Genomic DNA, 228,525 nt, shown 5'->3' with positions numbered 1-228,525 from the left:
CCACGCCGCGGTTGCGGCGTCGCGATCCTGAACCTGCAGCCACTGCAGATACTCTCGATACGAACGCGGGGGCGCGAGTTCGGCGGTATCGCCATCGGATGTGTACAGCGCGAGCAATTCGTGGATCAGCAGGGGCATCGACCAGCCGTCCAGCACGAGGTGGTGGTTGGTGACCAGCAACTGGAACCTATCGACGCCGGTGCGCACGAGATGGAAACGCACCAGCGGCGGGCGGGCCGGGTCGAACGCAGCCGCGGCCGCCGTCGCGAGTCGCCGCAGCGCTTGCGTCTGCTGACCGACATCGCTGATGTCGGTGACACTCGACTCGCCCCAATCGACCGTGGTGTCGCGCAATACGATCTGACGTGGCCCATCGGCACTTTCGACGAATGCGGTCCGCAGGCTGTCGTGCCGGTCGATGAGCACCTGCGCGGCGCGCCGCATCCGCTCCCCGTCCACCTGCCCGGCGAAGGTCAGCGCCGCCTGCACGATGTAGCCGTCGTCGCCGTCCCGGTCGTAGATCGTGTGGAACAGCAGCCCGGACTGCAGGGCGGTCAGCGGCCACACATCGGTCATCGACGGGTATTCCCGCAGCCAGTTGTCGACATCGTCCTGCGATACCGCGACGAGCGGGAAGTCGGATGGGGTGAAGCCGGGTGTGGTGTCGGATCGGACGTGATCGGCGAGCGCCCCCAGGGCGCGGACCCACAGCCCGGCGAGCTGGCTGACCTCCTCGCCATTCAAAATCTGCGAGGCGAACTGCCAGGTGACGTCGAGTTCGAGCCCGTCGCGACCTGCCTCGGCGATCGCATTGATGTCGAGCACAGCAGCCAGCGTCATCGCCGGATCGCTGGTCGCGGTCAGCGCGGTGAATTCGGTGGTGGGTGCCCAGGGACCGGAGTGTTCACCGACACCCACCCGCCCGAGGTAGTTGAAACTGATCTGGGGTTCGGGCAGGTCTGCGAGCTCGGCGCTGCCCTGTGGATCGAGGTGACGCAGCATCTGATAGCCGATGCCGTTGCCGGGCACCGCGCGCAACTGCTCCTTCACCTGCCTTATCGCCAGTCCCGCACTCATGCCGCCGGCCAGCGCATCATCGAGGTCGACATTCCCGCATTCGATCCGGACCGGGAAACGTGTGGTGAACCAGCCCACGGTGGCGCTGAGATCGGCGCCGGGGACGGCCTGCTCCTCGCGGCCGTGTCCCTCCAGCGAGATCAGCTCGCCGGCCGCCGCCGCACCGCGCCTGCGCCGCCACTCACCGAGTGCCAGTACCAGGGCCGCCAGCAGCGGTTCGTTGGCGCTGCAGTGGAAGCGGTCCGGGATGGTGGTGAGCACCGCATCGGCAACCGCTGCCGGGATGCGCTGATGTACCCGGCCCGCCGTGGCCGTCACATCACGGTCCGGAATCAGACGACGCGATCCGAGCAGCTGATCGCCTCGCTCGAGTACGTCTTTCCACCGGTCGAGTTCCGCCGACCGCCGGCTCGGCGCCGCCTCAACCAGGCCGTGCACCCACCGCCGGAACGAGGTGGTGACCGGGCCGAAATGCGGTTCGCCGCCATCGGAAATCTGCGACCAGGCCTGCGCGAGGTCGGCGAGGATGATGCGCCATGACACCGCGTCGACGGCCAGATGGTGGATAACCAGCCACATCAGATCGGGAGCCGAGCCCTTGCGATCCTGAATCCAGACGGCCTGAACGAGCACGCCGTTGCCCGGTCTCAATCGATCCGCGGCCTTCTGCAGGTACCGGTCGACTTCGGCGGCGTTACGTTTGTCGAGCCGAACCTCGACGAGCACGGTGTCCGGGTCGACCGTTGCCCGATCGAGTATCTCGACGTACCGATCAGCCGAATCACCGCCGCGCAGTACCGCGCGCAGCATATCGTGGCGGTCCAGCAGGGATCCCAATGCGCGCACGAGACCCGCTCGATCAACCCCCTCGGGCAGCTGCACGAGCGCGGCCTGCGCAAATCGGTTGTGACGACCCCGCTCGAGCATTGCGCGCATGATCGGCGACAACGGCATCGGCCCGACGCCGGCACCGGGCAACTCGGCCAGCTCGGGGGTATCGCGGGCTTCCGTCGCGGTGGCCGCCAGGCCCGCGACGGTCTTGTGCACGAACACATCCTGGGTGGAGAAACTCAGGCCCTCGGCCTTGGCCCGCGCCACCAGGCGGATCGACAGAATACTGTCACCGCCGAGGGCGAAGAAGCTGTCGTCCGCTGCGACCCGAGGCACGCCGAGCACCTCGGCGAACAGCCTTGCGACCGTCTTTTCCCGGGCTGTGGCCGGCGCCCGACCGACCGGCGCGGTCCCGAATTCGGGCTTCGGCAAAGCGCTGCGATCGAGCTTGCCGAAGGTGTTCATCGGCAGGCTGTCCAACGACAGGATCACCGCCGGGACCATATGCGGCGGCAGCGAATCGTGGGCGAAGCGGTGGAGTTCGAGCGGATCGATCCGACGGCCGCTGACCGGGACGACATAGGACGCCAGCACCGTCGTGTCGGCGTTGTTCCGCACCGGCACCGTGACGGAAATGTCCACGTCCTCGTGTGTGGTGAGCACGGCGTCGATTTCACCCGGTTCGATCCGGTATCCGCGGATCTTGACCTGGAAGTCGCTGCGCCCCAGCAATTCCAGCGCCATCTCGGCGCTGTCGCCGGTCCAGCGCGCGATATCGCCGGTGCGGTACATCCGCTCGCCGTTACCGCCGTAGGGATCGGCGACGAACCGGGCGGCGGTTTCTACGGACAGACGGCTGTATCCACGGGCCAATCCCGGCCCAGCGAGATACAACTCGCCCGCGGTGCCCTTGGGCACCGGCTGCAGCGTTCGGTCCAGCACCATCGCCGAGACGCCACGGATCGGGCCACCGACCGTGTGGGCGTGGCCGGGTGTCAGCAGCGCGCCGACAGCGGTCACGGTGGTTTCGGTGGGACCGTACTCGTTGTACATGGACAACGAAGGTGTCCACCGCTCGATGACGTGCGGCGGACAGACGTCGCCACCGACCACGACCACCCGCAGATCGGTCGTCGGACGCGGGTCCATGGTTGCCAGCATCGTGGGCGTCAGCGTCAGGTGGGTCACGTGCTCGTCGGCCAGCAGTTGCGTGAGCGGCTCACCGCCGGTCACCTCGGGCGGCACGATCACCAACGTGGACCCGTTCGCGAAGCAGGTCAGGAACTGTTCCAGGGAGGCGTCGAAACTGGGCGAGAGGGCATAGGACACGCGGGAGGTCGTGTCGAGGCCATAGGTGGCGGCGCGGTCGGCAACTAGATTCGCGAGGCCGGTGTGGGTGACCTGGACGCCCTTCGGCGTTCCGGTGGATCCGGAGGTATAGGTGATGTAGGCGACGTTGGACGGTCGTAGTGGGTGGATACGGTCATCGTCGGAAATCGGTCCGCTCGCGGTATCGGATTCCCACCCGATCGCGGGGGCATCGAGAACCACACTGGGGATATCGTGCGGGAGCCGCTCGCGCAGGGCATCGACCGTGATCGCCACGGTTGCGCCGCTATCAGCGATCACGTGGTCTATCCGCTTCGACGGATATTCGGGGGACAGCTGCACGAAGGCAGCACCGCATTTCGCGACGGCCCACGTCGCCACGATCGATTCGACCGAGCGGTGCAGCATGATCGCCACCGCCGTGTCCGGCCCACAACCCAGAGCTATCAGATGCCGCGCCAGCTGGGAGGATCTGGTGTCCAGCTCGCCATAGGTCATCGTCTGCCCGGCCGAGGCGATCGCGCACGCACTGCGATTCCGACGCGCGCTCTCGGTCAGAATCTCCGGAAGCAGCCGCGTTTCGACCCCGCTGGGCCCGCGCACCGGCAGCAGCGCAGACCGTTCCTGGACTTCGAGCAGCGGCAGTCTGCTGACCGGACATCCCTTTCCCCCGGCGAGGAACTCGTGCAGAAACATGAGGAACCGGCGGTGGTGACCGGCGAGTTCCTCAGGGCTGTAGGCATTCGGATTGCCCTGGAAGTCGATATGTGTGCTGTCCTTGCCCGCGCCCGGGTAGATATTGACGAAGAGGTCGGCGGTAGGGCCCGAAGTGAGCACGTGCAGGCGGCCTGTTGTGTTGCCGAGCACAACCTCGTTCTCGATCATCATGAGGTTCACGGCCGGCCCGAACGATGCCGCCTCATCGCGCGCAATCCCCATGTCATGGAATATGTCCTCTTGGCGGTAGCGCTGCCGCCGAAGGGCACTCGTCAACTCGCTCAGCACGGCGGCGATCAGTTCATCGACGCTGCGGTCGGCGACCCGCACTCGCAGCGGGACCACATTTGCCACCATCCCCCCGGAACGGCGCAGCACGGCAGAGTGCCGACCCGAAACCGGCAGGCTCAGCAATACTTCATCGCTTCCGGTCATCCGCGCGAGATAAGCGGCGAACGCCGCGACGATGATCGGCGTCGCGCTCGTGCCGTGCTCGAGCGCGACGCTTTCCAGCAGCTGCGCGGTGTCGTCGGGGAGCGCTGTGCTGACCAGCGCCGGATGAATGGTCGGCTTGCCCACCCGACCCGCCAGGCTGACGACGGGAGGCGCGCCCGCCAGGTGGTCCAGCCAGTACTTGCGGTCGTTGTCGAAACGCTCGGAACCTCGGTAAGCCAGATCCTGCTGGACGACGTCCCCCAGGTCCTGCGCCATGCACGGCGCCGCGTCCTCGGATCTCACCCGAGCGTTGTACAACTCGGTTATCCGGTGCAGCATTGTTACCGCGGCAAATCCGTCGAGCGCGATATGGTGCGCGCGCTGGTACCACAGGAAATGGCCCTCGCCGACCTGGAACACAATGCTCGTCATGAGGTCGTCATTCAGCAGGTCCAGCGGAGCTGAATAGTCCTGAACCATGAGTCTGTGCGCAGTCGCAACCGGATCGGCGTGCCGGCGCAAGTCCACGATCGACACCTGACCGCCGTGGTCCTCGTCGACGAACTGACGTGGCTCGCCGTCGACCTCGATCAGGCGCAGATGTCCGGATCCGAACTCGAGACCGGCGGTTCTACAGACCTCGGCAAGCAATTCCGCGTCCAACTCGCCTGCGATCTCGACGTATTGGGCCACAGATATCGGCGACGATTCCGCGAGAAGCTGGGCAAACCAGATTCCTCGCTGTGCAGCGGTCAGTGGAAGAACGAATGACGCGTCCGAATTGTCATCGATGCCGCTCTTCAATTGGTCCATTTCGACCTCCGCCGAACCATTCATCGCAGAAGCTCAGTTATTGCCGTGAAGTTGCTGATCATCAGCCTGTTGAAGCTTTGCAACATAGTGGGACAACCGGATCGCACGCTCAGGGGGCACCGTCATGGCGATCGGCACACCCGATTCCATTGACGCATGCGCGGCGATCCAACCGGTCGGATGTCTCGGCCATCCGTCCATCGTGAGGTCGCCCGCAGCACAATCCCAGGGACTAAAGTCACAAGTTTCGAGCACGATTTGGCATCCAGCAGCAAATACAGCGCAGACACGTGCCGCGCCGTCAAAGTGGCTATAACGTGGCATCTAGGCTGTGAGAGCACCGATGAGCAGTTCAGACTGATAGAATAGCAATGAGTTGGCTAATAATCACCATGATCAGTCAGGTTGGACTGCCGACAGTTCCACGACCCCACGGTCGGCCTCGGAATCCCGAACAACTGTGCGACCTGTTTCGAATACTCCAACACCAGGTAGACATCGAATCCCGCGGGAGATCCAGGGCTCTTCACCGCCGATAGGATCCCCCGATCAGAAGAATGCTCTCAGATAGCTGTGTCGGATATTGAGGCGCTATCAGCCCCCTGATACAGCAGGATTGACAAGGCATCAGGAGCCGGTGAATTTGCGCTTCGAAATCCACTCGTACGCCCACGGGCGGGCCGGCAGCGGTCCGTACTGGGAATAGCCGACTGCAACGATCTCAATTCGCTGGCTCGACAGCGAGCTCCAGGCGCCGCTGGAGACCTACAGCCGGGGACCGGCTTTGGAGCTGTCCCGTTCGGAATCCGGGTCGACACCGTGTCCCCGGGCAGAGTCGCCACCCCGGCGGCGAACAAACGCGGGAGCAGTGGGCGCGGCGCCGGCCCAGAACGACACCGCCGCTGTGTCGCTGGGGCACGATGGTCACCCCGATGACATCGCCCAGGCGGTGCGGTTCCTCGCTTCCGACCGGGCTGGTTGGCTGGCCGGGAGCAATCTCGTCGTGGACGGCGGCGAATTCCCCCGGGGGTGACGCCGACGGAATCCGGAACGTCAGTTGTGCCAGGTCTTTTGACGCAGGAGTTCGAGCAGGGCCGTCTCCGCCGGGTCCGCCCCGCGCCGGACCGCGACGAGGACGGGCTGGAACACGATCGGGAACACCGGCAAGAAGCGGCGCAGCGTGCTCGGCAGCTGCCGCGTGCCCAGGCCCCCATCTGCGCCGCGACCAGCAGCTCGCCCACCAGCTCATCGGCACCGGCCTGCGCCCGCCGCGACGCGCTCACCGCGACCTCCGCCTCCCGCAGGAACGCGCGGCCGACCACAGTGGGCACCAGACCGGTCGGCGTCCAGTTTCACGCCGAGTTCCCGCTCCAAGGCGCGGATCTACTGGGACATGCCGCAGTCACCTCGTGCCCCCAGTCGGACTCGAACCGACACTTTGCAGATTTTAAGTCTGCTGCCTCTGCCAATTGGGCTATAGGGGCGCCCGGCTAGCGTACCGACTCGTACTGGCGTACCGGAATTCCCGCTGCAGGCAAGTCCATATCCGGTGTCATCAGAGTGTTCGCGGCGGGGCGGATCGATGGTTGGGGCTGCGGGCGCTCGGGGCGCAGTTCGCTTGGGGGGCAGCTACTCTCGCGCGGTGATCTGGGTCGACGGTGGCGGGCCGTCGGCCGAGTCCGGCTCCGGGGCGTTGGCGAGGACGGAGTGTCGGCGGCTATAGGCGAAGTAGACGACCAGGCCCAGTCCCATCCAGACCACGAAGCGCAGCCAGGTCTCGACCGAGAGGTTGAGCATCAGCCAGAGGCAGGCCAGGACACCGAGGATCGGGATCAGCGGGACCAGTGGAACGCGGAAGCCGCGGGGGAGTTCGGGGCGGGTGCGGCGCAGGATCAGCACGCCGATGGCGACCAGTACGAAGGCGAACAGGGTGCCGATATTGACCATCTCTTCGAGGGTGCCGAAATCCACGAAACCGGCGAGCAGGGCGCAGACGATCCCGACGACCACGGTGAGCCGAACCGGTGTGCCCTTCTTGCCGGTGCGTGCGAGGCGGCGCGGCAGCAGCCCGTCGCGCGACATCGCGAACAGCACGCGGGTCTGCCCGAGGAACATCACCATGACGACCGTGGTGAGTCCGGCGAGCGCGCCGATGGAGATGATGTTCTTGGTCCAGGTGGCGCCGTGCTGCGCGAAAGCCGTTGCCAGCGTTGCCTTATCGCCCGACAGCGCGGTATAGGGCACCATTCCGGTGAGGATCAGGGATACCGCGACGTAGAGAATGGTGACGATGAGCAGTGAGCCGAGGATGCCGCGGGGCAATGCGCGCTGTGGATCCTTGGTCTCCTCCGCGGTGGTCGCGACCACATCGAAGCCGATGAACGCGAAGAACACCAGGCTGGCCGCGGCGAGCAGGCCGTACCAGCCGAAGGTGCTGTGCCCGGCGCCGGTGAAGTAGGACAGCAGCGACTGCCGCAGCCCGTCCCCTTCGGCACCCGACTGCGACGGCGGGATATATGGCGTCAGATTCGACTTGTCGAAGTAGGTGGCGCCGACCACGAGCACCAACGCGATAACGCTCAGCTTGATGGCGACGGCCACCGCCGAAACGCGCGAAGACACCTTGGTACCGATCGCGAGCAGCACCGCGAGCACGGCGATGAGAAGTACCGCACCCCAGTCGAAGTCGATCGACCCCAGATGCACGATCGGCGAATGCGACCCCATCACCTCACCGAGGTATTGCGACCAGCCCTTGGCGACCACCGAAACCGCGAGCGCGAACTCCAGGACCAGGTCCCAGCCGATGATCCAGGCGACGAGCTCACCGAAGGTGGCGTAGGAGAAGGTGTACGCGCTGCCCGCGACCGGCACGGTCGAGGCGAATTCGGCGTAGCACAGCGCGGTCAAACCGCAGGCGATGGCGGCGAAGACGAACGCGAGGGAGACCGACGGTCCGGCCACATTGCCCGCGGTCCGCGCAGTGAGCGTGAAGATGCCCGCACCGACGACCACGGCGACACCGAAGATGGTGAGATCCCAGGCGGTCAGGTCCTTGCGCAGTTTCGAATCGGGGTCGTCGGTGTCCCGAATGGACTGCTCGACCGATTTGGTACGGAACAGACCGCCCCATCGAGTTCCTGGGGTCGCCACACTATCTCCTTGCTGTCGAACGACGGGTTCTCCGCCGATTTGTTCAGTGCACACCGGCCATATGTCGGCTCACCCATGGTGTGAGTGCCGCGACGATCGAACCGGCACAGATCGCCACCGCTCCGGTGATACCGAAGTAAGCGAATTCGTGTTCCGCGTCATAGAACCGAGCCAAGGTACCGGACATCGACGTGCCGATGCCAACAGAGAAGAAGTACAGGGCCATCATCTGCGCGCGAAACGCCTCGGGGGCCAGCTGGGTGGTCACCGAGAGGCCGATCGGTGAGAGCAGCAGCTCCGAAACCGCGAAAGCACCCATGATGAGCAGCACCGCAAGTGCCGGGACGGACTTTGCGCTGCTGCCCGAGAACAGCACGAACAACCAGAACGCCAGGCCCATGCCGATGACGCCGAGGGCGAATTTGCGCGGTGTGCTCGGCGCGCGGTTGCCGAGTTTGGTCCACATCAGCGCAAACAGCGGCGATAGGCAGATGATCCACACCGGCTCGGCCGAGCCCACCCAGTTCGACGGCGCGGTCCAGCCGAAGATGCGCCAGTTCATCCGCTCGTCGGAGTAGACCGCGAGCACGGTGAAGATCTGCTGGAACAGCGACCAGAAGACCGCGTTCGCGATGAACAGCGGAATGAACGCGCGGACCCGGCTGCGCTCGATCGGCGTCACCTTGGCGCTGGTCAGCATGATCACGAAGTAGGCGAGCGCGGCGGCGATGATGACACCGGTGGTGACCTCGGCGAGGTTGTCCAGATTCACCAGCCCGCTGATCAGTGCCAGCGCGATCACGATGGCCGCACCGGCCACGATCCCAGCGACCGGCCCGGCGGCGGCGCGCGGCAGCGGATTGGGCACATGTCGGCCCGCGGTGCCGAGATTGCGCCGGAACACCACGTACTGGGTGAGCCCGACCGCCATACCGACCGCGGCCGCGCCGAAGCCATAGTGGAAGCCCCAATGCCGCTGCAGCAGACCGGTCAGCAGCGGTCCGGTGAACGCGCCGAGGTTGATGCCGAGATAGAACAGCGTGAACCCACCGTCGAAGCGCGGATCACCCGGCCGGTAGAGGGTGCCGAGCAGCGAAGACGCATTGGCCTTCAGTCCGCCGCTGCCGAGCGCGACCAGGACCAACCCGACCCCGACACCGGTCAGTCCCGGCAGGATCGCCAGCGCGATATGTCCGGCCATCACCACGACGCCGCCGTAGAAGACGGTGCGCTCCATGCCGATCAGCCGGTCGGCGACCCACCCACCGAGCACCGTGGACAGATACACCAGCCCGCCGTAGGCGCCGACGATCCCGACCCCGGTGCTCTGTGGCAGACCGAGTCCACCTTCGGTCGTCGAGTAGTAGAGGTAGTACCCGAGGATGGTGAGCATCCCGTAGAACGAGAAGCGTTCCCAGAGCTCGACTCCGAACAGGTTGGTCAAGCCGATGGGGTGACCGAACAGGGTCCGCTCCCTGATCGGTTGCTCCATCATTGCCGCGTCGGACATGCTGAGACCATCCCATATGGGCAGAGAATTTCCGGCATCCTGAACAAAGTTTCCCTGTTCATGCGCGATGCCTCGCAACCCGCCTGTGCTGCGGGTCATAGCAAATCGCTGCCGGGCCGGAACATCGTGGAACTACCCGACCAAAGGGTCCAGCTAGCGAATTCGAGGCAATGTCGAATATTCGTCGGCCCGGTTCCGTGACCTAACTCATTATCGACAACGCTCGACGAGAAGCCACCGGAACTTCCCGGTAAAGTGCGCCTCGCTGGACGGGGAACCCTCGTTTGTTGGCTGGACGGGGGAACCTGATGAAGCACTCGAGCGCGCACGCGGCACTGTTCCTCACCGCGATCGTCACGCTGGTGTCGCTGCTCGGCACCGGATGCGCGCCGGTATCCGCGGTGGACGACGAGCGAACCGATCTCGTCGTCGAGTCGGCGCAGGAGCCCCCGCTCACGGCCAATACCCTGCACGCCGATCTGCGGTTGGCACCGCTGCAGTGCGAGCTGCCGCCGGTCGAGATGAGCGCGTCGGGCCAGCGGCAGTTCGTGCAGACCGCGCTGAACTGCCTTGCCAGGGTCTGGGCCTCGCCCCTGCGTTCCGCCGGTATGTCCGTCGCGCCACTGGAGCTCGTCGTGGTGGACAGCGTGATATCCGGCTGCTCGAAACAGGTCCGACCGACCGATGCCGCGTTCTATTGCGGCGGCAGTGTGTACTGGCCCACCGACGATCCGATCCATCAGGGCTGGGGCTCGCTGCTCGAGCCCTACCTGCTGTTCGTGGTAATGCACGAATACGGCCACCACCTGCAGTCCTCCACCGGCATCCTGCGCATGGCCGACCGGGATATCGACAGCGCGGGCGAACGGTCACCGGTCGGACTCGAACTCAGCCGACGCATCGAACTACAGGCCCAGTGTCTGGCCGGAGTGATGTTGGCCGCGGCGCAATCCGGCGGGATGATGACGCCGAGCGGGGTCGCCGAGCTGATCGATATCCAATCCGATGTCGCGGAGGATCCGGCCCACGGCACCGGCACGAACAGCAGGCGCTGGGTCGAAACCGGCTACCGCAGCGCCTCGACCTCGTCGTGCAATACCTGGGCAGCAACGCCGGAGGAGGTGGAGTGAACGAATCCGATCGACCGCACGGGTCACCGGCAATGCCTCAGGCGATGGACATGGCGATGCCGTCGAGGATGTCGTGTTCGCTGACGATGAGGGCGCATATGTCGGTGCGGCGGGACAATTCGTAGGCGAGCACCTCGGTGATGACGGCGCCGCCGCCGATCACGTCGACGCGGCCCGGATGCATGGGGCCGAGGGCCGCACGCTCGTCGTGGTTCATGCCGATCAGGCGGTCGCAGACCTCGCGGACCTGGTCCAGGGTCAGGCTGGTGAGATGGACCCGCTCCGAATCGTATTCGGGCAGATCGAGGGCGATGGCGGCGAGCGTGGTCATGGTGCCCGCGACACCGACCCAGGTGTGCACACCGTCGACGGGTACCTTGTCGAAGGCCTCGGATAGTCGTTCGGTGGCGAATTCCCGTGCGGCGGCGACCTGTTCGGCGGTCGGCGGATTTCCGGGCAGGCACCGCTCGGTAATGCGGACGCAGCCGATATCGGCGGAGAACGCGGCCCGCACGCCGTCGCTATCGCCGACCACCAGCTCGGTGGAACCGCCACCCAGATCGACGACGACAAAAGGTCCAGCGTCGCTGGCCAATTCGCCGACGGCGCCGGTGAACGACAGCCGCGCCTCCTCGTCGCCGGTGATCACCTCGGCCTCCGCGCCCGGCACCACGGTGCCGAGTTCGGCGCGGGCCATGGCGAAGAAGTCCTCACGGTTCGCGGCATCGCGGGTGGCCGAGGTCGCGACCATCCGCACCCGGCCGACGCCCGCCTCCCGCATCATCGCGGCATAGTCGGCGAGCGCGATCCTGGTGCGCTCGATGGCCTCCGGTGCGAGCGCACCGGTCGCGTCCACACCCTGGCCGAGTCGCACGATGCGCATCTCGCGGTGCACATCCGCCAGTCGGCCGTCGCCGAGCACATCGGCGATCAATAGTCGGATGGAGTTGGTGCCGCAATCCACGGCCGCTACCCGGTCACTCATTGTCGCTCCGCTCGTTTTCGTGCCCGTCGGCTGGCGGGTGGGGCCGCTCGTACTTCGGCCAATCGGCGGGAATCGCGGTGCCGCGCAAGCCATGATCGGCCGCCATCGCTACCGCTTCATCGCCGAACGGATTGACGCCGGGGCCCTTGGCCAGCGCGTGCGCGATCAGCACATGCAAGCATTTCACCCGCTCCGGCATCCCGCCACCGGTGAAATCGGTGCCGAGCGACTCGATGGCATCGCGTTCGGCCAGATAGCTCTCGTGCGCGGCGCGGTAGGCGGCGGCCAATTCCGGGTCGGTGGCCAGGCGTTCGGTCATTTCCCGCATGACGCCAGCGGATTCCTGACGACTCGCCTCGGCGGTGAGCCGCGGATCGGTCAGGTAGTACAGGGTCGGGAAGGGGGTGCCGTCGGGCAGGCGCGGAGCGGTCTTCACCACCGCTGGCAGCCCGTCGGGGGTGCGGTAGGCGACGGCGAGTACACCGCGCGGTGCGCGCCCGAGCTGTTCGGCGATGATCTCGAGATCACGGTCGGTCGGTGCGGTCACCTCGGTCCTTCCGGTGCTGGAGTCGGCTCGGCAGGCGGCCCGGCCGGTGCGGCCGCGGGCGCCGCCGGGGCCTGCTGCGGTTGGGAGATACTGCGCCACAGCTCGGTGTACCAGGGCTCGGGCGCCTTCGACTGGGTCGGCGCGGCGGGTGGCGCGGGCGCTTCGATTCCGGGCACCTGCACGATATAGGGCGTCTCGCCCGGCATGACCAGCCGCAACCGGTCTCTGGCCTCGGACCGGACGTAGGCCGGATCCTGTTGCTGGGCCCGGCGATCGCGCAACTTGGCGAGATCGGCCTCGAGTTCGATGCGCTCTTGCGCGAGGTGTGCGGCCTCTGCGCGCTGGGTGAAGTAGGTGCGCAGCGGCACGGCCAGGGTCAGCGCCAGGGCGCACACCACAATGGCCAGGATGACCGCCCTACCGGTCGAGAGACCCAGGATGGTGCGATCGTGCTCGGCGACGCGCGATTTTGTTCGCCGCGACTCGGCCTTCTTCTCGGCGGGTTCGGAGCGCCTGCGGGTCGTCCGCTTCGGCGCGGCCGCCGGAGATTCGGCTGACGGGCGCGATCTGGCAGAGCGCGACGTGCGGCGGTTCCCACGTCCGGCCGGACTGGATCCGCGCGCACGTCGCTCTGTCATACCGTCACCCTGTATCTACCTGTAGCCAATTGCGGTGCTCCCGGGCCCCTCGTGGTCGAGCAGGCTGCCGCCTCCGGGCCCATCGCGCGCACCGCGATCGATTAGCCCTCGAACGCGAACCGCGGGAACGCGACGTCGCCCGCGTACCGTGCGGAATCGCCGAGCGCGTCCTCGATGCGCAGCAGCTGGTTGTACTTGGCGACGCGCTCGCTGCGCGCGGGAGCACCGGTCTTGATCTGGCCGCTGCCCACCGCTACGGCGAGATCGGCGATGGTGGTGTCCTCGGTCTCGCCGGACCGGTGGCTCATCATCGTCTTGTAGCCGTTGCGGTGCGCGAGTTCGACGGCATCGAGGGTCTCGGTGAGCGTGCCGATCTGGTTGACCTTCACCAACAGCGCGTTGGCCGCGCCCTTGGTGATGCCCTCCTCCAGACGCTCCGGGTTGGTGACGAACAGGTCGTCACCGACGAGCTGCACCTTGTCGCCGATCTGATCGGTCAGCGCGATCCAGCCGTCCCAGTCGTCCTCCGACAGCGGGTCCTCGATGGAGACCAGCGGATAGGCGGCGAGGAGTTCGGCGTAGAACTGCGCCATATCGGCGGCCGAGCGCACGCTGCCCTCGAACTTGTAACCACTGCCCGCGGTGTAGAACTCGGTCGCGGCGACATCGAGCGCGAGCGCGACATCGGTGCCGAGCTTCAGACCGGTCTTCGCGATGGCGACGCCGATCAGGTCGAGGGCTTCCTTGGTGCCACCGACCGACGGCGCGAAGCCACCCTCGTCACCGAGACCGGTGGACAGGCCCTTGGCCTTCAGCACCGACTTGAGCGCGTGGTACACCTCCGCACCCCAGCGCAGCGATTCCTTGAACGTCGGTGCGCCGATCGGGGCGACCATGAACTCCTGGACGTCGACGCCGCTGTCCGCGTGCGCGCCACCGTTGAGGATGTTCATCATCGGCACCGGAAGCACATGCGCGTTCGGGCCACCCAGGTAGCGGAACAGCTCGAGACCCGAGGATTCGGCGGCGGCGCGGGCCACGGCGAGCGAGACACCGAGCAGGGCGTTGGCGCCCAGGCGCGACTTGTCCGGAGTGCCGTCCAGATCCAGCAGGACCTGGTCGACGGTGCGCTGCTCGACCGCGTCGAGTCCGATCACGGCCGGCGCGACCTCATCGAGGACACCCTCGACGGCCTTGCGCACACCCTTACCGCCGTAGCGCTCACCACCATCGCGCAGTTCGACGGCCTCGTGCTCGCCGGTGGAAGCGCCCGAAGGCACGGCAGCCCGGGTCAGGGTGCCGTCGTCGAGGGCGATCTCGACCTCGACGGTGGGGTTTCCACGAGAATCCAGGATCTCGCGAGCTCCGACCTGTTCGATGATGGCCACGAAAACGACACTCCTTCGGCTGCTGGCACGGTAGGTCTGACGGGAAGGGCCGTGCGCTTGCGAGCCTAGCGTCCTCGGCGATTGCGAGGTAACCGGCACTCCGACGAATCCCGTCGCATCGTCGTGGGGATCGCCCGTCGTTTCATCCAACGGGTGATCATGCCCGGCGTCCGACGCTGTACGCGGCCGCGCGATCGCGGACCGTCAGCAGATACGCATTGGATTGGTTATAGGTCAATAGCGCTTGCTGCCAGCCGCGCTCGGAGGTCAGGTCGCCGCCGCTCGCACACAGATATCGGGCCGCGGTGAGGGCGGCGTCATCGATGTTCTGCGGGTCGGCAATGCCGTCGCCGTTGGCATCGACACCCCAGCGCTTCCAGGTCTCCGGAATGAATTGCAGTGGGCCGAGGGCCCTGTCGTAGTCCGGATCGCCGTCGAGCTTGCCGCCATCGGTGTCCTTGACCAGCGCCACACCCGGCGAACCGTCCAGCGGTATGCCGATGATCGACGGGCGCACGGTGCCGTCGGCATCGACCGCCGAACCGCGATGGGTGCCGTGCTTACTCTCCACGCTGGCGATTCCCGCAATGGTGGTCCACGCGATCCCGCAATCGGGCCGGGACCTGCCCATGATCGCCGCGGCATAGCCGTAGGCCTCCAGCGCGACGCTCGGAATGCCGAGTTCGTCGGATTGCTCCGCGGCCCAGTCGCGTAATTGCACGGCGGTACGGCCGGGGGCGTCCAAGTCGATCACCGGCAGTGGCGTACCGGGACCGGGCGGGATGCCCGCGGGAATGGGCGGCAGCGCGCGTTCGGCGCCGCAACCGGCGAGCACGAGGGTCACCATTGCGGCGGCCGATACGCCGATCAGCTTCGCGAGCACCCCTCCATCATCCAGATCCGAACGACCACCCCTGCGAAACAAGCGTCGCGACAAGCCGAGCACCATATTGCCTCCCCCTCCGATGGCGCATGCCCAGCCGTCACGCGCTCGTGATCCGAGAGTACCGAGCAAATCGCCGTTGGAGTGGTCGCGAAATGTCCTCGCATACCTGACGCGCATCACGCATATGCTGTGCGGCGCGCGGCACCTAACCGAGAAGTTCACGAGTCGCGGTATGCGCCGCAGTGGTGAGCACCGTTGTCGCCGCACCGGATTCGACGATGCGGCCGTGATCGAGGACGATGACGTCCGAGCAGTGGCCGGTGACCAGGGCCATGTCGTGGGTGATGACGAGTAGGCCGGTGCCGTGTTCGGCGCGGATGCGGTCGAGCAGCGTCATGATGGCGACGGCGGTGTTGTGGTCCAGGGCGGAGGTGATCTCATCGCAGACCAGGACCGCCGGCTCGGCCGCGAGCGCCCTGGCCAGCGCCACCCGCTGACGCTGGCCGCCGGAGAGCTCGTGGGGATAGCGGGCCGCCAATTCCGGCGCGAGTTCGACCGAATCGAGCAGATCGATAACGCGTTGCGCCAGTAGTCGTTTCGGCACTCCGCCGATGCGGCGCAGTGGGCGGCCGAGCGTCTGCGCGACGGTTCGGCGTGGATTGAGCGCGGACCGCGGATGCTGCGTGACCAGTTGAATGCCATGGCGGCCGTGGCAAGTTCGGCGGCGAGGACCGACCGGGATCGGCGCACCGCCGAGTTCCAGTGAGCCGGTCGCCGCATGGTGCAGACCGGCGATCACCCGTGCGAGAGTGGTCTTGCCCGCCCCGGAAGCTCCGGCAACCGCGAGCGCCGAGCCGCCGGACAGCACGAGATCGATACCCGCCAGCACCTGGTGCCCGTCGATCGATGCGCCGATATCCCGGGCGCGCAGCAGGGGTTCCGGACTATCTGCGGACCGCACCATCGCCGCATCGTGTGCATCCGGGTCGGGCCGCTCGAGCACTTCGACAGCGCCCGACCGAACCACTGCGACGTCAGATCCGGCCGATGCCACCGGCTCGGATTCCGCCTTCGTGTCGCACATCGGAGACCGCTGCGCCGCCGCATCCGCCTGACTCGGCGAACCAGCTCGCTGGTGCACCGCCGTCGAGGCGGCGGTGAGCACCGCGTCCCCGATACGCTGCGCAAGGTCGGCAGGCAGGTCCAGCGAGGTATCGAGCGCAGGGCGTCGTGGCGCCGACAGCTCGACACGATCGTCGGACGAAGCGCCGATCCCGTTCGGCTGCGGCGGGGTCGACACTGCCGAACGGATCGGACCAATAACGCCGCCACCGGTCGCGCCGAGTTCGACCACGTCATCCGCGATGGCGTGCGTGGTCGCCGTGTCATGGCCGGAGAGCAGGATGGCCGCTGCGCGCTCGGCGGCGATATCGGCTAGCAGGCGGGCGATTTCGGTGCGCAGGGCGCCGTGCAGACCGGCGAGCGGTTCATCGAGGATGAGTATTCCGGTGCGGCGGACCAGGGCGCGGGCGAGCGCGACTCGGCGCTGCTGACCGCCGGAGAGTTCGCCGGGGCGGCGGCGCAGGTGTTCGGCGGACAGGCCGACCAGCTCCAGGGTTTCGGATACGGCCGCCTCCGGATGGCTCACCTCATCGAGCAGGGTGCGCACCCGCATCAACGGGTTGAGCGCGGAGCCGGGATCCTGTCCGACATAGGCGATGTTCGCACGCCGGAACCGTTGCAGTGCAGCGGGGTTCAGCGCGAACACATCGCGCCCCGCGACGGTGGCCGAACCCGCGGCGCGAATGGCTCCCGACGGCAGGTACCCGAGCAATGCGCGCATCAACGTGGTCTTGCCCGATCCGGAGGGACCGGTCAGTGCGGTGACCGTGCCCGCGGCGATCCGGAATGTGGTGGGCCCGAACAACTCCTGACCATTCGAACCGCGCACGGTCAGCGCGTCGACGACGACAGGGTCACTCATCCTCATCCTTCCAGTGCATCGGGGACGGCGTCTGCCCCGCGCGTCCGCCGGGTAGCCCATCGTCGAGGCGCGCCGGGCCGTCGCTGTTCGAAGCTCGTGACCGCGATATTCACACTGACCGCGACCACCGCGATCGCCAGGCTCGGGGCCAGCACCGACCAGGGGTTGAGAAGCATGCCGGAGGCGTTCTCGCGCACCATGACCGCCCAGTTGCTCGCGCCGAGCGTGGTCGGCAGTTGCAGAAATGAAGCGGTGCTGACCACATAGACACCCTCGACGAACCGCAGGCCGAGTTGAGCGGCCAGCACTTCGCGCAGATTCGGGATCACCTCGCGGAACACCAGATGCGGCAGGGTTTCGCCGCTGGCTTGCGCGGCTTCGACATAGCCGGTAGCAGCCACGCCCGCTGCGGCGGCCGCGAAAACCCTTGCACAGTAAGGTATTCCGAAGAGCAGCGCCACCACGATCAAGCCGTACACGCCTGCGTCCGGCCAAGAGGTCAGCACCAGCAGGATGCCGAGGACGGCCGGGATCAGGATCGCGAAGTCGGCGGCACCTTCGATCACCCCACCGACCCGAGGACGCAGCACCGCGACGGTGCCGAGCACGCAGGACAGTGCCGTCACCGCGACCGCGATCACCGCCGCAAGCACCAGCAGACCCCAACCGCCATAAAGCAATTGAGTGAGAACATCGCGTCCGATTCGATCCGTCCCCAGCGGGGCATCCGCACCGGGCCCGGCGAACGGAATGCCGACCGCCTGCTCGGCGGGCCGAGTCGCCAGGGTCGGCCCGAGCGCGGCGGCAACCACCACCAGCAGCGCGGGCAGCACGGTGAGCAGCCGAATTTTCGTCATATCCGCCCTCGCGACGCCCAAGCCCGAATGCCGTCCGCCGCCGCCAACATCGCCATGATGACCACACCGGTCAGCGCGACCACCGCGGCGATCAGCGAGGTATCCCGATCGGCCACCGAACTCGCCAGCACCGCACCGAGTCCCGGATAGTTGAAGATGGTCTCGACCACCAGCGCACCACCGAGCAGCATGCCGACCGTGGTCGCGAAACTCGCCACGATGGTCGGCAGCGCGAACGGCAGTACATGCCGGGTCAGTACCGTTGTGGTCGAAAGCCCTTCCAGCACAGCACTTTCCACATGCGGCGCACGAGCGGCATCCAGCAGGGCCGCGCGCACGACCCTGGTGTTCCAGCCGATCTGCGGTATCGCCAGCGCGAGCACCGGCAGCACCAGCATGTCGGGGCTGGCCGGGAGGCCCGAGCGGCCGGTAATGGTGACGGCGGGCAGCCATCCCGCACCCAAGGAGAACACCAGGATCAACAACGTCGCGATGACGAACTCCGGAATCGCCGCGGCCGCAGTGGTAGTCGGCTGCAGGAACCGGGTCGACGCACCCTGCCGAGCCGCCCACCAGCCGCCGAGCAGCAGCGATGCCATCACTGTTACCAGGAAGGCGATCCCACCGAGCAGCAGCGTCGGCGGGAACTTATCGGCCAGTAGCTCATTGATCGATCGGCCACGCGCCGTCCGGCCGAAATCGCCGGTCGCCACACCGGATAGCCACTCGACGAACCGCACCGGCAGCGGACGATCCAATCCCAGTTCGTGTTCCTTCGCCGCGATCCGCTCCGCGGTCGCGTCACGGCCCAGTACCGCACGAGCGGTATTGCCCGGCAGCAGGTCGACGGCCGCGAACACCGTCGCCAGCAGCGCGATCAACAGGATGACGCGCCGGATGAGGAGTCGGGCGAAGGACATCACTGCGCGAGCCAGGCCCGTTCCAACTGGACCCTGGCGAAGCCGCCGAGCGTGGGCACATCGCGCACCCGGGACGCGGCAATATCGATGCCGTCGGCCATGCCCCAGACCAGGTAGCCACCGCGGGTGTATTCGATCCGTTGCACCTCGCGACAAGCCGTCGCGTACTCTGAATCACTCGGCGCGGCAAGGGCTTTAATTGTAGCCGCATCGAATTCGGAATCCTTGAACGCGGTTTCGTTGCGATTGGAGCCCGAGGACATCAGCTTGGTCGCGAAGAACAGCGCGGAATCATTGGTGCCCCAGGAGACCGTGTACAGCGGTGCCTTCAACCAGGTCTGGTCGTAGAAGGTGTTCGGCTCCTGGGTCACGACATCGAGCCGCAGTCCGATATCGGCCAACTGGGTGGCGATCACCTTCGCCGATTCGACCTCACCGGGCGCCTCGGCTTTGGTGAGCAGCTGGTACCCGCGACCGGTATCGAACCCGGCCTCGCGCAGCAGCGTCTTCGCCCGATCCACATCGCGGGACCGCTGCGCAATGGTGTTGTCGTACAACGGATCACCGGTGCCGAGGATATCGTTGGCGACCGTGCCGTAACCCGAATGCACCCGATCGACCAGGGCCTTGCGATCGACGCCCAACCGAACCGCCTCGCGCACCCGAGCATCGGCGAACGGCCCGTCGGAGGTACGCATCGCGACCCCGACCATGGTGTCGTTCGGCCGCCGCACCACTCGCAGATCACCGCGCCCATCGGCGGTGCGTCCCGCGATCGCACCGACATTGGACGCCAGATCGATCTGCCCGCCGAGCACCGCATTCCCCAGCGACGTCACGCTGTCGAACATGGTCACCTCGATGGCATCCAGCAGCGGTACCGGACCGTGCCAGCGGTCATTGCGCACCAGCCGAGCATTGCCGTCCTGATAGGACTCCAACCGGAACGGGCCGGTGCCGATGGCCTTGGTGAAATCGGTGGTGTCCTTCTTGACGGTGAAGGTCATCAGCCGAACCAGCAGCGGCAGTTGGGAATTCGACTCGGGCAGCGCGATCACCACCCGGTTCGGGCCGTCGGCGGTGATGTCCTCCACGGCGGCAGGCATTTTCGACGCACCGCCGACGGTGCGCAGCCTGCGCAGCGACCACACCACATCCTCGGAGGTCACCGGGGTTCCGTCATGGAAGGTCGCACCGTCGGCAATGCCGAAGCTCCAGCGGCGACGCTGCGCATCGGATTCCCACCGGTTGGAAAGGCGCGCAGCAACATTCGGGTCGGCGCCCGGTACCGTGAGTGCGTCGTACACCAGCGAGGTGATAAGGAAGTCGCTGTCATTGCTGAGATTCGCGTGCGGATCGCGTTCGATGCGCGCCGCACTGCCGAGCGCACCGACCCGCAGGGTGCCACCGCGACGCGCGGGCCCGCCGGAATCGCCGCCGTCCGAGCACGCCGCGACCAACAGCACCGCGCCGACGCCCAAACCCGATCGCAGGAGTTGTCGTCGATTCCATTCCATGGTGCCGCCCTCCTCGAGCATTCGAGTTACCAGCGCGCGATCGCAAAACCGTAGCCAATCGAGCTAGGACAGGCTAGCCTAAGAGTGTTCCAGTCGTTGGACTTTGCTCCGCCGCAAGACTCAGGCGCCACCCCGAGATCGATGCCGCAAATTAGCCACAACCAGCAACATCGAGCCTTAACCTCAGTCATGCGCGCTTGCTATTTTTCCCGACTCGCTTAGGTAAGGCTTGCTTAAGTAATCCAGAGGCGCTAGCTTCGCAGATCGAATCGTCACAACCCCACTTTTCGACCGATGCGAAGAAGGGATTCCTGGTGAAAGGCGTTCTATCCGAACGTAAGACGCTTCACCCACTGGAAATCGAACGCCGCGAGCTGCCGACCGCCGCCGGATATGCGGTACGCGCGCTCGCCCGTGAGATATGTATCACATTCGACTCCCGGCCCGATGCCGCCGCGGATACCGCGCGCACGCTGACCGATCCGGCATTGCTCGAGCAAATCGATGCCCGCGTCGGCGAGTTGCCCGGTGCGGTGCGCGTCGCCATACGCCCGCCCGCCACCGCCGCCGGTGCCACCATCGTCGGCGCAGTGCCGTTGACCGATGCCGAATTCGGCCCGACACCGCCGAGTTGGGTCGAGGCGGCCCGCTGGAGCGGTGACGCCGAACGTCGCGCGAGCTCATTCGAACTCGATGTCGTCATGCTGCTGCTCGCCCGCAGCGCGGGTGAACCGTTCGGCTGGCGGGGCCAGCAGGGCGGACGTCTGGTCAACAACATCCTGCCCTCCCCCGGCCACGAGCACGAACAGTCGGGTGCGAGCAGTAAAACCCTGCTCAGCCCGCATACCGAGGACGCATTCCACCCGGACCGGGCCAATCTGCTGATGCTGGCGTGCCTGCGCAACCCGGACCAGGTCGGCACCACCGTCTCCTCGGTGCGCCGGACCGAGCTCTCCGCGGACGAGCGCCGACTACTGCGCGCGCCGACGCTGCCGATCCTGCCCGACGTCTCCTACGGCACCGGCCACGAGCGCTACCGCGCCACCCCGCTGCCGACCCTGTGGAATGCCGAATCAACCGATGACACTGCGGATTTGACGCTGCGCTACGATCCGGCATACACCCCGCTCGCCGATGCCGACGCGGAATTCCGGCTGGCCTATGCGCGCCTCACCGCGGAGCTAGAGCGCGTCTGCGTAACCGCCGCGCTCGCCCCTGGCGAACTCCTATTGGTGGACAACGACGTCGCGGTGCACGGTCGGGTACCGTTCACCGCGCGCTACGACGGCACCGATCGCTGGCTCAAGCGCGTCAATATCCGCCTGCCCGAACGACAACGGCGGGCCGCCGAGGCCGACGAAGATGGTTATGGGCAACGGATCGTCGCCCCGTTCCGAGCGGTGAGCAACCCGCCCGCGAGCGCTGGTGTACCGGCCCGGGCCACCGCCCGGACCGCAGTGAGGCTGGATACGACACAACATGATCGAGGAACCGTTGAGCACTCGTGACCGGAGCACACCACTGCGCGTGCTGAGCCGCAGCGACCTCGCGGACGTGCCCATCACGCCCGCCGATGTGGTGCGCGCGGTGGAGGAGGCGTATCTCGCCTTTGCCGCAGGCGATTCGGATAATCCGCGCAAACTCAGCGTGGCGAATCCGGATGGCTGGTCGGTGGCCTATGCCATGCTCGGGCGCGACGGCCGCCGCCGCGTGGTCGCGATGAAGACCTCCTACAAATTCGATCCCGGCCACGACCGGAGCACCAAGCGCTACTACACGACCATCACGCTCTATGACGACACCACCGGCGCGCCGATCGCGATGATGGACTGCGCCAGGGTCGGCGCGCTGCGCACCCCCGCGGTTTCGGCGCTGCTCGTGCGCGAGACCGCGCGCCGCGGCGCGGAGAGCGTACTGCTGATCGGTACCGGCACTCAGGGCCGAAATGCCCTGCCGCACTTGCTCGCCGCCAATCCGCAGCTGCGCAAGCTGATGCTCTATGGCACCCATCCCGAGGGCCTGACGGCGGTGCGCGACTATCTCGCCGCATACAATCCGCACGCGCTGCTGGAGACCGTCGAGGATCCGCGCGCGGCGGCCGGCGCCGCCGATGTGGTGCTGGCGACCGCGGGGCCGGGCACCGAGGTCGCGATCGAATCCGAGGATCTCGCACCGGGATCGACCGTCGTACTCGTCGGCTACGGACTGGCGCCCTCCACACTGGTCGACGCCGATCGCGTCGTCGCGACCAGCGCTGAGCAAATGACGCTGACCGGCACCGATATGGTCGGCCCCGACGGCAGGCTGCGACCGGTCGATGCCGAGCTGCCGCAGATCCTCACCCGCCACGCGATCGCCCGGCGCTCCGACGACGAACGGATCTTCGTCTACAACAGCGGGTTGGTGCTCACCGATATCGCCGTCGCGCACGCACTCGCCGAACGGGCCATTGCCGAGGGACGCGGCACGGAGGTGCCCCTATGGGACTAGACATCAGCGCCGTCGAGTTCGACAAGACGGTGCCCACCCTCGGCACCGCCGAACCCGACGGGACGCTGCTGTTCGACGACGGCTCGACCCGCGACAAGATCAAGCTGGACGATCACCCCACGAAGACAACCGGATCCGCGGATCCGGCCGTGCTGGCAACGGTGCGGGCACTGCTGAACATCTGCGCGACCCCGCTGCCCGCGCACACCGATAACTGGGAGCGCCGGTTACTCGCCGATCCGAATCTGCTCGGCGATATCGCCTTTGCGATCGGCGGACCGTTCCATGTCATGTCCCCGGCGCGAGTCGCGATGAATATCAACGGATTCCGGCAGGCGTTCGAGCGGGCCGGGGTGGATGGCGCGGTCTACTACGGCAAGAAGGCGAACAAGGCGGCCTGCGTTGCCCGTGCCTGCGCCGAAAATGGTGCGGGCGTGGATGTTTCGAGCGTCGGTGAGCTGACGGCGGCGCTGTCGCAGGGTATTCGCGGTGACGAGCTGATGGTGACCGGACCCGCCAAATCCGATGATCTGCTGTGGCTGGCGGTCCGGCACGGCGCAGTGATCGCGATGGACAGTCTCGGCGAGCTCGAACGATTGGCCGCATTCAGCACTCCGGCCGCGGCGGCCCGCGTACTGCTCCGGGTGCTGCCCACTGGATCGGCCAGCCGATTCGGCATGACCGCGGACGAACTGGACCGCGCGACCTCGATGATCGGCGCTTCCGGCACGGTCGGTCACGAATCGATTCGCCTGCAGGGCTTCAGCTTCCATCTCTCCGGATACGACGCGATCGCCCGCGCCGAACAGGCCGACGACCTGATCGCCCGCTGCCTGGACGCGCGCACCCTCGGACATCCGGCCGACACCATCTCCATCGGTGGCGGATTCGGCGTCGACTATGTCGCGGCCACGGCCTGGTCCGAATTCACCGAATGCGCGAACCGGCAATGGTTTCACGCGGGCAAGTCCTTCGACTCGTACTACCCCTACCACTTCCCCGCGCCCGGCCCGGCCATGCTGACCGCGATTCTGGAGCACAACGCTTTGGCAACGCGGTTGCGCGACAACGACATCCGGCTCGCCATCGAGCCCGGCCGAGCACTGCTCGACCAGGCCGGATCCACCGTGTTCCGGGTACAGGGCAGCAAAACCCGCCACGCCGACGGGCACCCTTACCAATTGCTCACCGTGGACGGCACCAGTCTGAGCCTGTCCGAGCAGTGGTTCGACAGCGAGTATCTGCCCGATCCGATACTGTGGCCGCCGCGCCCCGGCGAGCCCACCCCGACCTGCGTCGGGGCGGCCAGCTGTCTGGAATCCGACATGCTCAGCTGGCGGCGCATCCCGCTGCCGCGGCGGGCCGAGGTCGGCGATCTGCTGATCTACCCGAATACCGCCGGTTACCAAATGGATTCGAATGAGTCGGCATTTCACGAACTGCCGATTCCGCCGAAGGTGGTCCTGCACGACACCGGCGATCGGCTCCGCTGGACCCTCGACGCCGGATGATCCGGCACCCTGCCAACCCACACCCTTACAGCCCCGAACGAGGAGACCTCCATGCCGCTCGTCACGCGCGTGACGGATCTGATCGGCCGCACCCCGCTGTTCGAACTGGCGACCACCGCGACCGGCACCCGGCTGCTGCTCAAGCTCGAGCAGTTCAATCCGACGGGTGCGGCCAAGATCAGGATGGCGCGCGCCATGGTGGACGATGCCGAGCGCCGAGGTTTGCTGAGCGTTGGCGGGCATATTATCGAGTCGACATCGGGGAACACCGGGCTCGGCCTCGCGGTAGTAGCTGCCGAACGTGGGTATCGCTTTACCGCCGTGGTCGATCACCACGCATGTAATGACAAGCTGCGCGCGATGCGGGCAATGGGTGCGGAACTGGTATTCGTCGCCGATGAGGGCGACGACAACCTGGCCACCTCGGCGCGGGAGGACCTGGCCGAGGCGATGGCCGCCGCGCAATCGGACGCGTACTTCACCGAACAGCACAACAATGACGCCAATGCGGTCGGCTACTACGCCGTCGCCGAGGAGTTGCTGGAGGATGTGGAACGCGTCGATATCCTGCTCTCCGCGGTGGGCACCGGAGGTTCGCTGTTCGGCACCGCGACCCGCCTGCGCCAACTCGGCTGCACTCCGCGGGTGGTCGGCGTGGAACCCGTCGGCTCGATCGCGTTCGGCGGGCCGGGCGGCCCCTACTGGCAGTCCGGCACCGGCACCCCGCCCGGTGCCACCATCGGCACCGCCGTCGACTACTCGCTGCTCGACGAGGGCGTCAAAGTTTCCGATATCGCGGCCTTCGCCACCGCCCGCGCCGTCGCGGCCGAACTCGGACTGATGATCGGCGGCTCCGCGGGCGGCTCCGTGCACGCCGCGCTGACCCGTCTCGAAGACTTCCCGCCCGGCTCGACCGTGGTCACCCTCGTCTGCGACGGCGGCGAGAAGTACCTGGATACCGTGTTCGACGACGACTGGATGAGCGAGCGCGACCTCCTCGACGCCGCCGCCGAACGCGAAGTGCTCGAGATGCTCCACCGCTACGCTCCGGCCGCGCGCCAACGGCAACTGGTCGAGGTGCGATGACGGACACGCGCGCCGCGCTCGGATGCGGGGCCATCGGGATGGCACCGGATGCGATCGGCAACGGTTGCGCAATGCGCCGTTCTCCTGAAATGACCATCACGCACTTAGGAGTCGGGAGGCAGCCCGTGACGATCGGTTCCGAGATTCGTCCGATGGAGTTCGAATGGTGAATCTATCCGCGTTCCGTGCCGACGGACGGCAGCTCACGGCGTTGGCGGCGCCGATCGCGCTGACGCAGTTGGCGCAGATCGCCGTGTCCACCACGAATATCGCGCTGATGGGCACGCTCGGTGTGCGTGCGGTCGCGGCGGGTGGGCTGGCGATGGTGCTGTTCAACCAGATTCGCACCATGTGCGTCGGGCTGATCACCGGGACCGGTAATCAGATCGCGGGCTCGGTGAGTGCGGCGGGTAAGCGTGGCGAGTCCGCGGATCGGGAGGTTCGCGACATCGTGCGGTCGAGCTTCCTGATCGCCACCGTCGCCGGAATCATCGGTGGTGCGGTGCTGGTCGGACTCGGCTGGGCGCTGCAATGGCTCGGTCAGGACGCCGGGGTGCTGGCCGATGCGCGACCGCTGATGATCGCCCTCGCGCCGGGACTGCTGCCCTGCCTGTGGTTCCAGGTGCTGCGCCAGTACACCGTCGGCATGCAACGCCCACAGGCGCTGCTTGTGGTCACCCTTGGCTCGGTGGCGCTGAATCTCGTACTGGCCCTTGCCTTCATCCACGGCTGGGCCGGGCTGCCCGCGCTGGGGCTGACCGGCATCGGCATCGCGACCTCACTGGTCTTCCTGCTCACCTTCGGCAGCTTCCTGGCGATGGTGCGCGCCGATGCCGAACTCGGCACCACCCTGCCGCTGCGGCCATGGCCGGTGCACACCCCGACCATCCGGGCCGAATTGAAGCTCGGCACGCCGATCGCACTCACCTACGGTTCCGAGGCGGGCATGTTCTCGGTGCTCGCCCTGGTGATGGGCAGTATCGGACCGGCCGCCCTGGCCGCACACAATGTCGTCTACCAGATCATCTACATCGTCTTCCAGATCGCGATCGGCCTGTCCCACGGCGCGTCCATCCTGGTCAGCCATGCCGTCGCCCGCGACGAATACGGCCACGCCCGCGCATCGGCCTGGCTGGCACTGCAGCATGCGGGCATTGTCGCCGCGGTCACCGGCGTGGTCTATATCGTCGCGCCCAAGCTCGTGCTGGGCCCCTTCCTCGAACCCGGTGACACCGCGACGATCGAATTGGCCCGCTCGCTGCTGCTCATCGGCATCGTGCTCCAATTCTTCGATGCCGCACAGAACATCGGCACCGGCCTGCTGCGCGGTCTGAAGGAGACCAAGGCGGGCTTCCGGCTGTCCCTGGTCGGCTACTGGCTCGTCGGCCTGCCCACCGCCCTCCTGCTCGCCTTCCCCCTCGGCCTCGGCGCCGCTGGGGTCTGGTGGGGCCTGACCGCGGGCCTGGCCACCACCGCCGCCCTCATGCTCCGCCGCTACTTCACCCTGCTCGACACCGCCGAACAAGCTCGCCCCCATCCCCTCCCCCAATCCCTGCCCACCCCCACCTGAGGGCCCCATCGAAGTCCGCGCCCGTGGTCGGGGTCCGCACCGCCGGTGCCGGACCCCGACCACGGGTGCGACTCGTGACCGCCCGCGGCGCGCCCGCCACGCACGGCGCACCATCACGCACACCCGCGCTCGCGCGAAATACCTCACTTTTCTCGGCATCCCTCCCCCTTTGTAGGCGTAGCCACCGGTGTGGACCCGACAGTGCTGCGACTCTCGACCACTCACCGCCAGCGCCGCCGCCCCGCTATCGCGCACGCCCGCGCTCACGCGAAATACCGCACTTTTCTCGGGGTTTGCAGCACTTACGACGGCCCCGCACGGGTGCGGATCCCGACAAGGGGTGCAGCTACGAGGCTTTTGGATGGGCGGCGGAAAGTGTTGCGCAGCAACCTGATAGCGTGCCGGAATGCGGCAGAGCCTGGCATTGAGTTGTGAGCGGGTCTCCGCTGAACTGCTGGACCATTTCGACGGCGTCGGCATGGTGCGCGGCGAGTACGTATTCCGCGCCGCCGGGAAATACCCGACGCCCGAATCCGTTTCGGGTTATCTGGTGCCCTATCTGCGCCATATCGCCAAACGCGCGACCGGAACCATCTGGTATCGCACCATGGAGGCCGATACCGCCGAATGCAACATCCTCGACGGCGTCGAAGAGATCATCATCGAGCCGAACAAACTTCTCGGCCTGCGCGGCATTCGCCGGGCCCGCCGCTTTCCCGACGCATTCGTCGCGGAACTCGAGGGCATCGCGCAGGTGCGCGACGAGGGCGCGGATATCGGCGTGCTGTTCCCCTTCGTCACCTATGTCGACGAATTGCAGTGGGCCATCGAGCAAACCAGGGCCGTTATCGGCGAGTGCCCGATGGCCACCATGATCGAGATCCCGTCACTGCTGCTCGAGGTCGATCGCGTTGTCACCACCGGGGTGTCACGAGTGGTGATCGGCTGCAACGATCTGTCCTCGCTGTTACTCGGCCAAGACCGCGCCACACTGCGACCGGTGCGCCCCGTTCCGCCGCTGCTGCGCGCGATCGAACGGGTCACCATGGTGGCCGCGGCCGCGGGCGTGCGGACCGCGGTGGCGGGCTATCTGCATCCGGACCTGGTCGCGGCCTGTGCCAACCTCGGCGTCGACGAATGCGTACTGCACTACTCCGACCTCCCCGAACTGCTGGGTGACCAGTTCGCCGAGCTGCCGGATCTGGATGTGCTGCAAGCGATCAAGCGCAAGACCCGCGCCGCGATCGCGGTGTTCGAGGCCGAGCGGGCGGCCGGCTCCGATCCCGACCACCCGCAGGCCTATCAGACGTTGACGCCGTAATCGCGGGCGATACCCGCGAGTCCGGAGGCATATCCCTGACCGATGGCGCGGAACTTCCACTCGTTGCCGTACCGGTACAACTCCCCGAACACCATGGCGGTCTCGGTGGACGCATCCTCGGTGAGGTCGTACCGGGCCAGCTCGGCGCCCGTGGTCGCGTCCACCACGCGAATGTAGGCATTGCGGATCTGCCCGAACGACTGTCCCCGCGCATCGGCGTCGTGAATGGAGACCGGAAAGAAGATATTGGTGATCGCCGGTGGCGTCGCCGCCAGGTCGACATTGATCACCTCGTCATCGCCTTCGCCCTCGCCGGTGAGATTGTCACCGGTGTGCTCGATCGTGCCCTCGGGCGAGCGCAGATTGTTATAGAACACGAAGTGCTGATCGGAGAGCACCCGCTGATTCGACCCGGTGGCGAGCGCACTCGCATCGAGGTCGTAGTCGGCCCCGGTGGTCGTTCGCACATCCCAGCCCAGACCCACCGCTACCTTGGTGAGGTTGGCCGCCTGCTTCGACAGCGAGACATTTCCGCCTTTGGCCAATGTGACGCTCATGATCCCCTTCCATTCGACGCGTTCGCGCCGCCTTTCACCTTCACGATTATTACTCTGTCCCGGACATGTTGCGCCGGTTCAGTTCTGGTCGGCCGATCCTTTCGAGCGACCTGCAAGCAGTCGTCAGCGGCCTGGTCGAATGACTATGAGCAGTCGCCAGCGGCACCTTTTCGAGCGACCCGCGAGCGGTTGCTAATCAGCCCACGCACGCAGCGTCCGCACGCGCCCTTCGAGCGCATGCAGTTCGCTCGCATCGAGCACGGTGCGCTCGATACCGTTCGCCACCGCGAATGCCGACTGCCGGTGATCGTCGATCACCTCGACATCGATCCGCACCGCCACATAGTCTGTCGCGCCGGGCATTTCCTCGGCGATGACCTGCGCCCGACCCCGCGCGCACAGCGCGACGTTGCCGCCGCCGAGAATCAGCAGGGCGACATCGGGCCGCTCCCGCAACCGGGCCAGCGAACCGCGATCGAATTTGAGGCTGATCAGAATCCGCCGGTCACCCGCGCGCACCGGCCAGGAGACCGGGATCGCATGTGGCGCTGGATCGGTGGTGACCAACACCGCGATCGTCTCCTGGGGCCATTCCGGGAGCACGTCCAGTTCAGGATGATCGGTCGAGTGGTCTTGACGTTGCACAGGGCTGGCTCCGGCTGCCATCTTCGTCACCTCATGGATCGCGGCAACGCGGCGGGCTGTGCCGCGTCGGTTGCAAGTCTAAGGTGCTGTGTCCCTTGTCCGCTGGCGCTGCGACCTTTGTCCGAAGTGCTCTCAGGCACCTCTCAGGACACCAGTGCGGCGGCGCTGGAGATGGGCAGGGCCTTGGCCCAGTCACGGGCCATATCCCTGACGCGAATCTCCGATGACGCGTCATGTCGACCGTGCGCGCCGATCTGGGCGGCTCCGCGGGCCGTGAGCAGTTCGGCGGCGATCTCACCGCCGCGATTGAAGGTGTCGCCGTAGACCGAGTCGCCGAGGCCGAAGACCGCGAACTTCAGTCCCGTGAGGTCCGGCTTGCGGGCCGCGAGCGCGTCGAAGAAGGGTTCGGCGCCGGTCGGCAAGTCGCCGTCGCCATAGGTCGAGCAGATGACGACGTGGAAGTCACCGATGTCCAGATCGTCGATATCGAAGTCGGTCATATCGTGGACCGAGACGTCGTGGGCAGCCGCCAGCTCACCCGCCACGCACTCCGCGGCGGCCTCGGCCGTGCCCATCTCCGAACCGAACAGAATGACCACCCGCACTTCCGCGCTCCTTCCTCGGGGGATTATACGGTAAGGCTACCCTAATTTCATCGGGACAATCGTACCCAGCAGGCCGTCCGGGACACCAGCCCTCGCGTCCGGATTGACGGGTCGACACGGTCGATGCATCATTTCTGACAGCACCCTGTTCATCAGGGACTTCTCCATCCGTCGGCCAATGACTGTCCGGCCCGGCGTGCTGTTTCCGATCACGCTCGGCCGCTGTGCCGTGCCCGAACCGACAGCACTCCCCACAAAGACGCGATGGCGTCCGGCCGTGAGTGAGGTGAGAACGACATGGTGTACCGATCGTCTGAGACTCGGCTGATCACTTCGTTCCTGCACTACGGCCTGGTCCCGAACTTCTGAATTCGGCCGCGCCGGGCGCGGCATCCGAGGACGGCGTCGATGGCGCCGCCCGGAGCACTGCCCGGGTTGTTGCGCGGTACCACGGGACATTCGACACAAATTCGGACGCGGAGCAGACACATGGTTGATATGGGGGCAATGGATTCCGGAGCGGTCGATATGGTCGCATGGCCGACGGCGGGCAATCTCGTCGTCTCGCCCGCGATGCTGGACGACCTGGGATATCTGCGGGGCGAGTTGGCGGCCGCGGAGGTGCCGTTCCTGCTCATCCGCGATAGCGAACATCGGCTCGCATTAGCGGCGGATGCGGCGCACCGGGCGATGGTGCGCCGGGTAACCGCCGCCGCGATCGCCACGGGTTTCGCCTGTAATGAAGTGCTGCACAACGTTCTCCGATTCAGTCGCGACGCCGATCCGGCGCATTACGTGGATCTCGAGCTGTGGGAATACCACGGCGACACCGTCGAATGCCCGCGCCCGAACGCCTTCACCCGCAATGTCTTCGATCTCGCCGATGTCGAGCGCACGGAAATCCGGCTGTTCGATCGCCATTGGCCGACGCTGACCGATATGTTCGCGCCGCAGCCGACCGATGTCGGATTCGATATCGATCTGGTGTTCTCCTGGGTGGACGGCTCCGATCCCGAATTCCGCACCCGCCGTGCGGGAATGCTGGCCCAGGTGGTGGTCGGCGAGGGCGATGACGCCGATGCCAGAATCCGCCAGATCGATGAACTGAAGTACGCCCTGCGCTCGGTATACAAGAACGCGCCGTGGATCCGCCGGGTCTTCATCGCCACCGACTCGCCGGTGCCGCACTGGCTCGACGAGCATCCGCGGGTGACGGTGGTGCGCGCAGTCGATCACTTCAGCGATACCAGCGGGCTGCCAACCTTCAATTCCCATGCGGTGGAATGCCAACTGCAGCATATCGATGGACTCAGCGAGCACTTCCTGTATTCCAACGACGATATGTTCTTCGCGCGGCCGGTGCGCCCGTCTACGTTCTTCAGCCCCGCCGGGGTGAGCCGGTTCGTCGAGGCGGGTACCCGGATCGGGCCGGGCCGAAATAACGAGCGGCGCAGCGGTTTCGAGAATGCCGCGCGGGTGAATCGGGAAGTGCTGGCCGGGCGGTTCGGACATGTCATCACCCGGCATCTGGAGCACACCCCGGTTCCATTGCGACGCAGCGTATTACTCGAGATGGAGCAGGAATTCGCGGCCGATTTCGCGCGTACGCGGGCCAGCAGATTCCGGGCGGCCACCGATATCTCGGTGACCAACTCGCTGTATCACTATTACGCGATGCTGACCGGACGGGCCGTGCCCCAGGAGATGGTGCGGATGCGCTATGTCGACACCACCAGCCAACGCGGGCTCGCGCTGCTCGCCGGACTCGCCGAACAACGCGACGTCGACTTCTTCTGCCTCAATGACGGCAGCTTCCCCGAGGTCGCCGAGGCGGACCGGGTGCGCGCGGTCTCAGAGTTCCTGTCCGGCTACTTCCCGAACCGCGCGCCATGGGAACGGGTCAGTGCACGGCCTCGTCATCAGATTCCGGACTCTGCTCCGGGCGCCGGATAACTCGTGGAATGCGGGCGGCGGGCGGGATCACGATGCCCTCCTCGGCCAGCTTGCGCGCCGCCTCCTCCCGGGTGGCCGGGGAGCCGACGGTCGGGCCGCGATCGATCGGGACCACCGAGTGGACGATGGTGTCCGGGTAGATGTGCACGTAGTTGAAGGCCTGCGCGCCGTCGCGGCCGCGCAGGCCGCCCTCGGCGACGGCCAGATCCTGGCTGTAGCAGGTCGCCGAGGCCACCGAAACCGGAATGCCCGCGAAGGTGGCGCTGGTCGAAAAGTGCAGGTGCCCAGCCAGAATCGCGCGCACATCGCTGCCGTCGAGCACATCGGCCAGCCTGCGCTGATCACGTAATTCCACGGTCACCGCGAGGTCGAGCACGCAGGGCACCGGTGGGTGGTGCATGGCCAGGATCGTGCCGAACGGGGCGGGTTCGGCCAGCACCGAGCGCAGCCAGGCCAACTGCTCGTCGCGGATCTCGCCATAGTGGTGGCCGGGAACGGTGGTGTCCAAGGCGATGATCCGCAGACCGTCGATCATGTGCACCCGGTCCAGTGGCTTCGTCGACGGGTGCTCACCGAGCAGGGTCCGGCGCAGCTCACCGCGATCGTCATGATTGCCGGTGACCCACACGATGGGCGCGCGCAATTGGCGCGCGAAAGGCTCGACCATGGCGCGCAACTTCGCGTAGGCGTCCGGTTCGCCCTGATCGGTGAGGTCACCGGTGAATACCAGCGCGGTGGGCCGGATCCGGCTGGCCGCAGCCTGGTCGAGCAACTGTCGCAATCGCTGATCGGCGTCCACATCGCCATAGAGCGCGCCGTCGCCGCCGATCAAATGGGTATCGCTGAAATGGAACAGCACGTGATTCGGTCGCGGGTGCTCCGCGACTCTGCTGATGGGCACCGAACCGAACGTCCTTCCCCGGCGGATTTGCCCGCCATTGGCTTCGGGTTCCATCGCCAGGATAGCGAAGACCTATTGACAGGCTTCCCGACGCACGGTGACAACATGCTTGCGGGTAGATGAGAGTTCGGTGTCGATCACCCTATGGCATCCCCAGAGCAACCTGCGGCACGCCAGCGTATTCCGATCCCGCACAATGGCTCGCATCCGAAGGAGGGTGGCGATCTCAGCGCGTGCCGAGGGCGTCGGCGGTGCGCAGGGCGTCGAGGACCATTGGTGCGTCGACGGTGAAGGGCTCGTTGTGGATGGTTTCGCCGGGGGCGATGGCGCGTTCGGCGATCGCGGTCAGGATGCGGGGATCGGCGTCGGCCAGGCCGAGTGCGGCGAAGGTGGTCGGCAGGCCGACCGTTGTGCAGAATTCGAGGACCGTTGAAATCTCTGCGGCGGGTGCGCCTTCCAGTACCAGTTGGGTGAGTACGCCGAAGGCGACCTTTTCGCCGTGTAGGTAGGGGTGGGTTTGTGGGGCGGCGGTGAGGCCATTGTGGATGGCGTGGGCGGCGGCGAGGCCGCAGGATTCGAAGCCGATGCCGGAGAGCAGGGTATTCGCCTCGACTATGCGCTCGAGTGCCGCAGTGACGGTGTGGTTGCGGACCGCGGTCAGGGCTTGGGATCCGTCGGCGAGCAGGGTGCGGTAGCAGAGTTCGGCCAATGCGGTGGCGCTGCGGGTGGAGGCACCGCCGCGCATATTCCGCACCCGTGCGGCACTGCAGGTCCGCGCCTCGAACCAAGTCGCCAGCGCATCACCCATCCCCGCAGTGAGCAGCCGAGCCGGAGCCTGCGCAATGGCGGAGGTATCCACCAGCACCATCGCCGGATTCCGCCGCACCAACTGATAAGCCTCGAATTCCCCACTGTCGGTGTAGATCACCGACAATGCACTGCACGGCGCATCACTGGACGCCGCCGTCGGACAGCTGATCATCGGCAGATCCAGATCATCGGCCACCGCCCGCGCCGTATCGAGCACCTTGCCGCCCCCCGCCCCCAACACCACGGTGCTCCCACTGTCCTGCACCGCCGCGGTCACCCGCGCGATCTCCGCCCGACTGCACTCACCCCCGGACCGATGCACCGAATACTCGATCTTCGCCTCGGTAAGCGACTCCCGCCAGGTATCGGCCAACAACCGATACGCACTACCCCCCGCCACAATCGTCACCGGCCCCCCGATCCCCAACCGTGTCATCTCCGCCCCTAGCACCGCAGTAGCATCCCGCCCCTGTACGTAATGCCCCGGCGAAGAGAACACGCTCAGCATCTGCCATCTCCTGATCCCGGACACCCACCAGTAGCGCCGAATCACGCGCACCACCGCTGCCCGACAGCCGTTCTGATATCGCAACGCTACGCGCCTCACATCCCGACCGGCCCCGGTTGAGCCACGCGGAATCGGCGCCATGGGGAAAGGGCTCGCTGCAGTTCCCTACTCGATAGACTGGCGGGGTGACCGCAGCCCACGATTACGAAGAGGTCCATCGTCTGGTGGATCGGATGTCGCCTGCTCAGGTGCGCCGATTGCGGCTACTGGTGACCGAGGATCCCGAGCTGACACCGGTCGCCCCTCCGACACAACCCGCCGATCACCCCGGTGAGCAGCCTCGCCGTCGGTCACTGGGGTTCATCGGCACACTCGATGCTGAGCCCGATCTAGCCGAGCAGTCCGCACAGTCTGTGCGGAAGGGCTTGGGCGGCGAGTGATCATCCTCGACACTGGACAATCGTCGCCGCGATCAATACACGTGACAACCGTCACGCAGAATGCGCCGAGCTGCTGCAGACAGCCGCAGGCCCACTCATCGTCCCTGCTCCGGTCTTGACCGAGGTCTGCTACTTGCTCGAGCAGCGCAGCGGAACTCACTCAGAAGCGCTATTCATCGCGGCGCTGCTCGATGACGACCTCGTGCTAGAGCCTTTGACTCATGCCGATCTGCGCCGGGTTCATGAGCTGATTCTCAAATATGCCGACTTTCCGTTGGGGGCCGTCGACGCATCTGTGGTCGCGATAGCCGAGCGCTTGGGGGCAGTCGACGTCGCGAGGCTGGATGTGGCACATTTCCGAGCGGTCAGGCCCCAACATGCGAAGGCGTTCAACCTGTTTCCCAGAGTCTAGGTCGCGCTACCGCAGCCAGTATTTGTACCAATCATCGGCTGACAGCGGGGCACGTTCGCCCCGCGCGGCCTCGGCGGCATCTTCCGCCGCGCGGATTTCGGAGGCGAAGGTCAGCGTTGCCTTGCGGAGGCGTTCTTCGGCGCTGTCCGTGCCGCCGAGGTGGATGACGCGCAGTTCGGCGGGGATGAGGTCTTCGGGCAGGCCCGCCTTGAGGCTGCGGGAGCGGATCTTTTCGGCGAGGGCGAGGGCGGGTTGGGCCATGGCTATGCCGTCGAGGCAGGAGCGGCGGGACTTTTCGGCGGATTTGCGTTCGTCCCAGGCCTTTTCCTGGGCGGCGATCTTTTCGGCGACGGTAGCCGCCGGATCGATGGGCTCGTCGGCGAGGTGGGGGCTGCGGTTGACGAGTTTGGCGACAAGCGCCGCGGCGACATCGTCGACGGTGAATTCGCCTGCGGCCTGGGCGATTCGGGAGTGGAACAAGACCTGCAGCAGCAGGTCGCCGAGTTCCTCCTTGATGGTTTCGGCATCGTTGTGCTGGATGGCGTCGAGGAGTTCGTAGGTTTCCTCGAGCAGGTAGGGGCGCAGCGAGTCGTGGGTCTGGGTTACCTCCCAGCCGCCGAACTTCCACAGGCGGTCCATGACCTCGACGGCTCCGGCCAGACCGGCCGCCACCACAGCGGCATCGGTGCGGCCGGATTCATCGGAGGCCGATCCTGCGTCCCGGCCCCCGTTGTCGGTTCGTCCGGAGTCGGCGTCGGTGGGACCGTTGCCGTTGGACTCCCGGTGATCGACGCCGTTCGCCTTACCCGCCGCGGCGGCATGTCGGGCGGCCCGCAGCACGGCCTCATCACGATCCGAACTCATCGAGCCGCGGCCTCGGTGGCAACCCGGAGTTCGACGAAGCCCTTCGGCTTTCCGTCCAACTGGAGCAGCAGGTCGGCCACGAATTGCAGCAGCACCAGATCGCGGACCCGGTCCGCACCGACACTGTCCTGCACCCGGGGCAGCGGCAACTGCACGACACCGCTGGCGGCGCGATAGCCCGCACTGGGATACAGACGCTTCAAACGCATCTGCCTGGAATCGGGCAGACTCAGCGGCGAAACCTTCAATGTGGTTCCGGTGACCGCGATTTCGGTGACCTCGTACTCCCGGGCGAGCAGCCGCAGCTTCGCCACCGAGACCAGCCTGCCGACCTCGACCGGCAGCGGTCCGTAGCGGTCAACGAGCTCCTCGACAACCGACTCCAGCGCCGGATGATCTTGTGCGGCGGCCAGCTTCCGATAGGCCTCCAGGCGAAGCCGGTCGCTGGTGATGTAGTCGGGCGGAATATGCGCGTCCACCGGGAGGTCGATGCGCACCTCCTTGACCTCCTCGGTGGTGATCGGCTTGCCATCAGCGGCGGCGCGATACGCCTCCACCGCCTCACCGACCAGTCGCACGTACAGATCGAACCCGACACCGGCCACGTGACCGGACTGCTCCGCGCCGAGCACATTTCCGGCACCGCGAATTTCGAGGTCCTTCATGGCAACGGCCATACCCGCACCGAGATCGGAGTTCTGTGAAATGGTGGCGAGCCGGTCGTAGGCCGTCTCGGTGAGCGGCTTCTCCGGCGGGTAGAGGAAATACGCGTACCCGCGCTCCCGGCTGCGGCCGACCCGGCCACGCAACTGGTGCAGCTGCGAAAGACCGAGGGCGTCGGCACGTTCCACGATCAAGGTATTCGCATTCGAGATATCGAGACCGGTTTCGATAATGGTCGTGCAGACCAGCACATCGAATTCACGCTCCCAGAAACCCTGCACGGTCTGTTCGAGCATGTCCTCGTTCATCTGGCCGTGCGCGACCACCACCCGCGCCTCGGGCACCAGATCCCGAATCCGCTTGGCCGCCTTGTCGATCGAAGACACCCGATTGTGCACATAGAAGACCTGGCCATCGCGCAGCAGTTCGCGCCGAATGGCCGCGGTGACCTGCTTGTCGTTGTAGCCGCCGACGTAGGTGAGCACCGGATGACGCTCCTCCGGCGGGGTAAGAATGGTCGACATCTCGCGGATGCCGGCCAGACTCATCTCCAGGGTGCGCGGAATCGGGGTGGCCGACATGGTCAGCACGTCCACGTGGGTGCGCAGCGCCTTGATGTGCTCCTTGTGCTCGACACCGAAGCGCTGTTCCTCGTCGACGACGACCAGGCCGAGATCCTTCCACCGCAAGCCGGTCTGCAGCAGGCGGTGGGTGCCGACCACGATATCGACGGAGCCCTCCGCCATCCCCTCCAGCACCGCACGGGATTCGGCCGGATCGGTAAAGCGCGACAGTCCCTTCACGGTCACCGGGAATCCGGCGACGCGTTCGGTGAAGGTCTGCAAATGCTGCTGCGCCAGTAGGGTTGTCGGCACCAGCACGACGACCTGCTTACCGTCCTGCACCGCCTTGAACGCGGCGCGCACCGCGATTTCGGTCTTGCCGTAGCCGACATCACCGCAGACCACGCGGTCCATCGGGACCGCCTTCTCCATATCCGATTTCACCTCGGCGATGGCGGTCATCTGGTCGACGGTTTCGGTGAACGCGAACGCGTCCTCCATCTCCTTCTGCCACGGACTGTCCGGACCGAACGCATGCCCCGGCGCGGCCTGGCGCGCCGCGTACAGCTGCACCAGTTCACCGGCGATCTCGCGAACCGCCTTGCGCGCCTTGCGTTTGGTATTCGCCCAGTCGGAGCCGCCGAGTTTGGACAGGCTCGGCATCTCGCCGCCCACATAGCGCGAGAGTTGATCGAGCGATTCCATCGGCACGAACAGGCGGTCGCCGGGCTGGCCGCGTTTGCCGGGTGCGTATTCGATGACGAGGTATTCGCGCCGGGCCCCGCCGACGGTGCGCTCGATCATCTCCACGAACCGGCCGATGCCGTGCTGATCGTGCACGACCATATCGCCCGCGCTCAGCGCCAGCGGGTCGACCTGGTTGCGGCGCTTGGCCGGAAGTCGCTTTCCCTCCGCCGGTGCGGTGACCCGGTTGCCGGTGAGGTCGGATTCGGCGACCACGACCAGCCCGGCGTCGTCGAAGATCAACCCGTCGTGCAGCGAACCACACAGCACACCGACCAGTCCGGGCGTCGGCTCGGCTGCGGCCGCCAATGCGGCGGCGGGCACCTCGGCATCGGCGAGCCGTTCCAGAATGCGTTGCGCCGTACCGTGACCCGCGACGACCACCACCGCGCGTCCGCCGGTGAGCACATGCGCGCGCAGTGACGCGAAGATCGTCGCCACCAGTTCATCGGAACCGCGCGCCGCCGGACCGGCCTGCACCGGCAATACCACCTCGGCGGGATCGCCGGATGTCAGCGGGCTCAGACTCCACCAGGGCAGGCCGTGCTGGTTTGCGCTGTCATGGATTTCGGGCAGCGCGCGGTAGCCGGAAGCGGCCAGATCGAGCCCGTGTCCGCCGAGTGGAGCCGCGCCACCGAAGGAAGCGGCGGTCCAGGAGGCCTCCAGGAATTCCTCGCCGGTACGCACCAAATCCGCCGCGCGCGTGCGGATCTTTTCCGGATCGCACAGCAGCACCTGGGTGCCGTCCGGCAAAACCTCGGTGAGCAGCCGCAATTCGCCGGGCTGGAGCACCGGGAGCAGCGCCTCCATACCCTCGACCGGAATGCCCTGGGCCAGCTTCTCCAACATCTCGACCAGCGCGGCATCGGCGGCATTCGCCGCCGCGACCTCGGCGGCGCGCTCGCGCACGGCCGGGGTGAGCAACAGTTCTCGACACGGCGGCGCTACGACCACATCCGCCGTCACATCGGTCAGCGACCGCTGGTCGGCCACCGCGAAGGGCCGCAGCTCGGTCACCTCATCGCCCCAGAACTCCACGCGCACCGGGTGATCCGCGGTCGGCGGGAAGATGTCGAGGATGCCGCCGCGCACGGCGAACTCACCGCGCTTGCCGACCATGTCGACCCGGGTATAGGCGAATTCGACCAGGCGCATGAGCAATTCGTCGAAATCGAATTCGGCGCCGACGCGCAGCACGATGGGCTCGATATCGCCGAGGCCCGCCGCCATCGGCTGCATCAGGGAACGAACGGTGGTCACCACGACGCGCAGCGCAACCGGGAACACCGAATCCGCGGGATGCGCGAGCCGCCGCAAAACCTGCAGCCTGCGTCCCACGGTGTCCGCACCCGGCGACAGCCGTTCATGCGGCAGCGTCTCCCAGGACGGGAACTGCGCGACCGCCGCGCCGAATATCTCCTCGAGTTCGACCGTCAGATCATCGGCCTCTCGCCCGGTCGCCGTCACCACCACCAGCGGCCGCTGCGCCGCGATGGTCGCCGCGACGAACGGTCGCACCGCCGACGGGCCGACCAACTCGACCGGCGACTTGCCGACCAGGTCAGCGACGGTTCGCATGGCGGAATCGGCCCCGGCCACCGCGGCCAGTCCCGCGAGAGGTGGACGGTGGGTGGGCATCGAACACTCCCTGAGCTCAGGTTGGTTTTCCGGATGGCCAACCGAGTCTAATCATCACTGCTCCCCCGCCTCCCCGAGCCTCTTGCCGGTCGTGGGTGGCACGTCAGTGTCGTCGGCACCGGACAACCTACCAATGCACGGTGACACCGTCGTCGCGTGGACCGTGCGGACCGACCTACGGGACGTAGCGGCGCAGGCGACGGGCGGCGAATTCGCGGAAGTAGGAGAGCTTCTCCTGCGGCACGATCGAGGGCAGCAGAAAGTACCAGGCCCGTTCCATTCGGGTCGCCATCTGATCCATGGAATCGGTGCCGACCGCGGTGATGTGCACGCCCGCGGTCATCTCCTGGAGCAGCAGGCCGATCACCTCGGCGTCCAGGTCGGCCTCCAGATCGCCCTGGGCAATGGCCCGCTCGGACAGAACTCGGTAGGTATCGCCCCAGGTCTTGGCGATATTGTCGCCCTGGGCGCCGCGATAGTCGCCGATCTGATGGGTCAGCTTGAGCATCGCGCCGACCATCGGATCGTTCATGGATAGGTCGGCGACGACATAGGTGATCCCGATACATGCCTCGAGTGCGGGCACTCTCGGATCGAAGAAGCCCTGGCAGGAACTGACCAGGCGCTCATTGCCCTGGTCGACCACGGCGCGCGCCAGTTCTTCCTTCGAACCGAAGTGAAAGTACAAGGCGCCCTTGGTCACGTTCGACTGCGCGATGATCTCGCTCAGGCTCGCATTCGCATATCCCAAGCGCAGAAAGACATCGGCAGCACCCGCAAGGACGGAATCGCGGGTGATCTCCGCGCGCGCTTGCCTAGCCATCAGATCCGCCTGTCATCCCTAAAACCAGCCATCCTGAAGTAGACCGACATCCCGAAGTAGACCGACTTACCGCCCGAACAGCACCCAGAGGATGGGTGAACCGTACCACCAGGTGGGCGCCCGCCAGCGAATTCGAGCATTCGGACGGGCATACTGCGCAATTCACTGGCTACCAATGCGGTCAGTCTCCCGTACCGGCGCGCCATTCCGAGCTGAGCTGCGGATGGGCTTCCAAATGACTGAGCCCGTTCCAGCACAGGTTGACCAGATGTGCCGCCACAACCTCTTTCGACGGTTTGCGCTCGTCCAACCACCAGGTCGCGGCGGTCGACACCATGCCGACCAGTGCCTGCGCGTACAGACCGGTCAGACTGGTATCGAATCCGCGGCGCTCGAAATCCCCGCCGAGGATATGCGCGACCTGATTGGTGGCCTCATTGAGCAGACTCGAGTAGCGCCCCTCGGCGGTGGCTGCAGGCTGGCCGCGCACCAGGATTCGGAATCCGTCGGTGCGTTCCTCGATATAGGTCAGCAGCGCGAGCGCGACCTGTTCGAGCCGGATCCGGGACCGATTCTGGGTCAGCGAGGAGGTGATCATATCCAGCAACATCGACATCTCGCGGTCGACGACCACCGCGTAGAGCCCCTCTTTGCCACCGAAATGTTCGTACACCACGGGTTTGGAGACCTGGGCCCGCTGCGCGATCTCCTCGATCGATGTCGCGTCGTACCCCCGCTCGGCGAACAACGCGCGACCGATCTCGATCAACTGCTGGCGCCGCTGCGTTCCCGTCATCCGCGGTCGGGACACCTTGGGCGGCTCACCCGAAGACACCGTGCTCCTCCGCCTCTCCGCGTCTCTTGCCGGTCGTCGAGCGCAACCAGGCTTTCGCTGCGGGCCGAAGGTCGCGTACGAGGCCGGGTTCTGGGCGTCCCCGACGAGTTACCCATGTACGTGCGAAATCAGTCGGCACCGTCCCAGACGTTATCAGTGGCGCACGGACCCAATTCCACCCGGGAGTTCGACGAATCGGCGGTCCGCATGCGAGGATTCATGCCGTGCCGCTGGCGCAGCGGCGGGTTCCGCAAGATCCGCCGGTGTGACAATCCGCCGTAGTGTAATGGCAGCACCTCTGATTTTGGTTCAGATAGTTCAGGTTCGAGTCCTGGCGGCGGAGCACATCGGCACGATGGCTTATCGTTGGCCGCGCACATCACTGGCACGATGACAGGCAGCCGAGGGAGATCCATGCCACAGCAGACCGCCGTCGTCGTTCTCGCAGCCGGTGCCGGGACGCGAATGCGGTCGAAGACTCCTAAAGTGCTGCATTCGCTGGCCGGTCGAAGCATGCTCGCGCACGCGCTGCATGCGGCCAACGAGATCGACCCCGCGTTCCTCATTACCGTGGTGGGGCACGACCGGGAACAAGTCGGCGCAGCGGTCGCCGACGTCGCCGCCGAACTGGGCCGCGACATCACCACCGCCATCCAGGAAGAACAGCTCGGTACCGGCCACGCGGTGCAGTGCGCGCTGGCGTCGGTTCCGGCGGATTTCACCGGTGACCTGCTGGTCACCTCCGCCGACGTGCCGCTGCTGGATGGGCACACCCTGTCCGCGCTGCTCGACGAGCACCGCAGTTATCCAGAACGCTCCGCGGTCACGGTGCTGACCTTCGTACCGGACGACCCGAACGGCTACGGCCGCATCGTCCGCAATGCCAAGGGCCAGGTCATCGAGATCGTCGAACACGCCGACGCCACCCCCGAGCAGTCGGCGATCACCGAGGTCAACTCGGGTGTCTACGCCTTCGACGCGGCGGTGCTGCGCACCATGATCGGACGCCTGTCCACCGCCAATGCCCAGCACGAGCTGTACCTGACCGACGTGCTGCGGCTGGCCCGCGAGGCCGGACATCCGGTGCACGGCGCCCGGCTGCTGGACGCGGCCAAGGTCACCGGCGTCAACGACCGGGTGCAGATGTCGGAGGCGGCGCGCACCCTCAACCGCTACATCCTGGAACGGCATATGCGCGCCGGGGTCACCATTATCGATCCCGCGACCACCTGGGTGGACGCGAGCGTGAAGATCGCCAGGGACGCCGAAATCCGGCCGGGTGTGCAATTGCTCGGCGGCACGGTAATCGGCGAGGACGCGGTCATCGGACCGGATTCCACGCTCACCGATGTGGTCGTCGGCGACGGCGCGCACGTTGTTCGCACCCACGGTGATCAGGCCGTGATCGGTCCCGGCGCGAATATCGGGCCGTTCAGCTATCTGCGTCCGGGCACCGTGGTCGGCGATTCCGGAAAGCTCGGCGCATTCGTCGAAACGAAGAACGCCTCGATCGGCGCGCACTCGAAAGTGCCGCACCTCACTTATGTCGGCGATGCCACCATCGGCGAGCACAGCAACATCGGTGCCTCGAGCGTCTTCGTCAATTACGACGGTGTTAAAAAACATCACACGGTTGTCGGCTCGCATGTGCGGACCGGCAGCGACACCATGTTCGTCGCACCGGTGACCGTGGGTGACGGCGCGTATACGGCGGCGGGTACTGTGCTGCGTAGAAGCGTTCCGCCGGGGGCTCTGGCGGTGTCGGGCGGACCGCAGAAAAACATTGAGGGCTGGGTGCAGCGACACCGTCCAGGGACGGACGCGGCGCGCGCGGCGGCGGAAGCCATCGCGGCCAAAGAGATGTCGGGTCAGGCAATCGAGCAAAAGGATGGCAAACAGCAGTGACCGCGTCATGGATCGACAACCAGAAGAACCTGATGCTCTTCTCGGGACGCGCTCATCCTGAGCTGGCCGAGCAGGTCGCCAAGGAACTCGACGTCCACGTCACTCCGCAGACCGCGCGCGACTTCGCCAACGGCGAGATCTTCGTCCGCTTCGAGGAATCCGTCCGCGGCTCGGATGCCTTTGTGCTGCAGAGCTTTCCGGCACCACTGAACCAGTGGCTGATGGAACAGCTCATCATGATCGACGCGCTCAAGCGCGGTTCGGCCAAGCGCATCACCGCGGTGCTGCCGTTCTACCCGTACGCACGCCAGGACAAGAAGCACCGCGGCCGCGAGCCCATCTCCGCCCGCCTCGTCGCCGATCTGCTGAAGACCGCCGGCGCGGACCGCATCATTACCGTCGACCTGCACACCGATCAGATCCAGGGCTTCTTCGACGGCCCGGTCGATCACATGCACGCCCAGCTGCAGCTGGCCGAATACGTGCGCAACAACTACAGCCTCGAGCACATCACCGTGGTCTCCCCCGACTCCGGTCGCGTGCGCGTCGCGGAGAAGTGGGCCGACTCGCTGGGCGGCTCGCCCCTGGCGTTCATCCACAAGACCCGCGACCCGCTGGTGCCCAACCAGATCAAGGCCAATCGCGTGGTCGGTGAGGTGGAGGGCCGCACCTGCATCCTGATCGACGACATGATCGACACCGGTGGCACCATCGCGGGCGCGGTCAACGTGCTCAAGGCGGCCGGTGCCGGTGACGTGGTCATCGCCGCGACACACGGTGTGCTCAGCGATCCGGCCGCCGAGCGCCTGGCCAGCTGTGGCGCCAAGGAGGTCGTGGTCACCAATACGCTGCCGATCAGCGAGGAGAAGAAGTTCCCGCAGCTGACCGTGCTGTCGATCGCGCCGCTGCTGGCGCGCACTATCCGCGAGGTCTTCGAGAACGGTTCGGTCACCGGACTTTTCAACGGCAACGCGTAGCGTCGCATACTTCGTCGCGGCTCGGACTGACGTCCGGGCCGCGACTTTTTTGTCTGCGCGAGCCGGGGGCAACCACTCGCGGTGCGGGATTCTGATCGTCGGGCCGCTTCGGCGTGGTACCCACGGGCAAGGCGAATTCGTCGGTAAATGGGCGGCTATCGCCAATGGTGCGGCGCTGGCGATCGCGCTCATCCTGGTCATCGCCTTTGTCGGGTTCCTCGGAGCGTTTGCCGATCGCCGCTCGCAACCATCGGATCCCTTTTATCACCCAGGTCACGGGGGATACTGGGGGTATGGACCGCGACCCACTCGACCTGGATATGGGGGACGACAGGCAGGAAGACGATATCCGCGCGTATCGGCGCAATATCGAGGATCCGCCCGATGACCTGCACATTCGCTATCGTGAGAACGAAGATGACGGCTGGCTCGGCATCGGCGAAGAACTCGAACAGGAGTGGAGCGCGCAGCAGCAGGCCGCCGAACTCGCCGAGGAGGACGAACGGCCCGCCGAGGCAGCAGCGATCGAGATCATCCGCGACATCGATCTGTAGCGCACCGCCCCGGCGTGGCACCGCGCAGCCGCCGACATGAGGAGAGTTCGATGACCACTCCGCAGGATCCCGAACGCGGCGATGCGTCGCCCGAGCAATCGGACGACCACAAATCCGCGTCCGGTGAACCCGAGCCGCTCGAGTCCGCCGGCACAGATCGGGCGACACCAGCGGCCAACGGACCGTGGGAGTCACCGCATGTCGAGCCCGCCGCACCGCTTCCGCCCCAATCCGACGCACCGGGTTTCGCGGCCCAACCGGAGAGCGAGGGACCGGACGCACAGACACCGGCTCAGCGGCGCGCGGCCGCCGAGACCGCACCCGATCTAGTGACGCAACCGCAGCCGTCGAGCGCGGAGGCCGGTGATCGCTCGCAGCCTCAGCCATCAGGCCCCGCGGATACAGCGGATCCCACCCGCCAACAGTTGGGGCAGAGTGCTCAGCAGGCCCAACCCTCGGACAGCACGGGCGCACCGAACCAATCGCCGACATCACCGGAACCGGGGGGCACCGCGCCCGGAGCACCATACGACCAGCAGCCGTATCCACCGGGCACCGTCTATCCGCCGATCAGTGACACCGCGCCCGAATCCCCCTACGGCGGCTATCCCGCCTACCCCCAGCAGCCCTATCAGCCGTACCGCAAGGAGAGCGCGCGGTCCGACGGTCAGACCCTGTCGATCATCGGCTTCGTCTGCGCGGGCATCTCGTTGCTGTTCTGCCCGTACCTGTTCGGTCCGGCGGGCATCATTCTCGGCGTCATCGGCCACAGAAAGGGCGAATCCCTCGGCAAATGGGCCGCCATCGCATCGGCGATATCCCTGATCGTCGGACTCATCGTCAGCTACGTCGTCTTCAGCGGCAGCATGATCCCCGACTCCGACTGACCGGCCACCGTCGCATTGTGTCGGACGCGGGTCGTAGCGTTGTCCCCATGAGTCGATTCGGTGGATTCCCGCTCGCGGGCCTGGACTTCTACGAGGATCTGGAGGCCGATAACTCGAAGGCCTTCTGGACCGCGCACAAGGATGTCTACGAGGAGGCGGTCAAGGCGCCGATGGTCGCGCTGACCGCGGAGTTGGAGGCGGACTTCGGCACCGCCAAGATCTTCCGGCCGTACCGAGACGTGCGTTTCGCCAAGGACAAGGTGCCCTATAAGACGGCCCAGGGCGCGGTCGTCAGCGTCGCACCGGGTACCGGCTGGTATGTGCAGATCAGCGCGGCCGGACTGTTCGTCGGCGGCGGATTCTATGCGGGCTCCCCCGCCCAGATCGCCCAGTTGCGCGCCACCATCGATGACGAGGTGCGTGGTGCGGAGCTGGAGGCGATCCTGGCGAAGCTCACCAAGGCGAAGTTCACCATCGGCGGCGAGCAGCTGAAGACCAAGCCGAAGGGCTACGACGCCGACCATCCGCGCATCGATCTGCTGCGGCACAAATCGCTCACCTGCAGTAGGGAATTCGGCGCACCGGCCTGGCTGGACAAGCCCCGTGCCGCCAAGGAGGTCCGCACCGCCTGGGAGACGATGCGGCCCTTCATCGAATGGCTGGGCGCGGTGGTCGGCGGCGCGCCCGACCGGTTCTAGCTGCGTGCCGCGAGCACCAGGGCGAAGCGGTCATCCGGGTCGGTCCAGACCTGTTCGGTCTTGAAACCGGCGGCGGCCAGTTCGGCATCGAGTCCGTCGATGCGGAACTTGGCCGAGATCTCGGTGCGCATCTGCTCGCCGCGGGCGAACTGGACGGTGAGATCCAGGTCCCGGACGGTCACGGTCATATCTTCGGATGCCTCCAAGCGCATTTCGATCCACTCGTGCTCGGCATCCCAGATGGCGACGTGGGCGAACTTATCGGGCTCGAAATCGGCGTCGAGCCGATTGTTCAGGACATGCAGCACATTTCGGTTGAACTCGGCGGTGACACCGGCCGCATCGTCATAGGCCGGTACCAGTACGGCGGGATCGATGACCAGGCCAGCGCCGAGCAGCAATCGCTCGCCCGGCTCCAGCACGTCGTAGATGCTGGACAGGAATTCGGCGCGCTCGGCCGGGACCAGATTGCCGATGGTGCCGCCGAGGAAGGCGATCATGCGGCGGCCGCCGCCCGGCAGATTGTGCAGGGTGTCGGTGAAATCGCTGACCACGCCGTGCACCGCGAGACCGGGAAACTCGGCCGCGATCTCGGCCGCGGCGGCCCGCAGCGCCGAGGACGAGACATCCTGCGGAACATAGGTTTTCAGCGGCCCCTCGGAGGTGAGCGCGGAAAGCAACAGCCTGGTCTTGGCCGCCGAACCCGAGCCGAGTTCGACCAGGACCTCGGCCTGCGCGGTGCGGGCGATCTCGCCGACCACCCGCTCCAGCAGCGCGCGTTCGGTCCGGGTCGGGTAATACTCGGGGAGTTCGGTGATCTGCTCGAACAGTTCGCTGCCGCGGGCGTCGTAGAACCACTTGGGCGGCAGCCACTTCGGGTCCGCGGTCAGGCCGAGCCTGGCATCCGCGCGCAATGCCGAGGTGAGGTCGTCATCGGATAGGTGGATCTCCAGCGTCGGTGCGGTCATGGGAATGAGCCTTTCGTGCTTGGGACAGCGAGCAGGGGTGCCACCGTCAGCGCGCCGGGGCGGGCGCTGACCAGCTGCCGATCCGGAATCGACTGCCAGCGTGGATCGTCGTCGAAGGGTTCGGAGGAGAGAATGGCGAAATCGTCGGTGACCAAGGCCGACAGCGAGTGGTACACGGTGGTCGCCCACAGCTGCTGACCATCACCGAGCAGCAAATTCAGTCTGGCGTCCGGCGATCGGTCCAATACCGCGGCCACGAGCAGACTCAATGCCGCCGGTGCCGCCGCCCATGAACCATCGGGCGAGTCGGTGGACAGCAGGCCGCGCAGAATTATCCAGAGGGTCGCCGAATCGGTCGCGGATTCGGCCTCCAGCAACTGCACCGGCTCGAAGAGCTGACCCGCGCCGAGTTCGGATGCGGTGGAGCCGAATTCCTCGGCAACCGCGCTGAGGGCCCGGCGCCAGTCCGGTACCACGCCGTTATGGCTGAACGCCCATCGGCCGTGCGTGAACGGCGCACAGGCGCTCCGCTCGACCGGCATACCCACGGTGGCCGAACGCACCGCGGCCAGCACCGCCCACGATTCCAATTGCGGCAGCACCTCTTCCACCGCCGGGTCGGTCCAGATGGGCGCCGGATTGCGATACCGGCTGACGGTCACCGAGTCAGCGACCGCCCGCCACCAGGCCACACCGAACCCGTCGGCATTGATCGTGCCGCCGCCGCGCATATCCTTGGGTGCCCACGCCTGAGTCCGCAGGGAATGCGAGCCGAGCGTCAGCATGTCGCCGACGTGCACCGCAGGACCGACGTAACCGAGCTGTCGGCACATCAGCACCCACCTCCCGTGGTCATCTGTCGGCCGCGGAACTCGAGTGCCGATACCCTCACTCGCCCTCGCCTTTTCGCAGATCGCGAGCCAGGCGGAAACCGGAGAAGATCTGGCGGCGGATGGGATGGTCCCAATTGCGGAAGGTGCCGCGGCAGGCGACCGGATCGGTGCCGAAGGAGCCGCCGCGCAGGACCCGGTAGTCACCGCCGAAGAAGACATCGGAGTATTCGGCGTAGGGGAACGCACGGAAGCCCGGATAGGCCTCGAAACCCGATGCGGTCCATTCCCATACGTCACCGATGAGCTGGTGCACTCCGGCTGGGGAGGCACCCGCCGGGTACGCACCGACATCGGCCGGTTCCAGATGGCGCTGACCGAGATTCGCGGTGGCCTCGTCCGGTTCGGTATCACCCCATGGGTATCGGCGCGACGTTCCGGTCTCCGGATCGAAGCGGGCCGCCTTCTCCCATTCCGCCTCGGTGGGCAGGCGCTTGCCCGCCCAGGTGGCGTAGGCCTCGGCCTCGAACCAGCAGACGTGCAGCACCGGCTGCTGCGGACGCACCGGGGTCATCACGCCGAATACCCGACGCCACCAGTGCCCGGCCGGATCGCGCTCCCAGAACTGCGGCGCGATCAGGTCCGCCTGCTGCCGGTGCGCCCAGCCGCGTTCGGACCACAGTTCCGGCCGGTCATAGCCGCCATCGGCGATGAAGGCCAGGTACTGCGCATTGGTGATGGGCGCGGTGTCGATGGCGAAGGCGGGCACGTGCACCGGATGCGCCGGGCGCTCATTGTCCAGTGCCCACGGGTCGGTCGAGGTGCCCATGGTGAATTCGCCTGCGGGAATGATGACTTCGCCACCGACCGGATTCGGCGCCGTCGGCGCGGCGGGTGCGGACAGTACGGCGGGGCCGGTGCGCAACTGGTGGGTCGCCAGCATGGTTTCGTCGTGCTGCTGCTCGTGCTGGGCGATCATCCCGAAGGCGAATCCGCCGTCGACCAGCGGATCACCGCGTAAAGCGCTGGTGTCCAGGACATCCAAGACCTTGTCGCGCACGGTGCCGACATAGCCGCGGGCCTGGGTCGGGTTGAGCAGCGGCAGCTCGGGACGATTGACGCGGGCGTGTTTGAACGCGTCGTAGATCTCATCGATATCGGCGCGCACCGCTTCGCGCCCGCCGACATCGCGTACCAGCCACAGCTCTTCCTGGTTGCCGATATGGGCGAGGTCCCAGACGAGCGGGCTCATGAGTCGCGAATGCTGTGCGACCAGTTCCGCCTCGTCGAGATTCGTGAGTCCGACGGTGCGGTCCCGTGCGCGGGTGAGCACCTCGGCGATCCGGTCACGCAAACGTTCGGTGCCGGAATTATCTGTTGCGGGGTAGTGAATGGTCACGATGAACATCTCCGGAACTCGTTCTTGTCAGCGACTGGAAGCGGCGGTCTGAGCCGCGATGCCCCGGTCACGGGCGGTCCTGCTGCTGATGCGCGGGCTGCGAAGCGAGTTCTGCGGTCGGGGTGCGACCGCTGCGACATCGCTCGGCCGCGGACTCGATCTCGCGGGCGGCCGCCGGACTCGCCGCATGGGCGGCGGCCAGCGTCAGCAGCTCCACCGCTACCGCCCGGATCTCCGGATCGGCCAGCCCACAGCGGGCCGCGTCGAGCCAGCGGCCCGCGATCGGCGCTGCGACCGCGCTCGCCTCAGCGACGACAGCAGGGGACGACAGCAGGGCGTCGAATACGTGGATCGGGACGGTCCAGTCGTTGTCCGGCTGGGCGTCCAGGTAGCGGATCTCCAGATGTCCCGAGGCGCGCACCGGCGGGAACAGCGTGGTCAGGTGGTAGTCGAGATCGCCGAAGTCGGGACGGCGTCCGATCTCGTCGTCCAGCGCACCGGACAGCCAGTCCGCGAAGGTCGCGCCCGGTGGCGCGGCCCAGCCGGTCTCGCCGTCGTCCACGCCATCGGGGCGACGAACGCACAGCAGCGGGACATCCAGGGCCCAGCGCGCATAGCCCACGACCGGATCCGGCCAGGACTCCGCCGCCGGACGGGTGCGGGCATAGTCGAGCCGCAACCAGGTGCGCATGCGCTGGGATGCCCACGCGCCAACGGGCGCACCGCGCAGTTCCGGCGAGCAGGCAAAGGCAGCGACCAGCGCGGGACCGATGATGTAGAGCGCGTTCCATCGAGCGGTGACCTCCGCGCGATCGGCGCCGGCATCGACGCTGACCTGGGTGGCGGCCGTATTGCACATCATCAATTTGCCGAAGGGGCCGATGCCGCCGAAGGACTCTTCCATGGCGCGATAGCGCGGTAACCGCAATACCCGCTTGGGCCGGCGGTCCGCATCGGCGGCGGCGGAGACGGTGCGGATGGATCGGGATTCGAGCAGATCCCGCAGCATCCTGGCATCAGCGGTCAATCCCTCGCACAGCTGCGAAGCAGCGGCGAACGGGGCGCTGGAGAGTTCGATCTGACCGCCGGGTTCGATGGTGACCCGGCTGCCCCCGGGCAGTGAGAGTGCCGGTGAATCGGGGGCGATGGACCGCGGTGCGTAGGGTCCGAGTGCATCTGCGAGTGCAGTCAGCTGCGGGCGGGGGGCGGCCAATGGGCCGGACGGCGAACACTCACCCTGCACGGTGAGCCATTCCAGTTCGGCGCCGATGAGCGTCGGTGGTCCCAACTTGAAACAGATCTTTTCGATATAGGCCTCGGCCGCGGCACGTGAGGACAGTTCACCGTGCTCCAGCGCGATGACCCGCTCCGGGTGCTCGAGCGTAACCGCCATACCAACCTCCACCATGTGAACCGGATACCCGTCGTCGGGGTTCGTCTGCCGGTAGTTGTCTCGGTAGTTCTGTATCGCCGCGATTGCTCGTCGTATTCCAGTGCGCCGACCCAACCCAGGGTAACGAGGGGCACCGACAAAAGATGTGACGAGAATCTGAATTCGTGGTCACGCCCGGCCAGCACGCGTGGCCCGGCCGTCGAGCTGCGCCGACGCCGAGCGACGGCGCGACGGGCCGGTTTCGGCGATACTGTCGTCGACATGCTGGACGAGAATCGCGTACGTGCCGATACCCCGGGCTACGAGTCCGGATCCGACCTGGTCTTCCTCGATAGCGCGGGTTCGTCGCTGCCGCCGCGGATCGTGCTCGATACCGTCATCGGCCATCTGCGGCGCGAGGCCGAAATCGGCGGCTACCGCGCGGCGAACGAGCGACTCGACGACCTCGCCGCCGTGAAGTCCGATATCGGTGCGCTCATCAATGCCGATCCGACCAGCATCGCGCTCAGCGACAGCGCCACCCGCGCGTGGGCCGACTTCTTCTACTCGGTCCAGCTCGCGCCCGGCGACCGCATTCTCATCTCGGGCGCCGACTACGCCAGCAACGCGATCGCCGCCCTGCAACGTGCCAAGGCCACCGGCGCGGTGGTCGAGCCGATTCCCAGCGATGGCAGCGGTCAGATCGATCTCGACGCACTCGCGGAGCTGGTCGACGAACGCGTCAAACTGGTATCGGTGCTGCACGCCCCGACCAATGGCGGCCTGGTCAACCCGGCCGCCGAGGCCACCAGGATCGCGCATTCGGTCGGCGCGCTCGTACTACTCGATGCCTGCCAGTCGGCCGGACAGCTGCCGATCGATGTGGCGGAATTGGGCGTCGACGCGCTCTCGGTCACCGGCCGCAAATGGCTGCGCGGGCCGCGCGGCACCGGATTCCTCTATGTGCGACCGGAATTGGCCGCGTCGATGGAACCGCAGCGGCTTGACCTGCACAGTGCCCAGTGGACCGGCCCCGACGAGTACACCATGCTGCCCGACGCGAGCCGCTTCGAATTCTGGGAATGCGATGTCGCCGCCCGACTCGGTCTCGGCGCGGCCGTGCGCTACCTGCTCGACCTCGGACCCGAGGATGTCTATGCCGCGATCGCGGCCCGTGCCGAACATCTGCGCAAAGCGCTGCCGGAAATCTCCGGAGTCACGGTGCGCGACATCGGCATTCGGCACAGCGGCATCGTATCCTTCACCGTCGATGGAATTTCCGCGGTAGCGGTTCGCGATCGCCTTGCGGCGCAGAACATTACGGTGACGGCCAGCCACGCCAGCTCCACCCTGCTCGATATGACCGCACGCGGACTCGATTCGGTGGTGCGCGCCTCACCGCACTGCTTCGTCGGCTTCGAGGAACTGGACCGGTTCGTGGCCGCGGTCGCGGCGCTGTGATGTCCCCCAGGGAACTGGTCGTCCTCGGCACCGCGAGTCAGGTGCCGACCAAGCAGCGCAGCCACAATGGCTATCTGCTGCGCTGGGGCGAGGAGGGCATCCTCTTCGATCCGGGCGAGGGCACCCAGCGCCAGATGACCTACGCGGGCGTCTCGGTCACCGATATCACCCGGATCGCGGTGACGCATTTCCACGGCGACCACTGCCTCGGACTGCCCGGCATCATCCAGCGGATCAACCTGGACAAGGTCGCCCATCCGGTGGACGTGTACTACCCCGCCTCGGGCGAGCAGTTCTTCGAACGACTGAGCAATGCCAGCGCGTTCTACCGCACCATCGACCTGCGGGCGCATCCGATCGCCGATCCCGGTGCGTTGGACGCGCCCGGCGCACCGTTCGTCCTCGAAGCGGTCGCGCTATCGCATCCGGTCGAGGCCTTCGGCTACCGGCTCACCGAGCCGAGCGGTGTGCGCATCCTGCCCGAACGCCTCACCGAGTTCGGCCTGCACGGCCCCGCGATCGGGCAGTTGCAACGCGCGGGCAGCATCGAATACGGCGGGCGCACAATCACTCTGGCGGATATCAGCGAGCCGCGACCGGGCCAGAGCCTGGCCTTCGTGATGGATACCAGACTGTGCCCCGGCGTCGAGACACTCGCCTCTGGCGTGGACATGCTGGTGATCGAGGCGACGTTCCTGGATGCCGACGCCCATCTCGCCGAGGAATACGGCCATCTCACGGCAGGGCAGGCGGCCCGGGTGGCCGCCGAGGCGGGTGTGCGCACCCTGGTGCTCACCCACTTCTCGCAGCGCTATCGCGACCTCGACGGCCATCTCGACGAGGCGTCGGAATACTTCACCGGCGAGATCGTCATCGCCACCGATCTCGCGAGAATTCCACTCCCCCAACGCCGTTAGCTCTGTGCTGACGGGCGGAGCAATTCGTCGCACCCGGCCGTGCGCGGGCTCGGCTCCCGAGCGGGGTGCGACTGTCAGGTCAGGTGCAACGCGAGGGCCTGGGCGACGAGGGCGGGGGCGCTGGCTGTCGGGATGACGAGGCGCAGGCTGCGGTTGGCCTGGAGGGTGGCGATGCCGTGCAGATTGGTCCACAGGGCGATCGCGGTGGCCCGCGGATCGTCGGCGGTCGGCGTGGCCTCGGCGACCAGCGTGGCGAAGGCCTCGAACAGCGGCAGGGTGATCGAACGCAGATTCTCGCCGGACCCCTCGAGCAGGTCGTGACGGAACATCAGGGTGAACATCTCAGGGCGCTCACCGGCGAACTCGACGTACTCCACCGACATGCGCTGCATGTGCTCGCGCGGCGTGGCCGCTCCCTCCCGTGCCTTCGCGAACCGATCGATGAGATCGGCGAAACCCCGGGCGGCGATGGCGGCCAACAGCGCACGGTGGGTGGGAAAGTGACGGCGGGGCGCACCATGGGAGACCCCGGCCGCGCGGGTGATCGCCCGCAGACCGAGCTGCCCGACGCCCACCTCTTCGAGCATGTCGACCCCGGCGCCGACCAACCGTTCCCGCAGGGGCTCATTTCCGACCATGGAGACATTGTCTACGTCAGCCATCGAATCGCTCCTCACCGGTATCCCGACTGCGTCACATCCGCTACCAACAATAGTAGACAATGTCTACACTCGCATGGTAGACAGTGTCTACGGCAACTCTCTCGGAGGCTCATGTGTGGTACCGGTTTTTCAAGTACGTGCTGGTCGGCCCGCTGTTGCGGCTGCTCGGTCGGCCCGCGGTGGAAGGTCGGCGACACGTACCACGCACCGGACCGGTGATCATCGCCGCCAACCACCTCGCAGTGCTCGATTCCCTCTACCTCGCCCTGGTCCTGCCCCGCCGCGTCACCTTCCTGGCCAAGCAGGAGTACTTCACCGGCACCGGACTCAAGGGACGGTTCCTGCGCTGGTTCTTCACCGTCCTGGGTCAGGTCCCGGTGAACCGCAACGGCGGCACCGCCGCGGCGGACGCACTGGACGCCGCCACCAAGATCCTGGAATCGGGTGATATCTGGGCGATCCACCCGGAGGGCACCCGCTCCCCCGACGGCTGCGTCTACCGCGGCCGCACCGGTGCACTGCGCGTCGCCATGGCGACCGGCGCGCCGGTGATTCCCGTGGTGCTCTCCGGTACCGACAAGGTGAATCCGCGCGGTGCCAAATTGCCGCGTTTCGGCAAGGTGCGCATCAGCTTCGGCACGCCGCGCTACTACCCGCATGTTCCCTCGAGCCACGCGATCCACTGCGCGACCGACACTGCGGCCACCTCCCAGGTCCGCGCCGCCACCGACGAGCTGATGCGCGAGTTGGCGGCCCGATCCGGCCGCAATTACGTCGACCGCTACGCCACCACTTTCGGTTCGAACCGCTCGTAGCTTTCCGCCCCCTATTCGCCGCCCAGATCGGACAAGTCCGCGGACTACCTGGCGGAAGCGTTAACGCGGCGCAGAATTGGCGGGATAGTTGGAAGCAGGCCGGTTCACAACGTCCGGCCACCGCACCGTGGTGATCAGGGAGTTGGACTTGAGCAGGTTCACCGATGAGATGTACGCGACGGCACAAACCTCGGTTCGCGGGCTGGTTACCGGGGAGCCGAATGCGCCGCTGCGGCAGACGTGGGGCGAGATCCATCGCATCGCGCGCCGAATGTCGGGCGGCCTCGCGGCGGCCGGAATCGGACACGGCGACGCGGTCGGCGTGCTGGCCGGGATGCCCGTCGATATCGCACCGGCCTGTCAGGGCATCTGGATGCGCGGCGCATCGATCACCATGCTGCATCAGCCGACACCGCGCACCGATCTGGTCGTCTGGGCCCGCGATACCGAGACCGTGCTGTCGATGATCGATGCGCGCGCGGTGGTGCTCGGCGCGCCCTTCGAGGCCGCCGAACCGCTGCTGCGCGAACGCGGCATCACCGTGGTGCGCATCGACCAGCTCCGCGATGGCCCGGAGACCGATCCGGTGCCGACCGTCGAGACCGATATCGCACTGCAGCAATTGACCTCGGGATCGACCGGATCGCCGAAGGCAGTGCGGATCACGCACGGCAACTTCTACGTCAATGCCTACGCCATGTTCGATCGGGTGAAGTTCCAGCTCGACGAGGATGTGATGATCAGCTGGCTGCCCCTGTTCCACGATATGGGCATGGTCGGCTTCCTCAGCGTCCCCATGCAATTCGGCGCCGAAGTGGTCTGCGTGACGCCGATCGACTTCCTCATGCGCCCGCTGCTGTGGGCCGAGTTGATCGATAAGTATCGCGGAACCGTCACGGCGGCACCGAATTTCGCGTACTCGCTGCTGGCCCGCAGGCTCAAGCAGGCCGAGGACGGCGCCTATGACCTCAGCAGCGTCCGGTACATGTGGAACGGTGCCGAACCCGTGGACCCGGACACCATGGAGGCGCTCGCCGCCGCAGGAAAACGCTTCCGGCTCAGTCCGATGGCGCTGACCCCCGTCTACGGCATGGCCGAAACCACACTGGCGGTATCGATTCCGGATCCCGGACTCGGGCAGGTGCTCGACGTCATCGATGCCGACCTGCTGGAGGCCCTCGGCAAGGCGGTGCCGGTGCACGATCCGCACGGCGGCCACGGCAATATCCGCCGCCTGCCCACACTCGGCTATCTGGTCGACAATCTGGAGGGCCGGGTCGTCGACTCGGAGCGCCAACCGCTGCCCACCCGTTCCGTCGGCGTCATCGAATTGCGCGGTCCCGCGGTGACTTCGGGCTATGTCACGGTCAAGGGGTTCCGTACCGCGCAGGATCAAGACGGCTGGCTCGACACCGGCGATATCGGCTACTTCACCGACGAGGGTCTGATCGTGGTGTGCGGCCGGATCAAGGACGTCATCATCATGGGCGGCCGCAATATCTATCCCACCGATATCGAACGCGCCGCGATGCGGGTGGCGGGTGTGCGCCCCGGCAACGCCGTCGCGGTCCGTTTGGACGCGGGGGAAAAGCGCGAAAGCTTCGCCGTGGTGGTGGAAAGCAATGACCACCAGAACGCCGATGAGGTCAAGCGGATCGAACGCGAGATCGTGCACTCGGTGTTCTCCGAAGTCGGCGTCCGTCCCCGCACCGTCGCGGTGCTCGGCCCCGGCGCCCTCCCGAAAACCTCCTCCGGCAAACTCCGCCGCTCCGCCACCGCCATCCACCTGCGCTGAACTGACGAATTCCGCTCGAGCGCGGGGTCTTTGCACACCCGCGCCCGAGTGGAGATCCGCAACCGATTCGCGCCCCCACGCTGTGGGTGATTGCAATTGTGTTCGGCGGCTTCATGTTTCGCTGTCAGCACCGCCGCTTCGCGCAGTCGGTGCCGATCAGTGCAGCTGGTTCTGCGCTGGTTCGAGCCCGACGCGCAGCAGCAATTCGACTGCGTCCGCGGCCTGTTCGACGATGACCGGAACTTCCTTGCGCTCCAACGACGAAAACGGTTTGAGCACATAGTCCGCCGGATCCTGACGCCCGGGCGGGCGACCGATGCCGATGCGGGTGCGCAGATAGTCCTTGGTGGTCAAGGCACTCGAGACCGAGCGCAACCCATTGTGCCCGCCCTCACCGCCGCCGCGCTTGAGCCGAACCTGGCCGAACGGCAGATCCAGTTCGTCGTGTACGACGATCACCTCGGTCGGCGGCACCGAGAAGAATTTCGCCAGCGCCGCGACCGGACGCCCGGACAGATTCATGAACGAGCGCGGCTTGGCGATCAGCACCTGACGCCCGTCCAGCCGGGCCTGCAGCAGATCGGCACCGGACTTCTTGTGCACAGCAAAACGGCCGCCGACGCGCTGCGCGAGCACGTCGGCGACCAGAAAGCCGATATTGTGCCGGGTGCGCTCGTACTCTGGACCTGGATTGCCAAGTCCGACCACGAGCGCGGGCCCGGTCGAGGATTCGGTCATGCGGATAACCGACCCGGGGAGTTCTTACTCGGCGCTCTCGGCCTCGGCGGCGCCCGCTTCCTCGGCCGGAGCCTCGGCGGCGGGGGCGGCGATGATGTTGACGATCAGGGCCTCCGGGTCACCGGCCAGGGAAACGCCCTTCGGCAGCTCGATCGCACCGGCGGTGATCTGGGTGCCGACCTCGGCGCCCTCGATCGAAACCTCGATGGCCTCCGGAATGTTCAGCGCGTCGGCCTCGATGGACAAGGTGGTGGATTCCTGGGTGACCAGGGTGCCCGGACCGGCCTCACCGGCCACCGTGACGTTCACATCGGCGGTGACCTTCTCGCCGCGCTTGACGATCAGCAGGTCGGCGTGCTCGATGTAACGGCGAATCGGGTGCACCACAACGGATTTGGTCAGCGCCAGCTGCTTCTTGCCGTCGATGACGAGGTTCAGCACCGCATTGGTGCCGTGCTCGCGCAGGATGGCGGCGAAGGCCTGGGCGTTGAGCGAGAGGTGCTGCGGGTCGGCGGCGTGGCCGTACAGCACGGCGGGGACGTTGCCCGCGCGGCGGGTGCGGCGGGCCGCGCCCTTGCCGAACTCCGTGCGGACGGCGGCTTCGAGAAGGTTGGCGTCGGACATGACTGGATCTACTCCCTACGGCTCTTCCGGACTGTCAACTGTGCGCCAGGGACAATCCGCCCTGGCAAAGGTTGGTCTATTCGTCGGGCGAAGACCGGACGAGGACGGCAGAGAGCCGAGCCGCGTCGATCACGGTGAACGCATCAAGTCTGCGGTCACCCTCGCCGAGACAACCTGAACACCATAGCGCAATTGTCTATCTCATCCTGAATCGGGTGGTCGCACTAGTCGAAATGCCGTCACCCCGGTCGCGTACGCTGGAGCGGTTGCCGATCGGCCGTCTGAAAGGTTGTTGAAGTTGACCGCCTCCACTGAGGGTGTCGTCGCGCCCGCCCCGCGTGGGTTGCCCGCCGAGGTCTCTCGACGGCGCACATTCGCGGTGATCTCCCACCCCGACGCGGGCAAGTCGACGCTCACCGAGGCGCTCGCCCTGCACGCCAAGATGATCTCCGAGGCGGGTGCGATCCACGGCAAGGCCGGGCGCCGCTCGACCGTATCGGACTGGATGGAAATGGAGAAGGCGCGCGGTATCTCCGTGAGCTCGACCGCACTCCAGTTCAACTACCGCGCCGCGGGCTCCGATATCGATAACGTCATCAACCTGGTCGACACCCCGGGCCACTCGGATTTCTCCGAGGACACCTACCGCGTACTCACCGCCGTCGACGCCGCGGTCATGCTGATCGACGCCGCCAAGGGTCTCGAGCCGCAGACGCTGAAGCTGTTCCAGGTCTGTCGCCACCGCGGCATCCCGGTGATCACGGTGATCAACAAATGGGACCGCCCCGGCCGCGCGCCGCTGGAACTGCTCGACGAGATCAACGAGCGGATCGGACTCACCCCGACGCCGCTGTTCCTGCCGGTCGGCATCGCCGGAGACTTCCGCGGCCTGCTGCGTCGCGGCCCCGAGGGCGAGGCCATCGAATACATCCACTTCACCCGCACCGCGGGTGGCGCGACCATCGCGCCGGAGGAATCGATCGACCCCGAAACCGCCGAGGCGCGCGAGGGTGAGGCGTGGACGACCGCCGCCGAGGAGAGCGAACTGCTCTCGGCCACCGGCCAGGACCACGATCAGGAAATGTTCCTGGCCGGGCAGACCTCCCCCGTCATCTATGCCTCGGCGATGCTGAACTTCGGTGTGCGGCAGTTGCTCGAGACCTTGGTCGCGCTGGCGCCCGCGCCCGGTTCGCGCGCCGATATCGGCGGCACTGCGCGCGACACCACCGATCCGTTCAGCGCGGTCGTCTTCAAGGTGCAGGCGGGAATGGATGCGGCACACCGCGATCGGCTGGCGTTCATGCGGATCGTCTCCGGCGAATTCGAGCGCGGCATGGTCGTCACGCACGCCCAGACCGGTCGGCCGTTCGCGACCAAATACGCGCTGACCGTCTTCGGCCGGGAGCGCTCGACCGTCGACACCGCCTACCCGGGTGATGTGGTCGGCCTGGTCAACGCGACCGCGCTGGCGCCGGGGCACACATTGTTCGTGGACAAGAAGGTGGAGTTCCCGCCCATCCCGTCCTTCGCGCCGGAGCATTTCGCGGTGCTGCGCGCACAGAGCGCGGGCAAGTACAAGCAGTTCCGCAAGGCCATCGATCAGCTCGATTCCGAAGGCGTGGTGCAGGTGCTGCGCAATGATGCGCGCGGCGATGCCTCCCCCGTGCTCGCGGCGGTCGGCCCGATGCAGTTCGAGGTGGTCACCGCGCGAATGTTGGCGGAGTTCAACGTCGAAACCCATATGGAGCACCTGCCCTACACGCTGGCCCGGCGCACCGATGCGGAGTCGATGGCCGAACTCGACCGGCAGCGCGGGGTCGAGGTGTTCACCCGCTCCGACGGCGTGCTGCTCGCGCTGTTCGGCGATAAGTGGCGGCTGCAGTACATCGAGAAGGAACATCCGAAGCTCACGCTCGAGCCGTTGGTCGCGGCGGCGGACTGAACGCTCGTCGTTATCCGGCTTCGGGTTCGGCTTCCGTCGCCGGTTCGGGCTCACGACGCAGCGGAGTAGTTGGCTCGCGTTCGACCGCCGCGATACCGTCTTCGCGCGCGATCAGCCCCCAGCGACTCGATGTCAGCCGCAGGCTGGGCAGATCGCTGAGCGAGAGCACCACCTCATAGGTCCGCTCGTAGCCGGTGTGCGCGATGCGCCAGAGGCCGTCCTGACAGCGCACGTAGCGATCGGAGTAGAACGCCGCGCCGCGCAGCAGCATATTGTGCGCCGGTATGAGCACGGTATCGGCGAGATACCAAGTGCCGGTGGCGGTATCGCCGACGACATCGATCTCGGGATGATCACATCGGTGCTCGGTGATGACATGCGGACCGAGGGTGTTGCGCATGAAGGCCAAAAACGCGTCCCGCGACTCGAACTGCAGGTACTCGCTGTAGGTGGCGGTCGCCTCGGGAATCATCGTATCCGCGAATTCATCCCACGACTTGGTGTCGAGGGCGCGCAGATACCGGAACTTCAGGCGACTGATCGCTGACACAGCATCCTGATCCATAACCTCAACAATCCCATTCGAAGCCGTCGCGCTACACGAATTGGGAGATTTGTATCAGATTGCTATCACCGTTGGCCGATAATCCGCCCCGACAAGGGTCGGTCAGTTACCGATGGTGAAGCAGGTGTTGCAGAAGTCGCTGCCGAACTCCGTCAGCCGCAGACTCTTGCGCACGATCTTTGGCGCGCGCCCCGCCTTCTTCAGCGCCGCCTCGACCACCGGCTGCACCTCGAGCACCATGTACCGGCTGAGCACCACCGGATCGTCGGAAACCTGGGTCAGCCCCAGGCGGTTCAGGTTGATCAGATAGGTGCGGGAGCGGTCCGGATAGCGGACTCCGGCCTGTTCCGGCACCGAAGTCAGATCACCGGTCACCAACTCCGAGCCGATGCCGAGCGGACGATTGGTCCGCACATCGACCGTCGGCTGCGGACCGTTCAATGCCATGAATCGCAGAATGCGCGCCTCGTCCGGCGCCAACTCATCCAGGATCCGGTCATAGGCGGGGTGCACATCCTCGGTGAAGTAGACATCGGCCGAGCGGGCCAGCAGCGCATCGCCGCGGCGGCGCAACTCCTCACTGCTGGCCGAGTGCAGCGGCGCGCCGATGCCGATCGCCTGCGGCTGCGACGCACCGTTGGAAGCCGGTACATAGCTGACGATTTCGCGCACCGACCCCTCGGTGACGCCCAGCGCGCTGCGCGCGATGGAGCGCAGGGCATTGCCGGTGCGCTCGGCGATATCGGACGACGACTCACCGTCGAGCGCGGCCTGGGTGATCTCCTTGGTCACCTCATAGGTCGTCTCGACGGCCCACTGACTGCCGCGCACCACGGTGCCCGCGGCGAGTCCGGCCGCCCGGAACACGCCGCGAATCAGCCTCGCCTCGTTGCTGATCTGCCGCTGTTCGACATCCGAGCTGCGCTCCACCGAGCGGGAACCGGCCCGGGCCAGGTCCTGTCCGGTCCTGTCGTCTGTCACGTCTACTCCGATGTATTGCCAAGTGAACGAATACGCCCACAGATTATTGCCCCCGAGCTTTCCAGGTATGCGTAACCGTGCGCCGAGTGGGCCAGCACTCACGCCGACCCCCGCTGTCGACCGTGTGGTGGTCGTCATTGTCTCCGGCGCCAGTTGACAGTACGACATTCTGGACACACAGTGTGACTGATGTCTCAGACAATCCGCTGTGGCCCGGGACACTCGCGATCTCACAGTAGGGTCCGTCTGCCGACTGGGTGCTAGTTTGGGATGCCGGTGAGGCGGCGGTCACCGGTGTATCGGCAGGAGGGTGTCGTGTTGGAGAGTGTTTTCGGGATGCACCCGACGATCCTCCTCGAGTTAGTGACTATCCCGCTTTTCACTGGAATCATCGGCTACATCACCAACTGGACCGGCATCCTCATGCTGTTCAAGCCGGTCGCCTTCCACGGTGTGCATTTACCCGGGCTGCGCGCGGTGTTTCCCTTCCTGCCCAAGCGAATTCAGGTGCTTCCGCTACTGAGTTACGACGGCCGAATCGGCTGGCAGGGCATCGTGCCCTCGCGCGCGGACAAAATGGCGAGCATCGCCGTCGACAAGGGCCTGGCGAAACTCGGCAGCGTCGCCGACTTCTATCGCGAACTGGAACCGGACAAGCTCGCCGAACACCTCGCCAATATCGCCGACGCGCAGATCAAGGACATCGTCGAAGAAATCCTGCGCCGCGAGCACCCGCAACTCTGGTACAACCTGCCGACCGGCGTGCGGGAGATGATTCACGCGCGGGTCCGCCAGCAGCTGCCCGATATTCTGCGCGAGCTGACCGAGGAATTGGGCGCCAATATCGATCAACTGCTCGACGTCAAGCAGATGGTCATCCGCTATTTCCAGGCGCGCCCGCACCTGCTCAACACCCTTTTCCAGGTGCTCGGCGCCAAGGAACTGCGTTTCATGCAGAACTTCGGTTTCTACTTCGGCGCGCCGATGGGTGTGGTGCTGGTCGGGGTTCTGCACGCGACCGGCTGGTCGACGCTGGTGGTGCTGCCGATCGGCGGCGTCATCATCGGCTGGGTGGTCAACTGGATCGGCCTGAATATGATCTTCGCGCCCGCCTACCCGAAGTGGTGGTGCCCGTGGCGGCAGGGTCTGCTGATCAAGCGGCAGTCCGAGATCACCGACGGCTACGCCGAATTGGTCTCCAGCCAGGTGATGACCGTCGCCAATATCGGTGACGAACTGCTCAACGGCCCGCGCTCGGACCGGACCATGCAGATGCTCGAGGACACCTTGCGCCCGGCCGCGGACCGCGCGCTCGGACCCGCGAGACCCGCGGTGAAGTTCATGCTCGGCAGCCGGGAGTACGACTCGCTGCAGTCGACGCTGACCACCGAGGCCATGTCCATCGCGCCGATCGCCTTCGCCGATCCGGACTTCAATGTCCAGCAGGGCAGGCAAATCAACGACTACATCGCCAAACAGATGTCGGCGCTGAAGCCTCCGGACTTCGTGGATATGCTGCGATCGGCCATCAAACAGGACGAATGGCTCCTTTTTCTGCATGGCGGCGTGTTGGGGCTCTTCGCCGGATACGCTCACATCCTGATCTTCGGAACGGGAGTGGCGACATCATGGCTATGACGGAATCTGGCGGCGACGATCAGCGGGCCGCCGGGCAGGGCTCTGCGTCGGTGGAGCACTCCGAGGTGGCCGAAACACCCCAGCTCTCAATGGAAATCGCGCGGCTGCCGATCGGCTCGGTCGAGGTCGGATCCCGCAAACGGGAGCCCGGGTCGGTGCGCAAGACCGTCCGCGCGACCACCGGAGTCGCCCGGGTCGCGGTGACCGCCGCCGCCGAGGTGACGGCCTGGAGCATCGATACCGCGCTCGGTGTCGGCGCGACCGTGGTGCGCGGCAGTATCGCCGGGAATCCACCGCGCGAGGTGCTGGCCGAGGCCGAGGCGGAGGTCCGCGACGCGGTGCGCCGCGCACTGCGGCTGCCCGCCACACCCGAACAGCCCACCTCCGACGCCGTTCCCACGCTGCGCGAACAGGGCGCCGCGCTGCTGCGCCTGTCGGCGAGCACACAGGGCGAACATGCCGAAACCCACCCCGCCTTCGCCCGCATGCTCGAGGAACTCACCCCTGACGAGGCACGCATCCTGCGCTTTCTGCACCTCGACGGCCCACAGCCCTCGATCGACATCCGCACCGGACGCCCGCGCGGCCTCGGTGTCGAACGGATCATCTCCGGCCTCAACCTGATCGGCGAACACGCGGGCCTGCGCTTCCCGAACCGCGTCCAGCAATACCTGCCCAACCTGCGTCGCCTCGGCCTGATCGAATTCGTCAAGGAACCCGTCGGCAACCCGAACCGCTACCAAATCCTCGAAGCCCAGTCCCCGGTCCGAGAAGTACTGAAGCGCTCCGGCTTCGGCACCAAGGTGTACTACCGCAGCATCACCCTCACCGGCTTCGGCGCCGACTTCGTGCAGACCTGCCTGCCTGTCGTAGTCCAAGACGGTCGAGTCTCCGGCACCAGCTAGCGCCCCGTCCAGATTGCTTCTGCTGAATTGAGCCTCGAGTCCGAGGGGTTCCGTCGAGCACAGTCGAATGGTGGTCGCACACGCCGCAGTCGACCGCCCTAATCACTACGCTCGGCGAGCTGCTGGAGCGGGCAGCGCAGCAAGTTATCTGGACGCGGTAGTAGGGCCCGCGATTGAGGGGCCAGACAATTCGGCTCGATGCGACCTCGGGTCGACGGTTGGATGCGGAGCACACTGAATCGGGTGCACTCCTCGGTGTTTCGCGGCCCCCGGAATATCTGCGAGGATGAGCGGTCGGTTGGAGGGCAAGCCTCTTTCGGCTAAGGGCCAACCCCGACCGAGGGCAGGCGCCGTCGGCCAGTGCGTAGGCGCCTTCGCCTACAAATCAGGCGCCATCGGCCAGTTCGAGCCAGCGCTCCTCGGCGGTTTCCTTTTCGGCCAGTACCTGTTTCAGCTCGGCGCCGAGGGTGATGAGTTTTTCCGGGTCGGTGGCGGCGTCGGCCAAGGCGGTGTGCAGGCGCTGCTCGCGTTCGGTGAGTTTATCGATGGCGCGTTCCAGTTTGGCCAGTTCCTTGCGGGCGGCGCGGTAGGCGGCGGAATCGGTGGCCTGGGTTTCGGCGGGCTTGATGTCGGTGCCGGAACGTGTTGTGGCAGAACCCGATACGGCGCGCTTTTTCAGGTATTCGTCGATGCCACCGGGCAGGTTGGTGAGTTTGCCGTCGCCGAACAGGGCCCAGGTGGAGTCGCAGATGCGCTCGATCAGGTAGCGGTCGTGACTGATCACGACCAGGGTGCCCGCCCAGTTGTCGAGCAGGTCCTCGAGCTGTTGCAGGGTGTCGATATCCAGGTCATTGGTCGGCTCGTCGAGGAGCAGCACATTCGGCTCGGCCATCAGGATGCGGGTCAGCTGCAGCCTGCGCCGTTCACCGCCGGATAGGTCGCCGACCGGGGTGCGCTGGCGGGCGGGGGTGAAGCCGAGCCGCTCGGCCAGCTGCCCAGCGGAGATTTCCTTGTCGCCCAGCATGATTCGCTGCGCGATCTGCTGGACGGCCTCCAGCACCCGCAGGTCGGTCGGCAGATCGTCGAGTTCTTGACGCAGCCAGCCGATCTGGACCGTCTGCCCCTGAATGCGTTTGCCCGCAGCGGGTTCGATCGCGCCGGCCAAGGTGCGCAGCAGAGTCGTCTTGCCGGAGCCGTTCACCCCGACCAGGCCGACCCGCTCGCCCGGCGCGAGCCGCCAGGTCAAGTCGCGCACCAACTCTCGGCCGTCCGGTGTGGCGAGGGTGGTGTCCTCGAGCTCGATGACGACGCGGCCCAGGCGCTTTCGCGCGAACGCGGCGAGGGAGACGCTATCGCGCGGCGGCGGCACATCGGCGATCAATGCCTCGGCCGCCTCCACTCGATACCGCGGCTTGGAGGTGCGCGCCTTCGCACCGCGCCGCAGCCAGGCCAGCTCTTTGCGCGCCAGGTTCGCGCGCCGGGCCTCAGCGGCGTCGGCCTGCCTGGCCCGCTCGGCGCGCGCGAAAATCCAATCGCCGTAACCGCCCTCATAGCTCTCGACCCTGCCGCCGACAACCTCCCAGGTATCGGTGGCCACGGTGTCGAGGAACCAGCGATCGTGGGTCACGACCACCAGCGCGCTGCGGCGGTTGAGCAGATGTTCGGCCAGCCACTGCACACCCTCGACATCGAGGTGGTTGGTCGGCTCGTCGAGAACGAGCAGATCGAGTTCACGCACCAGCGCGGCGGCCAGCGCGACGCGGCGGCGCTCGCCACCGGACAGATTGTCGACCGACGTGTCCAGGCCGAGGCCCTCGATTCCGATACCCGCCAAGACCGAACGGATGCGCGGATTCGCAGCCCACTCGTGTTCGGCGACTTCGTCGGTCATCGCGTCATCGGCGAGTCCGGCCAGCACCACGGATCCGACGGTCGCGCCCGGGGGCAGCACACCGCGCTGGGTGACCACCGCTATCCGCAGCCCGCCGACCCGGCTCACCCGGCCGCTGTCGGGCGGTTCCAGACCGGTCAGCACCTCCAACAGGGTGGTCTTACCGCCGCCATTGAGGCCGACGACACCGATCCGCTCGCCCGCGTGGATACCGAGCGACACATTGTCCAGGAGCGGTTTGATACCGAAACTCTTGGAGACCTGCTCGAGATTGATCAGGTTGGACATGGATCCCGCTAGCCCGCCTCTCCGCGCATTTTTCCCGTCGAGAGAGCCTACTCACCTTCCCTCGCGGGCCGACGCTCGCGGTCCGGGCCCGGTTTTGGACGGACCAACGAGTTACCCATGTCCTTGCGAAATCAGTGGTCACCTACCCAGATCCGCCACTGCTTGCGCAACGAACGACGTTCGTTTACAGTTGGCTTCAGCGAACAGCGTTCGTTACGAACAACGTTAGCCATGGCGCTTCCGGAGCACAGCCGCAGAATGGGAGCCCCACCTCATATCGAGGTGCAAGGGGCGGCACGGATCAACTACCCCTTACCTGGAGGTTTCTCATGCACATCGGTCTCGGCCTGCCCATTTCCGATCCCGCCGCACTGCTCGACTGGGCCCGCCGCGCCGATGCGGGCCCGTTTTCCACCCTCGGCCTGCTCGACCGGCTCGTCTATGACAATCCCGAACCGCTGATCGCGCTCGGCATGATCGCAGGCGCCACCGACCGCATCAAGGTGCAGACCGAGGTGCTCATCGCACCGCTGCGCGAGCCGACGCTGCTCGCCAAACAGGCCGCCACCCTCGACCGAATGTCCGGCGGCCGCTTTGTACTCGGCCTGGGCGTCGGCGGTCGCGCGGACGATCACATCGCCTCCGGCACCGACCTGCGTACCCGCGGTCGCCGCCTGGACGAACAAATGGCGATCATGCGCCGCCTGTGGTCCGGCCAGCCGCACAGCGCCGACTGCGGACCGATCGGTCCCGCGCCGCTGCGTCCCGAAGGCCCCGAGGTTCTCTTCGGCGGCTTCCAGCCCGCCGCCATCGATCGCGTCGGACGTTGGGGTGGTGGATTTCTCGCCGCCGCCGCACCTTCCTGGGCCGGTGGTCTCTTCGACGCCGCCCGTAGCTCATGGAAGGAATACGGCCGCGACGGCGAACCGCGTATCGTCGCCCAGGTCAATGTCGCACTCGGTGCGCCCGACCTGATCGAAGACGCCCGCACCTCGATGGGCAACTACTACGAATTCAGCGGTCGCGCCGATTACATGCTCGCGGGCATGCTCACCACACCCGACGAGATCCGCACGGCCATCAGCCAATTCGAAGATCTCGGCGCGGACGAGGTCATGCTCTACTGCTACGGCCGCGACGCAGACCAGGTCGACCGGCTCGCCGACGTCATCACATAACCCGCGCCAGCCCACCCGAGCGTGCACTCTTCGTCCGAGTTCGGCGAAATCGCCGGGTTCAGCGGGAAGCGCACGCTCCTTCCACGGACATCAGCGCTTCCCAGGCGTGTCACTGCTGATTACTCGCGCACCGGGCACCGGTCCACTGGCGGTGCGCACGCTGCGGCATACACCCGCACCGGCGAGTTCGGCCGCGACCGCGACGGCGCCATCCTCGCTGTCACACAGGAACGCACAGGTCGGACCGGAGCCGGAGACCAACCCGGCAAGCGCACCCGCACCGACGCCAGCACGCAATGTCCTGCGCAGCTCCGGCCGCAACGAGAGGGCCGCCGCCTGCAGGTCGTTACCCAGCAGGGGCGCAAGCTGTTTCGGATCCCCGGAGGCCAGGGCCTGCATCAAGGCCTGCGGCTCGCCGAGCCGAGGCGGGTTGCCGTTCTCCCGTAGTCGGTCGAGTTCGGCGAAGACGGCGGGTGTGGACAATCCGCCCTTGGCCAGCGCGAGCACCCAGTGAAAAGTGTTGCGGGACAATACCGGAAGTAGTCGTTCACCACGGCCGGTGCCGAGCGCCGTGCCGCCGTGCAGCGCGAACGGCACATCACTGCCGAGTTCGCCGGCGACGGCGAACAATTCGTCGCGAGTCATTCCGACGTCCCACAGCTCGTTCAGGCCGATGAGCGCGGCCGCGGCGTCCGCGCTGCCGCCCGCCATCCCACCGGCGACCGGAATGCCCTTGTTGATGGCGATTTCCACCAGCGGCGCGCGTCCGGCCAGATGCGCGACGCGCACCGCGGCCTTCCAGACCAGATTGGTGCGATCGGTCGGGACATCGGCGGCACCCTCGCCGCTGACCCGCACCGACAGTGCGGCGGCGGGCGCGAGCTCCAGATCGTCGCTGAGCGAGAGCGCTTGGAACACCGTGGTCAGATCGTGATAGCCGTCCGCGCGCACGTCGCCGACGCCGAGATGCAGATTCACCTTCGACGGGGCGCGCACGATGACGGGACTTGGCACTACTGACAACACGGTGCTCAAGCCTATCGGGTGGGTCCGACAGGTGCTCAGCTCGAGATGAGACATTCACCGGCCATGTGTCGGACGGTTACAACAGCGCCCCGCCGGTGGCATCGATCCACTGTCCGGTAACCCAGCGCGAGTCGTCGGAGGCGAGAAAGGCCGTGATATCGGCGACGTCTTCGGCCTGGCCGACCCGGTTCAACGGCGACCATCCGGCGACCAATGCCTCGGTCTCGTCATTGCGCAGCCAGTTCGCGTTCATATCGGTATCGATCACGCCGGGCCCGATGGCATTCACGGTGATGCCGCGCGCGCCGAGTTCCTTTGCCAGCGTTTGGGTGAACGTGTCGATGGCGCCCTTGGTCATCGTGTAGGCGATCAGCTGCGGCATTCGCGCCCCGTGCGTGAGGCCGGTGGAGATATTGATGATGCGCCCGCCGCTGCGCAGTCGGTCCAGCCCCAGCCTGGTAACGAAGAACGGCGCCTTCGCATTGACGGCGAAGAGCCGGTCGAAGGCCGCCTCATCGGTACCGCCGATCGGTTCGCGGATGCCGTCGATGCCCGCGTTGTTGACGATGATGTCCACACCGTCGGCATGTGCGTCGAATGCGGACCACAGTGCCGCGGCATCACCGGGCACGCCGAGTTCGGCCCGGATCGCGAATGCCGAACCGCCCGCCGCCTCGATGGCGGCGACGGTCTCCTTCGCCGCCTGCTCATTGCCGTTGTAGTGCACGGCGACGCGCGCACCCTCTCGGCCCAGCCGTTGCGCAATGGCCCGACCGATACCGCGACTGCCACCGGTGACCAGTGCCGTCTTGCCGTCGAGCCGACCGGTTTGCAGCTGTGCACCCATCATCTGTCCTTTCTCTAGCGATCACTACAGAACGGACGTTAGCACATTATCTAGCGACCGCTATAGAATGGCCGGATGAGTGCACCGACCAGGGGACGCCCCCGCTCGTTCGACCGGGATGCCGCGCTGGAAAAGGCACTGCGACTGTTCTGGGCGCGCGGCTATGAGGCGACCTCGATCGGCGATCTGACCGCGGCGATGGGCATCGGAGCGCCGAGCCTCTACGCCGCATTCGGCGATAAGGCGACGCTGTTCGACGAGGTGGTACAGGTATTCGGCACGCGCTACGGCGCATTCATCCCGCGCGCCCTCGCCGAGGAGCCGACGGCCGAGGCCGCGGTGCGCCGCATGCTGCGCGAGGCGGCGACCGAGTACACCCGGGCCGATTGCCCGCACGGCTGCCTGGTGATGAGCGCGGGACTCAACACCACCAGCACCGAGATCGCCGAGATGCTGCGCACAATCCGCAATCGAAATATGGAGGGCTTCGCCACGCGCATCCAAGCCGATATCGATGCGGGCTTGCTGCCGCTGAAGGCCGATGCGGCCACGCTCGCACGCTATGTGGGCACGATTATGCAGGGCATGTCGCAGGCGGCCCGAGATGGCGCGAGTCCCGCCCAGTTGGAGCGGGTCGCCGAAATGGCCATGCACGGTTGGCCTTCCGACATTCCCGCGTGAACACGCCGTCGGTGGACCTGACGCGATCGACCGCTGTCGAGTCCGAATCGGCAGCGACCAGAGCCGCGGACACATCCGAAAACAACTGGACTACGGGAACTATCCGAACTTCCGGAACGACCAGTCGACAGATCGGGCGATCCACACTTGCGCCCGATACCCATGGGGGGTATGTTTCATTGTGCGTTGGGGATACCCCTGCACCGTATGATCGAATGCGAGCGAAGGAGTCGGACATGGCCACCAGTACCTACACCGTCACGGGGATGACCTGCGGACACTGCGTCAACTCGGTCAAGACGGAGATCGGCAAGATCGATGGCGTGACCAGCGTGGATGTCGACCTCGCCACGGGCGCCGTCCGGGTGGACAGCGCCGCACCGCTCGCCGATGCCGATATCGTCGCCGCCGTGGACGAGGCGGGGTACGAGGTCGCCGTCTGATGCAGGACCGGCTGAAGTTCGCCGCGGTCGGTGGCGGACTGGTCGCGTTGTTCGGTGTCGCACTCGGAATCGGCGCCCTGGTGGGCGAGCCGACCGGGTCGGCGCCGGACCACGGCGCGATGGCGCACACCGAACAGGACACCGGGCTGTCGGATTCACGATCCGGCTACACCCTGGCCGACCTCACCGCGCCCGCGGAGCCGAATCAAGCCGGGGCCCTGCGTTTTCGGATCACCGGACCGGACGCGACGCCGGTCACTCGATTCACCACACAGCACGATAAGAAGTTGCACCTGATCGTGGTCCGGTCGGACACCACCGGATACCGGCATGTGCATCCGACCATGGACGACACGGGCACCTGGTCGATCGATTGGACCTGGGCGGCGCCCGGCTCCTATCGCGTCTTCGCCGATTTCGTCCCGGAACAAGGTCCGGGCGATCTGGTCCTGAGCCGCACCGTCACGGTCGCGGGAACGGCTACGACACAACCGCTTCCGTCCGAATCGCGGTCGGCCACGGTGGACGGCTACCAGTGGCGCATGACCGGCGATCTGATCACCGCGGGCAGCGAACTGCGTTTCACCGTGACGCGCGACGGCGCACCGGTGACCGATCTCGAACCGTACCTCGGCGCGTACGCGCATCTGGTCGCATTGCGCGCCAACGACCTCGCCTACCTGCACGTCCATCCGCAAGGCGAAATCGGCCGCACGCCAGCCGGTCCGCAGGTCACCTTCCATGCACAGGCCCCGAGTGCGGGCGCATATCGGCTGTATCTAGACTTCTCCCACGGCGGTTTCGTGCACACCGCGCAATTCACTGTGCGCGCCGAATCATCCACAGCACCATCCACATCCAATGGCGCACATCACTCGGATGCCGGTCACCCCTGACCGCAGCCGCCGATCGGCCTCGATCGAGCCGACAATCGGTGCGTTGACCTGCGCAATCCGTGCAATGCGTGCCGTGCGGCGGCCCAGCCGAATTCGATGGGTCACGGCGCCTGCCACATTCGTCTCGGCAAAGACAAAAGTTTGCTATCCACAATCCGTTTCGACACGGCAGCTGATTCTGCAGGTAGCGGCATTGACGACGCCGTGCACCCTCTCGCCACACCAGCAATAGAAACCGACCAGTCCGCCCATCACGATTCACGAGCGGCATCCGATCAGCCGAACGCACTGCCCGAGACGGGGTTACGCTTGGGCGGCGAGGCGGACGAAGGCTGCGGTGTCGAGGGTTTCGCCGCGGGCGGTCGGGGGGATTCCGGCGGCCAGCAGGCGGCGTTCGGCCTCGGCCGGTGAGCCTGCCCAGGTGCCGAGTGCAGCGCGTAGGGTCTTGCGGCGTTGGGCGAAGGCGGCGTCGATGACCTCGAACACCCGGCGGCGATGCGCTTCGTCCATCGGCCACGGCGGTTCGGCGTAGCGCTCGATGCGGACCAGACCGGATTCGACGCGCGGCACCGGCCAGAAGACCTGGGTGCCGACCGCACCCGCGCGGCGCACGGTGCCGAAGAAGCCCGCCTTGACGCTGGGGACGCCGTAGATGCGGCCGCCCGGCTCGGCGGCGAGGCGATCGGCCACCTCCGCCTGCACCATCACCAATGAGGTTGTGATGCTGGGCAATTCGGCCAGCAGATGCAGCAGCACCGGCACGGCCACGTTATACGGCAGGTTCGCAACCAACGCGGACGGTGAAACCGGCAGGTCCCGCGCGCGCACCCGCAGCGCATCGGCCTCGACCACGGTCAGCTGCCCGGTCAATTCCGGCGCACGGTCCGCGACAGTCATCGGAAGATGCCGCGCGAGAACCGGATCGATCTCGACCGCGACGACCGACTCCACCACATCGAGCAGCGCCAATGTCAACGAGCCGAGCCCGGGCCCGACCTCGAGCACCGTATCCCCGCGCCCGACCCCCGCGGCCGCGACGATGCGCCGCACCGTATTGGCATCGTGCACGAAGTTCTGCCCGAGCTGCTTGGTCGGGCGCACGCCGAGCCGTTCCGCCAGTGCCCGCACCTCGGCGGGCCCGAGTAGGGCAGCGCTCCCACGAGCGGAAATATCGGGTTCGGACACGTCCGACAACGTATCAACCCGTTGCGAGCGGGACTCAGCCGATGCCGAGGCGGCTGGTGCAGGCGGGCCAAGCGCCCCAGCCCTGGCGGGCGCGGGTGACTTCGGCGATGGCGATCTGCTCTTCGCGGGTGGCGAGGTCGGCGCGGGGGGCGTATTTCAGTCCGCCCTGACGCTCCCAGGTGCCCTGGTCGAATTGGATGCCGCCAAAGTAGCCGTTGCCGGTATTGATGGCCCAGTTGCCGGTGGATTCGCAGCGGGCCAGCGCATCCCAGATCGCGCCGTCGCGCACGGCCGGTACCTCGGTGCCGGGCTTGGCGCCCTTGCGGACGGTCTTGGGTTGAGCAGTCACCGTGACATTGGTGGAGACCGGCTGCCTGCTCACCTCTTGGCCGTTGACCATGGTGACCGCGAAGGTGACGTCCTGCACCCCGGGCTCGCCCAGACTCTCCACCACCGACCGGCTCATATTCATGGTCGGATCCTCGATCACATTCTCCGGCGGATCCAGCGGCATCGTCTCGACCTTGTTCTCGATGCGCTTACGGGTCACCACGATGCGCAGACCGTCGGTGAGCGGGGTGGTCGGCGCGGGCTCGACACTGTCCTGCTGGATCAGCGGAATGCCCGCGACGGCAAGGAAGTCACCGACGGTCGGCGCAGCCAGTCGGACGTCGAGGTAATTGCCGATGCCGTCGAGCAGCGATACCGAGCGCGGGCTGGCGACCTGCAATGCCGCGCCCTCCAGCGGCAGCCGCTCGGTGCGCGCCGGGGAAACGTACACCTCGCGCGGCAGGTGCAGCTGATCGACCACATCGCCCGCGGTCAGCCCGGTGGACCACACCTTCTCGACCTTGCCGTCCAGCGACAGCGCGACCTCCCGGGCCCGGTTCAAGGTGATGGTGGCGCCATCGGTAATCGCCGCGGCCAGCGCGGGCCGGACCAGGTCGCGATCGTTCACATCGAACCCCGCGGCCTTCAACACTCCGCCGACATTGGGCGACATGGTGGTCTGTGTCATCTGTTCGCCATCCACGACGACCGTGACCGTCTTGCGGTTCACGATCGCCATCGCGGCACCGACGATCAGTGTCACCAGCAGCGCCGCGACCGCCGCGTACAGCAGCGGCGAGCGGGACTGGTTGATCCTCGTGAATGGAGACATGGTCACAGTACGATAACGAACGGGTCAGGGGTCGACAACCGCAGACTTACGAGCGGCCGGTTTCAATATCACAAATCAATATCGACGCCGCAGGTAAATCACAAAACGCACCGAGCGAAGTGACCTAGAACACACACACCGATCCAGCCCCCTTGCACATTGGCGGAGGCTTTGTCGGAACAAGATCGCGGAAACGGCTACTCACGCGATGCCGCCATAACTCCCGTTCGACTTGGACAGAAATGCAAACGATTCAGATACCGTAAATGCGGCGGGCGTTCGCGGTGGTTATTTTCGCGAGCTCCACCGGGTCCTGTTCACGCAATTCCGCGAGGGCGCGCACGGTGTAGGGCAGGCAATACGGTTCATTGGGCGCACCGCGGAACGGATGCGGGGTCAGATACGGCGCATCGGTCTCCACCAGAATCTGGTCGTAGGGCACCACCTTGGCGGCCTCACGCAATTCATGGGCGTTCTTGAAACTCACCGTGCCGGAGAAGCTGAGGATGTAGCCCTCGGCCACGCACGACATCGCCATATTCGCGTCGGAGGAAAAGCAATGGAAGATCACGGTTTCCGGCGCGCCCTCGTCCAGCAGTACCGTCAGCAGATCGTGGTCGGCCTCGCGGTTGTGGATCATCAGCGGTTTGCGCAGGCGTTTGGCCAGGTCGATATGCCAGCGGAAGCCCTCGACCTGATCCTCGATATCGGCGCAGCCCTCGAGCTTGCCCGGCCAGTAGTAGTCGAGTCCGGTCTCTCCGATCGCGACGACGCGCGGATCGGCGGCCAAGCGTTCCAGCTCGGCCTTGGTCGCGTCATCGAGCACATTCGCCCGCGTCGGATGCAGCGCGACCGCCGCGAAGACCCGGCGGTCCCAGTTCGCGGCCTGTACGGCCCACTGCGCGGCGGCCAGATCGTCGGCGACGGTGACCACCTGGCCGACACCGACCGCGGCCGCACGGTCCACGACCACGGCCGTCGACTCCGCATCGGTCGCCCCGCAGGCATCCAGATGCGTGTGCGCGTCCACCAGCGGCGCGAGCGGTTCCGGCAATTCCGGCGCTGCCCGCTTGGCGTTCATCGGCAGGCTCCGGCACGGCAGTACACCGACACCTGGCGGCGGTCATCGTCTCCGGGGATATTCACGTGAGCGGCGGAATCCACGCGCACTACAGTAGATGCACCATGAGCGAGCGAAGCGAGCGATCAATCAACACAGCCGCCAGTGCGGTCATGCCGAAGCCGAGCGTCAGCGAGGCGCAGGCATGAGCGCAGCTGACCGCCCCGCCTTCTACATCACCACGGCCATCGCCTACCCGAACGGTGCGCCGCATATCGGGCACGCGTACGAGTACATCTCGTCCGACGCCCTCGCCCGCTTCAAGCGGCTCGACGGATATGACGTCTTCTTCATGACCGGTACCGATGAGCACGGGCAGAAGATGCAGCAGACCGCGGTCGCCGAGGGCGTGCCGGTGGAGGAACTCGCCGCGCGCAACTCCGACGTGTTCGAGGCGATGGACAAGACACTCGATGTGTCCTTCGACCGCTTCATCCGCACCACCGACGACGATCACCAGGTGGCCAGCGTCGCGATCTGGGAGCGGATGCTCGCCAACGGCGATATCTACCTGGACAACTACTCGGGTTGGTATTCGGTGCGCGACGAGGCGTTCTATACCGAGGAAGAGACGACGCTGCTCGAGGACGGCACCCGGATCTCGACCGAGTCGAAGACGCCGGTCACCTGGACCGAGGAGTCGAACTACTTCTTCCGCCTGTCGAACTACCAGGACAAGCTGCTCGCGCTCTACGACGAACATCCCGAATTCATCGCGCCCACAACGGCTCGCAACGAGATGGTGAGCTATGTGAAGGCGGGTCTGAAGGACCTGTCCATCTCGCGCACCACCTTCGACTGGGGCGTGCCGGTGCCCGGCCATCCCGATCACGTGATGTACGTATGGGTGGACGCGCTCACCAACTACATCACCGGCGTCGGCTTCCCGGATACCGAAGCGGCTGCGTTCCAGAAGTTCTGGCCCGCCGACGTGCACATCATCGGCAAGGACATCACCCGGTTCCACACCGTGTACTGGCCCGCGTTCCTGATGTCGGCCGGGATCGAGTTGCCGAAACGCGTTTTCGTGCACGGGTTCCTGTACAACAAGGGCGAGAAGATGTCCAAGTCGGTCGGCAATGTGGTCGACCCGCTCGCGCTCGTCGACGAATACGGCGTCGACGCGCTGCGCTTCTTCCTGCTGCGCGAGATCTCCTACGGTCAGGACGGCAGCTACAGCCACGAGGCGATCGTCGGGCGGATCAACACCGATCTGGCCAATGAATTCGGAAATCTGGTGCAGCGCAGCCTGAAGCTGGTCGCACGCGACTGCGGCGGCGTGGTGCCGACGCCGGGTGAATTCACCGACGCCGACCGTGCCCTGCTCGACCGCGCGAACGAGCTGTTGGAACGCTGCCGCACCGAATTCGACAGCCAGCAAATGCATCTGGCGCTGGAGGCGATCTGGCTGACCCTCGGCGAGGCGAACAAATACTTCTCCGCCGAGGCCCCGTGGGCGCTGGCCAAGACCGGCACCGAGGAATCGCTGGCCCGCGAGGCCACGGTGCTGTACGTGACCATCGAACTGCTGCGCATCGTGGCCATCCTGGTTCAGCCGGTCATGCCCGAATCCGCGGGCAAGATCCTCGATCTGCTCACCACGCCGAACCGGACGTTCGCCGATATCGCGACGCCGCTGGTCCCCGGCACCCCGCTGCCGGAACCGGTGGCGGTCTACCCGCGGTACGTCGAACCGAAGTAACCCCGCCCGAGCACGACAGAGCCCCCGAACTTCGGCAGAAGATCGGGGGCTCTTCGCATTCGCCTACTTCCAGCGATCGAGCAGGCGGTTGATCTCGGTGGTCAGCGCCCACTGGAGCAGGGGCCCGAAGCTGATTCGGCCGACGCCCTGATCGGCGAACACGGCCCGATCGGATTCGCCGGGCACCCCGACCATGCTGATCGGCCGCGGCAGTTCACCGGTCAGCCGCCGGATATCGGCATCGGCGCGCACACCCGCCGGGAACAGCGAGTCCGCGCCCGCCTCGGCGGCCAGCCGCAGCCGCGCGATGGCCCGGTCGACGCGGTCGCTGTCGGCACCGTCCTGGCGCATGAACAGGTCGGTGCGGGCATTGATGACCACGTGCACACCCGCGGCATCGGCGAACTGCCGCAACCCGTGTACCAGATCGGCATGCTCCTCGGGGGTGCGCAGCCGACCGCCCTCACTGTGCACCGTGTCCTCGATATTGAGACCGATCGCGCCCGCCTCCAGCAGACCCTCGATCAACTGCGCGGGCTCGAGCCCGTAACCGGATTCGATATCGACCGAGACCGGAACTTCGACGGCATCGGTGATCTGCCGGACCCGGGTCAGCAGCTCCGCGAACGTCATACCTTCCTTATCGCTGCGCCCGATCGAATCGGCAACCGGATGACTCCCCAGGGTCAGCGCCGAAAATCCGGCCGACACAGCAACATTCGCCGACCATGCGTCCCATACCGTCGGAAAGACGCCGGGATCGCCGGGGATGTGCAATTCGAGAAACGCCTTCGCCTTGCTTTCCAAAGAGGTCATGACACCGATCATCGTCTCGACGGTGATCGATGGCACTATGACACTCCCCATCCGGTCGCCCGGGAGTGTCGGCGATGACGCGTCGCGCTAGGAGCTGTCGCCGCCATTGCGGCGGGAAATCAGCACGGCGTCGTAGAGTTCGCGCCGCGAGACCCCGGTTTCCGCCGCCACCTGCGCGCAGGCGTCCTTGAGGCGAATGCCTTCGGCGGTCAGCGATTCGACCTCCTCGACCAGGTCGGCGGGATCGGCCTCGATCGGCCGCGCGCCTTCGAGGACGACGGTGATCTCGCCGCGCGCCCCGTCGACCGCCCAGGCGGCGAGTTCACCGAGGGTGCCGCGGACGACCTCCTCGTAGGTCTTGGTGAGTTCCCGGCAGACGGCGGCGCGCCGGTCCGGGCCGAGCACCTCGACCGCATCGGCCAGGCACTCGGCCAGCCGGTGCGGCGCCTCGAAGAATACGCAGGCCCGCGGCTCGGTGCGCAAGGTGCGCAACCACTCCCGGCGCTGGCCGGATTTGCGTGGCGCGAATCCGTCGAAGCAGAAGCGCTCCACCGGAAGCGCGGACAGTGCCAGTGCGGTGGTCACCGCCGATGGGCCCGGCAAGCAGGTGACCGGGAGCGCCCGCTGCACACAGGCGACCACCATGCGATAGCCCGGATCGCTCACCGACGGCATGCCGGCATCGGTCACCAACAGCACCGTGCGACCGCTGTCGATCTCATCGAGCAGCGCCGGAATCTTCGCGGCTTCCACATGATCGTCGAAACGCACCACTCGTCCGGTGATCTCCACCCCGAGCGCCTTGGCCAGGCTGCGGGTGCGCCGGGTGTCCTCGGCCGCGACGATATCGGCGGATCCCAGCGCATCGCGCAGCCGCTGCGACGCATCGCCGATATCCCCCATCGGCGTCGCCGCGAGTACCAACCGACCCGCAGTCACCTCGGTCCTCCGCGTCCCCGGGTCTTCGCTGCCTTCACCGGTCGAGATTCTGTCATCATGCGAAAACCGATCCCGTCTCGGGTAATCACAACCGATGCCGACACGCAGGCGGACGCGCCGCGGCGTGATCTGCGGGTGGTGCTCGCGCAACCCCCTCGACCGCGGCTGGGAGTGTGATTCGGGTGGCGGCGCGCAAACCGGTGCGGGTCTCGATGGCGCGCACAGCATACGATCGGGGCGTGACCCAGGTGACCGACCAGCGCGCGACCGTAGCCAAGGCCGTGCCCTCTTGGTCGAGCCCCGCGCCACTGCGGCCATCGCCCGATTTCGGGCCGCTCGACACGCTGCAGGGGTGGGTGGTCACCGCGGTCCTCACCGTGATCGCGGCGCTGACCCGGTTCATCATGCTGGACTATCCGACCGACGCGTACACGCCGGTCTTCGACGAGAAGCACTACGCGCCGCAGGCCTGGCAGATCCTCACCGGCGGCGGTATCGAGGACAATCCCGCGTACGGGCTGGTGGTGCATCCCCCGATCGGCAAACAGCTGATCGCGATCGGCGAGTGGATGTTCGGCTACAACGGCTGGGGCTGGCGGTTCAGCGCGGCGCTGGCGGGCACGGTGCTGGTGCTGCTGGTCATCCGGATCGTGCGACGGATGGCGCGTTCCACCATGATCGGCGCGATCGCGGGAATTCTGCTGATCGCCGACGGACTCACCTTCGTCTCCTCGCGCATCGGCATGCTCGACATCTTCATGGCGGTACTGGTCACCGCCGCATTCGGCTGCCTCATCGTGGACCGCGACGAGGTCAGGGCCCGAATCGCCCTGGCGGACTACCAGGGTCGCATCGACGCGAGCGAATGGGGTCCGCGACTGGGGGTGCGCTGGTGGCGCTTCGGCGCGGGAGTGCTGCTCGGACTCTCCTGCGGCACAAAGTGGTCCGGCATGTACTTCATCCTCGCGTTCGGCATCATGAGCGTCTGCTTCGACGCGTCGGCGCGGCGCACCTACGGTGTGCGCCGCCCGTGGATCGGCACCGCGGTGCGCGATGTCGGGCCCGCGCTGTACGCGCTCGTTCTGATCCCGCTCGGGGTGTATCTGGCCAGTTACTGGGCCTGGTTCGCCAGTGAGGACGGGGTGTTCCGCTACGCGGTCGGCAATCAGGTCGGTCGCGACGGACCGTGGTCGTTCCTCCCGAACGCCCTGCGCTCGCTGTGGTACTACAGCGGCGAGACGCTGCGCTTCCATGAGGGCCTGACCAATTCCGCGGGCAACCATCATCCCTGGGAATCCAAGCCGTGGACCTGGCCGATGGGGCTGCGGCCGATGCTCTACTACTACGCCGACAACGGTGTCACCGGCTGCGGCCAAACCCAGTGCGTGAAGGCCGTCATGCTGATCGGCACCCCGGCGATCTGGTGGATCGCATTCCCGGTGCTGGCCTGGATGCTGTGGCGCGGTGTGGTCCGCCGGGACTGGCGCTACGCCGCGATCCTCACCGGCTACGGCGCCGGACTGGTGCCCTGGTTCTTCACCCTCGACCGGCAGATGTACTACTTCTACGCCGTGCCGCTGGCCCCGTTCCTGGTGATGGGGATCGCGCTGGTCTGCGGCGATATTCTCGGCCCCGCCCGCTCGACGCCGATACCGCGAAGTCCCGCGGGCACCTATCTGCCCGCGGTACCGAGCGAGCGGCGCAGCCTCGGGCTCCTCGCGGTCTGCATCTATCTGGGGCTCGTGATCGCCAACTTCATCTGGCTCTGGCCGATCCTGACCGCGCTTCCGATCACCCCGGGCAACTGGCACGACCATCTCTGGCTGCCCAGCTGGCGCTGAGGCTGCCGTCTCGACCGACGACGGGCCCCGCAGGTAGGGCTAACCCCAATGCCGCTCACATAGGCCGGTTGGGCTGTCGTCAACCGCTGTTGATCGTGATGTTGATCGTGATCTTGTAGCTGTTTCGGTCGATGTTGCCTTTGGCGCGGTGTTTGGAGATTGCGCGTTTGACGATGCGGGGGCATGTTCGCTGGCGGCGGGCGGGCAGGAGGTGGTCGAGCACAGCGTGGCCGATCGTGCCGATGAGGTCGATGGTGGTGCCTGCGATGATTCCGGCTGCGAGTATGAGCTGGTCGCGGGCGGTGTTGAGAGCGATGCTGAAGCTGGCTCGGTCGGGTGTGGTGCCGGTGGTGACGGTGGCATCGGTGATGGCGATGCGCAGGGCTTGGTAGGTGATGAGCAGGGCGTAGATCTCTTGGGCGATGCCGTCGGGAGTGCGGGCTCGCAGTACTCGTCCACCGAGGATGGTGGATTTCAGTTCCAGGTAGGAGGTTTCGATCTCCCATCGCTGGTGATACAAAGACACCAATTCGGGTGCGGGGTAACGCTTGTGGTCGGTCAACGTGGTGATCAGCAGGTAGCGTTCTGTGCGGGCAGGGCCGCCGGATTGGTGGACGAGGATGGTCGCCGCGATCACGCGGACGGTGGTGGTGCCGATCCGCGTGAGCCACGAGTTGTCGCCGCAGCGGCCGGTCATGGGGAGTTTCCGGTTGTTGCGGCAGCGGAACAGCAGATCGGCTCCGGTGCCCGCGACGGCGCCGATGAGGTCCGCGGCGGCGAAGTTGCGGTCGGCCAGTAGCAGCATGTCGTTGCCCAGGCAGCCCAGCAGGGGTGGTGCGTAGGTGATCTCGCCGACGCTGGGCGTCCCGAACACGGCGTCGATCACGGTGCGGGTGCCGCAGGCGACCACGGCCAGCAGCCGCAGCATCGGATACCCGGACGGGCCGTTGCCGCCGCCGGCGTGACCGTAGGCGGCCACGTTGGCGGGGCTGTCGGGGGTGAACATCGAGGTGCCGTCGATCGCGCACACCAGCAGGCCCCGCCACCGGGCCGCACCCGCTGCGGGGCCCTTGATCAGGTCGAACAACGCACGCAGCGGTGCGATGCCGATCCGGCGGCGGGCTTGGGACAACGCCGAGGACACTGGATCGGCGACCGGCACACCGGCCAGGCCCGCGGTCATCCGCGCCCACACCTGCTCGTAGCCGAGCTCGGCGAACAACACTGCGGCCAGCAGCAGATACACCACCACCCGCGACGGCAGTGCCCGGACCCTGGCCTGCACCGCCCGGGTCGACTCCAGCACCGCGTCGACCATCTCGAACGGGATGATCCGGGTCAGTTCTCCCAGGTGACCGGGTGCGAAAGCCCCTGTGGCTACCACTGATTCACGTTTGATGACACACTGAGCAGACAGCGGAACTCCAGCTTGAAGGATTGTCTTGGCCGACGAACCTTCTCTACTAGAGTTCCGCTGTTTTCATCTCACGACACCCAGCACCGCAACCGAATTCGCAACCCCTGCTCACTCACCACCACGACTTGACAGCCAGGTCACCGGCCTATGTGAGCGGCATTGGGGCTAACCCTCCAGAGCCGACTTGACGTACCGCAGCGCCGCTTCGTCATCGAGGCCGAGTCGTCGAATGGTGGCGACGTAATCGGTCGCGGCACGGCCCGCCAGATCCTTGGTCGGATCACCCGAGGATGCGATGAAAGAGCCCTGCCTGCCGCGGGTTTCGACCACCCCGTCGGCCTCGAGTTCCCGATAGGCGCGCGCGACGGTATTCGGCGCGAGCCCGAGCTTGGCGGCGAGGGCGCGCACGGTCGGTATCTTCGTGCCCGCCGTCAACTCTCCCGAGCGCACCTGCGCGATGACACCGAGCCGCAGCTGCTCATAGGGCGGAATCGACGAATCATGGGTAACGGTCATGGTGAACATCGCAGGCTCACACATCATCTCGCGACAGTGGGCAGGACATGCACCGTGGTCCGCCGCGTCCGGAACCCAACTCCGAGCCCGGGATCCGCAGCACCTCGATGCCCGCATCCTCGAGCCGGGTATTGGTCATATCGTTGCGCTCGTAGGCGACAACCACGCCGGGCGCGAGCGCCAGGGTGTTGTTCCCGTCGTCCCACTGCTCGCGTTCGGCGGTGACGACATCGAGTCCGGTATCGATGACCCGCAGCTTGCCGATGCCCATCGCATCGGCGGCCGCCGGCAGGAACGGATCGGGACCGCGCATGCTCACCCTGGCCTGGTCGTTGCGCCCGCCATAGTCGTCCTCGCGATGAATCGTGAACGCGCACAGCGAATCCCGGACCGCCGGATACATCACGACGGCATCGGTATCGACCATGGTGCAGACGGTGTCCAGGTGCATGGTCGCCCGGTTCTGCGCGATCGGGACGACCAGCACGGTGTGCGCGAGATCGTCGTCGAACAGACTGCGCGCCAACGCTTCCGCGCCCGCGGGCGAGGTGCGCTCCCCGACGCCCACCGCCACCACCCCCGGTGCGAGCAGCAGCACATCACCGCCCTCGATCGGCGCGGTATGCGATTCGTAGGCCCGCCGCACCCCGAGGAAGCGCGGATGGAACGCATAGATCAGATCGGTCAGCGAGGTCTCGCGCATCCGGGCGGGCAGGGCGAGCGAGGTGATCGCCACCCGCGGGCCGACCCAGAAGGACGAATCCCTGGTGAACAGCAGATTCGGCAGCGGATCGATGACGAAGTCCGCGCCGTGGTGCATGCGCCGCACCAGCGAGGTGTTGTCACCGCCGAAGGGCAGTTCGTCGAAGGTCATACCGGACATCAGGATGTTGGCCAGATCCCTGGCCCGGACGCCACGCAGGAAGGCCGCGAGTTCGTCGGCCAGGGTATGCCCGAGTTTGCGCGCGTCGACGGCCCCGGAGATGCCCTGGATGCGGGCGGCGCCGCTGACCGAGAGGGTTTCGGCGAGCAGATCCGCGAGCAGCAGCACCTCGACGCCGCGCTCGCGCAGCACGCCGCTGAAGGTGTCGTGCTCCTGTTGGGCTCGCTCGACCCAGGGGATGCCGTCGAAGAGCAGTTGATCGTTATTGCGCGGAGTCAACCTGCGCAGCTCGTCGCCGGGCCGATGCAACAGCACGGTACGCAGGGTGCCGACCTCGGAGGTGACCGCCAGCCGCCCGCCCGGTTCACCGACGCCATCCAGCCCACTGCCCGCTTCGTCCGCACCGCCTTCGTGCCCCGCCCGCACCGCGTCTGCTCCCATGATCCGACCGTAGTTCGCCGAGGGCGTAAGGGCACGCAATTGGGTGTAGCCGATTCTCACCCCAGCACACCCTAACCTGAAGTATTGTTCAGGTGAATGGAGGAGCGTGATGTCGACAACCGATTGGCGGGCGAAGGAGCTGACTCCCGGGCAGCTGTCCGAGCGTAGCGGAGTAGCGGTCTCCGCGTTGCACTTCTACGAACGCGAGGGTCTCATCACGAGTCGTCGCACGAGTGGAAACCAGCGCAGATACGCGCGCGAAACGCTGCGCCGCGTCGCCTTCATCCGCATCTCGCAGCGGGTCGGCATTCCGTTGAGCGAAATCCGCGCCGCCCTGGACAAACTCCCCGAGGGCCGCACACCGACCCGACGCGACTGGGAAACCCTGTCCACCACCTGGCGCGCCGATCTCGACGACCGCATCACCCAACTGACCCGCCTGCGCGACAACCTGACCGGCTGCATCGGCTGCGGCTGTCTCTCACTCGGCAGCTGCCGACTGGTCAATGAACACGACCGCCTCGGCGAGCAGGGTCCCGGTGCCCGGGTACTCGATGTGACGCTCAACTGCCCTTCGAAACCAGCAGCCTGTTGAATCGATCGCCGATGCGGCGCATGACGAATTCGTAAGGGTAGGCGAATTTGCGTGCCCACCAATAGGCGAAACGGATATCGGAAGAGGTGTAGACGAGGAACTGATTGCGCTCGATACCGCGAAGTATCACCGCCGCAACATGTTCCGGCGTAACGGCGTGTTTGGTGAACGCGGTGGTGAGTCGCTGGATCCGGCGATCGTTCTTGTCCACACCGACGAGTTCGTAGGTCTGCACCAAAGGCGTATTCACCGCGCCCGGCACCACCAGATGCACCGAAATGCCGTGGCGCTGTAAGTCGAATCGCAAAACCTCGGAGACGCCGCGGATGCCGTACTTGGCCGCACTGTAGGCGGCATGCCATGGCAGTGCCAGGATTCCGGCCGCCGAGGAGACATTCACCAGTGCCCCACCGCGTTTCGCGCGGACCATCGGCGGTACGAAATTCTCGATCACGTGGATCGGGCCCATCAGGTTGACGTCCACCATCTTTCGCCAATGCCGATGCTCGAGATTCTCGACCGTGCCCCAGGTGGACGTGCCCGCGATATTCATCACGATATCGAGGCTGCCGAATTCGGCGTGCACATCGGTCGCGAAAGCGGTGACCGCGTCATAGTCGGTGATATCGAGGGCGCGCGATACGAGGACCACACCGCCCGCTTCCTTGATGGTGCGCACCGTATCCTCGAGCCCTTCGGCGTTGATATCGGTGAGCACCAGTTCGGCTCCGGCCCTCGCCGACGCCAGTGCGGTCGCCCGGCCGATTCCGCTGGCCGCCCCGGTAACGAGCACCTTCGCGTCCCGCACCGTCTTCCCGCGACCAGAGCCAAGCACACCGGATCCCATCTCGAATATCATGAATCGGTTCTCCGCAGGGTACGCGGCGTTCGCGAGGCCCAGCAGCCCGGGTGAACAAGTTTCAGAGTTCGGAACCGCGCCGTCCGCACAGCGAAATATCGGACTACCGCCCCAGCACCGCCAGCATCCCCGCGACGGCTCGCGGCCAGGTGAACTGCTCGGCCCGGGTGCGCGCCGCCTTCCGACGCCCGGCGGTCGGCAGCGCGAGCACATCGGTGACCGCCTGGGCGAAGGCGGACGGCCGATCGGCGGCGACCGCGCCGCATTCGGCGGTCACGATATCGGCGAGCGCCGAGGACCGGCTCGCGACCACCGGCGTGCCCGCGGCGAGCGCCTCCAGCGCGGCCAGCCCGAATGTCTCGTGCGGACCGGGTGCCAGTGAAACATCGGCGGTGGCGAGCAGCCTGGCCACCATCGCCCGATCGGTGATGAATCCCGTGAAGTGCACGGCGGGCAGTCCGCCCGGCAGCGGCGGCAGCGCGCGCGCCCGACGCTCCAACGCCTCCCGCCGCGGGCCCTCCCCCGCCACGACCAGCCGGGCCTCCACGCCGGCCTTACGCAGCGCGCCGATGGCCTCGATACTGCGATCCACCCGCTTCTCCACCGACAATCTGCCGCAGTGCACCAGCAGCGGATGTCCGGGCACGCCGAGATCGGCACGTAGTCGGTAATCGCGGCGGCGTGGACTGAACAGCTCCAGATCCACCCCGAGCGGCACCAGTTCGACATTGGGCGCATCGATGCGCAGGAACTCCGCGCGTGCGAATTCCGTTGTGCAGACCACGATGTCGTAGTCGTCGGCGGTGCGGCGGTTGGCGATATCGGCGCAGCGGCGTGCCACCGGCCTCGGCATGATCTGGCCGAGTAGTCGGTCCAGGCGCTCATGGGAGATCATGACGCTGGCCACGTCGCGGGTGCGCGCCCAGCGCCCGAAGCCGCGCAGGGTCAGCCGATCCGATACCTCGAGCACATCCGGCCGCAGCCCGGCCAGCACATCGGCCACCCGCCGTGGATCCGCCGCCCGATATCCGCCGGTCCACGGAATCGCCAAGGCGGGCAGGGTTATCCGCACCGCACCGGTCGGCAGTATCTCCTCCGCCCGACGCGGTCCCGGCACAATGAGCACCACTTCGTGCCCGGCGGCCACATAGCCCTCACCCAGATGATGCAATGCGGTGCGCAGCCCACCCGACCGCGGACCGTAGAAGTTCGCCAGTTGCACGATGCGCACATCGCCGATCGTGCAGCGAAACGGGTTCCCCCCGGAACCCATGCGCCCAACGGCGCATGAACACCCGTGAAAGACCCCGCTAACGGCCACGCCCGGCGCGATCCGATACTCGGGTACGCGGCTACAGCCAGCCGGTCAGGCCCGGGTACCCCGGCCCGCACGGGGCAGATCGAGATCCAACTGGATCCGGCCGACGGCCAGATGCGCCTCGACCTCATCGGCGGGCATCGGCCGCGCGATCAGGAACCCCTGGGCCCGATAACAACCCAATCCGACCAGGGTCCGCGCGGCCACCGGCGTCTCGACGCCCTCCCCGACCACGCCGAGCCCGAACGATCCGGCCAGCCCGATAATCGACTTCACAATCGCCAGATCGTCGGTGCTCGCGCCGAGGCGCTGCACGAACCCGCGGTCGATCTTCACCGCGTCCACCGGAAGTGCCTTGAGATGCGAGAGCGAACTGTAGCCGGTGCCGAAATCGTCGATGGCGATCTGCACACCCATTCGCTTGAGCCCACGCAACGTGACCTGGGTGCGCGCCAGATCCTGCACCACCACATGTTCGGTGATCTCCAGACAGACCGAACTGCCGTCGATGCCGAACAGCCGCAGCATGTCCTCGATCCGCTCCACGAAGTCCAGGCTGACCAGCTGAACCGGCGAAACATTGATCCGCATGACCACATTGGCCGCCAGGCCGCGCCTGCGCCATTCGGCGAACTGCGCGCACGCCGAGCGGATCACCCAGCGCCCCAGTTCACCGGCGAGATTGGTGGCCTCCGCGACCGTGACGAACGCACCGGGCGGCAGCAACCCCCTGGTCGGATGCAACCAGCGCACCAGCGCCTCCAGCGCGACGACCCGGCCGGTGCGCAGATCGACCTCGGGCTGATAGTGCAGCAGCAGCGATCCGTCGGAGACCGCGCCGCGCAGATTCAGCTCCACATCGTCCTGCAGTTCGAACTGCGCGCGCATGGCGTCGGTGAAGACCGCGACACCGTTGCCGCCACCTGACTTCGCCGAAAGTAGCGCGTGATCGGCCCGGCGCAGCACATCGGCGACCGTGGTCTCACCCGGAATGCCCACCGCGACACCGACACTGGCGCCGCGGCTGACCGATTCCCCGCCAACGGTGACCCGCCGTCCGATGAGCTGCTGGATGCGCGTCGCCTCCAACTCGGCCGCCACCGCGTCCATCGGTTTGGCGGGCACGATGACGAATTCGTCGCCGCCGAGCCGGGCGATCATGTCATTGGGATCGAGATTCTCGCGCAGCCGCGAGGAGAGTGTGCGAATGAAGTTGTCCCCCGCGGTATGCCCCAGAAAATCGTTGAGCGCTTTGAGCCGATCGAGATCGAGAAAGAATGCGGCCACTGGGCCGGGACTGCCCTGCCGCAGCCGCTCCTCCATGTGCTCGAGCAGCGCCCGCCGGTTCGCCAACCCGGTCAGATCGTCGTGCAGGGCGATATAACGTAATCGCTCCTCGGCTACCACGCGCGCCTGCAACTGGGCGAACAGTGCGGCGATCGCCTTGAGCACGTTCAGTTCCCTGGTGCTCCAGTCGCGATCGCCCTGTTTGATGAATCCGAGCACGCCGGTCGACTCGCCGCGGGAGAGCAGCGGTACGGCGGCCATGGCGACCTGTGGAATGCCGGAGGAGCGCCGGATGGTCTCCTGATAGTCGGCGGATTGCTGGGATGGCCGCACAATGATCGGTTCGGTGGCGTGTTCCAATTCGCGGAACACCGAATCCGCATGCTCGAAATGCACGATCTTCAGCGGATCCGGATCCGGTACATCACCGCGGTGCGGCCACTCCGCGATGAGTACGGTCGCCCGCTGCTCTCTATCGGTATGGCGTAGGTAGCTGAAATCGACGTCGAAGTGGTCGACCAATCTGGCCAGCACACGTTCACTCGCCGCCACCATGGTCGTGGCGTCGACGCCCATCAACTCCGAGGCGACCTGGGTCACCAGTGAGTCGAGCGTTCGCCGAGGCACCTATTCTCCGATCGCGCTAGCTGCGGTTGCCCGCGCCCGGCACTGGAAGCCGCCTGCTGCGGACCGTGGCTGCTGCCGCATAGCTCAGGCGAAGCACCAATGCCATGATCTCATGCCCAGGCACTCCCAGCAGGTCCAGGAAACGGCCCTGAAGTGACGTTAGTGTATCCGCGAAATCCTCGGAAATCCCTTTCAGCTCGTCGGGGTGCCGCGAATAGAGGAATAACGGCGAGACCGGTTGCACCGCGAGACCGAGCCGTTGCGCCTCGATCCAGACCCGCTGCACGGCCGCGCCACCGCGCGCGTAGTCGGCCAGTGAGACCGCTGCGGCCCCGGACCGACGCGGGAACGTGACCGCCAGCAGCGCCGAACTCGACCGCACTCGGTCCCGGGTGTACTCGCCGAGCGCGGTCCCTGCTGACCATTCGCGCAGCCGATCCATGACATCCGAGCGCACACCGATCCGGATCTTGGCCTGCTCGTCGGCGGCCAATTCCATACTCCGGATATCGATCCCGGTGCGCGGATCCTCGCCGGGCCAGCGCAGTTCGCCGAACAGCTCCTGATGCAGGCGCGGGGTCAGATAGCGGATGCGATCGGATTCGGACAGTAGCGCGGCCGCGGCCGTGAGTTGGTCGGGTGTGGTGACGGCACGGACCATCCCGTCCGCGTCGGCGGCCGCGGCCCGCAGCGCGGGCAGGATGTGGTCGGCCAGCGGTGCGGCCGTGCCGAGGCGCCGGTTCGTCTCGCGGGTGAGCGCGTCCGGATAGTCACTGGCCAGCGCCGGATCGGTGCCGTCGCCGAGGTGCAGCACCGCGGTCAGCGCGGTGGCGTTGTCCTCGATGAACTCGAAATCGCCGAGTATGCCGTGCGCGGCCGCCGCGGTACGGGCGTTGTAGAGCGCGGCACCGATCGCTACCGCGCTGCCGCGATAGCCGATATCCAGTGCCGACGAACGGGTTCGGGCGAGCTCGATGCGCACGTCGTTCCCCTCGGCTCGCAGCGACCACGGTTGGGTATTGCCGCCCGACGGGGCGCGCTGCGCGCATTCCAGCACCATGTCGAGGGCGGTTCCATTCGATTCCGGCGCAACACCTTCCAGAGCCGGATATTCGTCGGATACCTTCTCGCAGCCGGGCTCCGGCTCGGCCAGTTCGTCGAGGCCGCGCTCCAGATCGAATCGGGTCCGCCCCGAGGACAGCTTCTGTCCGAGCCCGATCCGGCGCACCGCCGCCGCCACGATGGCCGCGCCCAATTGCACATCGCCGCCGAGCTGCGGCCAGGTCGTGACGGTTTCGTCGATCTCGACCAGACTCGCCGCCATCCGGGCCGAGAGCTCCTTCGGATCCAGGATCCGCATGACGTGCGGCGCCTTGTCCTTGGTGGACAGCCCGCGCAGATCCGCCCCGACGGTCGCGCCGAGCAGACCGTGGAATGGCGGACGGTCCGGTTCGAGGTCATAGCGCTCGACGTCGAACAGTCCGCGATCGCTGGTATCCATCAGCAGCGGAATGCGGTGGCGCCGTGCGCCTTCCCGGACCGCGAACTTGATATCGAGCGAATCACATTCCTCGATGACGATCGATAGTCCCTGCATGAATTCGTCGACGGTGTCCTCGTCCACGCCCGCGGTGTAGACCTCGACCGGCAGATACGGATCGAGTTCGGCGATCCGGCGCGCGGTCACGATCGACTTGTTCACCCCGATATCGAAGATTCCGGCCGGCACCCGATTCAGATTCGACAGTTCGATATCGTCGAAATCGGCCAGGCGCAGCCCGCCGCAGCTGCCCTCCAGGGCCAGCGCGTAGGCGACCGCGTGGCCGACGCTCTGCCCGACCACCCCGATCGTCTGATCGGCACAGCGCAGCTGTTCGGCGCGGGTGAGCTTGTTCTGATTGCGATCCAATCGGATTGCCCGATAAACCTTTTCGCCGGGCAGCCCGACCAGCGTGCGCCGCCACGGATAGTAAACCCACCGGTCGGTTTCCGGGCCGCCGAGATCCGCCGGGGGCCTGCGCACCTTGGCGAGTTCGGCGCGCAGCACATCACGGAGGTCGTGAATGCGGACCAGCGGCGATTTCCGCAATTGCACGAGGATCTGCGCGTCGGCTACGGCCATCTCGTCGAGAATCAACGGGCGGTGCTCCGCGGTGAGGTCACCGTTCATGCCTGCGCCAGTCCTCCGATCCCTGATCCACCCGAGGGAGCCCGACCGTGCGGTGACAGCCAAGCATCCAACGCCGCACGCTCCAGCGCGATCAACGAACTCTGCAATTTTGTGGCTAATGACCGATATGTCCGGGTATCCCACCACATCGGGCTGGTCCGATAGCGGTCGTCGGGATAGGGCACAGACGGTATCCGATCGGCGACATATCCACCACTCGAGCGGTAGAGGCCGATATTGCGCGTGGCAGTGGTGACGAAACCGAACCGGGCATCGAGCAGCCGCACGGCGTGCACGACACAGCGCGACATCGCGGCCACGAGCGCGGCACGCTGCTCGGCCGCCCGTGCGACCCAGACCGCTTTCACCTCGACAACCCCCTCTGGTATCCGGTCAGCAATCATCGCTCGCAACTCGGCGGCGCCGGGTCGACCGGCCCAGGCGCCGAGGGCGCGTACCTCGTCGGCGGCGCCGTAGGGACCCTGTGCCCGCAATCCCGCGACGACCGCGCCGGTCGAGTCGACGGCGGCGAAGAACAACGATGTCGAACGGCCGTCGACAACCCCGTCGTATTCCAAAGCGTGATCAACGCCGTAGTGCCGGTAAACCTGCAGCGCACCGCGCAGATAACGGCGCCACAGATCAGGATGAGCCTGCGGAGTAGCGACATGAAAGACATAACCGGAATGCATGTCCCGAAACCGCAACACCTCGGCATCGCGCGTGCCCCCGGGGCCGACTGCGATTGTTTCGACAGTCATGGTGTTCCTACTCCATTTGCTACCGCGCATCCGCGCGGTCATCGAGCCGGTCCGGCCGACTCACCAGACGACTCGCCGATCAGGTGAGTTTGCCTAGGGCAGTATCCGTCATCCGAGAAGAATTGACCAGATGTCTGGTTAATCTTCCGAAAACTGAGCGGCCGCACCCAAATCGCCGCAGGTCAGAACGCTCGAACAAGCCATCGAATGGAATAGGGAGACCAGTCGGTACTGATGAAGCTAATGTTCAGCAACTCAAACCAGGATGGAGATGAACAGTTCAACCGACTCCGGCCCGCGCCAGATCTCGATCTCTTCACGGTAGGCCCGAGTGATCTCGGCGGAGGCCGTCGCATCGTCGACCTGGGCCCAAACATCCTCGACCGGATCGTGATAGTCCCCGTTCGGCTCGAACCGAGCGTAGACACCCTTGGGTACCTTGACCAGCACGTCACCAACCGGAACCGCACTCGGATCCGAGTACTCGAAACACACGACAGCGTTGTAATTCCCGGCCGGATCCGGCACGTAGACCGTATACATCAGCTGGTCGGCGCCCGCGCGGTCGCGCAGCCGATCCTTGAGGAATTCGATCAGATCACTATTGCTGACCTTGAAGCTCGGACGCACCCGCGGCACCACGAGGCCGCCGTAGATGGCCTCGCGGCGCACCACGATCGCATAGGTCATGACCGCGCCTCGCTACCACTGCGTCGCGAGATGACCTGTGCCATGGTCTTTTCGCTGCGCTCACTCACCGCGCATCGACCGCCAGGTAGAGATCGATCTTGTACGCATGCGGATAACACTCGAAATCACCGGTGTAGGTGCGTTTGATCTGGTTGTGCTCTTCGGCATAGGCGATCTGCGTCCACAGGTCGGTCATCACCTGCGGAAAGTTACCGACCGAGGAGAATCGGGCATAGGTGCCGCGCGGCAGCCGCGCCACCAGGTGACCGCGGGTGACATCGCCGAAGACCGCGCACTCGTAGCCGACGATCTGGGTGTTATAGGTGCCGAGTTCACCGCTGTAGTCGGTGTAGGCGCTGGCCAGCGGGCCGCCGAGTTCCTGATGCAGTACCGCTGCCCACGCGGCCTCTAAATCGTGGTCACGCAGTTCCCCGAGCGCACGTTTTGGGCTGCGCACCGGCAATCCGGCCACCCACATCTCGTCTCGCTCGACGATTTCAAACTGCATGAAGAGACTCTTTCGAGGTGAATCCGGGGGCGTTGCCCGCATCCGGTCGGTCAGAAAGGCCATGCTATCAACTCGCCCCCGGTGGCCAGGCTCACATGTCCGGGTCGTTACCCGCCGCGCACGGCCAGTCGAACTGGTCGCGCGACCTGAAGGCAAACGATCGGCAATCGATGCATAGTGGACATGACCGTTCTCGTCTATCGCTGATCGTGTGGCTTCCCGACACAACGAACGGAGTTCAGATGACCGCGGACGCGATCTACGACGAATTGGACAGGCGCGCGGCGGAAGTGGCCGATCAGGTCGTCCAGTGGCGACACCACCTGCACCAACATCCCGAGCTGTCCAACCGGGAGTCGAATACCGCCGCACTCATCGCCGACCACCTGCGCTCGCTCGACCTGGACGAGGTGCGCATCGGCATCGCCGGACACGGCATTGTCGGCGTGTTGCGCGGCGGCGCGGGCGGCGACCGGACGATCGCGCTGCGCGCCGATATCGACGCGCTTCCGGTACCCGATCTGTGCGGTGTCGACTTCGCATCGACGGTGGTGGACGACGACTATCCCGGCGGACCGTTCCCGGTCTCGCATGCCTGCGGCCACGACTGCCATACCGCGATGCTGATGGGCGCGGCCTCGGTACTGACCGGCTTGCGCGATCGGCTGCCCGGCACGGTGCTGTTCGTGTTCCAACCCGCCGAGGAGGGGCCGCCGGTGGACGAGCAGGGCGGCGCGAAGCAGATGCTCGCCGAAGGCGCACTGGACGATCCCGCCCCGACCATGGCATTCGGCTGCCATGTCACGCCATATCCCAAGGGCTACATCGGATATCGGATCGGCAACCAGTTCGGCGCCTCCTGTCTGGTGCAGATCACCATCACCGGCCACCAGGTGCACGGGTCGACACCGTGGATGGGCGTGGACCCGATGCCCGCCGCTGGCGCGGTCATCACCGGCATCGGCCAGCTCTACCGGCAGATCAGCGCATTCGATCCGTGCACCGTCACCATCGGCCACGTGCAGGATGTGGGCCGGTTCAATATCATCGGGCAGACCGTCACGCTGTGGGGCACCATCCGCTGCGCCGTCGAGACCGATATGGTCGATATCCAGAAGCGCCTCGACACTCTCGCGGCGCATTCGGCGCAGGCCTACAACTGTTCGGCAACAGTCGAATACCTCCAGGATGTGCCCGCCGTGCACAACGCCGAGGAGTGGATCGAGGCGGGGCTGCCGACATTGCGGCGCGTGGCCGGGGCCGATAAGGTCACCCCGACGATTCCGACACTGGGATATGACGACGTCTCCGAGTTCGTCAACAAATTCGGCGGTCTCTATGTGACGCTCGGCGTGCAGGATTGCGAACTGGACCCGAAAACCGGCATGCCCGTCCCCGTTCCCGGTGGCCGGGCTATGGCGATGAACCACAATCCGCACTTCTATGCCGATGACGGGCCACTGGTCACCGGGGTTCGGCTCCATGCGCACGTCGCATATGACCATCTCAGCGGCGCGCTGTCACCCAAATGACCACCCGCACTGTGTGATCGAATACCTATCGTGTGCGAGACCATCGCCCAACTCGACGCCGCGGTCGCCGACTGCTTCGCCTGTCCGCGGCTGGTCGCCTGGCGGGAACGGGCGGCCAGGGAGAAGCGCGCGGCCTACCGCGACGAGACCTACTGGGGCAGGGCGGTTCCCGGCTACGGCCCGGATGACGCTCGGCTGCTCATCGTCGGCCTGGCCCCGGCCGCGCACGGCGGCAACCGGACCGGCCGGATGTTCACCGGCGACCGCAGTGGAGATTTCCTCTATGCCGCCATGTACAACGTCGGGCTGACCAATCAGCCGACGGCGGTGCACCGCGATGACGGACTGCGGCTCATCGGTGCGCGCGTCACCGCACCGGTGCACTGCGCACCGCCGGACAATAAGCCCACACCCGACGAGCGCGACCGCTGCAGGCACTGGCTGGAAACCGAATTGGGCCTGCTCGCACCGACCTTGCGGGCGGTGGTGGCACTCGGTGCGTTCGGCTGGCAGGCCCTGCTTCCCGCACTCGCGTCGTCGGGCTGGACCGTGCCGCGCCCACGTCCCAAATTCGGACACGGCGCCCATGTCGTATTCACGCCGAGCGCCGCCGGTCGCGCACCACTGCACCTGTTCGGCTGCTACCACGTCAGCCAGCAGAACACCTTCACCGGCCGACTCACGCCCGAGATGCTCGAATCGGTGCTTGCCGCGGCGGCCAGCACCGCTGGCCTACCTGCCGACAGCAGCTGATCCTTCGCCGAGCACCGGCGCGCCCGCTCGGCGAACCGCACCGTGGATCAGGACGGCGGCGTGATCTTGGTGATGACGGTGATGCCCTCGCGCGGTGCGACACTCACGAACTGCCGGTACGTACGCACCGTCGAGTCGGGCCGGACCTCGGTGATCACGACGTCGTAGCGACCGTCGAGCATCGGCGTGATCAGTACGCAGTGCTGGGTGCCGACCGGAACGGATTTGATCCCGGCATCGATCAGTTGGGTGGCCGACACCCCGGCGTCCGGGCTGGTCAGCGCGCGGGCGTCCGAGCCGGACCGGGCTATGTAGTAGGCGTATTGGAAGGCGAGAATCACGTCCGGACCCGATTTGGTCGAACCCGTGCCATTGCCGCGCACCAGTTGTTCGGTACGGGTCGGTTCGCAGTTCGGGCCGCCGCCGAGCACCGGATCGGTGATCGTCGCCGTCGACTGCCGGGTATTGCTCGCCTCGGCCGTGTACACCAGCACCAGCGCCACCGCCGCCAGCGTCCCGAAGAATGCCGCGCTGCCGACCAGCCAGGGCCGGTGCCGCGGGCGTCGTTTCCGGCGTGGTTGGCGCGGGCCCGGTAGGGCCCGTGGCGCCGATCCGGGCGGGATCATCCCAGGCCATAGCGGGTCGGCCGAACGGTTCCGGCTTCGGCGCATGCCGGTGCGAAACGCGGCGGTATTGCCGCCGGAATCAGCTGCGTTCGACGACACCATGATCTCGCCACACCCCTTTGCCGGTGCCGCTCGGGCGACCTTCAAAACTTGCCGGGCCAGCAGCCCTATCAATGCCGTTGTGCAATAACAAGATTGCACATCCGCCCGAGTAATGGCGACCGAATCGGCCAGCGCGCGCCGGTCGACGGACCGGCAGAGTATGCCCGATCCGGCCGCGGACGCGTCCGATTTCGGCAACTTTGGAGGGTTCCCACAAGAGCCGGGCCGAAGGTTCGTAAGTACGGGCATACCGTGATCAAACCGCGCCGGTAAGCTCTTCCCGAAACGATGTCCGGCGAAAACGCCTGCTCAGCAATGTGTTTCGGCACCCTGCCCAGCACCGGGAAACGCCTACGACGATACCGCTCGACAATGATGTCGAGTTGCGGCGGCCCGGCTGTACGCCTGTCCGCTTCGCATAAGGCACTCGTCAGGACACCGAAACCGAGTTACCGGAAGAGAAATCAGGAGTGACGCTCGTGCGTAACCTCTTTACCGCCGATGGACGATTCCCGAACGTCGTCGTGACGAGTCTCGCGGCGACCACCTCGATCGCTGGCGATGTCGATGCGACGTGGAAGGGACTCCTCAACGGCGAGAGCGGAATCGAGGAGCTGGACGATCCGTTCATCGAAGAGTACGAACTTCCGGTGCGCATCGGCGGTCACCTGAAGGTGCGGCCGGATACTCTGCTGACCCGGGTCGAGCAGCGCCGCATGGCCTATGTCGAACAGCTCGCGACCGTCCTCGGTCGGGAGGTATGGCGCAATGCGGGCAGTCCGGAGGTGGATCCCGAGCGACTCGGGGTGGCGATCGGCACCGGCATCGGTGGCGCGGATGCGATCACCGATGCGAACAGCAAGTTGAAGAACGGTGGCTATCGCAAGATTTCGCCGCTGGCCGTGCAGATGATCATGCCCAATGGCCCGTCGGCCGTCGTCGGTCTGGAACTGAAGGCCAGGGCCGGAGTGATCACCCCGGTCTCGGCGTGCTCGTCCGGGTCGGAGGCGATTGCCAACGCGTGGCGCATGATCGCGATGGGTGACGCCGATATGGTCGTCACCGGCGGTGTCGAGGGCTACATCGATGTCCTGCCGATCGCGGCATTCACCATGATGCGCGCCATGAGCACCCGCAACGACGACCCGAAGGGCGCCTCACGTCCGTTCGACAAGGATCGCGACGGCTTCGTCTTCGGCGAGGCCGGTGCGCTGATGGTCCTGGAAACCGAGGAGCACGCCAAGGCGCGCGGCGCGACCATTCACGCGCGGCTGCTCGGCGCCGGAATCACCTCCGATGGCTACCATTTGGTGGCTCCGGCGCCGGATGGCGATGGCGCCGCCCGCGCGATGACCCGGGCGATGCAGACCGCGGGTCTGACGGCGAAGGACATCACCCACATCAACGCGCACGCCACCGCGACACCGATCGGCGATGTCGCCGAGGCGCGCGCCATCAACAAGGCCGTCGGCAACCACGCCTCGGTCTACGCGCCGAAATCCGCACTGGGACATTCCATCGGCGCGGTGGGCGCGCTCGAATCGATCCTGACCGTGCTCAGCATCCGCGACGGCGTCGTGCCGCCGACCCTGAACCTGGAAAACCTCGATCCCGAGATCGATCTCGATGTGGTGCACGGTGAGGCGCGCCAGCAGGAGATCGAGTACGCGATCAACAATTCGTTCGGATTCGGCGGGCACAATGTCGCGCTCGCCTTCGGCCGGTACTAGCGGACCAGGATGGCGCGCGGATAGAGCAGCTGGAAGCCCAGCTTCTGCACATTCTGCTGTGACTTCGAACCGGGCAGTGTGGTCACCACCGCGAGGTCACAGCCCGCGGCCGCCGCGACGGCGAGGCGCACCGACAGCAATGAGGCCTGGACACCGCGTCGACGGAATTCGGGCAGGGTCGCCGCACCGCACAGTTGGGCGAGGCCGTCGCTGAGGCGCAGGCTCGCGCCGCCGGCGGGCACGCCGTCGATCCAGGCCAGGGAACCGACGAAACCGGTTGTCGCGGTGAGGTCCCGCTCGGCGCGCTCGAGCGCCTCGCGCGGGAACTCCTCGTGCGAGGCGACGCCCTGGGTGTCCGGCGTGGCGAAGCCGTCAACGATCACGTTCACCCAGGTATCGAATTCCTCGTGCTCGACATCGCGGATCTGCACGCCGTCGGCCAGCTGGGCCTTGCGGTCCGGGTCGAGTCGCAGACCGAGGACGTTCTCGAAGCCGACCAGCACGTAGCCGCGGCGGGTCAGGCATTCGACGACGGCAGGATCGGCGAGGGTCGAGACCTCGAACTGCACCGGTGCGTCGCGCTCGGCGAAGGCCTGTTCGACGGCCTCCAGCTCGGCGTCGTCGAATGCACCGCCCATTCCGACGGCGACGACCTTGTCGAGCGGCGATCCCGCGCCCGCCCACACCGCGACGCCGCTGCCGATGGGGTGCAGCAGCACTCGCTCGCGCGGATCCCGGCGCGCGGCCGCGCGTGCACCTTCCTCGATCAGGGTGCGTTCGGCGTGCTCGACGCGCGCTGCGAGGTCCTGTCCTGTGAACAAACCCGAGGCGAACTCAGATGGCATGGGGAATTCCTACCTCGCCGATAGTGCTCGAGTCACCTGTTTTTCAGTCGCCGAGCTGGTTCGACGTGTCCCGGTAATGCGGGTCGGCACCGTTGGTCAGAAGATCGCGACCGGTGCGACCGGTGTCCCGGTAGCACCGACGAACGGTTCGGGCATTGCGCTGAGCAGGAATTCGTAGCGCCCCTCCTCGGCGCAGATCCGCGACAGCTCCTCGAGATTCCAGTTCTGCCCCTGCAGCATGCCCATCTCGACCAGATGCAATGCGTGCACCGCCAGCCACCCGTTGTCGAACTCCGGCGGGAAGATCTCGAATGCCAGGGTGTCGTTCGCGACGGCCGCGACATCACGGGCGTGGAACCATTCCGGACTGCGCACCGAAAGTCCCGGTGCGGGAACGGCATACCCCTGTTTGTCGCCCGCCAGATACAACCGCATCTGGCCGGTCCGTACCAGCACCACATCCCCGGCACGGACCTGGGTGCGCGCCAATTCCTCGGCGGCCAGCAGGTCCTCGGGTCCGACGGCGTGGTCGCCGGGGAGGCGATCGACGCCATGGGCGGCCGCGATATCGAGCAGCACACCGCGCGAGACGATATGGCGGGCCTTATCGATTCCGCTGAAGGCGGCGCCGCCGTGCGCGGTGATGGTGTCGGCCGGACGTCCGTTGTAGATCCGGCCGGAATGCGAGACATGGGTCAGCGCATCCCAGTGGGTGGCGGCCTGCAGTCCCATCGTCACGACGTCGTCACTGGTGGCGACCAGTCCGGGTCCGAACATCTCCCAGTTCAGCGCGATCATGGAATGCAGCGGATCGACCCGTCCCGGTATCAGTCCGGTCTGTATTCCGTACTGCTGCAACGGAACCGCCAACGCGACCCGCCGCCCGGTGCGCACCGTGGCCGCGGCATTGCGGACGACCTCATCGGTTATGAGATTGAGGGTGCCGATCTCGTCGTCAGCACCCCACCGTCCCCAGTTGTTCACCCGCTCAGCGATATCGAGGAATTCCCGGGGCAGTGCCATGGCGGCAATCTACCGTTCGCGGCCGGATCGCGGCGGCGAACGTCGCGCGGCGCAGCGACTCACTTCGGCGCATGCCCGTCCTGGGCGATGAGCACCGAGCAATCGGCGTGTCGGGCGGCCTTCTCGGCGGTCGCTCCGATGAAGCGACCCCAGATCGCCGAATGGCCGCTGCGGCCCAGGACGAGCAGATCCGCCTCGTGATGCGTTGCGGCGATGGCGAGTTCATGTGCGGGGTGTCCGGCGCGGACCTCGGCTTCGATGGCGATGCCGCGTTCGGCTGCCGCCGCGGCCGCCGCGGCCAGCCAACGGCGGCTGGTCTCCTCCTCGACCGAGCGCTCCTCCTCGATCTCACCGATCACCGGCCGGTAGAGCGGCCGATGCTCCTCCACGGCGACGACGGTGAGCGCGGATTTGTGCGCGGCGGCCAACTCGAGCGCGATCCGAAGAGCCTTGCGGGCGCCGGGCGAGTCGTCGTATCCCACCACGATCCGCTGGAACACATCTCCAGTGTGATCCTCCCGTCGATCGTGGTCCAGCGGCGTGAAGAGTTCGCCATCCGCCCACGGGAGGTGTTCGTATCCGACTGTGGAAGGTGTTCGGCAGACCCCGAGCGAACTATGGTGACCGTATGCCCGTTACCGACGGTACCGCTGTCTCCGAGCCGCCAGTCATCCCCGGTGTGCGCCGTTCGTTCATCACCGCCCGCGATGTCCGATTCCACGTCACCGAGGCCGGACCTGTCGACGGTCGGCCGGTCGTGCTGCTGCACGGCTGGCCGGAGCACCATTACGCCTACCGGCACCTGCTCGCCGACCCACCCGATGGGCTCCGGATCATCGCGCCCGATCTGCCGGGCTACGGCTGGTCGGGCCCCGCGCCGCATCGGTGGGCGAAGGAGGACGTGGCCTCCGATGTGCTCGCACTCCTCGACGCGCTCGGTCTGGACCGGGTGCTGCTGGTCGGCCACGATTGGGGCGGATACGTCGGATATCGCATGGTGCTGCGCGAACCCGATCGCTTCGACGGCTATCTCGTGCTGAATATGGCGCATCCATGGGTTCCGGTACCGACGGTATTGCGCCATCTGTGGCGCTTCCTCACCTATCAACCCCTGGTCGCCACCGTGGGTGTGCCATTGCAACAGCGCACGAAGTTCCTCGAGCGGGTCATCGGCGCCGCGATCACCGACCACAGCGCCTTCGGCCCCGAGGCGGTGCGCATCTTCGCCGACCGGTTCCGCGATCCGGTCTGCGCCCGCGCCGCCACCGACACCTACCGAACCTTCTGGCTGCGCGAAGTCCCCGACGCCACACGCAATCCGGAACGCCGCCGCATCACCATCCCGGTCCGCGCGGTCTTCGGCGTCGAAGACGTCGCCGTGCACCCTTCCCTCGCCGCCGCCGATACCGCCAAAGCCGACGACTACATCTTCGAACCCGTCACCGGTTGTGGACATTTCGTCGCCGATGAGCGCCCCGATATCGTCCGCGCCCGTCTGATCGAACTCGCCGCAGCCACGAAATAGCCTTTATCGCTGCAACTCTCGGGCTCGCGCCGATGCGGGATCGCCGGGTCATCGGCGTCGGCACTGAGCTCGGCCAGGGGCGTCCACAGTTCGGCGATGGAACAACATTCTCGCCCCGGGCCATGGCGAGCTTCCGGGTGAACATCCGGGCTGCCGGAGCGGCACAGGCGAACAGACGCGTGCTGAATTCACCCATCAGATCCGACAGACCTTCGATCTGCCCACGATGCGCGGGATCAGACGTAGGGAGCCAGCGCCGTCGCGATTCGATGCGGATCGCCGAGCCCGCGATAGTCGCCCGCATCTCGCATCAGCCCGGGCTGTATCGCGGCCACCAGATCAGCGGCCTGATGCAGCGAGCATTCGGCGCGGCCGAGCAGTTTGCGAACCAGCACCACCTGTTCGAGGGTCGACCAGTCGGATTCGGCGATCCGTTCGGCGACCGCGGACAAGCCGCCCGAGGCCAACGCGGCGCGCAGTTCGGACAACTCCACTACGCGGTCGGTGAGCAGTGTGCGGTACAGCGCCCGCGTCTCGTACGGCAGTGTCGGGATGAGCCCGGCCGCGAACCGCCAGACGAATTCCTGGTGCGCATAGGCCAAATGTGGGTGCTGCTCGGCGAATTCGCGCCAGTCGACGCTATTCGCCGCCGCGAGGAACATGCGCAGCTGCGGGCGCTGCGCGCCCAGTTCCCTGGCCGCAATATCATTTTCGGGCACCCCATCGGCCAACGGCGAGGCCTCCAGCTTCACCCGCACAACGGCGAATCCAGCGTCACGCATGCCCTCGACCAGCTCGGATGCCGAATCCCGCACCGCCGCAAGCGTTCCGGACCGCCGCACCGTCACCATGGGCTGATCGCATACCCGCCCCCGCGCCAGCACGATTTGGGTGAACTTCATATTGCGCTGCCCCGCATACCTTTCGAGCGCATCCACCCCTGTTGCCCCAGCCCGCACGGTGATATGCACTTCGAAGTCGCCCCGAAACTCCCGCGCCCCCGCAGGTAAGCCGGATCGGCCGACCAACTCCCGTTCGCTCATATGTTCTACAGTACGAAAATCCGCATCCCGGTGTCGATCGCGGCAGGTTGCGGAGGGTGTGCTGGAAGGCAAGCCGCTATTGCCATTGCGGGCGTGTCGGAGCAGTGTGAACGTACCGGTGGCGCCATCGGGGCGCTGCCCTGAACACCCCGAGGGGGTGGATCGTGTACGCACGTTCTACCACTATTCAGGCGCAACCCTCCGCTATCGATGCCGGGATTGCGCACGTTCGCGACGTAACATTGCCCGCTCTGGAAGACATCCCCGGCTGTATCGGGCTGTCGCTGCTGGTCGACCGGAAGTCCGGCCGGTGCATTGCGACGACCGCATGGGAGACCGAGGATGCGATGCGCGAAAGCGCGGAGCGCGTTCGCTCGATCCGGGATCGTGCCGCCGAGACGTTCCGCGGCGGCGCACTGATCGAACACTGGGAGATTGCCGCCTTGCACCGGGACCACCGCTCGCGGGAGGGCGCGTGTGCTCGCGTGGTCTGGAGCAAGATGGACCCGAGTCGGGCCGACTCGGCGATCGACACCTATAAGTCCCAAGCCCTGCCCGCAATGGAAGGCCTCGAGGGCTTCTGCAGCGCCAGTCTGCTGGTCGACCGGGCATCCGGGCGCGGCGTTTCATCTGTCACCTTCGACAACGCCGATGCGATGGACCGCAACCGCGACCAGGCAACCGCCATGCGGGACCGAATCGCTGGACAAGCCGGTATGGCGGTGACCGACATCGGCGAGTTCGAATTGGCACTCGCCCACCTGCGCGTACCCGAATTGGTGTAACCACGTGGCGGTGCCGTCATTGCCGACGGTGCCGTCGAGCAACTCGGCCGCGCCAGTGGCGCTTCGGCACCTCTTGCCGCGCGGCCGAGTTGCGCCCTGTCGACTACCGGACAGCTGGCGGTGTGGTAGCCGGGCGGGAGTTCGGCGCGCACCTGGATCATCGAAGGCCGCCGAGCGAATCGAGCGCTTGCCGGGCCCGGGGAGCATGCAGCGGGGAGAAGTCCGGATTTATCCGCAATGCCTGCGACAGCGCGCTGGCCGCCGCATCGGTGCGGCCGAGCGCCGCGAGGATCATGCCGCGGTGGTAGGCGAGGGTGGCGCTGCGCCAGCCGAGAGCGATCGTGCGGTCGGCGTAGCCGATCGCCTCCTCATCGCGTCCGGCCTTGTGCAGTGACCAGGCAAGTACGTCGGTGGCGATAATGCTCTGGCGGCGGCCGTATTCCAGCTGCGCCAGCCGCACTGCCTCGGCCGGGTCGCCGTGCTCGGCGGCGAGCAGGGCGGCGTCCACATAGTCGGTCGCGCCCTGTGCCTGCAGTGCCCGGAACTGCTCGGCGACCTGTCGATACTCGACGGCGGCCCGCTCGGGGCGGCCCGCGGCGTCGAGCAGTTCGCCGAATTCGATCAGGTACTCCGGCAGCGGCGCACGGGTGGTCAGTGCCGCGTACTGCGCGATCGCCTGTTCGAGGTCGCCGCGTGCCGCGAATACCTTGGCCTGCCCCTGCTGCAGCGCCGCACTGTCCGGATCGGCCAAAAGGCCGGAGCGGTACTGACTTTCGGCCTCATCGAGCTGCCCGCTATTGAATGCGAGCTCGCCGAGATGGTAGCGGCAGAAGGCGGTCTGATCGACGGTATTCGCCGCGGCGAGCGCCATCCGTAATGCGTTCATCGCGTCCTCGGTGCGACCGTGCAGTTCGAGGTCGTAGGCGGCGCGGGTGAAGGAGGGTACACCGGGACGCAGGTCGAGCATCCGCTGGACGGCCGCCGTCGCGGCATCGGTATCGCCGAGTTGGGTCAGCGCGTCGACCAGCACGCCGTACACTTCGGCGCTTTCCGGCCGCAATGCGACAGCCTGCTCCGCATAACGGCGCGCGGCGGTGAATTCGTGTCGCGCGTTGGCGAGCACACCGAGCCCGGTCAGCGCTTCGGCATTGTCGTCGGGTTTCAACTCCATCGATCGGTCCAGCGCCCGCTGCGCCTCACCGTAATGCCCGGGATCGCCGGTGATCCGGGCCAATTCGACGTAGGAGGCGCCCAGTGCGGCCCAGCCCGCCGCATAGCCGGGCACGCGGTCCAGTTGTTGCCGCTTCTGGTCGATCTGCACGGCCAACGGTTCGATGGGTTGGGTGGATTGCGCGGCGGTCTGCGATGCCCCGCCGGTGAATGCCGCGGCCGTCCCGAGGACGGCAGCGATCAGCAGGATCAGGACGAGCATCACGAGCGCGGGCCCGCGGCGCAGGCGGGAAAGGATTGCGGACATGGTCGGACCTCGGATGGTGCGGGGTGGGTGATCACCCGGGTAGCGGTGTCCCGCTACCCGGGTGCGGATGTCATTCGCTCGGCGGCGTGTTGAGTTCGCTCGGCGGCGTGTTGAGCCCAGCGGCTCGCCTGCGGCGCAACCAGAGCCAGCCACCGGCAGCGAGCGCCGCACTGGCGCCGACCCCGCCAGCGGCGATCGGCAGCACTGGCAGCCCACCGTTGTCCTGTTGTGCCGCAGCGGGTTTGGTGCCGCCCACCGCTGGCCCGGCGCCATTCGACGGCCCGTCGCCAGCCACCGACGATCCGGCCTTCCCTCGCGACGGCAGCGCGACGTACGGGAAGACAGTGGAAAACGCCACATCGTTGGCATCGACCTTGTCCCCGGCGGCCAGCGCGTCGACCAGTTTGCCGGTCTGCGCCGCACCCTCCATAGCCTGCACCGCGATATCGACCACATCGTCGGCCAGTCGCCGGCCATTGGGGAAGCCCTGCAGATCACCGCCGAGCACGCCGAGCCGGTTCGGCTGCGCCGTCAGCGGCACCGACATGTTCAACCGCAACATCTCCGATGGCTGGAAGGTCTTGGGATCGACATCGGCATTGAGGACCTGCGAGTTCAGATCCGCCTGAATGGGCGGCGCACTGCCGTCCAGCGTCGGCGCCTTCTTCGCGATCCCGGTCAGGAAGATCTCCACCAGATCATTGCGTGGGGCGGCGGGTGCGGGCACCTGGTAGACCGCTTGGATCAGTTTCGCCAGCTCGGGATCGGTGACCCGCGCGACCACCTCGGGAATCGTCGCGTCCTTACTCGGCGACAGCCCGTTGAACGCGTCCTTCAGCCCGACCGGCATGACCACCTCGTTCACCAGCGGATTGCCGAGCCGGGATACCTGCACCGCCTCGCCGACCGCCGTCGCGGCACCGGGGCTGAGCTGCAGTGAGCGGCGCTCGGTATCGCTCCACACCCCGATCACCGGGTTGCGCGCCGGATCACCGCGCAGTGCGAGATCACGCCTCGGCACCTGCAGCACAACGGTATTGACGTTGTAACCGGCGAGCGTGTCGGTACCGACCTCGGACAGATTGCCGCCGTAGAGCAGGTCGAATACCCGCAGATCGAGGAAGAACGGATCCTCCGCGGCACCGACGTACACCGAGCCGCCACCTGGCAGCTCATGGGTCGCCTGCTGACGCAGCGGCGCGTAGTCGGGTATCGAGGCCGAACCGGTATACGACGGTGCCGCCTGGCCGTGCACGATCGGACGCCAGTCGTTGGCACCGTGGCTGACCGATAGCGTGTAGTTCTGCCGGAAGAGCAGGTTCTCATCGTTCAGGCTGGTGACCGGCCCGTTGTCGTACAGGAAGGTGGCAGCGCCACGACGATCGTCGTTGGTGAAGGTCACCCGGTAGCTGATATCCGGTTTCCCGTTGCCATCGTTGTCGATATTGATGTCGTAATTTGCCTCGGTGGCCCAGGGGTAGAAATTCGGACCGCCATTGGGCTCCTGCAGCCCGAACCAGTTGGCGATGATTGTCACCGTATCTGGCTTATCGGGGCTTACGAACGCGTATACGTCGGTGTTGTCCACCGCTGGATCGCCAGCGATCAGCGGAGCCTCGCGATGGCTCGAGGCACCGGCGACCGGTACTCCGAGGCCACCCACCGTCCCGCTGAGCACAATGATTCCGACGGCTGCCAAGGCGCCGACGGCACGGCGCCGCACGCCGCGTCGAGTTGATCGGGTCATGAGTTTTCTTTCGTTGGCTACAGCCGACTTTCGAGTCGGTGTCGCCAATGGTGGATCTCGGCCCCGATGCCCCACATCGGTCGATCGACCTATCTCGACAACAGTCTTGACGTCCCCGCAGCTCGCACCATCTGGCGCTCGACGACATCGACCGATGTCGGGCCGATGAGGATGGCCGAACCGCACGCCGCTGGTCGTCGGTGTCCAGCTGGCGGCGGCGTTCGAGCCGGGCTGCAGCGGCGTTGCGGCAGGCGGTTTCGGTCAGAAGAACAGACCGCGCAACTGTTCGGTGACCTCCCACATCCGTCGCGAGGTGTCGAGATCGTAAGAGACGGGTGAGGACCGCTCCGGGCTGTACCGGTTGTAATAGGCGCCGCGTCGAATCTCGGGCTCGGTGGCCAAGTGGACGATCGGACCCGCACCTTCGCTGGTCGGCAACGAAATTGCGCGCGCGAGCGCGCGCATCGCCAGCATCCGCGGCCCGGAGAAACCCCGAACCAGATCGGTGCGAACCATCCCCGGGTGCACCGCGACGACCTCGAGTTCGGGAAATCGGCGGTGCAATTCGTAGCTGAAGTGAAGATTGGCGAGCTTGCTGCGGCTGTAGGCGACGAAGATGTGGTAATCCCTTGTGCTGTAGAGATCTTCGAACTCGATGTCGATGGGGTCCGAGCGCAGCAGCGCCGCCCGATGACCCTCGGAATTGACATTGACGACCCGGCCGCCGCCCTGCCGCAGCAATGGCAGTAGCGCACTCGTCATCGAATACGGGGCGAGATGATGGACGGCGAAGTTCTGTTCGATCCCCTCCGCGGTGACGGTCCGCTGTTGCGACATAACGCCCGCATTGTTGATCAGGGTATCGATCCGGTCGACAGATTCGGCGATTTGCTGTGCGGCACTGTCGATTCCGGCCTTCGTCGCGACATCGGCAGCGATCACGGTCGCCGTCGGCAACGCCGCCCGCAGGTCGCGCACCCGCTGCGGATCCCGCCCGATCAATATCAGCCGGTGACCGGCGGCGGCGAGTGTGCCCGCGGCTTCCCGCCCGATTCCCGATGTCGCACCGACGAGCACGATCGTGCGCGGACTCATCGCGCACCGTCGGCACGGGCCGCGGCGCCGAGACCGGCGGCGGCGATGAGCGCTCGCTCGCGCAGGCCCGGCGGAAAGTGGGTGAGCAGGCCGAGCATGCGGGCTCCACCGCCGACCGAGTAGCGACGCTTCGGCGCGCGTGCCGAGACCGCGGCGGCGACCGTCTTCGCCACCGCAGCCACCGGTTCCATCTTGGTCGCGGCCGACGTTTTCGCGACAGCGGCGAGTTGATACTGGTAAAGCGCTGTCCGCGTGGGATCGGCAGCGACCAGTGCGGCCTGTGCGGATTGCTCGGCCTTGGTGAAGATCTCGGTCTGCGTGGCACTCGGTTCGACGACGACCACCGGAATTCGCCACGCCCGCAACTCCAGTCGCAATGCATCCGACAGCGATGACAGTGCCGCCTTGCTCGCGGAAATGGGGCCCAGGAACGGTATCGGCAACCGGGCCGTCGGGGCGCTGATATTGATCACCCGCCCACCGCCGGCGCGCAGCAGCGGAAGGAATGCCTGGGTGACGTAGGTGGGGCCAAAAGTGTTGACCTCGAACTGAAGTCGCAGCTGATCGGGAGAGACCAGTTCCAGTGGTCCCTGCACGATGATCCCGGCATTGTTGATCACCGCGCGCAAGCCCGCCGGCCCCACCTCGGACGCCACGTGTTCGGCCGCCGCGGCGACGCTGTCGGGGTCGGTCACATCGATCGGTACCGCCCGGCTACCGGATCCGGAGCGCCGATCGGAGTGCACACCGGCGTAAACGGTATAGCCCTGGCCGACGAGCAGATCGGTGATGGCCGCACCGATGCCGCCGGCGGAACCGGTGATGAACACATTGCCCTTCATGTCCTCGGACATGGGTCCTCCATGAGTAAACATTGACATGTTACCTTGAACAGGTGCACTCACATTTACATGCTTGGACGAACATGTCAATGCCTACATGTAAACAAGTACATGAAGGGCGGCGCCCATGTCACTGAGACATGCCCTGCTCGGCCTCCTGGCCGAGGGGCCGGCGAGCGGCTGGGATCTGAGCCGCCGATTCGAGGATCTGCTCGGTTCGGTCTGGCCCGCCAAGCATCCGCAGATCTACGGTGAGCTGCGCAAACTACAGGACGACGAGTTCATCGCCACCAAAGCCGAAGGGCCACGCGGGCGCAAGGAATACCGCATCACCGATGCCGGCCTGACCGAGGTGCGCCGCTGGCTGACCGAGGTCGAAGTCGACCACACCTTCCGGCTGGAACCGCTGCTGCGATCGATGTTCTTCTGGATGATGGATCCCGACAAACTCGCCGAATACCTCGACCGGGAGGCCGCGTACTACCGCCGCCTCGCCGACTACTACCGCGAAATCGCCGCGGCCAAGGACCGCGGCGATTTCGGCACCGGCCCACAAACCCAATCGATCCGCATTGCCGCCGAAGCGGGTATCCGCCTGACCGACGCACTCGGCGACTGGGCGGAATGGACGCAATCCCATCCACCCAGCAAGCAGCGAAAATCCTGAAACCCGGCCGACGAGCGCCGAGAGCTAACCCCCAGTGCCGCAGGGCAACCCGCCCGCACCGACTACGAACGTCGCGCTGCGCCCGCGCGCGTCCAGCCGCCCGTCGCCCCAGCTCGCACTGCCATAAGCATCCACCTCCATGGCGTACTCGCCGTCGGCCAGCGCCTCGGGCAACCGCACCGACGTCGAGGCCCGCCCGTCGACAATGCCCAGATACACCCGCCGCCCCTCACTTCCCAACGGCACCAGGAAGATCCGCGCATACTCGAGCTTCTTGTGCGCGCCCGACGCAACGGGCGACCACTCGATACCGAGCGACCGAGACCCGGCATCACTGAACTCGACGGTGACCCGCAGCGTCGCCTCCCCCGCGAGCCCGGCCCGATACCTCACCGCGCCCTCCTCGGATGCCAGGACCCGCTCCAAACGACTCGCTCAGCGGAACTGCCCTGTACACCAGGCTGACACGGCCACCCACACAAGGCAATCGGTCGCCCCCCTTGGGGGTCATCTCATGGTGGCGAGGTTGTGCCAGAGGTTTTCGAGGCTGTCGGTGCCGCCGAAGAGGGTGGTGAAGTTGGTGGAGTCGAGGAGGATGATGTCGCCTGCGCGGGGGGCGGTGGGGGGCATCCAGATCAGGGTGTTGAATTCTGTGTTGCCGGCGGCGGTGAAGGGGTGGGGGCGATCGGGGTCTACGCGTTGGCGGCCGAGGACTCGTAGTGAGTCGGTTTCCGGGGCGGTGAGTTCGTAGTGCGGCAGGTGGGGGTGGAAGTTGAAGGTGGTGACGTTGTCCAGCAGGTGGAGTGCGTCCAGATCTCGGAATCCGGTCAGGGGGGCGATCTCGTCGGTGCCGTTCACGACCGCGGGGCGCAGGCCCCATTTGTTGTGCACGGGCACGTCGAGCGCTTTCATCAGTGAGCGGGTGTACTGGCCGAATCGCTGCTGACGGGGGACCAGTGGGTCGCCGTGATGCTGGTATTCGATCTGTCGCTGGGTGAAGTCGTCGGTGAAGCCGACGTCGTGGTGCGGCGCGAGCAGCAGGCAGGTGCCTTCACGTTGCAGCCACTCCCGGATCGCAGCGCACTCCTCGGGTGCGGCTTGCTGCTCGGACAGGACGTGATCGAGCCCGAACACCATGAGCGTGTCGGTATCCGAAAGGATCCGCTCGTCGATCGGCAAGGTGTAACCGGCCTGGTCGATGCGCTGGAATACCGCGACGGGATGACCGGTCGCCTCCCCCGCCAGCCGCTGAAACGCGAGTGTCGAGCGATGGAAGAGCTCCAATGTGCCCGCGACACCCTGCAGGAAGTGCGCCGCGTCATACTCGACGGTCTCGTAACTCGGCCACGTGACATTGCGGACCTCGGTCATCGTGGAGAAGCGGTTGTATATTTCGGCGGGATCGCGTTGCGCCTCCCACGGATAACTCCACGTCCAATAGATGCTCATCCGCCGCCGGCCGTCGCGCTTGCGCGGAATGTGGTCCTGGTTGTAGGTGCGTGCCCGCGGCAGGGTGCTCATGCTGTCACCTCTCAACTGTCGAGCGAGGCCAGGTATCGCAGTGCGCGGATACCCGGCAGGAAGAAGTACGCGCCGCCCTTGAGCGTGGTAAATGCCGGTAGCCCCGTGAGCACCTTGCGGATGGGCCGCTTGGGGATCGTGAACTCCAGGGTGCCGTCCTGGGTACCGCAGATGGGGTCGCGCTCATTGCCGAGTTCATGGAATGCCTTGTCATTGATCCAGACGTTCTGGGCGAACTCGAACTGGCGGACCAGGCTGGCGCAGATGATGAACGCGGCAATGCCTCGATCCACCCCGTCATCGGGCGCGTCCTCCGGCAGCGCCGGACCATAGGTGGCGCCGCGGCGAATCATCCTGCGGCGGTTCATATTCGGTGCGGTATCGCGTGGGTTGAGCCGCCGCACGTGCGAGCCGAGCGGTATCGCGTAGCCGTGCGGGTCCATTTGTTCGTAGTTGAAGTCGTTGTTCCGCATGGGATCGGCGCCCAGCTCCGGATCATCGTGGTCCGGCGCCAGCGTCAAGGGGGCGCCGCTCGGCCAGCGGCCCATGAGCTTCGCGGCGAGCAGCTGCTGCCCGTCCGGGGTGTCGGCGCGCTCGCGCAGATAGCTCCGAAACGCGACGACGTGTTCCTGCAGCCGCCGGTAGGCCATATAGCTGCCGTTGCGGGACAACACCTCCGGCTGCGGCAACAGGTGGACCGGCCCCTCCTCATCCGGGTAGCCGAGGATGAATTCGCCGGGTTTCAGCGCTGCGCCCGACCCCGGCGTCGGTTCCTCACCGGATCCCTCGATCACGGGCTGGGACAACCGGTCTCGGAAACCGAAGTGGTCGTGGGCGTAGTCGAATGGCGGTGTCGCATTCAAATCCAAGAAGGACAACACGCGCACGCCTTGGCAGCGAGCCACCAGCTTGTGGTGCTCGGCGGTGCACCGCTGGTGTTCGGCATCGGTGCGGGCGAACAGGATCGCGATCGCGTGCAGATCATCACCGGCGAGCCCGCCGACCCAGTTATCGGGGTGATTCGCACCCGTATCGCCCAGGATGTCGGCGCGCGCGGCCATGCCTTCACGGAACTCGGCGGGGAACGTGGCAAGCGCTTGCTCCGACACCCCCAGCGCCCGCAGCCCGCGCCAGGTGAAGGCCAGCGTGATCCAGCGCTCGGAGCTGTCCATCGTGGCGCGCACGTCCGCGGCCGACTGCACCCGGTCCAGCAGCTCGGTCAACCAGGCCCGGCCCCCGGCGGGATCGTCGAAGGACAGGAACTCGTAGCGCCCGGTCATCGCCGGGGTGCGGGTCAGCAGGATGTGCTGAATATCGTCGAGTTCGAGCATCGGCCCGACGATCTACTGCATCTGGTCGAGCATGTCGGAGAACGCCGCCTCGAGCCGCAGCGCCTTTTTGATCTCGTCGGCGGTGACGTAGGGGTACTCGCCGTATTCGAGGAAGCTCGAACACTGGTGTTCCCGAACGAATTTCACGAAGGCCGCCGGATTTTCCTGCCAATCCTCCGGGAACCCTTCGAGATTGGTGAAAACGGTCGTGATACCGGTCTGGCTGAAGAGTGCGACGGCGTCCTCGGTGTACTTGTCGAAATCGGTGTCGAAGATGCCCTGGTACTGGAAATGCAGGCCCGAGCCGACATCGAACAACACCCACCGCAGATAGTGCAACCGCAGTGGTGCCAGCACATCTGGACTACCCGCTACCGCCTCTTCGATCTGCTTTCCGTATGCGCGAACAGCCTCTTCTCGGCCCGGTTTCACCTTTGCGATGATCGAGAACCCGTAGCAGGCGGGCGTCCGTGGATAAATCGGGCCGTACCGACCCCGCTCCAGCTCGAAATAACCCTCCCTGGGGATGGCCATCGCCGCCGGTCTACTCCAGTCCTGATCGGTCGCTGGCATGGCGTCACCTGCCTTTACCGTCGCAGTATGGACATCAAGCATGGTACGCAGTTGGCCGATACTGCCGCAAAGATTCGGCTATCTTCGCCGTAGTGGGCATTCGAGATAATTTCGGAAGCTCCGAATCCCCGCCACCGGCGCCCCGGTTTGACAGGATGACATCATGTCAACACCGCCGCAGGATACCAACTCGGCGCCGACACCGCGCCATTTGTCCACGCCGCGAGCCGCCGCACTGGCCGGCATCGCCTTCGCAGTGTTGTTCGGTACGACGCTCATCGTGATACGCATCAAAATGCCTGAGGGCCTTGAGGATTCAACTCAGTGGCTGAAGAGCCAACAGAGTGCGATCACGACGGCGACGGTGCTGATGCCCTTCGCCGGAATCAGCTTTCTCTGGTTCATCGGCGTCGTGCGCGACGGATTCGGGCGCTACGAAGACCGATTCTTCCTATCCGTATTCCTCGGCAGCGGGTTGCTATTTCTGGCGATGATGTTCGTTGCTACCGCCGTCGCCGCCGGCTTGGTGGCGAGCAACACCGACGTCACCGACCCGACCGCCCGCGCCGAGGTGATCAACTTCGGCACACATTTCTTGGTTTCGGCGAGCCAAACTTATGCGCTTCGCATGGCGGCCGTATTCATGATCTCGCTCGCGACGATTTGGTTCAAGACCAGGCTGATGCCCCGCTGGCTCGCCATCCTCAGCTATTTGGTAGCCCTGACACTGCTCATCGTCAGTGAGATGAGCAAGTGGGCGGAGCTGGTATTCCCCGCCTGGGTGTTAGTGGTCAGCTGCCTTATCCTGACCCGCTCCAGACTCACCGAACAACAACGCACCCAGCACGATTGATGCTGTGCCGCAGCACCCCCATAGACGAGCATCTTCATGATCCTGCGAACCCTGTTCGGCCTCTGAGCCCGCGGCAAGATCCGTGGCATCGGCGACGAACGCCGCCGCGCGCGGACCGCATCGGAGCGCTCGGCCGTGTCCTGTCCGATATGCACCGTCGGTGGTAGTCCGGTTACCGAATTCGTCCGACTGTCGCGTCATCTGACTCCTACCATGTGGGGCAGGCGAAGTGGGAGGTGGGGATGGGCGGCAACGCGGCGGAACCAGGGGATGCGAAAGACTACGCACTGACCGTGGCCGACGGGTCATACGAGTGGTATCGGCACGCCGCGATCAAGGCCCGGCGATATCACCGCGTCACCGAGGTGCTGCAACTGCTCGTGTCCGCCGCGATTCCCGTCGCGGCCGTACTGCTGCGGGGAAACACCGATATCCCGGCGGTGCTCGGATCGGTCCTCGTCGTCATCGGCGGACTCCGTGCGCAATTCCACTGGCACGACAACTATTTGCGGTTCAGCCAGGCCCGCGAGGCCGTCGAGGCGGAGCGTCGGCTCTACCACACCCAGTCCGGCCCCTACGCCGACCCCGATACGAGGGACGCGGTGTTGGCGAGCGCCGTCACCACCATCGAGCAGAAGGAAATGAGCGCTTGGCTGAAGATCGCGACACCAGGCCGGACCCGCGAGGCGCGATGACCGCGCGACGCCGGATACCCACCTACTTCAGCCACAGCTACCGAGCCGAAGACCGCGACGCGTCGGAGTTTTTCTGGCGCAAACTGGAATCACACGGCTTCGGGTTCACCGTGGATCCGCAGTCGGGTGCCCTGTCCACCTGCCATCTGGAAATGGTGATGCGTCGCAGCGCCTGCTTCGTCGCGGTGATTCCGCTGCGGCCGAGCGAACAGACCTACCGATGCTCGCCGTTCATGGTGCACGAGTACGGACTCGCGGTGCGGGCGCGCAAGCCGAGGCTCGTCTTCGCCGAAAAGGGCATCTCGCGCAGGCATTTTCTCGACGTGGACGAGGTTCATGTCTTCGATCGCGACGAACTCGCCAGTTATGGAGACGATTTCGAACAATCGTTTCACCGGTTGCTGTTGGAGAGCCAGGCCTACTCGGCGGCGGCCGACCAATTGCGTGGCGAGGTCGGTCTGGCATTGCCCAACAATCCCGCGTACCGCGAGATCCGACCGGTGATCATCGCGCTGCTGGAACGCTACGGCTATGCGGTCGCTGAGGCGCCCTGGCACCTGCGGGATCCCGCCGATATCGCCTTTCGCCTCGATCGGTTCGAGTTCGTCGTCGTCGATGTGGCATCGCGCGCGGTTCCCGCGTGGTTCTATCCGACCTTGGTCGGGCGGTTCATCCCCACCCTCGACCTGATCCACGAAACCGACTCGGGCACAAAGACTTCCATACCGCCGCTGGTCGCAGGCGGTGCGCTGCGCGCCGCGGCGGCGCAGGACGACCTGGTGCTGCGATGGCACGACGCCGATGATCTCGTCGTTCGGCTCGATCAGCAGCTGAGCGGCTTCGATCTGCCGCGCCAGCAGTTCCGGTCACTCGAAGAGGGCGTCGGCTACATCCGCAGCATCGGGCGCACCGCGGGCACCATCTTCCTCAGCACCGCACGCTCGGACGCCGCGCTGGCCGGTGAGCTGGGACGCGCGCTGAAACTGTTGAATTTCTCGTTCTTCCACTACGTCTACAACAACACGATCCCGTTGGGACAGCAGTGGCAGCAGCGGCTGGAAAGTCTGGTCACAGCAAGCCGGGTTTTCGTGCCGCTGGTAAGCGAGTCCTACTGGCACAGCGAATGGTGCAGACAAGAATTGACCACCGCGCAACGGCTCAGCGCCGACGGACAGCTCACCATCGTTCCGTACTTCCTCGACGACAGCCAAGGTGAGGTGATCGCCGAACAGGGCGTCGACATCGCCGATCTCGGTATCGCGGACCGAGTCGCCCGCATCGTCGCCGATATGGACCGTCTCTTCCTCGGAGCATGACACATGGAGTGGACACCAGCGCCCGTCGACACGAGCTCGGTGCGGCTGCCGCCGAATATTCAGAAGCTCGTTGAACGGTTGGCCGAGAACGCACACGACCGCTGGGCAGCGCGCCGGATGTCGGAAGGCTGGCGCTATGGCCCGTCCCGCAGCGACGACCTGCTGACACACCCCTGCCTAGTTCCCTATCCGGACCTGCCCGAGCAGGAGAAGGACTACGACCGGGAACTCGCCACCGAAACCATCAAAGCGGTCCTGACCCTCGGCTATCGGATAGTCCCGCCCGCGGATTGACGGCCCGCGGGTGCCGACGCAGCGGCTTCGTCTCACGTTCGTGCCATCGGCATGCGTGCCGTCGGCTATCGCTTGCGGACCCACACCCATGAGGTGGCGACGGCGATGAGTACCGAGGGCTTGCCGAGCAGCATGGTCCCCAATGCCAGGGCGGTGATCTGATCGGCGGCATACAGCGGCAGGAGTATCAGCACATGTAGTGCCCACATCACGGCCCAGGCCGCGGTCAGGCGCCGGTGCTTGCGGATCCGGGGCTGGTCGACATCGGCCGGTTCGATCCGGATGCGTTGGCACACAAGCAGACTCAACGGACGGCCACGGATCAGGGTGGCGCCGAAGGCGACAGTCGCGACCGCACAGCCGACGATCTCGGGCAGGAAGAAGGCACGGCCCTCACCGGTGAACAGCACCAGCGCCGAATAGGCGGTGACAGCAGCCAAGGCGACCATAACGACCTTCGCCGAATCACCGCGCCGCAGCCGCCATCCGGCGAGCAGGGCCGCCGCGGTCAACGCGGCCGCAACCGCCGGACCGGTCCCGAACAGTTGATATCCGACCAGGAATACCGCGACCGGCGTGACGGCGTCGACGAGGTGCCGAACGCCGCCATGCGCGATGACGGCCTGCCCGAGCACCCTGGCGGCTGGTCGTGCTCGCGCGGAGTCGTGCGGGGTCACCGACCGGCTGTCGTCGAATGTCATTTCGGTCAACGGGCAGGCCGGGGGCCGACGATGGAGGCGCGTTCCATGATGCGCACATGGGGCCAGTAGTCACTGGCGGCGTAGTGCTGGACGGCGCGGTTGTCCCAGAACGCGACGGTGTCGGGCTCCCATCGCAGCCGAACCTGATGCTCGGGAGCATCGGCCGTCCGGCACAACCGGTCGATCAACGCACGGCCCTGCTCGAGGTCCGAGCCGTGGATGCGGTCGGCGAAGACCCGGTTGACGTAGAGGTGCTTGCGGCCGGTGACGGCGTGCGTGCACACCAGCGGGTGGGCCACCGCCGGATGCTCGGCGCGCATCTTCGCCCGCTGCTCATCGTTGAGCATGTGCCCGAACGCGCGAGTGAAATCATGGACGGCGTCGAGGTTTTCGATCCGAGCCCGGGTCTCCTCGTCGATGGCGTCGTATGCGGCGTACATGTCGGCGAACAGCGTGTCCCCGCCGATCGGGGGCACCGAAATCGCATGCAGGACAGCGCCCATCGATGGCTGTTCGCGCCAGGTGACGTCGTGGTGCCAGGCGTTCTCGAAACCGCCGACCTGAGCGCTCTTTTCGAATCGCACGAGTTCGGGCTGGTCGGTGTTGGAGGGGATGAACGGGTGGACCTCGAGCGTGCCGAACCGTCGCGCGAAGGCCACGTGCCGTTCCGGGGTGAGCGGCTGGTCGCGGAAGAACAGCACCTTGTACTCGTGCAGCGCCTGCCGCAGTTCGACGATCACCGCGTTCGGCAATTCGGTGGTCAGGTCCACCCCGGAGATCTCCGCGCCGAGGGTTGCGCCGACCTGGCGGGCGTCGAAATGCTGCCAGCTCAGCTGGGCGAGCCGGTCACGCTCGGCGGCGATATGCGTGAACGGGCCGGATCGGACCGGGTATCCGGGGAGCTGAACGGTGCGGGGCGTGACGCCGGCGGCCGGGTCCTTATCGGTGATCACGGACATGGCGACCTTCTTTCTCGGAGTAAGTGAGGCTGTAGTCAATTGACTACAGCTGCATGAGCTACTGTAGTCGCATGACTACAGAGGGTGCAAGGACGTCTCCCGACGACAGCAACCCGCTCGGTCGCGACGCCGTCGTGTCCGCGGTGCTCACCCACGCAGCGGATCTGTTCGCCGAGCGCGGTCCGGCCGCGACGTCGATCCGGGACATCGCCGAGCGGGCAGGGGTGAACCACGGGCTGGTATTCCGGCACTTCGGCGCCAAGGACAAACTGGTGACGGCCGTACTCGATCACCTCTCCGCCGAGACCGCCGAGCTCGTCGATACCGGCATTTTGTCGCCGGACGACCCCCGTCTGCGCCGACACTGGGTCGTACTGGCACGCTGCATTCTCGACGGCTACCCGGTCGGACAGATGCAGAGCCGATTTCCTGTCATCACGGCCCTGATCGAGCAGACCCGCTTACAACGAGCCGACGACCACGACGCCGCCCTCTCCGTCGCACACGCTGCTGCGTTCGTACTCGGCTGGCAACTGTTCGAGCCCTTCCTGCGCAAAGCCGCCGGGCTCGACAACATCCCGAATGCTGAACTGCGACAGGCCATCAACGCCGAAGCCGTCCGAATCCTGTCCAGCAGCCCACAATCCCCCGCCGACCAAGACCAATAGCCCGATCCGCGCTGGTGGCTCGAGCCTTCTCGGCGGTGAGAGGGAGGCGCGGAGCGCCCTCAGGATGTCGGTAGCTGTCGCCGTCGTGGCGCTTCAGCGACTGGCGTTGACGGAAGCAGGTGTGGTCGCGCTCATGGAGGAACTGGCCCCGCTGCTGTCGAAGTCCGCTCGGACGCTGGTCCTCGGCTGCTCGTCCAGGTCGTCGAGCAGCGCCGGGTCCTGCTCCTGGTGGGGGACGGGGAGGGCCGAGCGCTCCTCGCGGAGGACCTCCGCAGCGTGGGGTCCATGACGGACGGCGGGTATCAGCACATCGAGTACTACGAGGACTTCGGCTATCTGCGGAAGGGCTCGGCGCCCCTGGTGCTCAACAGTCCGCACGGGGGCATGCCGCAGCCGTAGAGCCGATCCTCAGACTCGGTCGGGGTCAGCATCAATGGCTACGACCCACCGCAGGGCAATGGGACCGGAAAGCAAAAAGCCCAGCCTGAGCTGGGCTTCTGGTGGAGCTAAGGGGAATCGAACCCCTGACCTTCTCGATGCGAACGAGACGCGCTACCAACTGCGCTATAGCCCCGTGCGGCTCCGGGGAACCGCGCTGTGACACTGTATCAGGCGGGGTGGGCAGACTCCGAATCGTGTGGCTGAGCTGGGCAGATGCGGGGCTGGGTGTGCGATCGGACGTGGCGTCCGGGTGATCAGGCACCTGCGGCGCGGCGCATATCGCCGCCCTGGCCGCGGCGCAGGGCGCGGGCGGTGGCGGCGTCGAAGGTTTCCAGGTGTTCGAACGTGGGGTCTTCGTCATCGGGCTCGATGAGGGCGGAGCGGCGGCGCAGGGCGCGGGCGGTGTCGCGGTCCATGACGCGCTGTTGGGCGCGTCGCTCGGCTTCGCGTTCCTCCTCGACGTGCTCGCCGCGGCTGCGAGCCAGCCGGGCGAGGCGACGGCGGCGGATCTCCTCTTCCATGCGCACCTGCTTGCGTAGGTACGCGAGATAGGTCACCAGAACGAGCGCGGAGCCGCCACAACCCCACCAGAACAGGGGGCTGAGTGCCACCGAAAGTCCGCCGAAGGTGACGGCGGCCAGGATCAGGCCGAGTACCGCGCGCTGGCGGAAGGTGTAGCGGGCCGCGCGCGCGATGGCGTCGGCCTCGGGGTCGAAGCCGCCGCGGCCGCGCCGAGTGGGCACGAAATCCGAATCGTCGGAATCGGATTCGTCGAGACGAGCGGGTGGCGCCGTCCGGGCCGAGGGGATCCGGGCACCGGTCGTTTCGGTGTGCTCTGCCGCCACCAGGTCATCATCGGCCGTCGCACGTTGGTTCGCAGCCGTTCGGGCCGTTGCGATCTCGTCATCGTCGGAATCGATACGGTCGACTTCGCCGACAGCGTCGTCGAATTCGGCTTCCGCATCGTCGTTTTCGTCGTCGGCCGGGTCGACTTCGTCGACTTCGCCTTCCCTGTCGTCGATTTCGGTATCGGATACCGCCGACCTGGCTTCGGGCGGGCTGTCCGCGGAATCGTCGTCCTCGGTGACCTGCTCGTCGGCCGGTGTCGTCATCCGGTCCTCCGCATCATCGCTGTGGGATAGCTTTCTCTGCACTCGGGTCGGCCGGTAATCCGGATCGCTGTCATGTCCGGCGGCGGGTCCGCTCTTCGTGCGCCGCTTGGAACCGCCGCGGTGCAATACGCGGGTCGCCAACGCCGCGTCGGTAGTCTGCCTGATCCTGGGATGCCGGTCGGCGAGGATCGGGAACAGCACGAAGACCCAGAGCACGACCAAGCCAATCCATAGGATCGAATTCGGCATCTCGCCTCAGCACCTCCGTCCCCGCCGCATCGTCTGTTCGACCGGGCCGCACCCCGCCCCGTCGCGGTGCGTTCGCTCGCTGCAAAACGCCTCCGACGGACGGACGTCCGGTCGCCGCGAGGCGTGTTCGGCACAGGTCACCGAGCGCCCCACAGCTCATCCTTTCGAGCGACCTGCAAGCAATCGCTACGGTCACTGCCGGTGGCACAGGACGCACCTCCGACGTCCGTAGGTTAATTCCGTGTCGCACCAAGTTCGGTCAGGCGCGCCGTGCACATACGCCACACCTGTCACATTCCCACCATTATTTCCGCGCGTCGCGACGGCCGGGCGCGTCGAAAACGGTACGGACGTGCCGTCATCCGGCGTTCAGGGCAGGGTGGCCCGCCCGTCGCGCACCAGCCGGTCCACGACGGTGCCCGCCACCTCCTCGACGGTGATGCCGACCAGTAGGTGGTCGCGCCAGGCCCCGTCCACATCGAGGTAGCGCTTCAGCAGACCCTCCTCGCGGAAGCCGACATTGCGCAGAACCGCTTGGCTGGCCAGGTTTTCCGGCCGCACCGTCGCCTCCACCCGATGCAATCCGACGGGTCCGAAGCAGTGGTCGAGCCCGAGCGCCAAGGCGGCCGTCGCCACCCCCTGACCGCCCAGATCCTTGGCCACCCAATAGCCGATCCACGCCGAACGCAGTGCACCACGCACGATATTGCCGACGGTCAGCTGGCCGCTGAAGGCGCCGTCGACCTCGATCACGAGCGGGATCATGGCGCCGCGTCTGGCCTCGGCCTTCAGACTCGACCACAGTGACGGCCAGTTCGACGCATGGTTGCGCGCCTCCCAGGCACCGCGCCCGGTCGGCTCCCACGGCTCCAGATGTGCCCTGTCGCGCAACCGGATCCGGCTCCACACCGCCGCGTCGCGCAACCGCACCGGACGCAAACTCACCGCACCCGCCGCGACCCGCACCGGTCCCAGATGCGCGGGCCATCCGGGATGCTGCGTGCCCCGGAACACGTTCATCGTCTCCACGCCTCAGCCACGCTGTGCGAGAAATGCGACACGAACCTCGTCACCGGTCCTGATCTCGGTGTCGTCCGGGTCGATCACGATCAGACTGTTCGCCTCGGCCAGCGTGGCGAGCAGATGCGACGAACCGCCGGCGCCGCCGCCGAGCGGCTGCACCAGATAGTCGCCGGTGGCCTCATCGCGCATGAGTTGGGCCCGCAGGTAGCCCTTGCGCCCGGCGATCGAAGTGATCGGCGTGATCGTCCTGGCACGAATGATTCGGCGCATCGGATGGCGGCGCCCCAAGGCAATTCGGATCAACGGTCGCACCATGACCTCGAAAACCACCAGTGCGCCAACGGGATTCGATGGCAATAGGAACGTCGGCACCTCATCGCGACCGAGCCGTCCGAAACCCTGTACCGAGCCGGGATGCATTGCCACCCGGGCGATTTCGAGATCGCCCAGCCCTTCGAGCGCCTCACGCACCTGCTCCGAGGCCCAGCCGCCGATCGCGCCCGCGATCACCACGACCTCCGAGCGCACCAACTGCCCCTCCACCACATCGCGCAGCCGCCGCGGATCCGAACTCACGATGCCGACGCGGTTCACATCCGCGCCGGCATCGCGTGCGGCGGCGGCCAGCGCATAGGAGTTGACGTCGTAGACCTGTCCGGGGCCGGGCGTGCGATCGATATCGATCAGCTCGCCGCCCACCGAGATCACCGACAACCGCGGCCGCGGATGCACGAGCACCTTGTCCTGGCCGACCGCGGCGAGCAGACCGACCTGCGCCGCACCGATAATGGTGCCCGCGCGCACCGCCACATCGCCGGGCTGCACATCGTCGCCGATGCGCCGGACATAGTCGCCGGATCGCACCGGCTCGTACACCTTGATCCTGGCCCGGCCGCCATCGGTGAAATCCAAGGGCAGCACGGCATCGGCCAGTGTCGGCAGCGGCGCACCGGTATCGACCCGCACGGTCTGGCGCGGCTGCAATCGGATCGGCTGTTTGGAACCGGCGACCACCTCGCCGACCACCGGCAGCGTCAGATCGACAAGTTCGCCGTCCTCGTTGCGGATATCGGTACCGGCGGCGGCGACATCGACACTGCGCACCGCGTAGCCGTCGATGGCGGCCTGATCGAATCCGGGCAGCGGTCGCTCGGTGACGACATCCTCGGCGCACAGCAGGCCCTGGGCCTCGGAGATCGCGACCCGGACCGGCCGGGGCGCGACCGCCGCAGCTGTCACCTTGATCTGCTGATCCTCAACCGAGCGCATCCAGCCCTTCCTGATCTCTCCGCACCGACCCGATTCCGCAACCCGCGCAACCACGTTCCGTGCGCGAGGTGAACCATCATTCGTACCCGACGGTCCACTATCGGCGAAACCCGACGCCCGCCGCTATCAGTCGTCGGTGGTCAGCTGTGGGTCCCAGTCCGAACTGAGCCGATGCTGCAGCCACTCCCGCAGGGCGGGGCCGTATTCCTCTCGTTCCAAGGCAAAATCGACCGCAGCACGAAGATAGCCGCCCGGGTTGCCCAAATCGTGGCGCGACCCACGGTGGACCACCACATGGACCGGATGGCCCTCCTCGATCAGCAGTGCGATCGCATCGGTGAGTTGCAGTTCGCCGCCCGCGCCCGGTTCGATCCGGCGCAGCGCGTCGAAGATGGCGCGGTCCAACAGGTATCGGCCCGCGGCCGCGTAGGTCGACGGCGCGTCCGCCAGCGCCGGCTTCTCCACCATTCCGTTGACCCGCAGCACATTCGGGTTCACCGCGTCGGGCACCGGCGCGACATCGAAGACACCGTAGGCGCTGACCTCGTCCTTGGGAACGTCGATGGCGCACAACACCGTTCCGCCGCGCTTGCGCCGCACCCGGCTCATCACATCGAGCACCCCGCACGGCAGCACCAGATCGTCGGGCAGCAGCACGGCGATGGCGTCCTCGTCGTCATCGAGGACACCCTCGGCCTGCGCGACGGCGTGTCCGAGGCCGAGCGGCTCCTCCTGGACCACCGAGGTGACATCCAGCAGCGCGGGCGCCTTGCGAACCTTCTCCAGCAGATGGAATTTGCCGCGCTCGGCGAGCGTGCCCTCCAGCACCAGATCCTCGACGAAGTGCGCGACCACGCCGTCCTTACCCGGCGAGGTCACGATGACCAGTCGCTCGGCACCGGAGTCGGCGGCCTCCGTCGCGACCAACTCGATGCCGGGAGTGTCCACCACCGGCAGCAGTTCCTTGGGCACGGTCTTGGTCGCGGGCAGGAACCGCGTCCCGAGCCCGGCCGCGGGCACCACGGCCGTGCGGAAACACGAAACGACCGCGCCATTCGCGGATTGTCCCGCCATTGCTGTCATACGCCTACCCTATCCATCCATCACCGGCCCGAGGCGGCCATCACGCCGACCCGGGTCCCGGTGAGCTTAAGGTGATCACCGTGGAGATGCCCGGCGAGCGTGACAAACATGCCTGGCGTGTGGAAATTAACGCTCGGCGGGCCGCGCTGACCGCCGCCGAGCACGAAACCGAGGCACGTGAGCTGGCCCACAACATCGCAGCCCTGGACGTTCCCGCATGGGTCTGCGCGTACGTGCCGGTGCGCGGGGAACCCGGATCGACGGCGCTGTTGGCGGCGCTGCGCGCGGCGGGCGCCCGGGTGCTGCTGCCGGTCACCGGACCGCCGGGACCACTGCGATGGGCCGAATTCACCGGTACCGACGACTTGCGGCGCGCCAGGTTCGGGCTGCTAGAGCCCGCGGGCGAGGTGCTCGCCGATGCGATAGCGCTGGCGGAATTGATCCTGGTCCCGGCGCTGGCGGTGGACCGCCGCGGCGTCCGGCTCGGCCGTGGCGCCGGATATTACGACCGGACGCTGGCCGCGGCCCGGCCGACGGCGCGATTGATCGCGGTGGTCCGCGATGACGAACTGCTCGATCGGCTGCCCGAGGAACCGCACGATCTGCGCATGGGCTGGGCGCTCACACCGCATGGCGGCCTGCATCGATTGGGTCGCGAAGGGGATGCGGAATGAAATGCCGATTGGCGATGTTGGCACTGTCGGCTGTAGAGTGCCAGGTTGACGAACCCTGCGGAGGATCCAGTGCCAACTTATTCATATGCGTGCACCCAGTGTGACAACCGCTTCGACATCGTTCAGTCCTTTGCCGATGAGGCGCTGAGCGTCTGCTCGGAGTGCTCCGGGAAGCTGCGCAAGCTGTTCAACTCCGTGGGCATTGTGTTCAAGGGCAGCGGTTTCTACCGCACCGACAGCCGCGGCGGCGCATCGACCGCGAGCGAGCCGGCGAAGTCGGACAGCGGTTCCGGCAGTTCCGGATCGAGTTCGGATTCCGCCTCCTCGACCAGCTCCAGCACCGCGAGCACGGCCGTCGCCAGCTGAGTTTCACCAGGTAGAAGCAGCCCTGTGGGAGTTATCCCCAGGGCTGTTGTTATCCACAGGCACCGCTGTTCGCCGGGCGAGTCGCTGTGATTGTGGCCATAGGCTGCGGACATGGCTCTCCTGGGCAGCATCGCGCTGGACAAGACCCGCTCCTTCGCCGAACTCGGCCGTGGCAACTCCCTGCGCTGCGCATTCGGCAATCGGCCGCCGTGGGCGGACGGTCTACTCGCCCGACGCCTGCTCGCGGCGGCACTCACCGCACTCGCTGTCATCCTCCTCCTGCGCGGCGATCCCGGTAGTGAACGCACCGACGTCGTGGTCGCCGGACGCGATCTGCCACCAGGGCACCTCTTGGAGGCGGCCGATCTGCGCTCGACACCCCACGAATCCGGGACACTGCCCGCGGGCGCGGTCGACGATATGGCCATCCTGGTCGGCGCGACGCTGACCGCAGCGATGCGTACCGGCGAGGTGTTCACCGATCTGCGCATCGTCGGTCCCAGGCTGGCGGCGGTCGCCACCGGCGCCGCGGATGCCCGCATCGTGCCCATTCGGCTGGCCGATACCGCGGTCGCAGAGATTTTGCGGGCGGGCGACCGGGTGGATGTCGTCGCCGCGGAGGAACAGAACCCGCAGAGCAGCCGACCCGCTCGGCTGCTCGCGCTCGACGCCGCGGTCGTCCTGGTATCCAGCCCTGGTGACCGGCGCGGCACGCCCGAGCGGGTCGTACTGGTCGCGATGGACGCCGAACACGCCACCGCGGTCGCCGCCGCCTCGCTGCGCACCGCCCTGACCGTCGTTTTTCATTGACAATCGTTAGCCGAGCATTTGCGATCAAGGTCAACTAGCATCGGTCGAATACGGCAGCCCGGACCGCCGAGCACAGCTATTCAGCTCCCATCCGAAGAGGAGATACAGGCAATGCTCAAGGGTTTCAAGGATTTTCTACTCCGCGGAAACGTCGTCGACCTGGCGGTGGCCGTGGTGATCGGTACCGCGTTCGTCGCAATCGTCACCGCGTTCACCAATGGCATCGTCAATCCGATACTCGCCGTCTTCGACGGCGACAATGAACTCGGCCTCGGTTTCCGATTGGTTGCCGATAAACCGGCGACCTTTGTACAGGTCGGCCCGATCATTACCGCGGCCATCAACTTCTTGATCATCGCCACGGTGTTGTATTTCGTGCTCGTGCTGCCCGCGACGCATGTGAAGAAACGATTCGGGACCAAGGACACCACCCCCACCGATTTGGAGGTGCTGGTCGAGATCCGCGATCTGCTCACCGATGGCCAGCGCAGCGGCGGCGGACGACACGAGTTCTGACCGCCTCCCCCGCACGACAATTCGAGCCGAATTCGGCACGACCACAATCAAATACGCTAATTTGTTCGTGCCACAAGGCAAACGGGCCCGTCGCAGCCGCGACAGGCCCGTTCACATATCCGAGCGGAATACTCAGCCGAGGCTGAACGGCTTGCCCCACAATGTCGTCCAGGTGATGACATTGTCGGTTTCCACTTCGACGCTGATGAACGCCCGTGCCTGCGCATAGCCACCGCAGCCGGTCAGACCGATGGTCTCATCGGACCAGGTGACCGAACCGCTGCCGCCCTTGAACTTGTTGCGCTTCTTGTGCGCCTCATTGCCGAAGTCGTCGGCCTGCTCGAGATCGAGCACATAGAACGACTGTGCCTGCCCCGGACCGAGACTCAAGTTGGCACCGCTGGTGGCGCCGACCTTCGGCTTGACGTTCTGGCCGTCACCCCAGTCGAGACCGCCGGTCGCGCCGCCTTCCGCGCCGCCGCCGTCGATATTCACCTGGCAGCCGACGACATAGCCCGGGAATATCGCACCGTTCCAGCCATCGGTGACCTCGACCTGCGCGCTACCGGAGACCCATGCGTTGCGGTGCACCGGTGTGGATCCCATGGACGGGTTGATATTGGCCGATTCGCCGACTAGTCGGATGGTGAGAACGGTGCCATCGGACAGTGTCTTGACGATTTCTCCGCCCGGCAGCGGAATGAAGGTGTCGGCATTGGCCGCACCGGTGGACAGCAGGCCCAGTGCCATGGCGGCGGCGCCACCGAGCCCGGCCGCGCGCACCGCAAACTTACGATCGATCATGATAGTTACTACCCCTAGCGGATTGAGTTCGATGAGTTCGATTCGGCGAATAGAGATTTCGAGATCCCACGCGGTCAGCCGATGCTGAACGGCGCTCCGTAGAGGGTGACCTTGGAGTAGTTGTTGCCGATGATCTCGACAACGGTGTAGGCACGCGCCTGGGCATAACCCGCGCAGCCCTGGATCTGGATCTCCGCATCCTGATACTCGACCGAGTAGACACCCGGCTTCAGGATGTCCTTGTAATCGATCTGAACGAACTTGACCTCGCCCGGGCCGAGATTGACGCCGATCGAACCACCGAGCGAACCGCCCGAGAGGTTGATACTGCCGGAAACGCCCGCCGAGATCGCGTTATCGGCGATACTCACCTGACATCCGACGATATAGCCGGTGCTCAACTGCGAAGCACCGTGCGTCGAGGAGTTATTGGTACCCGGCGCTCCGGAAGCGCCATTATTCGGACCGATGGTGCCCTCGGGCGTTACGGATATATCGGCAATGGCATTGCCCGTAACCCAGACGACTCGGCCCGCACCATTCGCGGCCAATGACGGCGAAATCAAGGCGTGTTCTCCCGTCCGGCTAACGGCCACGCCCGGGCCCAGCTTCTGGCCGTCCGGCAACGGCACGAAGACATCGGCGTTGGCAGCGCCGGTCGATAGCAGGCCCATTCCCACAGCGGCGACGACGCCGGCGCCCGCGATGCGGACACCTCGACGCAGACCGCTGAAGCGGTTCTTGCTCATACTTCCCCTCATCAGGTTCTAGCGGACGACCTCGGGGTACCGAGGCCGAAGACCCTTTCATGCGGACACCGCTCGATGGAAATACCTTGGCCATCAAGCGGATTGCCAACAATCTCGTCGGTGGACGATCTTGGGTGCGCACAATGTTAGTGGTTTCCGCCGAATCTCTGTGAGATTTCGCACATGTTACCGTTCGATCCGCTACGATCCGCGAATCACGGTGGGTATCACGGGGTTTCACAACGAAAAAGCGGGCCCGCCGCGAATGCGACGAGCCCGCTCGGGTTTTCATGGGGCGCTGCCCCTGCCGATCAGCCGAGGCTGAACGGCTGGCCCCACAGGGTGGTCCAGGTGATGACGTTGTCGGTCTCCACCTCGACGCTGATGAAGGCCCGCGCCTGCGCGTAACCGGCGCAGCCGGTCAGGCCGATGGTCTCATCGGCCCAGGTGACCGAGCCGCTGCCGTTCTTGAACTTGTTGCGCTTCTTGTGCGCCTCGTTGCCGAAGTCGTCGGCCTGCTCGAGATCGAGCACATAGAACGACTGCGACTGGCCGGGGCCGAGGGTGAGGTTGCCACCGCTGTTCGCGCCGACGCCCGGCTTGATGCTCTGCCCGTCGCTCCAGTCGGCGGTGCCTTCGACACCACCGCTGGCGCCGCCACCCGCGATATTCACCTGGCAGCCGACGGTGTAGCCCGGGAAGATCGAGCCGCCGCCGTCACCGGACACCGTGACCTGAGCGCTACCCGATACCCACGCGTTGCGGTGTAGCGGGGTGGAGCCCATGGACGGGTTGATGTTGGCGGATTCGCCGGTCAGGCTGATGGTGACGACGGTGCCGTCGGACAGCGTCTTGGTGATCGAGCCACCCGGCAGCGGAACGAAGGTATCGGCGTTCGCGGCGCCGGTGGAGAACAGGCCAAGGGCGACGGTGGCAGCGGCGCCGACACCGGCCACCCGTGCCACGTTCTTACGGTTGATCATGCTATTTCCCTCGAGGGTTGATTCGCTTGAGCGAGAAGAATGTTCGTTGGATTCGACCGACGTCAGCCGATGCTGAACGGCTGCCCGTAGAGGGTGGTCTTCGAGTAGTGGTCACCGATGATCTCGACGACGGTGTAGGCACGCGCCTGGGCGTAGCCCGCGCAGCCCTGGATCTCGATCTCGGCATCCTGGTACTCGACCGAGTAGACACCCGGCTTCAGGATGTCCTTGTAATCGATCTGAACGAACTTGACCTCGCCCGGGCCGAGATTGACGCCGATCGAACCACCGAGCGAACCGCCCGAGAGGTTGATACTGCCGGAGACACCGGCGGAGATGGCATCGCTGGCGATGCTGACCTGGCAGCCGACGATGTAGCCGGTGCTCAGCTGCGATGCGCCGTGCGTCGAGGAGTTGTTGGTGCCCGGGGCGCCGGAGGCGCCATTGTTCGGGCCGACCGTGCCTTCCGGCGTGACGGCCACATCGGCGATGGCATTGCCCGAAACCCAGACCACGCGACCGGCGCCATTGGCCGCCAGCGACGGCGAGATCAGAGCGTGCTCACCAGTGCGGGTGAGGGTCACATCGGGCCCAGCCTTCTGACCGTCCGGCAACGGCACGAAGGTATCGGCATTGGCAGCACCGGTCGAAAGCAGGCCCAAGGCCACGGCCGCGGCAGCGCCGACGCCCGCAATCCGGGCACCGCTGCGCAGGGTGCGGTTCTCGCTCATACTTCCCCTCATCAGGTTCTAACTAGTCAGCCTCGACCATCGAGGCTGGACGGTGGTCCTCTCAGGCCCAGCTCAGTTTGTGCCCCGTTTGTTGCCGATGTGTAACCGGCTGTTATTTCGGCGCAACGGTCAGTGCTGGCAACGGAACCGAGCCAGGTTCCGCCGAGTCGGCAAACGTACGTGCCGTACCCGGGCCTGCGTGGTCCAGCGGCGTGGGTGGCTCGTGGCGAGATTAAACCGACCAGTAACGGTCTGGCAACGTAAGTTTCTGTTAAGATCAATGTGATCTAGATCACACTATCTTAAATGCTCATATTGCTTGACGTGCATAAACAGGAAAGAAGCTCCAGCCGAATCGACGCCAAAAGTGGCGGCAGTCACATCAATGCCGATGGCAACTACGGGACAGAACCGTAGTTAAAGTCTAAGCAAATTTCAGGATGAGGAATTCACAGTGGAAGAAGCGGCGACATCGAACCGCGATACGTGGCTGGACCGTAGATGAGTCTTCAGCCGTGATGGGGCGGCACCTGCGAGCGGAGCCAGTCGTCGGATGACGGTTCGGTATCGGAACCATCACCGCGCTCGTCGCCGGTCGTCTCCGGGAGAACGTCACCGAAAATTTTTGCCAGACGCGCGGCATCCCTCGCCCGGCGCGCCGCCGGGCGAGGGTCGTCCGAGGAGTCCGCGGCGGAGATTATTCGGCCAATCCGGACAATTCGCCGATCACTCGGCTGGCGAGCGGACTCAGGGTTGCCATACCGTCGCGGACCGCCGCCCGGCTGCCCGGCAGGTTCACCACCAACGTGGAGCCGGAGACGCCGGCCAGACCGCGCGAGAGACCGGCGTCGAGCGAGCCGGCGACCCGGCCCGAGGAACGCAGTGCCTCGCTGATCCCGGGCAGTTCCCGGTCCAGCACCTGCGAGGTGGCCTCCGGCGTGACATCGCGCGGGGACATGCCGGTGCCGCCGACCGAGATGACCAGATCGACACCGCCGATCACCGCGGTGTTGAGCGCGTTGCGGATCTCCACCTCATCGGCCTGTACGGACACCGAAGCGTCCACCAGGAAACCCGCCTCGGTGAGCAGCTCGGTGACCAGTGGCCCGAGCGAGTCCACACCTCCATGCGCCGTTCGATCGTCGACGACCACCACCAGTGCACGCCCCGCCACAGGAGCATCGATTTCCATGGTGGTAACCGTAGCGTCCAGGCCGACGAGGTGGGCGTCGGCTCCCGGTCGCGCCGTCAATCCGCCCGGCAGGACCCGCATCATCGGCCACCGTCCGCGGCCGCGCCCGAGAGGGTCACCTCGACGGTCTTGGGGTTATTGCCTTGTTCATCGGTGTAGGTGATCTTCACCTTGTCTCCTGGCTGATGTGAGCGGACCGCGGCGATGAGCGCGTCGCCGGAGTCGATGGTCCGGCTGTCCACCTTGGTGATGATGGACCCGGCCGGGATGCCCGCCTTGGCGGCGGGGCCATCAGGAGTCGCCTCGAGCACCCGGGCGGCGGTGTCCTGCGGGCGCAGTTTGATGCCGATCTGGGCGTAGGTGGCGTGGCCGGTCTTGATCAGTTCCTCGGCGACCCGGCGGGCCTGGTCGACCGGGATGGCGAAGCCGAGGCCGATCGAACCGCTCTGCTGACCGGTCGCCTCGCCGCCGAGGCTGGCGATGGCGGTATTGATGCCGATGAGCTTGCCGCTGCCGTCGACCAGCGCGCCGCCGGAGTTGCCCGGGTTGATCGCGGCGTCGGTCTGGATCGCGTCGATGACCGGCTGCACCTGGCTCGGCGTGCCCTCACCGTTGGTGGAGACCGGACGATTGAGCGCGGAGACGATGCCCGTGGTCACCGTGCCCGCCAGACCGAGCGGCGAGCCGATCGCGATAACCGACTGGCCGACCGCGAGATTCGACGAGGTGCCCAGTTCGATCGGGGTCAAACCGTCCTTGCCCTGGACCTTGATGACGGCCAGATCCGAGACCGGATCGGCGCCGACCAGCGTGGCGGGCGCGGTGGTGCCGTCGGCGAAGGCGACCTCCATCTTGGCATTGACGCCACCGCCGGAGGCGACATGGTTATTGGTCAGGATCAGCCCGTCCGAGGACAGCACCACACCCGAACCCTCACCCTGGGCACGGTTACTGGCGACCTTGATCATCACCACGCTCGGCAATACCTTCTGCGCCACCGCCTGGGTGGAACCGGCCGGCGCGTTCGTGACATTGCTGACGTTGGGTTTGGGCGCGTCCAGGGCATTGGTCACCACGGCGCGGCCGTTATCGGAGCGGGTCACCAGCGAGCCGACCGCGCCGCCGACCCCACCGCTGACGAGAGCGAGCGCTACCGCGCCGACGACCAGGCCGGTGCGGACCGGGCGACGCGCGGGTTCCAGCTGCGGTTGCTGCGGATGTGCGTTGAACACGGCACCCGGATACGGCCCGCCGGGCGGGATGGGCGGCGCGTAGGACGGCTGGGTGTATTCCGGACCCGATTCGGGGCCGGGAAAGGGCTGCGTCGGGTTGTGCGACATACGCTGCTGCCAAATCGACGGACGCGGTGCTTCCTGGGGCGCGGGTCCAGGGTACCCGTGCGCCTGACCCGGCCGGCCCGGTTGCACGGCCGAGATGTCCTGGGTGGGATACGGGCCAGCTGCGGCGGCATTGGGGTTATCCGGCTGCGGCGTCGCGCCTGCCTTCGAATCCTCGGTCATGTTTCTCGTATCTCCTTACGTCTTCGACCAGCTTGGCCTCGACGACTGAGAGCGGACTGAGACCGCGCTTTCAGTTTTCCGAGATATCGGTGGGCGTCTCCGGTAGCGGCCCGCCATCACCTTCACCCGGCAATACGATACGGATCAATGCGCCGCCGCGCGGTGAGGTATCGATGGTGATGGTGCCGCCGTGTTTGGTCACCACCTGCTTGACAATGGCGAGGCCGAGTCCGGAACCGGGCATCGACCGTGAGGCCGTTGTCCGATAGAACCGTTCGAACACCAGCTCCCGCTCATTGGGCGCAATACCGGGTCCGGCATCGTCGACATCCAGTTCGAGCAGCCCGCGCCCGGTTTCGCGCATGGTCACCCGCACCTGTGCCCCGGCCGGACTCCATTTGGCGGCGTTGTCCAGGACATTGAGGATCGCGCGCTCCAGCCCCGCCTCGTGCCCGTAGACGAACCACGGGCGCAACTCGGCGACGAACTCGCTCGAACCGCGGCGGCGCCGGGCCCGCTCCAGCGCACGCTCGGCCACCTCACCGAGATCGATGCGGTCGTAGACGGTTTCGGGCGCATCCTCGCGGGCCAGATCGACCAGATCGCCGACCAGAGTGGACAGCTCTTCGATCTGGGCCATGACATCCGAGCGCAGTTCGGCCATATCCTGTTCCGGAATCTGCGGTGCGCCAGGGCGACTGGAGGCGATAAGCAGTTCCATATTGGTGCGCAAAGATGTCAGCGGCGTCCGCAATTCATGTCCGGCGTCCGCGACCAATCTGCGTTGGCGATCCCGCGATTCGGCGAGTGCGCGCAACATGGTGTTGAAACTCTCGGTAAGTCTTGCGAGTTCATCGTCGCCGGTAACCGGAATCGGCGTCAGATCATCGGTGCGGGCAACCCGCTCGGTCGCGGCCGTCAGCCGCCCGATCGGTCGCAGCCCGGTGCGCCCGACCGCGGTACCGGCGCCCGCCGCCAGCACGACACCGCAGCCGCCGACCACGAACAGCAACCACGCCAGCCGGTCCAGCACCTCCCTGGTCGGTTGCAACCGCTGCGAAACGATCAGCGTCGCACCGGAATGTGTCGGCACGGCGAGCACACGCTGATTACTCACGGTGCGCAGGGACGACGCCAACTCCCCGTCGGCGACCGCGAGTTCTTGGGTGCCCACCGGCGGAATTGTTTGCTGCGGCGGCATATACGCCTTGTGATTGGCGTATATCAATGCGACCCCGACATCATTGGAGTACAGGCCAGCGATCACGATCGACTGGAACCCCAGGCTGTCGAAGTTGTTATTGATCATGGTGGCCGCACGGGCCTTCAACTGTGAGTCGACATCGTCGTACAACGAGCGGGCAACCATCGCATACGCCGCGATGGAAGTCACCGCGACGGCCACGGCCACCACCGACGCGGCCAGCAGCGTCACCCGCCAGCGCAGCGAGACCGATCTGGTCAGGGGCATGGGCGGACGCATCTCCGCCGAATCCGGCTGACCGAGCGTGGCGACCAGTTGTCGCTTGGGGATCGCGCGTGCCATGACCGCCTACGGAGGTGTCTCGCGCAGGACGTAGCCGACACCGCGCACGGTGTGGATGAGCCGGGCCTCGCCCTCGGCCTCGGTCTTGCGGCGCAGGTAGCCGATATAAACCTCGAGTGCGTTACCGGAGGTCGGGAAGTCGTAGCCCCAGACCTCCTCGAGGATGCGGCTGCGAGTCAGCACCCGGCGCGGATTGGCCATCAGCATTTCCAGCAGTGAGAACTCGGTGCGGGTCAGGCTGATCGAGCGGTCGCCCCGGGTCACCTCCCGGGTGACCGGGTCCAGCGACAGATCGGCGAACGTCATGGTCTCGGAAACCTCGCCGGGATCGGTGGCCCTGCGGCGCAACAACGCGCGCAATCGCGCCAGCAATTCCTCCAGCGCGAATGGTTTCGGCAAATAGTCGTCGGCACCGGCATCGAGTCCGGCTACCCGTTCCGATACCGAATCGCGCGCCGTCAAAACCAGAATCGGCAGATCGTCTCCGGTACTACGCAACCGTCGGCAAACTTCGAGCCCATCCATCCGCGGCATCATCACATCGAGTACGAGTGCGTCCGGTCGCTGCACGGTTGCCTTCTCCAGCGCGTCCACGCCATCGACCGCGAGATCGACGGCGTAGCCGTTGAAGGTCAGTGACCGGCGCAGCGATTCCCGGACGGCGCGATCGTCGTCGACTACCAGAATGCGCATGCCCCCAGTTTGACCGCATCGACTGAGAGTCGACTGAGAGGGAGACGTTCGACACGCCGACGCCGCTTGCGGTTCACCCGAATGGATCGACCCCACTAGGGAGTGGTCGAGTGACCAGCAGGTTTGTGATCACGTACAGATCTCGGTGCAAAACGCAACCGTTTTGGACGGCGAAACCCGTTCTGAGTAGCCATATTCGAGTGAATTACAGAGTGTGTGCCCCAGATTGCCGTTGGTCACTCTGCGCGGTATGTTCCGTGCGGTAAAAAGAAGACCTCCAGTTGGTTCTCAGCGGGTTGAATCAAAACCGAACAGCCACGCGCCATCCGGGGGCACTCGTGCAAGCTCGTGAAGCGGAGGCAACGGAAGCGGATGGAAGCTGCACCGCGGTCCTGGCAATTCAGTCTGTCCAACTGGTCGGTCACTCGCAAGGTTGGCATCGTGCTGGTGCTGCCCGTGCTGCTGGCCACCGTGTTCGCCGTGCTCCGGATCAACAACGAACTGCGCACCATGTCGCAGTTGGACGCGGCGACCGAACAGGTCATCATCATTCGCCCGATCGTCAAGTTCGGTACCGCCACCGAACAACTCGCGGTCGCGGCGACATCCTCCTGGGGTAACACCGCGGATCCGGCCACCGACGCGGCGTTGACGAAATTCGATCAGGCGCTCGCCGATCTCGAGGCCGGAATGCGCACCACCAAGGCGAGCACCAGGGTCACCTCCGAATTGGCCTCGGCCGTCGCCACCGGCACCACCATGCGCAATAGCCTGCGCAACGGATCGCCGATGATGGTCGGCGAACAGGCCGATGAGATCGCGGTCCGCATCGGCAACGCCTTCGCGCTCTCGCCCTCGGTCGAGGACCTCGTCATCCAGCGGTACTTCCTGCAGATCGGCGCGATCCAGAACGCGCGGCGCGTGCTGACCCAGCAGCGGATGATGATCAGCTCCCCCGACGCGAGTCACAATCCGAGCGTGCGGGCGAAGGTGCTCACCTCGGGGGGTGCCGAGATGACCATGGTCAACACCTACGGCATCATCCTGCCGGACAACGCGCCCAACATGCGTCCATTGCTGGACGCGGTCGGCATCCGGCTCGGGGCGTTCAGCCAGAACGCAGGCGATCCGACATCCAGTCCGGCCGTGCTGGAATCGCTGCAGGTGAGCGCGGACACCTACGAGAAGACCACCAACGCTCTCGCCGACACCATCGATAGGGCGCTGGCCGATCGGACCACCGAGGCGCAGACCGGCGCGCTGCGCGAAACCACGATCGTCATCGGCATGCTGCTCGCCGGCCTGGCCCTGGCCCTGGCCGTCGCGCGCGCCCTGGTCGTCCCGGTGCGCAGGCTGCGGCGCGATGCCCTCGAAGTCGCACACGTCAAACTGCCCGACGAACTCGCCGTCGTACGCAGCGGTGGCGCCACCCCGGAGATCACCCCGGTCGCCGTGCACACCACCGACGAGGTCGGCCAGCTGGCCCGCGCCGTCGACGAAATCCACGAGCAGGCGCTGAATCTCGCCGCCGACCAGGCCCGACTGCGACTGCAGATCGGGAACATGTTCGAAACCCTGTCCCGCCGCAGCCAATCCCTCGTCGAGCAGCAGCTGGCGCTGATCGAGGATCTGGAGCACGACGAGGACAACGCCGAGCGGCTGCAGAGTCTGTTCCGCCTGGACCACCTCGCCACCCGCATGCGCCGCAACGGCGACAACCTGCTGGTGCTCGCCGGTACCGCGCTGCGCCGTGGCCAGCTGCATCCGGTGCCGTTGTCGGACATGCTCTGGAGTGCGGTCTCCCAGGTGGAGGACTACCAGCGCGTCGAGATCGGCGCGGTGCCCGACGGCATCGTCGCCGGTGAACCCGCGGTCGATATCGAGCATCTGCTCGCCGAACTCATCGATAACGCGCTGCGCTACTCCCCGCCGACCACACCGGTCGCGGTGATGGTGGCGCGCGCGGTCGACGGCGGCTACCTGATCGAGATCACCGACCGCGGCCTCGGCATGTCACTCGAGGATCTGCAGCTCACCAATGACCGGCTCGCCTCCGGTGGTGAGGTGACCGTCGAAACCGCCCGCCGCATGGGCCTTTTCGTCGTCGGCCGACTCGCCAAGCGGCACACCATCACGGTGAGCCTGCGCCGCACCTCGACCATGGCACAGCAGCCCGGCATCACCGCCAGCGTGCACCTGCCGGGCGCGCTGGTCGCCCCGCCGCTGGACGCGACCGATCCGAACCAGCGGGCCATCGAGGCGCCGATGATGGCCGCACTGCCCGCACCGCCGCAGCAGCCACCGCGCACGCTGGTGCCGGTGCCGAGCCTGCCGCAGCGCGAGCCGTCGCGGTTCGCCGTCACCAGTTCCGGGCTGCCGCAACGTCGCCCCGCCATGCGCGTTGCTGACGCACCCGAGGTACCAGTACCCGGGGACGATCAGACCGAAACCTCGGTCGACGTATTCGCCGAGCATCCGATTGGCCGCGGCGAGTCCGACCGGCAGCGCCTGACCCCGTTCGGACCGCCGACCTCGACGAATGAGTTTGCCACCGGGCCGAATTCGGTGATCGACGTGGAACCGCAGGTGCCCCTCGGCGCCGTCACCGACCTATGGGCCGAACAGCCCGACGACCCCGCCACGACCGGCCCGACGCCGACCGTCTCTCGCGAACCGGCCGAACCGCAGGCCACCGCGTATCTCACCGGTCCACAACCCATCACGCCGCAGGCCGTCCGGCCGTCGCTGCCGACCCGAAGGCCCGCCGCCGCATCGGAACCCGCGACCACGACCTCGACTCGACTACAACCGGTACAGGCCGAATCCAGCACGACCACCTCGACCCGACTGCAACCGGTACAGGGCGAATCGCCCACTCCGATCTACCAGCGGATGGTCTCGGAGTGGCTGGTCGAGCCCGCGACGGCGGCACCCTCGCCCTCGGCATGGACTTCACCCGCCGACGCGGGCTGGACGGCCGCCGAACAGGCCAGTCATCCGACCCCCGAATCCCGCACCGTCGGCGGACTGCCGATCCGCCGACCGGGAGCACAGCTGGTGCCCGGTGGCCTCGCACCGGCGGAAGAACCCGGCGTACGTGATCCGGACGAGATCCGGAACAACCTGACCAGGCATCTCAGTGGAGTCCGCAGCGGGCGGGCCGAAGCGCAGTACAACGACGGAGGGCTTGTATGACCAACCCCAACAGCACCACGGACGAGAACCTGAATTGGCTGGTCGCCCGCTTCACCAAGGATGTGCCCGGTGTGTCGCATGCGGTGCTGGTGACGGCGGACGGCCTGCTGCAGGCGACCAGTCCGCATCTACCCGCCGACCGGGCCGAACAGCTTTCCGCGGTCACCGCCGGTCTTGCGAGCCTAGCCACCGGCGCGGCCTCGCTGTTCGACGGCGGCAAGGTGATGCAGTCGATCGTGGAGATGCAGCGCGGCTATCTGCTGGTGATGAGCGTCGGCAACGGATCACATCTGGCCGTGCTCGCCAATAAGTCGCACGACATCGGCCGCATCGGCTACGAAATGGCCCTGCTCGCCGATCGTGTTGGCGCGGTGGTCACGGCCACCGCCCGGACAGCAGTCTGATCCAACGATGTCGAGTCCACTCGGCCAAGGGCCCAACCGGCCGACAACCCGTGTCAGACCCTATGCCCTGACCTCCGGGCGCACCGAACCCGCGGTCGACCTACCACTCGAAGCGGTTATCGAAACACTGTCGTACACTGCGCATCTCGAATGGCCAGCGGGCGATCTGCGCACCGAGATCCTGCGCTTGGGCACGCATCGGCTCTCGGTCGCCGAGATCGCCGCCCACATGGATCGGCCGCTGGGCATGGTCCGGGTCATGGTCGGCGACCTGGTCGTCGACGGCGCCCTGCGCGTGCATTCGACCCTGACCGAAGAGGCGAGCTTCGACGAGCGTCGTTCCCTGATGGAGAGGACTTTGCGTGGACTCCGTGCCCTATAAGACTGCCGGGACCGCCGGAAATTACGGGCACGCCGGACAATCCGGCAACCCAGCACCCGGTGAGGCCGACACCCGTGTCGCCTCGACCAAAATCGTTGTCGCCGGTGGCTTCGGCGCGGGCAAGACGACCTTCGTCGGCGCGGTCTCGGAGATCGTCCCGCTGCGCACCGAGGCCATGGTGACCCGCTTCTCCGACGGTATCGACGATCTCGCCGATACCCCGGATAAGGAAACCACCACGGTCGCTATGGATTTCGGCCGCATCATCCTGCCGGGCAACCTGGTGCTCTACCTGTTCGGCACCCCGGGCCAGCGCCGGTTCTGGTTCATGTGGGACGACCTGATCCGCGGCGCCATCGGCGCGGTGGTGCTCATCGACACCCGGCGGCTCGAGGACAGCTTCGCCGCGGTCGACTTCTTCGAGGCGCGCAAGCTGCCGTTCCTGATCGCCGTCAATCGCTTCCCCGATGCACCCCGCTTCCCGATCGCCGAACTGCGCGAGGCGCTTTCGGTGCGCGAAGGCGTACCCATCGTGGATATCGACGCGCGTAATGCCATGGAGGTCCGCCAGGCGCTGGCGGCCGTCACCGAATATGCGATCGCCCAGCTGAAGGCGCTCGAATTGGAAGGATCCGCGCGACATGCATGACGTCCGGTTGTTCGCTGCGGCGAACAGCGGCGCTGCGGTGGACCAGTTCTCCATGGGGTACTGGGTCGCCGCACTCTCCTTCGGTGTTTCGGTGCTCGGCGCCGTGGTCGGGCTGGCCTGTGTGCTACACGCAGCGCGTTCGTCCCGGTTCCGGTTGGTGTGGGTGACCTCGGCCGCAGTGTCGATCGGCGGCGTCGGCGTCTGGCTCGCCACCTCGGTGGCACTGCTCGGCCTCGACATAACGGGCACCGCGGTGCGCTTCGACGGCGGCCGCATGATCGCGGCCATGGTGACGGCGTTCGGTGCGGTATTCATCGCGCTGCTCGTCATCGGCCGCCGCCTGCTGCTGGCCCGGCTGACTCCGGGCGGACTGATCATGGGCATCGGGTGCGCTTCGAGTCTCTATCTCGGGCTCGGGTCCATTCGCGTTCAGGGTTCGGTCGAGATCTCCCCGTGGCTTGCGGCCGTGGCGCTCGTCATCGCGACGGTGACCGGGGTGGGGACGCTGTGGTCGTTCCAGGCGCTGCGCCATCCGCTCGCGCGCGCGGCGACGGTGCTGTTGTTCGCCGTCGGTGTGGCGGGCATGTACTACGCGGGCATCGCGGCCGTCGACACGGCCATCGACACGGCCGGGAAGGCGCCCGACGGGCTCACGCTGTTCGAATTCGTATTTCCGATGTTCGTCATCGGTTCGCTGGCCCTGACGGTGCCGATCACCGCGGTACTCATCGCGCCCGACCGGCGCGAGACCGCGGCGGTCGTCGCGGCCGCGCACCGGTCCGAGTTCGACGGACGCCGGTCCAAGCTCGAGTCGGTGCACTGAGCTCTTACTCGGGTCGATGATGCCGATCGCCGCACCCTGCGCACCGGCGATGACGGCCGAACGCCCGGCGGGTGAATCCGAGATCGGTTGCGGGAGTTTGCCGCCGGTTCGAAACACGCCGTGTCGCTTGGGGTGGGTTCGGCAATGCCGCCGATTTCACCCAACGACCCACCTACAGTGGGAGATATGCGTTTCGGTCTGGACTACGCCGCAGGACGTCCCGGCGGCGCGGCCATCCAAGCGGCCGGATTCGACTTCGTGGTGCGCTACCTCTCCGATGGCGGTCCCACACTGCCCGGCAAACAGCTGACTCCCGCCGAGGCCGACGACCTACGCGCCCACGGCATTTCCATCGTGTCGAATTGGGAAACGACCGCGACCAGGATGCTGGACGGCTACGACGCCGGAATCGTCGATGCCCGTGCCGGTTTAGCACAGGTGCTGCGCTGTGGCGGTCGGTCGGATCGGCCGATCTACTTCTCCGCGGATTTCGACTCGACGCCGCAGGATCAGCCCGCGATCAACGCCTACCTCGAGGGCGCGGCCACCGTACTCGGCTTCGCGAATGTCGGTATCTACGGCGGGTTCTGGTCGATCAGCCGGGCGCTGGACGCGGGTGTCGCCACGTGGTCGTGGCAGACCGATGCCTGGTCCGGCACCAATGTCGAGCCCAGGCGCAATATTCATCAGACATCGCGCCAGGTGGTTGTCGGCGGTGTGCTCTGCGATGTAAACGAGGCCGAGACAATAGATTTCGGCCAGTGGGACTTTGTACAGGAGGAACCGGACGTGACGCCGGAACAAGACGCGGTACTGCGCGATGTCCAGATCCAGCTGCGCGGTCCCGGCCTGTCCGGCTGGCCGCAGCTCGGCACCGATGCGGAGGGCCGCAACCGCACCCTGGTGGACGGGGTGGCGGCGGCGCTGCAGCGGATCCAGGAGTTGGAGGCCGAATCGACCGATCTGCGCAGGCAGATCGGTGAATTGCGTACGGAGGTCAGCGAACTCGAGGCCACCACGGCGGATCTGGTCGAGGAGGTCAAGCGGTTGGACGGACGACACTGGCCGTGGCCGCTCTCGCTGATCGAGGGTCCCGCCGACTTCGTGGGCGAGCAGTTGGCCCGCCTGGAATCGCTGTTGCCGGAGTTGCCGGGTTTGCCCGGAAGTCGGGAGGCGGAGAAATCGGCCGAGAAGCCAGAAGTTTGGCGATGAGCGGGTTCTCGGTAATCCGGCGAACCGGGGTTCCGAGAACCCGCCCTCCCGGATGAGGGTACCGGCGCGAGAGCACGAAATCATCACTGCGCCAGGACTTTTACGGATACGAAAAACCAACTCTCAGTACGTAATTGACCCGCGAGCTACCGGGACGCAATCGGGATACCGAAAATATCGCCATGTGGCGTGGATCACTTAGTTAGCTATCAGATTGCCAGACATGATCGGTTCCCATCAGGAACCAACGCGCAGATCTCATCCAACGGATCCGGTCGATCGATCAACGGCCTCACGCGTTCACGTCCCATGACAGCAGCGCGCGAGTTATCGTCGGCTGGCACACATACCGGTTCGTTCGAAGGAGTTCGCATGGCCGTGAACGTGGTGCTCGACAAGGCATACGAGAACAAGTCGCTGAAGGAAATCCTCTCCGTTCCGTGGCGCTGACCGCGGCGTCAGAGTCGCTCCGGATCGACGAGTCCGCGTTCGACCGCCCGCGCCAGACGGCGCGGCACCCTGTGCACAACCCCACCGACGCTGACCGGCACCAGGTCCGGTGGGGTGGCCTTCCACTGCGAGCGGCGGCTGCGGGTGTTCGACCGCGACATCCTGCGCTTGGGCACCGCCATATCAGCCCGCCCCTCGTCCGGGCTGGGACGTCGCCTTGGTCCGCCTGCCGTATTTCCGCTCGAACTTCTCCACCCGGCCCTGGGTGTCCAGCACGCGGTGCGCGCCGGTCCAGAACGGGTGTGAATCGGCGGTCACGTCCACGACCAGCAGCGGGTAGGTGTTGCCGTCGATCCACTCGACGGTGCGGGTGCTGGTGGCGGTGGATCTGGTCAGGAACTGCTTTCCGGTGCTCGAATCCTCGAACACCACAGGGTGGTAGTCCGGATGTATCCCAGTCTTCATTTCGCCTCTCCTCTCGGACTTTTCGCCTGTCCGTCCATCGGCAGGCCGGTGGGTTCGCCGGGCGCACACGGATCGGAGTGCCACTCGCCGAACGGGTCCTCCCACTGCGCGACCCGCTCGGGCGCGCATTCCACCAGACGCAGTTCGTCATCCTCGACCAGCGCCCAGTGCAGGGCCTCGCGGATCTCGCCCGGGTCCGCGTCGTGGGCCAGGATGACCAGCGAAACGTCCCGGTCGCCGAACTGCTCGTCCCAGCGCAGCGCGGCCATGGCCCGGCGCATGGGATCGGCCTGTTCCAGCTCGGCCGGGCTCATGGCGGCCAACCATGGTCCGGCACCGCCGACCCGCAAGCCGCCGCCCGCGGACTCCAGCCACACCACTTCATTCGGCTGGGTGGCCAGCCAGATCCGTCCGCGCGCGGTCACGACGCCGTCGAAGAGCACATCGAGGGCTTCGTGTAGGCGGGCCGGATGGAACGGCCGACTCGCGGCGAATTCGATAAGGGCCACACCATATTCGGTGCCCAGCGGCGGTTGACCGCGCAACAGCGGCGCGTGCGCGTCGAATATGCGCCCGCGCCGGGCGTGCGGCGAAATGTGCGCGAGCAGTGCACCGACCTCGGCCGTGCCGAGCAGATCGATATCGTCGACCCAGGCCACGGGCGCATCGGGCGCGAGCCGGGACAGCACCGCGGCGAGCCGCGCCCGATCGACGGCCTCGCCGCTATCACCGAGCACCACAACGGCATCCGCGAAGTCGACCTGACCGACTGCCACCTGGGCCACCGTGCGGTCGTCGTCCACGGTCGCCGCCCCGCGCTCGGCGAGGGTGTCCGCTCCGGTGGCATCGGCCAACCAGGTTCGCGCGTCCACACAGGTGAGCACGGCCTCGACTCGCACATCGCGACCGGCCGGACCATCGACCCGGCCGACCACTCCGGCGACGGGGATATTCTCGATCGCCTGACATACCGCCACCGCCTCGAAGGCCGGATCGAGTTCCAGCACAATTCGATTCACCGAATCGCGGGCGGCGAGTGCGCACAGCAGCGGCAGCAGATCGATGCGCAGGGTGCAGGAGACGCAGCCGTGTGCGAGTTCGAGCACGGTCGAGGTCCGCTGCTCGCCGATCTGCACCGTGCGGTGCACGATGCCCTCGCCGAGCCCGCTCGGATCGTGGCGAACGGTGACGGCGCCCGGCGTCGCACGCAATACCGCGGCCAGCCGTTCCACACCCGCCGCGGCCGGTCCGGAGCATCCGGTGACCACCACGACGGGCGTTCTCCGGTCGGACTGCCTCCCGGGTGGGAGTAGGGCGGGATCCACCAGAGCACTCCTTTCGACAATGATTTTCATTTACCGTCGAGCAACGGTACATTGTCCGTCAGCTGTTGTCGAAAATGATTATCAACTGCCCTAATCGCCCCGCCGACTCCGTCGGCTGCCATACCCGAATGGAGGGAGCCAAATGTCGGCGCACTGCCAGGTCACCGGGCGCAAGCCCGGATTCGGCAAGTCCGTATCGCACTCGCACAAGCGGACCAGCCGCCGCTGGAACCCCAATATCCAGCGCAAGACCTACTACCTGCCCAGCGAGAATCGGCGCATCACGCTGACCGTGTCCGCCAAGGGCATCAAGACCATCGATCGGGACGGGATCGAGGCCGTGGTGGCCCGGATCCGGCTGAGCGAAGCGAAGCGGTCAAAAAAACACAGTCGTGCTTGCGGCGACAAGATCTGACGGGAGCATCCATGGCCTCGAAATCAACCGAGATCCGGCCGATCATCAAGCTGAAATCCACTGCGGGAACGGGATATACCTACGCCACGCGGAAGAACCGGCGCAACGATCCGGACCGGATGGTGCTGCGCAAATACGATCCGGTGCTGCGCAGGCACGTCGAGTTCCGCGAGGAGCGCTGATGGCCAAGAAATCGAAGATTTCCCGCAATGAGAAGCGCAAGGAGATCGTCACCCGCTTCGCGACGCGTCGCGCCGAACTCGAGGAGCTGATCCGCAAGCCGACCATTTCCGCACACGACCGCGCTATAGCACAGTCGGCGCTACTGCGGCTGCCCCGCGACGCCAGTCCGGTACGATTGCGCAATCGGGACGCCGCGGACGGACGACCGCGCGGGCATCTCCGAAAGTTCGGACTCTCCCGCGTACGCGTGCGGGAGATGGCCCATCGGGGTGAACTCCCCGGTGTACACAAATCGAGCTGGTAGACAACCACTGATCTCGAGAAGGAAACCCGTCACATGGCAGTCAAGCGAGCACCCTCGAAGAAGGTTCGCGCCGAGCAGGCCCGTCGCCCGAAGAAGAACCCGCTGATCGCGGCGGGCGTCGAGACGGTCGACTACAAGGACATCAACCTGCTGCGCACCTTCATCTCCGACCGCGGCAAGATCCGCAGCCGCCGGGTCACCGGGCTCACCCCGCAGCAGCAGCGCCAGGTCGCCGTCGCGGTGAAGAACGCCCGCGAAATGGCACTGTTGCCGTTCACCAGCCGGTAGACACCGACCGACGAATCAGGGCCCCCGATGCGAAGCTCCGGGGGCCCTCGTCGTTCGGTGCTCCCTACGGGATGGTCAGCACCTGGCCCGGGTTGATCAGATCGGGGTTGTCGATGCCGCTGGCATTCGCGATCTCCTGGTAGCGGTTGCCGTCGCCGTAGAAGCGCTCGGCAATGGCCCACAGGGTGTCGCCCGGCTCGACCGTGTAGGTCTGCGCGGCGGGCGGCGGGGGCGGAACCTCTTCGGCGGGAGCGGCGACCTCCTCGACGACCGGCTCGGCGACCGGCTGCTCCGGGGCGGGCAGCGGGTTGTCGGTCTGGGTGCCCGACGCCCACAGCGCGCTGCCGTCCTTGCCGTAGAGCACCACATTGCGGTCGGCCTGCACCGTCAGCCGGTCCGGCTCGGTACCGTTGGTCTCGGTGGACCAAGCGGCGCCCTCCCCCTTGTAGAGCACGAAGTTGCCATCCTCCTGCAGGACGGCCCGCTCCACCCCCTGATCGTGAGTCAGGGTGGACCACACGACATTTCCGTCCGGTTCCGACAGCACCAGGTTGCCATCGGCCTGCAGGGTGAGGGTGTACGCACCGCCGACCAGCGCCTGGCCGAGCCCGAGTTCTTCACCTACGCGCAGCGTGTCGCCCACGTTGTTCCTTTCGAAGGTTTAGCTTGCAGAGCATCCGAATCGATACGCGCCGCGAACCCTGATTGGCGCGCATCGGCCCCGAATGTACTGTGCGCGCGGGCCGCGCGGAGGTATTACGCGCAGGCTTAGCCAAAAGTTCACTGTGCGGGCCGCATCGCTCTATCATCTTGTCGCGCAAACCGACGCGACGGTTCTCGTGGGTTGCTGGGTGGCCGTATCCCGGCCCGTTGGCGGGTCGATTAGGGTGTTCGGCATGTATCGGATGTCGGTTGGGCCCGCCGCAGTCGCCGTCGCCTTGTTCGTCGGCCTCGCCGTCACCGGGTGCGGTGGCTCCGATAATGGTGACGCACAAGACAAGACGACGATCAGTGCGGCGAAGACCACGCCGACCGAAGGCAAACCCGCCGACGCTGGCCGGATATTCGTCGCTGATCCGACCATTGTCGGCGGGCATCCGATTTCGTTCACCTCGTGGTCGCGGGTGGCCGACGATCGGATCGCCGTCAACTTCGAGACCGGATCGCCCGAGTGCTACGGAATGGATGCGACTGCGACCGAGACGAATTCGACGGTCACCATCGAGTTGCGCACCGGAACGCGCGCCGATGCGGTCGGGCGAATGTGCACGATGATCGCGGTATTCGGGACTGTCGAGGTGCCGCTGAAGGCGCCTTTGGGCAATCGACAGGTGCTCAGCGCCGTCTAGCGGGCGGGCGAGCGCCGAGGGTCACGACACGGGTTCGGCGATCGCGTCCGATAGAGCGGCGAATTCGGGATAGCTGCCGGATTCGGCTGGGCCCCAGGTCTTTTGCGCCATGACGCGCAAGGGCATGGTGATCTGTGCGGGTGTCTGCACGGTCGGGTCGTCGCACCAGACGTACGGGCCGGAGCCGAGACTGCTCGCGTCCTGTTGCGGAGTCAGTCGGATACCGTCCACGAAAAGCATTGGGTCCCGGAGTCGTAGGCCAGCGGGGGCGCATTGCCGACGGTGGCCGGTCCACCGGCCGCGTAGTAGGTTGGCGTGAAGGCGGCATTCTTCACCTAGTGGTGACCTCGCGCCGCAACCCGAAACCGCGGCGTCGCCCCTGTTGAACCACGCAGCACCTCGGCTCTCATCGGGATGCATTGCTGTCCGAGCCCGCCGTAACCATTCGAGGGTGCTTCGCCACGCGGAGAGGGCGGGAGCCGGATGGCGCCCGCCCTCTAGGGGAACTCAGTGCGCGAAGTGGCGAGACCCCGTGAGGTACAGGGTGACTCCCGCTTCCCTGGCCAAATCGATGGTGTCCTGGTCGCGGACCGAGCCGCCGGGCTGCACGATCGCCCGAATTCCGGCCTGGATGAGCTGCTGCGGGCCGTCGGAGAACGGGAAGAACGCGTCCGAGGCGGCCACCGAACCCTTGGCGCGGTCACCGGCGCGCTGCACCGCGAGACCGACCGCGTCGACCCGGTTGACCTGGCCCATACCGACGCCGACCGAGGCACCGTCGTGGGCGAGCAGAATCGCGTTGGACTTCACGGCACGGCAGGCGCGCCAAGCGAATTCGAGGTCGGCCAGGGTTTCCGCATCGGCCGCCTCACCCGCGACCAGGGTCCAGTTCTCCGGGTCGTCGCCAGGGGCGTCGAGGATATCGCGCACCTGCAGCAGCGCGCCGCCGCTGATCGGGCGCAGCTCGGCGCCACCGCGGCGCGGCGGCTCGGCGACCAGGATGCGCACATTCTTCTTGCGCTGCAGCACCTCGACGGCACCGTCGGCGTAGGACGGTGCGACGATCACCTCGGTGAAGATCTCGGCGACCTGCTCGGCCATCTCCACGGTGACCTCGCCATTGGCCGCGATCACGCCGCCATAGGCGCTCACCGGATCGCACGCGTGCGCCTTGCGGTGTGCCTCGGCGAGATCGGCGCCGATCGCGATGCCACACGGGTTGGCGTGCTTGATGATCGCGACCGCGGGCGCCGCGTGGTCGTAGGCGGCGCGCCAGGCGGCATCGGCATCGGTGTAGTTGTTGTACGACATTTCCTTGCCGTGCAACTGCTTTGCCTGCGCCAGCCCGGTGCTGCCGTCGTTCTGGGTGTAGAGCGCGGCGGCCTGATGCGGGTTCTCGCCGTAGCGCAGCACCGATGCGCGATCCCAGGTGCCACCGATCCAGCCCGGGAACTGCGGCGCGGCAGCCTCATTCGGCTCGGCACCGGGGGCGAGCACGCTGGACATCCAGCTCGCGACCGCGACGTCATAGCTTGCGGTGTGCTGGAATGCCTTGGCCGCCAATACGGTCCGCTCGGCGAGGGTGAAGCCGCCCGAGCGCACCGCGGCGAGCACATCGTCGTAGTCGCCGCTGTCGACGACCACCGCGACCGACGGGTGGTTCTTGGCGGCGGCGCGCACCATGGACGGACCGCCGATATCGATCTGCTCGACGCATTCGTCATTGCTGGCGCCGCTGGCCACGGTCTGGGTGAACGGGTACAGATTCACCACGACGAGCTGGAAGGCCTCGACACCGAGTTCGACCAGCTGGTCGACGTGTTCGGCCTTGCGGGTGTCGGCGAGGATGCCCGCGTGCACCCGCGGGTGCAGGGTCTTGACCCGGCCGTCCAGCGTCTCCGGGAATCCGGTCAGATCCTCGACCTTGGTCACCGGAATGCCCGCGTCGGCGATCTTGCCCGCGGTCGAACCGGTCGAGACCAGTTCGACACCGGCGGCATGCAGTCCGCTCGCCAGCTCGATCAGCCCCGTCTTGTCGTAGACGCTGATCAGCGCCCGGGAAATCCCCTTACGCTCAGCTGGATCAATTGGTCGTTCGCTGCGCTCAGTCACCGAAGTACCCGCTCATCTGGAATTACTGCCTTTCGTCCGTCGGAGACAATGCCTCTGGTCGCGACGGCGGCGACAACCTCCGCCAGCAACCGTCGCTCGACAACCTTGATGCGCTCGTGCAATGTGGCCTCGTCGTCGCCGTCCAGCACCGGCACCGCCTCCTGCGCGAGAATCGGGCCGGTATCGATACCGGAATCGACCAGGTGCACGGTCGAACCGGTGACCTTCACCCCGTAGGCGAGCGCGTCGCGGACCCCGTGCCCGCCCGGGAATGCGGGCAGCAGCGCGGGGTGGGTATTGATGATCCGGCCGCCGAACCGGGCCATGAATGCCGGGCCGAGGATCTTCATGAATCCGGCCGAGACCACCAGATCGGGTTCATAGGCCGCGACCGCGTCGGTCAGCGCGACATCCCAGGCGGCGCGATCGGGAAAGTCCCGCAACACCATCCGGAAGTTCGGGATCCCCGCGGCGGCCGCGTGTTCGGTGGCCTGGCAGACCCGGTCGACTCCGACGGCGACGATGGTCGCCGGGTAGTCCGGCTCGGCCGCGGCCTCGATGAGGGCGCGCAGCAATGACCCGGTGCCAGAGGCCAGCACGACGACGGTTGCCGGTGCCGTGGGGGGCACGCTCGGGGCATTCGGGGGCGGCTGGGGGATGGCAGCCGACGAAGTCGGCGGGGTGGGCAAGCTCAGCGCTCTACTCCTGGTGTCGGTCGGAACGGCGGCGGCGGTAGGACACCACCGGGTAGAGCCTAACGACCGTCCACCTGGTCACTTTCCAGCAGGTCCGCCTCGACGACTTCGGCATCGACGATGTCGGGGACAGTATTGCTGCCCGGGGCACGCGTAGTGGCGATGGAAGTCTGTTCCTCGACCAGTTCGCCGTCGAGTTCTACCTCGAAGTCGGGGCCGTCGTAGTCGTCATAGTCGTCGTAGTGATCGCGCTCGTGGTGATCGCGCTCATGGTGATCATCGTCGTAGTCGTCGTAATGATCGTCGTAGTCGTCGTCTTCGTAGTGGTCGTCGTAGTCGTCGTCTTCGTAGTGATCGTCGTAGTCGTCGTCATCGATGACCGGCGCGCCGATCGGAACGACGAGCCAGCGCGCGAACATCAGGCCCACGTAGCCGGCGATAGCCAGCCAGCCGAAGGTCACCGCCGCGAAGATCGGCAGGTCAAGGCCCATATGACCGAACGTGCCGAGATCACCACCCGCCGCCGCGCCGAGCAGCACCAGGGCCACGGTGGCCACCCCGGCCGAGGTCAGCGTGGCCCAGGGTGCGGCGGCCCGGTCATGGGAGGTCCGTCCGATATCCACGCCCCCGAGCACACCGATGGCCGCCGGGATCAGCAGCAGCACCGGCCACCAACCGTCGGCGGGTCCGGTCGGCACCGCCGCCATGACCGGAACGGCCGGGATCGGCCCGCCGACAACGGAGAACACTCCGATCGACGCATCGCCGAGATGCGCGCCGGAACCGACGACCACCCCGACGGCCGCGAGCACCACATTCGGCAGATATGCCAGTGCGAGCACGCTCAGCCCGATCACGCCCGCCGCATTGCCCGCGGTCTGATAGGTGTCGCCGATGCGCGACCAATGCAGGAGGAACGACACGATGACCACCACGGTCGCGCAGGCCAGCAGGCGCAGCACCGACCGGCCCGCGCCGAAGACGCCCGCGATCGCCCAGTCGGGCAGGCGCAGCAGCGTGAAGAGCCTGCGCCGGTTCCGGCTCGCGATGCCGCCCACCGCCGCGACCGAGTACACCGTGCCGACCCAGCCGAAGGCGGCGAGGGTATTCGGCGGCTGCAGCGCGACAACACCGGAGGCGTCCTCGGCGACCGCCGAACAGACGGCCGTGACCAGCAGCGGCCCGGCCAGCGCCGCACCGACGATCCAGCCGAGATCGGCGCGTGAACTCTCCGGCTCGACCGCGCGGGCACAGTCGCGGCCGGACACCCAGATCAACAGTCCGGTCGGCAGCAGCGGCAACAGTCCGAGCGAGGTCTTGCCGATCAGCAGCGGAACCTGGTGTATCGCAAACCAACCCGCGGCGATCGCACCCGAGGTGCCCGCCAGGCTGCTGCCCGAGGAGAGCAGGGTGGCCAGGGCCAGGATCGTGACGGCGACCAGCGCGTAGGTCGTCGGGCGGGCGGCGACCAGCAGCAGCACGCGGGCGCGCTCGGGGGTCAGCGATAGAAACCCGGCCTCGTCGAGACCATCGGTGTGGGAACCGCGCGGTGCTCGGTCGCTGCGCGCCGCGGGTTCCGCCGCGCCGCGGGACTCGGCGGTCCGGCGAACAAGAGAGGATCTCGGGGAGCTCATGGAAATTCAGCGTGGCAGCTCCCCCGGCGCGAGCGGGTCAGGCGCGCCGACCCGGTCCGGGGCGCGCCGGGAGAGCCGGGGAATTACTTGCTGTTGTCCTCGGAGGGACGGAACGCGTGGGTGGCGTCCGAGGACGGGTCCGAACCGGTCTCACCGCCGAAGGGCTGGCTCTGCTGACCCGGCTGGCTCTGGCCGAAACCCGGTGCGCCGTACTGCTGTCCGGGCTGTTGGGCGCCGAAGTGCTGGGTGGCACTGTCATCCGGGCGCGGCTGCGCGGCGGGCGTGGCACCGTAGGGCGAACCCTGCTGCGCCGCACCGTATCCGGGCTGCTGGCCATAGGAGGGCTGCTGACCGTAGGACGGCTGCTGCTGCCCCTGGCCGTAAGACGGCTGGCCCGGCTGGCCCTGACCATAGGGCTGCTGCGCCTGGTATTGCGGAGCGCTCTGACCGTATCCCGGCTGACCGTAAGACGGCTGGCCCGGCTGGCCCTGGCCGTACGGGCTCGGGCTCTGGCCGAAGGCGGCGGGCTGCTGGCCCTGGCCGAACGCGCCCTGCTGGCCGTAACCACCGGTGCCGAAACCGCCCGGCGGGCCCTGCGGAGTGGCGGGCTTGGGCGCGGGCGGGGTCAGGATGCCGGATTCGAACAGCACCGCGACGATCGCGACGGCGGCCTGTACGAAGGCCAGGAATAGCAGCAGGTAGGCGCCCCACTTCAGCTCGACGTTCAGAAGATCGTCGGACGTGGTGAAGGCCAGAAACAGCGTGCCGAGGAAGCCAGCCGCCGATGCCGCGGCCGCGGCGCCGGTCCAATTCTGCTTCGGCAGCAACGACAGTCCGGCGAGCAGGCCGCCGAGCAGCAAGATCGCCAGCAGTCCGGCCGCACCGAAGTACTGGAAGAGGCTTAGTGTTTCGTCACTCTTGACCGTGCCACGGGTACCCGTCTTCTGCCCGAAGAACGGCAGGAAGCCGAGCAGGAAATTGATCACACCGAGCCCGGCGACGCCGACCACCAGGAAATACGGCAGGCCCTTGGCGGTGGACGCGGTGCCGGTACCGGCCGACTGGCCGGTGCTGGAAGGTGCGGGTGGCGTCGCGGGTGCGTTGTACCCGGAGCCCCCGGTCGGGTATGACATGGTCGTCGTCTCCTAGGTCGAGTCGTACGTGTCTTGACGGCTTGGATCTCTTCTGACGCTACTGCACTCGTTGGCCCGGGTCACCCTCGTCGAACCGGCCGGGCAACCGAAAAACACCGTCTACGCTGGTACTCCGCAAATCCGCGCCCGCCGATAACAATTCTGCGCTACCACCTCCGATGGGAACGGGATTCGGCCCGGAGCGTCGGACGCCGCGGGCCGAAACCCCTCGATGCGATAAACCCTTGCGGCACTAGCGGGGCACGACATACCAGGCGCCGTAGCTGCCCACGCAGTCGTAGTCCTGCCATTCGCCGTTCTGGATGCCCTGGTTGCCGCGGGCGAGGCACTGGGCCTCGTACTCGAACGGGCCGAGGTTGCCCGGCTGGGCCTGTGCCGATCCGGTGCCGAACGGTCCGGCGACGGCGGGGGCGATACCGCCGATGAAGCCGGCGACGGTCAGGGCGGCGATGGCCGCGATGCGGGCGGGGCTGGTGCGGTCGATGGTCATTGTTCGCGCTTTCTGCTCAGGTGTGCGTTGGCGATGACCAGCGTCTCGTCCACCCGTCTCAGCGCGATTTCATCCGCATTTCACGAGCTGCTGCCGGGTTTTTCGAGCCGTTCCAACCTGGCGACATAGCGCTGCCAGCCGAAACCCGCCGACTGATATTCGGCACGGATGCGCTCGACCTGCTGCGGCCGCCCTTGTGCGTGCCGCAGAGTGGCCTCGATCGCGCGCGCCGCCAAGCCGGGAACACCACCGGGAGCGGCCGCATCGTATTCGGCGAGCAGCCCGGCGGCCTCGTCCAGTTCCCCCTTGGCGATGAGCACATCGGCCAGCTCGAGCCGGGCCAGACCCGCCTCGTCCTCATGGGCGAGGGCAGCGCGGCAATAGGATTCGGCCGCGTCGAGCTGTCCGGCCGCCAAGGCGACGGCGGCGCGGGTGAGGTCGTTGAGCGGCAGGATCTGCCGATCGTCGAGACGGCGGGCGTAGCGGTCGGATTCCTCGGCCAGTGCGAGCGCGTCCTCGGCGCGGCCGAGATCGAGCAGCGCCTTGGCCTGATTGCTGAGGCCGCGGGAAAGGCCGTGCTCATCGTCATTGGCCCGGTCCACCTCGGTGGAGCGCTGATAGGCGGCGAGTGCGCCCGCGGCGTCACCCGAGTACAGCAGTGCGGTGCCGAGCGCGTCGGCGAAAGAGGAGGCCTGCGTGATCCGCACGGCCTGCCGCTCGCCCTCGCGCAACCGGGCGACCGCCTCCGGCAACTCGGCCCGTTCGATATCGACAATGCCCTGGTAGTAGCGCACGGTCTGGGCGAGTTCGATATCGTCCAACGGTGTGGCCAGTTCGCTCGCCCTGGCCAATTGCGCTGCGGCGGAGTCGAAGTCGCCGGTCATCAGGGTGTGGAAGCCGTAATGGCTGAGCGCTTGGACCAATTCGGCGGCCGACACGGTCGCGGCTGCCGCTCGACCATCGGGATGCGCGGCGCTGGTGTCGGCGGGCGTGCTGCCGGAATGCCCGGCCGCGGTGTCGCCGGGCTCGGCGATCGATGTCGCGGGCAGCGATTCGATCAATGCGCCGTAATGTCGCCGTGCCTCGCGGAACCATGCCCGCGCCAGCCAGGGGACGTGCATTGCGGTGGCGAGTCGTAGACCTGCGGCGGCTCTCGGTGTTCCGGGGGCGCCCTCGAGCGCGGCCAGGATGTTCGGCCATTCGGCAAATACCGCGGCCACCGATTCGGCCGTCGCGAAATCGTCGGGCTCGCCGAGCTGGCGCACCAGATCGAGGCACCAGCCCGCGTGCTTGGCGCGCAAAGGATCGGTCTCGCCGGTTTCCGCCAGTTGCGAGCGGGCATAGTCGCGGATCGTCTCCAGTAGGGCGAACCGCCTCGTCGCACCGTAGTTCTGGACGGTCACCAAGCTTCGGTTCACCAGATCCGCGAGCGCGGGCGCGATATCGCCGACCACGAGATTTGCACTATCGCGCGCTTCCCTCGAAATATCTTCGGGCACAACAGCTTCGGCCGCCTCCAATGTGCAACCACCGGCGAACACGCCGAGCCTGCGCAGAACCGCCCGCTCCCGCTCGGCCAGCAGTTCATAGCTCCAGTCGAGAGCCACCCGCAGACTCGTATGCCGCCCGCCCCGGCATCGCGTGCCCCACCGACCAATAGCCGCACCCGGTCGTCGATGCGCTGGGCCAGCTGCGAAATCGTCAGCGTGCGAGTGAGACCGGCGGCCAATTCGATTCCCAGCGGCAGCCAATCGACCGCCGCGCAGATCCGCACCAGATCCTCCCGCTCGCTCGCAGTCACCAACCCCCGCAACCCCGCCCGCTCGGTGAACAGCGCTACCCCGATACCGCGTTCCAGTGGCGCCAACGGATAAACCGACTCGCCCGCAACCCCCAACGCCCGCTGCGATGTGACCAATACGCTGGAATCCACTGCTGCCGTAGCCAATTCGGTAACCGGCCCGATCACATGCTCGGCATTGTCGAGCACGAGCAGGACTCGTCGCTCGACACCATCGCGGCCAGCAGCCGAGTTAGCCGATACCGATGGTGAGGCCGAGCCGTCGACGTCACGCCGTGCACCGGAACCGCCCTCGGCATCCGAGATCGCACGCGAATCGCCCACCGCCGCCGTACTCCCCAGGATGCCTGGGTCATTCGACGCACCAGATCCATGGTGCGTGTCTGCACTGCTGTGCGCACCCGAATCACCGCGGACACCCGAATCGCCCTGCGCACCCGAAACGCTGGCCGCACCCGAAACGCCCTGCGCACCCGAAACGCTCGGCACACTTGGAACGCTGGCCGCTCCCGAATCGCCTGCGCACCCGAAACGCTCGGCACACCCGAAACGCTCGGCACACCCGAAACGCTGCGCGCTTCGGAGTCATCCGTGACGATCGAACTGCCCAGCGCCGCAAGGATTCCTGGCAGCGGATCGTCGGGATCAATGGCGATATCGGAGGTAAGCCCATTCGATTCCAGCACGGCGACAACCGCAGGTAGCACATCCTCGGCCTTGGCCAGCGGAGCGAGTTCGACGAATACCACCGCTCGACCGGAGTTGGCGGCGGCGCGGGCGAGTTCGGCGGCGAGGCGGGACTTTCCGCTGCCCGCGACGCCGACCAGGGTCGTCTGCCCGGGTTCGGCGAGGCGGGCGCCAAGGATGGCGAATTCGCGGCTGCGGCCGACGAAGCTGGTCGACGGAGCGGAGATGACCAGGGCGGGGCGGAGTGCGGGTGCTGTTCCGGTGGACACGGCGTCAGCACCAGGCGGCGCAAATGTCACCTCATCGCTGAACGGCGTAGCAGGCCCGCCGGTACCGAAAGGTGTAGCGACGACGCCAGTGCCGAACGCTCCAACGGCAGGATCACCGCCGAATCGCGCAACAGCCGAGTCGGCACCAACCGAGGAACCAGCCACACCACCGCCGAACCCCGCACCGGCCACACCAGTACCAAACGCTCCAACAGCCGGATCACCGCCGAACCGCGCAGCAGCCGAGTCGGCACCAACCGAGGAACCAGCCACACCACCGCCGAACCCCGCACCGGCCACACCAGTACCAAACGCTCCAACAGCCGGATCACCGCCGAACCGCGCAGCAGCCGAGTCGGCACCAACCGGAGAACCAGCCACACCACCGCCGAACCCCGCACCGGCCACACCAGTGTCAGACGGTGTCGCGGCAGGGTCGGTGCCGATCGGGGCACCGGCCACCCCATCGCCGAACGGAGTAGTGGCCACGCCGGTGCCGGATGCTGTGGCCGGGTCGATGCGGGCCGACGCGGTGGCCGCGGGGTGCAGGGTTGGATCGTGGTCGAGGATGCGCAATTCCAGCCGGGCCGTCTCGGGTGCTGGATCCACGCCCAATTCCTCGGCGAGGGTCCGGCGCAGTCGGGCCAGCCGGTCCAGCGCATCCGCTTGTCGCCCAGTGTGATATAGCGCCAGCGCCAGCAGGCCGGACAGCGGCTCGTGTAGAGGGTGCCGGGCGACCAGACCGGTGAGTTCGGTGACCACCTCACCGGCCGCACCCAGCGAGAGGTTCGCCTCCAGCCCCGCGACCGTCAGTGATAGCCGCCAATCATCAAGGCGCTCACCCTCGGCCGCCGCATACGGCACGGCCCGCAGATCCGCCAGCGAGTGCCCGCGCCACAGTGCCAGCGCCGCCCGTGCGGTCGCCGCGACCGCGGCATGGTCGCCACCGCGGCGCGCACTGTACAGTCGCTGCGCCGCCACCTCTGCTGTCCGCAGATCCGCAGCGGTAGCGGTCGTGTGATATCCGGCGGGCGTGCGCCCGATAACTCCGGCATGCGCCCCCAGCGCCGCCCGCAGTCGTGACACCACCACCCGCAACCGCTGCACCGGCCGCTCGATATCACCACCCCACAGATCCTCGGCCAGCCGCACATCCGGCACCGGCACCCCACCCGCCAATGCCAACCGCACCAACACGGCCCGCTCCAACGGCCGATCGATGGCAACACCGTCTTCGCCTGCCCACACCTGCACTGGGCCCAACACCAGCACATCCACGCAACACAGCATGGCGGCGCCGCGGCACCGCCGCCCAGCCACCGCTCCGACCTGGGGAATCACGTCCACCGGGTATCGGGAATCCCTGACAGTTCTCTACCTGTTGCGGCTTCAGCGTCATGGCTGCGCGGCCCGCTCGGAATCACACCACGAGTGACCGGCGTCGTGCAGGTCGAGGTTCCGCTTCCGCTCACCATCGATCTCGACATGCTGTCCGGACCACGACGTGACAGCAGAGCCGGATCGGCCGAGCCGACCGCGACGATCCCGGACACCGATTGAAACCGCAACTCGGACAAGCATTTCAAAACGGACACAGGTCTGATTCCGGGCGGGCCGCGGTGGGTTCGGCGTGCCAAGCTGTCAGGCGATGCTCACGTATACCCAAGCCATTGTGATCGGCGCATTGCAAGGCATAACCGAACTGTTCCCGATTTCCAGCCTGGGTCATTCCGTTTTGGTGCCCGCATGGCTGGGTGGGTCGTGGAGCGAGCTGGTCACCCAGGGCGATTCCGATTCCGGTACGCCGTATCTCGCCTTCGTGGTCGGACTGCATGTGGCGACGGCGATCGCGCTGCTGGTGTTCTATTGGCGCGACTGGGTCGATATCGTCACCGGCTTTCTCACCACACTGCGCACCCGGCGGATCGAAACCTCGCCCCAGCGCCTGGCCTGGCTCGTAGTCCTGGCGACCGTGCCGGTCGGCATCCTCGGGCTGCTGCTGGAACATCCGCTGCGCACCTTGTTCGCGAAACCCCTTGCGGCGGGTCTGTTCCTGACGCTCAACGGCGTCGTACTGATCACCGGCGAGGTACTGCGCCGCCGCAGCCAGCCGACGCTCGCCGACTACGGCCGCCGCTTCGCCGAGGCAGAGGCGCGGGCCAAGGCCATCGAAGAGGGATATTTCATGGCGACGGCGGAGGAAGCGCCGGCCGGCCTCGGCGATCTGTCGATCAAGGACGCGCTGATCATCGGTGTATCGCAGACCGGTGCACTGTTCGCGGGCATCAGCCGCTCCGGCATGACAATGGTCGGCGGCCTGCTGCGCGGTTTGGACCATGAGGACGCGGCGAAATTCGCCTTCCTGCTCGCCACTCCGGTCATTCTGGCCGCGGGCGTGCTGAAGCTGCCGACGCTGGCCGGTCCCCAGGGCGACGGCATCCTCGGGCAGGTGCTGGTCGGATCGATTGTCGCGGGCGGCGCGGCGTATCTGGCGGTCCGATTCCTGGAGCGCTACTTCAAATCGAATTCACTGCTGCCATTCGCGGTGTACAGCCTCGTCTTCGGCATCGCCTCGGTGGCCCACTTCCTCTGAGCCGAACGACAAAGGCCGCCTTCCCGGAACGGAAGGCGGCCGCTGTGCGAATGCGATGGATCAGGCGGTGACGCTTGCGTTCTCCAGGATCTCGCGCGCCAGTGCGGCGGTCTCGGACGGCGTCTTGCCGACCTTGACACCGGCGGCCTCGAGCGCGTCCTTCTTCGCCTGGGCAGTACCGGCCGAACCGGAGACGATGGCGCCGGCGTGGCCCATGGTCTTGCCCTCTGGGGCGGTGAAGCCCGCCACGTAGCCGACGACCGGCTTGGTGACATTGGCCTTGATGTAGGCCGCGGCCCGCTCCTCGGCGTCGCCGCCGATCTCACCGATCATCACGATCAGCTTGGTCTCCGGATCCTTCTCGAACGCCTCGATGGCGTCGATGTGGGTGGTCCCGATGACCGGGTCGCCGCCGATGCCGATGGCGGTGGAGAAGCCGAAATCACGCAGCTCGTACATCATCTGGTAGGTCAGGGTGCCGGACTTCGACACCAGGCCGACCGGGCCCTTGCCGGTGATGTTGGCCGGGGTGATGCCGACCAGCGACTCGCCGGGGGTGATGATGCCAGGGCAGTTCGGGCCGATGATCCGGGTCTTGTTGCCCTTCTCCACGTTGTAGGCCCACGCGTAGGCGGTGTCCTGCACCGGGATGCCCTCGGTGATGACCACGAGCAGCGGGATCTCCGCGTCGATGGCCTCGATGATGGCGTCCTTCGAGAACTTCGGCGGCACGAACGCGATGGACACGTCGGCGCCGGTCGCCTTGATGGCCTCTTCGACGGTGCCGAAGACCGGCAGCTCGACCGGGTTGCCGTCCTTGTCGGTGTGCGCGACGGTGGTGCCCGCCTTGCGCGCGTTGACACCGCCCACGACCTGGGTGCCGGCCTTCAGCATCAGCGCGGTGTGCTTGGTGCCCTCGCCGCCGGTGATGCCCTGGACGATGACCTTGGAATCCTTGTTGAGGAAGATAGACATTTCCGGTTTCCTTTACTTGGCCGCTGCCAGTTCGGCGGCCTTGTCGGCGCCCTCGTCCATTGTCTGCGCGAGCGTGATCAGCGGGTGCGCGGCATCGACGAGGATCTTGCGGCCCTCGTCGACCTTGTTGCCATCGAGACGGACGACCAGCGGCTTGTTCGCCTCGTCGCCGAGGATCTCCAGCGCCTTCACGATGCCGTTGGCGACCGCGTCACACGCGGTGATACCACCGAAGACGTTCACGAACACGCTCTTGACCTGCGCGTCGCCCAGGATGACGTCCAGACCGGCCGCCATGACCTCAGCCGATGCGCCACCGCCGATGTCGAGGAAGTTGGCGGGCTTGACGCCGCCGTGGTTCTCGCCCGCGTACGCGACGACGTCCAGGGTGGACATGACCAGACCGGCGCCATTGCCGATGATGCCGACCTCACCGTCGAGCTTGACGTAGTTGAGGTCGTTCTCCTTGGCCTTGAGCTCCAGGGGATCGGTCGCGTCCTTGTCCGCGAAGGCCGCATGACCCGGCTGCCGGAACTCGGCGTTCTCGTCGAGGGTCACCTTGCCGTCGAGCGCGAGGATCTCGTTGTCGGGGGTGCGGACCAGCGGGTTGACCTCCACCAGGGTGGCGTCTTCGCCGACGAACACCTCCCAGAGCTTCTGGATGGTGACGGCCGCCGCGTCGAGGACATCGGCGGGCAGGTGGCCCTGCTCGGCGATCGAGCGGGCGAATGCGAGGTCGACACCCTTGACGGCGTCGACGGGCACCTTGGCGAGGCGCTCGGGCTTGGTCGCGGCGACCTCTTCGATCTCCATACCGCCTTCGACCGAGCACATGGCCAGGTAGGTGCGGTTGGAGCGGTCCAGCAGGAAGGAGATGTAGTACTCCTCCGCGATGTCCTTGGCTTCGGCGACAAGGATCTTCTTGGTGATGTGGCCCTTGATATCCAGGCCGATGATGTTCTGCGCGTGCGTGAACGCGTCGTCCGGGGTGGCGGCGAACTTGACGCCACCCGCCTTGCCGCGGCCACCGGCCTTCACCTGGGCCTTGATCATCACCGGCTTGCCGATTTCCGCCGCGATGGCGCGGGCGTCCTCGGCCGTGTCCGTGACGCGGCCCTCGGACGAAGGCACTCCGTGCTTAACGAAGAGCTCCTTCGCCTGATATTCGAAGAGATCCATGTACTCACCGTCTCGTCTGCGTTGTGATGACAACGTCTTTGTTGGCGGCCCGACGTCGGAAGCGGGTCGGGTCGGACTTTAACCAGTCACATGGAGGGCCAAACGGCCACGTTCATCCTAAGTGGCGCAGGTCACGGGGTGCCGCCCAGGGCGGGAAAATGCCTGGCCAAGGCTACTCGCGAGTAGGTTGCTGACGGCGCGGCAGGTAGAGCCGCCGAACCGGTTGACCGACGGCCCTCTACTACGTTTCGTCGTCGCCGAGGCTCACCCGGGTGCCCCTATCGCAGTGAGATATTCCGGTGCGTTACCGTGATCAATCTCACATGTTTGGATTGATCGCACGTAGCGCTTGCGGAGCTCGCAATCGTTTCGTTACCGTCATTGCGGTCGATGTCACAACACGGTCACGACTAGGAGGACGGCAAGCTTGACGCAGCAGAGCACTCCGCAGATGGAGAGCCGTTCCATAACGCCTCATGGCAGGCAGTTCGACACCGTGATCTCGCACTGGATGATGTGGCACCACCGATGAACCATCGCTCGACCTTCGCTTCCGATAATCGCGCTCGCTCCGGACATCGTTATCGCTCCGACGACGATGAGGCATATGGCGGGCACTCCAGTGCGGCGGTAGATCCGTTCGGTACCGCTTCGCAGGGCTCCGGTCACAGGTACGCCGCGCCTGCCGCAGCGGCCGGTTACGAGCACGATGACAACTCCTGGGGCGCGAACGATTCGTGGTCGCAGGGTGATTCGTGGTCGCAGGCCGAGCAGCAGCAGTCCGACTCGTGGGCGCAGTCGCAGTCCTGGACGCAAGCCGACTCTTGGTCCGACGGCGGCGCGTGGGCGTCCGAGGATTCCTGGACGCCGGAGGGTGACAATTCCTGGGCCCCCGACTCCGAGGCGTCTTGGACGCCGGAGGCGGACGGATCCTGGGATGCCGATGAATCCTGGGATGGCGAGGACTCCGCTTGGGATTCCGAGGATCCGGAATCTCCGACCGGTCCCACCGTCATTCCGGCCCGTCGCTCGAACCGTGGTAGCGGTGGCGCGCATCGGATGCCCGCACCGCCCGCCTCGCTCAAGGGCCGCGCCGCGGTCGTCGCCGTCGCCGCCGGTGCGGTAGTCGCCGCCGGACAGGCCGCCTTCGCCTCGCCCGAACAGCCCTCGCAGGCCGTCGATTACGAGGCCGCGGGCCAGATCCACGAGATCGCCGCGCAGTCGGTCAGCGTGACCGACCCCAACTCTTCGCCGGATTCGCCGCAGGTGCTCAATGTCTCGGCCCCGAACAATCTCGGGCAGTTCGGCGACATGCTGCAAAAGGGCCAGAAGTTCGCCGATGATATGGCGGCACAGGAGGCCTCCAAGCTGCGCCCGCTGTTCACCAAGTTCGCCGCGGGCAACTTCACCTCCGGCTTCGGCGCCCGCTGGGGCGTACAGCACCTCGGCGTCGATATCGCGGGCCCGATCGGCACTCCGATCTACGCCGTCGCCGACGCCACCGTGATCGAAGCGGGACCGGCCTCGGGCTTCGGCATGTGGGTCCGGCTGCTGCACGATGACGGCACCGTCACCATCTACGGACATATCGACACCGCCACCGTGTCGCAGGGACAGCGCGTCCTGGCCGGCGACCAGATCGCCACCATCGGCAACCGCGGTTTCTCGACCGGCCCGCACTGCCATTTCGAAGTCTGGTTGAACGGTGTCGACAAGGTCGACCCGTTGCCGTGGCTGGCGACGCGGGGCATCAGCTTGGGTCAGCAGCGGGACTGAGCGTTTCGGCCTTCCGGAGTCGGATAGGTTTCGCGGTCGGATCGGCCGAGACCGGGCCATTTGTCGTGGCAGGTCGAATGGCGGTTCGAGTTGCTGGCCTCCATACGTCCGGCCGCGACGGGTTGCTGGTCGCAGAGCCGACTTGAGCTTCGGACGCCATGGCGCCAAATTCCGAGTGCGGCAATGAGATTCATCGGAAATGCTTGCGAGGCCGCAATCGATTCGTTACCGTCTATGGACCGATTCCCCCGCAGGAATCGCGACCGGAGGATAACGCTCTAGATGCTCGTTGCGAACACCCTGAATGCCGCACCTACTACCCGAAGACCAGCAACTTTCGAACTTTCCTGGCATGCAGGACATTTCGGACGTCGCCCCGGCATGCTGCGGTCGCATCGATGAGTCGCGAACGCCCAACCGGTTCCAATAGGCAAGGCCGCCCGATACAGCACTATCTAGATAATTCCTGGCAATCTTCCGACCACCCCCATAGCGCCGAACCTTGGCACCTGAGTGATCCGTGGTCGCAGTCGCCTTCGCCGTACAGGGGTTCCTGGGATTACGACGCGGACCAGAACCATCTAGCGGACCAGTGGTACAGCGCGGACCGGAGCGACGACGCAGGCCACAGGTTCGGCACCGTCCAGCAGTTCCGCACAAGTCCGGGGTACAGCGCGGACCAAAGCTACCGCGCAAGCCAGACCTATAACTCGAACCAGTGGTACAGGGCGGGCTCGCACTACAACGCGGATGAAAACTACGACGCGGACATGAGCTTCGGCTCAGGGCAGGACTACGACACCGACCAGAGCCACCACACGGGCCTCAGCTACCACGCAAACCAGAACTACAACGCGGATCTGGACTACGGCGCATACCAGCAATTCGCCACACCGACATACAGCACGGACCCACGCCACGATGCGGGCCAGAACTACGAGGCTGGCCAGCGATCCGGCTGGGGTCCGGGGCATGACGCGAGTCCGGGGTTCGATCACGACGAAGGCTTTGACGAAGGCCGAGTCAGTGACTACAGCCAGTGGCGCGGCGGGGAGCTGAGCTACGCCGAGGGGTATGACCGCGGGTGGGGATTCGATGACGGTCGCGTTGATGATTCAGACGCGAATTACGGTGCGGCCCAGAGTCACCATGTCGCATGGAACTGCGACGATGCTCGGAACAGCGGAGTTGTCGGAAGTGCCGAGTATCCGCAGAGCGCCGAGCCCGGGATGCTGCGGGACGAGTGGAGCACTCGATCCGGCGGTAGCGGCAGTGCGCGCGATGTCGGGCGGTGGCCGACGGCTGATCGGGCAGACAGTCACGACGGCTCGCAGCGGCTGGGTGGGCGCAAGAGGCGTGGGGGTGCGCATCGGGTGCCTGCGCCGCCCAAGGCGTTGCGGGGGCGGGTGGCGGTTGTCGCGGTGGCGGCCGGGGCGATTGTGGCGGCGGGGCAGAATTTGGCGGCGGAGACCGAGCAGGGACCGCAGACGGGTGAATTGCAGGCGGTTGGTCAGCAGCGGGCGTTGGAGCCGATGAATGGTGAGCTTGCGGGCGCACCGGAACTTCTCGATCTCGCTGCGCCTACCGATCTCGGACAGTTCTCCGACGTGCTGGAGAACGGCAGCAAGTTCGCGCAGGATCTGGCGGCGGAGGCGGAGGCGAATTTGCGGCCGCTGTTCACCAAGTTCGCCTCGGGCGCCTTCACTTCCGGGTACGGCCAGCGCTGGGGTGTGCTGCATCCCGGGGTCGACGTCGCGGCGCCCATCGGCACGCCGATCTACGCGGTCGAGGACGGCACTGTCATCGATGCGGGACCCGCCGCCGGATTCGGGATGTGGGTGCGGGTGCGCGGCGACGACGGCACCGTCACCGTGTACGGCCACATCAATACCGCCCTGGTCTCGGTGGGCGAGCACGTCCTCGCGGGTGACGAAATCGCCACGGTCGGCAATCGCGGCGAATCCACCGGCCCGCACTGCCATTTCGAAGTCTGGCTCAACGGCACCGACCGCATAGACCCTGTCCCCTGGCTCGCCACCCGCGGCATCAGCCTCGGTACCGAACGCGACTGACCGCATCGACCCACTGATCGCGGAGGAGATTTCGCCCCTCGGGATCTACACCCCTGAAGCCCCACGACGCCGTGACCGAGGTGCTACCTCGATCACGCCAAGCGATGCGCATCCCCAGCAGTGGCTACGGTGCGGCGGCGATTGCCAGGCCGATCAAGGCTACGACCTTGGCCACCTCCAAGCCGATGTACCAGTAGTGGGCGCGTGAGCGCGGTAGGTCCGCACCGGCCAGCACACGGTCCGAGCGGCGGGTCAGCAGTGGCCGGACGATGAGGAGTTGGACGGCGAGAATCGCGGCGGCGACGCCTAGCCAGATCCGAACAGCGCCGCTGGGGGCGACCACCAGGGTCGCCGCGATCAGCAGGACGACAAGGACGCTCTCCGCGATATTCAGTGCCCGGAACACCAGCCGTCCGATGCCGAGGCCGAGCGGCTTGGTGATCCCCGGTGCCCGGAACTTCAGCGGCGCTTCCAGGAACGAGATGGCCAGCACCATGCCGAGCCACAGCATCGGCAGGAACCACAGCAGGTGTTGCGCGACGGCTTGCATATCGCGCACGCTACCGATGCCGACCCTGAGTAGATCAGGGCCAATGGCCCCTATTCCGAGAGCCGGTCAGAGTTTGACCAAGGTGCGGCTGTATTGCGGGATGAGCCGGATTTTGCCTGCGGTGCCGAAGTCGATGGTGACCGTGGCCAGGGGGCCGAAGCCTTCGGCGGCGACCACGCGGCCCAGGCCGTATTTGTCATCGCTGACTCGGTCGCCAACGGCCAGTACGAGATTGGCGTTGTTGCGAGCTGCGCCGCCGGGGGCGGGGCGGCGCGGGGCGCGGTCGCTGACGCCCGGGCGCTGCTGGTTCCAGCCGTCGCGGGTCCAGTCGTGTTCCAGGCCGTCGTCGTCGCCGCGGCGGCGGATGCCGCGCGTCAACGGCGAGCCCTTGGGCTCCAACCGCTTCCAGTCGATGAGGTGGGCCGGGATCTCCTGCAGGAAGCGCGATTCCGGATTCGAGACCGGCTGGCCCCAGCCGGAGCGGACTACCGCGCGGCTGAGGTAGAGCCGCTGCCTGGCCCGGGTGATGCCGACGTAGGCGAGGCGGCGTTCCTCGGCCAGTTCGGTCGGATCGCCGAGCGCGCGCATATGCGGGAACTGGCCGTCCTCCCAACCGGTGACGAAGACGACCGGGAATTCCAGCCCCTTGGCGGTGTGCAGCGTCATCATCGTGACCACACCGGTGCCCTCATCGGGCAACTGGTCACTATCGGCCACCAGCGAGACCCGTTCCAGGAAGGCGGCCAGCGAACCCGGGTCGGGCTCGCCCTCGGCGACCTCGGGGACCAAGCCCTCCTGCCGGGCAGCCTCCGCGTTGTTGTACGCCTCGGAGCTGAACTCCCGTGCGACGCTGACCAATTCGTTCAGATTGTCGAGCCGTGCGCCGTCCTGCGGATCATCGGAGCCCTCCAGCTCGGCTCGGTAGCCGGTGCGGTCGAGCACCGCCTCGACCATATTGCCGAGATCCGGAAAGTCCTGATCGGCCTGCGCACCGGCCGCCCTGATCTCCTCCAGCAGATCGAGGAATCCGGCGATGGCGCGCTGCGCACGGGTATTCAGCAGCGCCACTTTGCCATCGGCGGCATCGCGCAGTGCCTCGGCGAAACCGATCCCCCGCTGTTCGGCGTGCACCGCGACACAGGCCTCGGCTCGATCGCCGATACCCCGGCGCGGGGTATTGAGGATGCGGCGCAGGCTCACCGTATCTTCGGGATTGTCGAGCATCCGCAGGTACGCGACGATATCGCGCACCTCCTTGCGCTCGTAGAAGCGCACGCCGCCGACCACCTTGTACGGCAGCCCCATCCGAATGAAGATCTCTTCCAGCGCGCGGGAGTTGTTGTTGGTGCGGTAGAACACCGCGACATCGCTGTAGTTCGCATCGCCCGCGTCCACCAGCCGGTCGATCTCCCTGGCCACGAACGACGCCTCGTCGTGCTCATTGTCGGCGACGTAGCCGGTGATCAGATCGCCCTCACCGGAATCGGTCCACAGCCGCTTGTCCCGACGGTTCTCATTGCGCGATATCACCGCATTGGCGGCGGAGAGGATGTGCTGGGTGGAGCGATAGTTCTGTTCCAGCAGAATGGTTTCGGCATCCGGGAAGTCGCGCTCGAATTCCTCGATATTGCGGATCGTCGCGCCACGGAAGGCGTAGATGGACTGGTCGGCATCACCCACGACACACAGTTCGCTCGGCGCGACCGCATCCTCGGACCGGTCCTCGGCGTGATGTCCGACCAGCTCGCGGACCAGGATGTACTGGGCGTGGTTGGTGTCCTGGTACTCGTCGACCAGCACATGCCGGAACCGACGCCGGTAATACTCGGCGACCTGTGGATGGTGCTGCAGCAGCGCCACCGTCTCGCCGATCAGATCATCGAAGTCGAGCGCGTTCGCCGAACGCAACCGGCGCTGATATTCGGTGTACACGCGGGCGACGAGTGCGGGCAGTTCGGTGTCGTCGGTTTCGGCGTCGGCGATGGCCTGTTCCGGGCCGATGAGTTCGTTCTTCAAATTCGAGATGGCGGTGGCCAGCAGGCGCGCCGAATACTTCTTGACGTCGATATCGAAGTCGCGGCTGATCATGGTGAGCAGTCGCCGGGAATCGTCGGCGTCGTAGATGGAGAAATTCGAATTCAGGCCGGGCACCAGGGCCGCCTGCATGCGCAGGATGCGGACGCAACTCGAATGGAAGGTCGAGACCCACATGTTGTTCGCGCGCGGTCCGACCAGGCCACCGACCCGCTCGCGCATTTCGGCGGCGGCCTTGTTCGTGAAGGTGATGGCCAGCACCTGACCGGGCGTCACACCGCGGGCGGCGAGCAAATAGGCGATGCGCCTGGTCAATACCGCGGTCTTGCCCGAACCCGCGCCCGCGACGATCAGCAGCGGCGACCCGGTGTGCACGACCGCCGCGCGCTGCTGCGGATTGAGGCCATCGAGCAGTCGCTCGGCTTCCTCCGCGCGGCGCTGTTCGCGTTCGGCGCGGCGCTTTTCTTGTTCGACACGGTGCTTGTCCTCGATGACACGCCGTGCCGGGTCATCGTCGGCCGGTTCCGGCGTCCCCGCCGCAGTCGGCACGGCAGCGTCACCCAACTCCTCGGCACGAGCAGTGTCGACCTGCGGTTTCCGGGTTGGGTCCTGATGCCGAGTCAGCCCGGCCTGCGTCTTGGGAGCCACCGTGATGTCCATCGCCCATCCACGCTACCGGCGGGCACCGACAGAGATGAAGTCCCCGTCGACATCGGTGTCGATTCGGCGGCGGTGCGGCGAACGGCCGATGAACTGCCCCCGGTCAGCATGGCCGCCGCTACCCCGGCTGCCTTCTCACCAGATTCGCAAAACGAAGTGTTTTGCATTGCTTCGGGCCCGTGGCAGACTGGCGGCATGATCTGCGCGACCGTGATGCACCCGATTCGGCTAATGGCCGGATATCGTGATCGCGGACTTGGTACCTGAACGCGCCGCCTGGGGGAGGATTGCAAGGCCTACCGGGTTTGTTTTGCACGGTGAAAGAACCGGGTAACGAGCTGGGTTCACCAGCCGATCCATGTTCTGACACGAGGAGATGAATGATGAGCACCCCTGCCACGACGACCGGGTCCGATTCGGCTCTGCCCCATACCGAGGCCGAGATCGACAAGCTCCGCAAGGAGATCGACCAGCTCGACGCGGAAATCCTGGCCGCCATCAAGCGCCGCACCGAGATCTCCAGAATCATCGGTCGCACGCGCATGGCCTCCGGCGGCCCCCGCCTCGTACACAGTCGTGAGATGAAGGTGCTCGAGCGCTTCAGTGAACTCGGCCAGGAAGGCCACACCCTCGCGATGCTGCTGCTCCGTCTCGGCCGCGGCCGCCTCGGCCACTAGCCGCGTCTGTGGCCGCGACGCGGCCGGACCAGACCACGCGGCGCTCGCAAGACCGTCGCCTCCCCAATGGCCGCCCCGGGTGTTCACCCCCGGGGCGGTCGTTTCACGTCCGGGTCAGGTGAGGGCGATGTACTTGGTGGACAGGTACTCTTCGATGCCCTCGATGCCGCCCTCGCGGCCGAAGCCCGATGCCTTGACGCCGCCGAAAGGTGCTGCCGGATCGGAGATTACGCCGCGGTTGACGCCGACCATGCCGGATTCCAGGCCCTCGGCGATGCGCAGGGCGCGGTCCAGGTCGCGGGTGTAGACGTAGCTCACCAGGCCGAATTCGGTGTTGTTGGCGGCGGCCAGACCTTCTTCCTCGGTCTCGAAGCCGACGATCGGGGCGACCGGGCCGAAGACCTCCTCGCGCAGGATCCGGGCGTTCGCGGGGATCTCGCTGAGGATCGTCGCGGGGTAGAACCAGCCGGGACCGCCGGGCGCCTTGCCGCCGAGCCGGACCTGTGCGCCGACCGCTACCGCATCGTCGACCAGTTCGCTGACCGTATTGAGCTGTTCCTCGTTGATCAACGGGCCGAGAGTGGTGTTCGGATCGGTGCCGGGACCGAGCGTCACGCTGCTCGACATCGCCTCGACGAGTTTCGTCGTGAACTCCGCCAGCACGCCGTTCTGCACATGGAAGCGGTTGGCCGCGGTGCACGCCTCGCCGCCGTTGCGCAATTTGGCCAGCATCGCGCCCTGCACCGCGGCATCGATATCGGCATCGTCGAAGACCACGAACGGCGCATTGCCGCCGAGCTCCATCGAGGTGCGCAGCAGCCCGTTCGCCGACTGCTGCACCAGCTTCTTGCCGACCTCGGTCGAGCCGGTGAAGGTGAGCTTGCGCAGGCGCGGATCGTCCAGCAGCGGTTTCGTCACGGCACCGGAACGGCTGGAGGTGATCACCGAGAGCACCCCGTCCGGCAGCCCCGCCGCACTGCACAGCTCGGCCAGCGCCAGCATGGTCAACGGGGTCGCCGAGGCGGGTTTGACGATCATCGTGCAGCCAGCGGCCAGCGCGGGGCCGATCTTGCGGGTGCCCATGGCCAGCGGGAAGTTCCACGGCGTAATGGCCAGACACGGCCCGACCGGCTGCTTGTGCACCATGATCCGCCCGGTGCCGGACGGCGCGTGCAGGTAGCGCCCGTGCACGCGGACCGCCTCTTCGCTGAACCAGCGGAAGAATTCGGCGCCATAGCGCACCTCATTGCGGCTCTCCGGCAGCGCCTTGCCCATTTCCAGGGTCATCAGCAGCGCGAACTCCTCGGCGCGCGCGGTCAGCTGTTCGAAGACCGTGCGCAGGATCTCACCGCGTGTACGCGATGACGTCGCCGCCCACTCGGCCTGCACCGCGACGGCGGCATCCAGTGCGCGCACCGCGTCTTCCGGCGTTGCGTCGGCGACATGGGTCAGCACCTGCCCATCGGCCGGATTGTGCACCGCGAAGGTGCCGCCTCCGGTGGCGTCGACGGGACCGCCGATCCACAACTGCGTCGGTACGGATTGGAGTACTTCACGTTCGGAGACCATGAACCACAGCCTAGGCCGTGCGCTCGTGCCTCACCCGGGACTGATCGGTGCGAAATCGCTGACCTTTCGACCGACCCACCAGCGATCGGCACAGCCCTTCTCAAAGCGACTTACAAGGCGACGCCACAGCCCTCTTCGAGCGACCTACAAGCGATCGCCACGGCCCTTTTCGAGCGACCTACAAGCGATCGCCACGGCCCTTTTCGAGCGACCTACAAGCGATCGCCACAGCCCTCCTCGAACGACCCACAAGCGATCGCCACAGCCCTCCTCGAACGACCCACAAGCGATCGCCACAGCCCTCCTCGAACGACCCACAAGCGATCGCCACAGCCCTCCTCGAGCGACTCACAAGCGATCGCCACGCGCGGCCGGTGGGGCGACATCGGCGAAAGAATGCGGTCCTAGCCTGCACAGCCGATCGAGTGCTTGTAACCTCGCGGACGTGAGCAGCGACATCACCGCATCGGCGGCCTGGCGGAAACTGCACGAGCATCACAGCGCCGTCGCAGGACGACACCTGCGCGAATTCTTCGCCGAGGATCCCGACCGCGGCCGGGAGCTGATCGTCCGGGTCGGCGATCTGCACATCGACTACAGCAAGCATCGCGTCACGCGGGAAACCCTGCATCTGCTGGTCGAATTGGCGGACGATGCCGGTGTGGCCGAGCGGCGCGACGCGATGTTCCGTGGCGACCACATCAATACCTCCGAGGACCGCGCGGTCGAACATATCGCCCTGCGGCTGCCCGAGGGCGAGTCGGTCATCGTGGACGGCGCCGACGCGGGCGCCGAGGTGCACGAGGTGCTGCGGCGGATGGGTGAATTCACCGACGCGGTGCGCTCGGGCGCATGGCGTGGCGCCACCGGCGAACGCATCCACACCGTGGTGAATATCGGCATCGGCGGCTCGGACCTCGGCCCGGATATGGTGCACCGGGCACTGCGGCACTACGCCGATGCCGGGATCGGCGCCCGATTCGTCTCCAATGTCGACCCCACCGATCTGCTCGCGAAACTCGACGGACTCGACCCGGCCACAACGCTGTTCATCGTTGCCTCCAAAACGTTCTCAACATTGGAGACGTTGACCAATGCCACCGCCGCCCGGCGCTGGCTGGTCGCCGCGCTCGGCGCGGAGGCCGTCGCCAAGCATTTCGTCGCCGTCTCCACCAATGCCGAGCGCGTCGCCGAATTCGGCATCGACACCGCGAACATGTTCGGCTTCTGGGATTGGGTGGGCGGGCGGTACTCGGTGGATTCGGCCATCGGCCTGTCGGTGATGGCGACCATCGGCAAGGAGCGCTTCGCCGAATTCCTGGCCGGAATGCATACCGTGGACCGGCATTTCGCGACCGCGCCGCTGGCCGCGAACGGGCCGGTGCTGCTCGGTCTGCTCGGGGTCTGGTATTCGAACTTCTTCGGTGCGGAATCGCGTGCCGTACTGCCGTATTCGAACGATCTGGCGCGCTTTCCGGCCTACCTGCAGCAGCTCACGATGGAATCCAACGGCAAGTCGGTGCGCGCCGACGGTACGCCGGTGACCACCTCGACCGGCGAAATCTTCTGGGGCGAACCGGGAACCAATGGCCAGCACGCGTTCTACCAACTGCTGCACCAGGGCACCCGGCTGATTCCCGCCGATTTCATCGGATTCGCCCGCCCCACCGCCGATCTGCCCACCCTCGACGGCACCGGCAGCATGCACGATATCCTGATGAGCAATCTGTTCGCCCAGACCAAGGTGCTCGCCTTCGGCAAGACCGCCGAGGAGATCGCGGCCGAGGGCACCGACCCGAAGGTGGTACCGCACAAGGTGATGCCGGGGAATCGGCCGAGCACGACCATTCTCGCGCCGCAGCTGACTCCGTCGGTCGTCGGCCAGTTGATCGCACTCTATGAACATCAGGTCTTCGTCGAGGGCACCATCTGGGGTATCGATAGCTTCGACCAGTGGGGCGTGGAACTCGGCAAACAGCAGGCGCTCGCGCTGGCGCCCTTGCTGACCTCTCCGGAAGAGCCGCAGCCGCAGGGCGACTCGTCTACCGACGCCCTCATCGGCTGGTACCGCGACCACCGCTGATGTCATGGTCAGCCCAGTGCCTGCGCCGTCTTGATCAGGGCGGCGACGATATCTGGGAAGTCGGCGGTGATATCCGGGCCGATTTCGGGGCCGATGGTGTCGGCGGCGTCGCCGATGATCTCGGTCCGGTAGACGACGCGGGTAAAGCCCTCGCCCGCGGGCTCGAGGCGGTGTTCGGTGACGACGGTGAAGTCGCCGCCGTCCATTTCATCGGTGAACAGTTCGCCCGGCTCGATCTCCACCAGGCGCAGCCGCACCGTATCGCCGCCGGGCAGTGTCATCGTGAACTTGGTGCCGACCTCGAACGGGCCGTCGATCTCGATCTCGTCGAGACCGTCGTTCCACTCGGGCCAGGCCTCCATATCCGACCAGCACCGCCACAGCGCCTCCGGTGCGACCGCAGTTTCGGCGCTGTATTCGTACTCCCACATCCCGCTTGCTCCTAGATACGTCGACACGATCTATCGAGCGAGATCATGTCACTCCCAGCGGGATTCGGCGACGCGGAGTCGGTGCCGCGAGTGTCAGCCCTCGGCGGCGTAGTAGCGGCCGCCGCGCTGGCGCAGCACCAGGTCGGCGCTGTCCCGGGTGCCCGCGATCAGGTCGGCATTGCGTAGATCGCTGTCGTACACCTTGATTTTCGCGGCATCCGCGCTCCGGCCGCCGCGGATGTGGCGGCGCAGCAGGCGTTGTTCGATGACCTCGCGTGCCACGTCCAGGTACCAGGCCTCGTCGAGCAGTTCGCGCACGCCCGACCAGGCGCCCTCCGCCAGCAGCAGGTAATTGCCCTCGGTAATGGCGATCTCGTGCCGGTCGAAGACGACACCGGCCGGGGTCGGTTCCTCGATGGCGCGGTCGAAGGTCGGCCACGGCACCGGCTCGCCAATTGGGGTATCGCGCAGGCGGCGCAGGGCTTCCAGATAGGCGGCGACATCGAAGGTGTGCGGTTCGCCCTTGCGCTCCAGGTCATTCGTCGCGCGCAGCACGGTATTGGGTAGGTGGAAGCCGTCCATGGGCGCGATCTCGGCGCACACCCGACCGACGCGCGTGTTCAATTCGTCGCGAATCGACTTGGACAGTGTGGATTTACCTGCGCCCGGCGGCCCCGCGATGCCGAGCACATACCGTCGGGCGCACCCCGTCGCCCGGATCCGCAGATGCGCGACGAGTGAGCGCAGCGGCATTTCGACGGAAGTCCGTGTCATCGAAATAACCCTACTCAGGCTGCGCTCGCCCGCCGTGAATTTGGGCGTGTGGCTATGTAAGTCGGCTATCGAAGTCGCTGTCGGACTTCGGCGGCGAGATCGGCGGCGGCATCGCGCAGGGCTTCGATGAAGATCTGTCGCGGCTCGTTGTCCCGGTTGTGCGGGGTGTCACGCACGTGGTGGTCCTGAACACCGGGCCGGGCCTTCGCGACGTGGACGACGTATGTGGTTCGTACGGCGGCGGGATGACCGATGCGGACCAGGGCGATGCCCTGCGGCAGCACCGGTACCGCGATTCCGGGGACCACGGTAATGCCCATACCCGCCGCGACCAGGCCGAGTTTGGCGAACCAGTCGCGTGCGACGAAGGCGATCTCCGGCTCCCAGGTGGCGTCGGTCCACGCGCCGAGCAGAGTGCTGCTCAGCTCGGTGCTGCCCGCGATCCAGCGCGCACCGCGCAGCTGCTCGGGGGTGACGCTCACGCGATTCGCCAGCTCATGGTCCGGCGAGACTGCGATGAGCAGAGGGTCGTCCAGCAGTGGTTCGATCTCGGTATCCGCGGGCAGATTCCGAGTCTCGGTCACCACCGCCAGGTCCAGCCGCCCGCGCGCGACCGCGGACAGCAGCCGCGGACTGGTCCCTTCGCGCAGCGGCACCCGCGCGAGCCGGGGCGCGGTGGCGGCAATGGCCCTTGGCACCAGTGCCGCCATGGCGGTCGAGAACGCGCCGACCCGAACAGTGGCGGGCGGACGCGCGGCCAGATCGTCGAGTTCGTGACGAACGGATCCGAGGCCGCCGAGCACCATTTCGGCATGGCGCAGCACGATCCGTCCGGCCTCGGTCGCCCGCACACCCCGCGCATGCCGCTCGAACAGTGCCCGGCCCGCGGCCTGTTCCATCAGTGCGATCTGCCGGGACACCGCCGACTGCGTATATCCCAGATTCTCCGCGGCGGTCGAGAACGATCCGCACCTCGCGGCCTCGCGCACCACGCGCAACCCGACGATCGTGAACTCACCCATGCGGTTTGCTCATATCAACCATGCAGGACTCTCGCTTGTCGCATGCCTCGAGGCTACCTAGCGTCGCAGGTATGAGCGCAACCGAGAACAAGAAACTGGTCGAGCGGATCTTCGACGAGATGTCCCGGGGCAATACCCGGGCGATGGCCGAGGCCATGGCCGACGACTTCCGCTGGATCTTCCCGGGAAACTGGTCCTGGTCGCACACCTGGGCACCGAAGGCCGTTGTGCTGGACGAACTCCTGCGACCACTGATGACCCAGTTCACCGAATACCGCAGCGCGGCCGAATTCATCATCGCCGAGGACGACCGTGTGGTGGCCCAGGTGCGCGGCCATGGCATGACCACCGGCGGTGAGCCGTACGAGCAGACGTACTGCTTTATTTTCCGGGTCGCCGACGGTCGGCTCACCGAGGTGATCGAGCACTGCGACACCGCGCTCGTCGAGCGGGTACTTCAACCGCTCGCGCCTGGCACCAGTTAGATCGGGCGGGTCGCGCGGTAGAAGGTGACGCGGCCCAGACGACGGTGGCGCTGGGAGGCGACCACGGCACTGTCGAAGCCGACGGAGCGCAGCAGTTGGGGGATGCTGTCGCCGAGATTGTCGGCCGCGTGCTTGTTGTGCAGCATGAACCGGGCGACCAGGCCGTCGTCCGGTGTGACGGCACCGCCGACATCGACAATGTGCAGGCTGCCGCCGGGGCGCAGCACGCGCAGCGCCTCGGCCAGCGCCGCTTTCTTGATGTCGGCGTCCAGGTGGTGCAGCATCATCGCCGACAGCAGCCGATCGAACTCCCCCTCCGCATAGGGCAATTCCTGGGCATAGGCACGTTCGAAGCGAATTCCGCTCAGCCCGTGGGCTTTTCGTTCGGCCCGGGCCAGTGCGAGCGGATCGGGATCGGAGCCGATCAGCTCGGCGGCGGGTTGGGCGCGTTTGGCGCGAATCGTCAGATTTCCGGTGCCGCAGCCGATTTCCAGGACGCGCTGGCCGGGCGCGAGTTCGGCCTGCGCGACGAGAGTTTGGTGGAGTTTGTACATGCCGAGCAGTCGGGTGAGCAGATCGTAGCCGGGCAACAGTGCGTCACGGCCCGCCGCGGGCAGGTAGTCGTGCCGGTTGCCCATGGCATGGAGAACGGAATGTGGATGATCTTTGGTCATGGTTCTCATGGTTCCCGCAGATAGAGCGGAAGAATTGGGTGATTGTCGGCGGAATTAGGACTATTTTCGGTGTCATGACCGAGGCCACCCGGGTGATCAGGCACCGCGACGGCGTTCCGGTGTACGACTATCGCAGCGACCAGGTCACGCCGCCGATATCGCTGATGCGGTTCGATGCACACCACGCGCCCGGCAATGGCAGTCCGCATATTCACGAATTTCCGGTGCTGGTGTATGTCCGGCCCACCGGTGCGGTGTACGTGGTCGCGGCGGGTCAGGTGATCAGGGCCGCCACTGTGGGTGAGTTCGACGGCGCCGTTGGAGTGTTCTTCGATCCCGCGATGCTCGGCGATGCCGGACGGACGCCCTGGCCGGCCTGGCGCGCGCATCCGCTGCTGTTCCCCTTCCTGCACCAACGTTCGGGTGGGGTGCTGGAGCTGTCGGTACCGGCGGCACGCAGGCCGCTATGGGACAGCGCGATCGCCGCGATCGACACCGAACTGACGCAGCGGCAGGAGGGGTACCGCGAGGCCGCGACCGCACATCTGACGCTGCTGCTCATCGACCTCGCGCGACTGGCCGCCGATGTGGTGGGTGATCTGCGACGCAGCGGCGAACCGCTGCTCGCCGAGGTATTCGAGGTGATCGACCAGCGGCATACCGCACCGCTATCGCTACGCGATGTCGCGCACGCGGTCGGCATGACACCGGGACACCTCACCACCGTGGTGCGCCGACGCACCGGACGCACCGTGCAGGCATGGATCACCGAGCGGCGAATGGCCGAGGCGCGCCGCCTGCTGGCCGATACCGATCTGCCCGTCGGCGAGATCGCCCGTCGCGTCGGCCTGCCCGATCCGGGCTATTTCACCCGACTGTTCCGACGCAACCACGGTCTGTCACCACGGCAATGGCGCGACAGACCCGCGCCGGTCCGGTCCGGTTAGACGATGTCGCATGCGCCTGATGGGGAGGCCCCACGTGGTTACGCATCCGCTGCCTCCCCCGGGCCTTGCCCCCGTTAGACCAGGGCGCGGTCGATGATGGCCGCGGTGTCGACGCCGGTGGGGAGGGTGCCGAAGGCGATGCCCCAGTCGTCGCCGAGGCGGGTGGCGCAGAAGGCGTCGGCCACCGCCGGATGGCCGTGACGGACCAGCTGCGCGCCCTGTAGCACCAGGGCCATGAGTTCGACGACGCGGCGGGCGCGATATTCGATCTCGTCGAGGTCGGACAGTTCCTTGCCGACCCGGGCGATGGCGTCGTCGAGCCGGGGGTCGGCACCCGCCGCGAGCGAGACCTCGTTGAAGAATGCCTCCACGGTTTCGGGCTGGCGGCCCATGGCGCGCAAGGCGTCCAGGGCGGCCACATTGCCGGAGCCTTCCCAGATCGACATGAGCGGAGCCTCGCGATAGAGCCGCGGCATACCGGATTCCTCGGCATAGCCGTTGCCGCCGAAGCATTCCAGGGCCTCGGCCGCATGCGACGGGGCGCGCTTGCAGACCCAGTACTTGGTGACCGCCAAGGCGATTCGACGCAGCGCGGCCTCGGCGGGATCGGTGCTCGCCCGGTCGGTGGCACCGGCCAGGCGCATCATGACCGTCGTCGCGGCGTCGGATTCGATAATGAGGTCGGCCAGCACATTGCGCATCGCGGGCTGATCGATCAGCTTGGCCCCGAACGCTTCTCGGTACCGCGCGTGGTGGGCGGCGTAGACGGCGCCGATGCGCATGCCGGTGGCGGAGCCGATGACACAGTCCAGGCGAGTCATATTGACCATTTCGATAATGGTCTTGACGCCCGCGCCCTCCGCGCCGACCAGCCAGCCCGTGGCGTTCTCGTATTCGATCTCCGAGGAGGCATTGGACTTATTGCCGAGCTTGTCCTTGAGCCGCTGGATCCGAATGGGATTGCGGGTGTCGTCGGGCAGGACGCGCGGCAGCAGGAAACAGGACAGGCCGCCGGGGGCCTGGGCCAGGGTGAGGAACATATCCGACATGGGCGCCGAGGTGAACCACTTGTGACCGACGATGCGGTAGCTGCCATCGGGTTGCGGTGTCGCGGTGGTGGTGTTGGCGCGGACATCGGAGCCGCCCTGCTTTTCGGTCATCGACATGCCCGCGACGAGACCGGCCTTGGTCGACGGTTCGCGCAGGCCGAAATCGTAAGTGCGGGAACCGAGTAGCGGCTCGTATTTGGCGGCGAGCTCCTGATTGTGGCGCAGCGCGGGCACCACGGCGTAGGTCATCGAGATCGGGCACATGTGTCCGGCGTCGGCCGCGCCCCAGGTGTAGAACTTGGCGGCGCGGGCAGCGTGCGCGCCCGGCCGGTCGTCGAGCCAGGGCGCGCCGTGCAGTCCGTGCGCCACCGCGACCTTCATGAGTTCGTGCCAGTACGGATGGAATTCGACCTCGTCGATGCGGTTGCCGTAGCGGTCGTGGGTGTGCAGGACCGGCGGGTATGCGTTGGCGAGACGACCCCACTCCTGCGCTTCGAATCCGCCTGCGAGCGTGCCGAGTTCACGTACTTCCGACTCGGCCCAGCCCGCGCCTTCCCGGCGCAGCCCCTCCAGCAGGGCCGGGTTCTTCGAGACATCGAAGGGCACGATGTTCGGAGCCTGGTTGAAGACTTCATGCGTCGGCATCGGACACTCCTGAGTGGGATTCATCGCGCGCACCCAGCGCGCGTAGTGCGAACCTGATGACTTCGGGCACAACGGATTCGCTGTGCGGTGCGTCGGCCAGCGGGCCGACCAGGACCTCGCCGATGGCGCCGACCAATGCGGCAGCGCTGGTCCTGGAGTCCTGTGCGGGCAGTTCGCCGCGCGAAACCCCGTCCGCCACCGCGGATTCGAAGGCCTCGGCGAAGGCGCGACGGAAGTGCAGGCGCTCGGTGTCGACCACGGCATCGACGGGTTCGACGAGCAGGACGTAGGCGAGTTTCGGATTCTTCAGCGCCCGGCCCGCGAAGGTCTCCACCGCGGCGCTGACCCGCTCGACGGCGGTTCCGGTGGCGGCGGCGGTCGCCACCGCGGTCACCTCGTGCGCGACCACCTTCCGGAATACCGCCCTGACCAGGTCGGCCTTGCCGCTGAAGTTCTTGTAGACCGTTCCGGTGGCCAATCCGGCCTCGGCGGCGACTGCCGCCATGGACAATCCGGAGTAGCCCTCCCGGGACAGCACCTTGGTCGCGGCCTGCACGATCAGCCCCGCCTGCGCATCGAGGCGGGCCTGGACAGCGGGGGTTCTGCGGTAGGCCATACAAGAAGTGAACCATAAATTCATTTCTTGACACAAGACCATCCTCGACGGCGTATGGTCGTGCTCGTGAGTGTGCGAATCGAACGCAACGGACCCGTGACCACCGTGATCCTGCACCGCCCCGGGGCACGCAATGCGGTCGACGGCCCGACCGCCGCGGCCCTCGCCGACGCATTCCGCGAATTCGATGCCGACCCGGACGCGGCGGTCGCCGTGCTGTGGGGCGAGGGCGGCACCTTCTGCGCGGGCGCGGACCTGAAGGGGTTGGGCACCGAACGCTCCAATCAGGTTACCGAGGACGGCGACGGTCCGATGGGACCGACCCGCATGCGGCTTTCCAAGCCGGTGATCGCCGCGATATCCGGATATGCGGTCGCGGGTGGGCTGGAGCTGGCGCTGTGGTGCGATATGCGAGTTGCCGAGCAGGACAGCACATTCGGCGTGTTCTGCCGCCGCTGGGGTGTCCCGCTGATCGACGGCGGCACCATCCGGTTGCCGCGCATTATCGGCACCGGCCGCGCCATGGATATGGTGCTCACCGGCCGCGCCGTCGCCGCGACGGAGGCACTGCAGATCGGGCTGGTCAATCGGGTGGTGCCGAATGGCGAAGCACGCAGTGCCGCTGAACAACTCGCCGCCGAACTGGCCGCGCTGCCGCAGACCTGTCTGCGCTCGGACCGTCTGTCGCTGCTGGAACAGGACGGCATGGACGAGCAGACCGCCCTGCGCAACGAGTACCAGCACGGTCTGCGCGCCCTCTCCGACGGAGCTTTGGACGGTGCCCAGCGATTCGCGGCGGGCGCGGGACGCCACGGCGCGCGGAGCTGAGGGGGCGAGCCCGACGGTGACGGGGCGGCTGAGCGTCGTCGACGAGATCTTCCTGCGCACCCATCGCGGGCTCGGCACCCCGATCGCGCTACAGGGGTTGTGGCGTACTGCCGATCGCGTCGACCCGGCGCTGCTTCGGCAGGTGCACGCGGCGTTGCGCGTTGGTCCGTTGGGGCGCAGGGTGATTCGGCCGCGCGTACCGGGCGCGCGCCGCAGTTGGCGACCGAACAGCCGCGCGTATCCACTCGAGTTCACCAAAGGCACGATCGCTCACGAGGATCTGCTCACTTGGGCCGACCAGCAGGGCGCGGACCTCGATCCCGAACACGGTCCCGGTTGGCGACTATCGGCCGCCGCGTTGGACGATGGCGGATCGATTGTGTCCCTGAGCTGTTCGCATGCGCTCGCCGACGGCAGAGCGCTGGTGCTCGCGGTGGACGATGCGCTGGGCGGCACGAGCTTGACCGCACCGGCCGCGCGGACCACGCATTCATCCTCGAAAGCCACTGCACCAGAACCAGATCACTCTGACATCGTGCCAACGGCTGGAAGCGCGTCCGCCGGTTCAAATACGAGCGACTCGATAGCGACGCCCAACGCCGACGCTGCGACAACCGCTGCACCAGAATGGAATCGCTCCGGCAGGACAGGCCGGTTGGACAGCCTGACGCGCCAATCGTTGGTCCCCGAAGGGGCCTTCGGCTCGGCCACGGCATCAACGGTGGGCGGCGCTTCGGGACGATCGACTGAGACCGAGTCGATGGCGACGCCGAGGCCTGGCGCAGCGAAATCCGCTGTACGGGAGTCGGATCTATCCGGCAAAGCACGCAGGTACGCCCCGATGGACCGGGCAGCCGAGGTCCGCGCTCCGGAATCGGATTGGTCCGATGCGTGGCGGCAGTGGTCGGTCGTCGTGCGCGGCACTTTTCGTGCACTGCGTCGCGGGATCCCGGAACGGCCCACACGTGCGGTATCGACTCGCGAATGCGGGGTTTCGACCTCCGAGCACGGCATGACGGAGACGCCCAGCGTGATTCTGCAATGTTCGGCGGCCGACTGGGAGTTGGCCGCTGCCGCACAAGGCGGCACGGCCAATAGTCTTTTCATCGCGCTGATCGCGAAGATGCTGTGGGCCAGTGGATTTCCCCGGGAGACCATCGGTGCCAGCCTTCCGGTCGATACCCGCGACGAGCCACGCGTCGATAACGATCTCGCGATGACCGAGATCAGTATCGATCGAGCCGATACTGCGGCGACGATCCGCGAGAAATCCCGAATCGCCTACGAGCGCCGCATGTCCAGCCCCGGCGGGATGCCGGAGGAACTGCTGCAGGTGATTCCGGACCGCTGGGCCTACGCACTGTCCAGAGGCGCGGGTGAACGAGACATCCTGTGCTCCAACATCGGAACCCTCCCCGACTCCCTGCGCACCCTCGGCCCACACCGCTGCACCGGCGTCGCCGCCCGCGCCATCCACCCCGGACTCACCGCGGACCATCTCCCCCGCACCCGCCTATCCGGCTACCTGTGCCGCATCGCCGACACCTACACCCTCGCCATCGTCAGCCTCGACCCCGACCGCATCGCCTCACCCGAGACCCTGCGCAACCTGGTCCACGAGACCACAACCGCCCTCTTGCTACCGATAACCCTGTGGTGAGTCGCCGCGCACATCGAGTAACTGCCTCGCACAAGCGGCACCAGCTGCGAGGCAGTCACTGGATGTGCGCCACCGGCACAACAACATCCGCGCGCCACTGCTGGTGTCGGCACACCTTTGGAATCGCATTTGGTTGGACAGCACCGAACTGGACCGACCCGAGTGCTCCCTTTCGGGTTGCGGAGAATGTTCTGTGCGGTCGTAGCGCCTTTGACTTAGTACTCGCTGGGCCAACCGTCTTCGCCGACCTCGATCACGTTGCCGTCCGATGTGTGAAGTTTCGGAGCGCTTTCGGTCGGGGCCAGATCGAGCCTTCGCATGGTGTCCTCGTGGAATATCGCAAGGAGATCCCTTACCGAGGGCACTATTTCGCCACTCCATGGCCGGAGTCCGAACATCGGGTTCACATCCCCGCCTGCGAGGAAGGGAGGTCCGACATGTGCAGTAGCGCGGACCAGGATTCCTCACGGACCGCGTCCCACAGGTCGCTGTGCTGCGGCAGCAGTTCGCGGGCGTCGACCAGATCGGGGTAATCGTCGAACATGATCGTCCCGGGCTGCGCTCCTGGGAGCAGAGTTCGTGACGGCAGGCGATACGCGGTGAACGCCTCGCCGCTGAGCTGAACACGCAGTATGCGGGCAGCCCGGTCGACCAGCTGCCACACGGCGACCATGCCAGCCGGTATCTGCGTGGTACGCAACGGATTCGGCCTCACCGCTGCCTCACGATCGGAGTCGCCACACCCGAGGCGCGACGGGACACCTCGCCGCTCGGGTGTTCGGGAGGTGCCCACGTTCGGAGTGCTTCGAGGTAGCGCTCGATGACCTCGATCGGCACATCGCAGTAGACCCTGCGCTGTGGCCCATGAAACGCGGCTCGCTTTGGAAGTTCTCGGCTCAGCATGTACCGACCTCCGTGAATGGATGGCTCGAGGTGCGCCCGGCCCCTGAACAAAACACCTGAGAGGGAAGGAGATTCGTCTATCCGGTCGCGCTTCCAGCACACCATCGACACACCCAGAATGGCACTGTCATTCCGACAATCCCACAAACTCAGGAGAAACCCCACGACAGATGTCATCCTGGCAGGCGATCACTGCCATTTCGAGAGTGCCGAGGAGCTGATGTGACCGCAGATCCACCCCGAGCCTCACTGCCGCGCCGCCAGTTGGGTCGGTTCATCCGCAGGCAACGCGAGGAGAACACCTCACTTACGCAGGCGGAGGTGGCGATTCAGATGCAGTGGAGCCACAGCAAGTACTCACGCCTCGAACGCGGCGAACCCGGCAAGGTACTGGACCGCGATCTGACCGCCCTCGGCGAGGTTCTCGAAATCCCCGAGGACAAGGTAGCCGCCATGATCGATCTGGCACATCAGGTCGCCGAGAAGACTTGGTACAACACCTTCGACGACCTGATCCGCGAGAACTTCGACGTGTACATGCGTCTGGAAACAGATGCGCACGCCATGGGGATCTATCGGCCCGACCTTGTGCCGGGTCTGTTGCAGACGGCCGAGTATGCCCGCGCACTCAATCGAATCTACTTCCCCAAGGACTCCGAGGAGGAGCAGGATCGTCGAATCGCGCTGAAGTTGCAGCGCCAGAACATCATTACGCGCAAGAAGTCCCCGATCGGTGTCGATCTGGTGCTGCACGAGTCGGCGCTGCACTCGACGGTCGGGGACACCGCGACCATGGCAGCCCAATTGCGCCACCTTGCCGACATCGGTACAAAACCGAACATTACGATCCGCGTTCTACCGTTCAAGACAGGTTTCCCACTCGGGATGGCGGTAGGCCCGTTCGTCATCCTCGATTTCAAGCCGGACACGAAGGGCGTCGCCGAACCGACTGTGATTTATGTCGAGAACTTCACCGGTGATGCGTACCTTGAAGGAGAGCCGGACGTCGACAAGTACCGTAGGGCGTTTGCGACGATCCAGCACTCTGCGCTGGACGTGGTAGCCAGCAGGAGCCTGCTGCGGCAGGTAGCAAGAAGGGATCCGTGACAGTGGAGAAAGACCGCCTGGTGGGGGCTAAGTGGTTCAAGAGCACCCGCAGTGCCGGGAACTCGGAGTGCGTGGAGGTCGCGTTCCTCGGTGATGGCATGGTCGGGGTTCGGGATTCGAAGAATCCGGCTGGCCCAGCACTTGTCTTCACTCCCGGCGAATGGGACGCCTTCACCGCAGGCGTGACCGACGGCGAGTTCAACCGTCCATAGCGTCTCCGCGAGAACAAAAGGCCCGGTCCGCCCATTCGGATCGGGCCCTTTCGTATCCGCGCGGGGTGATCGGAACGATCACGATGTGGTGATCGATGCGATGTCGAGTCGATCGAGCACATCCTGCGGCAGCTCGATGCCCGGCTCCAGATCATCCGAGGAGATCGGGGCGTCCCAGATCTGGCGGATGGGCAAAACGCCTGCCCACACGCCGCCGGTCTCGATGTCCGCGGCATCGTCCTTCGGACCGCCGGTTCGGACCTTCACCGAGGCCTCGGTCAGGTCGAGGGCGAGCACCATGGTGGCGGCCATTTCCTTTTTGTTCGGCCAGCGCACCCGATCCCACGCCCCTGGCGCGGTGTGTTCGACGATCACTCGTAGCGCGTGCATGCACTCCTCGGTGTCAGTGAGTTCGACGGCACGGCCGCGCACCACCGCCGAGCGGAAGTTCGCGGAGAAGTGCATGGCCGAACGGGCGTAGACGATGCCGTCGACCAGGGTGACGGCGATGGAGATATCACCGGTCAGCGCCGCCCGCAGGTTTCCGGCACCGGTCGAGCCGTGCAGGTAGAGCGTGTCGCCATCGCGACCGTAGACGGTCGGGAGCACCACCGGGCTGTCGCCGAGCAGCACGCCGAGGTGGCAGACCAGACCGGCATCGAGAACGGCATCAAGTTCGGCCCGGTCGGTGCGGCCGCGCTCCTTGGAGCGGGTCAGGGTGGTACGCGGGGTCGGCGAAAGCAGTGGTCGAGAGCTGATCGACTTCGTCATGCCTCTAGCGTGGCGGGAGAAGTGGCATTCTGAAATAGCCAATTCGCGCAAATTCCAACAGTCCAATCTCCGGAGGTGAGCGATGCTGGATGAGCTGCCACTGGTCCTCGACCGTGATGCTGACGAGCCATTGTCGGTTCAAGTCGCGCAAGGCCTGCGCGCCGCGGCGAGCAACGGACTCCTGCGTGCCGATGATCGGCTCCCCTCGTCGCGAGCGCTGGCCCAGCGCCTCGGTGTGAGCCGCACGGTGGTCGCCGCGGCCTACGACCAACTGCACGCCGAGGGCTGGATCGCGAGCCGTCGCGGCTCGGGCACCTTCCTGACCACCGCCCCCGCCGAAGCGCCCGCCCGACCGAGTTCCCGCAGCACCGCCGAGCATCCGCCGGAACTGCTCGATCTCGGCCCTGGCGCGCCCTGCATCGAAGCCATCGACCAGGCGGCCTGGCGACGCGCCTGGCGCGCGGCGGCCGACAACTCCCCGATCATCCGCAAGGATCGCAGCGGCGAACCGGAATTTCACGCCGCGGTCGCCGAACACCTGCTGCGCCACCGGGGGCTCGGTGCGGGCAGCAGGACCGTGGTGCTCGCGACGGCCGGAACCAGTTCGGCCGTAGGCGAACTCGCGGCCGCCCTACTGCGTCCCGGCGACGCCATTGCCATGGAAGACCCCGGCTACCAGCGTGCCGCAGGTGCATTTGTCGCGGCCGGTGTCCGGGTGATCCCGGTGCCGATCGATGCCGACGGCCTGCGAGTCGACCGATTGCCCGACGGCATCAGGGCCGTGTATTGCACTCCAGCACACCAATTTCCACTCGGCACGCGCATGCAGGCGGCGCGTCGCGTACAACTCGTCCAATTCGCCAGGCGTGCGGGCCTGCTCATCATCGAGGACGACTACGACGGCGAATTGCGCTACGACACCGCCCCTTTGCCGCTGCTGGCCGCGATGGCCCCGGACGTCGTCGTCCATCTCGGCACCACGAGCAAGATCCTCTCGCCGACCTTGGGTGTCGGCTGGCTCGTCGCCGCCCCGGACATCACCGAAGCCGTTATCGCGCACCGCGAACGAACCGGTACCGGCCCGAGCCCCGCTGGGCAGCGAGTACTCGCCGAATTCGCCCGTCACGGCGATCTCGCCCGACACCTGCGCCGGATACGCCGTGCGGTGTCCCCACGCCGAGCCCTGGTCGTGGACGAGCTGTGCCGCCGCGGACTCGAGGTACTCGGTGACGATGCCGGTTCACACGTGGTTGTGCCACTGGATTCGGCCGAAGCCGAACAGCGGGCCGTGGCAGTGGGGCGAGCGCGCGGTGTGGCGCTCGACGGACTGTCCCGCCACCACCTTGCGGCACAACACCATCCACTCACCACGGCAGCTGGTCCGCACACCTTCGGAATCGCACTCGGCTACACCGCGCTGAGCTGGACCGAGCTGACCACCGCCATTCCGATTGCCGGAGAATGCCTTACGCAGGCCCGGGCAATGATTTCAGCCGAACAGTCGGGCGACGAAGGGCATGCTGTCGGGTAGCGAACCCGCGACGGTCGCGTTGTGATCCAAGCCGGGGTAGATGTGCACCTCGGGCCGGACGCCGTTGGCCTGTAGGTCGGCGATCAGTTTCGCGGTCAACGGCGCGGGCACGTCGGTGTCATTGGTGCCCTGGCCGAGGAACAGCGGGCGGTCGTATCCAGTCATCGGCACATCCATTATCGGGCGTGCGGTAGCGGCGAAGTCGCCTTCCGAAAGTGGCCGGGAGAACAGCTGATTCAGGGTGATGCCCTCGGCGCGTTGGGCCAGGGGTGTGAAGCACAGCGTCCGGGCCGCGTCGACCAACTCCTTGCCGACGGGGGTGAGGTAACTGTCCATGTCGAAGTCCGGACGTGCCGCCGTCAAGCCATTCATCACATACGTCGCGTAGGCAGTCAGGTGCGACGACTGGATCGCTGGCGTGGACGGACCGACCAGCGTGGACGCGTCGACGATATTCGAAGCGGGACCGGTGGCGACCGCACCGCGGTAGTCGAGTTCGGGGCCGTACTGCGTGGCCAACGATGCGGTGAACACGGTCGCCCCGCCGCCCTGGGACTGGCCGATGGCCACCCATTTCGACGAGAGCGAATCGTCGACGGCGCGGGCGGCGCGCACCATATCGATCGCGGCATGCGCCTCGGCACGGCCATCGAGATAGGCATGCACACCGGGTGTGCCGAGGCCGATGTAATCGGTGGCGACGATGGCATAGCCCTGCCGAAGCCAAGTGTTCAGATAGTTCTTGTCGCGGTCGGAGCGGCCCGCCGTCGACGGGGCGCAATCGTCGCCGACGCCGGCGGTCCCGTGTTCCCATGAGAGCACCGGCCAGCCGCCGGGTGGGGGCGTCCCGGCCGGGATGAAGATCGCGCCGGTCGACTGGGCGGGGCGATCGTCGGAGTCGCTGGTCCAGTAGGTGAGTCGGCGCGCGGATCCGGTGCCCGCGAGCCACAGCTCCGATGGCAGCGCCTCGTCGCGCACAACCGTTCCCGGCGCCGGTTGCACCGGATCCGCCTGCGCGGTCGCGGCCACGGGTCCGGCCAGGATGGCCGCCGTGGCCAGGGTGATCAGTGTGCGACGCATCGACACTTTCCTCTCATTCCGAGTTGCTGTCTCATTGAGACACTTTAGCGGGACTAAGCTCAAAAGTGTCACTTTGAGACAGATGAATTCTGGAGGTCGCATGGAGCAGAGCGGTCTGCGCGAGAAGGAGAAGGCCCGGGTACGTCGGGAGCTGATCGATACCGCCCTGCGTCTGTTCGAGCGGCAGGGTTTCGAGCAGACCACGGTGCAGCAGATCGCCGATGCCGTGCAGGTTTCCCGGCGCACCTTCCACCGTCACTTCCCGTCCAAGATGGCCGTGATATTCGCGCACGAGGAAGATCTGATGGCGCAACTGCTTTCGGCACTAGAGCGTCGACCGGACACCGAATCCGCGCTCACCGCACTGCGTTCGGCGATCCAGGACCTACTGCTCGACGAATCCGAGGCGGCGCTGCGCCGCCATCAGGCCGATACCGCGCGCCGCGCCCGCCACCTGCTGGTCAGCAATCCCGAACTGCGCCAAGAGAACTTCACCGGGGCCATGAGCCGCAAGCACGCCCTCGCCCAGCTCCTCGCGGAACGTTGCGGCCTCCCCGAAACCGATCTACGCCCACAACTCGTCGCCGCCACCTGCTTCGCCGCCTTCGGCGTCGGCCTCGACACCTGGATGCTCGGCACCGACCATTCGATCGCGGCGCTGTACAAAATCCTGGACGGCATCGTGGCCGCATTGCAGCAAGGAATCGATGTGCCGGCGGCCGATACCGGGCCGCATTGAACCGTTCGGATCGCCGGGTAATCACTGGCGCGGTCGTAGCATGGTCCCCATGACCGAACAGGACATCCTGGCGCGTATCAAAAAGTTGGTCGATCGCGAGCACGACTTGCGGTCGCGAGCGACGGCCGGTGCGGTTGATCCGGTGTCCGAGCGGCAGCAGCTCGCCGAACTCGAAGTCATGCTCGATCAGGCCTGGGATCTGCTGCGACAGCGCCGGGCGCGGATCGAGGCGGGCGCCGCACCCGAGGACGCACAGGAGAGTCCGGCCCGTCAGGTCGAGGGCTACCTGCAGTGACCTCGGATGCGGCCGCCGAATATGACGTCATCGTGATCGGCGGTGGGCCCGCAGGCGAGAACGCCGCCGCCTACGCCATCGCGGGTACCGAGCGCACCGCCGCGATCGTGGAGCGGGAATTGGTCGGTGGTGAATGCTCGTATTGGGCCTGTATGCCGAGCAAGGCGCTCCTGCGGCCGGCGCATGTGCTCTCCGGCGCCGAGGCCATGGCCGGGGTCGCGGCGAGCGGACTCGATGTCGACGCGGTGCTGAAACGGCGCGACGCCTTCACCCACAAGCACGATGACAGCTCGCAGGTCGACTGGGCCGCGAACAACGGTATCGATGTGGTGCGCGGAACCGGACGGCTCGCGGGCGAGCGACTGGTCGAGGTCGGCGCACGACTGCTGCGCGCCCGGCATGCGGTGGTGCTGGCCACCGGGACCAAGGCCGCGGTGCCCGATATCCCCGGACTGCGCGACGCGCTGCCATGGATTTCCCGGGATGCCACCAATCTGCACGAGGTCCCGCGCCGGGTGGTGATCATCGGCGGCGGTGTGGTCGCCTGTGAGGCGGCGACCTGGCTGGCCGCACTCGGCGCGAGCGAGATCACCATGCTGGTGCGCGGTGACACACTGCTGGGTAATGCCGAACCGTTCGCACGCGAACGGGTGGCCGCGGCGCTGTCGGATGCCGGTGTGCAGATCCGCTTCGGCACCCAACCCACGCGCGTGGAGCGCGCCGAGGCGAAGGACACCGGCGAGGGGTGGATCCACGGCGGGACCGTCACCGTTCGGATCGGCGAGACGGAGATCGAGGCCGATGAGATCCTGGTCGCCGCCGGGCGCGGACCGGCGACGGCGGAACTCGGCTTGGATGCGGTCGGGCTCGCGGACGGCTATGTCGAGGTGGACGACCGGCTGACGGTGCGCGGCATCGACGGTGAGTGGCTGTACGCGGTCGGCGATGTGAATCATCGTGCCGCGCTGACTCATATGGGCAAATACCAGGCCAGGGTGTGCGGTGATGTCATCGCGGCACGGGCCGAGGGGCGCGCGCTGTCGGATGTGCGCTACGCCGCGACCGCCGATCACGGGCAGGTGCCGCAGGTGGTGTTCACCGCGCCGGAGGTCGCCTCGGTCGGGCGCACCGAGGCCGCGGCGCGTCAAGCGGGCTACGCGGTCGACACCGTGGAGATCGATATCGCGGTCGCCGGATCGGCGCTGGCTCGCGATGGCTACTCGGGGCGGGCGAAGATCGTCATCGATACCGCGACCGACACGCTGCTCGGCGCCACCTTCGTCGGTCCGGAGGTCGGTGAGCTGATCCACGCGGCGACCATCGCCGTGGTCGGCAAGGTGCCGCTGGCCACACTGTGGCACGCGGTGCCCGCCTACCCGACGGTGAGCGAGCTCTGGTTGCGCCTGTTGGAGGCCCGCCGCTCCTAGTTACCATCGGAAAGATGTCCGATATCACGACCGCCGACGGAGTTGTCCGCGGTTACCGCGGCCGCCGTGTGCTGCGCTGGCGCTCACTGCCCTACGCCGCCGCACCGGTGGGTGAGCTGCGATTTCGAGCGCCGCAGCCGGTGCGGCCGTGGACCGGTGTGCGCGAGGCGACCACCTTCGGATTCGCCGCGATGCAGCACCGCACCGGTGCGCGGATCGGACCGCGCCGGTACCAGCCGACCAGTGAAGACGCCCTGACACTGAATGTCGTCGCACCGATCGAACCGTCCGCCACGCCGCGGCCGGTCATGGTGTTCATTCACGGCGGCGGCTATCTGATCGGCACCTCGGCGCTGAGCCTGTACTCCGGGGCCCGGCTCGCGGTGCGCGGCGATGTGATCGTGGTGTCGCTGAACTACCGGCTCGGTGCGTTCGGATATGTCGATTTCGGTGAATTCGGTACGCCCGAGCGGCCTTTCGAGGCCAATCTCGGGCTGCGCGACCAGGTCGCGGCGCTGGAGTGGGTGCAGCGCAATATCGCCGCATTCGGCGGAGATCCGAACAATGTCACCATTTTCGGCGAATCGGCGGGCGCACATGCGGTGCTGTCGCTGCTGGCGACGCCCGCGGCCAAGGGGCTTTTCCATCGCGGCATCGCGCAGAGCCCACCGGCCGATTGGGGTATGTCGGCCGAGGATGCGCGCGCCTTCGCCCACCGGTGCGTCGAAGCGCTCGGCGCCACCCCCGATACCGCGGCCGAGACGCTGATCACGGCCGGTGCCAACGATATTCGCCGCGCGGTCGACAAGACGAGCGGGAAAGTGTTGCGGGAGCGCCCCGGGCTGTTCCCGATCGCGCCGGTCGTCGACGGCGAGTACCTGACACAGTCGCCGATCGACGCCATCACCAGCGGTGCCGCACACCAGGTTCCGCTGATCATCGGCACGAATCGCGATGAGGGCACGCTGTTCGCGAGATTCGCCGATGAACTGCCGACCACTCCGTCCCGCATGCACGCCCTGCTGACGCGCGCGGGCGGCGCGGAACTCGAATCCCGGGTGATCGCGGCCTATCCCGGCTATCCCGATGCGAGGGTCGCCGTTCGCGCCGGTGGCGATTATGTCTTCTGGCGCCCCTCGGTCACCGTCGCGGCGGGCCACAGTCGCTACGCCCCGACCTATACCTACCGCTATGACTTCGCACCGCGCGCATTGCGGCTCGCCGGTATCGGCGCGACCCACGCGACGGAGCTGATCCCGGTCTTCGGCGCCGCCGACTCCCCGTTCGGCCGCGCCATCACCGCGGCGGGCGGGCGGCGTGGACTGGCATCGGTCACCCACCAGTTCCAGGACAACTGGCTCGCGTTCGCCCGCACCGGCCGACCGCTGCCATCCTGGCCCGCCTATACCGAAGACCGGCGCACCACCTTGATCATCGACGACATCACCCGCTTGGAGAACGATCCGGATCGGGCCAAACGCATTGCCTGGCAAGGAATCCGGGTGCCGACACTGATCTGACGCGCTACTTGAGCAGACGCGACATGCGGCGGTCGGCCAATACCTTCCCGCCGGTCTGGCAGGTGGGGCAGTATTGGAACGAGCGCTCGGCGTAGGAGACCTCGCGAACGGTATCGCCACACACCGGGCACGGCAGGCCGGTGCGGGCGTGTACCCGCATGCCGGAACGCTTCTCCCCCTTGAGGCGTGCGGCGTCCTGGCCGACGGATCGCTGGACCGCGTCGGTGAGCACCGAACGCATGGCCTCGTACAGGGCCGAGATCGTTTCCGCCGACATGGTTTTGGTGTTGGCGAACGGGGAGATCTTCGCCGTGTGCAGAATTTCGTCGGAGTAGGCATTGCCGATGCCCGCGATCAGTGCCTGGTCCACCATGGCGGTCTTGATGCGTTGCGATGCGCCGCGCAGGATTTCGCCGAACTGGTCCTCGGTCACCGCCAGCGCGTCCGGGCCTAGGCGCGCGATACCGGGCACCAGCTTCGGATCGTCGACGATGTACACCGCGAGGCGCTTCTTGGTACCGGCCTCGGTCAGGTCGAATGCGGGTGTCATGCCTTCGGGGGTGAAGAAGTGCACCCGCAGCGCGAGCGGACTCTTACCGCCCGGTTTGGGTGGCGTCTGGCTGGGCTCATCGATCCACCGCAACCATCCGCCGCGCGACAGATGCGTGATCAACCACAGCCCGTCGCAATCCATCCCGAGGAATTTCCCCCATCGGCCCGCATCGGTCACATCGCGCCCGGACAGCGCCGTCACCGGCGGATCGAAGGTCTTGACCGCGCTCAGTGCCGCCACATCGACACGCCCGACCACGGCGCCGACCGCGTGCTCCCGCAGGAACTGCGCCAACGCCTCCACTTCCGGTAGTTCGGGCACGATCCTCAGGCTACCCGGACCCACTGACATACGCGCTGTTCATGGACGCCGGTGGAACAAGATCAGGTCGATCGTTTCTCCATCAGCGGATGCCGAGGGGCTCGATCATCAAGCTTGCCGCCATGTACGAGGAGCCGTTGTGGCGGCGCGACGGATTGTCCGGGCAGTCGGCCGCACCGGGGTCACCCGCGACCATCACCATCGATGCCTGCACGGATACCGGGCGACCCGAGATCCTCTGTGTCATCGTCGCGGGGCCCATCGCGCGGCAGGTCGGACAACTCGACGAGGCCGAACGCCGCAAGTCGATACTCGGTGCACTGGTCGAGCGGTTCGGCGATCGCGGGTCGGTGGCCGATCCCTACCGGAGCAACGCTCGGCGGCTGGCTTCGACTGGGCCCACGTGGCCGGTAGCGCATCAGGGTGCGGGTCCGAAGTCGGCATGTGTCTCGGTGGGGGCGGCGAACTTTCGCATGGCCGCGGCTGCCGCGTTGTATCCGCTCATCCCGTGCGCTCCCGGCCCCGGTGGGACGGCGGCCGAGCAGATGAACATCCGGTCCGCTATCTGGTAGGGGCGCAGGGTGATGCGCGGTCCGCCGAAGAGCAGTTGGTGAATGTTCTTGTTGCCGGTGAGGATGTCGCCGGCCACATAGTTGGGGTTGTAGGCCTGCATAGCGGTGGGGCCGACCACGGTGGTCGCGACGATGCGGTCCCGGAACCCGGGTGCGAACCGCTCGACCGCGTCGAGCAGTGCGTCGGTGGCGTCCTCCGAATACCCTTGTGGCACATGAGCATACAGATCTATGGGGTGTAGGTTTCCGCGTGATCGGGTGGGGTCGGCGAGGTACTGCTGTCCGACCACGATGAAGGGCCGGTCGGGCAGCCGGCCTCGATGGATTGCGCGTTCGGCACGGATGACATCGGCGGCGCTGCCGCAGACGTGCAGGCTTCCCGCTTTGCCGGCGTTGGGGTTGGTCCACGGTATGCCGCCCTCGACAGCCAGACTGACCTTGTAGGCGGCGGGCCCGTGTCGGAATCGCCGGTACGCTCGGGAGACCCGCGACGGCAGCCGGTCACCGGCTATGTCGGCGATCGCGGCCGGGGCGAGATCGAACAGCATGAGGTCGGCTGGCGGCAGTTGATCGAGCGACTCGACCCAGAGGCCGGTCTCGATCTTTCCACCCAGATCTGTCAACGCGGCCGCCATGGCGTCCGTGATGGCGCGCGAGCCGCCCACCGCGACCGGCCACCCGTAACGATGGCCGGCGGTGGTGATGCCGAGACCGATTGCCGCGGACAGGATCCGGTGCTGTGGTTGCCAGCCGTGCGCCATATTCCCAGCGAATAGCGCCCGTCCCTGCTCGGTCCGGAACAGCCGTCCGAGCGCGGCGGCGGGGATCAGGGTCGGGATGCCGAATCGCGCCAACCGCAGCGGATGTGACGGTATCCGCAGGAGCGGTCGCATAAAATCGGTCGCCAGCAGCTCATATCCAGCGGAGGGGCCGGCGAACAGGCGCCGCCAGATCGAGCCGTCGGGGCCCAGGCCCGCGGCGGTGTCGTCGACGGACCGGTGCAGCACTCCCGCTTTTCCGTCGTCGAGCGGGTGCACGCAGTCGATTTCCGGCCACGCCCACTCCAATCCGTATCGGGCCGCATCGATTCCGGTCAAGAACGGCGACCCGACGGCCATGGGGTGGGCCATCGAGCAGTGGTCGTGCAGCAGCCCGGGGAGGGTGAGCTCACCGGAGCGGGTGCCGCCGCCGATAGTGGCCGCACCCTCGAGCACAGTGACGTCGACGCCGTGACGGGCCAGCGTGACGGCGGCGGCCAGTCCGTTCGGTCCGGAGCCGACGACGATCGCCGTGGTCATCGCACACGCGCCGAGGGCAGAGCCCGGGTGTCGGCGCGGCGGAGCGGATGCACGGGGAACGGATCGCCCGGCTCCGGCCACGGCTGGCGCGCCAGCATGTCCTCGACCAGCACGTAGCCCTCCTCCACGACTCCGGTCCTGGCATCGACGATGCGATATGCCTGGCGTTGCCGGTGGATGGGCTGGGATTCGAGAACGACGATGCGCACCTCGCCTTCCTCGAACTGGCAGCGACGCTGCAGCGCTGCCAGCAATTGTTCGTTGTGCAGGTGCCCTTCACCGAAGTTCCAGCCCAGCAGCGGGCCGGCGACAATCTCTCCGTCGCGGATGGCATAGTCGGCTTCGTTGTCGACGGCCCGTGCGATCAGACCGTTGAGCGCCCGGCCGTGGGTGTGCATCGATCGCCAGCCCATCCCACTCTGGATCAGGATGTCGGCGATCTCGGGGCCGTACAGCTTGGTCAACTGAGTGATCGGCAGCGCGGCGCTCTTGGTCACCTGCTGCTCGAGCTTCAGCTCGGCGTCCCCACGGAAACACCAGGCGCTGGTGGCCCAGTTGCCGGCGTAGTAGCGCATCGATGTCAGGAACGAAACCCATTGCGGCCGAACATGTCCGAGGATGACGACGAGTGTGGAGAACAAGATCAGCGCGAGCACCAGCGGAGACCGAAGCCCCGAGACGTGGAGGTAACCGTAGTGTCCGAACAGGTAGAACAGGCTGAAGATGAAGAAGATGTTCCATTCCAGCGGCACGCCCATCGGCACGGTGGAGATGATGTGCAGGTGGAACACCGCCATGAAGATGATCGCCGCCCAGGTCAGCGGGCCGCCGTGGCCGAGGAAGACCAGGTAGGCGGGAACCAGGTATTCCACCATGGTGCCGCCGTGGGCCAGCAGGGCCGGGATCCGTGACGGGCGCAGGTCCTGCGGCGGGTTGCGGTACATCTTGCGCTCGAGCCATTTGATCCGCATGACCGGGCTGTTGCTCATCATGACCGCTACCACGTGCCCGAAGTGATGGTTGAGCTTCGAGGTGGCCGCACCCCACCACAGCGCCAGCATGACCAGCTTGAATCCGATCACCATGTCGGCGAACGGGACGAAGAACATCAGCAGCATCAACAGGTAGTGCTCGGACCGGGCAGCCAGAAACACCGTCTTGTCCCGCAATCCCAGCACGCCGAGGGCGACGACCAGAGCGACGACGACCGTGGGATCGAGCAGGCCTACGTAACTGCCGTCCACGGGCGCAGCGCCGTGACCGGGGGCGAGCAACGCCCAGATTCCGGATCCGAGGACGACCGCATACAGGGCGACGTCGATGATGCCGCGCTCGTCACCACGGGTGAACGGCACCTTCCCCGGCCACGGCGGCAGGCGCAGGGTGCCGGGGCGCAGGAAGTACAGCAGCCCGCCGATCGGCGGCAGGAATCGCATGGTGAGCGGCCCGAAACCACACCCGAACCCGAGGATTTCGAACAGCAGGGTCCACACGACCAGTTTCTGGTAGACGATCGGCTCGGTCCACCACGAGGTGATCTCGGCGAACGCTCCCAGTCCAGGAGTCAGCGAGATTACCGCCGCCGCGCCGAGAACGTACAGGGCGCACTTGACGATGTAGAGCAGGTAGACGGCATAAGGGGTGCCGAAGCCGTGCTCGACCCAGTGTTCCGCGACCGTGCGGAGCCGTTCGCCGCGCGGGCGAGTCTTCCAATCGGCGTAATCGATATTCGGAAGATCAGGTTTTGTGAATCCCATGGCAGATGTCTTTCGAGATGGAACGGAGGGGAGTCAGAGGGGTGCGTCGATCGAGCGGGCGCGCAGAGTCCGCTTATCGATCTTTCCGACGGGGTTCTTCGGGATCTCCTCGACGGTCACGATCAGTTCGGGAAGCTTGTAGCCGGCCAAGGTCTCCCGTAGCAGATCGAGCAGCTGTTCCGGCTCGATCGCGGCGCCATCGCGATAGGACACGAAGGCGATGGGTACTTCGCCGTAGACAGGGTGTGCTCGCCCGATCACGGCGGCCTCGAGCACCTGCGGGTGGGTGTAGATCGCGGACTCGATCTCCTTGGGATAAATGTTCTCGCCGCCGCGGATGATCATGTCCTTGATGCGATCGACCAGGGTGAGGTAGCCGTCGGCGTCGATGCGACCGACATCTCCCGTGTGCAGCCAGCCATCGACGATCACCTGCGCCGTCTCCTCGGGCCGACCCAAATATCCGCGCATCACGGTCGGGCCTTTGATGACGACCTCGCCCACCGATCCCGCACCGAGAAAATTGCCGTCGCTGTCGACGATGGCGATCTCCTGCCCCGGCAGCGCGATACCGACGGTGCCGGGTTTGCGGACACCGTCGAGCGGATGGCCCGTGCTCGCGCACGTCCCCTCCGACAGGCCATAGCCTTCGTAGATCGGGACACCGTAGCGCTGCTCGAACCGGGCGAGCAGTTCGACAGGCATCGGAGCCGCACCGCACAGGGCGAACCGGACCGAGGAGGTATCGGGCCGGATCTCGTACGGCAGCGCCGACAGCATGGCGTAAATGGCCGGCACCGCAGAGAAATAGGTCGGCCGCGCCGCCTCGACCCTGTCGAAAAAGGTCTGCGGCGAGAACCGGCCCGCGACAGTGGTCTGGCCGCCGGCGAGCAGCGGCGAGAGCACGCTGACCACGATGCCGTTGACGTGGAACAGCGGCAGAATCAGCAGGCTATGGTCCTCAGCGGTCAGCCGCATGCCGGCGACCATCGTCTCGGCCATCGCCATGATGTTCGCGTGCGTCAGCTCGACGCCCTTGGGGCGTCCGGTGGTACCGCTGGTGTAGATGATCAACGCCAGCGCTTCGTTCGAGAACTCGGTCACCTCCGCGTCACCGACGCGGCCTTCGTGCCGATCCAGCTCTGGCACCGAAAGCCGCTGCGGTACATCGACTTGGCCGGACTCGCCGTCGTCAGCGCAGACCAGTACGCGAGCGCGGGAATCGTTCAGCTGATATTCCACCTCGGCCGAGGTCAGCGACGGGCCGATCGGCGTCGCAGCGGCACCGAGCCGCCAGGCCGCGAACAATGCCACGATCAATTCGAGCCGATTGGGCAGCATCACGGCGACAACGTCGCCGACACCGATCCCGGCCTTCGACAACCGATCGGCGTACTTCTGCACGAGGTCGAGGAACTCGGCGTTGGTGATCCGCCCCATATTGTCGTCGGCAAGACAGGGGTTGGCGGGGAACCTTCCGGCGCGTACATCCGGGAGGGCAGCGAAGTGCATGTCGATCTCCTTGCTAACGCAGTAGCTCACTTGTGGTGAATGCCACGTTAAGAAGGCGATGTGACCTGGACCATATAGCGCGCGCATGAAGAAATCGGCGCGATCGTGCGCGCCGCACAACGGAGGTCTCAGTCACCCACCGACTGCAGCACTGTCGACCCCAGCCAGCGGCACGCCAGCAGGGCGACTTCGACGTCCAGCCGTCCCTCCCGCAGTGAATGCCCCAGTACCGCCTCCACCTTCCGGATCCGGTACTGGACGGTATTGCGGTGCAGTACCAGCCGCTCGGCCGTTGTCTGGAAGCTGCCATTGGTGTCCAGGAAGACACGCGCCGTCTCGCGCAGCTCTGCCGTGGCATCGTCGTCACGCGCCAGCGACCCAAGGATTTCGCCGATCCACGCCCGCGTAGCGGCCAGATCCGAACACATCAGCGCGATCGGCCCAGCCTGTGCCGAACAAGACACCGACGCGCGCTGCGGTGCCGGTGCGGACATCGCGACCACCTGCGCTTGAATCGCCTGGCGATGGGTCAGTCGGAAGCCCTCCAGCCCCGCGGCAGTTCTGCCCGCCGCCACCCATGTCGCCCCCGGAGTACTCACCGCGGCGGGATCCACTTCGAGTTCCGGTTGCGGGAGCCACGCCCACAGGGTCGATTCGTCGGCCGGGATCAGCAGAGGTTGTCCTTGGCAGGACACCTGATCGGCGATGGTCGTCACCACTTGTTTTGCCACACGCAGTTGATCGACGCCCGCGTCGGACCAGACGACCAGGCCCAAGTGGGTTCGGTCGAGCCGATATCCCAGGGCGCGCTCGCTGTCACCCGGGTCGACACGCTGTCCGGACAGGATCGAGCGCACCCGAGCGGTGCGGACGGCCATCTGGTTCTGCAGCCATCGGTCCCGCTCGTCCTGGTAGGCGGTCGCGACTTGTTGGGAGACGCGATCGGTATAGGCGAACGAGCGGTCGTTCATTTCGGCCACCGCCGCTGTGACCAGGTCGAGGTCGTTCGTCGCCGCGGTGATCTCACCGAGCATGTGGTCGTTGAACAATCGCTGCCCGATGCGGTACGCCCGCAGCAGCGCGGCGATCGAGGTGCCACGCTGGGCCAGCCGACGGGCGTATTCCAACGCCTCCGCCGGCGCATCGAGCTCACCGATGTCCAGCCCGAGTTCGTAGATATGCAAAGCGATCACGACGTTGCCGGTGACGCTGGCCCGCAGCAATGACTCCACCCGCCTGTCGCCACGCAGCTCCGGCTCGATCTGGAGCATCTGCTCCGTCAAACGTTCGGACAAGGCCAGCGCATGCCGGCTCAGTCCGCCCGCGATCCTCGCGAGCAGTTCCGCGGCGTCGCTGTGCATGTTCACGATCGAGCGGGCCCCGGCGGACTCGACCTCCGACTGCCCACGATCCGTAGCGCAAGGTCCGCGTAATAGTCACCGATGTCCTCCGGTGACCAGGAACCACCCTCGTGATACCAGCGCGCGATATCTATTCCCAGCGAAAGCAGGGCGGTCGCGGCCATGTGGGTATTCGAGTTCTCGAACACCCCGGTGGCGACACCTCGCTCGATCGAGCTCCGGACCTCCCCTTCGATCGCGCGCCGGGTTTCCTTGATCTCCTGTTGATGTTCTGGGCTCAGAGCGGCGAGTTCATAGTTGATGATCCGCGCCACAGTGTGGGTGCGTGCGTGATGGATCGCGAATTCCCGCATCGACGCGATCAGTTGGTCGGCGGGGTCTTGTGCCGAAGCGATGGCAGCGCGAATACGCTCCAAGGTGTCCAGGTGACCGGTGCGCGAGATCTCGTAGAGCAACTCTTCTTTGGAGCGGTGGTACACGTAGATCGCCCCCGTGCTCACCCCGGCGATCGACGTGATGTCGCGGGTCGTCGAGCCGTGGAAGCCGCATTCAGCGAAGGCAACCACCGCCGCGTCGAGCAGCCGCGCCCGGGTCTGGTCCGCGCGCGAGAGGTCCTCTGTATCGGTCACCTGGACAGTATGGCTCTACCCAGCGAGCACGAGTTTGCCGGTGTTGGCACCGGTGAACAGCATGTTCAAGGTTTCACCGAGACGATCGACACCGCCGTCCACGACATGTTCCCTGCTCTTGATCTTGCCCGCGGCCAGCCGATCGGAGATCTCGGCGACGGCCTCACCATAACGATCCGCGTAGTCGAAAACGCTGCAGGACGTTCTCCTGCCGTTAGTCGATAGCGGCGTCGAAGCCGAGTTCCTCGGTCAGCATCCGGCATTTCTCGGCGCCGCCCGCGATCCCGATCACGTTCGCGCCCTTGATCTTTGCGATCTGACCGGCGAGCTGCCGACGGCGCCCGCGGCCGCGGAAACGACCAATTCGACGATGAACTGGCCTATGCGGCGCGTTTGCTTCATGGCCGACCTGGTGACAGTGGTCGACCTGCTTCGCGCCACCGAGCACTCCCACATGTTCGCTGTGGCGGGCGTGGGTTTCGATGCGTACCGCGGGCGATGTGGACGTGGTCTGCCTGGGCACTGATCGTGATCACCCGGCTGCGGACCGTGGACTGAAGCTATGCCACGACCACGCGGGTGAAGTGGTCGCGATGGTTTTCGGTCCATTCGCGGAAGGAGCGTGGTGGGGTCGCGGTGATCCGCTCGACGGTGGGATGTACAACCGAGGTGAATGCCTCCAGTGCGGTGGCCCGCAGCGCCATGATGGCGTCGGCCATCTCGTCCGGTACGCCGTGGTCGATGACCGACCGGCGGGCGGCGGCGGGTGCGACCTCGACGTAGCGCAGCGGTCGGCCGAGTACGTCGGCGAGGATGCCGGTCTGCTCGCCGGGTGAGAGCGGTTCCGGTCCGCTCAGTGTGTAGATCTGCCCCTCGTGACCGCTGGTGGTGAGGGCTTTCGCGGCGACCGCGGCGATATCGTGCGGATCGACCACGGCGATGCGGCCCTGGCCGAAGGGCGCGTAGACCGCGCCGTGGTCGCGAATGGAATCGGCCCAGTGCAGGGCATTGGCCATGAATCCCAAGGGGCGCACCATGGTCCACGCGACCCCGCTGTCGCGGACCGCCCGTTCACCGGCGCGGTGCCAGGTCGGAATCGGATCGGTCGCGGTGTCGTCGCCGGTGCGACCGGATGACAGCTTGACCAGGTGCCCGACCCCGGCGCGGGCCGCCGCATGCGCGAGATTCGCGTCGTGGGTGGGGATTTCGGGTCCGCTGGACAGCAGGAACACTCGATCGACACCGCGCATCGCAGCGGCGAGGGCATCCGGATCGCCCAGATCCGCGCGCACCACCTCGACACCGTCGGGCAGTCCGGTGGTATCGGGCCGCCGCGTGGTCGCCCGGACCGACACTCCCGACGCGAGCAATTGGCCGACCAACTCGCGGCCTACGGTCCCGGTCGCTCCGGTCACCAGAATCATCGACTTCTCCTTCGTCGATCGGCCGGGCTCCGACGAGCCCGTGACACGGTCCACCTTCGACAGCAGTGCCGAAACAAACCATCGACCGACAAAGATCAGCGGATACTTTCCATATCCTGCCTGGGTATGAAAGATATTTCCATGCTCGATGACGTCGACCGCGGCCTGATCCATGCACTGCACATCGACGGGCGCGCACCGTTCAACAAGATCGCGGCCGCCCTGAACGTCTCGACGCAAACCGTCACCCGCCGCTATCAACGCCTGCGCGCCACCGCCGGACTCCGCGTGGTCGGCCTCGCCGATCCGAGCCACGCCGGGCACACCCAGTGGCTCGTGCGCCTGACGACAACCACCGCCACCGGTCAGCACCTCGCACATGCGCTGGCCCGCCGCCAGGACACCTCCTGGGTCAAGATCACCTCGGGTGGCACGGAAATCCTGCTGGTAGTGAATATTCCGCGCGATGCCGCCGCGTCCGGCTCGCTCCTGCTGCGGGACCTCCCCCGCGCCGCTGGCATCACCGCCGTCTCGGCCCACTACGTCCTGCACACCTACCTCGGCGGCCCGACCGCGTGGCGCGGTCACACTGCCGCACTGGCCGAACACCAGCGAAATCACCTGCGGCCGAACCGATCCGACCCCGCACCGCGCCGCGGCCTCGCCGACACCGACGCCGCACTGCTGGCCGCACTGCGACAAGACGGCCGAGCCACCCTGGCCCGGCTCGCCGCCGCGACCGGCTGGTCCCAAGCCACCGTCACCCGGCGACTCGCGGAGCTACGGGCGGCCCAGGCGATCTTCTTCGATGTCGAACTCGATGACGCCCACTTCGGCGCCACCACCCAGGCGCTGCTGTGGATGTCGGTGGCGCCGGCGCACCTCGACCGGGTGGCGACCGCGCTCGCCGACCATGACGAACTGGCCTTCGTCGCCGCCACCACCGGCCCGACAAACCTTGTCGCACAAGCGATGTGCCCCGATCCCGAGGCACTGCACCGCTACCTCACCCAGCGCCTCGGTGCGCTCGAAGCCATCCACGCCTTGGAGACCACGCCCGTCCTCGTCACGGTCAAGGCCGCTGGGCGTCTCCCGCACCCGGACGCAGCAGGTAGACGTCCATGATCCACCCCTTGTCGGCACGCAAACGCGTCCGGCGCTCGACGATCTCCTTTTCCACCTCGCGCAGCGGCCCCTCGATCAGCGTCTCGTCGGGCATGCCCAGATACGCACCCCACCAGATGTGCACATCGTCGCCGGGCACCTCGGTGAACGAACAGTCACCGTCCAGCATCACCACCGTCGAACCGCCGAGCCCGTCCTCGCGCAGGCGGCGCCCGGTGGTGACGTGCACCGGCTCGCCGATGCGATGCACCACCATCCGATGCCGAGCGGCCAGCGCCTGCACGCTGGTGACACCGGGAATCACCTCGTAGTCGAAGCGCTGCGCACCGCGATCCAGCACGCGCTCGATCATGCGCAGGGTGCTGTCGTACAGCGACGGATCACCCCAGACGAGAATGCCGCCGACACCGTCGACCTGGGCAAAGGCATCCTCGAGCAGTGCCGAGCGGCGATCGTGCCAATCCTCGACAACGCCCTGGTAATCGGCGGGCGCCCGGTCGCGCGGCGGATCGGCGATCTCCACGATGCGATAGGGGTGATCGAGGTGTTCGGCGAGGATCGCTGTGCGCACATCGACCAGTTCCCGCTTCTCGGCACCCTTTCCGATGACGAAGAACACCTCGACCTGCCGCATGGCCTTGATCGCCTGCACCGTCACCTGGTCCGGATCGCCCGCACCGATGCCGATCACGTAAAGCTTGCGCATGGCCCGAGCTTGCCAGGTGCGGGGGTGAGTAAGCTCGCCAGGCGTGGCCAACAATGCTGATACCCAGTACGAGGATCTGCTCCGACTGGTCCTCGAATCCGGCACCGCGAAGGCGGATCGCACGGGCACCGGCACCCGCAGCCTGTTCGGCCATCAACTGCGCTACGACCTCGCCAAAGGCTTCCCGCTGATCACCACCAAAAAGGTGCATCTGAAGTCGATCGTCTACGAGTTGCTGTGGTTCCTGCGCGGCGATTCCAATGTGGCCTGGTTGCACGAGCACGGCGTCTCCATCTGGGACGAATGGGCCGATCGCCATGGTGAACTCGGCCCGGTCTACGGCGTGCAATGGCGGTCCTGGCCCACGCCGAACGGCACCCATATCGACCAGATCGCCGAGGTGCTGCACACCCTGCGCACCAATCCGGATTCCCGGCGCATCATCGTCTCGGCCTGGAATGTGGCCGAGCTCGACAAGATGGCGCTGGCACCGTGCCACGCGTTCTTCCAGTTCTATGTGGCCGAGGGCAAGTTGTCCTGCCAGCTCTACCAGCGCAGCGCGGACCTGTTCCTGGGCGTGCCGTTCAATATCGCCAGCTACGCGCTGCTCACCCATATGGTGGCGCAGCAGACCGAGCTCGAGCCCGGTGATTTCATCTGGACCGGCGGCGACTGCCACATCTACGACAACCACGTCGAGCAGGTCACCGAGCAGCTGACCCGCGAGCCGTATCCGTTCCCGACACTGAACCTGCGGCCCGCGCCGACACTGTTCGACTACGCCTACGAGGACGTGGAAGTGGTCGGCTACCAGCATCACCCGGCGATCAAGGCACCGGTAGCGGTGTGACCGATCGCGTCATCGGCCTGATCTGGGCGCAGACCCCGGATGGGGTGATCGGCTTCGAGAACACCATTCCCTGGCGCGTGCCCGAGGATATGGCGAACTTCAAGGCCGTCACCATGGGGCATCCGGTCATTATGGGGCGGCGGACCTGGGATTCCCTGCCGCCCCGATTCCGTCCGCTCGACGGCCGCCGCAATATCGTGGTGACCCGCCAGCCCGACTGGTCGGCGGCGGGCGCCGAACGCGCCGCCGCCCTTCCCGACGCATTGGCCAGCTGCGCACCGGATGACGTCTGGATCATGGGCGGTGGCGAAATCTACCGGGCCGCCATGGATTTCGCGACCGACCTGCTGGTCACCGAGGTGGACACACATGTCGACGGCGATGCCTACGCGCCCGCCATCGGCCCGGAATGGCACGCCGAGGACACCGCCCCGTGGTGCGAGTCGACGTCCGGCCTGCGGTTCCGGATCCGTCGCTACACCCGCACCTGAGCCGAGCAACCGGCAAAGCGCCAGCATCGTTCATTCGCGGTCGCACGCCACCGTCCGATCATCGGATGGCAGCAAATACGCCGTAAACCGGCCTGGCGGTCAAACCGGACACACGTCACCCGCCGGTCGGGCATACTCCTGGATATCAGCCCGTGTCACCAGCCCTGATTCGGCTGATTGCTTCTGCGAAAGGCGGTCCATGGACAAGAAATCGCTGACTGCGGTCGCACGCCAACAGCTCAAGTTGGCCGCTACCGCCACGAGCGGGCGCAGTTCGCAAACCATCTACGGCGGTCATGCCAATGCGCTGCGGCAGACCGTGGTCGGTCTCTCGGCGGGCCAGAGTCTGGCCGAACACGATAATGCGGGTGAGGCCACGCTGCTGGTACTCAGCGGCACACTGACCTTGATCAGCGGCACCAACGAGTGGAAGGGATCGGCCGGGGACCTGCTGGTCGTGCCGAAGGCGCGGCACAGCGTCAAGGCGGTCGACGATGTCGCATTCCTGCTGACAGTCGCCAAGTAGTAGCCGACAGGCCAGCACCGCCTGTCCGGTATGTCGGTGCCGGGCTCTAGTCTGGAGCCCATGGGTGCGCCGCAGTCGATCTTGGAACCGCTCACACCGGCCGCGATCTTCCTCGTCGCCACGATCGACGAGGGTGGCGAAGCAGCGGTACGAGACCTGCTCGCCGATCTCCCCGGATTGCGTCGTTCGGTGGGTTTTCGAGTGCCCGGCGCCGGACTCACCTGCGTCGCATCGATCGGCTCGGCCGCGTGGGATCGTCTGTTCGGCGGGCCGCGGCCCGCCGAATTGCATGAACTGCCCGAATTCGTCGGCGCGGTGCATCGCGCCCCGACCACCCCCGGCGATCTGCTCTTCCACATCAAGGCCGAAACCCAGGACGCCTGTTTCGAATTGGCGATGACGATCGGTGACCGGCTCGACGGCGCGATCACCATCGTCGACCAGACCGTCGGGTTCCGCTATTTCGAGCAGCGCGATCTGCTCGGCTTCGTGGACGGAACCGAGAATCCGGAGGGTTCGGCGGCGGTCAGCGCGGCCGTCGTGGGCGATGAGGATCCGGACTTCGCGGGCGGCAGCTATGTCATCGTGCAGAAGTATCTGCACACCATGGCGCAGTGGCGGGCACTGTCGGTCGAGGAGCAGGAGCGGGTGATCGGGCGCACCAAGCTCGACGACTTCGAACTCTCCGATGCGGACAAACCCGCGAATTCGCATGTCGCGGTGAACACCATCACCGATGCCGATGGCACCGAGCGCAAGATCGTCCGCGCAAATATGCCCTTCGGCAGCGTCAAGGACGGCGAATTCGGCACCTACTACATCGCCTACGCGGCCACGCCGAGCGTCACCGAAACCATGCTCTCCCGGATGTTCGTCGGCACGGAGGCGGCGGCCTACGACCGCATCCTCGACTTCTCCCTAGCGGTGACCGGCACCTTGTTCTTCACGCCACCCGCGGACTTCTTCGACGACCTTCCCGCAGCGCCCGGGGCCGCCGCGGAAAAGCGCGAGGAATCTTTGTCGCCCAACGGCGTTGGCACTATCGGTTCTCTAGGTATCGGCACGTTGAAAAGGAGCAGTCAGTCATGAACAACCTCCATCGCGAACTCGCGCCGATCACCTCCGAGGCATGGAAGGCGATCGAACAGGAGGCGACGCGCACCTTCAAACGGCATATCGCCGGTCGCCGGGTGGTGGACCTGTCCGGACCGCACGGAACCGACTACTCCGCGGTCGGACTCGGCCGCACCACCGCGATCGCCGCGCCCGATGAGGGTGTGCAGGCCCGCCAGCGCGTGGTCGCGCCGTTGGTCGAACTGCGGGTGCCGTTCACGCTCTCGCGCGAGGAACTCGATGACGTCGAGCGCGGCGCCAAGGACACCGATCTGGACGCGGTGAAGGAGGCCGCACGCCGGATCGCCTTCGCCGAGGACCGGGCCATCTTCGAGGGCTATCAGGCGGCGAATATCACCGGTATCCGGGCGAGTTCGTCCAATGCGCCGATCAAGCTGCCCAGCGATCCGCGGCTCGCGCCGGAGGCCGTCGCCCAGGCGCTGAGCGCGCTGCGGTTGGCGGGCGTCGACGGCCCGTACTCGGTGCTGTTGAGCGCGGACCTGTACACGGCGGTCAGCGAGACCTCCGATCACGGCCACCCGATTCGCACCCATATCGAACGCCTGATTCCGGAGGGCGAGATCATCTGGGCACCGGCCATCGACGGCGCGTTCGTGCTGACCACCCGCGGCGGCGACTTCGACCTGCAACTGGGCCAGGATCTTTCGATCGGCTACCTCACCCACGACGGGCAATCGGTACAGCTCTACTTTCAGGAGAGTATGCAGTTCCTGGTCTACACCGGGGAAGCCGCGGTCGCGCTGGAGGCCTGAATGCGCCGGCCCACCCGCATCGGGAAGCCACCGGTCATCCGTACCGGCTAGGTTTGTGCGGGCAAAGCAGGAGGTCGAGATGACGATGGTGCGCGCGGGCGTGGTTCCGACCCGGCGGGCAATGCTGTACGGGTCGCTCGGGATCGCGGCCACCGTGCTGGTCTGCAGTGCGATCGTCGCCGGATTCGGGCTCAACCGGGTCTTCACCGGATTGCTGGCCGGTGCGGTGGCCGGCATCGCACTGCTGGTCTCTTTGTTCGGCAGGGACGTCGTCGTGCTCACCGAGGGGGCGATCTACCGGCGCACCCCGTGGCAGGAATCCAGTATCGACTGGGAGCGGGTGGTGGCCGGACGATTCACCCTCGACGAGCGGGCCCGCTGGTCGCTGGCGCTGGATCTGACCGGCGGCGACGAGCGCCACGGCGAACTCGTACTGCTGTCCATCCCGCCGGTGCGCCGGCCCGTCTCCGGCGCGTACGACATGCGCAAACGCGAGCAGGTCACCGAGATTCGGGCGATGCTGCGGCATAAGCGCGTGCCGGTGATGGTGCTCCCGGAAATCGCCGGTGCGCTGCAACAACATTGGCGGATCGCACCGCCGACCCACTGACCGAAGGCGGTCGCATACCCCGAGACAGGGCGCGCCGAGGTCGTATACCTTGGCAGATGTGTCGATGATGAAGGGCGCCAATGTCGTGGTGCCGATGTCTTCAGTCCGCGTCGAGCTGGGGTGGCAGTCAGGTCAAGGGGTTCCGGACGCGGATGCCTCGGCACTACTACTCGTTTCCGGGAAGGTGCGCTCGGACAACGACTTCGTCTTCTACAACCAGCCGAATCATCCGTCCGGCGCGGTGCGGCACGAGGGGAAGCGGCAGGGGACGACGGTAACGGACACGCTGGCGGTGCATCTGTCGCAGGTCGAACCGCAGATCGACACGATCGTCATCGCGGCTTCCGCGGATGGCGGCACCTTCGGGCAGTTCCGTGGACTGTATGTGCGGGTGTTCGATGCGGTGAGCGGTGCGGAGGCGGCGCGCTTCGACAGCCCGGGTGCCAGTTCCGAGACCGCGTTCGTGCTCGGGGAGTTGTATCGGCGGCAGGGCGCGTGGAAGTTCCGGGCGGTCGGGCAGGGGTATGCGACCGGGTTGGCCGGGCTGGCTACCGATTTCGGAATTTCGGTTGATGATGCGGGGACCGGGCAGCAGTCGAGTGCGCCGTCGCATATCCCGCCGCAGCAGCCGAGCACGCCGGCACCGGCACCGGCACCGCAGTACACGCCGACACCGCAACAGCCATACACACCACCAGCCGCAGCGCAACAGCAGTACCCGCCGCCGACACCGCAACAGTCCTACACACCTCCGCCCCCACCGCAACAGCAGTATGTGCCGCCGCCAACACCGCAGCAGCCGTATGCACCACCAGCTACTCCGTACACCGCGCCCGCGCAGCAGCAGTACGCGGCACCGCCGCCCTATCCGCCTCCGGCTCCGCCCGGGTTCCCGCCGAATCCGGTATCCCAGCCTTACCCGGCGAGCCCGACGCCACAGCCTTATCCGCCCGACCCGACGCCACAGCCATACACACCCAGCCCGGCGGCACAGCCGTACGCGCCGCCGACGATGCCCCACCAATTCACCCCGCCGCCTGCGGGTTCCGCGTCGACGGGCGCGCCGGTCAGCCTCGGCAAGGTGTCGCTGACGAAGGAATCGCCGACGGTCTCGCTGACCAAACACGGCGCGACGGCGGGCACCATGCGGGTCAACCTGAATTGGACCACCGCGCAGACCGGCGGTGGCGGTCTGTTCGGCCGTAAGCGCGCCAGCAGCCTCGACCTCGATCTCTGCTGCTTCTTCGAATTGGCCGACGGCAGAATCGGATCGGTTCGGGCCCTCGACCGTTCCTTCGGCGCACTGGATCGGCCGCCGTTCATCCGGCTCGACCAGGACGACCGGACCGGTGGCAGCGCGACCGGCGAAAACCTCGATATCAACCTCGACTACACCGCGCAGTTCCGCCGGATTCTGGTCTTCGCCTCGATCTATGAGGGCGCGAACAACTTCCAGGGCGTGCAGTCGACCGCCACGCTGTACCCGCGCAATTCGCCGCCGATCGAAATGATCATCAGCGGCTGCCACGACGATTCCCGCGATGTGATCCTGGCGCATATCGAGAATGTCAACGGTGAGCTGATCGTGCGCCGCGACGGCACCTTCATCCGGCCGCCCGCGGGTCGGCCCGGCGGCGGCGTCCGCGAGATCGCGCGAATCTACAACTGGGCCTTCGAGTTCCAGGCGACCCGGGGCAAAGACTAGGTGGACGGAAAGTCCTGACCCGCAGGCGGTTCAGGACGCCAAGTGCTGGAGGAGTTCGTGTGCGTCGGCGCGGAGTCGGTCCAGATCGCCGGACCAGCCGAGCATTCGCATGACGGCGTCGGGAATGGCGCGTTCCGCGTGCGCGGGCGCGCTGCCCGCGTCCGAGCGGATATTGATCACCGTCTCGACGAGCCGGAAGGGCAGGCCTTCGGCCCCGGGAACGCCCGCCTCGGCACTGACCGCCGCCGCCAAAGTCTCGTAGTGCCCGCGTAGTTCGTCGCGGCGCAGCCGGAAGGCCGCGAAGCGTTCGGTGCGCAACTCCGGTAGCAGATACAGCGCACCAAGATTCCAGTGCGCCGCGCACAGCTGGCGCACATCGAACCAGGCGAGCGCGTACAGCCTGGTGTGCGCGGGTTCGGGCACCTCGCGCAGGCGTTCGGCGAGTTCCAGTGGACCCGCGATGGTTTCGGCGAGCAGTGCGTCGAGGATGTCGTCCTTGGCGGCGAAGTGGTGGTAGAGCGAGGCCTGCCGGATCCCGACCGCATCCGCGACCGCGCGGGTGGAGGTATTGGCATAGCCATTGGTGGTGAACAGCTCGCCAGCGGCGTCGAGGATCTCGTCGCGCGGCGTCCGACCGCGACGGGGCCGCTGGTCGAGACGGGGACGGCCGGGACCGAGATTGGGCACGACGCCATTCTGGCATCGTGTCCAGTACGGCCGTCCGCCGCCATAGCGATCAGACCGGTCTGGTCATTCCGAGCCGATCGCCGAGATGTGAGGTTTCTGTCACTCGATAGAAATCCGGGCAACGCAGAAGTTACCGGCGTTCCCGGAAGCGATACACAGGGGACACCGAAACCGCGATCGCGAACGCAAAACTGTCATGCGATAGGTATTGGCCGCTCGCGAAGGAACCCCCATGGCCACCACAGTCGATTCAGTCGCCCCCGAACTCCCATCCCCCGATATCAGCCGGGACAATGCCGACCTCGCAGGCTTCGGCTATCAACCGGTACTGCACCGCAAACTGGGCCGCTACGCCTCGTTCGCGGCCGGATTCTCCTTCGTCTCCATCCTCACCACCATCTTCCAGTTCTTCGGCTTCGGCTATTCGTTCGGTGGTGCGGCCTTCTTCTGGACCTGGCCGATCGTGTTCGCCGGACAGTTCCTCGTCGCACTGAACTTCGCCGAACTGGCCGCGCGCTACCCGATCTCGGGGTCTATCTACCAGTGGTCGCGGCGGCTCGGCGGGGAGGTCGTCGGCTGGTTCGCCGGGTGGATGATGGTCATCGCGCAGATCGTCACGGCCGCGGCGGCGGCGATCGCACTGCAGGTGGTGCTGCCCTCGATCTGGAGTGGATTCCAGATCGTCGGCGATGATTCCGCGCTCACCTCGACCTCCGGCGCGACCAATGCGGTGCTGCTCGGCAGCATTCTGCTGGTGATCACCACGCTGATCAATGTGATCGGCATCGATCTGATGGCCCGGATCAATTCGATCGGGGTCACCGTGGAGATCGTCGGCGTGCTGGCGATCATCGCGCTGTTCTTCACCCACACCGAACGCGGGGCGGGCGTGGTGCTGCACACCGATCAGGCCGCACCGGGGCCGTATTGGGCGGCATTTCTCGTCTCCGGTCTGATGGCCGCCTATGTGATGGTCGGATTCGATTCCGCCGGTGAGCTTTCCGAGGAAACCAAGAATCCGCGCCAGGTCGCTCCGCGCACCATCCTGACCGCGCTCGCGGTCTCCGCGCTCGGCGGCGGACTGTTGCTGCTCGGGGCACTGATGGCCGCGCCGAGCCTGGACGACGGTGCGCTGTCCACCGAGGGGCTGGCCTATGTGCTGACCTCGAAGCTCGACAGCCCCGCGGGCAAGGTCCTGCTCGGCTGCGTCGCGGTGGCGATCACGGTGTGCACCTTGGCAATTCAGACCGCGGGCTCGCGCCTGATGTTCTCGATGGCGCGTGATGGCAAGTTGCCCTTCGCCCGTCGCCTGGCCGCGGTGCATCCCCGTTTCGGCACTCCGGTGCTGCCCTCGGTGGTCATCGGTGTGCTCGGCATCGGCCTGCTCGTGCTCAACCTCGGCAATGCCGCCATCTTCGCCACCCTGGCCAGCGTGTGCATCGTGACGCTCTATCTCGCATATCTGCTGGTCACGGTGCCGCTGCTGGTCCGGCGGATCCGGGGCTGGGACAGCGATTCCGCACTGTTCAGCCTGGGCCGCTTCGGCATTGCGGTCAACGCACTCGCGGTGGTCTGGGGCATCGCGATGGCGGTGAACCTGGCCTGGCCGCGGGCCGAGGTCTACACACCCAACGGCGGTGGCTGGTGGATGCTCTGGGCCGCACCACTTTTCGTGCTCGTGGTGATGGCCGTCGGTGTTGTCGTGCACCGCATGGTCAATGCGAGGCCGAACACCGAAAGCCTCGAACCAGCAGCTCAACCGGCCTGACCGAGCGGTGCGCGCCGGTGGGCCGAATACCCGCCGCCGCGCACCCTCGCGACCGCGTGAAACAACTCCCGCACCGCACCCGGCCGCTCGAGGCACGCGCGCACCACGCCAGACCGGCGGCGACCACGGAATACACGCTCCGCCATCGACAACCGACCTACGCCAGCCCATCCGCCCACTGCTCCGTGCGAGCACAGCCGCTGCACCGAGCGACGGTTCGGTCGCCCGAAGTAGCGCACTGAAAGACATCCCAGGAGCTTGAATGTCAAGCAGCAGTGGTTTTCTCGACATGGTGGGGCCATGCCGTGGCCTCGTTGTAGAGGGTTCCGGTTTTGAGGCAGCCGTGCAGGATGCCCACGAGCCGGTTGGCGAGTTGACGCAGGGCGGCGTTGTGGCCGACACCGCGGGCTCGCTGGCGGTCGTAGTAGGCGCGGGCCCCCGGGGACCACAGCATCGCGGTGAACGCTTGTGTGGTGAGGGCGTCGATGAGCCGGTCGTTGTGCACGAACCGGGCCAGGGCGACTTTCTTCTTGCCGGACGCGCGGGTGATCGGGGAGGTGCCCGCGTAGTTCTTGCGGGCTTTGGCGCTGGCGTAGCGGTTGGGGTCGTCGCCGAACTCTGCGAGCACCCGGGCACCGAGGACCGGTCCCAGACCTGGCTGGGACAAGATGATCTCAGCGGCCGGGTGCTTCCCAAAATGGGCCTCGACCTGCCCTTGCAAGACCTTGATCTGAGTGTTGAGGACGGTCAGAACCGCCAGCAGCGCCTGCACCGACGCGGCGTAGGCCTCGGACACGACCTCGGGCTGGCCGAGCTGGGCGCAGCGCAGTGCGGTCTGGATGGCTGCGGCTTTGTCCGCGATGTCGCGGCGGCGCGCCCGTTTCAACGCGGCGCTGATCTGGGTGATCGTCAGCCGGGCCGCCTGAGCCGGGGTAGGAGCCTTGGCGAGCAGTTCCAGGGTGTCAGCGGCGTCCAAGTCGTCGAAAGCGACCAGCGCGGCGGGGAAGTAGTCACGCAGTGCGTGCCGCAACCGCTGGGTGTGGCGAGTGCGTTCCCAGATCATCGTCTTGTGGGTACGGGCCACGACCTTCACGGCCTCGACACGTGCGGAATCCCCAGCGACAGGCCTCAATTCATGCGAGTGGGTGCGGACCATATCCGCCAGCACGTGAGCGTCGCCGGCGTCGCTCTTGGCGCCGGAGACCCCCAACCGGTCACGGAAGCGGGCCGCCTGCAACGGGTTCACCGCCAGCACCGTGTATCCGGCAGCAACCAGCGCCCCAACCCAGGGACCTCGGTCGGTTTCGATCCCGACCAGTACCTCGGCCTCGCCGGCGTCGTCGCCGACCAAGTCCCCAACGATCGCATGCAACCGCGCCATCTCGGTCACGCCCTCGGACAGGCGTGCCTTGGCCAGCCGCCGACCGGAACCGTCCATAACCTCCACATCGTGATGATCCTCGGCCCAGTCGTCCCCAACGAACAGTCTCAACAATCCTCCCGTTCTCGATGCCGATCACCGTCGAGCAGCCAGCGAGAGAACCGTCAGCGACCTAATCAAGCAGTGCTCACATCACCACGAACGGGCACGACATCCCAGCAGCGATCAACTCTCCCGGCCTACCGGCAGGGGCACGGTCTTTCAGCAGGACTCAACGTCCAGGACCACAGAGTGCTCACCCACCGGTCGGCTACCACCAAGGAGTTTGCCGGATGGCTCACTCCCAGAACTGATTAGGATCAACGATGACCAGCACAGCCTCGACCACTGGAGCGCGGGCCCATGCCCGGGCGCAAGCGGCCGTCGCGGAGATCGCGGGGCCGGAGCTGCCCGATGATGTCGCGGCGGCGAAGATCACCTTCGCGCAGCGGATTCCGGGCGGTGGGTGCGCGAATGTCGTGCTCGGTCGCGGGACCAGGATTCGGATACGCGATGTGGCCGGTGCCGCGTGCGCACACCTGCTGCTGCTGCGCGCCGACGCACGGTGGGAGCGGCTCAATGTCGCCGACACCGTGAAGGTTCCATGGCAGGCCTATCTCGGCACCGGACATCCGCTGCTCTCGGATCAGGGCCGGGTGCTGGCCACCATCGTCGCCGATACCTCCGGCCACCACGACACGCTGTGCGGACCGACGCCGCAGGCGCGCGGGCTGCTGCGGCTGGCGGGAGCCAAACAGGGCCTCGAGCCGCGGGATATCGCGCCGACCGTGGCCTTCTTCCGCGGCGTACGCGTCGAATCCGATGGCGCGCTGACCGCGACCGGCAGTGCCGCGCCGGGCGCCTCGGTCGACCTGCTCGTCCACCTGCCGGTGGTCCTGCTCATCGCGAACACCGCGCATCCGCTCGATGACCGGCCCGCGACCGACCTCGATCTCCTCACCTGGTCCGCGCCGGAAGAGCTGGCCGAACACCATAATTCCGACCCGGAGTATCTGCGGGCGGTCGAGAACACCGAACAGGCCTGGACGGCCGCGACTCTGGAGGTAGGGGCATGACCTCGGCACCGACCCGCACCATCGTGCTCGACGAAACCGTGCCAGCACGCGCGCCATGGTCGACTGTGGTTCGCGCGGGTGATCAGCTCGAAATCATCGACCTGCACGGCAATCAGGCCGTCGACTGTCTGCTGTACTCGGCCGCCGACCACACCGACCGCTACAGCGCGCAGGCCACCATCACCGCGCAGCGCAATATCTTCCTCGGCAGCGGCAGTGTGCTGCGCACCGATGCGGGCACCGCGCTGATGACCGTCGTCGCCGATGAAGTCGGCAATCACGACACCATCGCGGGCGCCTGCTCCCAGGAGTCGAATACGCTGCGCTACGGCCACCACACCCGCCACCAGCACGCCTGCGTGGAGAACTTCCTGTCCGAGGCGCTGAAATGGGGTCTCGGCAAACGGGATCTGGTCTCGAATATCAACTGGTTCATGAATGTTCCGGTCGAGGCCGACGGCACCCTGGGCATTGTCGACGGACTGTCCGCTCCCGGAAAGAAGGTCACCCTCCGCGCGGAGATCGACACCCTGGTGCTGGTGTCGAACTGCCCGCAGATCAACAACCCCTGCAATGGCTTCGATCCCACGCCGGTGCGCATGGTGGTGACCCGATGACCGTGACCAACTTGTCGGCGACGGGTGCGGCGAATACGGTCGGGCCGTCGGATCTGCATACCGACCAGCGATTTCATCCGGTCAGCGAACAGTTCAGGACGCACATCGGTGTCGACGCGTCCGAAACCATGTCCGCCGCGACCGGCGACGCCACGGCACAGATCGAGGTCTTGCGGGCGGGAATGCTGACCACCGTGCAGGATTGGCCGGGACGTATCGGGTACTGGCATATCGGGGTACCCCCGTCGGGGCCGATGGACGACCTGTCGTTTCGACTCGGCAATCGAGTGCTCGGCAATGCCGAGGGTGCGGCGGGACTGGAATGCACCCTCGGCGGCCCCGCGCTGAAATTCTCCGCACCGACCTGGGTGTGCGTCACCGGCGCGCCGACCGATGTCACCGTGAACGGGACCGCCGTGCGGCAGTGGCGGACCGTGCTGGTTCCGGCGGGCGGGGTGCTAGATATCGGCGCGGTGCGCGGTCCGGGCATGCGCTGCTATGTATTGCTCGCGGGCGGCCTCGAACTTCCCGAATATCTCGGCAGCACAGCCACTTTCACGCTCGGCAAATTCGGCGGCAGCAAGGGCGAGGCCTTGCGGGCGGGTGACACGCTGGAGCTGGGCCCGCACGTCGGTCGGATCGCGAAGGCGGTGCCGATGGAGCAGCAGCCGGTGCTGTCGCGGCGCTGGGAACTGGCGGTTACCGAGGGGCCGCACGGCGCACCGGAGTTCTTCACACGCAAGGACTTCGACACCATTGTCGGCACCGACTACGAAGTGCACTTCAATTCCGATCGCACCGGTGTGCGGCTGATCGGCCCGAAACCCGAGTGGGCCAGGACCGATGGCGGCGAGGCTGGCCTGCATCCGTCGAATATCCATGACACCCCGTATTCGGTTGGAGCACTGGACTTCACCGGTGATACCCCGATCCTGCTCGGCCCCGACGGCCCTAGCCTCGGCGGTTTCGTCTGCCCGGTGACCGTCGTCGCCGCCGACCGGTGGAAGCTCGGCCAACTCTGCCCCGGCGATACCGTGCGCTTCGTTGCGATCCGTGCCGAGCACGCCGCCTCGATACGGGAACTCGGTCCGGCTCGGCGCGCGGCCTGGCCCGCCGTGCTGTCCCCCGGTGGCAACGGCGATGACGGCGTATTGCGCCGCGCCGATGCCGACGACGAGATCGGCGTGACCTACCGCCGCCAAGGCGATGACGGCGTACTCGTCGAATACGGCACCATGACACTGGATCTCGGCCTGCGCGCCCGGGTGCACGCCCTACACCAACATCTGCTCGCGCTCGACCTACGCGGGGTGACCGAACTGACGCCGGGGGTGCGCTCCCTCCAGATCCGGGTGGATCCGGCGATTCTGCCGGTGCGCGCGCTGCTGGACCTACTGGCCGAGGCCGAAGCGCACATCCCCGCCGCCGATCAACTCGTGGTACCGAGTCGCACCGTTCATCTGCCGCTGTCCTGGGACGACCCGTCGACGCGCGAGGCCATCACCCGCTATATGCACGGCGTGCGCGCCGATGCCCCCTGGTGTCCGTGGAATATCGAATTCATCCGGCGAATGAACGGATCGGCCTCGGTGCGGGAGGTGTACGACACCGTTTTCGGCGCCGAATACCTGGTGCTCGGCCTCGGCGACGTCTACCTCGGCGCGCCGGTCGCGACGCCGACCGATCCGCGCCACCGCCTGGTCACCACGAAATACAATCCGGCCCGCACCTGGACTCCCGAGAACGCCGTCGGCATCGGCGGGGCCTACCTGTGCATCTACGGTATGGAGGGTCCGGGCGGCTACCAGTTCGTCGGCCGCACCACCCAGGTATGGAACCACCACCACTGCGACAACGACGAATCCCCCTGGCTCCTCCGCTATTTCGACCGGATCCGCTGGTACCCCGTCGAAGCCGACGAACTTCTCGACCTGCGCGCCGATTTCGCGGCGGGAAAGGTCGAGGTGCGGGCCGAGGACGGGGAGTTCGCCCTCGCCGACTACCGGAAGTTCCTGTCCGACAACGCCGAATCCATCGATGAGTTCCGCGTGCGGCAGGCCGATGCGTTCGCCGCCGAACGCGACTCCTGGCGGCAGGCGGGCGAACTCCCGGCCTGACCGGTATTACCAGCCGAAAAGCTCGGCCATATCGATGGACTCGTCATCCCAGGCTTGCTCGATATGGCGGCGCTCGGCCTCCGGCAGCTCCGGTGACCAGCCGCAGCGCCGCCAGAAGTCCTCTCGATGTTCCGGAGTAATCCTTCTCGGCTCGCTCATGGCGCTCACCCCTGCGTTGCCGCGGTCCCGCTGCCTTTTGATTGTGGGCCTGTTCCGGCCGCGACATGCCGGAACAGGCCCATGTTTTCAGCGCAGATCGCGGAAGAACTCGCGGATATCGTTGGTCAGTATTACTGGTTCCTCCAATGCCGCGAAGTGTCCGCCGTGATCCACATCGATCCAGCGGGTGATGGTGTTCTCGGGCTCGCTATAGCGTCGAATGCAGACATCGTGGGCGAACAGGATGGCCGCGGTCGGCACGCCGGAGTTCGGCCGCGGCGTACCCCAGGAGCCGCCATTCGCGTACCCGACATAGGCGGCCGAGCCCGCGGTGCCATTGAGCCAGTACAACATGACATTCGTCAGCAGCCGGTCCCGGTCGATGATCTTGTCCGGGTCCACATTTCGCGGATGCGTCCACTCCCGGAACTTGTCCATGATCCAGGCCAGTTGGCCGACCGGGGAATCGGTCAGGCCGTAGGCCAAGGTCTGCGGACGGGTCGACTGGATGGCGATATAGCCGAATTCCTCCTGCATGAACGCCGCGATTCGGCGAATGCGGTCGCGTTCCAGATCGGTCAGGCTGGCCAGTTCGTCCTCGGAGAGCTGCTGCGTCGGAATCGGTCCCGGCCCGCCGCTGGTGTGCACGCCGACAACGTTTTTCGGCGCCACCCGGCCGACCTGCGGACTCACCGACCCACCGAGATCGCCGCCCTGTGTGCCGTAGCGCTCGTAGCCGAGTCGGCGCATGAGCTCGGCCCATGCCTCGCCGATCCGCGCGATGGACCAACCCGCCTCGGAAACGGGTCCGGAGAAACCGAAGCCGGGCAGCGATGGAATGACCAGGTGGAAGGCGTCGGCCGGATCGCCGCCGTGGGCGCGCGGGTCGGTGAGCGGTCCGATCATGTCGAGGAATTCGACGATCGAACCGGGCCAACCGTGCGTCATCAGCAGCGGGAGCGCATCGGGCTCGGGCGAGCGGACGTGCAGGAAGTGGATGCGCTGTCCGTCGATCTCCGTTGTGAATTGCGGATAGCTGTTGAGCTGGGCCTCGGCGGCGCGCCAGTCGTATTCGGTGCGCCAGTAATCGACCAGTTCGCGCAGCCAGGTGGTCGGCACGCCGGTATCCCAGCCGTCGCCGGGCAGCGGTGCGGGCCACCGCGCGTTGTCGAGACGATTGCGCAGGTCATCGAGCTGCTGCTGCGGGATTTCGATGCGGAACGGAGTGATCTCTGTGCTCATGAGAACCACATTATGAGCCACCTAGGACAGCTTCGGCCCTAGGTCTGCGGCAGACTTCAGCCATGTTGGAAACCTCCGCGCGCCTGCTGCGATTGCTATCGCTATTGCAGACGCCCCGCGATTGGACCGGCACCGAACTCGCCGAACGACTCGAGGTCGATGTGCGCACGGTGCGCCGGGATATCGACAAGTTGCGTAACCTCGGCTACCCGGTGGACGCCACCGCCGGTGTCGCGGGCTATCGCCTCGGCGCTGGTGCGAAGCTGCCGCCGCTGCTGCTGGACGACGATGAGGCGGTGGCCGTGGCCGTCGGACTGCGCACCGCGGCGGGCGGCACCATCGCGGGCATCGAGGACAGCTCATTGCGCGCGCTCACCAAGCTGGAGCAGGTGCTGCCGTCACGGCTGCGCCACCGGATCAGCCTGCTCCAATCCGTCACCGTCACTGTGCCGTCCGCCGGACCCACTGTCGACCCCGATGTGCTGACCGCCGTCGCCGGCGCCATCCGCGACAGCCACCGCCTGCGCTTCGACTACCGAACCCACAGCGGCAGCACATCATTGCGCACCGCCGAACCGCACCGCCTGGTCCACAGCGGCCGCCGCTGGTACCTCGTCGGCTGGGATATCGACCGCGCGGACTGGCGCACCTATCGCGTCGACCGCCTGCACCCCCGCATCCCCACCGGCCCCCGGTTCACACCGCGCGAACCGCCGGAAGCCGATCTGGCCCACTACATCACCAACGGCACAACGACTTCCCCTTACCGCTACACCGCCCGCGTCACCCTGCTGGTACCCGCCCAGGTCGCGGCCGAGCGCATCGCACCGACCGTCGGCGTCATCGAGGCGATCGACGACCGATCCTGCCTACTCCGTACCGGTGCCAACTCCCTGGACGAACTCGCCATCTACCTGGCGACTTTCGGATTCGCCTGCCGAATCCACGAACCCCCGGAACTCATCACCCATATCCGTGAGCTCACCAACCGCCTCACCGAAGCCATCGCCTAGGGGGCGGATCGAAACGGCCGCGACGGCCTCGATCTCGACAAGCGCCCGGGGCACGGCGACCTTGGCGACAGTAACCGGCGGGCGGATTCGGCCCGCCCGCGCACCTCACCGAATGCCGCGATCCGAGTCCTGGCGGACGGCCCGTCCCCGAGATACCGACGCCCCGGACCATCTCCTCAGACGAGGATGACCGTTTTTCCCTGGGCGTGGCCCTGGGCAACGTGCGCTACCGCAATGGCGGCGTCGGACAGCGGATGGCGGCCTTCGATCAATGGCTTCAATTCACCGCGCTCGGCGAGGTCCGACAGGAAGGCCAGGTCGGCGCTGCGGGGACGCATGAGCAGTGGACGTAACGTCTGGGTGGCAAAGATATTGGCGAGCAATACTTTTGCGATCCAGGTGATCGGGCCGAGCCAGTTGCCGCCGGGCGCGCCCGCCGAGGAGACGAAGACACCCTTGGGGGTGAGGACGCGTCGGCAGTCGGCCAGCGAACGGTTGCCGATCAGATCCAGGATGACGTCGTAGCGGTGCTGTTGGCGGGCGAAATCCTCAGTGGTGTAGTCGATCACCCGGTCGGCGCCGAGGGTGCGGACGATCTCCCGGTGGCGGGTACTGCAGACCGCGGCCACTTCCGCGCCGAGGGCCTTGGCGATCTGAACGGCGAAGGTGCCGACGCCGCCGGAGGCACCGTTGACCAGCACGGACTGACCGGCCCGCAACTGTCCGACCGCGCGCAATCCCTGCAGTGCGGTCATACCCCCATCCGGTAGGGCGGCGGCATCGTCGAAGGTGAACCCGGCCGGTTTGGGCGCGAGAGTATCCACCGGGACGCGAACGTATTCGGCGAATGCGCCGGATACCACCGCGCCGTAGACCTCGTCACCGATGTGAAAGGTCCGCACATCGGGTCCCAGCGCGACCACTTCGCCCGCCAGATCATGTCCGATGACCCGGTACTTGGGGCGACGAATACCGAAGCCCAGCAGGCGAATCAGATAAGGCTTCCCGGTGAGCAGGTGGACATCGCCTTGGCACACCGCCGCGGCACGCACCCGGACCAGCACCTCGCCGGAGCCGGGTTCCGGACGATCCACCACCTCCGCCCGGAGCACCTCGCTGGAACCGTACTTCGGGGCCACGATCGCGTTCATCGTCGCCACCCCGCCGTTCGACCGGACCGCCCGCGCTTGCGACATAAGACTTCCTCACCTGCGATTTCCGCCGTACTTACAGTGTAAGTGCGATACCGAGGACGGTACGCTTACGGCGTAAGTACGTCAAGGAGGGACCGATGGCCGACAAGCCCGCCAGCGCGACCCGCACGCCACTGAACCGGGATCGCGTGCTGCGCACCGCCGTCCAGTTCGCCGACGAGCACGGGCTCACCGCGCTGTCCATGCGCAAGCTCGCGCAGGTGTTGGGTGTCGAGGCGATGTCGCTCTACAACCACGTCAGGAATAAGGACGATCTGCTCGATGGCATCGTCGACCTGGTCGTGGCGGAGATCGAGGCCCCCGCGATCGGCGGCGACTGGAAGTCGGCGCTGCGCAAGCGCGCCACCTCGGCGCACGAAATGCTGCGGCGGCACCCCTGGGCCACCGGCCTCATCGGCTCCCGGATCAATGTCGGTCCGGCCATGCTGCACTACATCGATGCCACAGTCGGCTGTCTACTCGCGGCGGGCTTCACCTATCAGCAGGCCGACCGGGCCTGGAACGCGCTCGACAGCCACATCTACGGATTCACCCTGCAGGAGCAGAATTTTCCGCTGGAGCCCGCCGAATACGCCTCCGCCGCAGCGCAATTCCTGCCGCTCATTCCGGCCGAGGAATACCCGCATATGAACGCGCTCGCCGAGCGCGTCATCGCGGGCACCCACAACGGCGTGGCCGATTTCGATTTCGGCCTCGAACTGATCCTCGACGGTTTGGAACGGCTCAGGAGCGTGTGATCAGACGCCCAGCGCTTCGATGACCAGCTCGGCCGCCGCCGCACCCGAATACTGCTGTTGACCGGTGATCAGGTTGCCGTCGCGCACGGCGTGCGGCTTGAAGCGGCTCGCCACAATGAAATTGGTGTCGTCGAGTTTGTGTGCCTCGTCCTCGATACGGAAGGGCTGGATGGTCCGGCCGACGAACTGGTCGGCGTAGTCCTCCTCGGAATTGGCGAAGCCGGTCCAGGTGCGGCCGTTGACCACCAAATTCCCGTCCGGAAGTGTCGCCTTCAGCAGCACACAGGTCGCGTGGCACACCACCGCGACCACCCGGTTGGCCGCGACCCGTGATGCCACCAGGTCGTGAATGCGCACGTCATCGATGAACGTGTACATCGGCGCCTGCCCGCCCACCAGGAATACCGCGTCGTATTCGTCGGGGTCGACGGTGTCGAGGGCTTGGGTATTCGCGACCAAGGCGGCATGTTTCGGGGAGGACAGGAAGCCGAGGCTGATCAGATCATCGGCGCTGTAGCCGGTTTCGTCGCGCGGGTCGCTCCAGGAGTCGGCGACCAGCGCGCCGCCGTCCGGGCTGGCGATATCGACCTGGTAGCCGTGTTCGATGAATTCCCAGTAGGGATGGGAGAGTTCGGCCCACCAGAATCCGATGGGCCAGCCGGTCTGCCGGGACACCGACGGATTCGAGGCCACGATCAGCACTCGTTTGGGCTTGTCCGGGTTCAGTACATCGACTGATGCGCTCACCGATTACACCTTTCGTCCGGGTCGGGCGGTTCGTCGCCCGCGCGGACCATTGTGCAGTCCGATCGGACCCCCGGCTCGTCAGTTCACTGAGAGCCGAATCCTTTGCCGGGAAACGCATTTCGGTGATCTAGTCGGATTCATGCATGGTCGCCTGCGGACTGACCCGGTCGCGAATGGTGCGCAGTCCGGCGACGAAGGCGTCGAGTTGGTCCGGGGTCAGCAGACCGGTGAACCAGCGCTCGATGACCTCGAGATATTCGGGCAGTACGCGCGCCAACCGGGTCGCACCGGCCGCGGTGAGTACGGCATAGGAGCTGCGGCGGTCCGCGGGATCGAGTTCGCGGCACACGAATCCATTGCGCTGCAGCCGGTCGACGAGCCGGGTGACACCGCTGGTCGACAGATTCGTCTGGGCGGCGAGATCGGTCATCCGCAGTCGCCGCCCCGGTGAGCGACTCAGTCGCATCAGCGCATTGACATCGAGGCCGGACAGACCGTGCTTCTTCCAGGTCGGTTCCAATTTGCCGACCAGACCGTCGTAGGCCTCGTAGAGCAGGCCCATGATGGTCAGTCGGGGGTCATCGAAGAGGTCTGTCGTGTCCACGGCTCCGAGCGTAGCCGATGATAGTTGCGTTGAGGATAGTTGACATGAGGAATACCTCTGGCTAAGTTGTTGTCAGCGCAATATTCCTCACGGCAACAAAATGGAGATTCAGATGACTGGCACGCTGCGTTGGGTCGCGGGATTCCGTTCCACCCTGGTCGATCCCGCCGAGCGGATCCGTTTCGCGGAGCCGCGCGACTTCGCCGATCACACGGTGCGCCAGGTGCTGCACCTGGTCGGCGGGGGCGAGCAACTGCGGGTGCGCCTGACCAACCGCTACGGTTCGGCGCCGGTGACAATCGGATCGGCGCGCATCGCGGTGCGCAAGTCGGGCGAGGAAATCGTGGCGGAGACCGATACCGAACTGCGCTTCGACGGCAAGGCGGGCACGACCATCCCCGCTGGTGCCGACATCATCAGCGACCCGGTCGATTTCGCGGTCGCGGCGGGCGCCGATCTCGCGCTGAGTCTGCACCTGCCCGAGGCGACCGAGCTGGCCCCCTTCTCGCAGCTGCCGATGGAACCCAGCTACGTGACGACCGGCGACCAGACCTCCGCACTCGCGCTGCCGGACGCCGAACAGACCACCTCACGCTTCTACGTGACCGGTGTCGATGTGCTGACGACGAGCACCGACCCGATCGTCGTCGCATTCGGCGACTCCTGGTTCGAGGGCGTCGGCTCGACCTCGGGCGCGAACCGTCGCTCGGTCGACATCCTCAACGAACGCCTCATCTCCGGCTGGGTGCTCAACCAGGGCATCGGCGGAAACCGCCTGCTCACCGCTCAGGTCGGCGAGCACGGCCTCGCCCGTTTCGACCGCGATGTCCTCGCCGTCCCCGGGGTGACGCACGTGGTGCTGAACTTCGGCATCAACGACCTCATCCTCGACAACCACACCTCCCCCGCAGACGAGCTGATCGCCGGGTTCACCGCCCTCGCCGAACGCGCACGCGCCGCCGGACTGAAGGTGTACGCGAACACCATCGGCCCCTTTGCCGGAGTGATCTATCCGGACCTCAATGTCGAGGAGGGGCTGCGGGTTCGTCCTGCCGTCAACGAATGGCTGCGCACCACAGACGTTTTCGACGGCGTTTTCGATGTGGCGCCCGCCGTGGCAGACCCCCAGAACCCCGACTTCATCCGCCCCGACCTGGATTCCGGCGACGGCCTGCACCTCAATGACGCTGGCGCGCTGATCATGGGCGAAACCATGACACTTCCTGGCCTCACCCGCTGAACCACCACCCCCTGGTACCGGCACGAAATCCTGCAGGTACCAACCTTCCGCCCGTTGCCAGGAAATCACCTACACAGCAAGGCCATTTAACTCCGCGCCGGGCGCCCTCCAGATCATGGCCTGCCCCAGAAACGCGCGCCCACACCTCAGGCGACGGCGAGAAGCCAACGCTCACCCATCTGACAACCCGAGAATGCGCTGGTGCAGGGGTGTTCTCGACGTTTGCCTGGGTGGCGCATGGTGATCGCTCGTCCAGGACGCCCCCTGGGGGCGAGCTGGGGTGGGACGGCGCGCGGGGGCTCGAGGGGGCACCGTCCAAAGCGGGCTAAGGCCTGAGACCGCGCAGGACAATTTCGAGCCCGAGGCGGAATTCTGTTGCGGGGTCGATGTTCTGGGCGTCGGTGGCGGTTTCGGCAAGGAGGGGGTAGGTGTCCGGGGGGAGTTGGGTCATGGTGGTGGTGCCCGGGCCGGAGAGGGGGCCGTAGTGCTCGTTCTGGAGGTAGCCGACGAGGAAGGCCATGAGGGTGCGTTGGGCCAGGACTCGGGCTGGGCCGGTGAAGCCTGCGTCGGTGAGGATCGTGAGCATTGCCTCGATCGAGCGCAGGCTGGCAGGGGAAGACTGGCGGTGGCCCACTACGAGTGGGACGGCTGCGGGGTGGGCGGAGATCGCGGTTCGCATGCGGTCCAGTAGGGCCGCGATGCGGTCGCGCCAATTCGGATCGGTCGGTGGGGTGAGGTCCATGGCGGCGAGGAGGTGGTCGACGACCAGCACCTCCAGTTCGTCGCGGTCGGCGACGTAGCGGTAGAGCCCCATGGTGGCGATGCGGAGTTCCTTCGCGACCGCGCGCATGGTGAGGCCGGACAGGCCGTCGCGATCCAGCACCGCGATGGCGGCGGCCGCGATGGCGGGGCTGGTCAGCGAGCGAGGGCGGGGCACGGGTTGACAGCGTACAAGGTACGCGCATACTTGGTCGTAGGCGTACGTCGTACACCTACGAAGGGAGTTTCCATGTCCTTGCCGACCACGGTGGCCGATCGGGCACTTGTCACCATCGCCGACCGCACGATTCAGATCCCCGATCAGGACTGCCTGATACACCTGCAGTTCCGCCGCTTCGCGGGATGCCCGATCTGCACCCTGCACCTGCGCTCGTTCGCCGTCCGCCACGATGAGATCCTGGCCGCGAACATCCGCGAGGTCGTCGTCTTCCATTCCAGCGCAGCGGAATTGCGCAAATACGAGGGCGACCTCCCCTTCGACCTGATCGCCGACCCGACCCGAATCCTCTACCGCGAGTTCGGCGTCGAATCCGCACCCCGCGCCCTACTCGACCCGCGCGCGTGGCCCACCATCATCCGCAGCGTCGTCATCGCGACCAAAGCAGTACTGCGCAAGGAAAAGCCCGCTCCCCCAGCCGAACCCGAGGGCGGCCGCCTCGGCCTCCCCGGCGATTTCCTCATCGCCCCCGACGGCCGGGTACTCGCAAGCAAACTCGGCAAACACGCCGACGACCAATGGTCGGTAGACGAACTACTCGCCCTCGTACCGGCCACCGAGCCGCGACATTGATCACCGAAGGCCCGAGGCGAGCAAGCACGCCGGTCCTCCCATGGCCGACTGATATCGTCCCCACCTCAGGGCATGAGTGACGCCGGATCCACTGTGAATTCGAAAGGACTGCGCAGGGTGACGGCATCTCCGGCCGCCACCCGATGCGTCGGTTCATAGGTGTCGTCCGCACCCAGGGCGTGGGCGAACAGAACTGGCGATGTTTCGTCGGGGAGTTGACCTTTGAACGGGTTGATCTCGACGCGCCAGTAGTTCGAGATACCCGCCGCGGCGTAGAGAACGGGCTTGACCATGCGGTCCTGCAAGGTCGTTGATTTGGAGACAACTTCGACGACCAGTTTCACCTGTTCGGCGGGGACGCCGCGGCTGTCCCAGTCGATCGGGCCGGTCGCCACCATCAAGTCGGGAATCGGCTCGTCATCGCCGATCAGCACTCCGACACCCTCCAGCACGACGTGACCGGGCGGCAGCACATCGTCGAGAGCGCGCACCAGCCATTTGATCAGCCACTGATGCCGTGGCTTGGGAGCAGCGTTAACGACGAGCTGGCCATTTAGTACCTCGTACCGTAATCCGTCTTCGGGGATGTGATCGAGATCCGCGGCAGTCCAATGGTCGGACCGGGGCACGGGCATTGCCATTGGAACCACCTCCAACCTGCTCTTACTGGAACGAACGCTGTCCGCTGACGCCGTCCGAGTCTAGCCCGGCAGCGCATGTCAGCGTCGTGTCAGCGGGGATGGGCATCGTGCTGGGCATGCCGGGGCATGCGGGGTACAGATCGGGAGACCTCGACGGCGTTGGCGAACAGGAACGGGAAGGGTATGACGATGTCCGATAGCGCGTTGAGCGAATTCGTTGAGGTTACGGCTTCGAAGTTCAGGGTTCCTGGGGTTGCGGTCGGGGTTTGGGTGGATGGGCGGGAGGTTTTCGCGACGCACGGTATGACGAGTGTGGCGAATCCGGTGGCGGTGGATCGGGACACGATGTTCGTGTTGGGGTCGGTGAGTAAGAGCTTTACTGCGACGGCGTTGATGCGGCTGGTTGCGGAGGGGAAGGTCGAGTTGGATGCGCCGGTGCGGCGGTATGTTCCGGAGCTGGTGCTCGCCGATGAGCAGGCGCCTGCGGAGATGACTGTGCTGTGCCCCTCGGCTTTCCTCGCTTCCAACACATGAATCGCTGGCCGCACATACCGCGGCGATATCAGGCATCGCGCTTGTTTCTGTGGCTGTCGCGCTGCTGACGGCGCTGCTGGTTCAGCGCACGCATATCGCGCGAGCGGTATCAGTGCTGCTGACGGCGCTCGCCGCATCCTCGTGTCTGTTGCAAGTCGCGAAGATCTACTTTGCCGCCGTCTGCCACCGGGATCTGGTTTCCAGGACCACGTGCTGGTCACTCCGCATGCCACGCTGGCGTATTTCAATATGCCGCTGGTGCTGACCTGATTCCTGAACCGCGAAAGCCGCTGCCACACAATGGCAACGGCCTTCGCGGTCTGGTCGCTGGGTAGATCGGCCAAGCGGCCGATCCGCCCACCTACTCCACAATTCTCCGATCCGTCCGCCGCGAGCTCCACGAATGCCGCATGCTCCTCGGCCAGCGGGCGTACCCGATCCGCGTAGGACACCGGATACGATGGCGCGGTGGCCAACTCGGTCTGCACCGTCGGAGCCCTTCGACACCTGCTGGTTCCTCGCGATGTGGACGGGTATGCGGGATCGTCCGCCAACAGCGGGGATAACTGTGCGCTGTGGACGAAGCTCGAGATTCCACCACCCTGGTCCGGCTCTCGTGGTAACGCTAACTATTGGGTGATCGGCCGAACCATGTACAACGGCGGCTTGAAGTTGTCCGATCGACAGTGGGCCAGCTTGGCGCGCAATGCTTCTGTTGCCGTGGGTTCGGTCGCGTGAGTCATTTCGATAACGCGGCGCACCGTGAGAGCGTCAACGCCGCGGGCGTCGGCGTCGGCAACGTATCTGTCGATGATGTCGAGCGTGTCTGGTGTGGGCATCTGAGGTCGCCGGCGGTGCGCCAGCCGCTCGCGCTCGATATCGATATCACTGTATCCGCGGCGTTCACGCAGCAACCGTTCGATCTCTTCGAGAGCGGAGGTCCGCGTGAGGAGCGCTGCCAGCGACGATTCCGCAAGGGTAGTGGCTGCAATCCGGTAGATGCGCGTAGCCGCATCGGTAACCTCGATGACGACACCGCGCTGGGTCTCGACGGAGCCGCGCCAGCCGTATGCAGCCACGGCCAGTAGGGCATTGGCCTCCGATGGGTGCCATGACCAGATGCTCGCGAATCCTTCCGCATCCCTGGCTATCAGGTCTCCAGCATTCTCCGCACCCAGAGCGTTCAACCTGCCGTCGAGTTCCGCTTGGGACAATTCGCCGTCGAGGCCGACACCGGCGACGAGCACCTGAGTCGGCAGCCCGGACGTGATTGCGGCGGCCAAGGCAACGGAGTCGGCGAGCGGGCTCCGCAACCCTTGCTCATTGCCAGTGGCCAGGATGTCGCCTCCCGTGTCGATCACCACGATCTCGTCAGCGTCGAAGGCGGCTGCTGCGTGACGGATCTGACGTGCGAGACCGTTCACCCCGGCCTCGATATCCATCAGGAGCAGCGGTTGCGCGACATGCTCCGCGAGGCGCGGGAGTGTCGACTTCCCGTCAGCGCGCAGGGCCGCCGTGGAGGGCACCTCGAAGACTCCGCCGTGGGCGATCAATCCGTGGAAGTCGGCCCGCGTCCTGGGGCCGGGTGCCGGGTCGATCATCAGCCGGTCCCATGAGTAGCTCATGATGGCTACCACGCCCAGAGCTGGCATTTTATCGGCGAGCATGGCCGCCGTGACCGCGTCGCCGCCCCCGCCCGCAGCGATCGCTACTGTCGTCATCGTCGTTCGCCAACCAATCCGCGACTCCTAAACTGGCCAGTGGCGTATGGTACTCAGACCAAGGATGAAGCGTTGCCCGAGATCGAAGAGGTACTTCCGAAATACCTGCAAATCGCAGGATACCTGCGGGATCAGATCGTTCGTGGCGACCTACCGCCAGGCGCGGAGGTCCCGTCCGAACGGGAACTGGCCGCCGCCTGGAACGTATCGCGGCCGACTGCAACCAAGGCCTTGCAGGCGTTGCGGCAGCAGGGATTGGTCGAATCACGCCGCGGGTCCGGCACGTTCGTCCGTGAACCGAACGCCGCGCCGCGAGCGCGCGAACGTTTCGAGCGCGCCGCGACGATGGGCACGATGTACTCGGACACTGAGCGTGTCGAGTTCCCGCTTGTCGGCAGAGTGGATGCGCCCGACTACGTCGCGACCGCGCTCGGGCTCGACGAGGGCAGCTCTGTCGTGCAGCGGCGGCGCGTCATTTACAACGAGGTGAGTGGCCCGACGGAGCTATCGACGTCGTGGTTTCCAGCGGCCTTCGCCGATTCCGCGCCGCGCCTGCTGGTCGCCGAGCGGATCCGGGGCGGCACTCTCCCGTATCTCGTCGACGTCCTCGGTATGCGCGCCGCCTATGCCCGTGACCAAGTGTGCGCTCGGCCCGCCAGCGATGACGAGCGAGCGGCACTCGATCTGCCGGATGCGTCACCGGCTTTGGCCTACTGGCTGGTGGCCTACGACTCCGACGACAGTCCGATTCAGTTCGATGAGGCGGTTTATCCGCCGCAACGATGGGCGTTCCGCCAGGAGTACCCGATAACCTTCTGACCGACATGGCAGTCTTCTCGGAATCTTTCCTGACTGAGCGAAGTGGCATGTGCCACCATCCAGAAAGCGGCATAATCCAGTTGTGACACAACGGAACCAACCTGGGAGCCCTCAATGCCAAACCATGCGCTACCGAATCGGGCCGTATCGTTCATTGGGCCGCAACGTCCGGTGTACTGCGATGCATCAGCCGAAGTGCTGATGCGCTACATCGATGCCCTCGCTGAGTGGGAGCCCCCAATCGAAGACGCTGTGCCTGTCACAGGCGGGGAACTAGGGCCGAATGCGATCGGTGTGGCCCGCTGGGGCAGCACAGCGGAGGGTGCGTCGACCGCGATGGAACTGAAACTGCTAGCCGCAGAACACAATTACCTCCTCGTCGAGGTCGTTGCGTTCGATGTCGACTCCCGCGCAGCGTCGCTGCTGTTATCGCAGCACATCGGAGATGCAGAAGCCGTCGCCGTACTCGCAGCCAGTCTCGACCAGGTCGGTGAGTTGAAGCGGGCGATCACTCTCGTGTGCGACCTGGTCACCCAGGAGCAGGTGTATCGGTGTGGTCATCAATGGCCGCCGACCCTGACCATCGTGGCTGGTGGCCAGTGATGCGCGACTTGACGCCGGAACTGCTGGCCGACACCCCCACCAGTCGATGCCTGTTCTATCGGCAGATCTGCGGGCTTGCGGCCGGAGTCGATCCCGCGAGCGGGCGGATCACGGTGCGGGTGGGCAGCGTATCCGCGGTCACCATGCCTGCCGACCTCGGCCAAATAATCAAGGCGCACATGCGAATTCGGCAGTACGCCCTCGGCCCGATCATCTCCCACCCACGCTCACAGCGATGGACCTTCATCGTCAGGCCAGACCTGCCCGACGACGTGCCATTGTTCTCAGAGTTGTTCCGGCTCAACGTGACTGTCGCTCGATTCGGCGCGCAGATCGCGTTGCCGTCGCCCACCGACCGGCACGCCGGACTGCGGATCTGGATCGAACCGCCCCGCGACACCTTACGGCCCTCCGGAGTCGCGGTGGTCGATGCGATCCGCGCGTGCGTCGGCATCCGTCCACCGGGAGCTGGCCGATGAGCAGCAGCCTGGAAACCGCCGCGGCAATCCCGCGTTATGAGTGAGCAGGTTTCGACTTCGCTGTCTGCCTCACCGCCGCGCTGATCTTTGTGGAGGACTGGCGCGATCACCACTACCCCGACGCAGTGACAGTGATTCCTGGACCCACCTGTGGCCTGCCGCGCCTGCCCAACGAACGGCTGTACCTCGAACCATGAATGGAACGGCAACCTCGTTGCACGTCAGCATCACTGCCCGGCTCCAAGCTACGCCCGGAACGGGCACCGCCCGCCAAATTATCACCAGAACAACGTAACTCGACATGAGCCCTGGGCCTTCCATGCCGGACTAGGGTGCTAGACCTCTGCATCAGATGCCGCCGGGGGTCGTCCGAACTACGGACCACCGTGTCCGATCAATACCTAGATTCCGTGGGGGAATCATGCAAACTGCTATCAAACGCCTGATCTTCGTGACCGCCGCCTGCGTCGCAGCCGTTATGGCCGCCATCGGACCAGCGGAGGCCGTCACCGTCCAGCAATGCGAGGAGGCGGGCGGCGTGGTCATCCGGTGCGCGGAGCAGCCCGTGACCAAGAACGACAAAATCGCCTGTCCAGCACCAGGCAAGACAATCCGACTGTGGTGTGTCGGGACGCGGTTCTACACCATGCCGGACGGATCCCCGATGGAGGTCTTCGATACCGGCGGCAACAGCAAGTACGGGCGATAGTCTCGATGCCATGACCTCACGATTTGGTTCCGTCACCACGATCACGGGGGCGAGCCCGGCTGTGATTTCGCTGCTTCGTCGCGCCGCGCAGGTGGCCGAACAACACGGCCGCAACGATCTGGCACCCGAGGATCTGCAAGTAGCCCTGCTGCAGGGCATCCCATGGTCGACACTCGAGGTGTGGTGGCCGCGGGTCGGCGGAAAACCGTTGCAGCGTGGTGTCATCAACGATTTCGATCCATCTGCGCCGCAGCAGGCGTTGACCTACACGGAATTGGTGGAGCTGGTGGCCTCGATGGTGCCTGGACCCGCCGGGCGTGACGAGCTGAACCCGGCAGAGCCGGTCACTGTCACCTACGAACTGTCAGGGCCGGATGCGGATAAATTCCGAGCCCAGATCGACGGGTCCGAATAACCCATCGAGAGACGAACAGGCGACCCGACCTAGTAGCTCTTGCTGCGGTTGCGTGCGAAAGCCGTTGCCATGCACTGGCAACGGCTTTCGCTGTCTCGTCACTAGGTTATCGGCCGATCGACCGATAAGACCGCCTACTCCACGATCACGATCCGCACATTCTCATCCGCCGCATCGGTCGGCTCGTCCACCGTGACGAACCAGTGGCTGACCTCGCCGTCGGCGAGATCGTCGGCGATCTCGTCGGCGCTGGGCAGTACCGAGAGGGCACCGGCGGTTGCCGAGGACACGAACTCCAGCAGGGCCGCACGTCCGGAGACCGCGGTGGTGAACGTCGTCGACTCGTAGTCGATCTCGTATTCCGAGCGCACCCGATCCGCCTGCGCCAGCGCCTCGGTCTGGCTGAGTGCCTGGACCGATCCGTCGGCCGTGAGTACCACGAAGGCCGCATGCTCCTCGGCCAGCGGGCGCACCCGGTCCGCGTAGGACACCGGATGCGATGGCGCGGAGGCCAACTCGGCCTGCACCGTCGGATCGCTGGGCACCAGCCAGTTGATCGGGCCGTCGACGGGTTCGAGGGTGATCCCGAAACCGGCTCCGGCGCAGACCATGTCGTCGACACTCAGATCACCGGCGAACAGGCAGGCGGCACCGGCCTTCTGGATGGCCCAGACCGCGACCACCGCATCCACCGAACGCGGCAGCGCGACCGCGATCACATCGCCGGGTCCGGCACCGCGCTCGATGAGCACCCGAGCCAGCTGTGAGGAACGGCGATCCAGCACGTGGTAGGCGATTTCGTCGCCGTCCACCAGCAGCGCGGGGGCCTCCGGATCCGCCTCGACGACCTCGCCGAGCACCTTCGACACCGTGCGCGCGCCGAGCCGGCCGACCGGCTCCGACGCGGGAGCCGTTGCCGCGATACCGGATTCGGCGAGCAGGCGAGCGCGCTCACCGGCGTCGAGGATATCGATATCGCCGACCAGTCCGTTCGGATCGCCGAGCAGCGCGTCGACCACCCGGATCAGCCTGGTGGACAGGGTTTCCACCTCATCGG

Annotated in this window: 217 protein-coding genes, 3 tRNA genes and 2 pseudogenes (2 of these 222 only partly in view); 98 read left to right on the top strand and 124 right to left on the bottom strand. The window is 66.4% G+C overall.

Annotation, left to right across the window (positions count from 1 at the left end):
• On the bottom strand, positions 1-5,202 hold the 5' end (the start) of the coding sequence (locus tag ACQP0C_RS06745) for an amino acid adenylation domain-containing protein (RefSeq protein WP_433731580.1). Its footprint begins 12,912 nt before the window's first position; only the first 5,202 of its 18,114 coding nucleotides appear in the window; it begins with the start codon at positions 5,200-5,202; its stop codon lies off the left edge, out of view.
• An 868-nt stretch (positions 5,203-6,070) separates the two neighbouring features.
• Between ACQP0C_RS06745 and ACQP0C_RS06740 the strand changes: the two genes are divergently transcribed.
• The gene (locus ACQP0C_RS06740) at positions 6,071-6,235 is read left to right on the top strand and encodes an SDR family oxidoreductase (protein ID WP_433731578.1); all 165 of its coding nucleotides are present in this window, start codon (positions 6,071-6,073) and stop codon (positions 6,233-6,235) included.
• 377 nt (positions 6,236-6,612) lie between these two features.
• On the opposite strand, the gene ACQP0C_RS06735 is transcribed toward ACQP0C_RS06740, so the two are convergent.
• From ACQP0C_RS06735 to ACQP0C_RS06725, 3 genes are all read right to left on the bottom strand, one after another.
• A tRNA-Leu gene (locus ACQP0C_RS06735) sits at positions 6,613-6,686 on the bottom strand.
• Between the two features lie 145 nt (positions 6,687-6,831).
• A complete protein-coding gene (locus ACQP0C_RS06730; RefSeq protein WP_433731576.1) occupies positions 6,832-8,355 on the bottom strand; it encodes an amino acid permease in 1,524 nt (507 codons plus the stop codon).
• 43 nt (positions 8,356-8,398) lie between these two features.
• Positions 8,399-9,865: a peptide MFS transporter gene (locus ACQP0C_RS06725; RefSeq protein ID WP_433731574.1), complete on the bottom strand. Its 1,467-nt coding sequence runs from the start codon at positions 9,863-9,865 to the stop codon at positions 8,399-8,401.
• 308 nt (positions 9,866-10,173) lie between these two features.
• Here ACQP0C_RS06725 and ACQP0C_RS06720 point away from each other — a divergent pair, with 308 nt between their 5' ends.
• Positions 10,174-10,995, top strand: coding sequence for a neutral zinc metallopeptidase (locus ACQP0C_RS06720; RefSeq protein WP_433731572.1), 822 nt, complete (start codon positions 10,174-10,176; stop codon positions 10,993-10,995).
• Between the two features lie 37 nt (positions 10,996-11,032).
• Here the strand turns inward: ACQP0C_RS06720 and ACQP0C_RS06715 are convergent, their stop codons facing one another.
• The 9 genes from ACQP0C_RS06715 to ACQP0C_RS06675 all read right to left on the bottom strand — a co-directional run bounded on the left by ACQP0C_RS06715 (position 11,033) and on the right by ACQP0C_RS06675 (position 20,717).
• Positions 11,033-11,980 carry an exopolyphosphatase gene (locus ACQP0C_RS06715; protein ID WP_433731570.1) on the bottom strand — a complete coding sequence of 316 codons (948 nt, stop codon included), beginning with the start codon at positions 11,978-11,980 and terminating at the stop codon, positions 11,033-11,035.
• On the bottom strand, positions 11,973-12,527 hold the full coding sequence (locus tag ACQP0C_RS06710; protein ID WP_433731568.1) for a DUF501 domain-containing protein: 555 nt from the start codon (positions 12,525-12,527) through the stop codon (positions 11,973-11,975). Before ACQP0C_RS06710 ends, ACQP0C_RS06715 begins: the two co-directional genes overlap by 8 nt.
• Positions 12,524-13,165, bottom strand: coding sequence for an FtsB family cell division protein (locus ACQP0C_RS06705; protein WP_433731566.1), 642 nt, complete (start codon positions 13,163-13,165; stop codon positions 12,524-12,526). Before ACQP0C_RS06705 ends, ACQP0C_RS06710 begins: the two co-directional genes overlap by 4 nt.
• Positions 13,166-13,266: 101 nt before the next feature.
• The gene (gene eno / locus ACQP0C_RS06700; protein ID WP_433731564.1) at positions 13,267-14,553 is read right to left on the bottom strand and encodes a phosphopyruvate hydratase; all 1,287 of its coding nucleotides are present in this window, start codon (positions 14,551-14,553) and stop codon (positions 13,267-13,269) included.
• A gap of 157 nt (positions 14,554-14,710) precedes the next feature.
• A complete protein-coding gene (locus tag ACQP0C_RS06695) occupies positions 14,711-15,400 on the bottom strand; it encodes a lytic transglycosylase domain-containing protein (RefSeq protein ID WP_433734458.1) in 690 nt (229 codons plus the stop codon).
• A gap of 244 nt (positions 15,401-15,644) precedes the next feature.
• Positions 15,645-17,423 carry an ABC transporter ATP-binding protein gene (locus ACQP0C_RS06690; RefSeq protein ID WP_433731562.1) on the bottom strand — a complete coding sequence of 593 codons (1,779 nt, stop codon included), beginning with the start codon at positions 17,421-17,423 and terminating at the stop codon, positions 15,645-15,647.
• 2 nt (positions 17,424-17,425) lie between these two features.
• Positions 17,426-18,280: an ABC transporter permease gene (locus ACQP0C_RS06685; protein WP_433731560.1), complete on the bottom strand. Its 855-nt coding sequence runs from the start codon at positions 18,278-18,280 to the stop codon at positions 17,426-17,428.
• Positions 18,277-19,200 carry an ABC transporter permease gene (locus ACQP0C_RS06680; protein ID WP_433734457.1) on the bottom strand — a complete coding sequence of 308 codons (924 nt, stop codon included), beginning with the start codon at positions 19,198-19,200 and terminating at the stop codon, positions 18,277-18,279. Before ACQP0C_RS06680 ends, ACQP0C_RS06685 begins: the two co-directional genes overlap by 4 nt.
• Complete coding sequence (locus tag ACQP0C_RS06675; protein WP_433731558.1) at positions 19,200-20,717, bottom strand: ABC transporter substrate-binding protein; 1,518 nt, start codon at positions 20,715-20,717, stop codon at positions 19,200-19,202. The genes ACQP0C_RS06680 and ACQP0C_RS06675 overlap by 1 nt, the downstream gene beginning before the upstream one ends.
• A 314-nt stretch (positions 20,718-21,031) precedes the next feature.
• Here ACQP0C_RS06675 and ACQP0C_RS06670 point away from each other — a divergent pair, with 314 nt between their 5' ends.
• From ACQP0C_RS06670 to ACQP0C_RS06645, 6 genes are all read left to right on the top strand, one after another.
• Positions 21,032-22,225, top strand: coding sequence for a TauD/TfdA family dioxygenase (locus tag ACQP0C_RS06670; protein ID WP_433731556.1), 1,194 nt, complete (start codon positions 21,032-21,034; stop codon positions 22,223-22,225).
• A complete protein-coding gene (locus tag ACQP0C_RS06665; protein WP_433731554.1) occupies positions 22,197-23,207 on the top strand; it encodes an ornithine cyclodeaminase family protein in 1,011 nt (336 codons plus the stop codon). Before ACQP0C_RS06670 ends, ACQP0C_RS06665 begins: the two co-directional genes overlap by 29 nt.
• Positions 23,198-24,718: a Y4yA family PLP-dependent enzyme gene (locus tag ACQP0C_RS06660; RefSeq protein ID WP_433731552.1), complete on the top strand. Its 1,521-nt coding sequence runs from the start codon at positions 23,198-23,200 to the stop codon at positions 24,716-24,718. The genes ACQP0C_RS06665 and ACQP0C_RS06660 overlap by 10 nt, the downstream gene beginning before the upstream one ends.
• 51 nt (positions 24,719-24,769) lie before the next feature.
• Positions 24,770-25,804, top strand: a complete 1,035-nt coding sequence (locus tag ACQP0C_RS06655; protein WP_433731549.1) for a PLP-dependent cysteine synthase family protein — start codon at positions 24,770-24,772, stop codon at positions 25,802-25,804.
• 163 nt (positions 25,805-25,967) lie between these two features.
• Positions 25,968-27,374 carry an MATE family efflux transporter gene (locus ACQP0C_RS06650; protein WP_433731547.1) on the top strand — a complete coding sequence of 469 codons (1,407 nt, stop codon included), beginning with the start codon at positions 25,968-25,970 and terminating at the stop codon, positions 27,372-27,374.
• Between the two features lie 406 nt (positions 27,375-27,780).
• Positions 27,781-28,695 (top strand): putative PEP-binding protein, encoded by a 915-nt coding sequence (locus ACQP0C_RS06645; RefSeq protein ID WP_433731545.1) that lies wholly within the window; start codon positions 27,781-27,783, stop codon positions 28,693-28,695.
• On the opposite strand, the gene ACQP0C_RS06640 is transcribed toward ACQP0C_RS06645, so the two are convergent.
• The 3 genes from ACQP0C_RS06640 to ACQP0C_RS06630 form a co-directional block, all read right to left on the bottom strand.
• Entirely contained in the window at positions 28,677-29,252 is a 576-nt protein-coding gene (locus ACQP0C_RS06640; RefSeq protein WP_433731543.1) for a TerD family protein, read from the bottom strand. The two genes, ACQP0C_RS06645 and ACQP0C_RS06640, sit on opposite strands and share 19 nt — an antisense overlap.
• A 192-nt stretch (positions 29,253-29,444) precedes the next feature.
• Positions 29,445-29,918, bottom strand: a complete 474-nt coding sequence (locus ACQP0C_RS06635; protein WP_433731541.1) for a pyridoxamine 5'-phosphate oxidase family protein — start codon at positions 29,916-29,918, stop codon at positions 29,445-29,447.
• A 122-nt stretch (positions 29,919-30,040) separates the two neighbouring features.
• Positions 30,041-30,502 carry a flavodoxin domain-containing protein gene (locus ACQP0C_RS06630; protein ID WP_433731539.1) on the bottom strand — a complete coding sequence of 154 codons (462 nt, stop codon included), beginning with the start codon at positions 30,500-30,502 and terminating at the stop codon, positions 30,041-30,043.
• Positions 30,503-31,000: 498 nt separating this feature from the next.
• On the opposite strand from ACQP0C_RS06630, the gene ACQP0C_RS06625 reads away from it, so the two are divergent.
• Entirely contained in the window at positions 31,001-32,455 is a 1,455-nt protein-coding gene (locus ACQP0C_RS06625) for a stealth family protein (protein ID WP_433734456.1), read from the top strand.
• Here ACQP0C_RS06625 and ACQP0C_RS06620 read toward each other — a convergent pair.
• Positions 32,403-33,410 carry a phosphodiesterase gene (locus ACQP0C_RS06620; protein WP_433731537.1) on the bottom strand — a complete coding sequence of 336 codons (1,008 nt, stop codon included), beginning with the start codon at positions 33,408-33,410 and terminating at the stop codon, positions 32,403-32,405. The two genes, ACQP0C_RS06625 and ACQP0C_RS06620, sit on opposite strands and share 53 nt — an antisense overlap.
• Positions 33,411-33,582: 172 nt before the next feature.
• The gene (locus ACQP0C_RS06615) at positions 33,583-34,674 is read right to left on the bottom strand and encodes a glycerol dehydrogenase (protein ID WP_433731535.1); all 1,092 of its coding nucleotides are present in this window, start codon (positions 34,672-34,674) and stop codon (positions 33,583-33,585) included.
• 185 nt (positions 34,675-34,859) lie between these two features.
• Between ACQP0C_RS06615 and ACQP0C_RS06610 the strand changes: the two genes are divergently transcribed.
• Positions 34,860-35,114, top strand: a complete 255-nt coding sequence (locus ACQP0C_RS06610; RefSeq protein ID WP_433731533.1) for a hypothetical protein — start codon at positions 34,860-34,862, stop codon at positions 35,112-35,114.
• Positions 35,086-35,526 (top strand): type II toxin-antitoxin system VapC family toxin, encoded by a 441-nt coding sequence (locus ACQP0C_RS06605; protein ID WP_433734455.1) that lies wholly within the window; start codon positions 35,086-35,088, stop codon positions 35,524-35,526. Before ACQP0C_RS06610 ends, ACQP0C_RS06605 begins: the two co-directional genes overlap by 29 nt.
• A gap of 6 nt (positions 35,527-35,532) precedes the next feature.
• Here the strand turns inward: ACQP0C_RS06605 and ACQP0C_RS06600 are convergent, their stop codons facing one another.
• The 4 genes from ACQP0C_RS06600 to ACQP0C_RS06585 form a co-directional block, all read right to left on the bottom strand.
• On the bottom strand, positions 35,533-36,390 hold the full coding sequence (locus ACQP0C_RS06600; RefSeq protein WP_433731531.1) for a MazG family protein: 858 nt from the start codon (positions 36,388-36,390) through the stop codon (positions 35,533-35,535).
• Positions 36,387-39,938, bottom strand: coding sequence for a transcription-repair coupling factor (gene mfd / locus ACQP0C_RS06595; RefSeq protein WP_433734454.1), 3,552 nt, complete (start codon positions 39,936-39,938; stop codon positions 36,387-36,389). The genes ACQP0C_RS06600 and mfd overlap by 4 nt, the downstream gene beginning before the upstream one ends.
• Positions 39,939-40,173: 235 nt before the next feature.
• Complete coding sequence (locus tag ACQP0C_RS06590; RefSeq protein WP_433731529.1) at positions 40,174-40,821, bottom strand: TetR family transcriptional regulator; 648 nt, start codon at positions 40,819-40,821, stop codon at positions 40,174-40,176.
• Between the two features lie 181 nt (positions 40,822-41,002).
• Positions 41,003-41,617: a TetR/AcrR family transcriptional regulator gene (locus ACQP0C_RS06585; RefSeq protein WP_433731527.1), complete on the bottom strand. Its 615-nt coding sequence runs from the start codon at positions 41,615-41,617 to the stop codon at positions 41,003-41,005.
• A gap of 311 nt (positions 41,618-41,928) precedes the next feature.
• Between ACQP0C_RS06585 and ACQP0C_RS06580 the strand changes: the two genes are divergently transcribed.
• The 6 genes from ACQP0C_RS06580 to ACQP0C_RS06555 all read left to right on the top strand — a co-directional run bounded on the left by ACQP0C_RS06580 (position 41,929) and on the right by ACQP0C_RS06555 (position 46,677).
• Positions 41,929-41,999 (top strand) — tRNA-Gln (locus ACQP0C_RS06580).
• Positions 42,000-42,070: 71 nt separating this feature from the next.
• Positions 42,071-43,561, top strand: coding sequence for a bifunctional UDP-N-acetylglucosamine diphosphorylase/glucosamine-1-phosphate N-acetyltransferase GlmU (gene glmU / locus ACQP0C_RS06575; protein ID WP_433731525.1), 1,491 nt, complete (start codon positions 42,071-42,073; stop codon positions 43,559-43,561).
• A complete protein-coding gene (locus tag ACQP0C_RS06570; protein WP_354951356.1) occupies positions 43,558-44,538 on the top strand; it encodes a ribose-phosphate diphosphokinase in 981 nt (326 codons plus the stop codon). The genes glmU and ACQP0C_RS06570 overlap by 4 nt, the downstream gene beginning before the upstream one ends.
• 293 nt (positions 44,539-44,831) lie before the next feature.
• Positions 44,832-45,092 carry a hypothetical protein gene (locus ACQP0C_RS06565; RefSeq protein WP_433731523.1) on the top strand — a complete coding sequence of 87 codons (261 nt, stop codon included), beginning with the start codon at positions 44,832-44,834 and terminating at the stop codon, positions 45,090-45,092.
• A gap of 50 nt (positions 45,093-45,142) precedes the next feature.
• A complete protein-coding gene (locus ACQP0C_RS06560) occupies positions 45,143-45,979 on the top strand; it encodes a hypothetical protein (protein ID WP_433731521.1) in 837 nt (278 codons plus the stop codon).
• 47 nt (positions 45,980-46,026) lie between these two features.
• Positions 46,027-46,677 carry a DUF2461 domain-containing protein gene (locus tag ACQP0C_RS06555; RefSeq protein WP_433731519.1) on the top strand — a complete coding sequence of 217 codons (651 nt, stop codon included), beginning with the start codon at positions 46,027-46,029 and terminating at the stop codon, positions 46,675-46,677.
• Here ACQP0C_RS06555 and egtD read toward each other — a convergent pair.
• From egtD to egtA, 4 genes are all read right to left on the bottom strand, one after another.
• Positions 46,674-47,645: an L-histidine N(alpha)-methyltransferase gene (gene egtD, locus ACQP0C_RS06550; RefSeq protein WP_433731517.1), complete on the bottom strand. Its 972-nt coding sequence runs from the start codon at positions 47,643-47,645 to the stop codon at positions 46,674-46,676. The two genes, ACQP0C_RS06555 and egtD, sit on opposite strands and share 4 nt — an antisense overlap.
• Positions 47,642-48,478: an ergothioneine biosynthesis protein EgtC gene (gene egtC / locus ACQP0C_RS06545; RefSeq protein ID WP_433731515.1), complete on the bottom strand. Its 837-nt coding sequence runs from the start codon at positions 48,476-48,478 to the stop codon at positions 47,642-47,644. Before egtC ends, egtD begins: the two co-directional genes overlap by 4 nt.
• A 55-nt stretch (positions 48,479-48,533) precedes the next feature.
• Positions 48,534-49,874 (bottom strand): ergothioneine biosynthesis protein EgtB, encoded by a 1,341-nt coding sequence (gene egtB, locus ACQP0C_RS06540; protein WP_433731513.1) that lies wholly within the window; start codon positions 49,872-49,874, stop codon positions 48,534-48,536.
• Between the two features lie 67 nt (positions 49,875-49,941).
• Complete coding sequence (gene egtA, locus ACQP0C_RS06535) at positions 49,942-51,267, bottom strand: ergothioneine biosynthesis glutamate--cysteine ligase EgtA (RefSeq protein ID WP_433731511.1); 1,326 nt, start codon at positions 51,265-51,267, stop codon at positions 49,942-49,944.
• Between the two features lie 261 nt (positions 51,268-51,528).
• On the opposite strand from egtA, the gene ACQP0C_RS06530 reads away from it, so the two are divergent.
• Together ACQP0C_RS06530 and ACQP0C_RS06525 are read left to right on the top strand one after the other, a co-directional pair.
• Complete coding sequence (locus tag ACQP0C_RS06530) at positions 51,529-52,707, top strand: aminotransferase class V-fold PLP-dependent enzyme (protein WP_433731509.1); 1,179 nt, start codon at positions 51,529-51,531, stop codon at positions 52,705-52,707.
• The gene (locus tag ACQP0C_RS06525) at positions 52,707-53,624 is read left to right on the top strand and encodes a ribonuclease Z (RefSeq protein WP_433731507.1); all 918 of its coding nucleotides are present in this window, start codon (positions 52,707-52,709) and stop codon (positions 53,622-53,624) included. Before ACQP0C_RS06530 ends, ACQP0C_RS06525 begins: the two co-directional genes overlap by 1 nt.
• Positions 53,625-53,698: 74 nt before the next feature.
• On the opposite strand, the gene ACQP0C_RS06520 is transcribed toward ACQP0C_RS06525, so the two are convergent.
• A complete protein-coding gene (locus ACQP0C_RS06520) occupies positions 53,699-54,286 on the bottom strand; it encodes a TetR/AcrR family transcriptional regulator (RefSeq protein ID WP_433731505.1) in 588 nt (195 codons plus the stop codon).
• Positions 54,287-54,399: 113 nt separating this feature from the next.
• On the opposite strand from ACQP0C_RS06520, the gene ACQP0C_RS06515 reads away from it, so the two are divergent.
• Both ACQP0C_RS06515 and ACQP0C_RS06510 read left to right on the top strand, forming a co-directional pair.
• Positions 54,400-55,101 (top strand): lysophospholipid acyltransferase family protein, encoded by a 702-nt coding sequence (locus ACQP0C_RS06515; protein ID WP_433731503.1) that lies wholly within the window; start codon positions 54,400-54,402, stop codon positions 55,099-55,101.
• Between the two features lie 148 nt (positions 55,102-55,249).
• Entirely contained in the window at positions 55,250-56,896 is a 1,647-nt protein-coding gene (locus ACQP0C_RS06510; protein ID WP_433731501.1) for a fatty acyl-AMP ligase, read from the top strand.
• Positions 56,897-57,052: 156 nt separating this feature from the next.
• Here the strand turns inward: ACQP0C_RS06510 and pth are convergent, their stop codons facing one another.
• Positions 57,053-57,634 carry an aminoacyl-tRNA hydrolase gene (gene pth / locus ACQP0C_RS06505; RefSeq protein ID WP_433731499.1) on the bottom strand — a complete coding sequence of 194 codons (582 nt, stop codon included), beginning with the start codon at positions 57,632-57,634 and terminating at the stop codon, positions 57,053-57,055.
• Between the two features lie 24 nt (positions 57,635-57,658).
• On the bottom strand, positions 57,659-58,258 hold the full coding sequence (locus tag ACQP0C_RS06500; RefSeq protein ID WP_433731497.1) for a 50S ribosomal protein L25/general stress protein Ctc: 600 nt from the start codon (positions 58,256-58,258) through the stop codon (positions 57,659-57,661).
• A 298-nt stretch (positions 58,259-58,556) separates the two neighbouring features.
• On the opposite strand from ACQP0C_RS06500, the gene ACQP0C_RS06495 reads away from it, so the two are divergent.
• Positions 58,557-60,200 carry a peptide chain release factor 3 gene (locus tag ACQP0C_RS06495; protein WP_433731495.1) on the top strand — a complete coding sequence of 548 codons (1,644 nt, stop codon included), beginning with the start codon at positions 58,557-58,559 and terminating at the stop codon, positions 60,198-60,200.
• Between the two features lie 10 nt (positions 60,201-60,210).
• Here ACQP0C_RS06495 and ACQP0C_RS06490 read toward each other — a convergent pair whose 3' ends face one another.
• The gene (locus tag ACQP0C_RS06490; protein ID WP_433731492.1) at positions 60,211-60,765 is read right to left on the bottom strand and encodes a nuclear transport factor 2 family protein; all 555 of its coding nucleotides are present in this window, start codon (positions 60,763-60,765) and stop codon (positions 60,211-60,213) included.
• Between the two features lie 102 nt (positions 60,766-60,867).
• Positions 60,868-61,746, bottom strand: a complete 879-nt coding sequence (locus ACQP0C_RS06485; protein ID WP_433731490.1) for a DUF4393 domain-containing protein — start codon at positions 61,744-61,746, stop codon at positions 60,868-60,870.
• Between the two features lie 363 nt (positions 61,747-62,109).
• Here ACQP0C_RS06485 and ACQP0C_RS06480 point away from each other — a divergent pair, with 363 nt between their 5' ends.
• Together ACQP0C_RS06480 and ACQP0C_RS06475 are read left to right on the top strand one after the other, a co-directional pair.
• The gene (locus tag ACQP0C_RS06480; RefSeq protein ID WP_433731488.1) at positions 62,110-63,384 is read left to right on the top strand and encodes a DUF445 domain-containing protein; all 1,275 of its coding nucleotides are present in this window, start codon (positions 62,110-62,112) and stop codon (positions 63,382-63,384) included.
• Positions 63,381-64,289, top strand: coding sequence for an Abi-alpha family protein (locus ACQP0C_RS06475; RefSeq protein ID WP_433731487.1), 909 nt, complete (start codon positions 63,381-63,383; stop codon positions 64,287-64,289). The genes ACQP0C_RS06480 and ACQP0C_RS06475 overlap by 4 nt, the downstream gene beginning before the upstream one ends.
• Before the next feature lie 385 nt (positions 64,290-64,674).
• Here the strand turns inward: ACQP0C_RS06475 and ACQP0C_RS06470 are convergent, their stop codons facing one another.
• Entirely contained in the window at positions 64,675-66,468 is a 1,794-nt protein-coding gene (locus ACQP0C_RS06470) for an ABC-F family ATP-binding cassette domain-containing protein (protein WP_433731485.1), read from the bottom strand.
• A 329-nt stretch (positions 66,469-66,797) separates the two neighbouring features.
• Between ACQP0C_RS06470 and ACQP0C_RS06465 the strand changes: the two genes are divergently transcribed.
• Positions 66,798-67,646, top strand: a complete 849-nt coding sequence (locus ACQP0C_RS06465; RefSeq protein ID WP_433731482.1) for an LLM class flavin-dependent oxidoreductase — start codon at positions 66,798-66,800, stop codon at positions 67,644-67,646.
• Positions 67,647-67,736: 90 nt separating this feature from the next.
• Here the strand turns inward: ACQP0C_RS06465 and ACQP0C_RS06460 are convergent, their stop codons facing one another.
• Positions 67,737-68,672, bottom strand: a complete 936-nt coding sequence (locus ACQP0C_RS06460; RefSeq protein WP_433731480.1) for a 4-(cytidine 5'-diphospho)-2-C-methyl-D-erythritol kinase — start codon at positions 68,670-68,672, stop codon at positions 67,737-67,739.
• A gap of 76 nt (positions 68,673-68,748) precedes the next feature.
• Positions 68,749-69,522 (bottom strand): SDR family oxidoreductase, encoded by a 774-nt coding sequence (locus ACQP0C_RS06455; protein WP_433731478.1) that lies wholly within the window; start codon positions 69,520-69,522, stop codon positions 68,749-68,751.
• Between the two features lie 72 nt (positions 69,523-69,594).
• On the opposite strand from ACQP0C_RS06455, the gene ACQP0C_RS06450 reads away from it, so the two are divergent.
• The 3 genes from ACQP0C_RS06450 (at position 69,595) to ACQP0C_RS06440 (ending at position 71,539) form a co-directional block, all read left to right on the top strand.
• Positions 69,595-70,200, top strand: coding sequence for a TetR/AcrR family transcriptional regulator (locus ACQP0C_RS06450; RefSeq protein WP_433731476.1), 606 nt, complete (start codon positions 69,595-69,597; stop codon positions 70,198-70,200).
• Positions 70,201-70,436: 236 nt separating this feature from the next.
• Positions 70,437-70,643 carry a heavy-metal-associated domain-containing protein gene (locus tag ACQP0C_RS06445; protein WP_433731474.1) on the top strand — a complete coding sequence of 69 codons (207 nt, stop codon included), beginning with the start codon at positions 70,437-70,439 and terminating at the stop codon, positions 70,641-70,643.
• Complete coding sequence (locus ACQP0C_RS06440) at positions 70,643-71,539, top strand: hypothetical protein (protein WP_433731472.1); 897 nt, start codon at positions 70,643-70,645, stop codon at positions 71,537-71,539. Before ACQP0C_RS06445 ends, ACQP0C_RS06440 begins: the two co-directional genes overlap by 1 nt.
• 303 nt (positions 71,540-71,842) lie before the next feature.
• Here ACQP0C_RS06440 and rsmA read toward each other — a convergent pair whose 3' ends face one another.
• The 3 genes from rsmA to ACQP0C_RS06425 all read right to left on the bottom strand — a co-directional run bounded on the left by rsmA (position 71,843) and on the right by ACQP0C_RS06425 (position 74,967).
• Positions 71,843-72,724 (bottom strand): 16S rRNA (adenine(1518)-N(6)/adenine(1519)-N(6))-dimethyltransferase RsmA, encoded by an 882-nt coding sequence (gene rsmA, locus ACQP0C_RS06435; RefSeq protein WP_433731470.1) that lies wholly within the window; start codon positions 72,722-72,724, stop codon positions 71,843-71,845.
• A 34-nt stretch (positions 72,725-72,758) separates the two neighbouring features.
• Complete coding sequence (locus tag ACQP0C_RS06430) at positions 72,759-73,886, bottom strand: transglycosylase family protein (RefSeq protein ID WP_433731468.1); 1,128 nt, start codon at positions 73,884-73,886, stop codon at positions 72,759-72,761.
• Between the two features lie 253 nt (positions 73,887-74,139).
• A complete protein-coding gene (locus ACQP0C_RS06425; RefSeq protein WP_433731466.1) occupies positions 74,140-74,967 on the bottom strand; it encodes a TatD family hydrolase in 828 nt (275 codons plus the stop codon).
• A gap of 184 nt (positions 74,968-75,151) precedes the next feature.
• On the opposite strand from ACQP0C_RS06425, the gene metG reads away from it, so the two are divergent.
• Positions 75,152-76,708, top strand: coding sequence for a methionine--tRNA ligase (gene metG, locus ACQP0C_RS06420; RefSeq protein WP_433731464.1), 1,557 nt, complete (start codon positions 75,152-75,154; stop codon positions 76,706-76,708).
• 63 nt (positions 76,709-76,771) lie between these two features.
• On the opposite strand, the gene ACQP0C_RS06415 is transcribed toward metG, so the two are convergent.
• Positions 76,772-77,524 (bottom strand): isocitrate lyase/PEP mutase family protein, encoded by a 753-nt coding sequence (locus tag ACQP0C_RS06415; protein ID WP_433731462.1) that lies wholly within the window; start codon positions 77,522-77,524, stop codon positions 76,772-76,774.
• An 87-nt stretch (positions 77,525-77,611) separates the two neighbouring features.
• Positions 77,612-78,463 carry a 16S rRNA (cytidine(1402)-2'-O)-methyltransferase gene (gene rsmI, locus ACQP0C_RS06410; protein WP_433731460.1) on the bottom strand — a complete coding sequence of 284 codons (852 nt, stop codon included), beginning with the start codon at positions 78,461-78,463 and terminating at the stop codon, positions 77,612-77,614.
• Between the two features lie 239 nt (positions 78,464-78,702).
• On the opposite strand from rsmI, the gene ACQP0C_RS06405 reads away from it, so the two are divergent.
• On the top strand, positions 78,703-80,304 hold the full coding sequence (locus ACQP0C_RS06405) for a dolichyl-phosphate-mannose--protein mannosyltransferase (protein ID WP_433731458.1): 1,602 nt from the start codon (positions 78,703-78,705) through the stop codon (positions 80,302-80,304).
• 79 nt (positions 80,305-80,383) lie between these two features.
• Here ACQP0C_RS06405 and ACQP0C_RS06400 read toward each other — a convergent pair whose 3' ends face one another.
• The 3 genes from ACQP0C_RS06400 to arcA form a co-directional block, all read right to left on the bottom strand.
• Positions 80,384-81,688, bottom strand: coding sequence for an IS4 family transposase (locus ACQP0C_RS06400; protein ID WP_433725082.1), 1,305 nt, complete (start codon positions 81,686-81,688; stop codon positions 80,384-80,386).
• A gap of 198 nt (positions 81,689-81,886) precedes the next feature.
• Positions 81,887-82,246, bottom strand: a complete 360-nt coding sequence (locus tag ACQP0C_RS06395; protein WP_433731456.1) for a GntR family transcriptional regulator — start codon at positions 82,244-82,246, stop codon at positions 81,887-81,889.
• 7 nt (positions 82,247-82,253) lie between these two features.
• The gene (gene arcA / locus ACQP0C_RS06390; RefSeq protein WP_433734453.1) at positions 82,254-83,561 is read right to left on the bottom strand and encodes an arginine deiminase; all 1,308 of its coding nucleotides are present in this window, start codon (positions 83,559-83,561) and stop codon (positions 82,254-82,256) included.
• Positions 83,562-83,670: 109 nt separating this feature from the next.
• On the opposite strand from arcA, the gene soxR reads away from it, so the two are divergent.
• The gene (gene soxR / locus ACQP0C_RS06385) at positions 83,671-84,156 is read left to right on the top strand and encodes a redox-sensitive transcriptional activator SoxR (RefSeq protein ID WP_355176626.1); all 486 of its coding nucleotides are present in this window, start codon (positions 83,671-83,673) and stop codon (positions 84,154-84,156) included.
• Here soxR and ACQP0C_RS06380 read toward each other — a convergent pair.
• The 7 genes from ACQP0C_RS06380 to ACQP0C_RS06350 all read right to left on the bottom strand — a co-directional run bounded on the left by ACQP0C_RS06380 (position 84,125) and on the right by ACQP0C_RS06350 (position 92,376).
• Positions 84,125-85,003, bottom strand: coding sequence for an SDR family oxidoreductase (locus tag ACQP0C_RS06380; RefSeq protein ID WP_433731454.1), 879 nt, complete (start codon positions 85,001-85,003; stop codon positions 84,125-84,127). The genes soxR and ACQP0C_RS06380 overlap by 32 nt on opposite strands.
• Before the next feature lie 115 nt (positions 85,004-85,118).
• Positions 85,119-86,246, bottom strand: coding sequence for a glycosyltransferase (locus ACQP0C_RS06375; RefSeq protein ID WP_433731452.1), 1,128 nt, complete (start codon positions 86,244-86,246; stop codon positions 85,119-85,121).
• A 135-nt stretch (positions 86,247-86,381) separates the two neighbouring features.
• A complete protein-coding gene (locus ACQP0C_RS06370) occupies positions 86,382-88,196 on the bottom strand; it encodes a putative bifunctional diguanylate cyclase/phosphodiesterase (RefSeq protein WP_433734452.1) in 1,815 nt (604 codons plus the stop codon).
• 67 nt (positions 88,197-88,263) lie between these two features.
• Positions 88,264-90,417 (bottom strand): Rv1355c family protein, encoded by a 2,154-nt coding sequence (locus tag ACQP0C_RS06365; RefSeq protein WP_433731450.1) that lies wholly within the window; start codon positions 90,415-90,417, stop codon positions 88,264-88,266.
• Positions 90,414-91,178: a hypothetical protein gene (locus ACQP0C_RS06360; RefSeq protein WP_433731448.1), complete on the bottom strand. Its 765-nt coding sequence runs from the start codon at positions 91,176-91,178 to the stop codon at positions 90,414-90,416. Before ACQP0C_RS06360 ends, ACQP0C_RS06365 begins: the two co-directional genes overlap by 4 nt.
• Before the next feature lie 255 nt (positions 91,179-91,433).
• On the bottom strand, positions 91,434-91,868 hold the full coding sequence (locus ACQP0C_RS06355) for an effector binding domain-containing protein (RefSeq protein WP_433682710.1): 435 nt from the start codon (positions 91,866-91,868) through the stop codon (positions 91,434-91,436).
• A gap of 64 nt (positions 91,869-91,932) precedes the next feature.
• Positions 91,933-92,376: a GyrI-like domain-containing protein gene (locus tag ACQP0C_RS06350; protein ID WP_433731446.1), complete on the bottom strand. Its 444-nt coding sequence runs from the start codon at positions 92,374-92,376 to the stop codon at positions 91,933-91,935.
• Positions 92,377-92,618: 242 nt separating this feature from the next.
• Between ACQP0C_RS06350 and ACQP0C_RS06345 the strand changes: the two genes are divergently transcribed.
• Entirely contained in the window at positions 92,619-93,908 is a 1,290-nt protein-coding gene (locus ACQP0C_RS06345) for a M20 metallopeptidase family protein (protein ID WP_433731444.1), read from the top strand.
• Positions 93,909-93,938: 30 nt separating this feature from the next.
• A complete protein-coding gene (locus ACQP0C_RS06340) occupies positions 93,939-94,661 on the top strand; it encodes a uracil-DNA glycosylase (RefSeq protein ID WP_433731442.1) in 723 nt (240 codons plus the stop codon).
• A gap of 47 nt (positions 94,662-94,708) precedes the next feature.
• Here the strand turns inward: ACQP0C_RS06340 and ACQP0C_RS06335 are convergent, their stop codons facing one another.
• On the bottom strand, positions 94,709-95,287 hold the full coding sequence (locus ACQP0C_RS06335; RefSeq protein WP_433731440.1) for a hypothetical protein: 579 nt from the start codon (positions 95,285-95,287) through the stop codon (positions 94,709-94,711).
• 581 nt (positions 95,288-95,868) lie between these two features.
• Between ACQP0C_RS06335 and ACQP0C_RS06330 the strand changes: the two genes are divergently transcribed.
• Positions 95,869-97,119: a KasA/KasB family beta-ketoacyl-ACP synthase gene (locus tag ACQP0C_RS06330; RefSeq protein ID WP_433731438.1), complete on the top strand. Its 1,251-nt coding sequence runs from the start codon at positions 95,869-95,871 to the stop codon at positions 97,117-97,119.
• Here the strand turns inward: ACQP0C_RS06330 and ACQP0C_RS06325 are convergent.
• From ACQP0C_RS06325 to ACQP0C_RS06315, 3 genes are all read right to left on the bottom strand, one after another.
• On the bottom strand, positions 97,116-97,964 hold the full coding sequence (locus tag ACQP0C_RS06325; protein WP_433731436.1) for a GNAT family N-acetyltransferase: 849 nt from the start codon (positions 97,962-97,964) through the stop codon (positions 97,116-97,118). The genes ACQP0C_RS06330 and ACQP0C_RS06325 overlap by 4 nt on opposite strands.
• 96 nt (positions 97,965-98,060) lie before the next feature.
• Positions 98,061-98,987, bottom strand: a complete 927-nt coding sequence (locus tag ACQP0C_RS06320; protein ID WP_433731434.1) for a cyclase family protein — start codon at positions 98,985-98,987, stop codon at positions 98,061-98,063.
• Positions 98,988-99,046: 59 nt separating this feature from the next.
• Positions 99,047-99,487, bottom strand: coding sequence for a universal stress protein (locus tag ACQP0C_RS06315; RefSeq protein ID WP_433731432.1), 441 nt, complete (start codon positions 99,485-99,487; stop codon positions 99,047-99,049).
• 128 nt (positions 99,488-99,615) lie between these two features.
• Here ACQP0C_RS06315 and ACQP0C_RS06310 point away from each other — a divergent pair, with 128 nt between their 5' ends.
• Positions 99,616-100,512, top strand: coding sequence for an alpha/beta fold hydrolase (locus tag ACQP0C_RS06310; RefSeq protein WP_433731430.1), 897 nt, complete (start codon positions 99,616-99,618; stop codon positions 100,510-100,512).
• Between the two features lie 236 nt (positions 100,513-100,748).
• Here the strand turns inward: ACQP0C_RS06310 and ACQP0C_RS06305 are convergent, their stop codons facing one another.
• A complete protein-coding gene (locus ACQP0C_RS06305) occupies positions 100,749-101,555 on the bottom strand; it encodes a hypothetical protein (protein WP_433731428.1) in 807 nt (268 codons plus the stop codon).
• A 164-nt stretch (positions 101,556-101,719) separates the two neighbouring features.
• Between ACQP0C_RS06305 and ACQP0C_RS06300 the strand changes: the two genes are divergently transcribed.
• Positions 101,720-102,340, top strand: coding sequence for an antibiotic biosynthesis monooxygenase (locus ACQP0C_RS06300; RefSeq protein ID WP_433731426.1), 621 nt, complete (start codon positions 101,720-101,722; stop codon positions 102,338-102,340).
• Between the two features lie 157 nt (positions 102,341-102,497).
• Here the strand turns inward: ACQP0C_RS06300 and ACQP0C_RS06295 are convergent, their stop codons facing one another.
• The 4 genes from ACQP0C_RS06295 to ACQP0C_RS06280 form a co-directional block, all read right to left on the bottom strand.
• Complete coding sequence (locus tag ACQP0C_RS06295) at positions 102,498-103,817, bottom strand: tetratricopeptide repeat protein (RefSeq protein WP_433731424.1); 1,320 nt, start codon at positions 103,815-103,817, stop codon at positions 102,498-102,500.
• A 70-nt stretch (positions 103,818-103,887) separates the two neighbouring features.
• Positions 103,888-105,564: a DUF4331 domain-containing protein gene (locus ACQP0C_RS06290; protein ID WP_433731422.1), complete on the bottom strand. Its 1,677-nt coding sequence runs from the start codon at positions 105,562-105,564 to the stop codon at positions 103,888-103,890.
• 261 nt (positions 105,565-105,825) lie between these two features.
• A complete protein-coding gene (locus tag ACQP0C_RS06285) occupies positions 105,826-106,659 on the bottom strand; it encodes an SDR family NAD(P)-dependent oxidoreductase (protein ID WP_433731420.1) in 834 nt (277 codons plus the stop codon).
• Positions 106,656-107,513: an SDR family NAD(P)-dependent oxidoreductase gene (locus tag ACQP0C_RS06280; protein ID WP_433731419.1), complete on the bottom strand. Its 858-nt coding sequence runs from the start codon at positions 107,511-107,513 to the stop codon at positions 106,656-106,658. Before ACQP0C_RS06280 ends, ACQP0C_RS06285 begins: the two co-directional genes overlap by 4 nt.
• A 115-nt stretch (positions 107,514-107,628) precedes the next feature.
• Between ACQP0C_RS06280 and ACQP0C_RS06275 the strand changes: the two genes are divergently transcribed.
• Positions 107,629-108,168, top strand: coding sequence for a helix-turn-helix transcriptional regulator (locus ACQP0C_RS06275; RefSeq protein WP_433731417.1), 540 nt, complete (start codon positions 107,629-107,631; stop codon positions 108,166-108,168).
• Between the two features lie 24 nt (positions 108,169-108,192).
• Here ACQP0C_RS06275 and ACQP0C_RS06270 read toward each other — a convergent pair whose 3' ends face one another.
• The 4 genes from ACQP0C_RS06270 to ACQP0C_RS06255 all read right to left on the bottom strand — a co-directional run bounded on the left by ACQP0C_RS06270 (position 108,193) and on the right by ACQP0C_RS06255 (position 111,593).
• On the bottom strand, positions 108,193-108,561 hold the full coding sequence (locus ACQP0C_RS06270) for a hypothetical protein (protein ID WP_433731415.1): 369 nt from the start codon (positions 108,559-108,561) through the stop codon (positions 108,193-108,195).
• A 114-nt stretch (positions 108,562-108,675) separates the two neighbouring features.
• On the bottom strand, positions 108,676-109,689 hold the full coding sequence (locus ACQP0C_RS06265; RefSeq protein ID WP_433731413.1) for a hypothetical protein: 1,014 nt from the start codon (positions 109,687-109,689) through the stop codon (positions 108,676-108,678).
• An 11-nt stretch (positions 109,690-109,700) separates the two neighbouring features.
• Entirely contained in the window at positions 109,701-111,020 is a 1,320-nt protein-coding gene (locus tag ACQP0C_RS06260; RefSeq protein ID WP_433731411.1) for a Dyp-type peroxidase, read from the bottom strand.
• Between the two features lie 12 nt (positions 111,021-111,032).
• Complete coding sequence (locus tag ACQP0C_RS06255; RefSeq protein WP_433731409.1) at positions 111,033-111,593, bottom strand: hypothetical protein; 561 nt, start codon at positions 111,591-111,593, stop codon at positions 111,033-111,035.
• A gap of 163 nt (positions 111,594-111,756) precedes the next feature.
• On the opposite strand from ACQP0C_RS06255, the gene ACQP0C_RS06250 reads away from it, so the two are divergent.
• From ACQP0C_RS06250 to ACQP0C_RS06235, 4 genes are all read left to right on the top strand, one after another.
• Positions 111,757-112,446 (top strand): hypothetical protein, encoded by a 690-nt coding sequence (locus ACQP0C_RS06250; protein ID WP_433731407.1) that lies wholly within the window; start codon positions 111,757-111,759, stop codon positions 112,444-112,446.
• 242 nt (positions 112,447-112,688) lie between these two features.
• Positions 112,689-113,141 (top strand): DUF4231 domain-containing protein, encoded by a 453-nt coding sequence (locus ACQP0C_RS06245; RefSeq protein WP_433731405.1) that lies wholly within the window; start codon positions 112,689-112,691, stop codon positions 113,139-113,141.
• A complete protein-coding gene (locus ACQP0C_RS06240) occupies positions 113,138-114,457 on the top strand; it encodes a toll/interleukin-1 receptor domain-containing protein (RefSeq protein WP_433731403.1) in 1,320 nt (439 codons plus the stop codon). The genes ACQP0C_RS06245 and ACQP0C_RS06240 overlap by 4 nt, the downstream gene beginning before the upstream one ends.
• 3 nt (positions 114,458-114,460) lie before the next feature.
• Positions 114,461-114,751 (top strand): RyR domain-containing protein, encoded by a 291-nt coding sequence (locus ACQP0C_RS06235; RefSeq protein WP_433731401.1) that lies wholly within the window; start codon positions 114,461-114,463, stop codon positions 114,749-114,751.
• 65 nt (positions 114,752-114,816) lie between these two features.
• Here the strand turns inward: ACQP0C_RS06235 and ACQP0C_RS06230 are convergent, their stop codons facing one another.
• Positions 114,817-115,452 (bottom strand): DUF3159 domain-containing protein, encoded by a 636-nt coding sequence (locus tag ACQP0C_RS06230; RefSeq protein WP_433731398.1) that lies wholly within the window; start codon positions 115,450-115,452, stop codon positions 114,817-114,819.
• A gap of 5 nt (positions 115,453-115,457) precedes the next feature.
• A complete protein-coding gene (locus ACQP0C_RS06225) occupies positions 115,458-116,411 on the bottom strand; it encodes a TauD/TfdA dioxygenase family protein (protein ID WP_433731396.1) in 954 nt (317 codons plus the stop codon).
• A gap of 71 nt (positions 116,412-116,482) precedes the next feature.
• On the opposite strand from ACQP0C_RS06225, the gene ACQP0C_RS06220 reads away from it, so the two are divergent.
• Together ACQP0C_RS06220 and ACQP0C_RS06215 are read left to right on the top strand one after the other, a co-directional pair.
• Complete coding sequence (locus tag ACQP0C_RS06220) at positions 116,483-117,079, top strand: TetR/AcrR family transcriptional regulator (protein ID WP_433731394.1); 597 nt, start codon at positions 116,483-116,485, stop codon at positions 117,077-117,079.
• A gap of 228 nt (positions 117,080-117,307) precedes the next feature.
• Positions 117,308-117,478 (top strand): Imm32 family immunity protein, encoded by a 171-nt coding sequence (locus ACQP0C_RS06215; protein WP_433731392.1) that lies wholly within the window; start codon positions 117,308-117,310, stop codon positions 117,476-117,478.
• Positions 117,479-117,577: 99 nt separating this feature from the next.
• Here ACQP0C_RS06215 and ACQP0C_RS06210 read toward each other — a convergent pair.
• The 5 genes from ACQP0C_RS06210 to ACQP0C_RS06190 form a co-directional block, all read right to left on the bottom strand.
• A tRNA-Ala gene (locus ACQP0C_RS06210) sits at positions 117,578-117,653 on the bottom strand.
• A 121-nt stretch (positions 117,654-117,774) separates the two neighbouring features.
• Positions 117,775-118,881: a divisome protein SepX/GlpR gene (sepX, locus tag ACQP0C_RS06205; RefSeq protein ID WP_433731390.1), complete on the bottom strand. Its 1,107-nt coding sequence runs from the start codon at positions 118,879-118,881 to the stop codon at positions 117,775-117,777.
• 369 nt (positions 118,882-119,250) lie between these two features.
• On the bottom strand, positions 119,251-119,901 hold the full coding sequence (locus tag ACQP0C_RS06200; RefSeq protein WP_433731388.1) for a GNAT family N-acetyltransferase: 651 nt from the start codon (positions 119,899-119,901) through the stop codon (positions 119,251-119,253).
• 12 nt (positions 119,902-119,913) lie between these two features.
• Positions 119,914-121,173, bottom strand: coding sequence for a molybdotransferase-like divisome protein Glp (glp, locus tag ACQP0C_RS06195; protein WP_354958371.1), 1,260 nt, complete (start codon positions 121,171-121,173; stop codon positions 119,914-119,916).
• Between the two features lie 126 nt (positions 121,174-121,299).
• Positions 121,300-122,256, bottom strand: a complete 957-nt coding sequence (locus tag ACQP0C_RS06190; protein ID WP_433682677.1) for a UTP--glucose-1-phosphate uridylyltransferase — start codon at positions 122,254-122,256, stop codon at positions 121,300-121,302.
• 86 nt (positions 122,257-122,342) lie between these two features.
• Here ACQP0C_RS06190 and ACQP0C_RS06185 point away from each other — a divergent pair, with 86 nt between their 5' ends.
• The 4 genes from ACQP0C_RS06185 to mscL all read left to right on the top strand — a co-directional run bounded on the left by ACQP0C_RS06185 (position 122,343) and on the right by mscL (position 124,622).
• On the top strand, positions 122,343-122,930 hold the full coding sequence (locus tag ACQP0C_RS06185; RefSeq protein ID WP_433734451.1) for a 5-formyltetrahydrofolate cyclo-ligase: 588 nt from the start codon (positions 122,343-122,345) through the stop codon (positions 122,928-122,930).
• Positions 122,931-122,999: 69 nt separating this feature from the next.
• The gene (locus ACQP0C_RS06180) at positions 123,000-123,296 is read left to right on the top strand and encodes an FmdB family zinc ribbon protein (RefSeq protein ID WP_433731386.1); all 297 of its coding nucleotides are present in this window, start codon (positions 123,000-123,002) and stop codon (positions 123,294-123,296) included.
• Between the two features lie 111 nt (positions 123,297-123,407).
• Positions 123,408-124,106 (top strand): SAF domain-containing protein, encoded by a 699-nt coding sequence (locus tag ACQP0C_RS06175; RefSeq protein WP_433731384.1) that lies wholly within the window; start codon positions 123,408-123,410, stop codon positions 124,104-124,106.
• 111 nt (positions 124,107-124,217) lie between these two features.
• Positions 124,218-124,622: a large conductance mechanosensitive channel protein MscL gene (gene mscL / locus ACQP0C_RS06170; protein ID WP_433731382.1), complete on the top strand. Its 405-nt coding sequence runs from the start codon at positions 124,218-124,220 to the stop codon at positions 124,620-124,622.
• A 132-nt stretch (positions 124,623-124,754) separates the two neighbouring features.
• Here mscL and ACQP0C_RS06165 read toward each other — a convergent pair whose 3' ends face one another.
• From ACQP0C_RS06165 to ACQP0C_RS06130, 8 genes are all read right to left on the bottom strand, one after another.
• Complete coding sequence (locus ACQP0C_RS06165) at positions 124,755-125,426, bottom strand: MspA family porin (RefSeq protein WP_433731380.1); 672 nt, start codon at positions 125,424-125,426, stop codon at positions 124,755-124,757.
• Between the two features lie 74 nt (positions 125,427-125,500).
• Positions 125,501-126,175, bottom strand: a complete 675-nt coding sequence (locus tag ACQP0C_RS06160; protein WP_433731378.1) for an MspA family porin — start codon at positions 126,173-126,175, stop codon at positions 125,501-125,503.
• 311 nt (positions 126,176-126,486) lie between these two features.
• Positions 126,487-127,158, bottom strand: a complete 672-nt coding sequence (locus ACQP0C_RS06155) for an MspA family porin (protein ID WP_433731376.1) — start codon at positions 127,156-127,158, stop codon at positions 126,487-126,489.
• Positions 127,159-127,220: 62 nt separating this feature from the next.
• Positions 127,221-127,889, bottom strand: coding sequence for an MspA family porin (locus ACQP0C_RS06150; protein ID WP_433731374.1), 669 nt, complete (start codon positions 127,887-127,889; stop codon positions 127,221-127,223).
• Between the two features lie 697 nt (positions 127,890-128,586).
• Positions 128,587-129,162: a MogA/MoaB family molybdenum cofactor biosynthesis protein gene (locus tag ACQP0C_RS06145; protein WP_433682669.1), complete on the bottom strand. Its 576-nt coding sequence runs from the start codon at positions 129,160-129,162 to the stop codon at positions 128,587-128,589.
• On the bottom strand, positions 129,162-130,601 hold the full coding sequence (locus ACQP0C_RS06140; RefSeq protein WP_433731372.1) for a trypsin-like peptidase domain-containing protein: 1,440 nt from the start codon (positions 130,599-130,601) through the stop codon (positions 129,162-129,164). The genes ACQP0C_RS06145 and ACQP0C_RS06140 overlap by 1 nt, the downstream gene beginning before the upstream one ends.
• 70 nt (positions 130,602-130,671) lie before the next feature.
• Positions 130,672-132,147, bottom strand: a complete 1,476-nt coding sequence (locus ACQP0C_RS06135) for an ATP-binding protein (RefSeq protein ID WP_433731369.1) — start codon at positions 132,145-132,147, stop codon at positions 130,672-130,674.
• Between the two features lie 6 nt (positions 132,148-132,153).
• Positions 132,154-132,840, bottom strand: a complete 687-nt coding sequence (locus ACQP0C_RS06130; protein WP_433731367.1) for a response regulator transcription factor — start codon at positions 132,838-132,840, stop codon at positions 132,154-132,156.
• A gap of 372 nt (positions 132,841-133,212) precedes the next feature.
• Here ACQP0C_RS06130 and ACQP0C_RS06125 point away from each other — a divergent pair, with 372 nt between their 5' ends.
• The 6 genes from ACQP0C_RS06125 to ACQP0C_RS06100 all read left to right on the top strand — a co-directional run bounded on the left by ACQP0C_RS06125 (position 133,213) and on the right by ACQP0C_RS06100 (position 139,505).
• Positions 133,213-136,035, top strand: coding sequence for an ATP-binding protein (locus ACQP0C_RS06125; RefSeq protein ID WP_433731365.1), 2,823 nt, complete (start codon positions 133,213-133,215; stop codon positions 136,033-136,035).
• Positions 136,032-136,439: a roadblock/LC7 domain-containing protein gene (locus tag ACQP0C_RS06120; RefSeq protein ID WP_433682664.1), complete on the top strand. Its 408-nt coding sequence runs from the start codon at positions 136,032-136,034 to the stop codon at positions 136,437-136,439. Before ACQP0C_RS06125 ends, ACQP0C_RS06120 begins: the two co-directional genes overlap by 4 nt.
• 7 nt (positions 136,440-136,446) lie before the next feature.
• Positions 136,447-136,821: a DUF742 domain-containing protein gene (locus tag ACQP0C_RS06115; protein WP_354958386.1), complete on the top strand. Its 375-nt coding sequence runs from the start codon at positions 136,447-136,449 to the stop codon at positions 136,819-136,821.
• 91 nt (positions 136,822-136,912) lie between these two features.
• Positions 136,913-137,470 carry a GTP-binding protein gene (locus ACQP0C_RS06110; protein ID WP_433635024.1) on the top strand — a complete coding sequence of 186 codons (558 nt, stop codon included), beginning with the start codon at positions 136,913-136,915 and terminating at the stop codon, positions 137,468-137,470.
• A complete protein-coding gene (locus ACQP0C_RS06105) occupies positions 137,463-138,293 on the top strand; it encodes an MHYT domain-containing protein (protein WP_433731363.1) in 831 nt (276 codons plus the stop codon). Before ACQP0C_RS06110 ends, ACQP0C_RS06105 begins: the two co-directional genes overlap by 8 nt.
• Positions 138,294-138,479: 186 nt before the next feature.
• A complete protein-coding gene (locus tag ACQP0C_RS06100) occupies positions 138,480-139,505 on the top strand; it encodes a glycoside hydrolase domain-containing protein (RefSeq protein ID WP_433731361.1) in 1,026 nt (341 codons plus the stop codon).
• Between the two features lie 458 nt (positions 139,506-139,963).
• On the opposite strand, the gene rpmF is transcribed toward ACQP0C_RS06100, so the two are convergent.
• Genes rpmF through mrf form a run of 3 tightly spaced genes read right to left on the bottom strand, consistent with a single transcriptional unit; the run spans position 139,964 to position 141,745 of the window.
• Positions 139,964-140,137 carry a 50S ribosomal protein L32 gene (rpmF, locus tag ACQP0C_RS06095; protein WP_433731359.1) on the bottom strand — a complete coding sequence of 58 codons (174 nt, stop codon included), beginning with the start codon at positions 140,135-140,137 and terminating at the stop codon, positions 139,964-139,966.
• Position 140,138: 1 nt separating this feature from the next.
• Positions 140,139-140,420: a type B 50S ribosomal protein L31 gene (locus ACQP0C_RS06090; RefSeq protein WP_433731357.1), complete on the bottom strand. Its 282-nt coding sequence runs from the start codon at positions 140,418-140,420 to the stop codon at positions 140,139-140,141.
• A complete protein-coding gene (mrf, locus tag ACQP0C_RS06085; RefSeq protein WP_433731355.1) occupies positions 140,417-141,745 on the bottom strand; it encodes a ribosome hibernation factor-recruiting GTPase MRF in 1,329 nt (442 codons plus the stop codon). Before mrf ends, ACQP0C_RS06090 begins: the two co-directional genes overlap by 4 nt.
• Before the next feature lie 142 nt (positions 141,746-141,887).
• Here mrf and rpmB point away from each other — a divergent pair, with 142 nt between their 5' ends.
• The 4 genes from rpmB to rpsR are packed head-to-tail and all read left to right on the top strand — an operon-like array spanning position 141,888 to position 142,935.
• Complete coding sequence (gene rpmB / locus ACQP0C_RS06080; protein WP_433731353.1) at positions 141,888-142,160, top strand: 50S ribosomal protein L28; 273 nt, start codon at positions 141,888-141,890, stop codon at positions 142,158-142,160.
• Positions 142,161-142,171: 11 nt separating this feature from the next.
• Complete coding sequence (rpmG, locus tag ACQP0C_RS06075; RefSeq protein WP_433731351.1) at positions 142,172-142,342, top strand: 50S ribosomal protein L33; 171 nt, start codon at positions 142,172-142,174, stop codon at positions 142,340-142,342.
• The gene (gene rpsN, locus ACQP0C_RS06070; protein ID WP_433731349.1) at positions 142,342-142,647 is read left to right on the top strand and encodes a 30S ribosomal protein S14; all 306 of its coding nucleotides are present in this window, start codon (positions 142,342-142,344) and stop codon (positions 142,645-142,647) included. Before rpmG ends, rpsN begins: the two co-directional genes overlap by 1 nt.
• 33 nt (positions 142,648-142,680) lie before the next feature.
• A complete protein-coding gene (rpsR, locus tag ACQP0C_RS06065) occupies positions 142,681-142,935 on the top strand; it encodes a 30S ribosomal protein S18 (protein WP_355176510.1) in 255 nt (84 codons plus the stop codon).
• Between the two features lie 64 nt (positions 142,936-142,999).
• Here rpsR and ACQP0C_RS06060 read toward each other — a convergent pair whose 3' ends face one another.
• Entirely contained in the window at positions 143,000-143,578 is a 579-nt protein-coding gene (locus tag ACQP0C_RS06060; RefSeq protein ID WP_433731347.1) for a LysM peptidoglycan-binding domain-containing protein, read from the bottom strand.
• Between the two features lie 253 nt (positions 143,579-143,831).
• Here ACQP0C_RS06060 and ACQP0C_RS06055 point away from each other — a divergent pair, with 253 nt between their 5' ends.
• Complete coding sequence (locus ACQP0C_RS06055; protein ID WP_433731345.1) at positions 143,832-144,284, top strand: hypothetical protein; 453 nt, start codon at positions 143,832-143,834, stop codon at positions 144,282-144,284.
• A 21-nt stretch (positions 144,285-144,305) separates the two neighbouring features.
• Here ACQP0C_RS06055 and ACQP0C_RS06050 read toward each other — a convergent pair whose 3' ends face one another.
• The 9 genes from ACQP0C_RS06050 to ACQP0C_RS06010 form a co-directional block, all read right to left on the bottom strand.
• Positions 144,306-144,515, bottom strand: a complete 210-nt coding sequence (locus tag ACQP0C_RS06050) for a hypothetical protein (protein WP_433731342.1) — start codon at positions 144,513-144,515, stop codon at positions 144,306-144,308.
• Positions 144,497-144,619, bottom strand: a complete 123-nt coding sequence (locus ACQP0C_RS06045) for a hypothetical protein (RefSeq protein WP_433731340.1) — start codon at positions 144,617-144,619, stop codon at positions 144,497-144,499. The genes ACQP0C_RS06050 and ACQP0C_RS06045 overlap by 19 nt, the downstream gene beginning before the upstream one ends.
• Positions 144,620-144,791: 172 nt before the next feature.
• Complete coding sequence (gene purH / locus ACQP0C_RS06040; RefSeq protein WP_433731338.1) at positions 144,792-146,396, bottom strand: bifunctional phosphoribosylaminoimidazolecarboxamide formyltransferase/IMP cyclohydrolase; 1,605 nt, start codon at positions 146,394-146,396, stop codon at positions 144,792-144,794.
• Entirely contained in the window at positions 146,393-147,025 is a 633-nt protein-coding gene (purN, locus tag ACQP0C_RS06035; protein ID WP_433731336.1) for a phosphoribosylglycinamide formyltransferase, read from the bottom strand. The genes purH and purN overlap by 4 nt, the downstream gene beginning before the upstream one ends.
• A 125-nt stretch (positions 147,026-147,150) precedes the next feature.
• Entirely contained in the window at positions 147,151-148,725 is a 1,575-nt protein-coding gene (locus ACQP0C_RS06030) for a cell division protein PerM (RefSeq protein WP_433731334.1), read from the bottom strand.
• A gap of 83 nt (positions 148,726-148,808) precedes the next feature.
• On the bottom strand, positions 148,809-149,858 hold the full coding sequence (locus ACQP0C_RS06025; RefSeq protein ID WP_433731332.1) for a DUF5336 domain-containing protein: 1,050 nt from the start codon (positions 149,856-149,858) through the stop codon (positions 148,809-148,811).
• Between the two features lie 253 nt (positions 149,859-150,111).
• The gene (locus tag ACQP0C_RS06020) at positions 150,112-150,369 is read right to left on the bottom strand and encodes a hypothetical protein (RefSeq protein ID WP_433731330.1); all 258 of its coding nucleotides are present in this window, start codon (positions 150,367-150,369) and stop codon (positions 150,112-150,114) included.
• Positions 150,370-150,449: 80 nt separating this feature from the next.
• Entirely contained in the window at positions 150,450-151,976 is a 1,527-nt protein-coding gene (locus tag ACQP0C_RS06015) for an ATP-binding protein (RefSeq protein ID WP_433731328.1), read from the bottom strand.
• 358 nt (positions 151,977-152,334) lie between these two features.
• Positions 152,335-154,404: a BTAD domain-containing putative transcriptional regulator gene (locus tag ACQP0C_RS06010; RefSeq protein ID WP_433731326.1), complete on the bottom strand. Its 2,070-nt coding sequence runs from the start codon at positions 154,402-154,404 to the stop codon at positions 152,335-152,337.
• A gap of 153 nt (positions 154,405-154,557) precedes the next feature.
• Between ACQP0C_RS06010 and ACQP0C_RS06005 the strand changes: the two genes are divergently transcribed.
• Both ACQP0C_RS06005 and ACQP0C_RS06000 read left to right on the top strand, forming a co-directional pair.
• A complete protein-coding gene (locus ACQP0C_RS06005) occupies positions 154,558-154,686 on the top strand; it encodes a hypothetical protein (RefSeq protein WP_433731324.1) in 129 nt (42 codons plus the stop codon).
• Between the two features lie 88 nt (positions 154,687-154,774).
• Complete coding sequence (locus ACQP0C_RS06000; protein WP_433731322.1) at positions 154,775-155,719, top strand: undecaprenyl-diphosphate phosphatase; 945 nt, start codon at positions 154,775-154,777, stop codon at positions 155,717-155,719.
• A gap of 60 nt (positions 155,720-155,779) precedes the next feature.
• Here the strand turns inward: ACQP0C_RS06000 and sucD are convergent, their stop codons facing one another.
• Positions 155,780-156,694, bottom strand: a complete 915-nt coding sequence (gene sucD / locus ACQP0C_RS05995; protein WP_433731320.1) for a succinate--CoA ligase subunit alpha — start codon at positions 156,692-156,694, stop codon at positions 155,780-155,782.
• Positions 156,695-156,706: 12 nt separating this feature from the next.
• Positions 156,707-157,873, bottom strand: coding sequence for an ADP-forming succinate--CoA ligase subunit beta (sucC, locus tag ACQP0C_RS05990; RefSeq protein WP_433731318.1), 1,167 nt, complete (start codon positions 157,871-157,873; stop codon positions 156,707-156,709).
• A gap of 528 nt (positions 157,874-158,401) precedes the next feature.
• Between sucC and ACQP0C_RS05985 the strand changes: the two genes are divergently transcribed.
• Both ACQP0C_RS05985 and ACQP0C_RS05980 read left to right on the top strand, forming a co-directional pair.
• Entirely contained in the window at positions 158,402-159,649 is a 1,248-nt protein-coding gene (locus ACQP0C_RS05985) for a peptidoglycan DD-metalloendopeptidase family protein (protein WP_433731316.1), read from the top strand.
• 770 nt (positions 159,650-160,419) lie between these two features.
• Complete coding sequence (locus ACQP0C_RS05980) at positions 160,420-161,721, top strand: M23 family metallopeptidase (RefSeq protein ID WP_433731314.1); 1,302 nt, start codon at positions 160,420-160,422, stop codon at positions 161,719-161,721.
• A gap of 124 nt (positions 161,722-161,845) precedes the next feature.
• Here the strand turns inward: ACQP0C_RS05980 and ACQP0C_RS05975 are convergent, their stop codons facing one another.
• Positions 161,846-162,271, bottom strand: a complete 426-nt coding sequence (locus ACQP0C_RS05975) for a hypothetical protein (RefSeq protein ID WP_433731312.1) — start codon at positions 162,269-162,271, stop codon at positions 161,846-161,848.
• 66 nt (positions 162,272-162,337) lie between these two features.
• A complete protein-coding gene (pcrA, locus tag ACQP0C_RS05970) occupies positions 162,338-164,965 on the bottom strand; it encodes a DNA helicase PcrA (protein WP_433731310.1) in 2,628 nt (875 codons plus the stop codon).
• 383 nt (positions 164,966-165,348) lie between these two features.
• On the opposite strand from pcrA, the gene ACQP0C_RS05965 reads away from it, so the two are divergent.
• Complete coding sequence (locus tag ACQP0C_RS05965) at positions 165,349-165,642, top strand: chorismate mutase (protein ID WP_327093861.1); 294 nt, start codon at positions 165,349-165,351, stop codon at positions 165,640-165,642.
• Positions 165,643-165,756: 114 nt separating this feature from the next.
• On the opposite strand, the gene ACQP0C_RS05960 is transcribed toward ACQP0C_RS05965, so the two are convergent.
• Complete coding sequence (locus ACQP0C_RS05960; RefSeq protein ID WP_433731308.1) at positions 165,757-167,211, bottom strand: NAD-dependent succinate-semialdehyde dehydrogenase; 1,455 nt, start codon at positions 167,209-167,211, stop codon at positions 165,757-165,759.
• Positions 167,212-167,656: 445 nt separating this feature from the next.
• Here ACQP0C_RS05960 and pgi point away from each other — a divergent pair, with 445 nt between their 5' ends.
• The gene (gene pgi, locus ACQP0C_RS05955; protein ID WP_433731306.1) at positions 167,657-169,294 is read left to right on the top strand and encodes a glucose-6-phosphate isomerase; all 1,638 of its coding nucleotides are present in this window, start codon (positions 167,657-167,659) and stop codon (positions 169,292-169,294) included.
• An 8-nt stretch (positions 169,295-169,302) separates the two neighbouring features.
• Here the strand turns inward: pgi and ACQP0C_RS05950 are convergent, their stop codons facing one another.
• The 3 genes from ACQP0C_RS05950 to ACQP0C_RS05940 form a co-directional block, all read right to left on the bottom strand.
• Positions 169,303-169,725 (bottom strand): SRPBCC family protein, encoded by a 423-nt coding sequence (locus tag ACQP0C_RS05950; protein ID WP_433731304.1) that lies wholly within the window; start codon positions 169,723-169,725, stop codon positions 169,303-169,305.
• A 93-nt stretch (positions 169,726-169,818) separates the two neighbouring features.
• Positions 169,819-170,499 carry a nucleoside/nucleotide kinase family protein gene (locus ACQP0C_RS05945; protein ID WP_433731302.1) on the bottom strand — a complete coding sequence of 227 codons (681 nt, stop codon included), beginning with the start codon at positions 170,497-170,499 and terminating at the stop codon, positions 169,819-169,821.
• A 65-nt stretch (positions 170,500-170,564) separates the two neighbouring features.
• Entirely contained in the window at positions 170,565-171,521 is a 957-nt protein-coding gene (locus ACQP0C_RS05940) for a LysR family transcriptional regulator (RefSeq protein ID WP_433731300.1), read from the bottom strand.
• Between the two features lie 71 nt (positions 171,522-171,592).
• Here ACQP0C_RS05940 and ACQP0C_RS05935 point away from each other — a divergent pair, with 71 nt between their 5' ends.
• Positions 171,593-172,006 (top strand): nuclear transport factor 2 family protein, encoded by a 414-nt coding sequence (locus ACQP0C_RS05935; protein WP_433731298.1) that lies wholly within the window; start codon positions 171,593-171,595, stop codon positions 172,004-172,006.
• Here ACQP0C_RS05935 and ACQP0C_RS05930 read toward each other — a convergent pair.
• The gene (locus ACQP0C_RS05930; protein ID WP_433731296.1) at positions 172,003-172,680 is read right to left on the bottom strand and encodes a class I SAM-dependent methyltransferase; all 678 of its coding nucleotides are present in this window, start codon (positions 172,678-172,680) and stop codon (positions 172,003-172,005) included. The two genes, ACQP0C_RS05935 and ACQP0C_RS05930, sit on opposite strands and share 4 nt — an antisense overlap.
• Before the next feature lie 74 nt (positions 172,681-172,754).
• Here ACQP0C_RS05930 and ACQP0C_RS05925 point away from each other — a divergent pair, with 74 nt between their 5' ends.
• Positions 172,755-173,627, top strand: a complete 873-nt coding sequence (locus tag ACQP0C_RS05925) for a helix-turn-helix transcriptional regulator (protein ID WP_433731294.1) — start codon at positions 172,755-172,757, stop codon at positions 173,625-173,627.
• Positions 173,628-173,701: 74 nt separating this feature from the next.
• On the opposite strand, the gene ACQP0C_RS05920 is transcribed toward ACQP0C_RS05925, so the two are convergent.
• The gene (locus ACQP0C_RS05920) at positions 173,702-175,321 is read right to left on the bottom strand and encodes an acyl-CoA dehydrogenase family protein (protein ID WP_433731292.1); all 1,620 of its coding nucleotides are present in this window, start codon (positions 175,319-175,321) and stop codon (positions 173,702-173,704) included.
• A complete protein-coding gene (locus ACQP0C_RS05915) occupies positions 175,308-175,937 on the bottom strand; it encodes a TetR/AcrR family transcriptional regulator (RefSeq protein ID WP_433731290.1) in 630 nt (209 codons plus the stop codon). Before ACQP0C_RS05915 ends, ACQP0C_RS05920 begins: the two co-directional genes overlap by 14 nt.
• A gap of 54 nt (positions 175,938-175,991) precedes the next feature.
• Between ACQP0C_RS05915 and ACQP0C_RS05910 the strand changes: the two genes are divergently transcribed.
• Both ACQP0C_RS05910 and ACQP0C_RS05905 read left to right on the top strand, forming a co-directional pair.
• Complete coding sequence (locus tag ACQP0C_RS05910; protein WP_433731288.1) at positions 175,992-176,765, top strand: crotonase/enoyl-CoA hydratase family protein; 774 nt, start codon at positions 175,992-175,994, stop codon at positions 176,763-176,765.
• Positions 176,716-178,425, top strand: a complete 1,710-nt coding sequence (locus ACQP0C_RS05905; protein WP_433731286.1) for a hypothetical protein — start codon at positions 176,716-176,718, stop codon at positions 178,423-178,425. The genes ACQP0C_RS05910 and ACQP0C_RS05905 overlap by 50 nt, the downstream gene beginning before the upstream one ends.
• Positions 178,426-178,828: 403 nt before the next feature.
• Here the strand turns inward: ACQP0C_RS05905 and ACQP0C_RS05900 are convergent, their stop codons facing one another.
• Entirely contained in the window at positions 178,829-179,098 is a 270-nt protein-coding gene (locus ACQP0C_RS05900; RefSeq protein ID WP_433731284.1) for a hypothetical protein, read from the bottom strand.
• 452 nt (positions 179,099-179,550) lie between these two features.
• On the opposite strand from ACQP0C_RS05900, the gene ACQP0C_RS05895 reads away from it, so the two are divergent.
• Both ACQP0C_RS05895 and ACQP0C_RS05890 read left to right on the top strand, forming a co-directional pair.
• A complete protein-coding gene (locus tag ACQP0C_RS05895) occupies positions 179,551-180,435 on the top strand; it encodes a helix-turn-helix domain-containing protein (protein WP_433731282.1) in 885 nt (294 codons plus the stop codon).
• Complete coding sequence (locus ACQP0C_RS05890; RefSeq protein WP_433731280.1) at positions 180,432-180,647, top strand: DUF397 domain-containing protein; 216 nt, start codon at positions 180,432-180,434, stop codon at positions 180,645-180,647. Before ACQP0C_RS05895 ends, ACQP0C_RS05890 begins: the two co-directional genes overlap by 4 nt.
• Before the next feature lie 78 nt (positions 180,648-180,725).
• Here ACQP0C_RS05890 and ACQP0C_RS05885 read toward each other — a convergent pair whose 3' ends face one another.
• Positions 180,726-181,418: a pyridoxamine 5'-phosphate oxidase family protein gene (locus tag ACQP0C_RS05885; protein ID WP_433731278.1), complete on the bottom strand. Its 693-nt coding sequence runs from the start codon at positions 181,416-181,418 to the stop codon at positions 180,726-180,728.
• An 82-nt stretch (positions 181,419-181,500) separates the two neighbouring features.
• On the opposite strand from ACQP0C_RS05885, the gene ACQP0C_RS05880 reads away from it, so the two are divergent.
• Entirely contained in the window at positions 181,501-182,949 is a 1,449-nt protein-coding gene (locus tag ACQP0C_RS05880; RefSeq protein WP_433731276.1) for a PLP-dependent aminotransferase family protein, read from the top strand.
• On the opposite strand, the gene ACQP0C_RS05875 is transcribed toward ACQP0C_RS05880, so the two are convergent.
• Complete coding sequence (locus ACQP0C_RS05875) at positions 182,908-184,029, bottom strand: lipase family protein (protein ID WP_433731274.1); 1,122 nt, start codon at positions 184,027-184,029, stop codon at positions 182,908-182,910. The genes ACQP0C_RS05880 and ACQP0C_RS05875 overlap by 42 nt on opposite strands.
• A gap of 82 nt (positions 184,030-184,111) precedes the next feature.
• Here ACQP0C_RS05875 and ACQP0C_RS05870 point away from each other — a divergent pair, with 82 nt between their 5' ends.
• The 4 genes from ACQP0C_RS05870 to ACQP0C_RS05855 are packed head-to-tail and all read left to right on the top strand — an operon-like array spanning position 184,112 to position 188,010.
• Positions 184,112-184,768, top strand: coding sequence for a TetR/AcrR family transcriptional regulator (locus tag ACQP0C_RS05870; protein WP_433731272.1), 657 nt, complete (start codon positions 184,112-184,114; stop codon positions 184,766-184,768).
• A gap of 49 nt (positions 184,769-184,817) precedes the next feature.
• Complete coding sequence (locus tag ACQP0C_RS05865; RefSeq protein ID WP_433731270.1) at positions 184,818-185,063, top strand: DUF2630 family protein; 246 nt, start codon at positions 184,818-184,820, stop codon at positions 185,061-185,063.
• Positions 185,060-186,490, top strand: a complete 1,431-nt coding sequence (locus ACQP0C_RS05860) for a dihydrolipoyl dehydrogenase family protein (protein ID WP_433731268.1) — start codon at positions 185,060-185,062, stop codon at positions 186,488-186,490. Before ACQP0C_RS05865 ends, ACQP0C_RS05860 begins: the two co-directional genes overlap by 4 nt.
• Before the next feature lie 14 nt (positions 186,491-186,504).
• Positions 186,505-188,010 (top strand): carboxylesterase/lipase family protein, encoded by a 1,506-nt coding sequence (locus tag ACQP0C_RS05855; RefSeq protein ID WP_433731266.1) that lies wholly within the window; start codon positions 186,505-186,507, stop codon positions 188,008-188,010.
• A 4-nt stretch (positions 188,011-188,014) separates the two neighbouring features.
• On the opposite strand, the gene ACQP0C_RS05850 is transcribed toward ACQP0C_RS05855, so the two are convergent.
• Positions 188,015-188,884 carry an Fpg/Nei family DNA glycosylase gene (locus ACQP0C_RS05850; RefSeq protein WP_433731264.1) on the bottom strand — a complete coding sequence of 290 codons (870 nt, stop codon included), beginning with the start codon at positions 188,882-188,884 and terminating at the stop codon, positions 188,015-188,017.
• 68 nt (positions 188,885-188,952) lie between these two features.
• Here ACQP0C_RS05850 and ACQP0C_RS05845 point away from each other — a divergent pair.
• Positions 188,953-189,226, top strand: a pseudogene (locus tag ACQP0C_RS05845) (monoamine oxidase); the annotation flags it as partial.
• 76 nt (positions 189,227-189,302) lie between these two features.
• On the opposite strand, the gene ACQP0C_RS05840 reads toward ACQP0C_RS05845, so the two are convergent.
• The 7 genes and pseudogenes from ACQP0C_RS05840 to ACQP0C_RS05810 all read right to left on the bottom strand — a co-directional run bounded on the left by ACQP0C_RS05840 (position 189,303) and on the right by ACQP0C_RS05810 (position 197,437).
• Complete coding sequence (locus ACQP0C_RS05840) at positions 189,303-190,754, bottom strand: phytoene desaturase family protein (protein WP_433731262.1); 1,452 nt, start codon at positions 190,752-190,754, stop codon at positions 189,303-189,305.
• Positions 190,751-192,511 (bottom strand): DUF3556 domain-containing protein, encoded by a 1,761-nt coding sequence (locus tag ACQP0C_RS05835; protein ID WP_433731260.1) that lies wholly within the window; start codon positions 192,509-192,511, stop codon positions 190,751-190,753. Before ACQP0C_RS05835 ends, ACQP0C_RS05840 begins: the two co-directional genes overlap by 4 nt.
• Before the next feature lie 33 nt (positions 192,512-192,544).
• Complete coding sequence (locus ACQP0C_RS05830) at positions 192,545-194,023, bottom strand: class I adenylate-forming enzyme family protein (protein ID WP_433731258.1); 1,479 nt, start codon at positions 194,021-194,023, stop codon at positions 192,545-192,547.
• Positions 194,024-194,151: 128 nt separating this feature from the next.
• The gene (locus tag ACQP0C_RS05825; protein ID WP_433731256.1) at positions 194,152-195,384 is read right to left on the bottom strand and encodes a PucR family transcriptional regulator; all 1,233 of its coding nucleotides are present in this window, start codon (positions 195,382-195,384) and stop codon (positions 194,152-194,154) included.
• Between the two features lie 2 nt (positions 195,385-195,386).
• Positions 195,387-196,013 carry a TetR family transcriptional regulator gene (locus ACQP0C_RS05820; protein WP_433731254.1) on the bottom strand — a complete coding sequence of 209 codons (627 nt, stop codon included), beginning with the start codon at positions 196,011-196,013 and terminating at the stop codon, positions 195,387-195,389.
• Positions 196,014-196,028: 15 nt separating this feature from the next.
• Positions 196,029-196,376: pseudogene (locus ACQP0C_RS05815) on the bottom strand (zinc-binding dehydrogenase); the annotation flags it as partial.
• A 197-nt stretch (positions 196,377-196,573) separates the two neighbouring features.
• Positions 196,574-197,437, bottom strand: coding sequence for an SDR family oxidoreductase (locus tag ACQP0C_RS05810; protein ID WP_433731252.1), 864 nt, complete (start codon positions 197,435-197,437; stop codon positions 196,574-196,576).
• 126 nt (positions 197,438-197,563) lie between these two features.
• Here ACQP0C_RS05810 and ACQP0C_RS05805 point away from each other — a divergent pair, with 126 nt between their 5' ends.
• Positions 197,564-198,562: an Lrp/AsnC family transcriptional regulator gene (locus ACQP0C_RS05805; protein ID WP_433731250.1), complete on the top strand. Its 999-nt coding sequence runs from the start codon at positions 197,564-197,566 to the stop codon at positions 198,560-198,562.
• Here the strand turns inward: ACQP0C_RS05805 and cobF are convergent.
• Positions 198,510-199,268: a precorrin-6A synthase (deacetylating) gene (cobF, locus tag ACQP0C_RS05800; RefSeq protein WP_433731248.1), complete on the bottom strand. Its 759-nt coding sequence runs from the start codon at positions 199,266-199,268 to the stop codon at positions 198,510-198,512. The genes ACQP0C_RS05805 and cobF overlap by 53 nt on opposite strands.
• A 43-nt stretch (positions 199,269-199,311) precedes the next feature.
• Here cobF and ACQP0C_RS05795 point away from each other — a divergent pair, with 43 nt between their 5' ends.
• The 7 genes from ACQP0C_RS05795 (at position 199,312) to ACQP0C_RS05765 (ending at position 205,336) form a co-directional block, all read left to right on the top strand.
• Positions 199,312-200,118, top strand: a complete 807-nt coding sequence (locus ACQP0C_RS05795; RefSeq protein ID WP_433682611.1) for a thymidylate synthase — start codon at positions 199,312-199,314, stop codon at positions 200,116-200,118.
• Complete coding sequence (locus ACQP0C_RS05790; protein ID WP_433731246.1) at positions 200,115-200,609, top strand: dihydrofolate reductase; 495 nt, start codon at positions 200,115-200,117, stop codon at positions 200,607-200,609. Before ACQP0C_RS05795 ends, ACQP0C_RS05790 begins: the two co-directional genes overlap by 4 nt.
• Positions 200,610-200,808: 199 nt before the next feature.
• Positions 200,809-201,135 carry a cupin domain-containing protein gene (locus ACQP0C_RS05785; RefSeq protein WP_355176414.1) on the top strand — a complete coding sequence of 109 codons (327 nt, stop codon included), beginning with the start codon at positions 200,809-200,811 and terminating at the stop codon, positions 201,133-201,135.
• A 60-nt stretch (positions 201,136-201,195) separates the two neighbouring features.
• Complete coding sequence (locus tag ACQP0C_RS05780) at positions 201,196-202,224, top strand: Dyp-type peroxidase (protein ID WP_433731244.1); 1,029 nt, start codon at positions 201,196-201,198, stop codon at positions 202,222-202,224.
• A complete protein-coding gene (locus ACQP0C_RS05775) occupies positions 202,221-203,021 on the top strand; it encodes a family 1 encapsulin nanocompartment shell protein (protein ID WP_433731242.1) in 801 nt (266 codons plus the stop codon). The genes ACQP0C_RS05780 and ACQP0C_RS05775 overlap by 4 nt, the downstream gene beginning before the upstream one ends.
• Positions 203,022-203,100: 79 nt before the next feature.
• Positions 203,101-203,631, top strand: coding sequence for a hypothetical protein (locus ACQP0C_RS05770; RefSeq protein ID WP_433731240.1), 531 nt, complete (start codon positions 203,101-203,103; stop codon positions 203,629-203,631).
• Positions 203,632-203,695: 64 nt separating this feature from the next.
• On the top strand, positions 203,696-205,336 hold the full coding sequence (locus ACQP0C_RS05765; protein WP_433734450.1) for a TerD family protein: 1,641 nt from the start codon (positions 203,696-203,698) through the stop codon (positions 205,334-205,336).
• 30 nt (positions 205,337-205,366) lie between these two features.
• Here ACQP0C_RS05765 and ACQP0C_RS05760 read toward each other — a convergent pair whose 3' ends face one another.
• Positions 205,367-206,023: a TetR/AcrR family transcriptional regulator gene (locus ACQP0C_RS05760; protein ID WP_433731238.1), complete on the bottom strand. Its 657-nt coding sequence runs from the start codon at positions 206,021-206,023 to the stop codon at positions 205,367-205,369.
• A gap of 232 nt (positions 206,024-206,255) precedes the next feature.
• Here ACQP0C_RS05760 and ACQP0C_RS05755 point away from each other — a divergent pair, with 232 nt between their 5' ends.
• On the top strand, positions 206,256-207,791 hold the full coding sequence (locus ACQP0C_RS05755) for an amino acid permease (RefSeq protein WP_433731236.1): 1,536 nt from the start codon (positions 206,256-206,258) through the stop codon (positions 207,789-207,791).
• Between the two features lie 265 nt (positions 207,792-208,056).
• Here ACQP0C_RS05755 and ACQP0C_RS05750 read toward each other — a convergent pair whose 3' ends face one another.
• Positions 208,057-209,283: an IS110 family transposase gene (locus ACQP0C_RS05750; RefSeq protein ID WP_433731234.1), complete on the bottom strand. Its 1,227-nt coding sequence runs from the start codon at positions 209,281-209,283 to the stop codon at positions 208,057-208,059.
• A gap of 254 nt (positions 209,284-209,537) precedes the next feature.
• Between ACQP0C_RS05750 and ACQP0C_RS05745 the strand changes: the two genes are divergently transcribed.
• The 3 genes from ACQP0C_RS05745 (at position 209,538) to ACQP0C_RS05735 (ending at position 213,021) form a co-directional block, all read left to right on the top strand.
• Positions 209,538-210,287, top strand: a complete 750-nt coding sequence (locus tag ACQP0C_RS05745) for a DUF1989 domain-containing protein (RefSeq protein WP_433731232.1) — start codon at positions 209,538-209,540, stop codon at positions 210,285-210,287.
• A complete protein-coding gene (locus ACQP0C_RS05740; protein ID WP_433731230.1) occupies positions 210,284-210,904 on the top strand; it encodes an urea amidolyase associated protein UAAP2 in 621 nt (206 codons plus the stop codon). Before ACQP0C_RS05745 ends, ACQP0C_RS05740 begins: the two co-directional genes overlap by 4 nt.
• 128 nt (positions 210,905-211,032) lie before the next feature.
• Entirely contained in the window at positions 211,033-213,021 is a 1,989-nt protein-coding gene (locus ACQP0C_RS05735; protein ID WP_433734449.1) for a 5-oxoprolinase/urea amidolyase family protein, read from the top strand.
• 6 nt (positions 213,022-213,027) lie between these two features.
• Here the strand turns inward: ACQP0C_RS05735 and ACQP0C_RS05730 are convergent, their stop codons facing one another.
• Together ACQP0C_RS05730 and ACQP0C_RS05725 are read right to left on the bottom strand one after the other, a co-directional pair.
• Positions 213,028-213,180, bottom strand: a complete 153-nt coding sequence (locus ACQP0C_RS05730) for a hypothetical protein (protein WP_433731228.1) — start codon at positions 213,178-213,180, stop codon at positions 213,028-213,030.
• 87 nt (positions 213,181-213,267) lie between these two features.
• Complete coding sequence (locus ACQP0C_RS05725) at positions 213,268-214,422, bottom strand: epoxide hydrolase family protein (RefSeq protein ID WP_433731226.1); 1,155 nt, start codon at positions 214,420-214,422, stop codon at positions 213,268-213,270.
• Positions 214,423-214,484: 62 nt separating this feature from the next.
• On the opposite strand from ACQP0C_RS05725, the gene ACQP0C_RS05720 reads away from it, so the two are divergent.
• Positions 214,485-215,435 carry a helix-turn-helix transcriptional regulator gene (locus tag ACQP0C_RS05720; protein WP_433731224.1) on the top strand — a complete coding sequence of 317 codons (951 nt, stop codon included), beginning with the start codon at positions 214,485-214,487 and terminating at the stop codon, positions 215,433-215,435.
• A 176-nt stretch (positions 215,436-215,611) separates the two neighbouring features.
• Here the strand turns inward: ACQP0C_RS05720 and ACQP0C_RS05715 are convergent, their stop codons facing one another.
• Positions 215,612-216,631, bottom strand: coding sequence for an NAD(P)-dependent alcohol dehydrogenase (locus tag ACQP0C_RS05715; protein ID WP_433731222.1), 1,020 nt, complete (start codon positions 216,629-216,631; stop codon positions 215,612-215,614).
• Between the two features lie 95 nt (positions 216,632-216,726).
• On the opposite strand from ACQP0C_RS05715, the gene ACQP0C_RS05710 reads away from it, so the two are divergent.
• On the top strand, positions 216,727-217,386 hold the full coding sequence (locus ACQP0C_RS05710; protein WP_433731220.1) for a TetR/AcrR family transcriptional regulator C-terminal domain-containing protein: 660 nt from the start codon (positions 216,727-216,729) through the stop codon (positions 217,384-217,386).
• Here the strand turns inward: ACQP0C_RS05710 and ACQP0C_RS05705 are convergent, their stop codons facing one another.
• Positions 217,387-218,133 (bottom strand): type 1 glutamine amidotransferase domain-containing protein, encoded by a 747-nt coding sequence (locus ACQP0C_RS05705; protein ID WP_433731218.1) that lies wholly within the window; start codon positions 218,131-218,133, stop codon positions 217,387-217,389.
• Between the two features lie 127 nt (positions 218,134-218,260).
• On the bottom strand, positions 218,261-218,737 hold the full coding sequence (locus tag ACQP0C_RS05700; protein ID WP_433731216.1) for a MarR family winged helix-turn-helix transcriptional regulator: 477 nt from the start codon (positions 218,735-218,737) through the stop codon (positions 218,261-218,263).
• A 112-nt stretch (positions 218,738-218,849) separates the two neighbouring features.
• Between ACQP0C_RS05700 and ACQP0C_RS05695 the strand changes: the two genes are divergently transcribed.
• Entirely contained in the window at positions 218,850-219,977 is a 1,128-nt protein-coding gene (locus ACQP0C_RS05695) for a GDSL-type esterase/lipase family protein (RefSeq protein ID WP_433731214.1), read from the top strand.
• 325 nt (positions 219,978-220,302) lie between these two features.
• Here the strand turns inward: ACQP0C_RS05695 and ACQP0C_RS05690 are convergent, their stop codons facing one another.
• On the bottom strand, positions 220,303-220,914 hold the full coding sequence (locus tag ACQP0C_RS05690; RefSeq protein WP_433731212.1) for a TetR/AcrR family transcriptional regulator: 612 nt from the start codon (positions 220,912-220,914) through the stop codon (positions 220,303-220,305).
• Positions 220,915-220,986: 72 nt separating this feature from the next.
• On the opposite strand from ACQP0C_RS05690, the gene ACQP0C_RS05685 reads away from it, so the two are divergent.
• A complete protein-coding gene (locus ACQP0C_RS05685; protein WP_433731210.1) occupies positions 220,987-221,547 on the top strand; it encodes a peroxiredoxin-like family protein in 561 nt (186 codons plus the stop codon).
• A 65-nt stretch (positions 221,548-221,612) separates the two neighbouring features.
• On the opposite strand, the gene ACQP0C_RS05680 is transcribed toward ACQP0C_RS05685, so the two are convergent.
• Positions 221,613-222,188, bottom strand: coding sequence for a Uma2 family endonuclease (locus ACQP0C_RS05680; RefSeq protein ID WP_433731208.1), 576 nt, complete (start codon positions 222,186-222,188; stop codon positions 221,613-221,615).
• Between the two features lie 75 nt (positions 222,189-222,263).
• Here ACQP0C_RS05680 and ACQP0C_RS05675 point away from each other — a divergent pair, with 75 nt between their 5' ends.
• Complete coding sequence (locus tag ACQP0C_RS05675) at positions 222,264-222,722, top strand: serine hydrolase domain-containing protein (protein WP_433731206.1); 459 nt, start codon at positions 222,264-222,266, stop codon at positions 222,720-222,722.
• Between the two features lie 629 nt (positions 222,723-223,351).
• Here ACQP0C_RS05675 and ACQP0C_RS05670 read toward each other — a convergent pair.
• Positions 223,352-224,443: a DUF1152 domain-containing protein gene (locus tag ACQP0C_RS05670; RefSeq protein ID WP_433731204.1), complete on the bottom strand. Its 1,092-nt coding sequence runs from the start codon at positions 224,441-224,443 to the stop codon at positions 223,352-223,354.
• A gap of 72 nt (positions 224,444-224,515) precedes the next feature.
• On the opposite strand from ACQP0C_RS05670, the gene ACQP0C_RS05665 reads away from it, so the two are divergent.
• The 5 genes from ACQP0C_RS05665 to ACQP0C_RS05645 all read left to right on the top strand — a co-directional run bounded on the left by ACQP0C_RS05665 (position 224,516) and on the right by ACQP0C_RS05645 (position 227,468).
• Positions 224,516-225,262: a GntR family transcriptional regulator gene (locus ACQP0C_RS05665; protein WP_433731202.1), complete on the top strand. Its 747-nt coding sequence runs from the start codon at positions 224,516-224,518 to the stop codon at positions 225,260-225,262.
• Positions 225,263-225,598: 336 nt separating this feature from the next.
• Complete coding sequence (locus ACQP0C_RS05660; RefSeq protein WP_433731200.1) at positions 225,599-225,865, top strand: hypothetical protein; 267 nt, start codon at positions 225,599-225,601, stop codon at positions 225,863-225,865.
• Complete coding sequence (locus ACQP0C_RS05655; RefSeq protein WP_433731198.1) at positions 225,865-226,344, top strand: DNA-directed RNA polymerase subunit beta; 480 nt, start codon at positions 225,865-225,867, stop codon at positions 226,342-226,344. Before ACQP0C_RS05660 ends, ACQP0C_RS05655 begins: the two co-directional genes overlap by 1 nt.
• Before the next feature lie 421 nt (positions 226,345-226,765).
• Positions 226,766-227,053: a hypothetical protein gene (locus ACQP0C_RS05650; RefSeq protein WP_433731196.1), complete on the top strand. Its 288-nt coding sequence runs from the start codon at positions 226,766-226,768 to the stop codon at positions 227,051-227,053.
• A 10-nt stretch (positions 227,054-227,063) separates the two neighbouring features.
• Positions 227,064-227,468: a hypothetical protein gene (locus ACQP0C_RS05645; RefSeq protein ID WP_433731194.1), complete on the top strand. Its 405-nt coding sequence runs from the start codon at positions 227,064-227,066 to the stop codon at positions 227,466-227,468.
• Positions 227,469-227,602: 134 nt separating this feature from the next.
• Here ACQP0C_RS05645 and ACQP0C_RS05640 read toward each other — a convergent pair whose 3' ends face one another.
• Positions 227,603-228,525: the final stretch of a non-ribosomal peptide synthase/polyketide synthase gene (locus tag ACQP0C_RS05640; protein WP_433734448.1), read on the bottom strand. The gene runs 36,424 nt beyond the window's last position; the window shows 923 of its 37,347 coding nt (coding positions 36,425-37,347); its start codon lies off the right edge, out of view; its stop codon occupies positions 227,603-227,605.

This window comes from Nocardia sp. CA-129566 (genome assembly GCF_050956075.1).
GTDB lineage: Bacteria > Actinomycetota > Actinomycetes > Mycobacteriales > Mycobacteriaceae > Nocardia.
Note: the sequence above shows the minus strand (reverse complement) of the source record. Positions and strands in the feature narration are given on the sequence as shown.

Bases quoted from the DNA above. Each gene is read 5' to 3' on its own strand.
- ACQP0C_RS06725 (WP_433731574.1), bottom strand. From the start codon at position 9,865: ATGTCCGACGCGGCAATGATGGAGCAACCGATCAGGGAGCGGACCCTG.
- ACQP0C_RS06720 (WP_433731572.1), top strand. From the start codon at position 10,174: ATGAAGCACTCGAGCGCGCACGCGGCACTGTTCCTCACCGCGATCGTC.
- ACQP0C_RS06715 (WP_433731570.1), bottom strand. From the start codon at position 11,980: ATGAGTGACCGGGTAGCGGCCGTGGATTGCGGCACCAACTCCATCCGA.
- ACQP0C_RS06705 (WP_433731566.1), bottom strand. From the start codon at position 13,165: ATGACAGAGCGACGTGCGCGCGGATCCAGTCCGGCCGGACGTGGGAAC.
- ACQP0C_RS06695 (WP_433734458.1), bottom strand. From the start codon at position 15,400: ATGGTGACCCTCGTGCTCGCCGGTTGCGGCGCCGAACGCGCGCTGCCG.
- ACQP0C_RS06690 (WP_433731562.1), bottom strand. From the start codon at position 17,423: ATGAGTGACCCTGTCGTCGTCGACGCGCTGACCGTGCGCGGTTCGAAT.
- ACQP0C_RS06685 (WP_433731560.1), bottom strand. From the start codon at position 18,280: ATGACGAAAATTCGGCTGCTCACCGTGCTGCCCGCGCTGCTGGTGGTG.
- ACQP0C_RS06680 (WP_433734457.1), bottom strand. From the start codon at position 19,200: ATGTCCTTCGCCCGACTCCTCATCCGGCGCGTCATCCTGTTGATCGCG.
- ACQP0C_RS06675 (WP_433731558.1), bottom strand. From the start codon at position 20,717: ATGGAATGGAATCGACGACAACTCCTGCGATCGGGTTTGGGCGTCGGC.
- ACQP0C_RS06665 (WP_433731554.1), top strand. From the start codon at position 22,197: ATGATCGAGGAACCGTTGAGCACTCGTGACCGGAGCACACCACTGCGC.
- ACQP0C_RS06660 (WP_433731552.1), top strand. From the start codon at position 23,198: ATGGGACTAGACATCAGCGCCGTCGAGTTCGACAAGACGGTGCCCACC.
- ACQP0C_RS06655 (WP_433731549.1), top strand. From the start codon at position 24,770: ATGCCGCTCGTCACGCGCGTGACGGATCTGATCGGCCGCACCCCGCTG.
- ACQP0C_RS06650 (WP_433731547.1), top strand. From the start codon at position 25,968: ATGGTGAATCTATCCGCGTTCCGTGCCGACGGACGGCAGCTCACGGCG.
- ACQP0C_RS06645 (WP_433731545.1), top strand. From the start codon at position 27,781: ATGCGGCAGAGCCTGGCATTGAGTTGTGAGCGGGTCTCCGCTGAACTG.
- ACQP0C_RS06640 (WP_433731543.1), bottom strand. From the start codon at position 29,252: ATGAGCGTCACATTGGCCAAAGGCGGAAATGTCTCGCTGTCGAAGCAG.
- ACQP0C_RS06635 (WP_433731541.1), bottom strand. From the start codon at position 29,918: ATGGCAGCCGGAGCCAGCCCTGTGCAACGTCAAGACCACTCGACCGAT.
- ACQP0C_RS06625 (WP_433734456.1), top strand. From the start codon at position 31,001: ATGGGGGCAATGGATTCCGGAGCGGTCGATATGGTCGCATGGCCGACG.
- ACQP0C_RS06620 (WP_433731537.1), bottom strand. From the start codon at position 33,410: ATGGAACCCGAAGCCAATGGCGGGCAAATCCGCCGGGGAAGGACGTTC.
- ACQP0C_RS06615 (WP_433731535.1), bottom strand. From the start codon at position 34,674: ATGCTGAGCGTGTTCTCTTCGCCGGGGCATTACGTACAGGGGCGGGAT.
- ACQP0C_RS06600 (WP_433731531.1), bottom strand. From the start codon at position 36,390: ATGAGTTCGGATCGTGATGAGGCCGTGCTGCGGGCCGCCCGACATGCC.
- mfd (WP_433734454.1), bottom strand. From the start codon at position 39,938: ATGCGAACCGTCGCTGACCTGGTCGGCAAGTCGCCGGTCGAGTTGGTC.
- ACQP0C_RS06590 (WP_433731529.1), bottom strand. From the start codon at position 40,821: ATGGCTAGGCAAGCGCGCGCGGAGATCACCCGCGATTCCGTCCTTGCG.
- ACQP0C_RS06585 (WP_433731527.1), bottom strand. From the start codon at position 41,617: ATGACGGGAACGCAGCGGCGCCAGCAGTTGATCGAGATCGGTCGCGCG.
- glmU (WP_433731525.1), top strand. From the start codon at position 42,071: ATGCCACAGCAGACCGCCGTCGTCGTTCTCGCAGCCGGTGCCGGGACG.
- ACQP0C_RS06565 (WP_433731523.1), top strand. From the start codon at position 44,832: ATGGACCGCGACCCACTCGACCTGGATATGGGGGACGACAGGCAGGAA.
- ACQP0C_RS06560 (WP_433731521.1), top strand. From the start codon at position 45,143: ATGACCACTCCGCAGGATCCCGAACGCGGCGATGCGTCGCCCGAGCAA.
- ACQP0C_RS06555 (WP_433731519.1), top strand. From the start codon at position 46,027: ATGAGTCGATTCGGTGGATTCCCGCTCGCGGGCCTGGACTTCTACGAG.
- egtD (WP_433731517.1), bottom strand. From the start codon at position 47,645: ATGACCGCACCGACGCTGGAGATCCACCTATCCGATGACGACCTCACC.
- egtC (WP_433731515.1), bottom strand. From the start codon at position 48,478: ATGTGCCGACAGCTCGGTTACGTCGGTCCTGCGGTGCACGTCGGCGAC.
- egtA (WP_433731511.1), bottom strand. From the start codon at position 51,267: ATGGCGGTTACGCTCGAGCACCCGGAGCGGGTCATCGCGCTGGAGCAC.
- ACQP0C_RS06530 (WP_433731509.1), top strand. From the start codon at position 51,529: ATGCTGGACGAGAATCGCGTACGTGCCGATACCCCGGGCTACGAGTCC.
- ACQP0C_RS06525 (WP_433731507.1), top strand. From the start codon at position 52,707: ATGTCCCCCAGGGAACTGGTCGTCCTCGGCACCGCGAGTCAGGTGCCG.
- ACQP0C_RS06520 (WP_433731505.1), bottom strand. From the start codon at position 54,286: ATGGCTGACGTAGACAATGTCTCCATGGTCGGAAATGAGCCCCTGCGG.
- pth (WP_433731499.1), bottom strand. From the start codon at position 57,634: ATGACCGAATCCTCGACCGGGCCCGCGCTCGTGGTCGGACTTGGCAAT.
- ACQP0C_RS06500 (WP_433731497.1), bottom strand. From the start codon at position 58,258: ATGTCCGACGCCAACCTTCTCGAAGCCGCCGTCCGCACGGAGTTCGGC.
- ACQP0C_RS06490 (WP_433731492.1), bottom strand. From the start codon at position 60,765: ATGGATCAGGATGCTGTGTCAGCGATCAGTCGCCTGAAGTTCCGGTAT.
- ACQP0C_RS06475 (WP_433731487.1), top strand. From the start codon at position 63,381: ATGACGGAATCTGGCGGCGACGATCAGCGGGCCGCCGGGCAGGGCTCT.
- ACQP0C_RS06470 (WP_433731485.1), bottom strand. From the start codon at position 66,468: ATGTCCAACCTGATCAATCTCGAGCAGGTCTCCAAGAGTTTCGGTATC.
- ACQP0C_RS06465 (WP_433731482.1), top strand. From the start codon at position 66,798: ATGCACATCGGTCTCGGCCTGCCCATTTCCGATCCCGCCGCACTGCTC.
- ACQP0C_RS06455 (WP_433731478.1), bottom strand. From the start codon at position 69,522: ATGATGGGTGCACAGCTGCAAACCGGTCGGCTCGACGGCAAGACGGCA.
- ACQP0C_RS06450 (WP_433731476.1), top strand. From the start codon at position 69,595: ATGAGTGCACCGACCAGGGGACGCCCCCGCTCGTTCGACCGGGATGCC.
- ACQP0C_RS06445 (WP_433731474.1), top strand. From the start codon at position 70,437: ATGGCCACCAGTACCTACACCGTCACGGGGATGACCTGCGGACACTGC.
- ACQP0C_RS06440 (WP_433731472.1), top strand. From the start codon at position 70,643: ATGCAGGACCGGCTGAAGTTCGCCGCGGTCGGTGGCGGACTGGTCGCG.
- ACQP0C_RS06430 (WP_433731468.1), bottom strand. From the start codon at position 73,886: ATGTCTCCATTCACGAGGATCAACCAGTCCCGCTCGCCGCTGCTGTAC.
- ACQP0C_RS06425 (WP_433731466.1), bottom strand. From the start codon at position 74,967: ATGAACGCCAAGCGGGCAGCGCCGGAATTGCCGGAACCGCTCGCGCCG.
- metG (WP_433731464.1), top strand. From the start codon at position 75,152: ATGAGCGCAGCTGACCGCCCCGCCTTCTACATCACCACGGCCATCGCC.
- ACQP0C_RS06415 (WP_433731462.1), bottom strand. From the start codon at position 77,524: ATGACCTCTTTGGAAAGCAAGGCGAAGGCGTTTCTCGAATTGCACATC.
- ACQP0C_RS06395 (WP_433731456.1), bottom strand. From the start codon at position 82,246: ATGTTCACCATGACCGTTACCCATGATTCGTCGATTCCGCCCTATGAG.
- arcA (WP_433734453.1), bottom strand. From the start codon at position 83,561: ATGGGAGCAGACGCGGTGCGGGCGGGGCACGAAGGCGGTGCGGACGAA.
- soxR (WP_355176626.1), top strand. From the start codon at position 83,671: ATGTCGACAACCGATTGGCGGGCGAAGGAGCTGACTCCCGGGCAGCTG.
- ACQP0C_RS06380 (WP_433731454.1), bottom strand. From the start codon at position 85,003: ATGGGATCCGGTGTGCTTGGCTCTGGTCGCGGGAAGACGGTGCGGGAC.
- ACQP0C_RS06370 (WP_433734452.1), bottom strand. From the start codon at position 88,196: ATGGGCGTCGACGCCACGACCATGGTGGCGGCGAGTGAACGTGTGCTG.
- ACQP0C_RS06365 (WP_433731450.1), bottom strand. From the start codon at position 90,417: ATGAACGGTGACCTCACCGCGGAGCACCGCCCGTTGATTCTCGACGAG.
- ACQP0C_RS06360 (WP_433731448.1), bottom strand. From the start codon at position 91,178: ATGACTGTCGAAACAATCGCAGTCGGCCCCGGGGGCACGCGCGATGCC.
- ACQP0C_RS06355 (WP_433682710.1), bottom strand. From the start codon at position 91,868: ATGACCTATGCGATCGTGGTGCGCCGCGAGGCCATCTACGGCGGCCTC.
- ACQP0C_RS06350 (WP_433731446.1), bottom strand. From the start codon at position 92,376: ATGCAGTTTGAAATCGTCGAGCGAGACGAGATGTGGGTGGCCGGATTG.
- ACQP0C_RS06345 (WP_433731444.1), top strand. From the start codon at position 92,619: ATGACCGCGGACGCGATCTACGACGAATTGGACAGGCGCGCGGCGGAA.
- ACQP0C_RS06335 (WP_433731440.1), bottom strand. From the start codon at position 95,287: ATGATCCCGCCCGGATCGGCGCCACGGGCCCTACCGGGCCCGCGCCAA.
- ACQP0C_RS06325 (WP_433731436.1), bottom strand. From the start codon at position 97,964: ATGCCATCTGAGTTCGCCTCGGGTTTGTTCACAGGACAGGACCTCGCA.
- ACQP0C_RS06320 (WP_433731434.1), bottom strand. From the start codon at position 98,987: ATGGCACTGCCCCGGGAATTCCTCGATATCGCTGAGCGGGTGAACAAC.
- ACQP0C_RS06310 (WP_433731430.1), top strand. From the start codon at position 99,616: ATGCCCGTTACCGACGGTACCGCTGTCTCCGAGCCGCCAGTCATCCCC.
- ACQP0C_RS06305 (WP_433731428.1), bottom strand. From the start codon at position 101,555: ATGAGCGAACGGGAGTTGGTCGGCCGATCCGGCTTACCTGCGGGGGCG.
- ACQP0C_RS06295 (WP_433731424.1), bottom strand. From the start codon at position 103,817: ATGTCCGCAATCCTTTCCCGCCTGCGCCGCGGGCCCGCGCTCGTGATG.
- ACQP0C_RS06290 (WP_433731422.1), bottom strand. From the start codon at position 105,564: ATGACCCGATCAACTCGACGCGGCGTGCGGCGCCGTGCCGTCGGCGCC.
- ACQP0C_RS06285 (WP_433731420.1), bottom strand. From the start codon at position 106,659: ATGAGTCCGCGCACGATCGTGCTCGTCGGTGCGACATCGGGAATCGGG.
- ACQP0C_RS06280 (WP_433731419.1), bottom strand. From the start codon at position 107,513: ATGTCCGAGGACATGAAGGGCAATGTGTTCATCACCGGTTCCGCCGGC.
- ACQP0C_RS06275 (WP_433731417.1), top strand. From the start codon at position 107,629: ATGTCACTGAGACATGCCCTGCTCGGCCTCCTGGCCGAGGGGCCGGCG.
- ACQP0C_RS06265 (WP_433731413.1), bottom strand. From the start codon at position 109,689: ATGAGCACCCTGCCGCGGGCACGCACCTACAACCAGGACCACATTCCG.
- ACQP0C_RS06260 (WP_433731411.1), bottom strand. From the start codon at position 111,020: ATGCTCGAACTCGACGATATTCAGCACATCCTGCTGACCCGCACCCCG.
- ACQP0C_RS06255 (WP_433731409.1), bottom strand. From the start codon at position 111,593: ATGCCAGCGACCGATCAGGACTGGAGTAGACCGGCGGCGATGGCCATC.
- ACQP0C_RS06250 (WP_433731407.1), top strand. From the start codon at position 111,757: ATGTCAACACCGCCGCAGGATACCAACTCGGCGCCGACACCGCGCCAT.
- ACQP0C_RS06245 (WP_433731405.1), top strand. From the start codon at position 112,689: ATGGGCGGCAACGCGGCGGAACCAGGGGATGCGAAAGACTACGCACTG.
- ACQP0C_RS06240 (WP_433731403.1), top strand. From the start codon at position 113,138: ATGACCGCGCGACGCCGGATACCCACCTACTTCAGCCACAGCTACCGA.
- ACQP0C_RS06235 (WP_433731401.1), top strand. From the start codon at position 114,461: ATGGAGTGGACACCAGCGCCCGTCGACACGAGCTCGGTGCGGCTGCCG.
- ACQP0C_RS06230 (WP_433731398.1), bottom strand. From the start codon at position 115,452: ATGACATTCGACGACAGCCGGTCGGTGACCCCGCACGACTCCGCGCGA.
- ACQP0C_RS06225 (WP_433731396.1), bottom strand. From the start codon at position 116,411: ATGTCCGTGATCACCGATAAGGACCCGGCCGCCGGCGTCACGCCCCGC.
- ACQP0C_RS06220 (WP_433731394.1), top strand. From the start codon at position 116,483: ATGACTACAGAGGGTGCAAGGACGTCTCCCGACGACAGCAACCCGCTC.
- sepX (WP_433731390.1), bottom strand. From the start codon at position 118,881: ATGCCGAATTCGATCCTATGGATTGGCTTGGTCGTGCTCTGGGTCTTC.
- ACQP0C_RS06200 (WP_433731388.1), bottom strand. From the start codon at position 119,901: ATGAACGTGTTCCGGGGCACGCAGCATCCCGGATGGCCCGCGCATCTG.
- glp (WP_354958371.1), bottom strand. From the start codon at position 121,173: ATGCGCTCGGTTGAGGATCAGCAGATCAAGGTGACAGCTGCGGCGGTC.
- ACQP0C_RS06190 (WP_433682677.1), bottom strand. From the start codon at position 122,256: ATGACAGCAATGGCGGGACAATCCGCGAATGGCGCGGTCGTTTCGTGT.
- ACQP0C_RS06185 (WP_433734451.1), top strand. From the start codon at position 122,343: ATGCCCGGCGAGCGTGACAAACATGCCTGGCGTGTGGAAATTAACGCT.
- ACQP0C_RS06175 (WP_433731384.1), top strand. From the start codon at position 123,408: ATGGCTCTCCTGGGCAGCATCGCGCTGGACAAGACCCGCTCCTTCGCC.
- mscL (WP_433731382.1), top strand. From the start codon at position 124,218: ATGCTCAAGGGTTTCAAGGATTTTCTACTCCGCGGAAACGTCGTCGAC.
- ACQP0C_RS06165 (WP_433731380.1), bottom strand. From the start codon at position 125,426: ATGATCGATCGTAAGTTTGCGGTGCGCGCGGCCGGGCTCGGTGGCGCC.
- ACQP0C_RS06160 (WP_433731378.1), bottom strand. From the start codon at position 126,175: ATGAGCAAGAACCGCTTCAGCGGTCTGCGTCGAGGTGTCCGCATCGCG.
- ACQP0C_RS06155 (WP_433731376.1), bottom strand. From the start codon at position 127,158: ATGATCAACCGTAAGAACGTGGCACGGGTGGCCGGTGTCGGCGCCGCT.
- ACQP0C_RS06150 (WP_433731374.1), bottom strand. From the start codon at position 127,889: ATGAGCGAGAACCGCACCCTGCGCAGCGGTGCCCGGATTGCGGGCGTC.
- ACQP0C_RS06145 (WP_433682669.1), bottom strand. From the start codon at position 129,162: ATGCGGGTCCTGCCGGGCGGATTGACGGCGCGACCGGGAGCCGACGCC.
- ACQP0C_RS06140 (WP_433731372.1), bottom strand. From the start codon at position 130,601: ATGACCGAGGATTCGAAGGCAGGCGCGACGCCGCAGCCGGATAACCCC.
- ACQP0C_RS06135 (WP_433731369.1), bottom strand. From the start codon at position 132,147: ATGGCACGCGCGATCCCCAAGCGACAACTGGTCGCCACGCTCGGTCAG.
- ACQP0C_RS06130 (WP_433731367.1), bottom strand. From the start codon at position 132,840: ATGCGCATTCTGGTAGTCGACGACGATCGCGCCGTCCGGGAATCGCTG.
- ACQP0C_RS06125 (WP_433731365.1), top strand. From the start codon at position 133,213: ATGGAAGCTGCACCGCGGTCCTGGCAATTCAGTCTGTCCAACTGGTCG.
- ACQP0C_RS06120 (WP_433682664.1), top strand. From the start codon at position 136,032: ATGACCAACCCCAACAGCACCACGGACGAGAACCTGAATTGGCTGGTC.
- ACQP0C_RS06115 (WP_354958386.1), top strand. From the start codon at position 136,447: ATGTCGAGTCCACTCGGCCAAGGGCCCAACCGGCCGACAACCCGTGTC.
- ACQP0C_RS06105 (WP_433731363.1), top strand. From the start codon at position 137,463: ATGCATGACGTCCGGTTGTTCGCTGCGGCGAACAGCGGCGCTGCGGTG.
- ACQP0C_RS06100 (WP_433731361.1), top strand. From the start codon at position 138,480: ATGCGTTTCGGTCTGGACTACGCCGCAGGACGTCCCGGCGGCGCGGCC.
- rpmF (WP_433731359.1), bottom strand. From the start codon at position 140,137: ATGGCGGTGCCCAAGCGCAGGATGTCGCGGTCGAACACCCGCAGCCGC.
- ACQP0C_RS06090 (WP_433731357.1), bottom strand. From the start codon at position 140,420: ATGAAGACTGGGATACATCCGGACTACCACCCTGTGGTGTTCGAGGAT.
- rpmB (WP_433731353.1), top strand. From the start codon at position 141,888: ATGTCGGCGCACTGCCAGGTCACCGGGCGCAAGCCCGGATTCGGCAAG.
- rpmG (WP_433731351.1), top strand. From the start codon at position 142,172: ATGGCCTCGAAATCAACCGAGATCCGGCCGATCATCAAGCTGAAATCC.
- rpsN (WP_433731349.1), top strand. From the start codon at position 142,342: ATGGCCAAGAAATCGAAGATTTCCCGCAATGAGAAGCGCAAGGAGATC.
- rpsR (WP_355176510.1), top strand. From the start codon at position 142,681: ATGGCAGTCAAGCGAGCACCCTCGAAGAAGGTTCGCGCCGAGCAGGCC.
- ACQP0C_RS06055 (WP_433731345.1), top strand. From the start codon at position 143,832: ATGTATCGGATGTCGGTTGGGCCCGCCGCAGTCGCCGTCGCCTTGTTC.
- ACQP0C_RS06030 (WP_433731334.1), bottom strand. From the start codon at position 148,725: ATGAGCTCCCCGAGATCCTCTCTTGTTCGCCGGACCGCCGAGTCCCGC.
- ACQP0C_RS06025 (WP_433731332.1), bottom strand. From the start codon at position 149,858: ATGTCATACCCGACCGGGGGCTCCGGGTACAACGCACCCGCGACGCCA.
- ACQP0C_RS06020 (WP_433731330.1), bottom strand. From the start codon at position 150,369: ATGACCATCGACCGCACCAGCCCCGCCCGCATCGCGGCCATCGCCGCC.
- ACQP0C_RS06000 (WP_433731322.1), top strand. From the start codon at position 154,775: ATGCTCACGTATACCCAAGCCATTGTGATCGGCGCATTGCAAGGCATA.
- sucD (WP_433731320.1), bottom strand. From the start codon at position 156,694: ATGTCTATCTTCCTCAACAAGGATTCCAAGGTCATCGTCCAGGGCATC.
- sucC (WP_433731318.1), bottom strand. From the start codon at position 157,873: ATGGATCTCTTCGAATATCAGGCGAAGGAGCTCTTCGTTAAGCACGGA.
- ACQP0C_RS05985 (WP_433731316.1), top strand. From the start codon at position 158,402: ATGAACCATCGCTCGACCTTCGCTTCCGATAATCGCGCTCGCTCCGGA.
- ACQP0C_RS05980 (WP_433731314.1), top strand. From the start codon at position 160,420: ATGAGCTTCGGCTCAGGGCAGGACTACGACACCGACCAGAGCCACCAC.
- ACQP0C_RS05975 (WP_433731312.1), bottom strand. From the start codon at position 162,271: ATGCAAGCCGTCGCGCAACACCTGCTGTGGTTCCTGCCGATGCTGTGG.
- pcrA (WP_433731310.1), bottom strand. From the start codon at position 164,965: ATGGACATCACGGTGGCTCCCAAGACGCAGGCCGGGCTGACTCGGCAT.
- ACQP0C_RS05965 (WP_327093861.1), top strand. From the start codon at position 165,349: ATGAGCACCCCTGCCACGACGACCGGGTCCGATTCGGCTCTGCCCCAT.
- ACQP0C_RS05960 (WP_433731308.1), bottom strand. From the start codon at position 167,211: ATGGTCTCCGAACGTGAAGTACTCCAATCCGTACCGACGCAGTTGTGG.
- ACQP0C_RS05950 (WP_433731304.1), bottom strand. From the start codon at position 169,725: ATGTGGGAGTACGAATACAGCGCCGAAACTGCGGTCGCACCGGAGGCG.
- ACQP0C_RS05945 (WP_433731302.1), bottom strand. From the start codon at position 170,499: ATGACACGGACTTCCGTCGAAATGCCGCTGCGCTCACTCGTCGCGCAT.
- ACQP0C_RS05940 (WP_433731300.1), bottom strand. From the start codon at position 171,521: ATGGGTGAGTTCACGATCGTCGGGTTGCGCGTGGTGCGCGAGGCCGCG.
- ACQP0C_RS05935 (WP_433731298.1), top strand. From the start codon at position 171,593: ATGAGCGCAACCGAGAACAAGAAACTGGTCGAGCGGATCTTCGACGAG.
- ACQP0C_RS05930 (WP_433731296.1), bottom strand. From the start codon at position 172,680: ATGACCAAAGATCATCCACATTCCGTTCTCCATGCCATGGGCAACCGG.
- ACQP0C_RS05925 (WP_433731294.1), top strand. From the start codon at position 172,755: ATGACCGAGGCCACCCGGGTGATCAGGCACCGCGACGGCGTTCCGGTG.
- ACQP0C_RS05920 (WP_433731292.1), bottom strand. From the start codon at position 175,321: ATGCCGACGCATGAAGTCTTCAACCAGGCTCCGAACATCGTGCCCTTC.
- ACQP0C_RS05915 (WP_433731290.1), bottom strand. From the start codon at position 175,937: ATGGCCTACCGCAGAACCCCCGCTGTCCAGGCCCGCCTCGATGCGCAG.
- ACQP0C_RS05910 (WP_433731288.1), top strand. From the start codon at position 175,992: ATGGTCGTGCTCGTGAGTGTGCGAATCGAACGCAACGGACCCGTGACC.
- ACQP0C_RS05900 (WP_433731284.1), bottom strand. From the start codon at position 179,098: ATGGTCGCCGTGTGGCAGCTGGTCGACCGGGCTGCCCGCATACTGCGT.
- ACQP0C_RS05885 (WP_433731278.1), bottom strand. From the start codon at position 181,418: ATGACGAAGTCGATCAGCTCTCGACCACTGCTTTCGCCGACCCCGCGT.
- ACQP0C_RS05880 (WP_433731276.1), top strand. From the start codon at position 181,501: ATGCTGGATGAGCTGCCACTGGTCCTCGACCGTGATGCTGACGAGCCA.
- ACQP0C_RS05875 (WP_433731274.1), bottom strand. From the start codon at position 184,029: ATGCGTCGCACACTGATCACCCTGGCCACGGCGGCCATCCTGGCCGGA.
- ACQP0C_RS05870 (WP_433731272.1), top strand. From the start codon at position 184,112: ATGAATTCTGGAGGTCGCATGGAGCAGAGCGGTCTGCGCGAGAAGGAG.
- ACQP0C_RS05865 (WP_433731270.1), top strand. From the start codon at position 184,818: ATGACCGAACAGGACATCCTGGCGCGTATCAAAAAGTTGGTCGATCGC.
- ACQP0C_RS05855 (WP_433731266.1), top strand. From the start codon at position 186,505: ATGTCCGATATCACGACCGCCGACGGAGTTGTCCGCGGTTACCGCGGC.
- ACQP0C_RS05840 (WP_433731262.1), bottom strand. From the start codon at position 190,754: ATGACCACGGCGATCGTCGTCGGCTCCGGACCGAACGGACTGGCCGCC.
- ACQP0C_RS05835 (WP_433731260.1), bottom strand. From the start codon at position 192,511: ATGGGATTCACAAAACCTGATCTTCCGAATATCGATTACGCCGATTGG.
- ACQP0C_RS05830 (WP_433731258.1), bottom strand. From the start codon at position 194,023: ATGCACTTCGCTGCCCTCCCGGATGTACGCGCCGGAAGGTTCCCCGCC.
- ACQP0C_RS05825 (WP_433731256.1), bottom strand. From the start codon at position 195,384: ATGCACAGCGACGCCGCGGAACTGCTCGCGAGGATCGCGGGCGGACTG.
- ACQP0C_RS05810 (WP_433731252.1), bottom strand. From the start codon at position 197,437: ATGATTCTGGTGACCGGAGCGACCGGGACCGTAGGCCGCGAGTTGGTC.
- ACQP0C_RS05805 (WP_433731250.1), top strand. From the start codon at position 197,564: ATGAAAGATATTTCCATGCTCGATGACGTCGACCGCGGCCTGATCCAT.
- cobF (WP_433731248.1), bottom strand. From the start codon at position 199,268: ATGCGCAAGCTTTACGTGATCGGCATCGGTGCGGGCGATCCGGACCAG.
- ACQP0C_RS05785 (WP_355176414.1), top strand. From the start codon at position 200,809: ATGGACAAGAAATCGCTGACTGCGGTCGCACGCCAACAGCTCAAGTTG.
- ACQP0C_RS05780 (WP_433731244.1), top strand. From the start codon at position 201,196: ATGGGTGCGCCGCAGTCGATCTTGGAACCGCTCACACCGGCCGCGATC.
- ACQP0C_RS05775 (WP_433731242.1), top strand. From the start codon at position 202,221: ATGAACAACCTCCATCGCGAACTCGCGCCGATCACCTCCGAGGCATGG.
- ACQP0C_RS05770 (WP_433731240.1), top strand. From the start codon at position 203,101: ATGACGATGGTGCGCGCGGGCGTGGTTCCGACCCGGCGGGCAATGCTG.
- ACQP0C_RS05765 (WP_433734450.1), top strand. From the start codon at position 203,696: ATGATGAAGGGCGCCAATGTCGTGGTGCCGATGTCTTCAGTCCGCGTC.
- ACQP0C_RS05755 (WP_433731236.1), top strand. From the start codon at position 206,256: ATGGCCACCACAGTCGATTCAGTCGCCCCCGAACTCCCATCCCCCGAT.
- ACQP0C_RS05745 (WP_433731232.1), top strand. From the start codon at position 209,538: ATGACCAGCACAGCCTCGACCACTGGAGCGCGGGCCCATGCCCGGGCG.
- ACQP0C_RS05740 (WP_433731230.1), top strand. From the start codon at position 210,284: ATGACCTCGGCACCGACCCGCACCATCGTGCTCGACGAAACCGTGCCA.
- ACQP0C_RS05735 (WP_433734449.1), top strand. From the start codon at position 211,033: ATGTCCGCCGCGACCGGCGACGCCACGGCACAGATCGAGGTCTTGCGG.
- ACQP0C_RS05730 (WP_433731228.1), bottom strand. From the start codon at position 213,180: ATGAGCGAGCCGAGAAGGATTACTCCGGAACATCGAGAGGACTTCTGG.
- ACQP0C_RS05725 (WP_433731226.1), bottom strand. From the start codon at position 214,422: ATGAGCACAGAGATCACTCCGTTCCGCATCGAAATCCCGCAGCAGCAG.
- ACQP0C_RS05720 (WP_433731224.1), top strand. From the start codon at position 214,485: ATGTTGGAAACCTCCGCGCGCCTGCTGCGATTGCTATCGCTATTGCAG.
- ACQP0C_RS05715 (WP_433731222.1), bottom strand. From the start codon at position 216,631: ATGTCGCAAGCGCGGGCGGTCCGGTCGAACGGCGGGGTGGCGACGATG.
- ACQP0C_RS05710 (WP_433731220.1), top strand. From the start codon at position 216,727: ATGGCCGACAAGCCCGCCAGCGCGACCCGCACGCCACTGAACCGGGAT.
- ACQP0C_RS05695 (WP_433731214.1), top strand. From the start codon at position 218,850: ATGACTGGCACGCTGCGTTGGGTCGCGGGATTCCGTTCCACCCTGGTC.
- ACQP0C_RS05685 (WP_433731210.1), top strand. From the start codon at position 220,987: ATGTCCTTGCCGACCACGGTGGCCGATCGGGCACTTGTCACCATCGCC.
- ACQP0C_RS05680 (WP_433731208.1), bottom strand. From the start codon at position 222,188: ATGGCAATGCCCGTGCCCCGGTCCGACCATTGGACTGCCGCGGATCTC.
- ACQP0C_RS05675 (WP_433731206.1), top strand. From the start codon at position 222,264: ATGTCAGCGTCGTGTCAGCGGGGATGGGCATCGTGCTGGGCATGCCGG.
- ACQP0C_RS05670 (WP_433731204.1), bottom strand. From the start codon at position 224,443: ATGACGACAGTAGCGATCGCTGCGGGCGGGGGCGGCGACGCGGTCACG.
- ACQP0C_RS05660 (WP_433731200.1), top strand. From the start codon at position 225,599: ATGGAACTGAAACTGCTAGCCGCAGAACACAATTACCTCCTCGTCGAG.
- ACQP0C_RS05655 (WP_433731198.1), top strand. From the start codon at position 225,865: ATGCGCGACTTGACGCCGGAACTGCTGGCCGACACCCCCACCAGTCGA.
- ACQP0C_RS05650 (WP_433731196.1), top strand. From the start codon at position 226,766: ATGCAAACTGCTATCAAACGCCTGATCTTCGTGACCGCCGCCTGCGTC.
- ACQP0C_RS05645 (WP_433731194.1), top strand. From the start codon at position 227,064: ATGACCTCACGATTTGGTTCCGTCACCACGATCACGGGGGCGAGCCCG.